The 223,394-nt window shown below is 64.7% G+C and carries 210 protein-coding genes, 1 tRNA gene and 6 pseudogenes (2 of these 217 only partly in view); 128 read left to right on the forward strand and 89 right to left on the reverse strand.

Going from position 1 to position 223,394, the window contains the following annotated elements; translation table 11 throughout:
* The 4 genes from ACVWY5_RS13510 to ACVWY5_RS13525 form a co-directional block, all read right to left on the reverse strand.
* Window positions 1-916: the 5' portion of a beta-ketoacyl-ACP synthase gene (locus ACVWY5_RS13510; protein WP_028334294.1), read on the reverse strand. Its footprint begins 269 nt before the window's first position; the window shows 916 of its 1,185 coding nt (coding positions 1-916); its start codon is at window positions 914-916; its stop codon lies off the left edge, out of view.
* Window positions 917-919: 3 nt separating this feature from the next.
* Entirely contained in the window at window positions 920-1,390 is a 471-nt protein-coding gene (locus ACVWY5_RS13515) for a 3-hydroxyacyl-ACP dehydratase FabZ family protein (RefSeq protein ID WP_028334295.1), read from the reverse strand.
* A 9-nt stretch (window positions 1,391-1,399) separates the two neighbouring features.
* Window positions 1,400-1,699, reverse strand: a complete 300-nt coding sequence (locus tag ACVWY5_RS13520) for an acyl carrier protein (RefSeq protein WP_028334296.1) — start codon at window positions 1,697-1,699, stop codon at window positions 1,400-1,402.
* A gap of 181 nt (window positions 1,700-1,880) precedes the next feature.
* Complete coding sequence (locus tag ACVWY5_RS13525; RefSeq protein ID WP_028334297.1) at window positions 1,881-2,222, reverse strand: hypothetical protein; 342 nt, start codon at window positions 2,220-2,222, stop codon at window positions 1,881-1,883.
* Between the two features lie 422 nt (window positions 2,223-2,644).
* Between ACVWY5_RS13525 and ACVWY5_RS13530 the strand changes: the two genes are divergently transcribed.
* On the forward strand, window positions 2,645-3,271 hold the full coding sequence (locus tag ACVWY5_RS13530) for a ParB-like protein (RefSeq protein WP_016848428.1): 627 nt from the start codon (window positions 2,645-2,647) through the stop codon (window positions 3,269-3,271).
* Here the strand turns inward: ACVWY5_RS13530 and ACVWY5_RS13535 are convergent.
* From ACVWY5_RS13535 to ACVWY5_RS13545, 3 genes are all read right to left on the reverse strand, one after another.
* Window positions 3,232-3,744: an MgtC/SapB family protein gene (locus ACVWY5_RS13535; protein ID WP_028334298.1), complete on the reverse strand. Its 513-nt coding sequence runs from the start codon at window positions 3,742-3,744 to the stop codon at window positions 3,232-3,234. The genes ACVWY5_RS13530 and ACVWY5_RS13535 overlap by 40 nt on opposite strands.
* An 8-nt stretch (window positions 3,745-3,752) precedes the next feature.
* The gene (locus ACVWY5_RS13540; RefSeq protein WP_028334299.1) at window positions 3,753-4,331 is read right to left on the reverse strand and encodes a peroxidase-related enzyme; all 579 of its coding nucleotides are present in this window, start codon (window positions 4,329-4,331) and stop codon (window positions 3,753-3,755) included.
* Between the two features lie 98 nt (window positions 4,332-4,429).
* Window positions 4,430-6,178, reverse strand: coding sequence for an ATP-binding protein (locus tag ACVWY5_RS13545; protein ID WP_028334300.1), 1,749 nt, complete (start codon window positions 6,176-6,178; stop codon window positions 4,430-4,432).
* 398 nt (window positions 6,179-6,576) lie between these two features.
* Here ACVWY5_RS13545 and ACVWY5_RS13550 point away from each other — a divergent pair, with 398 nt between their 5' ends.
* The 8 genes from ACVWY5_RS13550 (at window position 6,577) to ggt (ending at window position 16,209) form a co-directional block, all read left to right on the forward strand.
* Window positions 6,577-8,469 (forward strand): EAL domain-containing protein, encoded by a 1,893-nt coding sequence (locus ACVWY5_RS13550; RefSeq protein WP_051376157.1) that lies wholly within the window; start codon window positions 6,577-6,579, stop codon window positions 8,467-8,469.
* A gap of 173 nt (window positions 8,470-8,642) precedes the next feature.
* Window positions 8,643-9,599: a catechol 2,3-dioxygenase gene (locus ACVWY5_RS13555; protein ID WP_028334301.1), complete on the forward strand. Its 957-nt coding sequence runs from the start codon at window positions 8,643-8,645 to the stop codon at window positions 9,597-9,599.
* 158 nt (window positions 9,600-9,757) lie between these two features.
* Window positions 9,758-10,228 carry a DUF1801 domain-containing protein gene (locus tag ACVWY5_RS13560; protein WP_028334302.1) on the forward strand — a complete coding sequence of 157 codons (471 nt, stop codon included), beginning with the start codon at window positions 9,758-9,760 and terminating at the stop codon, window positions 10,226-10,228.
* A gap of 215 nt (window positions 10,229-10,443) precedes the next feature.
* The gene (soxC, locus tag ACVWY5_RS13565) at window positions 10,444-11,721 is read left to right on the forward strand and encodes a sulfite dehydrogenase (RefSeq protein WP_028334303.1); all 1,278 of its coding nucleotides are present in this window, start codon (window positions 10,444-10,446) and stop codon (window positions 11,719-11,721) included.
* Window positions 11,722-11,755: 34 nt separating this feature from the next.
* Window positions 11,756-12,253, forward strand: a complete 498-nt coding sequence (locus ACVWY5_RS13570; protein ID WP_051376168.1) for a c-type cytochrome — start codon at window positions 11,756-11,758, stop codon at window positions 12,251-12,253.
* Window positions 12,254-12,433: 180 nt separating this feature from the next.
* Entirely contained in the window at window positions 12,434-12,742 is a 309-nt protein-coding gene (locus ACVWY5_RS13575) for a BA14K family protein (protein WP_028334305.1), read from the forward strand.
* Between the two features lie 146 nt (window positions 12,743-12,888).
* Window positions 12,889-14,388, forward strand: a complete 1,500-nt coding sequence (locus ACVWY5_RS13580) for an amino acid permease (RefSeq protein WP_028334306.1) — start codon at window positions 12,889-12,891, stop codon at window positions 14,386-14,388.
* Between the two features lie 84 nt (window positions 14,389-14,472).
* Entirely contained in the window at window positions 14,473-16,209 is a 1,737-nt protein-coding gene (ggt, locus tag ACVWY5_RS13585; protein WP_028334307.1) for a gamma-glutamyltransferase, read from the forward strand.
* Window positions 16,210-16,327: 118 nt separating this feature from the next.
* On the opposite strand, the gene ACVWY5_RS13590 is transcribed toward ggt, so the two are convergent.
* Window positions 16,328-16,663 carry a hypothetical protein gene (locus ACVWY5_RS13590; RefSeq protein WP_244978581.1) on the reverse strand — a complete coding sequence of 112 codons (336 nt, stop codon included), beginning with the start codon at window positions 16,661-16,663 and terminating at the stop codon, window positions 16,328-16,330.
* Window positions 16,664-17,219: 556 nt separating this feature from the next.
* Between ACVWY5_RS13590 and ACVWY5_RS13595 the strand changes: the two genes are divergently transcribed.
* The 4 genes from ACVWY5_RS13595 to ACVWY5_RS13610 all read left to right on the forward strand — a co-directional run bounded on the left by ACVWY5_RS13595 (window position 17,220) and on the right by ACVWY5_RS13610 (window position 20,978).
* On the forward strand, window positions 17,220-19,715 hold the full coding sequence (locus ACVWY5_RS13595; RefSeq protein WP_028334309.1) for a penicillin-binding protein 1A: 2,496 nt from the start codon (window positions 17,220-17,222) through the stop codon (window positions 19,713-19,715).
* Window positions 19,716-19,910: 195 nt separating this feature from the next.
* Window positions 19,911-20,105 carry a hypothetical protein gene (locus tag ACVWY5_RS13600; RefSeq protein WP_038377475.1) on the forward strand — a complete coding sequence of 65 codons (195 nt, stop codon included), beginning with the start codon at window positions 19,911-19,913 and terminating at the stop codon, window positions 20,103-20,105.
* 217 nt (window positions 20,106-20,322) lie between these two features.
* Window positions 20,323-20,396 (forward strand) — tRNA-Gln (locus ACVWY5_RS13605).
* 174 nt (window positions 20,397-20,570) lie between these two features.
* Complete coding sequence (locus tag ACVWY5_RS13610; protein ID WP_038377476.1) at window positions 20,571-20,978, forward strand: GNAT family N-acetyltransferase; 408 nt, start codon at window positions 20,571-20,573, stop codon at window positions 20,976-20,978.
* 22 nt (window positions 20,979-21,000) lie between these two features.
* On the opposite strand, the gene ACVWY5_RS13615 is transcribed toward ACVWY5_RS13610, so the two are convergent.
* The 3 genes from ACVWY5_RS13615 to ACVWY5_RS13625 all read right to left on the reverse strand — a co-directional run bounded on the left by ACVWY5_RS13615 (window position 21,001) and on the right by ACVWY5_RS13625 (window position 25,931).
* Entirely contained in the window at window positions 21,001-21,507 is a 507-nt protein-coding gene (locus ACVWY5_RS13615) for an invasion associated locus B family protein (RefSeq protein ID WP_051376169.1), read from the reverse strand.
* 105 nt (window positions 21,508-21,612) lie between these two features.
* Entirely contained in the window at window positions 21,613-24,765 is a 3,153-nt protein-coding gene (locus ACVWY5_RS13620) for an efflux RND transporter permease subunit (RefSeq protein WP_028334313.1), read from the reverse strand.
* A complete protein-coding gene (locus ACVWY5_RS13625; RefSeq protein WP_028334314.1) occupies window positions 24,762-25,931 on the reverse strand; it encodes an efflux RND transporter periplasmic adaptor subunit in 1,170 nt (389 codons plus the stop codon). The genes ACVWY5_RS13620 and ACVWY5_RS13625 overlap by 4 nt, the downstream gene beginning before the upstream one ends.
* 182 nt (window positions 25,932-26,113) lie before the next feature.
* Here ACVWY5_RS13625 and ACVWY5_RS13630 point away from each other — a divergent pair, with 182 nt between their 5' ends.
* The 7 genes from ACVWY5_RS13630 to ACVWY5_RS13660 all read left to right on the forward strand — a co-directional run bounded on the left by ACVWY5_RS13630 (window position 26,114) and on the right by ACVWY5_RS13660 (window position 32,795).
* The gene (locus tag ACVWY5_RS13630) at window positions 26,114-26,575 is read left to right on the forward strand and encodes a MarR family winged helix-turn-helix transcriptional regulator (protein WP_028334315.1); all 462 of its coding nucleotides are present in this window, start codon (window positions 26,114-26,116) and stop codon (window positions 26,573-26,575) included.
* Window positions 26,576-26,702: 127 nt separating this feature from the next.
* Window positions 26,703-26,942 (forward strand): hypothetical protein, encoded by a 240-nt coding sequence (locus tag ACVWY5_RS13635; RefSeq protein ID WP_028334316.1) that lies wholly within the window; start codon window positions 26,703-26,705, stop codon window positions 26,940-26,942.
* Between the two features lie 251 nt (window positions 26,943-27,193).
* Window positions 27,194-29,761: a TonB-dependent receptor gene (locus ACVWY5_RS13640; RefSeq protein WP_456671673.1), complete on the forward strand. Its 2,568-nt coding sequence runs from the start codon at window positions 27,194-27,196 to the stop codon at window positions 29,759-29,761.
* A 20-nt stretch (window positions 29,762-29,781) separates the two neighbouring features.
* Window positions 29,782-30,471 (forward strand): Fe2+-dependent dioxygenase, encoded by a 690-nt coding sequence (locus ACVWY5_RS13645; RefSeq protein ID WP_028334318.1) that lies wholly within the window; start codon window positions 29,782-29,784, stop codon window positions 30,469-30,471.
* Window positions 30,472-30,474: 3 nt separating this feature from the next.
* Window positions 30,475-31,521 (forward strand): tonB-system energizer ExbB, encoded by a 1,047-nt coding sequence (gene exbB, locus ACVWY5_RS13650; protein ID WP_051376159.1) that lies wholly within the window; start codon window positions 30,475-30,477, stop codon window positions 31,519-31,521.
* Window positions 31,522-31,524: 3 nt separating this feature from the next.
* Complete coding sequence (gene exbD / locus ACVWY5_RS13655) at window positions 31,525-31,989, forward strand: TonB system transport protein ExbD (RefSeq protein WP_028334320.1); 465 nt, start codon at window positions 31,525-31,527, stop codon at window positions 31,987-31,989.
* Between the two features lie 11 nt (window positions 31,990-32,000).
* The gene (locus ACVWY5_RS13660; protein ID WP_028334321.1) at window positions 32,001-32,795 is read left to right on the forward strand and encodes an energy transducer TonB family protein; all 795 of its coding nucleotides are present in this window, start codon (window positions 32,001-32,003) and stop codon (window positions 32,793-32,795) included.
* Between the two features lie 140 nt (window positions 32,796-32,935).
* Here the strand turns inward: ACVWY5_RS13660 and ACVWY5_RS13665 are convergent, their stop codons facing one another.
* The 6 genes and pseudogenes from ACVWY5_RS13665 to ACVWY5_RS13690 all read right to left on the reverse strand — a co-directional run bounded on the left by ACVWY5_RS13665 (window position 32,936) and on the right by ACVWY5_RS13690 (window position 37,395).
* On the reverse strand, window positions 32,936-34,171 hold the full coding sequence (locus ACVWY5_RS13665; RefSeq protein WP_028334322.1) for an ABC transporter substrate-binding protein: 1,236 nt from the start codon (window positions 34,169-34,171) through the stop codon (window positions 32,936-32,938).
* Between the two features lie 195 nt (window positions 34,172-34,366).
* Complete coding sequence (locus ACVWY5_RS13670; protein WP_028334323.1) at window positions 34,367-34,774, reverse strand: hypothetical protein; 408 nt, start codon at window positions 34,772-34,774, stop codon at window positions 34,367-34,369.
* Window positions 34,775-34,877: 103 nt separating this feature from the next.
* Window positions 34,878-35,558: a site-2 protease family protein gene (locus ACVWY5_RS13675; RefSeq protein ID WP_028334324.1), complete on the reverse strand. Its 681-nt coding sequence runs from the start codon at window positions 35,556-35,558 to the stop codon at window positions 34,878-34,880.
* 85 nt (window positions 35,559-35,643) lie between these two features.
* On the reverse strand, window positions 35,644-36,081 hold the full coding sequence (locus tag ACVWY5_RS13680) for a DMT family transporter (protein ID WP_321176812.1): 438 nt from the start codon (window positions 36,079-36,081) through the stop codon (window positions 35,644-35,646).
* Window positions 36,069-36,832: pseudogene (locus ACVWY5_RS13685) on the reverse strand (IS5 family transposase). Before ACVWY5_RS13685 ends, ACVWY5_RS13680 begins: the two are co-directional and overlap by 13 nt.
* A 68-nt stretch (window positions 36,833-36,900) precedes the next feature.
* Window positions 36,901-37,395 carry an EamA family transporter gene (locus ACVWY5_RS13690; protein WP_038377612.1) on the reverse strand — a complete coding sequence of 165 codons (495 nt, stop codon included), beginning with the start codon at window positions 37,393-37,395 and terminating at the stop codon, window positions 36,901-36,903.
* A gap of 92 nt (window positions 37,396-37,487) precedes the next feature.
* On the opposite strand from ACVWY5_RS13690, the gene ACVWY5_RS13695 reads away from it, so the two are divergent.
* Window positions 37,488-38,360: a LysR substrate-binding domain-containing protein gene (locus tag ACVWY5_RS13695; protein WP_028334983.1), complete on the forward strand. Its 873-nt coding sequence runs from the start codon at window positions 37,488-37,490 to the stop codon at window positions 38,358-38,360.
* On the opposite strand, the gene ACVWY5_RS13700 is transcribed toward ACVWY5_RS13695, so the two are convergent.
* The 4 genes from ACVWY5_RS13700 to gntR form a co-directional block, all read right to left on the reverse strand.
* Window positions 38,357-39,103, reverse strand: coding sequence for an SDR family NAD(P)-dependent oxidoreductase (locus tag ACVWY5_RS13700; RefSeq protein ID WP_028334984.1), 747 nt, complete (start codon window positions 39,101-39,103; stop codon window positions 38,357-38,359). The genes ACVWY5_RS13695 and ACVWY5_RS13700 overlap by 4 nt on opposite strands.
* 13 nt (window positions 39,104-39,116) lie before the next feature.
* The gene (locus ACVWY5_RS13705) at window positions 39,117-39,851 is read right to left on the reverse strand and encodes an SDR family oxidoreductase (RefSeq protein ID WP_028334985.1); all 735 of its coding nucleotides are present in this window, start codon (window positions 39,849-39,851) and stop codon (window positions 39,117-39,119) included.
* 113 nt (window positions 39,852-39,964) lie between these two features.
* Entirely contained in the window at window positions 39,965-41,803 is a 1,839-nt protein-coding gene (locus ACVWY5_RS13710) for an IlvD/Edd family dehydratase (RefSeq protein ID WP_028334986.1), read from the reverse strand.
* A 210-nt stretch (window positions 41,804-42,013) separates the two neighbouring features.
* Window positions 42,014-43,042 carry an HTH-type transcriptional regulator GntR gene (gene gntR / locus ACVWY5_RS13715; protein WP_028334987.1) on the reverse strand — a complete coding sequence of 343 codons (1,029 nt, stop codon included), beginning with the start codon at window positions 43,040-43,042 and terminating at the stop codon, window positions 42,014-42,016.
* A gap of 208 nt (window positions 43,043-43,250) precedes the next feature.
* Here gntR and ACVWY5_RS13720 point away from each other — a divergent pair, with 208 nt between their 5' ends.
* The 15 genes from ACVWY5_RS13720 (at window position 43,251) to ACVWY5_RS13790 (ending at window position 58,810) form a co-directional block, all read left to right on the forward strand.
* Window positions 43,251-44,318 carry an ABC transporter ATP-binding protein gene (locus tag ACVWY5_RS13720; RefSeq protein WP_028334988.1) on the forward strand — a complete coding sequence of 356 codons (1,068 nt, stop codon included), beginning with the start codon at window positions 43,251-43,253 and terminating at the stop codon, window positions 44,316-44,318.
* Window positions 44,319-44,394: 76 nt separating this feature from the next.
* Window positions 44,395-45,714 carry an ABC transporter substrate-binding protein gene (locus tag ACVWY5_RS13725; RefSeq protein WP_028334989.1) on the forward strand — a complete coding sequence of 440 codons (1,320 nt, stop codon included), beginning with the start codon at window positions 44,395-44,397 and terminating at the stop codon, window positions 45,712-45,714.
* A 109-nt stretch (window positions 45,715-45,823) separates the two neighbouring features.
* Window positions 45,824-46,783: a carbohydrate ABC transporter permease gene (locus ACVWY5_RS13730; RefSeq protein WP_018271134.1), complete on the forward strand. Its 960-nt coding sequence runs from the start codon at window positions 45,824-45,826 to the stop codon at window positions 46,781-46,783.
* Window positions 46,776-47,699, forward strand: coding sequence for a carbohydrate ABC transporter permease (locus tag ACVWY5_RS13735; protein ID WP_016847193.1), 924 nt, complete (start codon window positions 46,776-46,778; stop codon window positions 47,697-47,699). Before ACVWY5_RS13730 ends, ACVWY5_RS13735 begins: the two co-directional genes overlap by 8 nt.
* A gap of 52 nt (window positions 47,700-47,751) precedes the next feature.
* Window positions 47,752-48,738, forward strand: a complete 987-nt coding sequence (denD, locus tag ACVWY5_RS13740; protein WP_028334990.1) for a D-erythronate dehydrogenase — start codon at window positions 47,752-47,754, stop codon at window positions 48,736-48,738.
* A 152-nt stretch (window positions 48,739-48,890) separates the two neighbouring features.
* Entirely contained in the window at window positions 48,891-49,847 is a 957-nt protein-coding gene (locus ACVWY5_RS13745) for a sugar kinase (protein ID WP_028334991.1), read from the forward strand.
* The gene (eda, locus tag ACVWY5_RS13750; RefSeq protein ID WP_028334992.1) at window positions 49,844-50,494 is read left to right on the forward strand and encodes a bifunctional 4-hydroxy-2-oxoglutarate aldolase/2-dehydro-3-deoxy-phosphogluconate aldolase; all 651 of its coding nucleotides are present in this window, start codon (window positions 49,844-49,846) and stop codon (window positions 50,492-50,494) included. Before ACVWY5_RS13745 ends, eda begins: the two co-directional genes overlap by 4 nt.
* 45 nt (window positions 50,495-50,539) lie before the next feature.
* Complete coding sequence (locus ACVWY5_RS13755; RefSeq protein WP_028334993.1) at window positions 50,540-51,709, forward strand: acetyl-CoA acetyltransferase; 1,170 nt, start codon at window positions 50,540-50,542, stop codon at window positions 51,707-51,709.
* Between the two features lies 1 nt (window position 51,710).
* Window positions 51,711-53,249 (forward strand): AMP-binding protein, encoded by a 1,539-nt coding sequence (locus ACVWY5_RS13760; protein WP_028334994.1) that lies wholly within the window; start codon window positions 51,711-51,713, stop codon window positions 53,247-53,249.
* 143 nt (window positions 53,250-53,392) lie between these two features.
* Window positions 53,393-53,593 (forward strand): hypothetical protein, encoded by a 201-nt coding sequence (locus ACVWY5_RS13765; RefSeq protein WP_028334995.1) that lies wholly within the window; start codon window positions 53,393-53,395, stop codon window positions 53,591-53,593.
* 172 nt (window positions 53,594-53,765) lie between these two features.
* Window positions 53,766-54,965, forward strand: coding sequence for a CaiB/BaiF CoA transferase family protein (locus tag ACVWY5_RS13770; RefSeq protein ID WP_028334996.1), 1,200 nt, complete (start codon window positions 53,766-53,768; stop codon window positions 54,963-54,965).
* A gap of 11 nt (window positions 54,966-54,976) precedes the next feature.
* Window positions 54,977-56,143: an acyl-CoA dehydrogenase family protein gene (locus ACVWY5_RS13775; protein ID WP_028334997.1), complete on the forward strand. Its 1,167-nt coding sequence runs from the start codon at window positions 54,977-54,979 to the stop codon at window positions 56,141-56,143.
* Between the two features lie 121 nt (window positions 56,144-56,264).
* Window positions 56,265-57,401, forward strand: coding sequence for a thiolase family protein (locus ACVWY5_RS13780; protein WP_028334998.1), 1,137 nt, complete (start codon window positions 56,265-56,267; stop codon window positions 57,399-57,401).
* Window positions 57,398-57,757: a Zn-ribbon domain-containing OB-fold protein gene (locus tag ACVWY5_RS13785; protein WP_028334999.1), complete on the forward strand. Its 360-nt coding sequence runs from the start codon at window positions 57,398-57,400 to the stop codon at window positions 57,755-57,757. Before ACVWY5_RS13780 ends, ACVWY5_RS13785 begins: the two co-directional genes overlap by 4 nt.
* Before the next feature lie 525 nt (window positions 57,758-58,282).
* Window positions 58,283-58,810, forward strand: a complete 528-nt coding sequence (locus ACVWY5_RS13790; RefSeq protein WP_028335000.1) for a carboxymuconolactone decarboxylase family protein — start codon at window positions 58,283-58,285, stop codon at window positions 58,808-58,810.
* A gap of 182 nt (window positions 58,811-58,992) precedes the next feature.
* Here ACVWY5_RS13790 and glsA read toward each other — a convergent pair whose 3' ends face one another.
* The 4 genes from glsA to ACVWY5_RS13810 all read right to left on the reverse strand — a co-directional run bounded on the left by glsA (window position 58,993) and on the right by ACVWY5_RS13810 (window position 64,620).
* On the reverse strand, window positions 58,993-60,852 hold the full coding sequence (gene glsA, locus ACVWY5_RS13795; RefSeq protein WP_028335001.1) for a glutaminase A: 1,860 nt from the start codon (window positions 60,850-60,852) through the stop codon (window positions 58,993-58,995).
* Window positions 60,853-60,874: 22 nt separating this feature from the next.
* Window positions 60,875-62,938, reverse strand: a complete 2,064-nt coding sequence (locus ACVWY5_RS13800; protein WP_028335002.1) for a TRAP transporter permease — start codon at window positions 62,936-62,938, stop codon at window positions 60,875-60,877.
* 143 nt (window positions 62,939-63,081) lie between these two features.
* Complete coding sequence (locus ACVWY5_RS13805; RefSeq protein ID WP_028335003.1) at window positions 63,082-64,245, reverse strand: TAXI family TRAP transporter solute-binding subunit; 1,164 nt, start codon at window positions 64,243-64,245, stop codon at window positions 63,082-63,084.
* A gap of 153 nt (window positions 64,246-64,398) precedes the next feature.
* Complete coding sequence (locus tag ACVWY5_RS13810; RefSeq protein ID WP_028335004.1) at window positions 64,399-64,620, reverse strand: acetyl-CoA carboxylase biotin carboxyl carrier protein subunit; 222 nt, start codon at window positions 64,618-64,620, stop codon at window positions 64,399-64,401.
* 129 nt (window positions 64,621-64,749) lie between these two features.
* Between ACVWY5_RS13810 and ACVWY5_RS13815 the strand changes: the two genes are divergently transcribed.
* Window positions 64,750-65,724: an IclR family transcriptional regulator gene (locus tag ACVWY5_RS13815; protein WP_028335005.1), complete on the forward strand. Its 975-nt coding sequence runs from the start codon at window positions 64,750-64,752 to the stop codon at window positions 65,722-65,724.
* A complete protein-coding gene (locus ACVWY5_RS13820; protein WP_028335006.1) occupies window positions 65,654-67,213 on the forward strand; it encodes an acyl-CoA carboxylase subunit beta in 1,560 nt (519 codons plus the stop codon). Before ACVWY5_RS13815 ends, ACVWY5_RS13820 begins: the two co-directional genes overlap by 71 nt.
* A 95-nt stretch (window positions 67,214-67,308) precedes the next feature.
* Here ACVWY5_RS13820 and ACVWY5_RS13825 read toward each other — a convergent pair whose 3' ends face one another.
* On the reverse strand, window positions 67,309-68,472 hold the full coding sequence (locus ACVWY5_RS13825; RefSeq protein WP_028335007.1) for a patatin-like phospholipase family protein: 1,164 nt from the start codon (window positions 68,470-68,472) through the stop codon (window positions 67,309-67,311).
* A gap of 241 nt (window positions 68,473-68,713) precedes the next feature.
* Between ACVWY5_RS13825 and ACVWY5_RS13830 the strand changes: the two genes are divergently transcribed.
* From ACVWY5_RS13830 to ACVWY5_RS13840, 3 genes are all read left to right on the forward strand, one after another.
* Window positions 68,714-69,499, forward strand: a complete 786-nt coding sequence (locus tag ACVWY5_RS13830; RefSeq protein WP_018271149.1) for an acetoacetate decarboxylase — start codon at window positions 68,714-68,716, stop codon at window positions 69,497-69,499.
* A gap of 142 nt (window positions 69,500-69,641) precedes the next feature.
* Window positions 69,642-70,661, forward strand: a complete 1,020-nt coding sequence (locus tag ACVWY5_RS13835) for a transporter (RefSeq protein WP_028335008.1) — start codon at window positions 69,642-69,644, stop codon at window positions 70,659-70,661.
* A 48-nt stretch (window positions 70,662-70,709) separates the two neighbouring features.
* Window positions 70,710-72,026 carry a carbohydrate porin gene (locus ACVWY5_RS13840; RefSeq protein WP_051376197.1) on the forward strand — a complete coding sequence of 439 codons (1,317 nt, stop codon included), beginning with the start codon at window positions 70,710-70,712 and terminating at the stop codon, window positions 72,024-72,026.
* Between the two features lie 27 nt (window positions 72,027-72,053).
* On the opposite strand, the gene ACVWY5_RS13845 is transcribed toward ACVWY5_RS13840, so the two are convergent.
* The 3 genes from ACVWY5_RS13845 to ACVWY5_RS13855 all read right to left on the reverse strand — a co-directional run bounded on the left by ACVWY5_RS13845 (window position 72,054) and on the right by ACVWY5_RS13855 (window position 75,725).
* A complete protein-coding gene (locus ACVWY5_RS13845) occupies window positions 72,054-73,358 on the reverse strand; it encodes an MFS transporter (RefSeq protein WP_028335010.1) in 1,305 nt (434 codons plus the stop codon).
* Window positions 73,359-73,599: 241 nt separating this feature from the next.
* Entirely contained in the window at window positions 73,600-74,796 is a 1,197-nt protein-coding gene (locus tag ACVWY5_RS13850) for an acetyl-CoA C-acyltransferase (protein WP_028335011.1), read from the reverse strand.
* A gap of 791 nt (window positions 74,797-75,587) precedes the next feature.
* The gene (locus tag ACVWY5_RS13855; RefSeq protein ID WP_321176897.1) at window positions 75,588-75,725 is read right to left on the reverse strand and encodes a hypothetical protein; all 138 of its coding nucleotides are present in this window, start codon (window positions 75,723-75,725) and stop codon (window positions 75,588-75,590) included.
* Between the two features lie 193 nt (window positions 75,726-75,918).
* Between ACVWY5_RS13855 and ACVWY5_RS13860 the strand changes: the two are divergent.
* The 3 genes and pseudogenes from ACVWY5_RS13860 (at window position 75,919) to ACVWY5_RS13870 (ending at window position 79,606) form a co-directional block, all read left to right on the forward strand.
* Window positions 75,919-76,563: pseudogene (locus ACVWY5_RS13860) on the forward strand (hypothetical protein).
* 229 nt (window positions 76,564-76,792) lie between these two features.
* Window positions 76,793-78,052, forward strand: coding sequence for an MFS transporter (locus ACVWY5_RS13865; RefSeq protein WP_028335012.1), 1,260 nt, complete (start codon window positions 76,793-76,795; stop codon window positions 78,050-78,052).
* A gap of 141 nt (window positions 78,053-78,193) precedes the next feature.
* A complete protein-coding gene (locus tag ACVWY5_RS13870; RefSeq protein ID WP_028335013.1) occupies window positions 78,194-79,606 on the forward strand; it encodes a sensor histidine kinase in 1,413 nt (470 codons plus the stop codon).
* 10 nt (window positions 79,607-79,616) lie between these two features.
* On the opposite strand, the gene ACVWY5_RS13875 is transcribed toward ACVWY5_RS13870, so the two are convergent.
* Complete coding sequence (locus ACVWY5_RS13875) at window positions 79,617-80,387, reverse strand: enoyl-CoA hydratase (RefSeq protein ID WP_028335014.1); 771 nt, start codon at window positions 80,385-80,387, stop codon at window positions 79,617-79,619.
* A 222-nt stretch (window positions 80,388-80,609) separates the two neighbouring features.
* Between ACVWY5_RS13875 and ACVWY5_RS13880 the strand changes: the two genes are divergently transcribed.
* Both ACVWY5_RS13880 and ACVWY5_RS13885 read left to right on the forward strand, forming a co-directional pair.
* A complete protein-coding gene (locus tag ACVWY5_RS13880; RefSeq protein ID WP_028335015.1) occupies window positions 80,610-81,161 on the forward strand; it encodes a PaaI family thioesterase in 552 nt (183 codons plus the stop codon).
* A gap of 60 nt (window positions 81,162-81,221) precedes the next feature.
* Window positions 81,222-81,836: a TetR/AcrR family transcriptional regulator gene (locus tag ACVWY5_RS13885; RefSeq protein ID WP_028335016.1), complete on the forward strand. Its 615-nt coding sequence runs from the start codon at window positions 81,222-81,224 to the stop codon at window positions 81,834-81,836.
* Between the two features lie 212 nt (window positions 81,837-82,048).
* Here ACVWY5_RS13885 and ACVWY5_RS13890 read toward each other — a convergent pair whose 3' ends face one another.
* Window positions 82,049-83,620, reverse strand: a complete 1,572-nt coding sequence (locus ACVWY5_RS13890; RefSeq protein ID WP_028335017.1) for a winged helix-turn-helix domain-containing protein — start codon at window positions 83,618-83,620, stop codon at window positions 82,049-82,051.
* A gap of 160 nt (window positions 83,621-83,780) precedes the next feature.
* Between ACVWY5_RS13890 and ACVWY5_RS13895 the strand changes: the two genes are divergently transcribed.
* Window positions 83,781-84,020, forward strand: coding sequence for a DUF1127 domain-containing protein (locus ACVWY5_RS13895; protein WP_028335018.1), 240 nt, complete (start codon window positions 83,781-83,783; stop codon window positions 84,018-84,020).
* A 15-nt stretch (window positions 84,021-84,035) separates the two neighbouring features.
* Here ACVWY5_RS13895 and ACVWY5_RS13900 read toward each other — a convergent pair whose 3' ends face one another.
* A complete protein-coding gene (locus ACVWY5_RS13900) occupies window positions 84,036-84,950 on the reverse strand; it encodes a LysR family transcriptional regulator (protein WP_028335019.1) in 915 nt (304 codons plus the stop codon).
* 121 nt (window positions 84,951-85,071) lie between these two features.
* Here ACVWY5_RS13900 and ACVWY5_RS13905 point away from each other — a divergent pair, with 121 nt between their 5' ends.
* The 9 genes from ACVWY5_RS13905 (at window position 85,072) to ACVWY5_RS13945 (ending at window position 94,869) form a co-directional block, all read left to right on the forward strand.
* Entirely contained in the window at window positions 85,072-86,568 is a 1,497-nt protein-coding gene (locus tag ACVWY5_RS13905) for a CoA-acylating methylmalonate-semialdehyde dehydrogenase (RefSeq protein WP_028335020.1), read from the forward strand.
* A 21-nt stretch (window positions 86,569-86,589) separates the two neighbouring features.
* Window positions 86,590-87,735 carry an isobutyryl-CoA dehydrogenase gene (locus tag ACVWY5_RS13910; RefSeq protein ID WP_028335021.1) on the forward strand — a complete coding sequence of 382 codons (1,146 nt, stop codon included), beginning with the start codon at window positions 86,590-86,592 and terminating at the stop codon, window positions 87,733-87,735.
* Window positions 87,732-88,814: an enoyl-CoA hydratase/isomerase family protein gene (locus tag ACVWY5_RS13915; RefSeq protein ID WP_028335022.1), complete on the forward strand. Its 1,083-nt coding sequence runs from the start codon at window positions 87,732-87,734 to the stop codon at window positions 88,812-88,814. The genes ACVWY5_RS13910 and ACVWY5_RS13915 overlap by 4 nt, the downstream gene beginning before the upstream one ends.
* Window positions 88,815-88,839: 25 nt before the next feature.
* Window positions 88,840-89,727: a 3-hydroxyisobutyrate dehydrogenase gene (gene mmsB, locus ACVWY5_RS13920; protein ID WP_028335023.1), complete on the forward strand. Its 888-nt coding sequence runs from the start codon at window positions 88,840-88,842 to the stop codon at window positions 89,725-89,727.
* A gap of 142 nt (window positions 89,728-89,869) precedes the next feature.
* A complete protein-coding gene (locus ACVWY5_RS13925) occupies window positions 89,870-91,594 on the forward strand; it encodes an AMP-binding protein (protein ID WP_028335024.1) in 1,725 nt (574 codons plus the stop codon).
* 13 nt (window positions 91,595-91,607) lie between these two features.
* Window positions 91,608-92,087 (forward strand): MaoC family dehydratase, encoded by a 480-nt coding sequence (locus ACVWY5_RS13930; protein ID WP_028335025.1) that lies wholly within the window; start codon window positions 91,608-91,610, stop codon window positions 92,085-92,087.
* A 196-nt stretch (window positions 92,088-92,283) separates the two neighbouring features.
* Window positions 92,284-92,472, forward strand: a complete 189-nt coding sequence (locus ACVWY5_RS13935; protein WP_167350426.1) for a hypothetical protein — start codon at window positions 92,284-92,286, stop codon at window positions 92,470-92,472.
* 256 nt (window positions 92,473-92,728) lie between these two features.
* Entirely contained in the window at window positions 92,729-93,646 is a 918-nt protein-coding gene (locus ACVWY5_RS13940) for an SDR family NAD(P)-dependent oxidoreductase (protein ID WP_028335026.1), read from the forward strand.
* Window positions 93,647-93,648: 2 nt separating this feature from the next.
* On the forward strand, window positions 93,649-94,869 hold the full coding sequence (locus tag ACVWY5_RS13945; protein ID WP_028335027.1) for a TIGR03862 family flavoprotein: 1,221 nt from the start codon (window positions 93,649-93,651) through the stop codon (window positions 94,867-94,869).
* A gap of 49 nt (window positions 94,870-94,918) precedes the next feature.
* Here the strand turns inward: ACVWY5_RS13945 and ACVWY5_RS13950 are convergent, their stop codons facing one another.
* Window positions 94,919-96,136 (reverse strand): MFS transporter, encoded by a 1,218-nt coding sequence (locus ACVWY5_RS13950; protein WP_028335028.1) that lies wholly within the window; start codon window positions 96,134-96,136, stop codon window positions 94,919-94,921.
* A 93-nt stretch (window positions 96,137-96,229) separates the two neighbouring features.
* Here ACVWY5_RS13950 and ACVWY5_RS13955 point away from each other — a divergent pair, with 93 nt between their 5' ends.
* Window positions 96,230-97,132, forward strand: a complete 903-nt coding sequence (locus ACVWY5_RS13955; protein WP_028335029.1) for a LysR family transcriptional regulator — start codon at window positions 96,230-96,232, stop codon at window positions 97,130-97,132.
* 15 nt (window positions 97,133-97,147) lie between these two features.
* Here ACVWY5_RS13955 and ACVWY5_RS13960 read toward each other — a convergent pair whose 3' ends face one another.
* The 3 genes from ACVWY5_RS13960 to ACVWY5_RS13970 form a co-directional block, all read right to left on the reverse strand.
* Window positions 97,148-98,227 carry a D-TA family PLP-dependent enzyme gene (locus ACVWY5_RS13960; protein WP_028335030.1) on the reverse strand — a complete coding sequence of 360 codons (1,080 nt, stop codon included), beginning with the start codon at window positions 98,225-98,227 and terminating at the stop codon, window positions 97,148-97,150.
* Window positions 98,228-98,373: 146 nt separating this feature from the next.
* Window positions 98,374-100,191 carry an ATP-binding cassette domain-containing protein gene (locus ACVWY5_RS13965; RefSeq protein ID WP_028335031.1) on the reverse strand — a complete coding sequence of 606 codons (1,818 nt, stop codon included), beginning with the start codon at window positions 100,189-100,191 and terminating at the stop codon, window positions 98,374-98,376.
* Window positions 100,192-100,195: 4 nt separating this feature from the next.
* Window positions 100,196-100,696, reverse strand: a complete 501-nt coding sequence (locus tag ACVWY5_RS13970; RefSeq protein ID WP_028335032.1) for a YaiI/YqxD family protein — start codon at window positions 100,694-100,696, stop codon at window positions 100,196-100,198.
* Window positions 100,697-100,831: 135 nt separating this feature from the next.
* Here ACVWY5_RS13970 and ACVWY5_RS13975 point away from each other — a divergent pair, with 135 nt between their 5' ends.
* Window positions 100,832-101,635, forward strand: coding sequence for a hotdog family protein (locus tag ACVWY5_RS13975; protein WP_028335033.1), 804 nt, complete (start codon window positions 100,832-100,834; stop codon window positions 101,633-101,635).
* Entirely contained in the window at window positions 101,636-102,244 is a 609-nt protein-coding gene (locus ACVWY5_RS13980; protein ID WP_028335034.1) for a 2-hydroxychromene-2-carboxylate isomerase, read from the forward strand. It begins immediately after the preceding gene.
* Window positions 102,245-102,465: 221 nt separating this feature from the next.
* On the opposite strand, the gene ACVWY5_RS13985 is transcribed toward ACVWY5_RS13980, so the two are convergent.
* On the reverse strand, window positions 102,466-104,838 hold the full coding sequence (locus ACVWY5_RS13985; RefSeq protein WP_028335035.1) for a xanthine dehydrogenase family protein molybdopterin-binding subunit: 2,373 nt from the start codon (window positions 104,836-104,838) through the stop codon (window positions 102,466-102,468).
* Window positions 104,839-105,035: 197 nt separating this feature from the next.
* On the opposite strand from ACVWY5_RS13985, the gene ACVWY5_RS13990 reads away from it, so the two are divergent.
* The 3 genes from ACVWY5_RS13990 to ACVWY5_RS14000 all read left to right on the forward strand — a co-directional run bounded on the left by ACVWY5_RS13990 (window position 105,036) and on the right by ACVWY5_RS14000 (window position 108,030).
* On the forward strand, window positions 105,036-106,079 hold the full coding sequence (locus ACVWY5_RS13990) for a Ppx/GppA phosphatase family protein (protein WP_028335036.1): 1,044 nt from the start codon (window positions 105,036-105,038) through the stop codon (window positions 106,077-106,079).
* 179 nt (window positions 106,080-106,258) lie between these two features.
* Window positions 106,259-106,960: an RlmE family RNA methyltransferase gene (locus ACVWY5_RS13995; RefSeq protein WP_028335037.1), complete on the forward strand. Its 702-nt coding sequence runs from the start codon at window positions 106,259-106,261 to the stop codon at window positions 106,958-106,960.
* 233 nt (window positions 106,961-107,193) lie between these two features.
* Window positions 107,194-108,030, forward strand: a complete 837-nt coding sequence (locus ACVWY5_RS14000; protein WP_080667121.1) for a Crp/Fnr family transcriptional regulator — start codon at window positions 107,194-107,196, stop codon at window positions 108,028-108,030.
* A gap of 343 nt (window positions 108,031-108,373) precedes the next feature.
* Here the strand turns inward: ACVWY5_RS14000 and ACVWY5_RS14005 are convergent, their stop codons facing one another.
* Together ACVWY5_RS14005 and ACVWY5_RS14010 are read right to left on the reverse strand one after the other, a co-directional pair.
* The gene (locus tag ACVWY5_RS14005; RefSeq protein ID WP_321176896.1) at window positions 108,374-108,832 is read right to left on the reverse strand and encodes a phasin; all 459 of its coding nucleotides are present in this window, start codon (window positions 108,830-108,832) and stop codon (window positions 108,374-108,376) included.
* Window positions 108,833-109,647: 815 nt separating this feature from the next.
* The gene (locus ACVWY5_RS14010) at window positions 109,648-111,135 is read right to left on the reverse strand and encodes a DHA2 family efflux MFS transporter permease subunit (protein ID WP_028335040.1); all 1,488 of its coding nucleotides are present in this window, start codon (window positions 111,133-111,135) and stop codon (window positions 109,648-109,650) included.
* 242 nt (window positions 111,136-111,377) lie between these two features.
* On the opposite strand from ACVWY5_RS14010, the gene ACVWY5_RS14015 reads away from it, so the two are divergent.
* Together ACVWY5_RS14015 and guaB are read left to right on the forward strand one after the other, a co-directional pair.
* Complete coding sequence (locus ACVWY5_RS14015) at window positions 111,378-111,629, forward strand: hypothetical protein (RefSeq protein ID WP_018271177.1); 252 nt, start codon at window positions 111,378-111,380, stop codon at window positions 111,627-111,629.
* Between the two features lie 183 nt (window positions 111,630-111,812).
* On the forward strand, window positions 111,813-113,303 hold the full coding sequence (gene guaB / locus ACVWY5_RS14020; RefSeq protein WP_028335041.1) for an IMP dehydrogenase: 1,491 nt from the start codon (window positions 111,813-111,815) through the stop codon (window positions 113,301-113,303).
* 75 nt (window positions 113,304-113,378) lie between these two features.
* Here the strand turns inward: guaB and ACVWY5_RS14025 are convergent, their stop codons facing one another.
* The 6 genes from ACVWY5_RS14025 to ACVWY5_RS14050 all read right to left on the reverse strand — a co-directional run bounded on the left by ACVWY5_RS14025 (window position 113,379) and on the right by ACVWY5_RS14050 (window position 120,540).
* On the reverse strand, window positions 113,379-114,221 hold the full coding sequence (locus ACVWY5_RS14025) for an ABC transporter ATP-binding protein (RefSeq protein WP_028335042.1): 843 nt from the start codon (window positions 114,219-114,221) through the stop codon (window positions 113,379-113,381).
* A gap of 75 nt (window positions 114,222-114,296) precedes the next feature.
* Window positions 114,297-115,622, reverse strand: a complete 1,326-nt coding sequence (locus ACVWY5_RS14030) for an ABC transporter substrate-binding protein (RefSeq protein WP_038377602.1) — start codon at window positions 115,620-115,622, stop codon at window positions 114,297-114,299.
* Window positions 115,623-115,704: 82 nt separating this feature from the next.
* Window positions 115,705-116,832 (reverse strand): branched-chain amino acid ABC transporter permease, encoded by a 1,128-nt coding sequence (locus tag ACVWY5_RS14035; protein WP_028335044.1) that lies wholly within the window; start codon window positions 116,830-116,832, stop codon window positions 115,705-115,707.
* A gap of 16 nt (window positions 116,833-116,848) precedes the next feature.
* Window positions 116,849-117,778, reverse strand: coding sequence for a branched-chain amino acid ABC transporter permease (locus tag ACVWY5_RS14040; protein ID WP_080667122.1), 930 nt, complete (start codon window positions 117,776-117,778; stop codon window positions 116,849-116,851).
* 9 nt (window positions 117,779-117,787) lie between these two features.
* The gene (locus tag ACVWY5_RS14045; RefSeq protein ID WP_028335046.1) at window positions 117,788-118,573 is read right to left on the reverse strand and encodes an ABC transporter ATP-binding protein; all 786 of its coding nucleotides are present in this window, start codon (window positions 118,571-118,573) and stop codon (window positions 117,788-117,790) included.
* The gene (locus ACVWY5_RS14050; protein ID WP_028335047.1) at window positions 118,570-120,540 is read right to left on the reverse strand and encodes an AMP-binding protein; all 1,971 of its coding nucleotides are present in this window, start codon (window positions 120,538-120,540) and stop codon (window positions 118,570-118,572) included. The genes ACVWY5_RS14045 and ACVWY5_RS14050 overlap by 4 nt, the downstream gene beginning before the upstream one ends.
* 714 nt (window positions 120,541-121,254) lie before the next feature.
* On the opposite strand from ACVWY5_RS14050, the gene ACVWY5_RS14055 reads away from it, so the two are divergent.
* Together ACVWY5_RS14055 and ACVWY5_RS14060 are read left to right on the forward strand one after the other, a co-directional pair.
* Window positions 121,255-122,277: an MDR family NADP-dependent oxidoreductase gene (locus tag ACVWY5_RS14055; protein WP_028335048.1), complete on the forward strand. Its 1,023-nt coding sequence runs from the start codon at window positions 121,255-121,257 to the stop codon at window positions 122,275-122,277.
* A gap of 145 nt (window positions 122,278-122,422) precedes the next feature.
* A complete protein-coding gene (locus tag ACVWY5_RS14060) occupies window positions 122,423-122,680 on the forward strand; it encodes a hypothetical protein (RefSeq protein WP_028335049.1) in 258 nt (85 codons plus the stop codon).
* Window positions 122,681-122,686: 6 nt separating this feature from the next.
* On the opposite strand, the gene ACVWY5_RS14065 is transcribed toward ACVWY5_RS14060, so the two are convergent.
* Window positions 122,687-123,523, reverse strand: a complete 837-nt coding sequence (locus tag ACVWY5_RS14065) for a metallophosphoesterase family protein (RefSeq protein WP_028335050.1) — start codon at window positions 123,521-123,523, stop codon at window positions 122,687-122,689.
* A gap of 390 nt (window positions 123,524-123,913) precedes the next feature.
* Between ACVWY5_RS14065 and ACVWY5_RS14070 the strand changes: the two genes are divergently transcribed.
* Together ACVWY5_RS14070 and ACVWY5_RS14075 are read left to right on the forward strand one after the other, a co-directional pair.
* Complete coding sequence (locus ACVWY5_RS14070) at window positions 123,914-124,336, forward strand: MAPEG family protein (protein WP_028335052.1); 423 nt, start codon at window positions 123,914-123,916, stop codon at window positions 124,334-124,336.
* Window positions 124,337-124,358: 22 nt separating this feature from the next.
* A complete protein-coding gene (locus ACVWY5_RS14075) occupies window positions 124,359-125,657 on the forward strand; it encodes an RsmB/NOP family class I SAM-dependent RNA methyltransferase (RefSeq protein ID WP_028335053.1) in 1,299 nt (432 codons plus the stop codon).
* 97 nt (window positions 125,658-125,754) lie between these two features.
* On the opposite strand, the gene ACVWY5_RS14080 is transcribed toward ACVWY5_RS14075, so the two are convergent.
* Window positions 125,755-127,038, reverse strand: coding sequence for an MFS transporter (locus tag ACVWY5_RS14080; protein WP_028335054.1), 1,284 nt, complete (start codon window positions 127,036-127,038; stop codon window positions 125,755-125,757).
* Between the two features lie 114 nt (window positions 127,039-127,152).
* On the opposite strand from ACVWY5_RS14080, the gene ACVWY5_RS14085 reads away from it, so the two are divergent.
* Complete coding sequence (locus ACVWY5_RS14085; protein ID WP_028335055.1) at window positions 127,153-127,602, forward strand: winged helix-turn-helix transcriptional regulator; 450 nt, start codon at window positions 127,153-127,155, stop codon at window positions 127,600-127,602.
* 182 nt (window positions 127,603-127,784) lie between these two features.
* Here ACVWY5_RS14085 and ACVWY5_RS14090 read toward each other — a convergent pair whose 3' ends face one another.
* Together ACVWY5_RS14090 and ACVWY5_RS14095 are read right to left on the reverse strand one after the other, a co-directional pair.
* Window positions 127,785-128,117: a DHCW motif cupin fold protein gene (locus ACVWY5_RS14090; RefSeq protein ID WP_028335056.1), complete on the reverse strand. Its 333-nt coding sequence runs from the start codon at window positions 128,115-128,117 to the stop codon at window positions 127,785-127,787.
* A 254-nt stretch (window positions 128,118-128,371) separates the two neighbouring features.
* Entirely contained in the window at window positions 128,372-128,743 is a 372-nt protein-coding gene (locus ACVWY5_RS14095) for a nuclear transport factor 2 family protein (RefSeq protein WP_028335057.1), read from the reverse strand.
* Between the two features lie 137 nt (window positions 128,744-128,880).
* On the opposite strand from ACVWY5_RS14095, the gene guaA reads away from it, so the two are divergent.
* The 3 genes from guaA to ACVWY5_RS14110 are packed head-to-tail and all read left to right on the forward strand — an operon-like array spanning window position 128,881 to window position 131,704.
* Window positions 128,881-130,491 (forward strand): glutamine-hydrolyzing GMP synthase, encoded by a 1,611-nt coding sequence (gene guaA / locus ACVWY5_RS14100; RefSeq protein WP_028335058.1) that lies wholly within the window; start codon window positions 128,881-128,883, stop codon window positions 130,489-130,491.
* A gap of 40 nt (window positions 130,492-130,531) precedes the next feature.
* Window positions 130,532-131,113: a hypothetical protein gene (locus tag ACVWY5_RS14105; protein ID WP_321176895.1), complete on the forward strand. Its 582-nt coding sequence runs from the start codon at window positions 130,532-130,534 to the stop codon at window positions 131,111-131,113.
* Window positions 131,114-131,155: 42 nt separating this feature from the next.
* Window positions 131,156-131,704 (forward strand): hypothetical protein, encoded by a 549-nt coding sequence (locus ACVWY5_RS14110; protein WP_321176894.1) that lies wholly within the window; start codon window positions 131,156-131,158, stop codon window positions 131,702-131,704.
* Between the two features lie 958 nt (window positions 131,705-132,662).
* Here the strand turns inward: ACVWY5_RS14110 and ACVWY5_RS14115 are convergent.
* Window positions 132,663-132,761 (reverse strand): annotated as a pseudogene (locus ACVWY5_RS14115) (NADP oxidoreductase coenzyme); the annotation flags it as partial.
* Between the two features lie 86 nt (window positions 132,762-132,847).
* Window positions 132,848-133,411: a TetR/AcrR family transcriptional regulator gene (locus ACVWY5_RS14120; RefSeq protein WP_028335061.1), complete on the reverse strand. Its 564-nt coding sequence runs from the start codon at window positions 133,409-133,411 to the stop codon at window positions 132,848-132,850.
* Between the two features lie 109 nt (window positions 133,412-133,520).
* Here ACVWY5_RS14120 and ACVWY5_RS14125 point away from each other — a divergent pair, with 109 nt between their 5' ends.
* On the forward strand, window positions 133,521-134,177 hold the full coding sequence (locus ACVWY5_RS14125) for a glutathione S-transferase (RefSeq protein WP_028335062.1): 657 nt from the start codon (window positions 133,521-133,523) through the stop codon (window positions 134,175-134,177).
* Window positions 134,178-134,340: 163 nt separating this feature from the next.
* On the opposite strand, the gene ACVWY5_RS14130 is transcribed toward ACVWY5_RS14125, so the two are convergent.
* Together ACVWY5_RS14130 and ACVWY5_RS14135 are read right to left on the reverse strand one after the other, a co-directional pair.
* The gene (locus tag ACVWY5_RS14130; protein ID WP_028335063.1) at window positions 134,341-134,940 is read right to left on the reverse strand and encodes an NADPH-dependent F420 reductase; all 600 of its coding nucleotides are present in this window, start codon (window positions 134,938-134,940) and stop codon (window positions 134,341-134,343) included.
* A 36-nt stretch (window positions 134,941-134,976) separates the two neighbouring features.
* Window positions 134,977-135,711 (reverse strand): SDR family oxidoreductase, encoded by a 735-nt coding sequence (locus ACVWY5_RS14135; RefSeq protein ID WP_028335064.1) that lies wholly within the window; start codon window positions 135,709-135,711, stop codon window positions 134,977-134,979.
* A 316-nt stretch (window positions 135,712-136,027) separates the two neighbouring features.
* Here ACVWY5_RS14135 and ACVWY5_RS14140 point away from each other — a divergent pair, with 316 nt between their 5' ends.
* Window positions 136,028-136,924 carry a LysR family transcriptional regulator gene (locus ACVWY5_RS14140; protein WP_028335065.1) on the forward strand — a complete coding sequence of 299 codons (897 nt, stop codon included), beginning with the start codon at window positions 136,028-136,030 and terminating at the stop codon, window positions 136,922-136,924.
* A 282-nt stretch (window positions 136,925-137,206) separates the two neighbouring features.
* Here ACVWY5_RS14140 and ACVWY5_RS14145 read toward each other — a convergent pair whose 3' ends face one another.
* Window positions 137,207-137,443: a hypothetical protein gene (locus ACVWY5_RS14145; RefSeq protein WP_028335066.1), complete on the reverse strand. Its 237-nt coding sequence runs from the start codon at window positions 137,441-137,443 to the stop codon at window positions 137,207-137,209.
* A 240-nt stretch (window positions 137,444-137,683) separates the two neighbouring features.
* Complete coding sequence (locus ACVWY5_RS14150; RefSeq protein WP_038377605.1) at window positions 137,684-138,829, reverse strand: FAD-dependent oxidoreductase; 1,146 nt, start codon at window positions 138,827-138,829, stop codon at window positions 137,684-137,686.
* Window positions 138,830-139,185: 356 nt separating this feature from the next.
* On the opposite strand from ACVWY5_RS14150, the gene ACVWY5_RS14155 reads away from it, so the two are divergent.
* On the forward strand, window positions 139,186-140,373 hold the full coding sequence (locus ACVWY5_RS14155; protein WP_321176893.1) for a serine hydrolase domain-containing protein: 1,188 nt from the start codon (window positions 139,186-139,188) through the stop codon (window positions 140,371-140,373).
* Between the two features lie 78 nt (window positions 140,374-140,451).
* On the opposite strand, the gene ACVWY5_RS14160 is transcribed toward ACVWY5_RS14155, so the two are convergent.
* Window positions 140,452-141,105 (reverse strand): glutathione S-transferase family protein, encoded by a 654-nt coding sequence (locus ACVWY5_RS14160; RefSeq protein ID WP_028335069.1) that lies wholly within the window; start codon window positions 141,103-141,105, stop codon window positions 140,452-140,454.
* A 550-nt stretch (window positions 141,106-141,655) separates the two neighbouring features.
* Between ACVWY5_RS14160 and ACVWY5_RS14165 the strand changes: the two genes are divergently transcribed.
* From ACVWY5_RS14165 to ACVWY5_RS14190, 6 genes are all read left to right on the forward strand, one after another.
* The gene (locus tag ACVWY5_RS14165; RefSeq protein WP_160321808.1) at window positions 141,656-141,802 is read left to right on the forward strand and encodes a hypothetical protein; all 147 of its coding nucleotides are present in this window, start codon (window positions 141,656-141,658) and stop codon (window positions 141,800-141,802) included.
* Between the two features lie 6 nt (window positions 141,803-141,808).
* Window positions 141,809-142,345: a helix-turn-helix domain-containing protein gene (locus tag ACVWY5_RS14170; protein ID WP_028335070.1), complete on the forward strand. Its 537-nt coding sequence runs from the start codon at window positions 141,809-141,811 to the stop codon at window positions 142,343-142,345.
* A gap of 260 nt (window positions 142,346-142,605) precedes the next feature.
* The gene (gene add / locus ACVWY5_RS14175) at window positions 142,606-143,562 is read left to right on the forward strand and encodes an adenosine deaminase (protein ID WP_321176892.1); all 957 of its coding nucleotides are present in this window, start codon (window positions 142,606-142,608) and stop codon (window positions 143,560-143,562) included.
* The gene (locus tag ACVWY5_RS14180) at window positions 143,480-144,727 is read left to right on the forward strand and encodes an MFS transporter (protein ID WP_321176891.1); all 1,248 of its coding nucleotides are present in this window, start codon (window positions 143,480-143,482) and stop codon (window positions 144,725-144,727) included. The genes add and ACVWY5_RS14180 overlap by 83 nt, the downstream gene beginning before the upstream one ends.
* Before the next feature lie 115 nt (window positions 144,728-144,842).
* Window positions 144,843-145,316 carry a VOC family protein gene (locus ACVWY5_RS14185; protein ID WP_028335073.1) on the forward strand — a complete coding sequence of 158 codons (474 nt, stop codon included), beginning with the start codon at window positions 144,843-144,845 and terminating at the stop codon, window positions 145,314-145,316.
* 188 nt (window positions 145,317-145,504) lie between these two features.
* Window positions 145,505-146,767 carry a serine hydrolase domain-containing protein gene (locus tag ACVWY5_RS14190; protein ID WP_028335074.1) on the forward strand — a complete coding sequence of 421 codons (1,263 nt, stop codon included), beginning with the start codon at window positions 145,505-145,507 and terminating at the stop codon, window positions 146,765-146,767.
* Between the two features lie 7 nt (window positions 146,768-146,774).
* On the opposite strand, the gene ACVWY5_RS14195 is transcribed toward ACVWY5_RS14190, so the two are convergent.
* The 6 genes from ACVWY5_RS14195 to ACVWY5_RS14220 all read right to left on the reverse strand — a co-directional run bounded on the left by ACVWY5_RS14195 (window position 146,775) and on the right by ACVWY5_RS14220 (window position 152,560).
* The gene (locus tag ACVWY5_RS14195; protein ID WP_028335075.1) at window positions 146,775-147,272 is read right to left on the reverse strand and encodes a peptide deformylase; all 498 of its coding nucleotides are present in this window, start codon (window positions 147,270-147,272) and stop codon (window positions 146,775-146,777) included.
* A gap of 66 nt (window positions 147,273-147,338) precedes the next feature.
* A complete protein-coding gene (locus tag ACVWY5_RS14200; protein ID WP_028335076.1) occupies window positions 147,339-148,211 on the reverse strand; it encodes a bifunctional helix-turn-helix transcriptional regulator/GNAT family N-acetyltransferase in 873 nt (290 codons plus the stop codon).
* A gap of 164 nt (window positions 148,212-148,375) precedes the next feature.
* Window positions 148,376-148,843 (reverse strand): carboxymuconolactone decarboxylase family protein, encoded by a 468-nt coding sequence (locus tag ACVWY5_RS14205; RefSeq protein ID WP_028335077.1) that lies wholly within the window; start codon window positions 148,841-148,843, stop codon window positions 148,376-148,378.
* Between the two features lie 91 nt (window positions 148,844-148,934).
* The gene (locus ACVWY5_RS14210; RefSeq protein ID WP_028335078.1) at window positions 148,935-151,031 is read right to left on the reverse strand and encodes a hypothetical protein; all 2,097 of its coding nucleotides are present in this window, start codon (window positions 151,029-151,031) and stop codon (window positions 148,935-148,937) included.
* Between the two features lie 165 nt (window positions 151,032-151,196).
* Window positions 151,197-152,057, reverse strand: coding sequence for a DMT family transporter (locus ACVWY5_RS14215; protein ID WP_028335079.1), 861 nt, complete (start codon window positions 152,055-152,057; stop codon window positions 151,197-151,199).
* A complete protein-coding gene (locus ACVWY5_RS14220) occupies window positions 152,054-152,560 on the reverse strand; it encodes a MarR family winged helix-turn-helix transcriptional regulator (protein WP_051376199.1) in 507 nt (168 codons plus the stop codon). Before ACVWY5_RS14220 ends, ACVWY5_RS14215 begins: the two co-directional genes overlap by 4 nt.
* 210 nt (window positions 152,561-152,770) lie before the next feature.
* Between ACVWY5_RS14220 and ACVWY5_RS14225 the strand changes: the two genes are divergently transcribed.
* Window positions 152,771-153,568, forward strand: a complete 798-nt coding sequence (locus ACVWY5_RS14225) for a DUF899 domain-containing protein (protein ID WP_050386702.1) — start codon at window positions 152,771-152,773, stop codon at window positions 153,566-153,568.
* A gap of 129 nt (window positions 153,569-153,697) precedes the next feature.
* On the opposite strand, the gene ACVWY5_RS14230 is transcribed toward ACVWY5_RS14225, so the two are convergent.
* Window positions 153,698-154,597, reverse strand: a complete 900-nt coding sequence (locus ACVWY5_RS14230; RefSeq protein WP_028335082.1) for a LysR family transcriptional regulator — start codon at window positions 154,595-154,597, stop codon at window positions 153,698-153,700.
* 103 nt (window positions 154,598-154,700) lie between these two features.
* Between ACVWY5_RS14230 and ACVWY5_RS14235 the strand changes: the two genes are divergently transcribed.
* Together ACVWY5_RS14235 and ACVWY5_RS14240 are read left to right on the forward strand one after the other, a co-directional pair.
* Entirely contained in the window at window positions 154,701-155,483 is a 783-nt protein-coding gene (locus ACVWY5_RS14235; RefSeq protein WP_038377606.1) for a GNAT family N-acetyltransferase, read from the forward strand.
* Entirely contained in the window at window positions 155,480-156,673 is a 1,194-nt protein-coding gene (locus tag ACVWY5_RS14240) for an MFS transporter (RefSeq protein WP_028335084.1), read from the forward strand. The genes ACVWY5_RS14235 and ACVWY5_RS14240 overlap by 4 nt, the downstream gene beginning before the upstream one ends.
* 18 nt (window positions 156,674-156,691) lie before the next feature.
* On the opposite strand, the gene ACVWY5_RS14245 is transcribed toward ACVWY5_RS14240, so the two are convergent.
* Complete coding sequence (locus ACVWY5_RS14245) at window positions 156,692-158,131, reverse strand: MFS transporter (RefSeq protein ID WP_063616608.1); 1,440 nt, start codon at window positions 158,129-158,131, stop codon at window positions 156,692-156,694.
* A 125-nt stretch (window positions 158,132-158,256) separates the two neighbouring features.
* Here ACVWY5_RS14245 and ACVWY5_RS14250 point away from each other — a divergent pair, with 125 nt between their 5' ends.
* The gene (locus ACVWY5_RS14250) at window positions 158,257-159,168 is read left to right on the forward strand and encodes a LysR family transcriptional regulator (protein WP_028335086.1); all 912 of its coding nucleotides are present in this window, start codon (window positions 158,257-158,259) and stop codon (window positions 159,166-159,168) included.
* A gap of 20 nt (window positions 159,169-159,188) precedes the next feature.
* Here the strand turns inward: ACVWY5_RS14250 and ACVWY5_RS14255 are convergent, their stop codons facing one another.
* Window positions 159,189-160,097: a LysR family transcriptional regulator gene (locus ACVWY5_RS14255; RefSeq protein ID WP_051376201.1), complete on the reverse strand. Its 909-nt coding sequence runs from the start codon at window positions 160,095-160,097 to the stop codon at window positions 159,189-159,191.
* 214 nt (window positions 160,098-160,311) lie between these two features.
* Here ACVWY5_RS14255 and ACVWY5_RS14260 point away from each other — a divergent pair, with 214 nt between their 5' ends.
* Window positions 160,312-161,832 carry an MFS transporter gene (locus ACVWY5_RS14260; protein WP_038377607.1) on the forward strand — a complete coding sequence of 507 codons (1,521 nt, stop codon included), beginning with the start codon at window positions 160,312-160,314 and terminating at the stop codon, window positions 161,830-161,832.
* Window positions 161,833-161,882: 50 nt separating this feature from the next.
* Here ACVWY5_RS14260 and ACVWY5_RS14265 read toward each other — a convergent pair whose 3' ends face one another.
* Together ACVWY5_RS14265 and ACVWY5_RS14270 are read right to left on the reverse strand one after the other, a co-directional pair.
* On the reverse strand, window positions 161,883-162,287 hold the full coding sequence (locus tag ACVWY5_RS14265) for a cupin domain-containing protein (RefSeq protein ID WP_038377618.1): 405 nt from the start codon (window positions 162,285-162,287) through the stop codon (window positions 161,883-161,885).
* 101 nt (window positions 162,288-162,388) lie between these two features.
* Entirely contained in the window at window positions 162,389-162,790 is a 402-nt protein-coding gene (locus ACVWY5_RS14270; RefSeq protein ID WP_028335089.1) for an Ohr family peroxiredoxin, read from the reverse strand.
* Window positions 162,791-162,938: 148 nt separating this feature from the next.
* Between ACVWY5_RS14270 and ACVWY5_RS14275 the strand changes: the two genes are divergently transcribed.
* Entirely contained in the window at window positions 162,939-163,406 is a 468-nt protein-coding gene (locus tag ACVWY5_RS14275) for a MarR family winged helix-turn-helix transcriptional regulator (RefSeq protein ID WP_028335090.1), read from the forward strand.
* 32 nt (window positions 163,407-163,438) lie between these two features.
* On the opposite strand, the gene ACVWY5_RS14280 is transcribed toward ACVWY5_RS14275, so the two are convergent.
* Window positions 163,439-164,794 (reverse strand): ATP-binding protein, encoded by a 1,356-nt coding sequence (locus tag ACVWY5_RS14280; RefSeq protein ID WP_456671674.1) that lies wholly within the window; start codon window positions 164,792-164,794, stop codon window positions 163,439-163,441.
* Entirely contained in the window at window positions 164,778-165,500 is a 723-nt protein-coding gene (locus tag ACVWY5_RS14285; protein WP_028335092.1) for a response regulator, read from the reverse strand. Before ACVWY5_RS14285 ends, ACVWY5_RS14280 begins: the two co-directional genes overlap by 17 nt.
* Window positions 165,501-165,783: 283 nt before the next feature.
* Here ACVWY5_RS14285 and bamA point away from each other — a divergent pair, with 283 nt between their 5' ends.
* A complete protein-coding gene (gene bamA / locus ACVWY5_RS14290) occupies window positions 165,784-168,294 on the forward strand; it encodes an outer membrane protein assembly factor BamA (RefSeq protein WP_028335093.1) in 2,511 nt (836 codons plus the stop codon).
* Window positions 168,295-168,429: 135 nt separating this feature from the next.
* Window positions 168,430-168,981, forward strand: a complete 552-nt coding sequence (locus ACVWY5_RS14295) for a carboxymuconolactone decarboxylase family protein (RefSeq protein ID WP_028335094.1) — start codon at window positions 168,430-168,432, stop codon at window positions 168,979-168,981.
* 8 nt (window positions 168,982-168,989) lie between these two features.
* Here the strand turns inward: ACVWY5_RS14295 and ACVWY5_RS14300 are convergent, their stop codons facing one another.
* Window positions 168,990-169,556 (reverse strand): AAA family ATPase, encoded by a 567-nt coding sequence (locus tag ACVWY5_RS14300; protein WP_028335095.1) that lies wholly within the window; start codon window positions 169,554-169,556, stop codon window positions 168,990-168,992.
* A gap of 214 nt (window positions 169,557-169,770) precedes the next feature.
* On the opposite strand from ACVWY5_RS14300, the gene ACVWY5_RS14305 reads away from it, so the two are divergent.
* Together ACVWY5_RS14305 and ACVWY5_RS14310 are read left to right on the forward strand one after the other, a co-directional pair.
* The gene (locus ACVWY5_RS14305) at window positions 169,771-170,937 is read left to right on the forward strand and encodes an ABC transporter substrate-binding protein (RefSeq protein ID WP_028335096.1); all 1,167 of its coding nucleotides are present in this window, start codon (window positions 169,771-169,773) and stop codon (window positions 170,935-170,937) included.
* A 135-nt stretch (window positions 170,938-171,072) separates the two neighbouring features.
* Window positions 171,073-172,290, forward strand: a complete 1,218-nt coding sequence (locus ACVWY5_RS14310; RefSeq protein WP_028335097.1) for an MFS transporter — start codon at window positions 171,073-171,075, stop codon at window positions 172,288-172,290.
* A gap of 28 nt (window positions 172,291-172,318) precedes the next feature.
* Here the strand turns inward: ACVWY5_RS14310 and ACVWY5_RS14315 are convergent, their stop codons facing one another.
* Window positions 172,319-172,966 carry a glutaminyl-peptide cyclotransferase gene (locus tag ACVWY5_RS14315; protein ID WP_028335098.1) on the reverse strand — a complete coding sequence of 216 codons (648 nt, stop codon included), beginning with the start codon at window positions 172,964-172,966 and terminating at the stop codon, window positions 172,319-172,321.
* Window positions 172,967-173,100: 134 nt separating this feature from the next.
* Window positions 173,101-174,321 carry a hypothetical protein gene (locus ACVWY5_RS14320; RefSeq protein ID WP_028335099.1) on the reverse strand — a complete coding sequence of 407 codons (1,221 nt, stop codon included), beginning with the start codon at window positions 174,319-174,321 and terminating at the stop codon, window positions 173,101-173,103.
* A gap of 155 nt (window positions 174,322-174,476) precedes the next feature.
* Here ACVWY5_RS14320 and ACVWY5_RS14325 point away from each other — a divergent pair, with 155 nt between their 5' ends.
* Window positions 174,477-174,662 carry a hypothetical protein gene (locus ACVWY5_RS14325; protein ID WP_050386687.1) on the forward strand — a complete coding sequence of 62 codons (186 nt, stop codon included), beginning with the start codon at window positions 174,477-174,479 and terminating at the stop codon, window positions 174,660-174,662.
* Window positions 174,663-174,667: 5 nt separating this feature from the next.
* Here ACVWY5_RS14325 and ACVWY5_RS14330 read toward each other — a convergent pair whose 3' ends face one another.
* The gene (locus ACVWY5_RS14330; protein ID WP_028335100.1) at window positions 174,668-175,759 is read right to left on the reverse strand and encodes an adenylate/guanylate cyclase domain-containing protein; all 1,092 of its coding nucleotides are present in this window, start codon (window positions 175,757-175,759) and stop codon (window positions 174,668-174,670) included.
* A 77-nt stretch (window positions 175,760-175,836) separates the two neighbouring features.
* Between ACVWY5_RS14330 and ACVWY5_RS14335 the strand changes: the two genes are divergently transcribed.
* The gene (locus tag ACVWY5_RS14335) at window positions 175,837-176,295 is read left to right on the forward strand and encodes an SRPBCC family protein (protein ID WP_028335101.1); all 459 of its coding nucleotides are present in this window, start codon (window positions 175,837-175,839) and stop codon (window positions 176,293-176,295) included.
* Window positions 176,296-176,302: 7 nt separating this feature from the next.
* On the opposite strand, the gene ACVWY5_RS14340 is transcribed toward ACVWY5_RS14335, so the two are convergent.
* Window positions 176,303-176,944 (reverse strand): HD domain-containing protein, encoded by a 642-nt coding sequence (locus ACVWY5_RS14340; RefSeq protein ID WP_028335102.1) that lies wholly within the window; start codon window positions 176,942-176,944, stop codon window positions 176,303-176,305.
* Window positions 176,945-177,149: 205 nt separating this feature from the next.
* On the opposite strand from ACVWY5_RS14340, the gene ACVWY5_RS14345 reads away from it, so the two are divergent.
* A complete protein-coding gene (locus ACVWY5_RS14345) occupies window positions 177,150-178,115 on the forward strand; it encodes a GlxA family transcriptional regulator (RefSeq protein WP_028335103.1) in 966 nt (321 codons plus the stop codon).
* Between the two features lie 90 nt (window positions 178,116-178,205).
* On the forward strand, window positions 178,206-178,772 hold the full coding sequence (locus ACVWY5_RS14350; protein WP_028335104.1) for a hypothetical protein: 567 nt from the start codon (window positions 178,206-178,208) through the stop codon (window positions 178,770-178,772).
* Window positions 178,773-178,793: 21 nt separating this feature from the next.
* Here the strand turns inward: ACVWY5_RS14350 and ACVWY5_RS14355 are convergent, their stop codons facing one another.
* Window positions 178,794-179,147 carry an MmcQ/YjbR family DNA-binding protein gene (locus tag ACVWY5_RS14355; protein WP_018271231.1) on the reverse strand — a complete coding sequence of 118 codons (354 nt, stop codon included), beginning with the start codon at window positions 179,145-179,147 and terminating at the stop codon, window positions 178,794-178,796.
* A 191-nt stretch (window positions 179,148-179,338) separates the two neighbouring features.
* On the opposite strand from ACVWY5_RS14355, the gene ACVWY5_RS14360 reads away from it, so the two are divergent.
* The 5 genes from ACVWY5_RS14360 to ACVWY5_RS14380 all read left to right on the forward strand — a co-directional run bounded on the left by ACVWY5_RS14360 (window position 179,339) and on the right by ACVWY5_RS14380 (window position 183,282).
* Entirely contained in the window at window positions 179,339-179,971 is a 633-nt protein-coding gene (locus tag ACVWY5_RS14360; RefSeq protein ID WP_321176890.1) for a PadR family transcriptional regulator, read from the forward strand.
* 26 nt (window positions 179,972-179,997) lie between these two features.
* Window positions 179,998-180,642 carry an O-methyltransferase gene (locus ACVWY5_RS14365; RefSeq protein ID WP_028335106.1) on the forward strand — a complete coding sequence of 215 codons (645 nt, stop codon included), beginning with the start codon at window positions 179,998-180,000 and terminating at the stop codon, window positions 180,640-180,642.
* A 109-nt stretch (window positions 180,643-180,751) separates the two neighbouring features.
* A complete protein-coding gene (locus ACVWY5_RS14370) occupies window positions 180,752-181,447 on the forward strand; it encodes a GNAT family N-acetyltransferase (protein WP_028335107.1) in 696 nt (231 codons plus the stop codon).
* A 100-nt stretch (window positions 181,448-181,547) separates the two neighbouring features.
* On the forward strand, window positions 181,548-182,423 hold the full coding sequence (hchA, locus tag ACVWY5_RS14375; RefSeq protein ID WP_028335108.1) for a glyoxalase III HchA: 876 nt from the start codon (window positions 181,548-181,550) through the stop codon (window positions 182,421-182,423).
* Between the two features lie 154 nt (window positions 182,424-182,577).
* Window positions 182,578-183,282: a PA1136 family autoinducer-binding transcriptional regulator gene (locus tag ACVWY5_RS14380; RefSeq protein ID WP_028335109.1), complete on the forward strand. Its 705-nt coding sequence runs from the start codon at window positions 182,578-182,580 to the stop codon at window positions 183,280-183,282.
* Between the two features lie 48 nt (window positions 183,283-183,330).
* On the opposite strand, the gene ACVWY5_RS14385 is transcribed toward ACVWY5_RS14380, so the two are convergent.
* The gene (locus ACVWY5_RS14385; protein ID WP_028335110.1) at window positions 183,331-184,272 is read right to left on the reverse strand and encodes a LysR family transcriptional regulator; all 942 of its coding nucleotides are present in this window, start codon (window positions 184,270-184,272) and stop codon (window positions 183,331-183,333) included.
* A 98-nt stretch (window positions 184,273-184,370) separates the two neighbouring features.
* Between ACVWY5_RS14385 and ACVWY5_RS14390 the strand changes: the two genes are divergently transcribed.
* Both ACVWY5_RS14390 and ACVWY5_RS14395 read left to right on the forward strand, forming a co-directional pair.
* The gene (locus tag ACVWY5_RS14390) at window positions 184,371-185,594 is read left to right on the forward strand and encodes an MFS transporter (RefSeq protein ID WP_028335111.1); all 1,224 of its coding nucleotides are present in this window, start codon (window positions 184,371-184,373) and stop codon (window positions 185,592-185,594) included.
* Window positions 185,595-185,656: 62 nt separating this feature from the next.
* Complete coding sequence (locus ACVWY5_RS14395; protein ID WP_028335112.1) at window positions 185,657-186,001, forward strand: Lin0512 family protein; 345 nt, start codon at window positions 185,657-185,659, stop codon at window positions 185,999-186,001.
* Window positions 186,002-186,033: 32 nt separating this feature from the next.
* Here ACVWY5_RS14395 and ACVWY5_RS14400 read toward each other — a convergent pair whose 3' ends face one another.
* Window positions 186,034-186,915 (reverse strand): SDR family oxidoreductase, encoded by an 882-nt coding sequence (locus ACVWY5_RS14400; protein ID WP_028335113.1) that lies wholly within the window; start codon window positions 186,913-186,915, stop codon window positions 186,034-186,036.
* Window positions 186,916-187,009: 94 nt separating this feature from the next.
* Between ACVWY5_RS14400 and ACVWY5_RS14405 the strand changes: the two genes are divergently transcribed.
* Window positions 187,010-187,714: a glutathione S-transferase family protein gene (locus ACVWY5_RS14405; protein WP_028335114.1), complete on the forward strand. Its 705-nt coding sequence runs from the start codon at window positions 187,010-187,012 to the stop codon at window positions 187,712-187,714.
* 5 nt (window positions 187,715-187,719) lie between these two features.
* Here ACVWY5_RS14405 and ACVWY5_RS14410 read toward each other — a convergent pair whose 3' ends face one another.
* Together ACVWY5_RS14410 and ACVWY5_RS14415 are read right to left on the reverse strand one after the other, a co-directional pair.
* Window positions 187,720-188,265: a disulfide bond formation protein B gene (locus ACVWY5_RS14410; protein WP_028335115.1), complete on the reverse strand. Its 546-nt coding sequence runs from the start codon at window positions 188,263-188,265 to the stop codon at window positions 187,720-187,722.
* An 8-nt stretch (window positions 188,266-188,273) separates the two neighbouring features.
* A complete protein-coding gene (locus tag ACVWY5_RS14415; RefSeq protein ID WP_016842788.1) occupies window positions 188,274-188,432 on the reverse strand; it encodes a DUF5993 family protein in 159 nt (52 codons plus the stop codon).
* A gap of 140 nt (window positions 188,433-188,572) precedes the next feature.
* On the opposite strand from ACVWY5_RS14415, the gene ACVWY5_RS14420 reads away from it, so the two are divergent.
* From ACVWY5_RS14420 to ACVWY5_RS14430, 3 genes and pseudogenes are all read left to right on the forward strand, one after another.
* On the forward strand, window positions 188,573-189,901 hold the full coding sequence (locus tag ACVWY5_RS14420; RefSeq protein WP_028335116.1) for a dicarboxylate/amino acid:cation symporter: 1,329 nt from the start codon (window positions 188,573-188,575) through the stop codon (window positions 189,899-189,901).
* A gap of 290 nt (window positions 189,902-190,191) precedes the next feature.
* A pseudogene (locus tag ACVWY5_RS14425) lies at window positions 190,192-190,428 on the forward strand (hypothetical protein); the annotation flags it as partial.
* A gap of 141 nt (window positions 190,429-190,569) precedes the next feature.
* A pseudogene (locus tag ACVWY5_RS14430) lies at window positions 190,570-191,194 on the forward strand (glutathione S-transferase family protein).
* A 220-nt stretch (window positions 191,195-191,414) separates the two neighbouring features.
* Here ACVWY5_RS14430 and ACVWY5_RS14435 read toward each other — a convergent pair.
* Both ACVWY5_RS14435 and ACVWY5_RS14440 read right to left on the reverse strand, forming a co-directional pair.
* The gene (locus ACVWY5_RS14435; protein ID WP_283090470.1) at window positions 191,415-193,889 is read right to left on the reverse strand and encodes an arylsulfatase; all 2,475 of its coding nucleotides are present in this window, start codon (window positions 193,887-193,889) and stop codon (window positions 191,415-191,417) included.
* 335 nt (window positions 193,890-194,224) lie between these two features.
* Window positions 194,225-195,778, reverse strand: coding sequence for a winged helix-turn-helix domain-containing tetratricopeptide repeat protein (locus ACVWY5_RS14440; RefSeq protein WP_028335119.1), 1,554 nt, complete (start codon window positions 195,776-195,778; stop codon window positions 194,225-194,227).
* Between the two features lie 163 nt (window positions 195,779-195,941).
* Here ACVWY5_RS14440 and ACVWY5_RS14445 point away from each other — a divergent pair, with 163 nt between their 5' ends.
* From ACVWY5_RS14445 to ACVWY5_RS14455, 3 genes are all read left to right on the forward strand, one after another.
* A complete protein-coding gene (locus ACVWY5_RS14445; RefSeq protein WP_028335120.1) occupies window positions 195,942-196,982 on the forward strand; it encodes an alpha/beta fold hydrolase in 1,041 nt (346 codons plus the stop codon).
* A 20-nt stretch (window positions 196,983-197,002) separates the two neighbouring features.
* The gene (locus tag ACVWY5_RS14450) at window positions 197,003-197,512 is read left to right on the forward strand and encodes a cytochrome P460 family protein (protein WP_028335121.1); all 510 of its coding nucleotides are present in this window, start codon (window positions 197,003-197,005) and stop codon (window positions 197,510-197,512) included.
* 116 nt (window positions 197,513-197,628) lie between these two features.
* On the forward strand, window positions 197,629-197,997 hold the full coding sequence (locus ACVWY5_RS14455; RefSeq protein WP_028335122.1) for an ArsC family reductase: 369 nt from the start codon (window positions 197,629-197,631) through the stop codon (window positions 197,995-197,997).
* A 47-nt stretch (window positions 197,998-198,044) separates the two neighbouring features.
* On the opposite strand, the gene ACVWY5_RS14460 is transcribed toward ACVWY5_RS14455, so the two are convergent.
* On the reverse strand, window positions 198,045-198,662 hold the full coding sequence (locus ACVWY5_RS14460; protein WP_028335123.1) for a hypothetical protein: 618 nt from the start codon (window positions 198,660-198,662) through the stop codon (window positions 198,045-198,047).
* 3 nt (window positions 198,663-198,665) lie between these two features.
* Window positions 198,666-198,839, reverse strand: a complete 174-nt coding sequence (locus tag ACVWY5_RS14465) for a hypothetical protein (protein WP_321176889.1) — start codon at window positions 198,837-198,839, stop codon at window positions 198,666-198,668.
* Between the two features lie 327 nt (window positions 198,840-199,166).
* On the opposite strand from ACVWY5_RS14465, the pseudogene ACVWY5_RS14470 reads away from it, so the two are divergent.
* The 6 genes and pseudogenes from ACVWY5_RS14470 to ACVWY5_RS14495 all read left to right on the forward strand — a co-directional run.
* A pseudogene (locus tag ACVWY5_RS14470) lies at window positions 199,167-199,691 on the forward strand (ABC transporter ATP-binding protein); the annotation flags it as partial.
* Window positions 199,692-199,755: 64 nt separating this feature from the next.
* Window positions 199,756-200,985 (forward strand): ABC transporter substrate-binding protein, encoded by a 1,230-nt coding sequence (locus ACVWY5_RS14475; RefSeq protein WP_028335125.1) that lies wholly within the window; start codon window positions 199,756-199,758, stop codon window positions 200,983-200,985.
* Between the two features lie 64 nt (window positions 200,986-201,049).
* Window positions 201,050-201,913, forward strand: a complete 864-nt coding sequence (locus ACVWY5_RS14480) for a branched-chain amino acid ABC transporter permease (RefSeq protein WP_028335126.1) — start codon at window positions 201,050-201,052, stop codon at window positions 201,911-201,913.
* A gap of 1 nt (window position 201,914) precedes the next feature.
* A complete protein-coding gene (locus tag ACVWY5_RS14485; protein WP_028335127.1) occupies window positions 201,915-202,883 on the forward strand; it encodes a branched-chain amino acid ABC transporter permease in 969 nt (322 codons plus the stop codon).
* Between the two features lie 146 nt (window positions 202,884-203,029).
* On the forward strand, window positions 203,030-203,674 hold the full coding sequence (locus ACVWY5_RS14490) for a DUF47 domain-containing protein (RefSeq protein ID WP_028335128.1): 645 nt from the start codon (window positions 203,030-203,032) through the stop codon (window positions 203,672-203,674).
* Window positions 203,675-203,773: 99 nt separating this feature from the next.
* Window positions 203,774-204,778, forward strand: coding sequence for an inorganic phosphate transporter (locus ACVWY5_RS14495; protein ID WP_028335129.1), 1,005 nt, complete (start codon window positions 203,774-203,776; stop codon window positions 204,776-204,778).
* Between the two features lie 60 nt (window positions 204,779-204,838).
* Here the strand turns inward: ACVWY5_RS14495 and sugE are convergent, their stop codons facing one another.
* A complete protein-coding gene (gene sugE / locus ACVWY5_RS14500) occupies window positions 204,839-205,153 on the reverse strand; it encodes a quaternary ammonium compound efflux SMR transporter SugE (RefSeq protein ID WP_016839884.1) in 315 nt (104 codons plus the stop codon).
* A 153-nt stretch (window positions 205,154-205,306) separates the two neighbouring features.
* On the opposite strand from sugE, the gene ACVWY5_RS14505 reads away from it, so the two are divergent.
* The 9 genes from ACVWY5_RS14505 to ACVWY5_RS14545 all read left to right on the forward strand — a co-directional run bounded on the left by ACVWY5_RS14505 (window position 205,307) and on the right by ACVWY5_RS14545 (window position 215,235).
* Entirely contained in the window at window positions 205,307-206,926 is a 1,620-nt protein-coding gene (locus tag ACVWY5_RS14505) for a peptide chain release factor 3 (RefSeq protein WP_028335130.1), read from the forward strand.
* A 237-nt stretch (window positions 206,927-207,163) separates the two neighbouring features.
* Window positions 207,164-207,775, forward strand: a complete 612-nt coding sequence (locus tag ACVWY5_RS14510) for a hypothetical protein (protein ID WP_028335131.1) — start codon at window positions 207,164-207,166, stop codon at window positions 207,773-207,775.
* A 70-nt stretch (window positions 207,776-207,845) separates the two neighbouring features.
* Window positions 207,846-208,430: an NnrU family protein gene (locus tag ACVWY5_RS14515; protein WP_028335132.1), complete on the forward strand. Its 585-nt coding sequence runs from the start codon at window positions 207,846-207,848 to the stop codon at window positions 208,428-208,430.
* A gap of 2 nt (window positions 208,431-208,432) precedes the next feature.
* Window positions 208,433-209,254 (forward strand): 3-methyl-2-oxobutanoate hydroxymethyltransferase, encoded by an 822-nt coding sequence (gene panB / locus ACVWY5_RS14520; RefSeq protein WP_016839889.1) that lies wholly within the window; start codon window positions 208,433-208,435, stop codon window positions 209,252-209,254.
* A gap of 10 nt (window positions 209,255-209,264) precedes the next feature.
* Entirely contained in the window at window positions 209,265-210,863 is a 1,599-nt protein-coding gene (locus ACVWY5_RS14525) for a class I adenylate-forming enzyme family protein (protein ID WP_028335133.1), read from the forward strand.
* Window positions 210,864-211,068: 205 nt separating this feature from the next.
* The gene (locus ACVWY5_RS14530; protein ID WP_028335134.1) at window positions 211,069-211,725 is read left to right on the forward strand and encodes a tetratricopeptide repeat protein; all 657 of its coding nucleotides are present in this window, start codon (window positions 211,069-211,071) and stop codon (window positions 211,723-211,725) included.
* Window positions 211,726-211,758: 33 nt separating this feature from the next.
* On the forward strand, window positions 211,759-212,334 hold the full coding sequence (locus tag ACVWY5_RS14535; protein WP_028335135.1) for a hypothetical protein: 576 nt from the start codon (window positions 211,759-211,761) through the stop codon (window positions 212,332-212,334).
* Between the two features lie 212 nt (window positions 212,335-212,546).
* Window positions 212,547-213,929: a ribosome biogenesis GTPase Der gene (gene der / locus ACVWY5_RS14540; protein ID WP_028335136.1), complete on the forward strand. Its 1,383-nt coding sequence runs from the start codon at window positions 212,547-212,549 to the stop codon at window positions 213,927-213,929.
* A gap of 49 nt (window positions 213,930-213,978) precedes the next feature.
* Window positions 213,979-215,235: a tetracycline resistance MFS efflux pump gene (locus ACVWY5_RS14545; protein ID WP_028335137.1), complete on the forward strand. Its 1,257-nt coding sequence runs from the start codon at window positions 213,979-213,981 to the stop codon at window positions 215,233-215,235.
* A gap of 38 nt (window positions 215,236-215,273) precedes the next feature.
* Here the strand turns inward: ACVWY5_RS14545 and ACVWY5_RS14550 are convergent, their stop codons facing one another.
* Window positions 215,274-215,666 (reverse strand): YybH family protein, encoded by a 393-nt coding sequence (locus ACVWY5_RS14550; RefSeq protein ID WP_028335138.1) that lies wholly within the window; start codon window positions 215,664-215,666, stop codon window positions 215,274-215,276.
* 195 nt (window positions 215,667-215,861) lie between these two features.
* On the opposite strand from ACVWY5_RS14550, the gene ACVWY5_RS14555 reads away from it, so the two are divergent.
* The 4 genes from ACVWY5_RS14555 to ACVWY5_RS14570 all read left to right on the forward strand — a co-directional run bounded on the left by ACVWY5_RS14555 (window position 215,862) and on the right by ACVWY5_RS14570 (window position 218,627).
* Window positions 215,862-216,140: a hypothetical protein gene (locus ACVWY5_RS14555; RefSeq protein ID WP_321176888.1), complete on the forward strand. Its 279-nt coding sequence runs from the start codon at window positions 215,862-215,864 to the stop codon at window positions 216,138-216,140.
* A 138-nt stretch (window positions 216,141-216,278) separates the two neighbouring features.
* Entirely contained in the window at window positions 216,279-216,953 is a 675-nt protein-coding gene (locus tag ACVWY5_RS14560; protein WP_028335140.1) for a TetR/AcrR family transcriptional regulator, read from the forward strand.
* Window positions 216,954-217,343: 390 nt separating this feature from the next.
* The gene (locus ACVWY5_RS14565; protein WP_028335141.1) at window positions 217,344-218,006 is read left to right on the forward strand and encodes a DUF3313 domain-containing protein; all 663 of its coding nucleotides are present in this window, start codon (window positions 217,344-217,346) and stop codon (window positions 218,004-218,006) included.
* A gap of 51 nt (window positions 218,007-218,057) precedes the next feature.
* Window positions 218,058-218,627, forward strand: a complete 570-nt coding sequence (locus ACVWY5_RS14570; protein WP_028335142.1) for a DUF2147 domain-containing protein — start codon at window positions 218,058-218,060, stop codon at window positions 218,625-218,627.
* 124 nt (window positions 218,628-218,751) lie between these two features.
* Here ACVWY5_RS14570 and ACVWY5_RS14575 read toward each other — a convergent pair whose 3' ends face one another.
* From ACVWY5_RS14575 to purF, 4 genes are all read right to left on the reverse strand, one after another.
* Window positions 218,752-219,978: an ABC transporter substrate-binding protein gene (locus tag ACVWY5_RS14575; RefSeq protein ID WP_028335143.1), complete on the reverse strand. Its 1,227-nt coding sequence runs from the start codon at window positions 219,976-219,978 to the stop codon at window positions 218,752-218,754.
* Between the two features lie 149 nt (window positions 219,979-220,127).
* On the reverse strand, window positions 220,128-221,267 hold the full coding sequence (locus tag ACVWY5_RS14580) for an NHL repeat-containing protein (protein ID WP_028335144.1): 1,140 nt from the start codon (window positions 221,265-221,267) through the stop codon (window positions 220,128-220,130).
* Between the two features lie 220 nt (window positions 221,268-221,487).
* A complete protein-coding gene (locus tag ACVWY5_RS14585) occupies window positions 221,488-222,228 on the reverse strand; it encodes an SDR family NAD(P)-dependent oxidoreductase (protein ID WP_028335145.1) in 741 nt (246 codons plus the stop codon).
* A gap of 224 nt (window positions 222,229-222,452) precedes the next feature.
* Window positions 222,453-223,394 carry the 3' portion of an amidophosphoribosyltransferase gene (purF, locus tag ACVWY5_RS14590; RefSeq protein WP_028335146.1) on the reverse strand. Its footprint extends 585 nt past the window's final position, so only the last 942 of its 1,527 coding nucleotides appear in the window; its start codon lies beyond the right edge, outside the window; it ends in the stop codon at window positions 222,453-222,455.

Raw genomic sequence — 223,394 nt, forward strand, 5'->3', positions numbered from 1 at the left:
GCTCGGCGCCGGTCGCGCCCGTGATCAGGATACCGTTGTCGCCGCTGACGCCGAGCTGCGGCCACAACGCTTCCAGCGATTTCGTCACGGCGCCCGGCTCCTTGCGTCGGGCAAGGTCGGCGACCACCTTGGTCAGCTTGGCGTACGGCTTTGCGCCGCGGGCCTCGGCATGTTCGCGCGATTCCATCACGAGGAAGGCGCCGGCCGAGCCGATGGCAAAGCCCGGATTGTTCCTGCGGGCCCAGACCGAGCTATGCTGGTCCTTGAGGGCGAGATCGCCGAATGCATAGAGCATCAAGAGGTCGCCGCGATCGCCGTTATGAGCGGCGCCGACCAAGGCGATGTCACTCTGGCCGGCCCCGATGCGGGCGACCGCGATCCGTGCCGCGTCGATGCTCGAGGCTTCCTCGCCCATGAAGGTGCGCGAGGTCCCGCACACGCCGTGAACGATCGCGATGTTGCCGGCAAGCAGGTTGGAGAGCTGCGCCAGGAACAGCGTCGGGCGCAGCTCGTTCATCAGCTTCTCGTTGAGGAGGGCGGGCGGCAGCTTGCCCTGCGCGTCGGCGTTCATGATCGCCAGGTCGACATTGAGGTCACGCTCGCCGCCACCGGCTGCGATGATCATGTCCATCCGCGACAGGATTTCCTGATTGCCTTTGACGCCGGCGGAATCGAGCGCCAGCCCGGCGGCATAGGTACCGATCCGCTGCCAGGCTTCCATCTGACGCTGATCGCCCTTCTTCGGGATCTGGGCGTCGAAGCTGACGGGGGCGATCGGATGGATCACGTATGGCGCGAGACGCTTCTCGTCGGCATTGACGCGCCGGGCGCCGAGCGCCTCCCAATGCGCATCCAGCCCCTCGCCAAGCGAGGAGAGCAGGCCTACGCCGGTGATCCAGACTTCCTTCTCAGCCATTACTCAACTCATTGCCTGCTGCGGAAACCCGATCTTGGTGGCCATCGCATCCATGTGCACGCGCAAGTCGGGGCTGGGGAAGGGGATGTGACGGAAGGTCAGCTCGGCATTGCACTTGAGCTCCTTGCCGACGCGAACCTTCGCCGAGGTCACGGCGAAGCCTGAACCTTCGTGCTCGATCTTGGCCTCAATGGTCAGGAGCGAACCGGGGCTGACGAAGCCGCGCATCTTGGCTTCCTTGACCATGGCGAGGAAGGGCATGCGCTCGAACTTGGTCAGACCGAGGATCAGCCAGCCCGAGCTCTGGGCCATTGCTTCGGTCAGCAGCACGCCGGGCATGATCGGGTAGCCAGGGAAGTGCCCCGCGAACACCGAATGGCTGTCGGGCGGAACATCCGCCTCGACGACAATGGTCCTTGCGTCGAGGTTGAGGTCGACGATCCGATCAATCAGCTGAAAGATCTCGAGCTGCATGATGGGCGATTACGAGCCCGAGCCCGTGCCCGCGTTCTTGGCTGCAACCAGCTCGTCGATGCGGTCGGCGAGATTCTTCAACACGAAATACTGCTCGGTCGTGGCCTTGCCGTCGTTGACCTCCTGGGTCCACTTTTCGAGCGGCATCTTGATCCCGAAGGCCTTGTCGATGGCAAAGGCGATGTCGAGGAAGTCGAGGCTGTCGATCCCCAGATCGTCGATCGCGTGGCTCTCCGGCTTGATCGTGTCGCGCGGGATGTCGCAGGTCTCCGCGATAATGTTGGCGATCTGCTCGAATGTGGAGGACATCATTAAGCCTTTGATATATTGAAGGTAATTCCGGGTCGGCTCAGAGGAGGCGGGCGCGTTGCCCCGGAATGCCCGATTGCTGGTGCCGGAGTCGTGTGCCCGTATATCGGAGCAGGGCCGTTAGTTCAATGGAGCTTGGCCGGCCTCGCAAGCACGGTTTTTGGGCGGGGTTCCGGCCAGCCTAGCTGCGCGGCATCACCGTAATCTTCGCGCAATCCCGGCGGCCCATCAGCACGCAATCCTGGGTCTTGCGCAGATCGGCGATGCTCATGGCAAGCCAGATGCCGATCGCGGTGAGCGCCACCGTGAAGGCGAAGGCGGCGATGTTGGCGAGCATGCGCTGGCGGAAATCGTCCGGCTCCTCGCGCGGCTTCTCATAGCGAGAGAGGTCGTTGGCAACGGAAGCCGGGCGCGTCGATCGGAGCGGCTCCTCGCGCTTGCCGGGCGGCTGCGCCGAGGTACGCGGCCGGAATTTGAGCACCACGTGCTCGGCATCCGAGGAGATTGGCCGCTGCGTCTTCACTGTTGTCAGTCCGGTCGCGTCGCCAGTTATGTTTAGCATGTTCGCTGCACTTCACACCTAAAATCTTGGTGCGCGCAGAGGTGGTATTCATGCTTCGATCACCTCCAGGAACTGGCTTGCCGTCGAGGCGACTGCTGCGGAGCGCGGGATGCTCGGCATTGCGACGACCAAGCCGATGTCGACACACTCGTTCGACCTTCGCGCATGCACAGTTTGCGCCGCAACGCGGTCACGGAGGTTGAGGCTGCGCGTCCGGGCATTGACAGCCCGGGAGCATCGACAGCCGAGGCCGGATCATCTTGGCCATCGGCCCCCACCGCTTCGTGAAGCCACTCCGGCGCACCGGACTCTTTCACCCGCCTGCGGGCTCATGACATAGTGGAACCCGTTCCGGAGTGCCGGTCAAAAAGGGAGCATAAATCATGGCCCACACGCGCGAGCCTTACGTCAAACCGGTCCCGATCCTATCGCTGCGGCCGACCCAGATGACGGTCGGCATGCAGGAGGTGACGGAGAAGCGGAAGCGCTGGCGCGAGCACAAGTCGGACAAGAAGCGCGCCGAACTGCTGGGCAAGCACATGATCCCGGTCGTCCATGGTCCCGACGACCGCTACTACGTGGTCGATCACCATCACATGGCGCGGGCGCTGCACGAGGAGGGCGTCAAGGACATCTTGGTCACGGTGATCGGCGATCTCACGATGGTCGAGCGTGACGTGTTCTGGGGCGTGATGGACAACAAGCGCTGGGTCTATCCCTACGATTCCAAGGGCGAGCGCCGCCACTTCAAGGACATTCCGAAATCGATCAAGGATCTCAGGGACGATCCGTTCCGCAGCCTCGCCGGCGAGATGCGCCGGGCGGGCGGCTTTGCCAAGGACACGACGCCGTTCAGTGAATTCCTGTGGGCCGATTTTCTGCGCCGCCACATCCCGCGCAAGACGGTGGAGAACAATTTCGCCAAGGCGCTGGAGAAGGGACTGGCGCTCGGCCGCAGCAAGGACGCGGTCTATTTGCCCGGCTGGTGCGGGCCGGCATCTGACGACTGATCTGCCGCCACCGCCGGCCCGTGCTGATCCTCCCTGCCGCCGAGCGCGTGGTGCAGCCACCGTTCGGTCCGCTTGCCGAAGGTCAACAGCAGGAACGCCAGCGCGACGGCGGTGACGACGATCGGCCAATGTCCGGCGCCGCAGACGATGCCGACGCAAGCGGCGAAGAAAGCGCATGCGGCGCTGGTCAGGCCGCGGACCTGGAAGCGGTCGCCCTGCCGCACGATCACGCCGGCGCCGAGGAATCCGATGCCGGTCAGCACGCCCTGGATCACGCGGCTCACCGCGTCGGTGAACTTGCCGGGCTCGACGGCCTGCAATGCCAGCAGCACGACCATGGCCGTCGAGAGGCTGACGAGGCCCAGCGTCTTCAGGCCGATCGGCTTGCCGCGCAGGTCGCGGTCGAGCCCGATCGCGCAGCCGGCAAGGGTGGCCGCGCCGAGACGCAGGATGATCTCGCTCCAGTCCGCCAAGGCGCCCTCTATTTCGGCTGCCGGCCGAGCATGTAGAATTCGCCGTTCGGCCGCATGCCGGTGACGTTGGCGAGCCGGTTCGACAGCGCGAAGAACGCCGCAACTGCGGCGATGTCCCAGACGTCGTCGTCGCTGAAGCCGTGGGCGGCAAGCGCGGCGAAGTCCGCCTCCGAGACTTCCTCGGCGGCGCGACTCACCTTCATGGCGAAGTCGAGCATCGCGCGCTGCCGCGGCGTGATGTCGGCCTTGCGGTAGTTGACCGCGATCTGGTCGGCGATCTCCGGATTCTTGGCGCGGATGCGCAGGATCGCGCCGTGGGCGATCACGCAATACTGGCACTGGTTGGCGGCGCTGGTCGCCACCACGATCATCTCGCGCTCGGCCTTCGAGAGGCCGGAGTCCTTTTCCATCAGCGCGTCGTGATAGGCGAAGAAGGCGCGAAACTCGTCGGGGCGATAGGCCAAGGTGAGGAATACGTTCGGCACGAAGCCGGATTTCTCCTGCACCGCCAGGATGCGGGTGCGGATATCCTCGGGGAGCTCGTCGAGAGCGGGCGTCGGGAAGCGTTTTACGGTCGGCTGCGTCATGAGATGGTTCCGGCGTGCCGCCTGGATGCGGCGTCACGCGAGACCATAGTGGATGACGCCTTGGGCGCAAGGCGCATCGGCGCCTTGGCGGAATTCGGCTAACGCAGCGGCTTCTTCAGAAGCGAGAAGCGGTCCGGATCGAGGCCGAGCGAGGGCTGCAGCATCGGCGCCTCGGCCGGCGCCATGGTGCGCGCCGGCGCCGGAGAGCTGAAGTTTGCGTCGCCGCTCGGGCTGTCGCGATGCGAAGTGGCACCGCGCCAGCGCTCTAGCACGGCACTGACGAAATGCATGTCATGGCCGGCGGTGACCGACGGTACCGTGGCGATGGTGGCCTCGCCGCGCGGCAGCTGGTGGGGCGGCACCTCCTTGAAGCGCAGCCGGGTCGGCAGCGCCACGCCTTCGCCGAACGCCAGCACCTCGCGGGTGCCAAGCGAGGGCACGAAGGACAGCAGGTTGGCGGCGGCGTCCGAGACCGCGGAGCGCAGCAGCGCCTGGTCGCGGTCGTTGGCAAGGCGCATCGTGAACAGCGTGTTGCACTGGGAGATGATGGTCGCGTCGAGCTCGGCTGGACGCTGGGTAATCAGGCCGAGATAGACGCCGTATTTGCGGCCTTCCTTGGCAATGCGCGACACCGCCTTGCGGGTCGGCCCGAAGCCGATATTGCGGTCGGCGGAGGCGTAGCGGTGCGCTTCCTCGCAGACGAACAGCATCGGCGAGACGCCGTCGCTCCACAGCCCGAAATCGAACGCCATGCGGCACAGCACCGACACCACGGAATCGACGACTTCGGCGGGGAAGCCAGCGAGTTGCATGATCGTCATCGGCTTGCCGTTGGCGGGCAGGCGGAACAGATGGCTGATCACCTCGGCCATGGTATCGCCGCCGACATTGGCATTGTCGAACATGAAGGCGTAGCGCGGATCGTTGCGCACCGCGTCGATGCGCGAGATCAGCTTGTGATAGATGATGCGCGAGGAGCGGTTCTCCAGCTTGCCCATGCGCTCGTCGATCAGCGAGATCAGGTCGACGAGGCGATAGGGCACCGGCGTATCGACGGTGTAGCCGACCTGCTTGGGGTCGATGCGCTTCAGCCCGAGACCGACCCGATCGGAGTTCTGGTACTGGGTGTAGATGCCCTTCGCCATCGGGATCACTTCGGCGAGGATGTCGAGCTCCTCGGGCACGCCGGGCCGGCCGCCGAACAGTACGTCCACGATCTCTTCGAAGTTGAACAGCCAGAACGGTAGCTTCAGGTTCCGCGGGTTGAGCACCTGCGCGCGCTCGCCGAAGCAGCGGCCATATTCATTGTGCACGTCGAGCAGGAAGATGCGCAGGTTGGGCCGCGACTTCAGGATCTCGTTGAGCAGCAGCGACACGCCGGTCGACTTGCCGACGCCGGTCGAGCCGAGCACCGCGAAGTGCTTGGACAGCATCTCCTCGACGTCGACATAGGCGATGACAGAACGATCCTGCTGCAACGTGCCGACATTGATCTGGTCCGAGCCGCTCGGCGCATAGACCGTGCGCAGCTCCTGGTTCGTGATCAGATCGGTGCTGTCGCCGATGGTCGGATAGTGGGTGACGCCGCGCTGGAATTTCGGGCGGTCGCCACCCAGGATCTCGCCCAGCAGGTCGACCGAGGCGGTCGCCATGAATTCGTCGGACGCCGGCAGGTTCTCGCACGTCACTTCGGTGATCATGGCGACGATGACCGAACTTGCGCAGCGGATACTGACGAACCGGCCGACGGTCGCTCGCATTTCTGAAAGTTGCATCTGGCCGCCCGCCAGCAGCCCAACCCGGGCCTGCGAGCCGCGCACAGAGATCACACGTCCGAAGGGTGTCACAGTTCCAGCCTGGCTCGTTCTCAAAATCTAAATGTCCGGAGCAATATGCCCGCCCGGGATTGGAAAAATCGTTAAATCGCCGGGGTTCCGCATCGGCTAAATCTACACCTTCCCGGTGACGATTTGTTTCTATCGTACCGCGAGATTACGCGCTGTCGCGCGCATCGGCGGCGAAATCGTCGCTTTCCGGCACAGCCGCGTTTGTTTCCCGGTTTTTCTGTTAAGGCCGGATTCACCATCTCCGCGGAGTGCATCGGCGGCTCCGTCGGTTTACGGGGCATTGGGGGCGAATTGTCATACGTTGTCGCCCGGTATCGCGTAACCGATTGCTAACTGCGAGTTGTAACGACCTTTCCATTTGTGCTGCGTAACGATGCCGCGCCCTGGGAGAGATCAGCGTGCGCATCGAACACCGCAATTCATCGTCAGGAAATGCCGATGCCGGCTCGACCAAGGGGCTGGCGTTCTGTGCCGGCCTGTTGGTCGGCAGCCTGCTCGGAAGTGCGACCGCGCAATGGAGTGAGCGCGAAGGCCTGCTGATGGCGGCATTCGCGATCATGGCCGTGATCGTCTTCCTGTTGCTCAAGCGGCACGAAATCTCCGACGAGCGGCTCGCCACCGAACGCCGCAATCTCGTGACTGCCGTGAACAACATTCCGCAGGGCCTCGTGCTCTACGATGCGTCGGCGCGCATCATCATCTGCAACCGTCCCTACATCGAGATGTTCGGGCTTTCGCCCGACGTCGCCAAGCCCGGCTGCACGATGCGCCGGCTGATTGCGCATAGACAGGAGACGGGCTCGTTCGACGGCGATGTCGACGACTTCTGCGACGCCATCATCGGCAACGTGAAGCTTGGCCGCGCCACACGTCAGCTGACGCAGGCGCCGGGCGGGCGCGCGATCGAGATCGTCAACAAGCCGCTGCCGGAAGGCGGCTGGGTGGCGACCATCGAGGATGTCACCGAGCGTACGCGCACCGAGAACAAGATCGCCCACATGGCGCATTATGATGCGCTGACCGACCTGCCGAACCGCGTGCTGTTCCGCGAACGCCTGGAGCGGGCGCTGAAGGCGATCCGGCCGGATCAGCAGCTCGCGGTCATGTATATCGACATCGACGAGTTCAAGGCCGTCAACGACGCGCTCGGCCATCAGATCGGCGACGAATTGCTCAGGGCGATCGCCGACCGCCTGCGCGGCTGCGTTGGGGACACCGACGTCGCAGCGCGGCTCGGCGGCGACGAGTTTGCCGTGATCCAGACCGCCGTCCGCGATCAGACCGAGACCATGCAGCTCCTCGCTGCGATCTATCAGTCGATCCGCCGGCCGATCGACTGCAGCGGGCATATGATCACCACCGATGCCAGCATCGGCATCGCCGTTGCGCCCGCCGACGGCCTCGACATCGATCAATTGCTGCGCAATGCCGACCTCGCGCTCTACGGAGCCAAGAGCGACGGCCGCCGCACCTACCGGTTCTTCGAGACCGGCATGGACGCACGTGCCAAGGCGCGGCGCAGCCTCGAGCTCGAGCTGCGCCAGGCGATCGCCGACGGCAGCTTCGAGCTGCACTATCAGCCGCTGCTCCATCTCGAGGAGGGGCAGGTCAGTTGCTGCGAGGCGCTGGTGCGCTGGCGCCATCCCGAACGCGGCATCATCTCGCCGGCGGATTTCATCCCGATCGCCGAGGACACCGGCCTGATCAACGATCTCGGTCACTGGGTGCTCAACACCGCGTGCCGCGAGGCGATGAACTGGCCGGAGTATGTTCATGTCGCGGTCAACGTGTCTCCGATCCAGTTCAAGAGCCAGACGCTGGCGCTCAACGTCGCCGCCGCGCTCGCCGCGACAGGGCTTGCACCTTCGCGGCTCGAGCTCGAGATCACCGAGGCGGTGCTGATCCGCGACGACGAGGCTGCGCTCGATATCCTGCATCAGCTGCGCGAACTGGGCGTACGTATCGCGCTCGACGATTTCGGCACCGGCTATTCCTCGCTGAGCTATCTGCAGCGCTTCCCCTTCGACAAGATCAAGATCGATCGCGCCTTCATCAAGGATCTCGCCGGGACCGGTGCGTCGTCCACGATCGTCCAGGCCGTCGTCAACATCGCCGCTGCCAGCGACATGACCACGACCGCGGAGGGCGTCGAGACCGAGCAGCAGCGCAACCTGCTGCGCATCCTCGGCTGCACCGAGATGCAGGGCTATCTGTTCAGCCGGCCGGTGTCATCGGCTGAAATCCGCAAGCTCCTGTCGTCGGATCGCGAGAAGGCCGTCTCGGTCTCCTGACTCGACCGCTTTCACGAGGTGATTCCGTCCACGGAATGCCGTGCGAGCGCAATTGCCGTCGCCAGTAATTTGTTGACGGGACCTAATCATTTGTACACTAGTACAAATCAACGCGCCGCTCACCTGTCCAGCCGCAAGTCGTCGATCCGGCGCGTCGCGGAGGGAGACCGTCCATGCAGCCGGAACCGATCTTCGATCTCGCGCATCTCGGGCACATGGAGCTTTTGACGCCGAAGCCGGACGAGAGCCTGAAATTCTTCCTCGACGTCATGGGCATGACCGTCAGCGGCCGCAAGGGCGAGTCGGTCTATCTGCGCGGCTGGGACGATTACGAGCGCTATTCGCTGAAGCTGACGGCGTCGAAGACTTCAGGGATGGAGCACATGGCGCTGCGGGCGCGCAGCCCGCAGGCGCTCGAACGCCGCGTCGCCGCGCTGATGGGCTCGGGCTTCGATATCGGCTGGATCGACGGTGACATGGGGCAGGGGCCGGCATTCCGTTGCCGCGACCCGGACGGCCATGTCATCGAGCTCTATTACGAGACCGAGTGGTACGAGGCGCCGTCCGAGCTGAAGCCCGCGCTGAAGAACCAGGCGCAGCGCTTTCCGGCGCGCGGCGTCAATGTCCGCCGGCTCGACCATCTCAATTGCCTCGCGGTTGACATCAAGGCCAACCGTCTGTTCTTCGAAAACTACCTCGGCTGTCGCACCACCGAGCAGATCGTGCTCAACGACGGCACGGAAGCCGCGATGTGGATGACGATGTCGAACAAGAGTTACGACTTCGCCTATACGCGCGACCATTACGGCAAGCCCGGCCGGTTTCACCATGTCACCTACGCGCTCGACAGCCGCGAGGAGATCCTGCGAGCCGCGGATATTTTTCTCGAGCACGGGGTGCATATCGAGACCGGGCCGCACAAGCACGCGATCCAGCAGACCTTCTTCCTCTATGTCTATGAACCTGGCGGCAACCGCGTCGAAGTCGCCAACGCCGGCGCACGCCTGATCCTCGCGCCGGACTGGAAGCCGATCGTGTGGACCGAGGAAGAGCGCAAGAAGGGACAGGCGTGGGGATTGAAGACGATCGAGTCGTTCCACACCCACGGCACCCCGCCGCTGATCGACTAGATGCCAGACCGCCACACGAAGGCCACCCGAGCGCGTCGATACGCCGCCGCGAACACGCGCGCTCGCTGACGACAACACCGACGCGCAACCGATATGATCCGGTTTCGCGACGGCGGGCGCTGCGCCGCGCGAGACGTGAACCGGTGAGAGCGGGCACTATGGCTGGCAAGACGCGAAAGACGTCGGCGAAGGGTGCGAAAAAGAGCGCCGCGAAGCGTGGCTCTGCAAAGCCGCGTCTGCTCGCGGGCGGCAATCCGCAGATCGCCAAGGGATATGGTGACGCTCCGGTGCAAGTCTATATCGCCGCGATGCCGGGGTGGAAGCGCGATGTCGGACGCAAGCTTGACGCGCTCATCGTGCGTGCCGTCCCCGGCGTGCACAAGGCGGTGAAGTGGAACTCGCCGCTCTACGGCATGGAAGGGGACGGCTGGTTCCTCGGCATCCATGTCTTCACGCGCTACGTCAAGGTGGCGTTCTTTCGCGGTGCGTCGCTGCTTCCGGTGCCGCCGGGCGAGTCAAAGCAGCAGCACACGCGCTATCTCGACATTCACGAGAACGACGAGCTCGACGAAGCCCAGTTCACCGCGTGGGTGAAGCAAGCCAGTCAATTGCCCGGCGTACGGATGTGAACGCAAGCAAAGACTGTCGAACAACGGCCATCACGCGCCGTCGATGCGGATATGCGCGCCGGAGCATTGCCTCCCCTCAGCCCTTTGATGTTAGGCTGCACCAAAGCCCGATGAATCGTCATCGCGCTTTGGATTGTTGTCCTGGCATGATCTTTTCGGAAGACCGCTTCGCACTTTTCCGGATCATGCTCCGGTAACGTCAGAGGAAAACGTCGATGAGCGAACACACGACGGACAAGCGCGTGAGAGAGGCGTCTCGCAGGCGATTCCTTCAGGCCGGTGCAGCACTGGCCGGTGGCTCCGCGATATCGGGAGTTGCCGGTTCTACCGCGCTTGCCGAACAGGGAAATAATCTTCCACCCAATGTGCCGGAATGGATGAAAGCGCCCGGCGACCCGATGGGAAGCCAGCCCTATGGCACGCCATCGGTTCACGAGAAGGCTGTCGTCAAGAACATCTCGAAGACGCTACCGCAATACATCTCCGCTTCGGGCCGCACGCCGTTGCAGGAGCTCGACGGCATCATCACGCCGAACGGTTTGTTCTACGAACGCCACCATGGCGGCGTGCCAACCATCGACCCGGCCGAGCACCGGCTGGTGCTGCATGGCATGGTCGATCGCCCGCTGGTGTTCACGATGGAGGACATCCGCCGCTTTCCGTCGCAGTCGCGCATCCACTTCCTCGAGTGCTCCGGCAATCCGGTCTACACCAAGCCCTACGGCAAGACGGCCTCCGACCTCGTCGGCCTCCTGAGCTGTGCGGAATGGACCGGCGTGCCGCTGAAGACGGTGCTGGACGAAGCGGGCCTTCAGGCGGGTGCCAAATGGATCGTGGCCGAAGGCGCCGACGCGGCTGCGTTGACGCGCTCGATCCCGATCGAGAAATGCCTCGACGATGCCATGCTGGTCTACAGCCAGAATGGCGAGCGGCTGCGCCCGCAGCAGGGCTATCCGCTGCGCCTGTTGCTGCCCGGCTTCGAGGGCAACATGAACGTGAAGTGGCTGCGCCGGCTCAAGGTCGTCGCCGAGCCGGCCTATTCGCGCGAGGAGACCTCGAAATACACCGACCCGATGCCCGACGGTACGTCGCGCGAATTCACCTTCTATATGGAAGCCAAGTCGATCATCACACGGCCGTCCGGCGGGCAGAAGCTGACGACGCAGGGTTTTCACGAGATTACCGGGATCGCCTGGAGCGGTCACGGCAAGATCAAGAGCGTCGAGGTCTCGCTCGACGAGGGTAAGAGCTGGCAGCAGGCCGAATTGCAGGAGCCGGTGTTGACGCGCGCGCTCACGCGCTTCCGCTTGCCCTGGCATTGGGACGGCAAACCCGCCGTGATCCAGAGCCGCGCCATCGACGAGACCGGATACGTGCAGCCGACGCTGGCGGAATTGGTCAAGGTGCGTGGTCTCAACTCGTTCTACCACAACAACGCGATCTGGCCCTGGCGCATCGATGCGAATGGTGAGGTGACCAATGGCCAGGCTTAAGCTCAAGGCGGCGTTCCTCGTGAGTGCGATCGCGATGCTTGCCACTGCCGGGCAGGCCGAGGATCGCTTTGGCATCGGGCGTGAGGCGATGCCTGCCGAGATCGCCGGCTGGAACATCGATATCGGCCGTGACGGCTCCAACCTGCCGCCGGGCAACGGCAGCGTCGAGCGCGGCCGCACGGTGTTCAGCGAGCAATGCGCGGCGTGCCACGGCGACAGCGGGCAGGGCGGCGTCGGCGACCGCCTGGTCGGCGGACAGGGCACGCTGGCGAGCCCAAAACCGATCCGCACCGTCGGCAGCTATTGGCCCTATGCCCCGACGCTGTTCGACTACATCCGCCGCGCGATGCCGCAGAACGCGCCGCAGTCGCTGAGCAATCAGGACGTCTACGCGGTGTCCGCCTACATCCTCAGCCTCAACGGCTTTGTTCCCGCCAATGCTGTGCTCGACGCCAAGTCGCTGGCCGCCATCAAGATGCCGAACCGCGACGGCTTCGTCTCCGATCCGCGGCCGGACGTGCACAACCACTGAAGCGTCGGCAGGACGTATGTCTCGGGCTCCGGTTGCGGTGCCGCGCAGACCGCTGGGCTCGCGCCATTGTGACCTCAAGGTCCCTGGGTCCGGACCTTGGCCGGCACCATATCAATCGCGGGCACAAGAGCGACGCCGCCGCTCTTGGACAGTTTTCAGTTGATGCATCGGAGAGGTCATATGGCCGGACTTAAGGCCGTTGCAGCCGTTGCGCTGCTCGTGGGAATGACGTTCGCGCCGGTCGCGGCCCAGATGTCGGAGCCGGCATATTTCGACGCGCAAAATCCCGGACGCAGCGCGATCAACGGCGGCGCCCTGACGCCATGGGGTGAGGCCCAGGAGGCCGCGCAGCGCGGCGGCAATCCGGCGAACGCCTACGGTGCCATGCCTGCGGCGGAGCCATCTTCCTCTTGCGCGCGTTACCATTCATTCGATCCAGCGTCCGGCACCTTCCTTGGCCGTGATGGCCGTCGGCATCCCTGCCGATAGGGCGCCGCACCACGCTTGGCGGTGGATAAGGGCGCCGGCACTTGCCCGGCGCTCGAACGACTGGACGTTAGGCGCGTTATAGTCCGCCGATCGTGTCGGGTCCCGCCGGACCCGAGCGGCGGAGGACACCCGGCGTGACAGACGCTCTGGCCGGTTTCTGGGACCGAAAGTCGACCTCGGACCTGTTGCGGGAGGCGGCGCGGGCCGATGGCGACGCGGAGACGCCGATCTTCCGGCGCTCGCTCTCGGCGTTGCAACTCGTCACGCTCGGCATCGGCGGCATCATCGGCGCCGGCATCTTCGTGCTGACGGGCCATGCGGCCGCTGCCAATGCCGGTCCCGCGGTCACGCTCTCCTTCATGCTTGGTGCGGTGGCCTGCGCCTTCGCCGGCCTGTGCTACGCCGAGATGTCGTCGACGGTGCCGATCTGCGGCAGCGCTTACACCTATGCCTATGCCACGCTCGGCGAACTGATCGCCTGGATCATCGGCTGGGACCTGATCCTCGAATACGCGGTCGGCGCGATCGCGGTCTCGGTCGGGTGGTCCGGCTATTTCGTCAGTCTGATGCGCGATTTCGGCATCAACCTGCCGCCGCAATTCACCTCGGCGCCGCTCGCCTACGACGTCAACACCGGCGCATGGTCGTCGACCGGTGCGGTCATCAACATCCCGGCGATGGCGGTCATCGCGTTCGTGACCACGTTGCTGGTGGTCGGCATTCGCGAGTCCGCGCGCTTTACCAGCTTCGTCGTCGTGGTCAAGCTCGTCGTGATCGCGCTGTTTCTCGCCACCGCGGCTTCCTCGGTGACGCTGGCGAACTGGGTGACGGCGAGCAACCCGGAGGGCGCGCTGATCCCGCCGAATGCCGGTCCAGGCGTGTTCGGCTGGTCCGGCGTGGTCCGCGGTGCGGCGGTGGTGTTCTTCGCCTATATCGGCTTCGACGCGATCTCGACCGCGGCGCAGGAAGCGAAGACGCCGGAGCGCGACATGCCGATCGGCATTCTCGGTTCGCTCGTGATCTGCGCCGCGCTCTATGTCGCGGTCGGATTCGTGCTGACCGGCATCGTGCCCTATGACCGGCTCAGCGTGCCCGATCCGATCGCCGTCGGCATCGATGCGATCGGCATCGGCTGGCTCGGTCCGTTCATCAAGCTCGGCATTCTGTTCGGATTGACATCGGTGATCCTCATCATGCTGCTGGCGCAACCGCGGATCTTTCGCGCCATGGCGCATGACGGATTGCTGCCGGGCTTTGCCGCTAAGATCCATCCGCGCTTTCAGACCCCCTATGTCTCGACCATCTTCGCCGGCACCGTGGCCGCTCTTCTCGGCGGGCTGTTGCCGATCGGGCTGGTCGGCGAACTGGTCTCGATCGGCACGCTGTTCGCATTCACGGTGGTCTCGATCGGCACGCTGGTGCTGCGCGTGCGCGATCCGGAATTGCCGCGTCCGTTCAAGGCGCCGGCGATCTGGCTGGTGGCCCCGGCTGCCGCTGCAACCTCGCTGTTCCTGATGTTCGGCCTGCCGCTCGACACCTGGATCAGGCTCGCGGTATGGCTGGCGATCGGGCTTGTGATCTATGCGACCTACGGCAGACGGCACAGCCGGCTGCGGGCAAGTGGCGGGGACCGCGCGGGCCTATAGTGCGCGCGCGTGCGGCCTGCTAGATGTACGCGTTGAGATAGCACCGCAAGCCGCGACAAGCCGGTATTCTCCGGGGAGACTTCCATGCAAAATCCAATGGCCCGCGCGCGATGGATGGTCGCCGCGCTCGTCTCGATCGGCATCGTGTCGGCTGTTCCCGGTCGCGCAGCCTCGGTCGCGCCGGCCGCCGCCGAGAACGGCATGGTGGTTTCCGCGCAGCATCTCGCGACCCAGGTCGGCGTCGAGGTATTGAAGCGGGGCGGCAATGCGGTCGATGCGGCGGTCGCCGTAGGGTACGCGCTCGCGGTGGCCTATCCCGCCGCCGGCAATCTCGGTGGCGGCGGGTTCATGACCATCCAGTTCGCCGACGGCCGCAAGACCTTCCTGGATTTCCGGGAGACCGCGCCGAAGGGCGCCACTGCCGACATGTATCTCGACAAGGAAGGCAACGTCATCCCGGGGCTGTCGACCAAGGGGCATCTCGCTGTCGGCGTACCGGGATCGGTGGCCGGGATGGAATATGCGCGCGAGAAATACGGCACGATGAAGCGCGCTGACGTCATCGCGCCGGCGCTGCAACTGGCGGAGGATGGTTTCGTGCTCGACCAGGGCGACGTCAGCATGCTGCAGACCTCGACCAAGGACTTTCAGGACGATCCGCCCTCGGCCGCGATCTTTCTCAACAATGGAAAACCGTTCCAGGTCGGCGAGCGGCTGGTGCAACATGAACTCGCCGAGACGCTGCGCGAGATCAGCAAGCGCGGCACGGATGGCTTCTACAAGGGCTGGGTCGGTGCGGCGATCGTCGCCGCGAGCCAGGGCGGCAAGGGCCTGCTGACGCAGGTGGATCTGGACAACTACAGGGTTCGCGAGCTGGCCCCGGTCGAATGCGACTATCGCGGTTACCACGTGGTCTCGGCGCCGCCGCCTAGTTCGGGCGGTGTGGTGATCTGCGAGATGCTCAACATCCTCGAGGGCTATCCGCTGAAGGAGCTCGGCTACCATTCGGCGCAGGCGGTGCACTACCAGATCGAGGCGATGCGCCACGCTTACGTCGATCGCAACAGCTATCTCGGCGATCCGGATTTCGTGAAGAATCCGCTCGAGCGCCTGCTCGACAAGACCTACGCCGCGAAGATCCGTGCCGCGATCGACCCGGCCAAGGCCGGTGTGTCCAGGGACATCAAGCCCGGCGTTCCGCCGCATGAGGGCAGCAACACCACGCACTATTCGATTGCCGACAAGGACGGCAATGCGGTGTCGGTCACCTACACGCTGAACGACTGGTTCGGTGCCAAGGTGACGGCGGCCAAGACCGGCGTGCTGCTCAACGACGAGATGGACGACTTCACCGCCAAGGTCGGCGTGCCGAACCTGTATGGGCTGGTGCAGGGGGAGGCCAACGCGATCGTCCCCGGCAAGCGTCCGCTGTCCTCGATGAGCCCGACCATCGTCTCCAAGGACGGCAAGCCGGTCATCGTGATGGGCACCCCGGGCGGCAGCCGCATCATCACCGCCGTGCTGCTGACGATGATCAACGCGATCGACTACGGCATGAACGCGCAGGAGGCCGTGGACATGCCGCGCTTCCACCAGCAGTGGCTTCCCGAGGCGACCAACGTCGAGGATTATACGCTGTCGCCGGATACGCGGAAGATCCTGGAGGGCATGGGCCACAAATTCGGCCCGCCGCATCCGGCCAACCACCTCGCGGTGATCATCATCGGCGGGCCATCGCTGGGCGGCAAGCCTGTCGGCAACAATCGCTTCTATGGGGCGAACGATCCGCGGCGCAATTCGGGGCTCGCCGCGGGTTATTGATGGTGACGCCTAGCGACAATCCGTAGCCCGAATGAGCGAAGCGATATCTGGGTCTTGTTGAGCCCCCGCATGTCGCTCCGCTCATGCGGGCTACCGCTCCAATTGATCCGCGCTGCGGTCAGGCGACGGCGGTCGACCTGCCGTCGTTCTGACCGCTGGTCAGCAGCAGGCGCCGGCGGATCGCGTCTTCGACCAGGGCCAGCGATTGCTTGGCTTCGCGCGCCTCGGCTTCGGCGGCCTGAGCGCGGAATTCTGCCGCATCGAGTTGTTCCTGTTGGGACTCGATGCGCCGTCGAGCTTCCTCGAGCGCCCGCGACGCATCCCTCAATTTGCGCTCGGTGGCGGCGATGATTTCGAGCTGCGCCTGTTCGGCGGCCTCGGCGCGCGCTTCGCCGGCGCGGGCCCGGTCCTCGATGCTGCGGAACAAATCCGCCGCCTGATAGACGAGGTCCAAGGCTTCTGTGCCCATGGCCGATGTGGGTGGTTTTGGAAATCCAAGGACATTCGGGTCAGCCGTAAAAGGCCGTCTAAATCCGCGCAGTGCCATCAAAATCAGCCCGTCGCGAGTCGGTGTATGCCAACAACTTGCGGTAGTTATAGTTAACAAATCCTTAATGTGACTGGCGCGCCGGCGCTGTCCACCGGTTTCTGATGTCGCAGCACCCAAATCGTCGGCCGCATGGGGAATCGATCCGTCCGGCCCGCGCTTTTCTTTCGCGACGTGCTCTCCGCGCAAGCGTATCGAGACCGCAGCGCTATCAGGCGCGGCGTGCGAATCGCGCAGCGCTGCAGCGAAGATCGATGCAGCCTCCGCGGGCACCGCCAGTCGGCGAGGTCTGCCGATTTGGCTGCGGGCGCGAGCCGGGCTCTATGGCATAAGTTTGACGCCTGGCTTGCTTTAATTTCCGGTGTTGAATTGCAGGTCCATGGAGCGACCGATATACCGGGCGGCCTAAGTGGCACGCAGCGCGCTCAGAACGAGCGACGTATTCGCCACGGAAATCTGGTCGATGAAATTTCTGTTGCGGTTCTTCGGGTTCCTGTTCACCGCAGGCACCATCCTGTTCCTGGCTGGTCTGGCCGCGGTCGCAGGGCTGTTCTGGCATTTCTCCAAGGACCTGCCTGACTATTCGCAGCTCCAGAACTACGAGCCGCCGGTGATGACCCGCGTGCACGCGGCCGACGGCTCGCTGCTCGGTGAATACGCCAAGGAGCGCAGGCTCTATCTGCCGATCCAGGCGGTGCCGAAGCTCGTGATCAACGCGTTCCTCGCCGCCGAGGACAAGAATTTCTACGAGCATGGCGGCGTCGATTACACCGGCATGGCGCGCGCCGGCGTCGCCTACATCCAGAACTTCGGTTCCAACCGGCGGCCGCAGGGCGCCTCGACGATCACCCAGCAGGTCGCCAAGAACTTCCTTTTGACCAACGAGGTGTCGTTCACCCGCAAGATCAAGGAAGCCTTGCTGGCGATGCGGATCGAGCGGGCTTACTCCAAGGACAAGATCCTCGAGCTCTATCTCAACGAAATCTATCTCGGCCTTGGCGCCTACGGCATCGCGGCGGCCTCGCTGGTGTATTTCGACAAGTCCGTCAATGAACTGACGGTCGCGGAAGCGGCCTATCTGGCGGCGCTGCCGAAAATGCCGGCCAGCCTGCATCCAGTGCGCAACCGCGCGCGCGCCGTCGAGCGGCGCAACTACGTGATCGACCGACTGCAAGAGAACGGCTGGATCACCGCCGCCGACGCCGACAAGGCGCGCAAGGAGCCGCTGACCGTCACCAACCGCAGCAATGGCGCGCACACCTTCGCCGGCGAATATTTCTCGGAAGAAGTCCGCCGCGACATCTTCGAGCGCTATGGCGAGAAGAAGCTCTATGAAGGCGGCCTGTCGGTGCGTACCACGCTCGACCCCAAGGTCCAGGTGATGGCGCGCAAGGCCATGGTGGCTGGGCTCGTCAACTATGACGAGCAGCAGGGCTATCGCGGTGCGATCCAGAAGCTCGACCTGACCAGTGACTGGGGCGTGCCGCTCGCCGAGATCAAGTCGCTCTCCGACATCTCGCCGTGGCGGATGGCGGTGGTGCTGGAGAGCAACGATCAGTCGGCACGGATCGGCTTCCAGCCGGGCCGCGAGCTCGGCGGCGCCATCAGCAAGCAGCGCGAGACCGGCATCATCACGCTCGAGGGCGTCAGATGGGCGAGGGCGCTCTCCGGCCCGTACAAGGGCAAGACGCCGACATCGGTGGCGCAGGTGTTGCAGCCCGGCGACGTGATCTACGCCGACCCGCTGTTCAGCAAGGACGGCCAGCGCGTCGAAGGCCAGTACCGGCTGCGCCAGGTCCCCGAACTGTCGGGCGCGATGGTGGCGATGGATCCGCATACCGGCCGCGTGCTGGCGATGGTCGGCGGTTTCTCGTTCGACCAGAGCCAGTTCAACCGCGCGACGCAGGCCTACCGGCAGCCCGGTTCGACCTTCAAGCCGATCGTTTATTCGTCGGCGCTCGACAATGGCTACACCGGATCGACGATGATGATCGACGCCCCGATCGAGATCGACCAGGGGCAGGGCAACATCTGGCGGCCCGAAAACTTCTCCACCGGCAAGTATCAGGGCCAGGTGACGCTGCGCAACGCGCTGCGGCTGTCGCTCAACACCGTGACCGTGCGGCTGGCGCAGGAAATCGGCATGCCGCTGATCGGCGAGTATGCAAAGCGCTTCGGCGTCTATGACGAGTTGCCGAACTATCTCGCCTATGCACTCGGCGCCGGCGAGACCACGGTGATGCGGATGGCCACGGCCTATTCGATGATCGCCAATGGCGGCGTCCGCGTGAAGCCGACCTTGATCGACCGCATCCAGGACCGCTACGGCCACACCATCTTCAAGCACGATCAGCGCGAATGCCGCGGCTGCGACGCGCCGGAGGGCTGGAAGAACCAGCCGGAGCCGCAACTCGTCGACCGCCGCGAGCGGGTGCTCGACGCGATGTCCGCCTACCAGATCACCTCGCTGATGGAGGGCGTGATTCAGGCCGGTACCGGCACCGCCCTGAAGGACGTCGGCAAGCCGCTCGCCGGCAAGACCGGCACCTCGAACGAGGCCAAGGACCTCTGGTTCGTCGGCTTCTCGCCCGACCTCGTGGTCGGTCTCTATGTCGGCTACGACAAGCCGCGCTCGCTCGGCCGTAACGCGCAGGCCGGCCACACCGCGGCGCCGATCGCGCGCGACTTCCTGAAGCTCGCGCTGGCCGACAAGCCCGCGACCCCGTTCAAGCAGCCGGTCGGCATCCGGCTGGTCCTGGTCGATGCCAAGACCGGCCAGCGCGCCGCGCCTGGCCAGAACAGAGGCGTGGTGCTCGAAGCCTTCAAGCCGGGCCAGGCACCACCGGTCAATGATCCCGGGATGGTTGCCGGCACCGACGTGATCGACGGCACCCAGCAGGGCATTTCGCCGGACGCCGATCGGGCCGTGATGCGGTCAGGGACGGGCGGGCTGTACTGAGGTCGGCCGGCTGGACACCCGCTGATTGTGGTCGTTCGGTCTCTTGCGCCGCCGTGCCAAACGGCGGTGCGGCGCTTTGTCAGGGCGCTCTGGTTGAACACGCCGCTTGCGAGATCGACCTATTTGCAGAGGCCCGCGGATTGCGCGGGCGAGATCATGTGTTCCTGATGACGTGCGTTCCGTCTTGGATTGCCAATGATCAAGGTACTCAAGCTCGTCGCTCACGTCGTGTGGGCGGTTTCCATGATCGGGCTCGGAACGTTGATCGGTGCGAGCTATGGCTGGGCGCATCACGGCTGGATCGGCGCGGTCGCGCTTGGCTTCGTCGGGTTCAGCGTCGGAGCATTCCTCGCCGCCGATCCTTTCGTGGTTCTTGAATTCCTTCAGTGAAACCTTTGAAGCCACGACCTGGCGGGGAAAGCTGCCACCAATGGCTGGTCCCACACTGGCGGGTGATTTTACGCCCATTCCCCGCCAACAATGCTTGCCAAGCGTGGGACCAAGCGGGTAGAAGGTCGCACTCGCGCGGGCGCTGATTTGGCAGGCGAACCCGGTGCACCGAGATGTCCGGTCATCCAGCTAAGCTGTTGATACCACGGACGATTCTTGGGGAATGGTGTAACGGTAGCACAACAGACTCTGACTCTGTTTGTCTTGGTTCGAATCCAGGTTCCCCAGCCAATCTGCCTCGGTGGCGTGATCATCCTCTGAAATCCCGACGAGATTGCCGGCTGCAGCTGCCGGCGGAGGTCAGTCGTTTGTGTGCCATCACGGCATCGAGGGTGGATTAGCCCGGCGTAATCCACCATGGTCTCGCGCGCGTGGTCCGGCCCGTTGCAGTAGAGGTTTAAGTTGATGGACGAAATTCTCTATGCCCGTGAAGCGTCGATCGGCGTCGACGAGTTCATCGAGGTGCTGCGGCAGTCGGGCCTCGGCGAGCGGCGACCGCTGGCGGATACCGACCGGATGGAGCGTATGATCGCCAATGCGAATCTGATCGTGACGGCGCGCAAGGCGGGCAAGCTGGTCGGCGTGTCGCGCGCGCTGACCGATTTTGCCTATTGCTGCTATCTGTCCGATCTCGCAGTCGATCGTCAGCACCAGGGACATGGCATCGGCAAGCGCCTGATCGCGGAGACGCGGCGCCTCGCCGGACCTGAATCGATGTGCCTGCTGTTGTCGGCGCCGGACTCGATCGAGTTCTACAAGACCATCGGCATGCCGCAGCCGGACAACGCGTTCCTCTACAAGCGGGAGCGATAGCGAACGGCTACGCTGCGCGGCGTTACTTGATCTTGTCGTAGACCGTCGCGAAGTCGGCGAGCGACATCGGGATCGAGATGGTTTCCTTGCCGAGATTCTGGAACGACACCTTGAGCTGCTTGCCCGATTTCAGCTGGCTCAGGACATCGTCGGCGATCGGCGTATTGATGTAGCAGCCGCGCGCCTCGCAAGTTTGGATCGGCACGTCGACGGCCTTGCCGTCGTCGACCTGCAGCTTGGCGCCGACAGGCAAGTTCAATCCCAGTGGAAGCTGGATCAGCGCAACCGGCGTGCGGGTGTCGCCGGGAACGCGGATATTGACCAGCACGATGAGCTGGCCGGTCTTGGTGAGCACCGCGGTCTGTTCCATCGCGCATTCGAGCGGAGCGTCGCGGCTCGCACTGGTGCAGCGTGCGATCCAGCCGGAATTGTTGGGGGCTGTTGCATCGCTCTGGGGAGCGGCGGGAGCAGCTGCCGGAGCGGGCGCGTTCTTGCTCTTGGCCGTCTGAGCGTGGCCGGAGTGGGCCATGCCGAACACGGTGAACAGGACGAAGAGCGACTTTGCGACAATCTTCACGATACCGGCTCCGAAATGAACATCTTTCGGATGTGCCGGGATGCCGGCAAAGTCAAGTCACTCGGCGGCCTCCTTGACCGATCCATGCTCGCCGTCGTCAGCGTCGTGGTCGGCGCGCGGCGAGCGGCCCCAGTTCGCAAACGCATTCGAGAGCCTGTCGAGATAGAGATAGACGACCGGCGTCGTGAACAGCGTCAGCGCCTGGCTAACGATCAGGCCGCCGACCATGGCGTAGCCGAGCGGCTGGCGGATTTCCGAGCCGGTGCCGGTCCCTAACATCAGCGGCACGCCGCCGAGCAAGGCGGCCATCGTGGTCATCATGATCGGGCGGAAGCGGAGCAGGGCGGCCTGGCGGATCGCCGCCACAGGCTCCATGTGCTGGTCGCGCTCGGCCGCGATCGCGAAATCGACCATCATGATGCCGTTCTTCTTCACGATGCCGATCAGAAGGATGATGCCGATCAGCGCGATCAGCGAGAAGTCGAAGCCGGCCGCCATCAGGATCGCGAGCGCGCCGACGCCGGCCGACGGCAGCGTCGACAGAATCGTGATCGGGTGGATGTAGCTCTCGTAGAGGATGCCGAGGATCAGGTAGACGACCACGAGCGCCGCGAGGATCAACAGCGGCACGGTCGACAGCGATTGCTGGAACGCCTGCGCGGTGCCCTGGAAGCTCGAGCTCAGTGTCGGCGGCGCGCCGAGGTCGACCATCGCCTTCTGCACCGCTTCCGTCGCCTGGCCAAGCGCGACACCCTGCGCCAGGTTGAACGAGATCGTGATCGCCGGGAACTGGCCCTGGTGGCTGATCGAGAGCGGCCGTACCGGCACGCTGGTCCAGGTCGCGAAGGTCGAGATCGGCACCTGTTCGCCGGTCAGCGGTGACTTGATGTAGATCTTGTTCAGTGTGTCGATCGCGCCCTGCAGCTCCGGCAATACCTCGAGGATCACGTGGTAGCTGTTGAGCTGGGTGAAGTACTGCGTCACCTGGCGCTGGCCGAACGCATCATAGAGCGTGTCGTCGATCAGCTGCGGCTGGATGCCGTAGCGCGAGGCGGTGTCGCGGTTGATCTTCAATTCGAGCGTGGTGCCGTTGGTCTGCTGGTCGGTGGCGACGTCGCGCAGCTGCGGCAGCGTCTGCATCTTGCCGAGAATCTTCGGCGCCCATTCGTTCAATTCGGCGAGGTTGGCATCCTGCAGCGTGAATTCGAACTGGGTGCGGGTCGGGCGGCCGCCGAGGCGGACGTCCTGCGCCGCCTGCATGAACAGCCGGGCACCCTCGACCTTCTCCAGCTTCGGCCGCAGCCGGGCGATGACCTGCTGCGCGTTGGCGTCGCGATCCTTCAGCGGCTTCAGCGTGATGTACATCGCGCCGTTATTGCCGGCGCGGCCGCTGCCGCCGATCGCCATTGCCACCGTCGCCACCGCGGGATCCTGCTGCACGATCTTGCCGAGTTCCTCCTGCTTCCGCTTCATGTCGGCGAAGGAGATGTCCTGGTTGGCTTCCGAGGTCGCGGTGATCAGGCCGACATCCTGCTGCGGGAAGAAGCCCTTCGGGATGATGACGAACAGGTAGACCGACAGCGCCAGCGTCCCGAAGAAGATCATCAGCGTCGTGAACTTCCAGCGCAAGGCGAGGTCGAGCACGCTCTGATAGCCGCGCAGCATGGCGTCGAAGCCGCGCTCGCTGAGCTGGTAGAAGCGGCCGTGTTTCTCGTCATTGTGGGCGCGCAGGAAGCGCGAGGCCATCATCGGGGTCAGCGTCAGCGACACGAACATCGAGACGAAGATGGTCATCGCCAGCACGACCGCGAATTCGCGGAACAGGCGGCCGATGATGCCGCCCATCAGGAGCAGCGGGATCAGCACCGCGACCAGCGAGATGCTGATCGAAACGATGGTGAAGCCGATTTCCTGCGAGCCCTTGAAGGCGGCAGCCATCGGCTTCTCGCCCTCTTCGATGTAGCGGCTGATGTTCTCCAGCATCACGATGGCGTCGTCGACCACGAAGCCGACCGCAATCGTCAGTGCCATCAGCGACAGATTGTCGAGCGTGTAGCCGAACACCCACATCAGCGCGCTGGCGCCGAGCAGCGCCAATGGCACCGTGACTGTCGGGATCACGGTCGCCCAGAAACTGCGCAGGAAGACGAAGATCACCATCACGACCAGGAAGATGGTCAACAGCAGGGTGAACTGGACGTCCTCGACCGCCGCGCGGATCGTGGTGGTGCGGTCGCTGATGACGTCGATCTTGATCGCCGGCGGGATCGCGGCGACCAGCCGGGGCAGCGTCGCCTTGATCTTGTCGACGGTGTCGATGACGTTGGCGCCGGGCTGCTTGAAGATGACGAGGAATACGCCGCGCTTGCCGTTGGCCCAGGCGGCCTGCTTGGCGTCCTCGGGCCCGGTGACGGCCTGGCCGATGTCACGGATCCGCAGCGGCCCGCCATTGCGGTAGGCGATGATGACGTCGTTCCACGGGCTCGCCGTCAGCAGCTGGTCGTTGGCGTAGATGGTATAGGCGCGGGTGGCGCCGTCGATATTGCCCTTCGGGCTGTCGACAGTGGCGATGTTGATCGCGGCGCGGACGTCCTCCAGCGACAGGCCCTTGGCGACGAGCTTGGCCGGGTCGATCTGGACGCGAACCGACGGCTTCTGCTGGCCGCCGATGATGACCTGCGCAACGCCCGAGATCTGGCTGATCTGCTGCGCCAGCTGGGCGTCGACGGCATCGCTGACCGTCGTCAGCGGCAGCGTGTCCGATGTCGCCGACAGCAGCATGATCGGCGAGTCCGCCGGGTTGACCTTGCGGTAGGTCGGCGGCGAGGGAAGGGTTTTCGGCAGCTGGCCGCTTGCCGCGTTGATGGCGGCCTGCACGTCATTGGCGGCGCCGTCGATGCTGCGGTTGAGGTCGAACTGGATGGTGACCGCCGCCGTGCCGAGATAGCTCGTCGAGGTCATCTGCGCGATGCCGGGGATTTGCGCGAACTGGCGTTCCAGCGGCTGGGCGACCGAGGTCGCCATCGTTTCCGGGCTGGCGCCGGGCAAGGTCGCGGTGATCTGGATGGTGGGGAAGTCGACCTGCGGCAGCGGCGCGACCGGCAGCAGGGGATAGGCGACGAGACCGACGAACAGGATGCCCGCCATCAGCAGCGAGGTGCCGATGGGGAAACGAATGAATGGTGCGGAAATTCCGGCGCCGACGCTCATTCCTGCGCAACCTTCGACTGGGACGGATCCGAGCTCGCCACCGCCGTTGTCACCTGGGTTCCCGGCGAGACCTTGTACTGGCCCGCGGTGATCACCTGCTGTCCGGGCGACAGGCCCTCGTCGATCACCGACTTGCCGTCGATCGACTGGCTGACCTTGATCTTGCGAAGCTCGGCCTTGTTCTCCTGATTGACTGAATACGCGTAGAGGCCATCGGTGCCATGCTGCACCGCGTCATCGGGGACGACGGTGGCATCCTTCAAGGTTCTGACCAGAAGGCGGGTCGAGACCGACTGGCCCGGCCACAGCGCGTGGTCCTTGTTATCAAACACCGCCTTCAGCCGGACAGTCCCGCTTGACGTGTCGACCTGATTGTTGATCAGCGCCAGGGTTCCCGTGGATAGCACCCGCTTGCCGTCGGTGGTCAGGGCAATGGTCTTGGGCGGCGCCACGGCCAGCGCCGCCTTGATATCGGGTAGCTGGTCTTCCGGCGCGGTGAAGATCACAGTGATCGGTTCGATCTGGGTGATCGTGACAATGCCGGTCTGGGCCGAGGCGTTGACGATGTTGCCGATATCGACCAGTCGGAGGCCGACAATGCCGTCGATCGGTGATTTGACGGTGGTGTAGTCCACCTGGGTCTGGGCATTGAAGATGGCGGCCTCGTCAGCCGAGATCTGGGCGGTCAGCTGCGCCACCGTGGAGCGCTGGGTGTCGAGCTGCTGGCGCGTCGCGAACTCGCCGAGCTTGGTGTAACGCTGCAGGTCGAGATTGGCGTTGGCGAGATTGGCTTCGTCCTGCGCCTTCTTGGCCTTGGCCTGGTCGAGCGTCGCCTGATAGGGCCGCGGGTCGATCTCGACCAGCGTGTCCCCGGCCTTGACGAACTGGCCTTCCTTGAAAGCGATCCTGGTGATCTGGCCGTCGACCCGGGTGCGGACCTGGACCGTGTTGAACGCCTGCACGGTGCCGAGGCCGGTGAGATAGACCGGGAAGTCGGCTTTCTCGACCGGCGAGATCTTGACCGGAACGGCCGGGCGTTGGGCGGAGCGCTTCTGCGCGGCTTCGATCGCCTGCTGGTTGCTCGTGTGTTTCTGCCAGCCGAAATAACCGGCGGCGCCGACCGCAGCGATCACCAAAACCCAACCGATGGTGCGTGACTTTGACATGCGGACTCTTGGGTTCGACGTAACAATAAAGGGTGATCGAAACGGTTCACAGAGCTTGCGGATATAATATGCGTGCACTTAATGTGTAAACACACCAAGGCTTGAGAATCCTAAACATTTGGAAAGGTTTAGGTCAGAAACGAGCAGAAACATTTCGTCTGGGAAACGCACCGAGGACCCCTATGTCGCTCGATCTCAAACGCCAGTTTATCGCGCAGCTCGTCGAGAGTTCCCGGCTGCTGCGCAATTATATCGATCATCGCGCCAAGGCGCGAGGCACCACGCGTGCGCAATGGATCGTGCTCTTCCGCCTGCGCGAGCAGGAGGGGCTGTCCCAGGTCGATCTCGCCGACGTCCTCGAATTGCAGCCGATCTCGCTGGTGCGGCTGCTCGACCGCCTCGTCGAGCATGGCCTGCTCGAACGGCGTCCCGATCCCAGGGATCGCCGTGCCAATCGCCTGTTCCTGACCAGGAGCGGGCGCCGTCTCGTCGACGACCTCGACAGTCTGCGCGACGCGATCGCCGGCGACGTGTTGCGCGACGTCTCGGACAAGCATGTCGAAAGCGGCCTCTCCACGCTTCGCGAGGTCAAGGATCGCATCAAGGCGCTCGGCGAGGAGGCGGAGCGCATCGCCGCGAAATAGCGCATCTCATCGTGTGCAGATTCCTTCGCTCCATCCATTCACCCGTTGCAGCGTGCGCGAGCCGGTTGAATCGTCGCGGGATGTCGTTCATATCGCGCAGCGACGATGCGAGAGGATGAGGGCCGCGATGGATGAGTTGAACGGGCGCATGATGGCATGCCAGATCCTGCTCACCGGATTGATCGCGCGCGTCGCCAACGAGCAGCGGGACCCGCTGCGCTTTCTCACCGACTTCCGCGACGAGATCAAAGCAGTCGTCAACGGGGTCAACATCGCCGGCCTCGAGAACAGCGACCGCGTGCGGCAGGTCGCGCAGCGGACGATCGACGAGCTGTTTTCGCTGATGAAGCCACCAAGCGCCGAGTGATCGGGGACGCATGCGCTTGCAAGCGGCGGTCAATGACGGGCGACACCGATTTAGAACGATTATTAGAACGCTTAAAAACTACAGTTTAGAACGATTTCAAACAGCAGATTAGAATCGCTTTGAATTGGGGCGATTCAAGCCAACTGTTGCGCTCGGCGCATTGATAAAAAAAGTCACGCTTGATAACCGAAAGAGACAGTTCGTCGCAGCTTCATTTCGCGACGGGCTGACTTTTCTGGAGCAAGCAAGACATGAGCAATGTGAAGGCGCCGAGATCGCTGCGCTTCGATGCAGCGATCGGTTCGGCTGATGATACCGGTTATTCCGCCACGAAGGTCTCCGCAGTCGCGAGCCTGATCGCGGTGGCGTCGTTTTCGGGGGCCGAAGCGCAGCAATCCAACCTGCCGCCGGTGAATGTCGATGCCCCGGTCGCTCGCCCGCGGCCCGTGACGTCAAAGCCCACGGCGGACCAGGTCCGCGCCCGCAATGCGCTGCGCCGCGCCGCGCGCCGCAACAACCAGCAGGCACAGCAGGCGCCGGTGCCGTTCCCCAACGCCGGCGGTCTTCCCGCCGACCGCGATCCCTATGCGGATCCAGCCGCTCCATACAAGGGCGACCGTCTGCAGGCCTCAGGGAAATATCCCGAGCCGATCCTGAACACGCCGAAATCGGTCACGGTGCTGACTAAGGACGTGCTCGAAGACAAGAACGCCACCTCGCTGAAGTCGGCGATCCTGTCGACGGCCGGCGTCACGCTCGGCACGGGCGAGGGCGGCAATGCCTTCGGCGACCGCTTCTTCATCCGCGGCTTCGACGCGCGCAACGACATCTTCATCGACGGAGTGCGCGACTCCGGCGTCAGCGTCCGCGAGAACTTCTTCACCGAGCAGGTCGAGATCCTGCGTGGCCCCGGCTCGTCCTTTGCAGGCCGCGGCACCACCGGCGGCGCGATCAACATCGTCACCAAACAGGCGACGACGCAGAACAGCTTCTACAACATGGACACCACGTTCGGCACCGATCGCACCAAGCGCGTGACGCTCGACGTCAACCAGGTGATCAGCCCGACGCTGGCGATCCGCGCCGGCGGCCTGTTCCAGGATGCCGGCGTCGCCGGCCGCAGCTACGTCACCGACGACCGCAACGGCGCGTTCGTCGCCGGCACGTGGAAGCCGGTCGACGCGGTGAAGATCACCGGAAACTACATCCACACCGAGCTGACCGGACTCCCGGATTTCGGCGTGCCTTATTATCGACCGAGCACCGCGAGCACGGCCGGCGGCCCGTTCCCGGATTTTGGCGTCAACCGCAACAATTGGTATGGTTTCGTCAACCGCGACTTCTTCAGGACCGGGCAGGACATCGGCACCATCAACGCCGAGGTGCAGATCACGCCGGACCTCGTGGTCAGCAACAAGATCCGGGAATCGCGCTCGACCCAAAACTACATCGGCACGCTGCCGAAAGCGCCGACGCTGGCCGCGGGCGCTCCGTTCACGGCGTATACGCTGAGCGCCAATCCGCAAAGCCGCTACCAGGTCACAGACGTGTTCGCCAACCAGACCGAAGCGACCTACAAGTCGGTCGACGGCCTCGGCTTCAAGCACACGACGACGGCCGGCGTCGAATACGACAACGAGCGGTCCTCGATCGACAGATATCTTGGGCTGAGCTCGGAAATAACGACCGGCACATCGGCTTTCACGGGAAGCGGATCGCTCTCCGGCGTCAGCGTGTTCAATCCGCAATACACCAACATTCCATTCCCGATTCCGTCGGGGCTGTCCGGGATGCCGACCAAGATCGGGATCGACACCACCAGCGGCTACATCATGGATACCGCGAACTACAATGACTTCGTGATCCTCAATGGTGGCATCCGCTACGACGACTACAAGATCAACACGTCGGGATATCTGACGTCGGGCAACAGGACCACATTCGGCAGTCAGTCGGCCGACTTCGGGATGCCGAACTTCAATCTCGGCCTCACGTTGAAGCCGTTGCCGAACGGCAGCGTCTATGCGGCCTATGCAACCTCGTCGAACCCTGTCGGCGCCGAGTTCGACGGCACCAGCACGGCGTATGGCGGCCTGTCTCCGGTGCTGAACGGCGGCAATACCCAGATCTTCGGGCCGGAAAAGAACAAGGCGATCGAAGTCGGCACCAAGTGGGAATTGTTCGATCGTCATCTGCTGGTGACGGCGGCGCTGTTCCAGACCGAGAAGGAAAATGCGCGTGAATCGCAGAACGTGAACAACGCGGCCGCGGCCGCGGCGCTCGGCTGCTCCTATCCGACCGGGACGACCGGCAATATCTCCTGCATCACCGCGGGCGCGGCCTACCGCATCCGCGGCATCGATCTCGGCGTCGGCGGCAAGATCACCGACAAATGGAGCGTGTTCGGCGGTCTCGTGCTGATGCAGTCGGCAGTGACGAGGTCGCTCGCGCCGCCGGCCAACACCATCCTGTACTCCAGCAATGTCGGACTGCCGCTCGCCAACGTTGCGCATCAGTCGTTCAGCATGCTGACCAAGTACCAGCTCACCGACATGTGGGAGCTTGGCGGGCAGGCGGTGTATCGCTCGAAGGTCTATGGCGGCACGCTGCTCGCGGCCAACCAGGGCACCTCGATCCCGAGCTACTGGCGCTTCGACGCCTTTGCCGAAGCAAAGATCGACAAGCACTGGACGATGAAGCTGTTCGTCAACAACATCTTCGACAAGCGCTACTACGACGCGCTGTACCAGAGCGCGGCGCCGTTCGTGCTCGAAGCGCCGGGACGCGCCGCGTATCTGGTTGTTTCTGCGCGTTACTGACGGAGGCTTCGCGGCGACAGATGCTGGTCTGTGTTCCCAACGTATTGAGCAAGGCTGATGTGGCGGACTTCCGCCGCATCATGGCGCAAGCCGAATGGGAGGACGGTCGCTCGACCGCCGGCGCCGCGTCCGCGATGGTCAAGCGCAACGAGCAGCTGCCGCCCGATAGCGAGGTCGCGCGGCAGCTCGGCAACCGCATCCTGTCGGCGCTGTCGGCGAGCCCGCGCTTCATCTCGGCGGCGATCCCGCTTAGAATCTTTCCACCCTTGTTCAATCGCTATGCCGCCAGCGACGGGCACCATTTCGGCCTGCACGTCGACAATGCGGTGCGCGGCGACAGGCTGACGGGCATGAGGATCCGCACCGACCTCTCGGTCACGCTGTTTTTATCGGAGCCGGAGGACTACGACGGCGGCGAGCTCGTCATCGAAGACCTCTACGGATCCCATGAAATCAAGCTGCCGGCGGGCGATCTCGTGGTTTATCCTGCTTCCAGTTTGCATCTGGTCACGCCGGTCACGCGGGGGACCCGGGTAGCGTCTTTTTTCTGGCTGCAGAGCATGGTACGGGATGCACACGCGCGCAGCCTGATCTTTGATCTCGATACCGCGATCCAGGCTCTGGTGGAGCGGCTGGGGCGCGATGACCCCGAAACGGTCAAATTGACCGGGATTTATCACAACCTGATCCGTCACTGGGCCGAAGTGTAACTGATGATGACATTCAAGTTCCCCGCTGCGTCTGCCATGATCGCCTCGCTGGCGATGCTGATGCTGGCCGCGCCGTCTTCGGCGCAGCAGCAAACGGCGCCTGTAGCGCAGCCCGCACCCGTGACCCGGCCTCAGCCCGCACCCGCGGCCCAGCCGGCGGCAGCCCAGCCTGCGCCGACTGCCCAAACCGCGCCGATGGCCGCCCAGCCGGCACAAGCGGCACCGCAGGCCCAGGCCGCGCCGGCCCCTGCCGCGGCCGCTCCGGCACCGACGGCGAACGAGGCGTCCCTGGCTGCGCCCGCGAGCGGCGACAGCAAGTCGCTGAAGTCGACCTCGACCGGCCTGCACGAATTGTCGCCGTGGAATATGTTCTTGAACGCCGACATCATCGTGAAGGCGGTGATGCTCGGTCTCGCTTTCGCCTCGCTCGTGACCTGGACGGTGTTCATCGCCAAGATGGTCGAGCTGACGGTAGCGCAGCGCAAGCTGCGCGGCGCACTGGCCAAGATCGCTGAATCGCGCTCGCTGGCCGAAGCGCAGTTCGCGCTCGGCGCCAAGGGCAGCGTGCTGTCGTCGTTCATCGCTGCTGCGATGCGCGAGGGGCGCCTGTCGGCGGGCATCTCGAGCGACAGCGGCATCAAGGAGCGCGCGGCGTCGAGCTTCGCCGAGATCGTGCGCGCCGAAGCCCGCAAGATCCGCATCGGCATGGGCCTGCTCGCGACCATCGGCGCGACGTCGCCCTTCGTCGGCCTGTTCGGCACGGTCTGGGGCATCATGAACAGCTTCATCGGCATTTCGAAGTCGCAGACCACCAATCTTGCCGTGGTGGCGCCGGGCATCGCGGAAGCGCTGCTCGCGACCGCGATCGGCCTCGTCGCGGCGATCCCCGCGGTCATCATCTACAACCATTTCTCGCGCGTCACGAAGGTCTACCTCGAGCTCGTCAATCGCGCCTCGGGCGCCGCGGGACGGCTGTTGTCGCGCGACCTCGATCGCACCCATGGCGACGTTCCGCGCAACGCGCATGCGCGCGCCGCGGCGGCGGAGTAGGCGATGGCAGTCTCGATCTCCGAGAACGATGGCGACGACGATTTCGCGGAATCCCACGAGATCAACGTCACGCCGTTCATCGACGTCATGCTGGTGCTGCTGATCATCTTCATGGTGGCGGCACCGCTCTCGACCGTCGATCTTCCGATCGATCTGCCGACCTCCAGCGCGACGCCGCAGAAGAAGCCGGACAAGCCGACCTATGTCAGCATCAAGCCGGATCTCACGCTGGCGATCGGGGAGAACGCGGTGAAGCGCGTCGACCTGGTCAATTCGCTGGATGCCGTGCCCGACATGAGCCGGGACAAATACGTGTTCGTGCGGGCCGATCGGATGGTACCCTATGGCGAACTGATGGGCGTGATGGAGCTGCTGCGTGCCGGCGGCTACACGCACGTGAAGCTGGTCGCGCTCGAGGGCGTTCCAGGAGCGCCCGCGGCCGCGCCGGCTGATTCTGCCAAACCCTGACGGCGAACGCGATGTCCACCAACCCCGATCTCGACCTGCGGACCTCGAAGCGGCTCTGGGTGATCGCTGCCGTGACGGCGGTCGGGCTGCATCTGGGCGGTGCCGCGCTGGCGCTGACCAATTTGCGCGGCGACGACGGCGATGAGGGTCTCGGCGCCGCTGGCGCGGAATATGCCGTCGAGCTTGCCTCGGCGGATGTGCCCGACGATGCTGCACCGCCCGGCGCGCCGGCTGACGAGCAGCAGGCCGTGCAGGAAATGGCGCAGCAGAAGGCCGAGGTGAAGGACACCGACCTGCCTCAGGAAAGGCCTGTGGAGTCCGACGACCCCGATCGCATCGTGACGGAGGATACGGCCAAGAAGCAGAAGGAGGAGGAGGCCAAGGTCGCCAAGGTCGAGACCAATGCGCAGGAAGCGCAGCAAGCCTCGGAGTTGGCCGCGCCCACCAAGCTGGAGGACGCCCGTCAGTCGGAGACGACCAAGGCGCCCAATCCCGGCATCGGCAAGGACAAGCTGCTGCTGACCGCCAAATGGGGCAAGAAGATCAGCGCCTATCTCGACCTGCACAAGAAATTCCCCGAGAACGGCAAGGTCAAGGCAGCCAAGGTGAAGGTCGCACTTGTGCTGAATCGCCTCGGCAAGGTGTTGTCGGTTGCCGTGCTGGAATCGTCCGGAGATGCCGCCTTTGACGACGCGGCGATCTCGATGGTCCACCGGTCCGATCCGGTCCCGGCGCCGCCGGCCGACCTGACCGACGATCAATTCTCCTTCAGCCTCGACGTCAACTACAACAAGCCGAAGAAGTAGCGAGCCGCCGCCGGCTGCGATTAGACCCTGGCGTCATTCCGGGGCGCGACACGTCGCGAACCCGGAATCCATTTATCCATTGAATGTGCCGCTGCTCAATTCCGGGTTCGTCGTTTCACGCGGCCCGAAATGACGTTGCCTCAGCTCTTCTTCACCAGCGGGCAGACGCTCTTCTCGAGCGGCAGCCAGGCTTCGTCCGCGGGGATGGTGGCGACCAGCTTGTAATAGTCCCACGGATATTTCGACTCGGACGGCTTCTTCACCTCGAACAGATAGGCGGGGTGGATCTTGCGGCCGTCGACGCGGATCGAACCCTTGCCGAACAGGGGATCGTCGGTCGGTAGCTCCTTCATCTTGGCGACCACGGCGCGGCCGTCATGCGGATTGCCGCCGAGCGCTTCCAGCGCCTTGAAATAGTGGATCAGCGACGAATAGACGCCGGCCTGCACCATGGTCGGCGGGTTCTTCTTGAAGCGCTCCATGAAGCGCTTGGAGAAAGCACGGGTCTGGTCGTTCATGTCCCAGTAGAACGTCTCGGTGAAGTTCAGCCCCTGCGCGACGTTGAGGCCGAGCGCGTTGATGTCGGTGATGAACAGCAGCATGCCGGCAAGCCGCTGGCCGCCCGAGACGATGCCGAATTCCGCGGCCTGCTTGATCGCGTTGGTGGTGTCGCCGCCCGCATTGGCGAGCCCGACGATCTTGGCCTTCGAGCTTTGCGCCTGCAGCAGGAAGGACGAGAAGTCGGCATTGTTGAGCGGATGCTTGACGCTGCCGAGCACCTTGCCGCCATTCGCGGTGACCACCGCCGAGGTGTCGCGCTCGAGCGCCTGGCCGAACGCATAGTCCGCGGTGAGGAAGAACCAGGTGTCGCCGCCGGACTTCACCAGCGCCTTGCCGGTGCCGTTGGCGAGCATGTAGGTGTCATAGACCCAGTGCACCGTGTTCGGCGAACACTGCGCGCCCGTGAGGTCGGACGAGGCGGAGCCCGAGTTCAGGTTGACGACATTCTTTTCCTTCGAAAGGTTGGCAATCGCGAGCCCGACATTGGAGGCTGCGAGATCGACGAACACGTCGAACTTCTCGACATCGATCCACTGCTTGCCGATGTTGACCGCGACATCGGGTTTGTTCTGGTGATCGGCCGAAATCAGATCAATCTTCCAGCCCTTCGCCAGCAGCCCGGAATCCTCGATCGCCATCTGCGCCGCCACCGTCGAGCCGGGACCGCCGATATCCTGATAGAGGCCGGACTGATCGCCGAGCGCGCCGACCTTGGCGACCTTGTCCATCGTCTGCGCCGACGCACCGCCGCAGAACGCAAGACTCGTGGTCATGACCAGGGCCGTCGTGACCGAGGCTGCAATGGAACGCTTCATCTTCCCTCCAGTATGATTTTGTTTTTTGAGTTCCGCATTATGCCCGGCATCGGGCGCATCGCCTAGGGCGCTGGCGTGATCGCTCGCGCGCGATATTCCACGCCACGGCGATTGCGCGGCCGGTGACGCGCGACGGGATGCCGCGGCGTGCGGAGGTCGATCATCAAACGCGGATAGGGTGAAGCGCGGACGGCGCTATTTCCAGTAGTACCGGATCGCGACGTAGACCACGACGAGGCAGGCGAAGATCAGTGCCACCGGCATCGAACGCTTGGCGTTCGGGTCGGAGGTGCTCGCCTTCTTGGCGGGCAGGCGGCGGAACGTCGTGACGTTGCCATTGTCGGCGACAGGCTCGCGCGAGCGCGCCGGAACCTCCGGCGCTTTGCCGGCGCCGCCCATCTCGACATAATAGGTGCGGTACATCTCCTGGATGGTTGCTTCGCAGGCGTCGGCTTCGCTCATCTGTCCCAGCAGCTTGTTGTAAATGGCCAGGAAATTCTGCGCTTCAGGCGGTAGGGCGGAGGCGCCGTTCAGCTTGGCCATCATCTTCCAGGTCGCAAAGTCGGCCCGCGCGCGGGTGTCGGCGCGTCGTGCAATCAGCATATCGGCAGCTTTGATCACCATGGCCTCGAAGCGTTCCTGTCCTCAACGCGCGACCCGGAAAAATGGCTACCGGCTTTTCGGTCGGGTCGTGCGCAGATCAAGGCTATGTGTTTCCGGTAATGAGGAGAAGGGCGTTGATTACATAGCCGGTCAGAGTTCGCAGTATCGTTGAAATAACATCAAGATTTAGGCCGATTTGCTGGCCGATCACCGGCAGCAGGATCAACAGCCCGATCAGGATCAGCATGCCGTAGGGCTCCAGCCGGGCGAGCGGGATCGCCAGCGGCCGCGGCAACAGCCCGACTGCGACCCGGCCGCCGTCCAGCGGCGGGATTGGCATCATGTTGAAGATCGCGAGCACGATGTTGATCAGGAAGGCGTTTTTCAGGTTGTCCGCGGTCCATTTTGCGGCATCGGCCGGCACCAATGGCAGCGCGTGGAATGCCAGCGCCGCGGCGATCGCCAGGATGATGTTGGTGGCCGGGCCGGCCAGCGCCACCCACACCATGTCGAGCTTGGGATGATTGAGCTTGCGGAAGTTCACCGGCACCGGCTTGGCGTAGCCGAACAGGAACGGCGAATGCGCGAACAGCAGCACCGCAGGCAGGATCAGCGTGCCGAACGGATCGATGTGCTTCAGCGGGTTGAAGCTGACGCGGCCGAGTTGCCAGGCGGTGTCATCGCCAAGCCGATGCGCGACGAAGCCGTGCGCGGCTTCGTGAAACGTGATCGCAATGACCACCGGCAATACCCAGACGGAGATGTCATAGAGGGAGATGTTCAATGGCGTGCCGCCTCGGGTTCGCTGGGACCGGACCTCAGGCTAGCACGGATTCGCTGAGGGCCTTGCTGGCGAGCGTTGCCGCAGGTCAGCGCATGTCGGGAGCGACCGCGTGCGCCAGGGGCGGCTGGGTGGTCGCGATCCAGATGCCGACAAAAACGGTGACGATGCCGGCCACCAGATTCCAGCTCAGCGGCTCGCCGAGCAGAGCCGCGCCGACCAGCGATGCCGCGATCGGATTGACGGTGACCGAGATCGCCACCCGGGTCGGCGTCGTCCGTTCCAGCGCGAGGGCCCAGAGATAGAAGGTGAGCGCGGCGCCGAAGGCGCCGAGATAGATCGCGCCGAACCATTGCGGCGCGCCGAAATCGGCAACCGGCGCAAAACTGCTGCGCACCAGCGACGCTGTTATGAGGACAACAGACCCGGCCGCCATCGCGAGCGTGGTGAAGGGGATCGGGCCGGAGCGGCGGATATAGGGTTTTGACCAGATGCTGTAGGTGGTGTTGACACTTATCGCATCCATAGGACGATTGCAGCGAGCGTGACGATGGCTCGGTAATTTCGGGCGGTCTTTTCGAAGCGGGTTGCGACGCGACGGAACTGCTTGAGCTTGCTGAAGCAGCATTCCACGAGGTGGCGCTGGGCATAGAGATGCTTGTCGAGCGGATGTTTGAGGGCTCGCGAGGGGTTGTTGGGGATGACGGCGATCGCGCCTTTGGCTGCGATGGCCTGGCGCAAATGATCGGCGTCATAGGCTGCATCGGCCATGACGACCTCGGCGGGCAATCCCTCGATCAACGTGGCGGCTTGCGGGGCATCGCCCTTCTGGCCTGCGGTGAGGGTGAACCGCACGGGACATCCCAAACCTCGAACGGCCATATGTATCTTGGTGCTCAAGCCGCCGCGCGAGCGCCCGATCGCTTGATCTTCAGACCCCCTTTTTTTGCCCCGGCGGCGTGCTGATGCGCCCGGACGATGGTGGAATCGACGATCAAATATTCGAAGTCCGGATCATCGGACATCGCCTCGAAGATCCGCAACCAGACACCCTTGGTGCTCCATCGACTGAAGCGCCGGAACACGCTGTTCCAATCCCCAAACGCCTCCGGAAGATCACGCCAGGGAGAGCCCGTGCGAACGATCCAGAGCACCCCTTCCACGAACATCCGGTTGTCGCGTCCGGTCGAACCTTTCTGGTCGGGCCGGCCAATGATGAGCGGCGCCATGCGCTCCCAAGCCGCGTCGCTCAACACCAAACGATCCATCACACCCAAGGCCGCCTCCCAAAAGAAGCCTTGAATCTGATTTGGCCTCAAAAGGGAATCCCTAGAGTCCACACCGCCTAGAGCGCCATGCACAGCGCGGCTGCGACCATCAAGAGGTCGCCGCGCCAGGCGCCGGGTGGCGCCGTGGCGAGGCCGGAGAGCAGCGCCATCGAGACGCCGAGGATGGTGATCAGGACGCCTGCGGTTTTGCGTGCGGTGAGCGCTTCGGCGCCCAGCGCCGCGCCGACCAGCATGGTCAGCAGCGGCAGTGTCGACAGCGCGAGCGCGCCGCGCGCGGCGGTGGTGAAGATCAATGAGGCGTTGAACAGGACCGGAAACGCCGCAAAGAACAGCAGGCCGAGGCCGGTAACGCCGAGCCAGTCGTGCCGCGTCGGCCAGCTCCGGCGTTGCAGCAGTGCCGGCGGCAGCAGCAGCAGGACGCCGATGCCGAAGCGGAACGCGCCGATCGCCAGCGGGTCGATGGCGCCGACCAGAAACCGCGTCGCCCCGATCGAAGTGCCGCCGAGCGCGCTCGATGCCACCGCCGCCAACACCCCCCAGATCTCGCCCATTCCGTTCGCCCCTTGGTTTTGCTTGCGCAATCTAGGGATGGGGACATAATCAGGGAATGGAATAGATTTGATCGACTAAATCACAGATCGTTATGAACGCGCCCATCATGGACCCGGATCTTCTGCAGGCCTTTATCGCGGTGGCGGAGCATCGCTCCTTCACCCGCGCGGCCTCGGCGCTGAACCGGACCCAATCCGCCGTCAGCATGCAGGTGAAGCGGCTGGAAGAGCGGCTGCAGGCCGAACTGTTTCACCGCAGCACGTCAAGTGTCGACCTGAGTGCGGCCGGCGAGGGATTGCTCGGCTATGCCCGCCGCATCCTGAGCCTCAACGCGGAGGCGGTCGGCCGGGTGCGCGCGCACGGCACGGATGGGCGGGTTCGCCTCGGCGTGATGGACGACTATGGGACGATGATCGTCCCGCCGCTGCTCAAGGACTTCATCGCCGGCTATCCGCTGATCCATGTCGAGATGGAGACGGGGCTCACGTCGACAATGACCGATCGGCTCGGCGAAGCCTATGACCTCGTGATCGCGATGCACCCTGAGGGACGCGTCGAGGGCGAGTTGCTGCGCACCGAGCAGGCGGTGTGGGCCGCGAGCGCCACGCATCGCGTCGAGGAGCTCGATCCGCTGCCGGTCGCGCTCTATCCGCAGGGCTGCCTGTTCCGGAGCTGGGCGATGCAGGCGCTGGACCAGGCGAACCGGCCGTGGCGGCTCGCCTTTGTCAGCCACAGCCTGTCCGCGGTCGAGGCGATCGCGGCGCAGGGCCTCGCCGTGACCGTGGTCAAGTCGGGGACGTTTCCGCGGACGCTGCGTCGGCTGACCGCGCGCGACGGCATGCCGCGGCTGCCGCGAGCCGAGATACGGCTGCATCGCGCGCAAAACCTGTCGCACGCGGCGTCACTCCTGGCCGATCATCTCGTCGCGGCGCTGCGGCAGCCGACGAGGCGAGCGGCGAGTTAATAGGTCGCGCGGCCGCCGGAGATGTCGAACACCGCGCCGGTGGAGAAGGCGCAATCCTCCGACGCCAGCCATGCCACCATCGAGGCGAGCTCCTCGACCTGCACGAAGCGAGCCTTCGGGATCTTCGACAGCATGAAGTCGATGTGCGCTTGCGTCATCTGGTCGAAGATCGCGGTCTTCGCCGCAGCCGGCGTCACCGCATTGACCAGGACGTCGTGCTGCGCGAGCTCCTTGCCGAGCGATTTGGTGAGCGCGATCAGGCCCGCCTTGGACGACGAATAATGCGCGGCGTTCGGATTGCCTTCCTTGCCGGCGATCGAGGCGATGTTGACGATGCGGCCGTATTTCTGGCCGATCATGGTCGGCACGATCGCCTTGCAGCAGATGAAGGGACCCTCGAGATTGATGCGCATCACCCTGCGCCAGTCGTCGAGATCGGTTTCCCATACCGGCCTGTTGGCTCCGGTGATGCCGGCGTTGTTGACGAGAATGTCGATCTTGCCGAACGCCCGCAGCGTTTGATCGCGCGCGGCGTCGACCGCGTCAGGATTGGTGACGTCGGTCTTGATCGCGATCACGTTCTCGCCGATCGCCCGTGCGGTCTTCTCGGCCAGCGGCTGGTCGAAATCCCAGATCGCGACCTTGGCGCCCGACGCGACAAAGCGCTCGGTGATGGCGCGGCCAAATCCCTGCGCGCCGCCGGTGACGACGGCACAGCGCCCGTTGAGATCGATCTTGTTCATTGCTGCCTCCCGATTAAAGCGTCCAGCCGCCGTCGATGACGTGGGCGACGCCTGTCGTGAACGAGCTTTCGTCGCTGGCAAGATAGACGGCGAGCGCGGCGATTTCCTCGGCGGTGCCGAGCCGGCCCATCGGCTGGCGCGCAACGAACATCTCGCGTCCCTGCGGCCCGGCAGCTGCCGCACGCTCAAGCATCGAAGGCGTCTCGATGGTGCCGGGGCAGATGCAGTTGCAGCGGATGCCCCTGGCGATGAAGTCGGCCGCGACCGAGCGCGTCAGTGCCGCGACCGCGGCCTTGGTGGCGCTATAGACGTAGCGGTTCGGCGCCGCCTTCACCGCGCCGGCGGCGGAGGCGATGTTGACGATGGCGCCGCCGCCCTGCGCCAGCATGCCGGGCAGGAAAGCGCGCGTGGTGCGGTGCATCGACTTGACGTTGAGGTCGAAGGAGAAGTCCCAGTCGTCGTCCGAGCACTCCAGGGTGGTGCCGTGATGCACGAAGCCCGCGGCATTGAGCAGGATGTCGGTCTTGCCGGCGCGTTTTGCCATTGCCTCGACGGCTGCGGTGTCGCGCACGTCGAGCTTCGCAACCTCGGCGACGCCTTCCTGCTTGAGCAGCGCAAGTTTGCCTTCGTCGATATCGGTCGCGAACACGGTCGCACCCTCGCGGGTAAAGGCCAGCGCGCAGGCACGGCCGATGCCGACGGCCGCTGCGGTTACGAATGCGCGTTTGCCCTTCAGGCGGTCTGACATGCGTTTCTTCCTTCTTTGGCGATTTGCAGTGTCATGCGCGGGCTTGACCCGCGCATCCATCTTTCGGAGAACGATGGCTTGCCGGGTCGCGCCCGGCAATGACGGTTTGCGTCCTAGTGATTATCGCGCGCCACGCCGACCTTGCCGGCGATGTCGTGGTAGCGCGTCGCGAGCTCGAGGCAGGCGCCGGTCGCATGCTGGCCGACGGTCTTGCGGTAGAGCTCCTGCCACGGCGTCTGGTTGGCCGGATGCGGGAAGCCGCCCTTGGCCTTCAGCTCGGCGCGGCGGGTGCGCAGCTCATCCTCCGAGATCATGATGTTGGCGCTGCCCTTGTTGAGGTCGATGCGCACCTTGTCGCCGGTCCTCAGGATCGCGAGCCCGCCATCGGCCGCGGCCTCGGGCGAGGCGTTGAGGATCGAGGGCGAGCCCGAGGTGCCGGACTGCCTTCCGTCGCCGATGCAGGGCAGGGACAGGATGCCGCGTTTGATCAGCGCCGCGGGCGGCTGCATGTTCACCACCTCGGCGCCGCCGGGATAGCCGATCGGGCCGGTGCCGCGGACGAACAGGATGCAGTGCTCATCGATGTCGAGCGCGGGATCCTCGATCCGGTTGTGATAATCCTCCGGCCCCTCGAACACGATGGCGCGGCCCTCGAAGGCATTGAGGTCCTTCTGATTGGACAGGTACCGATCGCGGAATTCCTTCGAGATCACGCTGGTCTTCATGATCGCGGAGTCGAACAGATTGCCGCGCAGCACGATGAAGCCGGCGTCCTTCACCAGCGGCTTGTCGTAGCCCCAGATCACGTCGCCGTCGGGCGCAGGTGCTTCCTTGCAATTTTCGCCCATGGTGCGACCGTTGACGGTGAGGGCGCCTTCGTGGATGCGCTTGTGCTTGATCAGCTCGCGCACCACCGAGGGCACGCCGCCGGCGCGGTGATATTCTTCGCCAAGATAGAAGCCGGCCGGCTGCATGTTCACCAGCAGCGGGACGTCGTGGCCGTATTTCTGCCAGTCGTCGATCGACAGCTCGACGCCGACATGGCGCGCCAGGGCATTGATGTGGATCGGCGCATTGGTCGAGCCGCCGATCGCGGAGTTGACCACGATACAGTTCTCGAATGCCTCGCGAGTCAGGAAGTCCGACGGTTTCAAATCCTCCCAGACCATGTCGACGATGCGTTTTCCCGTCTCATAGGCGATCTGGCCGCGCTCGCGATACGGCGCCGGGATCGCCGCGCAGCCCGGCAGCGAGAAGCCGAGCGCTTCCGCGAGCGAGTTCATGGTGGAGGCGGTGCCCATCGTGTTGCAATGGCCGACCGAGGGGGCCGAGGAGGCCACGATCTCGATGAATTGCTCATAGTCGATCTCGCCGGCGGCGAGCCGTTCGCGCGCCTTCCACACCACCGTGCCGGAACCGGTGCGCTGGCCTTCGTGCCAGCCGTTCAGCATCGGGCCGCCCGATAGCACGATCGCCGGCAGGTTGACGGTCGCCGCCGCCATCATGCAGGCCGGCGTGGTCTTGTCGCAGCCGGTGGTCAGCACCACGCCGTCGAGCGGATAGCCGAACAACACCTCGACCAGGCCGAGATAGGCGAGGTTGCGGTCGAGCGCCGCGGTCGGGCGCTTGCCGGTCTCCTGGATCGGATGGGTGGGAAACTCCATGGCGATGCCGCCGGCGGCGCGGATGCCCTCGCGGACGCGGTGCGCGAGCTCGAGGTGATGCCGATTGCAGGGCGACAGGTCGTTGCCGGTCTGCGCGATGCCGATGATCGGCTTGCCGGACTGCAATTCCTCTCGCGTCAGGCCGTAGTTGAGATAGCGCTCGAGATAGAGAGCTGTCATGCCCGGATTGTGCGGGTTGTCGAACCATTCCTGGGAGCGGAGCCTGCGGCCCTTGCCCTTGCTGGTCGCGCCTGCGGCGTCGTGCCCGTTGGTGGGGGATTTTGTCATTGGTTTCTCCCGCAATGCAAACTGGTGGGCCCATTCAAGGGCTCTGGTTCAACGTCGTTTCTACCTTGCGCAAATCGTCGTGCATTACAAACCCGACCGATCACGCACAGGTGTTTCGTGTGATGGATTGGACCTTAGTTGAAGGGTCTTGGTTGCGCTATCATTTTATCATTTTTCGCGTCCCTTATGACGGGCAGCTGCCGGGCGACGTCAATTGCGTCGCGCCGAGCTTTGCCGTTCCATGACACTGAAGCCGAGATCGACGACGGGTTCGGCGGGCCGGCGCCCTTCCAGCGTCTCGATAACCATCACGGCAGCGTTTCTGCCCATTTCGTATCGATTGGTGCGCACGCTGCTCAAGGTCGGCTCGCTCGACGCCATGAATTCGAGGTCATTGAAGCCGACGATCGCTATCTGCTCCGGCACCGCCATGTGCCGGCGCTTGCATTCGAACAGCGCGCCGAGCGCAAGGTCGTCATTGACGCAGAACACCGCATCGATGTCGGGCGCCTTGGCGAGCAGGTCGGCAAACAGCGTCCCGCCGAGCGTGACCGAGGTTGGGATCGCCGTTGTCACAATAAGCTGTGGATCGAACAGCCCAGTGTCGGTCATCGCGGAGCGATAACCGTCGAGCCGGCGCTGCACCCGCGGATCCATCCGCGCGCCGAGGAATCCGATCCGCCGGTAGCCTTGCGCGAGCAGGTGGGCGATGGCCGCTTTTGCGGCGTCAAAATGCGAGAATCCGATTATCATGTCGATCGGGGAGGGACCGACCTCCATGATCTGGACGATCGGACAATCGACCGTCTCCATGATGCGGCGGGAATCGGCGGTCTGGTTGATGCCGGTAATGATCAGCCCGGCGGGCTTCTGTGCCAGAAACAGACGCAGCAGGCGCTCTTCCTGCAGGATGCTGTAGCGGGTGTTGGCGAGCTGAATGCTGTAGCGGCTGCCGTCGAGCGCATCATAGATGCCGCGAAGCACGTCGGAGAACACGTTGTTGGTCAGCGACGGGATCAGGACACCGATCACCTCGGTGCGCTGCGACGCAAGCGCGCGTGCCGCGAGATTGGGCACGTAACCGAGTTCTTTTGCCGCACTTTCGACCCGCGCGCGCTTGCCGGCCGAAAGTGCTTCCGGATTCCTGAAGAACCGTGAGGCCGTAATCGGACTGACACCGGCGAGCTTCGCGACTTCGGCGAGCCGGATCTTGCCTGGCGTGATGCGCTTTCGGGCCATTTGCCGCTCATATCACGACGTTCGTCGCAGACAAACTGATATTGACAGCGCTACCAAGCGATTGCTAATCGAACGATTGCCAAAACCGGATAAACTGCGGACAATAACGCCAGTCCAACAGCGTCGCGCACCCAGCGCGGCCGGAACACAAAACAGAGCGGTGGCGGCACTCGTCGTACGTCGTCGGGAACTTGAGGGAGGGAAGTGGATGTCGTCGGTCCAGATTCGCGACGTGCGGAAATCGTTCGGCAATTTTGAGGTTCTGCACGGCGTGTCGATCCCGATCGAGGACGGCGAGTTCGTCGTTCTGGTCGGCCCCTCCGGCTGCGGCAAGTCGACCCTGCTGCGCATGCTGGCGGGGCTCGAGAACATCACCTCCGGCACGATCTCGATCGGCGACCGCGTCGTCAACAATGTCCAGCCCAAAGAGCGCGACATTGCGATGGTGTTCCAGAACTACGCGCTCTACCCGCACATGACGGTTGCCGACAACATGGGCTTCTCGCTCAAGCTGCGCGGCGCCAAGCCCGAAGAGATCTCGACCGGCGTCAAGCGCGCTGCGGAAATCCTCGCACTGACGCCGCTGCTCGAGCGCTATCCTCGTCAGCTTTCGGGTGGCCAGCGCCAGCGCGTCGCGATGGGCCGCGCCATCGTGCGCGATCCCCAGGTGTTCCTGTTCGACGAGCCGCTGTCGAACCTCGACGCCAAGCTGCGTGTTGCGATGCGCACCGAGATCAAGGAGCTGCACCAGCGGCTGAAGACCACGACCGTCTACGTCACCCATGACCAGATCGAGGCCATGACCATGGCCGACAAGATCGTCGTGATGCATGACGGCATCGTCGAGCAGATGGGCTCGCCGCTCGAGCTCTATGACACGCCGGCGAACCAGTTCGTGGCTGGTTTCATCGGTTCGCCGGCGATGAATTTCCTCAAGGGCAATGTGAAGGTGAACGGCGCCGCCTATTTCGAGGGACCGAACGGCGTCAAGCTGCCGCTGAAATCGGCGCCGGCCAATTCCGACGGCCAACCCGCGGTCTACGGCGTGCGGCCCGAGCACTTCACCATCGCCGATGACGGCGCCGAGGCCGAGATCGTGGTGGTCGAGCCGACCGGCTCGGAGACCCAGGTGTTCGCCAAGCTCGGCGGCGAGCAGGTCGTCGCCGTGTTCCGCGAGCGCCATCTGTTCAACCCAGGCGACAAGGTTCGGCTCAAGCCGGATCCGTCGCTGGTCCATCTGTTCGACGATTCGACGGGGAAACGACTGAACAGCTGACGGACCGATCGATCTTAATGGCCGACCAACAGGCCAGATCAAAAACAATAAAAACACAATCATAGGGAGAAGGACGATGCACGATTTTACTCGCCGCTCGCTACTTCAGGGCGGCACGGCGCTGGCTGCAACCGGCATGCTCACCGGGCCGGCGCTGTTTGATTTCGCCAAGGCCTGGGCGCAGAGCGCGCCCTGGAAGGCGGAGCCCGGCGCCAAGCTCACCGTGATGCGCTGGAAGCGCTTCGTGCCGTCGGAAGACGATGCGTTCAACGCGATGGTCGCAGCCTTCAAGTCGGCGACCGGCACCGAGATGAATGTGTTCTCGGAATCCTTCGAGGACGTGCAGCCGAAAGCCTCCGTCGCCGCCAACACCGGTTCGGGCCTCGATCTGGCCTGGGGCCTGCACACGCTGCCGCAGCTGTTTCCGACCAAGGTCCTCCCGATGAACGACGTTGCCGATTATCTCGGCAAGAAGTACGGCGGGTGGACCGAGGCTGCCGCCACAACCTGCAAGAAGGGCAATGACTGGCTCGGCATTCCTGTCGCGACCGTCGGCGGCTATTTGACCTACCGCAAGTCGGCGGTTGAGAAGGCCGGTTTCAAGCAGGTGCCGTCCGACTTCCCGGCCTATCTCGAACTGTGCAAGGCGCTGAAGAAGAACAACACGCCGGCCGGATTCGCGCTTGGCCATGCCACCGGCGACGCCAATGCCTGGGTGCACAACATCCTGTGGGGCTTCAATGGCTGGACCGTCGACAAGGACGACAAGGTCATCATCAACTCGCCGGAGACGATGAAGGCGCTGGAATATGCCAAGGCGCTGTCGGAGACCTTCATTCCGGGTGTCGCGTCCTGGAACGACTCCTCCAACAACAAGGCCTTCCTGTCCGGCGAATTGTTCCTGACCTCGAACGGCATCTCGATCTACATCGCCGCCAAGGACGACCCGAGCAAGAAGGAGCTCGCGGACGATATCGACCACGCGCTGTGGCCGGTCGGGCCGATCGGCAAGCCGACCGAGCTGCAGCTCGCGGTTCCGATCCTCGCGTTCAACTTTACGAAGTATCCGAACGCGGCAAAGGCTTTCGTCGCCTTCATGCTGGAGAAGGAGAATTACGACAAGTGGCTGACCGGCGCGCGGGGCTATCTGACCCATACGCTGAACGCCTACGACTCGGCTCCGGTGTGGACCGCCGATCCGAAGAACGCGGTGTTCGGCCAGGCCTCGAAGCGCGCGCTGCCGGCCTCCGGCATCGGCACGCCCGGCGAGAAGGCCGCGACCGCGATCGCCGACTTCATCGTGGTCGACATGTTCGCGAACTACTGCACCGGTGCCAAGGACGGCAAGGCCGCGATGGCGGAAGCCGAACGGCAGCTGAAGCGTATCTATCGCTGATGTGATGGCCGCGGGCGGCGGAGCGCCGCCGCCCGCGTCATCATTGGAATGCCATCATTGGAATATTGCGTAGTCATGCTCAATCCGTTGAGCAATCGGGACATCGCCTATGGCTGACATCGCCCTTGCGCCGCGACGTGCGAAAACCGAAATCCGCGAAGCGACCGCCTGGGATCAGCTCCGCCACAACAAGAACTGGCTCGGCTTCTGGTTCATGTTGCCGGCGATGGCGTTCCTGATCTTCTTCCTGGCCTATCCGCTGGGGCTCGGCATCTGGCTGTCCTTCACCGACACCCGCATCGGCCGCGTCGGTCATTTCATCGGCACCGAGAACTATGAATGGCTGTGGGACGATGCCATCTTCTGGCTGTCGGTCTTCAACACGCTGCTCTACACCTTCATCGCGAGCGCCGTGAAGTTCGCGGTCGGGCTCTATCTGGCGCTGTTGCTCAACGAGCGCATGCCGTTCAAGGCGCTGTTGCGCGCCGCGGTGCTGATCCCCTTCATCGTGCCGACCGTGCTGTCGGCGCTGGCGTTCTGGTGGATCTTCGATTCCCAGTTCTCGATCATCTCCTGGTCGCTGAAGCACCTTGGCCTGATCACCCAGAACATCAATTTCCTCGGCGATACCACCTGGGCCCGGATCTGCGTGATCTTCGCCAATATCTGGCGCGGCGTGCCGTTCGTCGCGATCACGCTGCTGGCGGGCCTGCAAACCGTGCAGCCTTCGCTGTATGAGGCGGCGACCCTGGATGGCGCTTCACGCTGGCAGATGTTCCGTTACATCACCTATCCCTTGCTGACGCCGATCATCGCCGTCGTGATGACGTTCTCGGTGCTGTTCACCTTCACCGACTTCCAGCTGATCTGGGCGATGACCCGGGGCGGCCCGGTCAACGCCACTCATTTGATGGCGACGCTGTCGTATCAGCGCGCGATCATCGCGGGGCAGCTGGGCGAGGGCGCCGCGATCTCGAGCGCGATGATCCCGTTCCTGCTCGCCGCGATCATGGTGTCATGGTTCGGCCTGCAACGCAGGAAGTGGCAGCAGGGAGAGAGCAATGACTGATCTTCCCGCCTCCAAGGTCGACCTCAAGAGCATCCTGTCGACGCCGTCGCGCGTCGACAACAGCGAGGGCATGAGCTACCTGCAGTCGGTGCCGCGGCGGATCGTGACGCTCTACATCCCGTTGTCGATCATCGTGATCATCCTGCTGTTCCCGTTCTATTGGATGGGGCTGACGGCGATCAAGCCGGACGAGCAACTGCTCGATCTCGACAAGTACAATCCGTTCTGGACCTGGAATCCGACCTTCAAGCATATCCACAAGCTGCTGTTCGAGAGCTACTATCCGCATTGGCTCTGGAACACGATGTATGTGGCGGTGGGCGCCACCGTGCTGTCGATCATCGCGAGCGTGCTCGCGGCCTATGCGATCGTGCGGCTGCGCTACAAGGGCGCCAACGTCGTCGGCGGCCTGATCTTCCTGGCCTATCTGGTGCCGCCGTCGATCCTGTTCATTCCGCTCGCGACCGTCGTGTTCCAGTACGGCCTGTTCGACTCGCCCCTGGCGCTGATCCTGACCTATCCGACGATCCTGATTCCGTTCTCGACCTGGCTGTTGATGGGCTATTTCAAGACCATTCCGTTCGAGCTCGAGGAATGCGCACTGATCGACGGCGCCAGCCGCTGGCAGATCCTGATCAAGATCGTGCTGCCGCTCGCCGTCCCCGGCCTGATCTCGGCCTTCATCTTCTGCTTCACCCTGTGCTGGAACGAATTCATCTATGCGCTGACGTTCCTGCAGTCGACCCCGAACAAGACCGTGCCGGTCGCCATCGTCAACGAATTCGTTGACGGTGACATCTATCGCTGGGGGTCCCTGATGGCAGGGGCGCTATGCGGCTCGCTGCCGCTGGTTATTCTTTACGCGTTCTTCGTAGAGCATTATGTCTCGGCGATGACGGGTGCCGTGAAGGAATGAGCGCGCAAGGCCCGCAGCTGAATTCGAACAAGACAAGAAAAGGAGCAGGGTCGTGCACATTCTGATTCTGGGCGCCGCCGGCATGGTCGGCCGCAAGCTGACCGAGCGTCTCTTGCGCGAGGGCCGCCTCGGCAAGCAGGAGATCACCCGGATGACGCTGCAGGACGTGGTCGCGCCGGCCAAGCCTGCGAACGCCTCGATCCCCGTCAATGTGGTCGCATCCGATTTCGCCGATGCCGGGGCCGCGGCGCCCCTGATCGCCGAACGTCCCGAGGTGATCTTCCATCTCGCCGCGATCGTCTCGGGCGAGGCTGAGGCCGAGTTCGACAAGGGCTACCGGATCAACCTCGACGGCACCCGCTATCTGATCGACGCCATCCGTGCCGTCGGCGGCGGCTACAAGCCGCGGCTGGTGTTCACGTCCTCGATCGCGGTGTTCGGCGCGCCGTTCCCCGAGAAGATCGGCGACGAGTTCTTCCACACGCCGCTGACGAGCTACGGTACCCAGAAGTCGATCTGCGAGCTCCTGATCAACGATTACACCCGCAAGGGCCTGCTCGACGGGATCTCGATCCGCCTGCCGACAATCTGCGTGCGTCCGGGCAAGCCGAACAAGGCGGCGTCCGGCTTCTTCTCCAACATCATCCGCGAGCCGCTGGCGGGAGAGGAGGCGGTGTTGCCGGTCTCCGAGGACGTCCGGCACTGGCATGCCTCGCCGAAATCGGCGGTCGGCTTTCTGGTCCACGCCGGCACGATGGATCTCGATGCGATGGGGCCGCGGCGCAATCTCAGCATGCCCGGGATGTCCGTCACCGTCGGCGAGCAGATCGCGTCGCTGGAGCGCGTCGCCGGCAAGAACGTCACCGCGCGGATCAAGCGGGTGCCTGATCCGACCATCATCAGCATCGTTTCGGGCTGGCCGCGCGATTTCGCCACCGACCGCGCGCTGAAGCTTGGATTCACCACGGCCGAGAAGACGTTCGACGATATCATCCGGATCCATATCGAGGACGAACTCGGCGGCAAGTTCGCCGCCTGAGTGCGGGCTAAAGCATGATCCGGAAAAATGCGAAGCGGTTTTCCCTCGCGACAAACGCGGAACGCGTTTGCGCGGAGATCATGCTCAGACAAGGGGCTAAGGCGCGATGATGATTCAACCAAGCTTCATCGCGCTTTAGCACGGCGCTCGAGATGACCAGAGTTGCCAGCATCGGCGAATGCATGATCGAGCTGCGCCAGGCCCCTGGCGGCCAGCTCGGCGGGCTGTATTCGCGCTCCTATGGCGGCGACACGCTCAACACCGCGGTCTATCTGTCCCGGCTCGGCATCCACGTCGATTACTTCACGGCGCTCGGCGATGATGCCCTGAGCGATGAGATGATCGCGGGCTGGACGAGCGAAGGCATCGGGACCAAGCATGTCGTGCGATCGGCGGGCAAGCTGCCCGGCCTCTATCTGATCCAGACCGACGACAAGGGCGAGCGGCGCTTCTTCCACTGGCGTGACAGCGCCGCCGCCCGCGACCTGATGGATCTGCCCGAAACGGAAGACATCCTGAACTCGCTTGCGACCTATGACCTCGTCTATCTCTCGGCGATCACGCTCTCGATCCTGCGCGAGGATGGGCAAGAGCGATTGCTGGCGGCGCTGAAGCGTGCGCGGCTGCTGGGGACGCGGTTCGCGTTCGACACCAATTTCCGCGCCCGCGGCTGGCCGGACCTGAACATCGCGCGCAAGGCCTTCAGCAGCGCGTTCGAGACGGCCGATATCGTGCTTGCCTCGACCGAGGATCTGGCGCCGCTTTATCCCGGCGAGAGCAACACGGCGCTGCTTGCGGGTATCTCGAGCCCCGAGGTGGTGCTGAAGCTCGCCGAGCCGGCCTGCATCGTGCGCTCGGCCGGCGGAACGCGCGAGGTGAAGGCGGAGCAGCTCACCAAGCCAGTGGTCGATACCACCGCGGCTGGCGACAGCTTTGCCGCCGCCTATCTCGCCGCCCGGCTCGGCGGCGCCGAGCCCGAGGAGGCGGCGCGCGCCGGCCATCGGCTGGCCGGTGTCGTGGTGTGCTATCCCGGCGCGATCATTCCGCGCTACGCCATGCCGCCGAAAAAGGCGCTTCGTCTCCCACCATCCCGCAAGGCCTCGCAATGACAACGACATCGAAGCAGGACCAGATCGCTGAGCTGATCCGCCAGGCCACCGTGATCCCGGTGCTGACCATCGAGCGGCTCGAGGACGCGGTGCCGCTTGCGAAGGCGCTGGTCGCCGGAGGCGTGCAGACGCTCGAGGTGACACTGCGGACGGCGGTCGCGGTCGACGCGGCCAAGGCCATCATCGCCGGTGTGCCGGAGGCGATCGTCGGGATCGGCACGATCCTCAATGGTGATGACCTGGCGCGCGCCGAGGCGCTGGGCGCCAAATTCGGCATCAGCCCGGGTGCGACGCCGGAGCTGTTGGCGGCGGCTGCCTCCAGCCGGTTGCCGTTCGCGCCGGGGATCGCGACCGCCTCCGAGCTGATGCAGGCGCTGGCCCACGGCTTCGACATCGTCAAATTCTTCCCGGCCGAGCAGGCGGGCGGTATCAAGGCACTGCGGGCTCTGGCCGGGCCATTTCCGCAGGTCAGGGTGTGCCCGACCGGCGGGGTCAGTGAGGCCAATGCGGCGACCTGGCTCGCCGAGCCCAATGTGCTGGCGGTCGGCGGTTCCTGGCTGTGCCCGGCGGCCGATATCCGCGCCGGCAATTGGGCCGGCATAACCGCCATGTGCGCGACGGCGATGAAAACGCTGAAAGCCGCCTGAAGATACGCTACATAACCCTCCGAACAGGAACAGGGAGATACAGCCATGACCGCCAGCATCGTGGGTTGGGCGCACACGCCATTCGGAAAATTCGACGCGGAGACCGTCGAGGGTCTCGTGGTCAAGGTCGCCAACGAGGCGCTGGCTGACGCCGGCATCGCCGCGTCCGATGTCGACGAGATCATGCTCGGCCATTTCAACGCCGGCTTCTCGCCCCAGGATTTTACGGCCTCGCTGGTGCTGCAGGCCAATCCGGCGCTGCGCTTCAAGCCGACCACCCGGGTCGAGAATGCCTGCGCCACCGGATCGGCCGCCGTGCATCAGGGCATCCGCGCCATCGAGGCGGGCGCTGCGAAGATCGTGCTGGTGGTCGGCGTCGAGCAGATGACGAGGACTCCGGGCCCGGAGATCGGCAAGAACCTGCTCAAGGCGTCGTATCTGCCCGAGGACGGCGACACGGTCGGCGGCTTCGCCGGCGTATTCGGCAAGATTGCGCAGGCCTATTTCCAGAAATACGGCGACCAGTCGGATGCGCTGGCGATGATCGCCGCCAAGAACCACAAGAACGGCGTCGCCAATCCCTATGCGCAGATGCGCAAGGATTTCGGCTTCGAGTTCTGCCGCGCCGAGAGCGACAAGAACCCGTTCGTCGCCGGTCCCTTGAAGCGTACCGACTGCTCGCTGGTCTCGGACGGCGCCGCCGCGCTGGTGCTGACCGACGCCGAGACCGCCAAGACCATGGGCAAGGCGGTGAACATCCGCGCCACCGCGCATGCGCAGGATTTCCTGCCGATGTCCAAGCGCGACATCCTGCAGTTCGAAGGCTGCACCACCGCCTGGCAGCGTGCGCTGCAGAAGGCCGGCTTGCAGCTCTCCGATCTGTCCTTCGTCGAGACCCATGACTGCTTCACCGTCGCCGAACTGATCGAATATGAAGCGATGGGCCTGACGCCGAAGGGACAGGGCGCGCGCGCGATCATGGAAGGCTTGACCCAGAAGGACGGCAAGCTGCCGGTCAATCCGTCCGGCGGCCTCAAGGCCAAGGGTCACCCGATCGGCGCCACCGGCGTCTCCATGCATGTGATGAGCGCGATGCAGCTCACGGGGCAGGCGCCCGAGGGCATGCAGCTCAAGAACCCGCAGATCGGCGGCATCTTCAACATGGGCGGCGCCGCAGTCGCCAACTACGTCTCGATCCTCGAGCCGGCGAAGTAGCTTGAACATTGCCGAATGGCTGGCGGCGACGGCACGGGCGCGTCCCGACGCGCCGGCGCTGCTGACCGGTTTCGATCTCGACGCCGACTACGCCACCTTTGCCCGCCGCGCCGCCTCGATCGGGGCGGCGCTGGCGCGTGATCACGGCATTGCCGCCGGCGACCGCATCGCGCTGTTTGCGTCGAACTGCACGCAGTATCTCGAATGCCTCTACGGCATCTGGTGGATCGGCGCCGCCGCGATCCCGATCAACGCCAAGCTGCACGGCCGCGAGGCGGCGTGGATCTGCGGCAATGGCGGTGCCAAGCTCGCTTTCGTCTCCGATGATACGATCGGTGCGTTGAACGAGGCGAAGGACGACTGCCCCGCCGGCATGACCACGCTGTCGGTCGACAGCGACGCTTACAAGACGATGCGAAGCGGCGAGGGCCCACCTGCGCCGCTGCCGCGCGAAGACAACGATCTCGCCTGGCTGTTCTACACATCGGGCACCACCGGCCGTCCCAAGGGCGTGATGCTCAGCCACGGCAATCTGGTCGCGATGTCGCTGTGCTATCTCGCCGACGTCGATCCGGCGACGCCGCAGGATGCCTCGCTCTATGCCGCGCCGATCTCGCATGGCGCCGGCCTCTACAATTTCCCGCACGTCCGGATGGGCGGTCGCCACGTCGTGCCGGAGTCCGGCGGCTTCGATCCGGATGAGGTGCTCAACCTCGGCCGCCAGCTCGACAATGTCGTGATGTTCGCGGCCCCGACGATGGTGCGCCGCCTGGTCGATGCCGCGAAGAAGCGCGGCGAGAACGGCGAGGGGCTGCGCACCATCGTCTATGGCGGCGGTCCGATGTACACGGCCGACATCACCGATGCGATGGCGACGATGGGCCAGCGCTTCGTGCAGATCTACGGCCAGGGCGAGTCGCCGATGACCATCACGGCGCTGTCGCGCGGCTGGCACGCCCGAAGCGATCATCCGCGCTATCTCGAACGGCTGGCTTCGGTCGGGCTGGCGCAGAGCGTCGTCACCGTGCGCATCACCGACAAGGACGGCAACCCGCTGCCTGCCGGGGAGACCGGCGAGATCGAGGTCAAGGGCGCGACCGTGATGCTCGGCTACTGGAACAATCCGAAGGCCAACGCCGAGACATTGAAGGACGGCTGGCTGCGCACCGGCGATGTCGGCCGGCTCGATGCCGACGGCTTCCTCACGCTGTCGGACCGCTCCAAGGACGTAATCATCTCCGGCGGCACCAACATCTATCCGCGCGAGGTCGAGGAAGCCCTGCTGACCCATCCCGATGTCCGCGAGGTCTCGGCCATCGGCGTGCCGGATCCGAAGTGGGGCGAGATCGTTGTCGCCTGCGTCGTGCTCGCGGACGGCGCCGCCGCCGACGACGGCAAGCTCGACGCGCATTGCCTTGCCTCGATCGCCCGCTTCAAGCGGCCCAAGCGCTATGTCTATCTCGGTGCACTGCCGAAGAACAATTATGGCAAAGTGCTGAAGACCGCGCTGCGGGAGATGCTGGCCAAAGGCATGGGCTAAATCGCGGCGAGGCTGGGTTGAATCGAAAACATCGAAAACAACCCCATGCACAGTAGGGATTGGGGTCGCTAAAGCGGTTAAGGGATAGGCCGCCGCCTCCCGCCGCGCTAAGCTGCCTGTGCTTGTCACCGGGAGAACGGACCATGGGAATCGAGACGTCTCTGTCGCTGTCGGAAGTGAACGATCGCATCGCGATCCTCCGGGACAATATCAGGCAGCTGATCGAGCAGGCCGCAGGCGCAGCCGGCGCCGAAGTCGAGGAGCGCATCGCCGAGCGGCTCGAGCAGCAGAATGCGGAACTGGAAAAGCTCCTGAAGGCGCGCGAGGTGATGACGGGGCAGTAGCCGGCATAAGGGCGGCGGTGAATCCACTTCGTTTTGCCCACCTTGCGTTCCGCCGCACGGAAGCGGCCCGGCCGCAGCCATGCATACGCCCATACGCCCGGCGCAGCTTGATCTCTTTGAAAAGCTCCCGTTACTAGCTCCATAACCACGACATCCGGGAGCGAACAGGACGATGGGACCACTGCAGGGTATCAAGGTCGTCGACATGACGACCGTGCTGATGGGACCCTACGCCACCCAGATGCTGGGCGATTACGGCGCCGACGTCATCAAGGTGGAATCGCCCGATGGCGACGTGACGCGGCAGATCGGTCCGACGCGGCATCCCGGCATGGGACCGGTGTTCCTCAACACCAACCGCAGCAAGCGCTCGGTCTGCCTCGATCTGAAGAAGCCGGCGGGGCGCGAGGCGGTGCTGCGGCTGATCGCGAAGGCCGACGTGCTGGTCTACAATGTGCGGCCGCAGGCGATGGCGCGGCTGCAGCTCGGCTATGACGTCGTTTCCAAGGTCAACCCTCGGCTGATCTACGCCGGCGTGTTCGGCTTCGGCCAGGAGGGACCTTATGCCGCCAAGCCCGCCTATGACGATCTGATCCAGGGCGCGACCGCGCTGCCGGCGCTGATGGCGCAAACCTCGGACGGCGTGCCGCGCTACGTACCGAATGCGCTGGTCGATCGCATCGTCGGCCTCACCGCGGTCGGCGCGATCTGTGCGAGCCTCGTGCATCGCGACCGTACCGGGCAGGGCCAGCGCGTCGACATTCCTATGTTCGAGACCATGGCCGGCTTCGTCATGGGCGATCACATGGGCGGCCTGACCTACGACCCGCCACTCGACAAGGGCGGCTATGCGCGGCATCTGTCGCCGGACCGGCGGCCTTACAAGACGCTCGACGGCTATATCTGCGTGATCGTCTACAACGACAAGCAGTGGGAAAATTTCTTCAAGGCGACCGGCCGCGACGATCTGCGCAGCGATCCGAAATTCGCGACCTTCGCCGGCCGCGCCACCAATATCGATGTCGTCTACGCCGAGCTCGCGCGCATCCTGCAGACCAAGACGACGGCCGAGTGGAACGAGATCCTCGAAAAGGCCGACGTGCCGGTGATGCCGATGCACGATCTCGAAAGCCTGCTGGAGGACCCTCATATGGTCGCGACCGGCGTCTTCCCCGTGGTCGATCACCCGACCGAGGGCCGGATCCGCAGCATGACGCCGTCGGCGCGGTGGTCGGAGACCAAGGTCGAGCCGAGCCGGCTGGCGCCGCGGCTCGGCGAGCACAGCGCGGAGATTTTGCAGGAGGCAGGTTTCTCCACCGAGGAGATCGCGGCGATGGTGCGCGACGGCGCGGCCAAAGCGGTGCAGGCATAGGAGCACGACAGATGGATTTCGCACTCTCCGCCAACCAGGAATCGATCCGCGATGCCGTCGCCAAGATCTGCTCGCGCTTCGACGAGGCCTACTGGCTGAAGAAGGACAAGGAGGGCGGCTATCCGGCCGACTTCCACCGCGCGCTGGCCGATGCGGGCTGGCTCGGCATCTGCATCCCCGAGGAGTATGGCGGCTCCGGGCTCGGCATCACCGATGCCGCGATCATGATGCGCACCATCTCCGAATCCGGCGCCGGCATGTCCGGCGCGTCCGCGGTGCATATGAACGTGTTCGGGCTCAATCCGGTGGTGGTGTTCGGCACCAGGGAGCAGTGCCAGCGCATGTTGCCGCCGATCATCGACGGTCGCGACAAGTCCTGCTTCGCGGTGACCGAGCCCAACACCGGCCTCAACACCACGCAGCTCAAGACCCGCGCGGTGCGGCAGGGCGACAAATACATCGTCAACGGCCAGAAGGTGTGGATCTCGACCGCGCAGGTCGCCAACAAGATCCTGCTGCTCGCGCGCACCACGCCGCTGGAGGAAGTGCGCAGCCCGACCCATGGCCTCAGCCTGTTCTACACCGATTTCGACCGCAAGCGCGTCACCGTGCACGAGATCGAGAAGATGGGCCGCAAGCCGGTCGATTCCAACGAGCTGTTCTTCGAGAATTTCGAGATCCCGGTCGAAGACCGCATCGGCGAGGAAGGCCGCGGCTTCGAATACATCCTGCACGGCATGAATCCGGAACGTATCCTGATCGCGGCCGAAGCCGTCGGCCTCGGCCAGATCGCGCTGAAGCGGGCGTCGGAATACGCCAAGGGCCGCATCGTGTTCAATCGGCCGATCGGCATGAACCAGGCGATTCAGCATCCTCTGGCGAAGTGCTGGATGGAACTGGAGGCTGCCTGGCTGATGGTGCTGCGCGCCGGCTGGCAGTATGACCAGAACCTGCCCTGCGGCCCCGCGGCCAACTCCGCAAAATATCTCGCGGCGGAAGCCGGCTTCCGCGCCTGCGAGCAGGCGGTGATGACCCATGGCGGCTTCGGCTACGCCAAGGAGTATCACGTCGAGCGTTACTTGCGGGAATCGCTGATCCCGCGCATCGCGCCGATCAGTCCGCAGCTGATCCTCAGCTTCATCGGCGAGAAGGTGCTCGGCCTTCCGAAGTCGTATTGATGATAGGAAGCTCCCACGGCGTCATTCCGGGGCGATGCGAAGCATCGAGCCCGGAATCTCGAGATTCCGGGTCTGGTCCTTCGGACCATCCCGGAATGACGATGGAGAAGGTAGAGACACGATGAGCTTCGTCACCGGCGTCGGCCTCACGTCCTACGGCAAGCATGAGGGCCTGTCCTCGCTCGACCTGATGAGCAAGGCGGCCGGGCTTGCGATCTCGGATGCCGGGCTGAAGCGCTCCGACATCGACGGCATCCTCTGCGGCTACTCCACGGTCTCGCCGCATATCATGCTGGCCACGGTATTCGCCGAGCACTTCGGCATTCGCCCGTCTTACGCGCACGCCGTGCAGGTCGGCGGCGCCACCGGGCTTGCGATGACCATGCTGGCGCATCACCTGGTCGACGCCGGTGTTGCAAAACATGTGCTGGTGGTCGGCGGCGAGAACCGGCTGACCGGGCAGAGCCGCGACGCCTCGATCCAGGCGCTGGCCCAGGTCGGGCATCCCGATTACGAGGTGACGCTGGGGCCGACGATCCCGGCCTATTACGGCCTGGTCGCGACGCGCTACATGCATGAATACGGCCTCACGCAGGAAGACCTTGCCGAGTTCGCGGTGCTGATGCGCAAGCACGCGCTGACGCATCCCGGCGCGCAATTCCACGAGCCGATCACGGTTGCCGACGTGATGGCCGCCAAGCCCGTGGCGATGCCGCTCAAATTGCTCGACTGCTGCCCGGTGTCGGACGGCGGCGCGGCCTGCGTGATCAGCCGCGAGCCGGCCGGCGAGCGGCGGGTCCGTGTCCGCGGCTGCGCCCAGGCGCACACCCATCAGCATGTCACCGCCGCGCCTGCGCTGAGCGAACTCGGCGCCGAGATTTCGATCGCGAAAGCGAAGCAGGCGGCGGGCGTCGCGATCTCGGACGTGCGCTACGCCGCGGTCTACGACAGCTTCACGATCACGCTCGCGATGCTGCTGGAGGATCTCGGCCTTGCCGGGCGCGGTGAGGCGGCGGCGCGGGTGCGTGCCGGCTATTTCAATCAGGATGGCGAGATGCCGCTCAACACCCATGGCGGCCTGCTCAGCTACGGCCATTGCGGCGTCGGCGGCGCGATGGCGCATCTGGTCGAGACCCATCTGCAGATGACCGGGCGCGCCGAAAATCGTCAGGTGCGCGACGCCTCGGTGGCGCTGCTGCACGGCGATGGCGGGGTGCTGTCGTCACATGTCAGCATGTTCCTGGAGCGCGTGCGATGAGCGGACGGATCGTGGACTGGACCAAGGGCACTGAAGCCATCGTCTACCAGACCTGCAACGGCTGCGGCGCGCGGCAATATTTCCGCCGCAGCTTTTGCGCTGCATGCGGTTCGCCGGATCTTGCCGAGCGTCGCGCGAGCGGGGCAGGGACAGTATATGCGACCTCGCTGGTCTGCCGCGCGGCGACGCCGGAGACGCGGGCGCATGTGCCGTACAATATCGTGCTTGTCGATGCCGACGAGGGCTTTCGCATGATGGCCCATGGCGACAACGACCTCGCCATCGGTGACAAGGTCGCGGCGCGCTTCACGCAATTCGCGGGGAGGTTGGTTCCGTATTTCTCAAAGACGAAATGAGGGGCTGAACGATCCAGTCAGAACGCGAGACCAGGCTGAACAGGTTCGCTCTTGCCCCTCATAGTTTGCGGATACTAGTGCCAATAAAAGATGACGCTGGCGATGACGAGCATCGCCGTCACCGCCAGCATTTGCGCAAGCGCTTCCGAGGCCGCCCTCTTGGTGGCTTCCTTCATGCGTTTCCCCTAGACTTGGGCGTGACTCATCGTTGCGCAAACTGCGCGCAAGACGGCCGGATTTTTTACTCGGAACACCCCGCGTCGAGTATTCGCTTTTGACGAGTCCCCACTCAGCGAATATCGACTGTGACAGCGTTGTCTGGGAATGCGGCGGCAATTTGACTCGCGCGTGTTGCTCCTGCGACAGCGGCCCGTACGGAGCGTTTTTGAGCGAAGTGGATACCGGTTCGCGTGAAGAAAACGCGTCAAAACAAGGATCTAGAGCCCCGTTCCGATTTCATCGGAACGGAAAAGGCTCTAGTGTTTCGGAACCCGACAGAAACGACAGCAAGATCAAGGTTAGGAAATGGCCCGTATCGACTACTCCGATCCCGCGAAGGCAAACCCGCGGACCCGCGAGATCCTCGACAAGAACCGCAACGCCAACATCTTTCGCATGATGGCGCATTCGCCAAGCTACTTTGAGCAGTATTGCCGGCTCGGCGGCGCGATCCGCCACAAGGGCGAGCTCGATCCCGTCGTGCGCGAGCTGGCAATCACGCGCACCGGCATTCTCTGCGAGGCGCCCTACGAGATCGTCGCGCACAAGCGGATCGGCAAGAATGTCGGCGTCACCGACGAGCAGAACGCCGCGCTCGAGGATTGGCAGTCCGCGACCTGCTTCAACGAGGTGCAGCGCGCGGCGCTCGCCTTCACCGACGAGATCGTCAAGCTGAAGAAGCCGACCGACGCGACCTTCAAGACGATCGCGGCGAAGCTGACGCCGGCCGCGCTGATCGAGCTGCAGCTCTCGGTCGGCTTCTACATCATGACGTCGAAATTCCTCGAGACGTTCGAAATCGACATGCAGCCGGTGACGGAAGTGGTGAGCTGAGCGGATCGCGTCGCGGAGTCCTTCGCCTCGCCCCGCCTGCGGGGAGAGGCCGGAGCGCATGCAGCGAAGCGGAATGCGGTCCGGGTGAGGGGGAATCTCCGCGAGTCTGACTCGAAGTTATTTTGCGGATGCAGCCCCTCACCCAACCCTCTCCCCGCGAAGGGCGGGGAGAGGGTGAAGAATTAGCCCGACGTCAGCAGATCGACCTTAGCATTCGCCACGATCAGCCGATCGGCGAGGATCTGCGCGAGGTTGCGCATGATCCGCTCGCCGGCGCGCGGGTGCTGCTCGCGGAAGCGTTCGAAATCCCTGATCGCGACCTCATAGGCGGTCGCCGACATGTCAGCGAGCACGTCCGCGGAGCGTGTCGGCTCCAGGAGCGCCATCTCGCCGAAAGCCATGCCGGCAGTCAGCGTCGCGAGCCGGATGCCGTCCGGCAGGGTGACGTGGACCACGCCGCTGCGCAGGAAGAACAGCGAGGTGGCCTCACCGCCCGCGGCGATGACCTTTTCATTCTGCTGGTAGGTCCGGACCGTGCAGAGCGCGGTGAGATCGGCGATCTCGGCTTCGCTCAATCCGGCGAGCAGCGGCTGCTCGGCAAGCTCCGTGGTCTCGAGGAAGTCGATCGAGCCGCCATAGCGGTAGACGATCTGGTCCTCGGCCCACTCGATCGCGGTGTCGAGCAGATAGAAATCCCTGATATTGCCGAGCCGCCTGGTCCACTCGCTGATCGTGGCCCATTCGCGCGAGGTGCGCTTGATGCCGGACAGGATCACGGTGACGCCGAGCTCGGCGAGCTCCTGGAAGGCCTCGGCCACCAGCCTTGCGCCGGCGCGGGTCGTCGCGGTGACGCGGCGCAGGTCGAAGATCACGAATTCCGGCCGCGGGCTGCCGGCGAGGCGGCGCGAGACATAGTCGACATTGGAGAGCGACAGGGTGCCGACCAGCTCGATCACGCGAACTTCCTGGAAGTGCCTTGCCAGGATCTCCTGCTCCTGCGGCCGGCGCACCCGCCGCGACGGGTTCTTGCCGATATTGTAGTCGGCGATGATGCTGTGGCGCGCGTCGTCGCTGCGGTTCAGCATATGCAGGTCGTAATGCGCCGACAACGTCTCGCACACCTTGATGCCGCGCACGCTGTTGCCGTGCTTGTCGAGCTTCGGCGAATAGCTGCCGAGCCCGAGCCGCGCCGGCAGTGCCGCCAGAATGCCGCCGCCGACCCCGCTCTTGGCGGGAATGCCGACGCGGTAGATCCATTCGCCGGCATAGTCGTACATGCCCGACGAGGTCATCACCGACAGCGTGCGCGCGATCGCGTAGGGCGTCACGACTTGCTCCTCGGTCAGCGGATTGATGCCGCGATTGGCGAGCGTCGCCGCCATCACGGCGGTGTCGCGCGCGGTGACCAGGATGGAGCATTGCCGGAAATAGACGTCGAGCACCGCGGGCACATTCTCGGTGATCACGCTGTTGGTGCGCAGGAGATAACCGATCGCCCGGTTGCGGTCGCCGGTGGCGCTCTCGGAGGCGTAGACCGCCTCGTCGACATCGAGCTCACGCCCGGCGAAGCGGCCGAGTGCCTGGCGGATGAACTCGAACGCGCCGTCGCCCTTGTCGGCGTGGAGCAGACCGGAGCAGGCGATCGCGCCGGCATTGACCATCGCATTGAACGGATGGTTCTCGGCATTGAGCCGGATCGAGTTGAAGGGGTCGCCGGACGGTTCGACGCCGATCACGCTTTCCACCCGTTCGGCGCCCAGCGTGTCCAGCGCCAGCGCGAACACGAACGGCTTCGACATCGACTGGATGGTGAACGGCACCTTGGTGTCGCCGACCTCGTAGACGTGGCCGTCGAGCGTCGCCAGGCTGATGCCGAAATGGGCAGGGTCGGCCTTGCCGAGCTCGGGGATGTAGTCGGCCACCGCGCCAGCTGCCTCCGGCAGGAAGTCTGCGTAACAAGTGTGCAGAAACCGCAGCAGCGGCGGCTTCGAGCTGGACCAGGCCGTGGTGGTGGCGGTGACGGGAGGAGGCGATCGTTTCATCGCCTCCTGTTGTGCATCGCAATCAGGGCGCGCGCAACTGGTTCGGAACCAGCGCCTGACGGCGGACCAGCAGCAACGCGATCAGCACCGTCGGGGCGAGGATCGCGACCCCCAGCAGCGATACCTGCAGCTGCGACAGCGGGTTGATGCCGCCGCCAGGCGTCGCGAGCACGAAGCCGCCGATCACCAGCAGCACCCGGAGCGGCCATTCCAGGGCACCGGCGCCGCGGAGGTCGCCGACGAAGGCCTGATAGCCCTGGATGCCGCCGCAGATGAACAGGGTGCCGCACGCCGCGAGCGCCATCAGGCCGAGGCCGGCGAGATAGGGGCTCGGGCCCTGCATCACCAATGCCGGGTTCAGCACGAAGAAGAAGGGGATGAAATAGATGATGCTGCCGACCCACATCGATTCCCACCCGGTCTTCATCGCGGGCGAGCCGGCGATGCCGGCGGCGGCGAAGGAGGCGATCGCCACCGGCGGCGTGATCGACGACAGCATGCCCCAATAGAAGATGAACATGTGCACCGCCATCCGGTTCAGCCCGAGCTTCTCCAGCGCGGGCGCGACCAGGATGGCGAGGAAGATGTAGCAGGCGGTGGTGGTCAGCCCGAGGCCGAGGATCAGGCTGGTGAAGGCGCACATCACGAGCAGCAGGAACGCGTTGTCGCCCGCAAGCGTCAACAGATCGTTGGCGAGGCTCGAGACCACGCCGGTCATCGAGAACGCCCCGATCAGGAGACCGCAACCGGCGAGGATGCCGACCAGCTCGACGAAGGTACGGCCATTGACCTCGAGAAATTTTCCGATCGTCCCGAGCGTCCAGCGGCTCTCCTTGGAGAAGATCTGGTTCAGCACCAGCAGCAGCGCGGTGGCGTAGAACGGCGCGTGGCTTTCGCGCTTGAAATACAGCAGCATCACGATCAGGAGCGCGATCACGAAGACGTAGTACCAGCCGTCCTTGATCGTATCCATCACGCGCGGCAGCTCGGCGCGCGGAATGCCCTTCAGCCCGTGGCGCGCGGCGTAGGAATCGACCTGCATGAACAGGCCGACATAGTAGAGCGCCGCAGGGACGATCGCGGCCACCGCGACCTCCGCGTAGCTGATATTGAGGAACTGCGCGATCACGAACGCGGTGGCGCCCATCACCGGCGGCGCCAGCACGGCGCCGGTGGAGGCGCAGGCCTCGATCGCGCCGGCATAGGAGGCGCGGAAGCCGCTCTTCTTCATGACCGGGATCGTCATGGTGCCGGCGGTCAGCACGTTGGAGACGATCGAGCCCGACATCATGCCGAGCAGGCCGGACGCGAAGATGCAGACCTTGGCGGCGCCGCCGCGGAACGTGCCGCACAGCGCGAAGGCGAGGTTGATGAAGAATTTTCCGGCGCCGGTCATCATCAGCGCGGTGCCAAACACCAGGAAGCCGATCACGGTGTCGGCGAAGGCCTGGATCGGAATGCCGAGCAGGCTCTCGCCGGACAGCACGTGATAGGCGGTGGTCTGGTCGAGCGTGAGCTGCGAGCCCCTGAACGGCCCGAGCCAGCTGGCCTCGGCGAACAGCGGATAGACGGTGAAGGGCAGCACGCTGAGCAGGAGGCTCCAGCCGCCGGTCCGGCGCAGCGCCTCCATCAGCATCACCCACATCACGAGGCCGGCAATGATGACGTTCCTGGGAGCGCCGTCGGACTCCCAGCCATATTGCGCCGCCTTGCGCACGTTGAGCATCAGCCAGATCGAGGCGGCGAAGGTCGCGACGGCAAGCGCGAGATCATACCAGGGAATGCGGTTCAGCGGCGCGCGCTCCGTCCCGGGGAAGATCAGGAACGTGAAGGGCAGCATCAACGCGATCAAGAGATAGAAATATTCGGTGTTGAGCTGGGTATAATCGATGAAGAAGCGCAGCGAGAATTGCTGGTTGATGCAGAGCAGGATGGTTGCGGCGGTTGCGACCACCAGCGCCCAGCGCCACACCCCGCGCAGGGTGCGCACGCGCGTGACCTCGGCCTCCTGCAGATTGTCGAGACCGGCATGCGGATCTTCAAATTCGATTCTTTTCGCAGGCGCAGCCGCGGCGTTCTCGGGCATTACGCATCCCCCAATGTTGTCCGTTTTGCCCATAACCTAGAGCATGATCCGGAAAAGTGCGAAGCGGTTTTCCGGAAGCGCCATGCTCAAACGGGCGGAAGCGCGATGACGACTAACCCGATCTCATCGCGCGTTGGCGGGTCTCACTCAAAGCCATTGGGCATATTGGCTTTCGCAAGCGCCGCAGCGCGTGCCTTCATCCAGCCATCGAGGAAGGCCTTGTCGTCCGACGGTGGGTTCGACTTGCCGTAATCCGTCCAGGCGGCGGCCAGCACCTCCTGGCGCTTGTAAAGAGCGTTGTTGTGCGCCTCCTGCTCGTCGCTCCAGTGGCCGGTTTCCTTGAGCGCCTTCACCGCGCCGGGATGCACGGGAACGACCCAGTTCTTGGTCTGCCGGTCGGCGCCGAGCCCGGCGGCGCCGGGCGCCGAATCCTTGTAGGCGTCGTAGTTGACGATCATCGCCTTGGTGATCGCATAGATCTGGTCGACCGGCTGCGCAGCATAGGCGACGAAGATCGGGTAGGGGTAATTGCCGAGCTGAATCGGCTTGTCCGGCGAGATGCCGGCGCCGCAGGTTGCGGTTTGTGGGAAGAAGAACGAGCCGACCTTTTTCACCCGTGCCCAGCCTTCCTTGTCGTCGGCGGGCAGCGGCGGCCACATCAGGCCGCGCGGCGAGGTCTCGGCTTCCTTGGCGGGGCCGGTGATCGTGGTGCCGAAGGCGGCATCGGTGTCGTTGTTGATCAGGCCTTTCCACATCGCGCCGTAGCTTGCGAACTCGACGATCTTGACATCCTTCTGGGTGAGGCCGCCGAACGCGAGCATCGCGAGCGAGTTCTGGTTCAGCGCCGGCGAGCCGACCACGAAGCCGACGCGCTTGCCGCGAAGGTCTTTCATTTCCTTGACGCCGGCATCGGCCGCCACGCCGAGCGCGCCGCAATTGCAGTCGACCGACGACAGCATGAGCTGCAGCGGCTGCGGGCCCCACTCCTTGGCGCCGAACTCGAACACGCCTTCCTGTGCGAAATAGGTACCCGATCCCATCGCCGAGGAGACCGCGCGCTTGGCGCGCAGGGGCGCGAGCCGCGCGACGTCATTGCCGGCCGGCAGCACGCGGACGTCGGTGCCGTATTTGTCCTTCATCATCTTGCCGACGCCGACCGCGATGTTGAAGCCGGCGGCGCCGGTGTCGTAGGCGGTCACCGCCATGGTCGGCGGCAGCTTGATGTCCTCGGCCGAGGCGGGCAGGGCAGCGAAGATCGAAATGCCGGCAAGTGCGGCAGGCGCGAGCGCCATCAGCCGATGGATCATAATTCCTCCCTTTGTTTCGCTGTGCGAAACTTTTCCGGGCGGGATGATTGCATCGTGATCCGGCGATGGCAACGCTACCTCCGGCGCAAGCCGGCGATTTCGGCAGCTGCATCACCGGACAGATTGTCGCGGCTGGACTGGAAGGACGGGATCTCAGGTCTCGACGATCGCGACCGCCTGGCCTTCGGCGATGACATCGTCGATCTTGACCAGAATCGACTTGATTTTGCCTGCTGCAGTCGACGTGACCGGTATTTCCATCTTCATCGCTTCGACGAACGCAATCTCGTCGCCATCGCCGATGCTGCTGCCGGTCTCGACAGGAAGCGCGCAAACGCGCCCGGCAACTTCGGTCACAACCTTGATATCTGGCATTCCACTCTCCGATACCGTCTTGCGGAAATTTCATCCGGCGAACGGCTTTTTGTTGTGGCGGCAGATTGCCTGAGGTAGCTTCTTCTGCAAGTGGAATTTTATTCCGCAGGACGGAATGGAGCCAAGCAAATGGGAAGGCGCTCGGAACGGCTTAGCAGGCAGGGAATGCTCGCCAGCGAGACAGGCGATGGCGATGTCATCCAGGTGGTGTCGCGCGCCTTCGACGTGTTGCGGTGCTTCGAGGGACACGAGGCCCGGCTCGGCAATCTCGAGATCTCGAACCGCTGCGGTTTGCCGCGTTCGACGGTGTCGCGGCTGACGCACACGCTGACGCGGATGGGACAGCTCGTCTATCTGCCGCGCGACCAGAAATATCGCATCGGCCCGAGCGCGGTCGCGATGAGCACCACGATGATGAAGGGGCTGCAGCTGCGCAATCTGATCCGGCTGCGCCTGCAGGATGTCGCCGATCAGTTGCCCGGCACGGTGGGCTTCGTCATCCCCGACCGCTTTCACCTGGTCTATCTGGAGTTCGCCCGCGCGGCGAACGCGCTCGGCCTGCATGAGGCCACCGGCAGCCGGATCTCGATGGCGACCACCGCGGCCGGCCACGCCTACACGGCCGCGCTCGATCCCGCGGTCGGCGACGCGCTGATCGCGGAGATGGAAGGCGAGTTGCCCGACAGCGCCAAGATGCTGACGCCGCGCATCGAGGCCAACCGCCGGCATTTGCAGGAGCACGGCTACGTCGTCGCCTGCGGCCTGTGGAGCCCGCACATCAACGGCGTCGCGGTGCCGCTGTGGTCGCCGCAGTACCAGACCTATGTGGTCACCACGATCGGCCTGCTCTCGGCGATGTATGACGAGGCGCGGCTGCATCGCGAGGTGGCGCCGCAAATGGTCGAGCTCGCGGCCGCACTCGGCAGCCTGCTCGAAGGCGCCGACGGCGACATCTTCAGCAATCGGATCGAACGCAAGTCGCTTCCGGTGACCGCCCATAACAACAACAAAATCATCAAGACGGGAGCAGTGAATGAACTGGAAGCCGGAACTCGACGACCTCGCCCGCCGCGAAGCGTTCGCGCGGGAGATGGGAGGCGTTGACAAGGTCAAGCGGCAACGCGACCAGGGCCGGCTCACGGTTCGTGAGCGCATCGACAAGCTCGTCGACCAGAACAGCTTTCACGAGGTCGGTGCCATCTCCGGCATCGCCGAATATGACGAGAGCAACGAACTCAAGCGCCTGACGCCGGCGAACTGCGTGTTCGGCCGCGCCAGGGTCGACGGCCGCACCGTGGTCGTGGTCGGAGACGACTTCACCGTGCGCGGCGGCTCGGCGGATGCATCGATTTCCGCCAAGCCGCTCATGGCGGAGGAGATGGCGCACGACTTCCGCCTGCCGATCGTTCGCGTGATCGAGGGCTCCGGCGGCGGCGGCTCGGTGAAGACGATCGAGACCAGGGGCGCGGCCAATCTGCCCGGCGGCGTCGGCGGCACGCGCTGGTACTGGTACACGACCGCCAATTTGGCCCGCGTGCCGGTGGTCGGTCTCGGGCTCGGCTCGGTCGCGGGCCTCGGTGCCGCGCGGCTCGCCGCCACGCATTACTCTGTCATGACCAAGAGCTCCGCGATGTTCGTCGCCGGCCCGCCGGTGGTGAAGCGCCTGGGGCAGGATCTGACCAAGCAGGAGCTCGGCGGCGCCGACATCCAGACCCGCGCCGGCGCGATCGATCAGGCCGTCGAGACCGAAGAGGAGGCGTTCGACTACGCGCGGCGCTTCCTGTCCTATCTGCCGCCGTCGGTCTACGACCTGCCGCCGACCATTCCCTGCACCGACGATCCGGAGCGTGCCGAGGAATCGCTGCTCAAGGCCGTGCCGCGCAACCGCCGGCAGGTCTACAAGATGCGGCCGATCATCGATGCCGTCGTCGACAAGGGCTCGTTCTTCGAGGTCGGCACCAATTTCGGCCGCCCGATCATCACCGGATTGGCGCGGATCGAGGGCAGGGCGGTGCTGCTGCTCGCCAGTGATCCGTTCCACTATGGCGGCTCGTGGACCGCGGACGCCTGCCAGAAGGTGGTGCGCTGGGTCGACTTCGCCGAGACCTTCCATCTGCCGGTGGTCTACCTGATGGATTGCCCGGGCTTCATGATCGGGCTCGAGGCGGAGAAGACAGCGACCATCCGCCATGGCGTGCGGGCGATGGCGGCGGTCAACCAGAGCACGGTGCCGTGGTGCACCATCATCATCCGCAACGCCTTCGGCGTCGCCGGCGTGGTGCATCAGCCGGCCAACCGCTTCTCGATGCGTTACGCGTGGCCGTCGGCATATTGGGGCTCGCTACCGCTGGAGGGTGGCATCGAGGCGGCCTATCGCGCCGAGATCGATGCGGCCGCCGATCCCGCGGCCAAGCTGCGCGAGATCGAGGATCGCCTCAACAAGCTGCGCTCGCCGTTCCGCTCGGCCGAGAAGTTCTGGGTCGAGGAGGTGATCGATCCGCGCAAGACGCGTTCGGTGCTCTGCGAGTTCGCGCGTCTCGCCGAACCGATCCGCAAGGCCGGGCCGCCGAGCAACATGTCGACGCGGCCGTAAGGCTTTCACGCCGTCATTCCGGGGCGGTCCGCAGGACCGAACCCGGAATCTCGAGGTTCCGGGTTCATGCTTCGCATGCCCCGGAACGACATGTCTTATTCACTCTCCCGATGCACGTCGTGGATCACGATGCCCATGCCGTTCTCGGGCATCTTGATCCATTCGCGCCGCTTCAGCGAGCGCTTGGTGTCCTCGTGCCCGCTCACCCAATGCTCGCGCATCGAGGTGCCGGAGAATTCGTGGTCCTTGGCGTCGCCCTCATAGGCCTTCTGCTGATAGATCAGCTGCAACAACGTGATGCCCGGCAGCCGGGCGTTTGCCTTCTTGAGCTGGCGCTCCTCGTCCGAGAGCTGACCGTCGGGGATTTTTCCCAGCGCGTTGTGCAGGGCGGTGCGCAGATTGTAGGTCTTGCGATAGACGTCGGTGTTGTAGCGGGTGCGCGACGAATACATGATGTCCTTGTGCCGGGCCATCACGTCCTGGATGTCGCGCGGCAGCGCGCCGCGCGCCGAGAATAGGTCGACCTGGAACACCAGCGAATTCATGTTGTCTTCCTGGTCGAGCAGATGCTGCAGCGGCGTGTTGGACACGATGCCGCCGTCCCAGAAATGATCGGTACCGACCTTCACCATCGGCAGCGCCGGGGGCAGCGCGCCGCTCGCCATGATGTGCTCGGGGATGATCTCGTCATGGGCATTGTCGAAATAGATGAAGTTGCCGGAGAGCACGTTCACTGCGCCGACCGCGAAGCGTATCTTCTTGGAATTGATGCGGTCGAAATCGACCAACTCAAGCAACGACTCGCGCAGCGGCGTGGTGTCGTAGTAGCTGGTGGCGGTGCGCGCGCCGGCCGGGCTGAACCACGGATTGCTCTGATGCGGGGTGAAGAAGCCGGGTTGTCCGAGCGTCGTCGTCAGCCATGAGCTGGTGAGGTTGCGGGCCTTGCGGAAGACGTCGCCGTCCGGCGTGTAGTGCCAGATCTTGCGGCTGGTGATGCGATCCCAGAACGTGTGCAGCCGCTCGAGCCGCTTTTCGGGCGGATTGCCGGCGATGATAGCCGAGTTGATTGCGCCGATCGAGACGCCGCACACCCAATCGGGCTCGATGTTGGATTCATGGAGCGCCTGATAGACGCCAGCCTGATAGGCACCGAGCGCGCCGCCGCCCTGCAGGACCAGAGCCACGCGATCGCAGCCTTCCGGACGCCAGCCCGGTGTCGCGTGATCGATATCGTCGAAATGCGGCGTTCGCGCGTCCATATCAGACACTCCAGAATTTGCGGCGAGAATTCAGCGCGCCGATGACGCCGTGATGACAAATGCAACGCCCGCGCTCGGCGCATCCGGCATGCCCGCCTGCATGGTTAGCATTGGCCTCATCAACGAAACGCGAGTCACGCAAGCGCAACCGCGGTCATGTACCTGACGGAAATTCCTCACATCGCTGTCAATCTCGGCCGCTAGCTTTCGCGCAAACTTTTCAAACACGAGGTTATTTGCGATGCGCAGGGAAGATCTGCTCAAGCTTCCGTCGATGCCGGCCGCCGGCCCGAGCTATCCCGCCGGTCCGTATCGCTTCATCGATCGCGAATTCCTCGTCATCACCTATGAGACCGATCCGGAGTTGATCCGCGCCGGCCTGCCCGAGCCACTGGAGCCGATCGAGCAGGCGATCGTGCATTACGAATGGATCAAGATGCCCGACAGCTCCGGCTTCGGCAGCTACACCGAGTCCGGCCTCGTGATCCCCGCGCGCCTGCATGGCGAGGAGGTCAACTTCGTCTGCCAGATGTATCTCGACGATGATCCGCCGATCGCGGCCGGCCGCGAGATCTGGGGCTTTCCGAAGAAGTACGCTCATCCGAAGCTCGAGATCGTCAAGGACACGCTGACCGGCACGCTGGAATATGCCGGCCAGCTCGTTGCGATGGGCACGATGGGCTACAAGCACGAGAGCATGGCGGGCAATGGCGACGTCACCCGCGCGACGCTGTCGAAGACGCAAGTTAATCTGAAGATGATCCCCGGCGTCGACGGCCATCTCGAGGTCTGCCAGCTGGTCGCGATCAACCTGACCGACATCGTCGTCAAGGGCTCCTGGATCGGACCCGGCCGGCTGCATTTGGTGCCGCACGTCAATGCACCGGTCGCCGATTTCCCGGTCAAGCGTGTCGTCGGCGCGCATCACTTCCTCGCCGACCTGACGCTGCCGTTCGGCCGCGTCGTGCACGACTACAACAAGGAGGCCGCGGAAGCGGCGGCGCCGACCGGTCTTGCGGCCGAGTAGGGCGGTCGCTGACATAAAACTGTAACAGGCGCGTCCTCCTATGTTGCGTCGAGGGGACGCGCTTGCTCAGCGTTGCGCGTGGGCGAGGTCTTGAACATGTCATTTCGCGCGGTTGCGTTACCGATTGCCTTGGGGGCGGGCCATGCTGGCTGATCCACCTCCCGCTCCGGCAGGGTCGCTGCTGACCCGTGAGGCGGTCCCCGGTCTGGTCTGGGCGTTCCGCCTGCATCACGACGGCCGTGCCGAGGCGCTTCCGATCGATGCGCCGATCGAGCCGAGCCATGACGGAAGGCTGTGGCTGCACTTCAACCTGACCGACGTCCGCACCCGGGCATGGCTTGCCAACATGCACATCCCGCAGCTCGCGCGGGACCTGCTGCTGTCGAATGACAATTTCCAGCAGATCCACGTCGTCGACAATTGCGTCTACGGCGTGTTTTCCGATCTGGTGCGGGATATCGACGCCGCGACCGGGGAGACCGGCTTTCTCCGCTTTGCGATGACCGAACGCCTCCTGGTCAGCGGCCGCCATCAGGCGCTGTGCTCCGCCGATGCGACGCGCCGCGTGCTCGAGGGCGGCCATCGCGTCGGCAGCGTCGCGGCGCTATTGGAAAAGATCGTCGACGAGATCGCCGACACCATGGACCGCATGACGGACAAGATCGGCACCGATATCGATGCGATCGAGGAGCGGGTGCTCGCCGAGGATACCGGATCGGAGCTGCGCAAGAATCTGAGCCGGATGCGCCGCACCTGTGTGCGCCTGCATCGCCAGCTCGCCGGCCTGCGCGTGCTGTTTCACCGGCTCGAGCAGAAGAACACCGACAATCTCAGCCCGGCGCTGCGGCTGCAGGCCGGCAAGCTCGCGCAGCGGCTCGACGGTCTCGACCACGACATCGTCGAACTGCACGAGCGCAGCCGCCTGCTCGAGGAGGAGCTGCGCTTCAAGCTCGAGGAGGAGAGCAACAAGCATCTCCACGCCTTGTCCGTCGTCACCATGATGCTGCTGCCGCCGACGCTCGTCACCGGCATCTTCGGCATGAACACCAAGGGATTGCCGTTGACCGACGTCGACAGCGGGTTCTTGGTCGCGGCCGGCCTTCTGATTGGGTCGGCGCTGCTGGCTTATCTGCTGATGCGGCGGCTCGGCATCGTCAAATAGTGCGAGCGCACCGCGGCATTCCCGATGTGCAGAGTTCTTTCCCGCGCGATGTTGGTGGCCGCGGCCCTTGCGCTCGGCGCGCCGGCGAATGCCGAAGACAAGCCGATCGCCGAGCGGATTGCTGATACGCGGGCTGCACTCGAGGAGGCCGGCTACCAGTTCAGCCTGACCTATATCGGTGAGGGGTTTTCCAACGTCTCCGGCGGTGTCAGCAACGGCGCGGCCTATACCGGCCGTCTCGATCTCGGCACCACCATCGACCTCGAGAAGGTGATGGGCTGGACCGGTGCGACCTTCCACGCCAACATATACCAGATCCACGGCGACGGGCTGTCGCGGAGCTATGTCGGCAACCTGTTCCTGGTGTCCGGCGTCGAGTCGCTGCCGGCGACGCGGCTCTATGAATTCTGGATCGAGCAGAAGCTGCTCGGCGGCAAACTCTCGGTGCGCGTCGGCCAGCAGGGCTCGGACGTCGAGTTCATCGACAGCCAGTACGACGACATCTTCATCAATTCGGCGCTCGGCTGGCCCGGCATTGTCGGCACCATTCTGCCGGCCGGCGGACCGTCGCCGCCACTTGCCGTGCCCGGCATCCGGATCAAGGCCAATCTGTCCGACCGCATCACCGCCTATCTGGCCTTGTTCGACGGTTCGGCTTCGCCGCCGCAGGGCATGGACGACCCGCAGATATTGAACGCCCACGGGCTCAATTTCCGGGTCAACGATCCGCCATGGTGGATCGGCCAGCTCAAATACAAGTTCGAGATCGGCGAGAGCAGGCTGCCGGCGACCATCACCGGCGGCGCCTGGTATCACATGGGCTCGTTCGCCGACCAGCGCTTCTCGGCCGACGGGCTCTCGCTCGCCGATCCCGACAGCTCCGGCGACACGCGATGGCTGCGGCGGGACAACGGCATCTTCATGGTCTATGAGCAGCTGCTTGCGCGCGCCAGGCCGGACGCTGACAAGGGCGTTGCGTTCTTCATGCGCGCCTCGGTCAGCCCGTCGGACCGCAACCTGATCAGCACCTATGTCGACGGCGGCTTCCTGTTCACCGGCTTCAGCGAGGCGTATCCGGACGATCGGTTCGGCATCGCCGCGATCTATGCCAGGATTTCCGACGCCGCACGCGCGCTCGACCGCGACACCCAGATCTTCACGGGCACGCCGTATCCGATCCGCGACTACGAGGCGATCCTCGAGATCACCTACCAGCACGTCGTGAACCCGAATTTCACCATGCAGCCGATGTTTCAATACATCGCCCATCCCGGCGGCGGCGCCGTCGATCCCAACGATCCGACGCAAACGCATCGGATCAAGGACAGCGTGGTGTTCGGGATGCGCACCATCCTGTCGTACTGACCGGCGGACGTCGCGCAGGCAGCGGCCTCAGGCCGCGACCGGCTTCGGCTCCGCCGCCGATTTCGGCTGCGGCCGCGCGATCGCCAGCGCGATCAGCGCGGCAAAGATGCACAGCGCACCGGCAATGAAGAACGCCGGCAGGTAGCTCTGATAGATCGTGCGCGACAGTCCGGCGCCGAACGCGGCGGCGCCTGCGCCGAGCTGGTGGCCGGCGAAGATCCATCCGAATACCAGATTGGCGCGCTCGGCGCCGAAGCGCTGCGCGGTGAGGCGCACCGTCGGCGGCACCGTCGCGATCCAGTCGAGGCCATAGAACATCGCGAACAGCGACAGCCCGTAGAATGTGAAGTCGGAGAACGGCAGGAACAGCAGCGACAGCCCGCGCAGGCCGTAATACCAGAACAGCAGATAGCGGTTGTCGTAGCGGTCCGACAGCCAGCCCGAGACGATGGTGCCGAAGAAATCGAAGATCCCCATTGCGGCGAGCAGGCTTGCCGCCTGCACCTGCGGGATGCCGTAGTCGAGGCACATCGGGATCAGGTGAACCTGGACCAGGCCGTTGGTCGAGGCGCCGCAGACGAAGAAGGTCGCGAACAGGATCCAGAACACCGAGGACTTCGCGGTGTCGCGCAGCGTGCCGAGCGCGGCGGCCACGATCGGCGCATTGGCCGGCGGCGGCGCGGGAATTGGCGTGCTTCCCTCGTCGCCGAACGGACGCAGGCCGACGTCGCTCGGCCGGTCGCGCATCACCATCAGCACGGCAAAGGCGGCGACGCCGAGCATGACGCAGACCAGCCCAAGCGCGACACGCCAGCCGTAGCGCTCGGTCAGCGTCGCCAGGAGCGGCAGGAAGGCGAGCTGTCCCGTCGCGACGCTTGCGGTGAGGATGCCGACCACGAGGCCGCGCCGCGCCACGAACCAGCGCGCCGCGATGGTCGCGCCGAGCACCAGCGCGGTCATCCCGGTGCCGATTCCGATCACGACGCCCCACAGCAGGATGAGCTGCCAGACCTGGGTCATGGCGAGCGAGGCCAATAGACCGGAGACCACGATCAGCTGCGCCGCCAGCGTCACGTTGCGCAGGCCGTAGCGGTTCATCAGCGCGGCGGCGAACGGCGCCATCAGCCCGAACAGGATGAAGCGGATCGACAGCGCCGAGGAAATCTCGGCGGTGGACCAGCCGAACTCCTTCTGCAGGGGCACGATGAACACGCCGGGCGCGCCGACGGTGCCGGCGGAGATCAGCGCGGCAAGGAAAGTCACGGCCACCATCACCCAGCCGTAGTGGATGTTGCGGCGGGCGAGGGTGGAAGCAAGCCAGTTCGAGATCATTGTGTTCCGGATCGATTGCGATGAAAGCTTTGCGTGATGCGCAATATGGCACGAGAGAGCCATGGCTAAAATGCCATAGTTCCCTCGTTTTAGGACTCAGACGCCAGGCCGTCGTACTGCCTCATGGACGCCTTTCATAACTAACCGTCATTGCGAGGAGCGAAGCGACGAAGCACTCCATCGTTCGGTTAGCGAGGAGAGATGGATTGCTTCGCTTCGCTCGCAATGACGGCATACCGGATCAGTGCGCGACCCGCTCGACGGCGATCGCGGTGGCTTCGCCGCCGCCGATGCACAGCGCGGCAACGCCGCGCTTCAGGTTCTGCGCCTCCAGCGCGTGCAGCAGCGTCACGATCAGCCGCGCGCCGGTGGCGCCGATCGGATGGCCGAGCGCGCAGGCGCCGCCGTTGATGTTCAGCCTGTCCCTGGGAATGCCGAGGTCGCGCTGCGCCGCCATCGCGACCACCGCAAACGCCTCGTTGATCTCGAACAGGTCGACATCGCCGACGCTCCAGCCGACCTTGTCGAGCAGTTTTCTGATCGCCGGGATCGGCGCTGTCGTGAACCACTGCGGCTCCTGGCTGTGGGTGGCGTGGCCCTTGATCTCGGCCAGAACAGGCAATCCATCGCGATCGGCGAGCGAGCGCCGGCTGAGGATCAGCGCTGCGGCGCCGTCGGCATTGGCGGATGAGGCGGCCGGTGTGATGGTGCCGCCCGCCCGGAATGCCGGCTTCAGGCCGGGGATTTTTGCCGGATCGACCTTCAGCGGGTGCTCGTCATTGGCAACGATGCGCGGGCCGGCCTTCTCGGCGAGCGTGATCGGCGCGATCTCGGCCTTGAAGGCGCCGCCCTCGACCGCCTTGCGGGCACGGCTCAGCGTCTCCATCGCGAACGCGTCCTGGTCGGCGCGGGTGAACTGATAGGCCTCCGCGGTCGCCTCGCCGAAATCACCCATCGAGCGGCCGGTCTCATAGGCGTCCTCGAGCCCATCCATCATCATGTGATCGATGATGCGGTCGTGGCCGGCGCGATAACCGCCGCGCGCCTTCTGCAACAGATACGGCGCATTGCTCATGCTCTCCATGCCGCCGGACAGCACGATCTCGGCCGAGCCGGCCTTGATGATGTCGTGGGCGAGCATGGTCGCCTTCATGCCGGAACCGCAGACCTTGTTGACGGTGGTGGCGCCGGTGGCGTCCGGCAGTCTGGCGCCGCGGGCGGCCTGGCGGGCAGGGGCCTGGCCCTGGCCGGCGGGCAGCACGTTGCCCATGAACACCTCGTCGATGCGCTCGGGCGCGAGTCTTGCGCGCTCCAGCGCCGCGCCGATCACATGCGAGCCGAGCTTGTGCGCCGGCAGCGGCGCGAGCTCGCCCATGAAGCGGCCGAGCGGGGTGCGGGCGGCGGAGAGGATGACGACGGGATCGGTGCTGGTTGCCATGGCAGGAGTCCCTTCAATGCCGGGGATTTGATTGAATTATTGTCATCATATGATGCAATGCAAAAATTGCAACTGCGGCTCTCATGACAAAATGTCGTGTTCGCATGAGTTGGGGATGGGATCACCGCCATCACCAGTGTCGGCCTGGCGAAAGCTTGGATACATAACCACCGACTTTTGTTGTGGGAAAGGCCGCGGCCCCAGTATTGCGAGGCAATTCGCATTCGGGGTAATGGGTCCTGGCCTTCGCCAGGACGACGAGGAAGATGGTTCTCGATTCAAAGTGTTCACCACGCGATGTCGTCACCCGCGCATGCGGGTGATCCAGTATTCCAGAGGCCGCAATGCTTGAGCCGAGAGGCCGCGGCGTACTGGATGCCCGCATGCGCGGGTGATGACACGGGGGAGAATGAGAGTCCACGGTTGCTTCCCAGGCGTCGGCCCTGCGAAAGCAGGGACCCATACTCTGCGGCGGAGGTTGTTGAAGAGACTCGTCGTTCCAACATCGCGCAACAATCAGCATCGGTGGTTACGGGTCCCTGCTTTCGCAGGGACGACACCGAGTGTTTGGCGCCTCTTGTGAGTCCCACGTCGCATTCTCGGCATGAATCGCCCGAGCTTTGCATCGACCGCGAAGCGCCCTCGATCGGGTGAGACGGACAAACCATACACTGGTTTGGTCTTCGCTTGCGTCGTCGGGCAAATCAGTGATTGAGAATTTCGCCGGGCGGCGGCGCAACCGAGCTTGTCTGCGATTTGATCTAATCCGACCGCCAGGCGCCGAGCAGAAATCATCGCTTCGGCGCGAAGCCCGCTTGTTTCTGCACGTCCGGCAGGTCGACGGCATAACGCCGCATCAGCAGCCGGATTGCGATCGCGATGATCACAAAGGGCGCCAGGTAGATCGCGAAAACTTCGAAGGCGTTCATGTCGTCCTCCGCGGCTTCGGAACAGGCATGCTAGCACGATCATCGCGCGCGCGGGCAGCTAAAACTGTACCGGCACCGCTGGTCGGCGTTGACCGAATTCCCGGACGCAGATCAATTCAAGGTTGCGGAATACGGGTCTGTTTACCGATCCGGCGCTAGGGCTGCGGATTGTGCAATGGAAAGTCCCACCGCAATGTCCGTGATCGCCGTCGAGCAGCCGTCCGCCCGCATTCCGCTCTCCGTCAAGATCGGCTTCAGCGCCTTCATGGCCGTCCTGGTGCCGGTGTACACCTACTGTTACGGGCCGACCAACTTTCTGTATTTCTGCGACGTCTGCCTGATCCTCACCTTGATCGGGATCTGGACCGAGAGCGCGCTGTTGATTTCGATGTGCGCCGTCGGACTCCTTGTGCCGCAAACATTTTGGGTGATCGACTTTCTCGCCCATGTCGCCGGCTACTCGCTCACCGGAATGACGGACTACATGTTCGACCAGAACCTGTCGCTGTTCCTGCGGTTCCTGTCGGGCTTCCACGGCTGGCTGCCGTTCCTGCTGCTGTTCCTGGTCTGGCGGCTCGGCTATGACCAGCGCGCGCTGATCGCCTGGAGCGTGCTGGCATGGGCGCTGCTGCTGATCTGCTACTTTGTGATGCCGTGACCGCGGCCGGACCCGGGCATGACTCCGGTCAACATCAACTACGTCTTCGGCACAAGCGACAGGGCGGCGCAAGGCTTCGTGCCGCCGCTGGTGTGGCTGGCCGGCCTGATGATCGGCCTGCCGCTGCTCGCTTTCATACCCACCCATTTCATGCTGCGGCGCGCCGTGCCGCCGGTGTAGGACCTGCGCTTCGCGAGGCTGCGCTATCCCGTCGCTGCGGATACCATCGTGCATGGCCGCATGCGGCGGCTTCGATTGACACCAATCGCCTCGGCGCTACGCTGCCGGAACAGGGCATTTTCCCAAGCGACTCAAGACAGATTCAAAGCGCCGCAAGCACGACCAAGAACCAAGACCCAGAAGAACAAGGAAAAAGGGCAGGACACGCCGTGACACGCGTCATCGCGTCTTGAGCGGGACCACGCGGACCTCCGCGCTCGCGCCATTTCGCATCCGCAGCTATCGCTTTCAATGGCCGTCCGATCTGCTCACATCGTGGGCGTTCGAGGTCGAGACGCTGGTGCTCGGCTGGTACATCATGGTCGAGACCGGCTCGGTGCTGCTGCTGACCGTGCTGGCGTCGCTGCAATATGTCGGCACGCTGGTCGCGCCGGTCGTCGGCATGATCGGCGACCGCATGGGGCACCGCGATCTCCTCGCCGTGATGCGCTTTGCCTATACGGTGCTCGCCGGCACCATCATGACGCTGGCGCTGACCGGGCATCTCGCCCCGCTCAACGTCATGATCATCGTCGCGATCATGGGCGTGATCCGCCCGTCGGATCTCGGCGTGCGCGGCGCGCTGCTCGCCGACATCATGCCGCCGGAGCAGCTGGTGGGCGCCATCAGCCTGGCGCGCACCACGCAGGACTCGGCGCGCATCGCAGGAGCCCTGACCGGGGCCGGATTGTTCGCGGCGCTGGGCATCGGCTATGTCTATGTCGGGATCGCCGGCTTCTATTTCGTCGCCGCCATCCTGATGCTTTGCATGAGCCGCCCCAAGTCGCATGGAACGACCGATCTCGCCGCCGGCGACGCGCCGGGTTCAAAGCTGCTGCGCGACCTCAAGGAGGGCATCGTCTATGCCTGGAGCGGCCCGGGCATGCGCGCCGCGCTCTGCGTCGCGTTCCTGGCCAACCTCACCGCGTTTCCACTGACCAACGGCCTGTTGCCCTATGTCGCGCGCGACATCTTCCTTACCGACCAGACCGGGCTCGGCTATCTCTCGGCAAGCTTCGCGGTGGGCTCGCTGATCGGCTCGATCACGCTCAGCATGGCCGGCGGGGTACGCATCGCGCGGCTTCTGATCGGCGCGACGCTCGCCTGGTACGCCATGCTCCTGGTGTTCGTCGAGCTCCGGACCATGCCGGTCGCGATGGCCTGCCTGCTGCTCGCCGGCATCGCGCAGAGCATGTCGATGATCTCGGCCGCCGTGATGCTGATGCGCAACGCCAGCGCGCATCTGCGCGGTCGCGTCATGGGCGTGCGCATGATGGTGATCTACGGCCTGCCGCTCGGGCTGCTCGCTGCCGGCAGCCTGATCGACCTGATCGGCTACACCGCGACCGGCACGCTGCTCGCCGCCGCCGGCTTCATCGCCATGCTGGCGATCGCGCTGCACTGGCGCGCCGACCTCTGGCCGACCCACGCCCCGGCCAACGCCCGGTGAGGGGCGCGGCGCGATGCCGCGCCGCGGTCGCCGATGCGCCAAAAGGACGCGACAGCGCGGGCAAGCTGTCGTAGATCATTTTCGACGCTCCCATTTGCAGTGCCAAGTTCCAGTGCCAGGCCTTTTTCGTTTGATATTGTAATGCTCCGTCTTTTGACCCGCCTTGGACTGCGATTCGACGACATCGTCGAGGAGCGCCGATTTGTAGACCAGTACGTGCGGGGCAATATCGGCTGGACACAGGTCGCGATGCTGCTCGGCGCCTTTACCTATGCCGGATATGCGTTCTGGGATTGGGTGCTCTATCCTGACGTCGTGGCGACCACGCTGGCGATCCGCGGCGGGGTCGCCGTGCTGGTCCTGCTGCCGCTCACCGCTTTGCTCTCGGTGCCCGCGATGAAGCCGTGGGCCGAGACGATCTTCCTCGTCTATTGCGTCATTCCAGGCTGCGTGCTGCCGAGCGTCTACCTCGTGCTGCCCTCGGGATTCACCTATGCGGCACCCGGCGTGATGATGGTGATCCTGTTCGTCTCGACCATGCTGCCGCTCCGGATCGGGCCGCTAGCCGTGTTCTGTCTCACGACATGGATTGCGCTATGCATCGCTGAATCACTCGGGCCGGCGTTGCCGCCGGGCTTGCGCTTCATCAATCATTCCCTCGTCATCAATGCCTATGCGTTGTCGCTTTACGCCGTCGCCGCCCGCGAGTTCCGCGCGCGCCAGCAGTTCCGGACGGCGCAGGCGCTGAAACGTGAAAAGGAGCGCTCGGAAGCCTCGTTGCGCGATTTGCACGCGACGCAATCGCAGCTCGTGCAGGCCGAGAAGCTGGCCTCGCTCGGGCAGCTCGTCGCCGGTGTCGCACATGAGGTCAGCACGCCGCTTGGCCTGGCGCTGACCACATCAACCACCATGGAGGCGGACCTTCGCGCGATGGGCGAGGCGCTGAAGGGCGCAGCCGTCCGGCGCTCCGACCTGACAAGGGGCATTGCACGGATCGAGAACGGCCTTCGACTGACCTCGGAAAACCTGCATCGGGCATCCGAGATGGTGCACAGCTTCAAGCAGGTCGCCATCCACCACGCCGACGAGGAGCGCCATACATTCGAGCTCGGCGGATGGCTGTCCGAGCTGATCGCGAAGCTCGGGCCGCTGCTGTCCCGGCAGGGATTGATCGTCGAACTCGATTGCCCGCAAGGCATCGTTCTGAGCAGCTATCCCGGCGCGCTGGCGCAGGTGATCAGCAATCTGGCGTTCAACGCCGCGGCGCACGCTTATCCCGACGGCCGCGGCGGACGCTTCACCATGACGGTGACGCAGCCGGATCAGGCGCTGGCGCGGATCGCCTGCGCCGACCAAGGCGTCGGCATCCGCGAGGATTTGCAAGCCCGCGTGTTCGATCCGTTCTTCACCACCGGGCGGGAGCGGGGCAATATCGGCCTCGGCCTGCACATCGCCTTTAACACCGTCGTGTCGTCGCTCAGCGGCCGGATCGCGCTGGAGAGCGAACCGGGCCGCGGCACGCTGGTGCTGATCGAGATCCCTGTCTCGAGCTGAGCGCTGGCGGCTACCGCTTCCGATCCAAAAACCCCTGCAGCAGCCGCTGCGGCTCGCCGGTCTGGAACGACTTTCCGAACACGCCGACGCTGAGGTTCACCGACTCGGTCAGCGGCAGCTCTTCCCATTGCCGCAGCAGATCCTTCTGGATCCGTAGCGCCTCGGGGCCGCATTCCAGCAGCGCCTTGACGGTGTGCTCGACGGCTTGGTCGAGGCCGCCGGGTTTTGCCACGGTGTCGACCAGGCCCCAGGCGAGCGCGGTTTGAGCGTCGATGTTCTCCGCGGTCATCATCAGCCAGCGGGCGCGGCCCCAGCCGATCAGGCGCGGCAGCAGCGCGGCGTGGATCACCGAGGGGATGCCGACGCGCACCTCGGGCATGCCGAACATCGCGTCATGCGCGGCGACGCGGACGTCGCAGGCCGCTGCGACCTCGAGGCCGCCGCCGAGGCACCAGCCGGGCAGGCGGGCGATCACCGGCGCCGGGAATTTGCGCACGGCCTCGCAGAGGTCGCGCAGCCGGCTGATGAATGCTTCGGCGGATGGCTGGTCGAGCCTCGCCATTTCCTTGATGTCGGCGCCGCCGATCATGCTGCGCTCGCTTTCGCCGGCCAGGATCACCGCGCGGATGCTCGGATCGGCGGCCAGATGCTCAAAACCCTCGCGCACGCCGTTGGTGACGGCGGAATTCACGATGTTCAGCTTGCCGGCGTTGCAGATGGTGAGGCGGACGACGCCTCTGTCGTCGCGGGCGATGCCGCAGTGGGGATTGAGCATGTCCATGGAAAAAGTCCCGGCGCAGGATTGGATCGACAAGTCATTCCGGGATGGTGCGCAAGCACCAGGCCCGGAATCTCGAGATTCCGGGTTCGACGCTTGCGTCGCCTCGGAATGACTTGGGCCATGTCCCGGACAAAGCATGGCTCTGTCAAGGGACCGGGTGCGGCGGTTGCGCCGAGGGATGCGGACCTATAGAATTATATTCATCATATAAATGGAGCCGTCATGACCGCCGCCGAAAGCATCGATCTTCATTCGCCCGGTCTAACGCGCACGCGCGTGGTGGAATGGCAGGCGCCGGGACCCGTGGCGAAGGCGGCGCTGCCGATGTCCGGGATCGAGGCGATGCGCGCGATCCGCGACGGCCGGTTGCCGCCGCCGCCGATGGCCAAACTGATCGGCTTCCGCATGGCGGTGGTCGAGGAGGGGCGCATCGTGATGGAACTCGAGCCGCATGAGAGCCTGGAAAACACCATCGGCCTGCTGCACGGCGCGACCGCCGCGGCGCTGCTCGATACCGCGATGGGCTGCGCGATCTCGACCACGCTGCCGGCGGGGCAGACCTCGGTGACGCTCGACCTCAAGCTGACCTATCTGCGGCCGCTGTCGGCACGTTCGGGCATCATCAGCGCCGAAGGCAAGGTGATTAAGCTCGGCCGCCAGACCAGCTACACCGAGGGCTTCGTCCGCGACGGCAGGGGCAATCTTGCGGTGCACGCGACCGCGACGTTTTCGATGCTCGGCGGGGAACCCAAAGTGGCCGACAAGGCGAAATAACTGCAGCATTCCGGCCGCAAATCTGCTATTATATGATTAGAAACATTCCATGAGACCGGCATGCGCTATTCGAAAGAACACAAGCAGGAGACCCACGCGCGGATCGTCAAGAAGGCCGCGACGCGGCTGCGCGAGCGGGGCGCCCACGGCATCGGCGTCGCCGACCTGATGAAGGACGCCGGCCTGACCCATGGCGGCTTCTACGCGCATTTCGACTCGCGCGAGGCGCTGGTAATCGAGGCCTTCAGCTATGCGATGGACCGCGCCATCGAGCGCTGGCGCAAGGTCGCCGCGGACACGCCGCCGGAGAAGCGGCTTTCGACCATCATCGACGGCTATCTTTCGGCGGTGCACCGCGACGATCCCGGCCAGGGCTGCGCGATCCCGGCGCTCGGCGCCGAGATCGCCCGCGAGAGCCCGAAGACCCGCAAGGCGTTTGCCCTCAAGCTCGACCAGATGATCGACATGATGGCCGACCAGATCCTGGACGTGCCGCGCAAGGCCGCCCGCAAGCAGGCGACGGCGACGCTGGCGACCATGATGGGCACCATCGTGATGTCGCGCATCGCCGGAAGCGGCGAAATGTCCGACGAGATCCTGTCGGCGGGCCGCGAGGCGGTGCTGGGACGTGCCGCCGCGGCCAAGGCGCCGGCGAAAAAGACGAAGGTAAACTAAAGCGCGATGAGATTAGGTTGAATCGTCATCGCGCCTTAGCTCTTTGTTTGAGCATGATCTTTTCGGAAAACCGCTTCGCACTTTTCCGGATCATGCTTTAGGGCGAGTACTCGTAAGGTTCCGATGTCTGGCTCAAACCGGGCCTTGGCGTCGGAGACCGACGCAATTGGTCGGGTCGACGGCGGCTCCAAGGGCGAGCCGCGCATTCACGGTCATTCGGGAAGCCCTGCTTCGCGGAGGCCTTTGATAAAGCGCGCAAGATCCTCCGCTCGACGAAATGGCGCCAGCTCTTCCAGATTGGAGATGCGCAAGTTGGGAGCGCGTTCGCGTAGACGTGCGATGGCCTTTTGAGCCGGCTCGAGGCGTCCGGTGAGCGCATTGCTGGCGGCGAACATGCAGATGGCCAGCAGGAAATCCGGATTGTCGCGCAATGTCTTTTCGGCCCATGACGATGCCATATCGTAGTGGCCCGAGAGAAAATGCGCATACGATACGGCTCCGTGGTTGGCGTACATCGACGGATCGAGCGGGCTCAGGCGCATTGCACGCGCAGCGTAGTCAAGCACGAGGTCGGGCTCGCCTCTGAAGGCTCTGACCCAAGCACCGAGATTCCAAGCCATTGCCAGGTTCGGATTGATCGTCAGTCCGCGATCCACGAACGCAATGGCATCATCGAATTTGTGCGCTATGAAGGCGAGTACATATGCTCCCATGCACATCGCTGCCGGGTCATCTGCTCCCAGATGCACGGCCTTCCATCCGAGCCGCGTAGCTTCGGCAGTTTCCTGCGCACGATCGATCATCCAGCGTCGCGCTCTGCGCTGGATGTAGCACCATCCGGCCATGCCATAGGCGCACGCCAGACCGGAATCGAGCTCGATCGCCTTGTAGAAGAGCTGGAGCGCTTCGCTGTTTGCATCCTTCGTCCACCGACGAGCGGTCGCCAAGCCACGCAGGTAATAGTCATATGCGTCCAGATTTTCGGTTGGCTTGCGCGTGGCTCGCTTAATTTCCGCGCGCTGCAGCATCGGTGCGATTGCGCCTATCACGGTAGACGTCACCTGGTCCTGTAGATCGAAGATATCTTCGAGCGCGCCGTCAAGGCGGTCGGCCCAGAGATGCGCGCCGGTTTCAGCATCGATAAGCTGACCGGCGATACGAATGCGGTTTCCGGCCTTGCGCACGCTCCCTTCGAGCACATAGCGCACCGCGAGTTCGCGGCCGACCTGCTTGATGTCGACGGGCCGGCCCTTGTAGGTGAAGCTCGAATTGCGCGCGATCACAAACAGCCAATGAAACCGCGACAGGGCCATCGTGATGTCTTCTACGACGCCGTCGGCGAAATACTCCTGCTCCGGGTCGGCGCTAAGGTTCTGGAAGGGCAGCACGGCAATCGAGGGCTTGTCGGGGAGCTTGAGGGGAGGCTGCCGCGGTTCTATCGGCTCGGCGCCCCTTGCAGCGCTTGCTGTCGTCCGCTCTTCCCGGACCGCACCGATGAACCGGAAACCTTTGCGTGGCAGTGTCTTGATGAGGCGCTGCTCCTCACCGGAGTCGCCGATTGCGCTCCGCGCAGCGTTTAACCGAGTGGTCAAGGCTGCATCGGACACGCTGCGCCCATTCCAGATGGCGTGGATGACGTCGTCTTTGCTGACGACGCGATCCCTGTTGCGGATCAGAAAGTCGAGCAGGTCGAATACCTGCGGCGCGACGGAAACCATGTCCGTTCCGCGATGCAACTCGCGCCGGTCCGTGTCGAGTGCGTACTCCTCGAAGAGATAGCGCAAGCCGCGAATCCCTTGGGTGTGCCTCGGACGATCGTGTGGCACCGCTTGGTGTGCCAAGAATAAGCCGCCGATGAGGAAATTGTAAGCCGACTGTTAAGCGCGCAAGCGCATGCCGCGGCATCTTGTCCGGGTGGAAAGGACGTATCCCGGAGGTGCAGCAATGAGCACGACCTACAGTCCAGCGCGTTCAGCCCAGGCGACCACATCGACGCCGCGGATCGTGAGCGCCTTTAAGGGCTTTTGGCATGCAATTCAGGAGTGGCGCAAATGGGAGCGGCTGCGCGCCGATCTCGGCAGCCTGAGTGACCGGGAGCTCATGGACATCGGGATCTCGCGTGGCGAGGTCGATTACGTCGCCTCGAACCGGGATGCCGACCCGCGCGGCATCCGATCCGTCTGACGACGTCGGTGAGCGCTACACCCCGCTGAACAGCGCGCGCTCGGCTTCCACCGTCTCGTAGATGTAGTCCGCCACCGCGCGGATGCGGGCGAGATCCTTGCTGTCGGCGTGCATCAGGAGCCAGAAGGTGCGGGAGATCCGCACCTCGTCCGGCAGTACCGGCTGCAACTCGGGGTGGGCTGTCGCCATGAAGTGGGGCAGCACGGCGATGCCGAAGCCGGCGATGGTGGCGTTGAGCTGCGCGATCAGATTGGCGCTGCGGAATTTCGCCGAGATCTTTGGCGAGACCTGCGGCAGGTAGTCCAGCTCCGGCGTGAACAAGAGCTCCTCGATGTAGCCGACGAAGCGATGCCGCGGCAGGTCGGCGCGTGCGGCAATTGCCGGCGCCTGGGCGAGATAGGCAGGTGCGGCATAAAGCCCGAGCGTGTAGTCTAGGAGCTTGCGGCCGACGATGCGGCCTTCCTTCGGCATGGTCAGGCTGATCGCGATGTCGGCCTCGCGTTTCGAGAGCGAGAACAGCCGCGCGGTGGCGACGAGCTGCAGATCGAGATCGGGATACCGCTCGGTGAACTTGACCAGCCGCGAGGCCAGGAAGTGGCTGCCGAACCCATCGGGCGCGCCGATCCGCACCGTGCCGGTGAGGTGGGCGCGCGAGCCGCCGACCGCCTCCTGGTTGGCGACGATGGTGGATTCCATCGCCTCCGCGCTGTCGGCGACCCGCTGGCCGGCCTCGGTCAGCAGATAGCCGGTCTTGCGCCGATCAAACAGTTTTGCGGAGAGGTGGCGCTCCAGCCGGTCGACACGGCGGATCACTGTGGCATGATCGACGCCGAGCTGCTTGGCGGCAGCCGAAACCGACCCGCCGCGCACGATGGCGAGCACGAAACGGAAGTCGTCCCAGTCGATTGTGCCGCCGCCTTGATCCAGCATTTCCGCACATCTATGGTGCAATTTATCGGACTTGAATCCCATAAAATGCAGGGTCAATAGGGTTTGTAAAGCGATCCCGCCGCGAGGAGCGGCGATTCAGGTGCTTCAGGGAGGTTTTTCCATGCGCTCAATCGGACATTTCATCGGTGGCAAGGAGGTCAAGGGCACGTCGGGCCGTACGGCTGACGTCTTCGAGCCGATGACCGGCGAGGTCCAGGCCAAGGTGGCGCTGGCCTCCAAGGCCGAGCTCCGCGCCGCGGTCGAGAACGCCAAGGCCGCCCAGCCGGAATGGGCCGCCACCAACCCGCAGCGCCGCGCCCGCGTCATGATGCGGTTCCTCGAGCTGGTCCAGCGCGACTACGACAAGCTCGCCGAGCTGCTGGCGCGCGAGCACGGCAAGACCGTTCCCGACGCCAAGGGCGACATCCAGCGCGGCCTCGAGGTCGCCGAGTTCGCCTGCGGCATCCCGCACCTGATGAAGGGCGAGTACACCGAGGGCGCCGGCCCCGGCATCGACATCTATTCGATGCGGCAACCCCTGGGCGTCGTTGCCGGCATCACGCCGTTCAATTTCCCGGCGATGATCCCGATGTGGAAGTTCGCGCCGGCGATCGCCTGCGGCAACGCCTTCATCCTCAAGCCGTCTGAACGCGATCCCGGCGTGCCGATGAAGCTCGCCGAATTGATGATCGAGGCGGGCCTGCCGGCCGGCATCCTCAACGTCGTCAACGGCGACAAGGAGGCGGTCGACGCCATCCTCGACGATCCCGATATCAAGGCGATCGGCTTCGTCGGCTCGACCCCGATCGCGCAATACATCTACGAGCGCGCCGCGCAGACCGGCAAGCGCTGCCAGTGCTTCGGCGGCGCCAAGAACCACGCCATCGTGATGCCGGATGCCGACATGGACCAGACGGTCGATGCGCTGATCGGCGCCGGCTACGGCTCCGCCGGAGAGCGCTGCATGGCGGTCTCGGTCGCGGTGCCGGTCGGCAAGACCACCGCCGACCGCCTGATGGAGAAGCTGATCCCGCGCGTCGAGTCGCTCAAGATCGGCACCTCGGTCGATCCGTCGGCCGATTACGGCCCGCTGGTGACCCGCGAGGCGGTCGAGAAGGTCAAGAGCTACATCGACATCGGCATCAAGGAAGGCGCGACGCTCGCGGTCGATGGCCGCGGCTTCAAGATGCAGGGCTACGAGAAGGGCTTCTATCTCGGCGGTTCGCTGTTCGACAACGTCACCAAGGACATGCGGATCTACAAGGAAGAGATCTTCGGCCCGGTGCTCTCGGTGGTGCGCGCCCACGACTATCACGAGGCGCTGGCGCTGCCGTCCGACCATGACTACGGCAACGGTGTTGCGATCTTCACCCGCGACGGCGACGCCGCGCGCGACTTCGCCGCCAAGGTCAATGTCGGCATGGTCGGCATCAACGTGCCGATCCCGGTGCCGATCGCCTATTACACCTTCGGCGGCTGGAAGAAGTCCGGTTTCGGCGATCTCAACCAGCACGGTCCGGACTCGATCCGCTTCTACACCAAGACCAAGACGGTGACCTCGCGTTGGCCGTCCGGCGTCAAGGAAGGCGCGGAGTTCTCGATTCCGACGATGAAGTAAACTCGTCCCGAGAGGCGAAGCATGCAGTTCGCTCTCAACGAGGACCAGATCGCGGTTCGCGACATGGCACGGGCGTTTGCGGCGGAGAAGATCGCGCCGCACGCGCTCGAATGGGACGAGACAAAGCACTTTCCGGTCGACGTGATGCGCGAGGCGGCGGGCCTCGGCATCGGCGGCATCTATATCAAGGATGATGTCGGCGGCTCGGCGATGACGCGGTTCGACGCGGCGCTGATCTTCGAGGCTCTGGCGACGGGGTGCCCGACCACGTCGGCCTTCATCTCGATCCACAACATGGCGTCCTGGATGATCGATGCCTACGGCAACGACACCCAGCGCCACACATGGCTGCCGAAGCTCTGCACCATGGAGCTGATCGCGAGCTACTGCCTGACCGAGCCGGGTGCCGGCTCCGACGCGGCCGCGTTGCGCACCCGCGCGGTGCGCGACGGCGATCACTACGTGCTCAATGGCCAGAAGCAGTTCATCTCCGGCGCCGGCAGCACCGACCTGCTGGTTGCGATGGTGCGCACCGGCGGCGAGGGTCCCGGCGGCGTCTCGACGCTGGTCATCGACGGCAAGACGCCGGGCGTGTCGTTCGGCAACAACGAGCGCAAGATGGGCTGGAATGCGCAGCCGACCCGCGCTGTGATGTTCGAGAATGCGCGCGTGCCGGTCGCGAACCGGCTCGGCGAGGAGGGCATCGGCTTCAAGATCGCGATGGCCGGGCTCGACGGCGGCCGTCTCAACATTGCGGCGTGCTCGCTCGGCGGCGCGCAGGCGGCGCTCGACAAGGCGCTAGCCTACATGAAGGACCGCAAGGCGTTCGGCAAGCGGCTCGACGAATTCCAGGCGCTGCAGTTCAAGATCGCCGACATGGCGACCGAGCTGGAAGCCGCACGCACCTTCCTGTGGCGCGCGGCCGCCGCGCTCGACCGCAAGGATCCGGACGCTTCCATGCTCTGTGCGATGGCCAAGCGGTTCGGCACCGATGTCGGCTTCGAGGTCGCCAACCAGGCGCTGCAGCTGCACGGCGGCTACGGCTATCTCAGCGAATACGGTGTCGAGAAGATCGTGCGCGATCTGCGCGTGCACCAGATCCTCGAAGGCACCAATGAAATCATGCGGCTGATCGTGTCGCGCAAGTTGATCGAGGGCGCGCGATGAATGATGCGGCAGCAGCCGAAGGCGATCTGATCGCGCGCAAGGAAGGTTCTGCCGGCATCATCCGGCTCAACCGGCCGAAGGCGATCAATGCCGTGACGTTGGAGATGTTCCACGACATCGACAAGGCGCTCGATGCGTACGAGGCCGATCCCGATGTCGCCGTCATCGTGCTGGAGGGCGCGGGCGAGCGCGGCCTGTGCGCCGGCGGCGACATCCGCGCGCTCTGGGAGAGCTCCAAGGTCAAGGGCGATCTCGGCAAGATCCTGTGGCGCGACGAATACATCCTCAACGCGCGGATCAAGAAATTCCCAAAGCCCTATGTCGCCTTCATGGACGGCATCGTGATGGGCGGCGGCGTCGGGCTGTCGGCACATAGCCGCCACCGCGTGGTGACGGAGCGGACCAAGCTCGCGATGCCCGAGGTCGGCCTCGGCTTCTTCCCCGATGTCGGCGGCACCTATCTGCTGTCGCGCTCGCCGGGTGAGATCGGCACCTATTTCGGGCTCACCGGCACCACGATGAACGGTCCCGATGCGATCTACGCCAAATTTGCCGACGCCGTGGTGCCGAGCGCAAAGCTGCCGGCGCTGCGCGAGGCGCTGGCCAAGGTTGCGCCGGGTACGAGTTCGGCCGAGATTGATCGGCTGATCGGAGGCTTCGCGACTAGCGAGGCGGCTGGCCCTGTCGCCGCGATGCAGGCCAAAATCGACGGCTGGTTCGCACACGGCCGGATGGAGGAAGTCGTCGCCGCGCTAACGGCCGACGGCTCCGACCTGGCGCAGGCCACGCTGAAGACGCTCGGTGAGAAGTCGCCGCGCGGCATGGTGGTGACGCTGAAACTGCTGCGGCTGGCGCGCGCGACCGCGACGCTGGAAGAGTGCCTGAAGCGCGAATATCGCGCCGCGCTCGAGGTGTTCGCCAGCGACGATTTCCGCGAAGGCGTGCGCGCCGCCGTCATCGACAAGGATCGCAATCCGACATGGATGCCGGCCGGGATCGAACAGGTGACGCCGGAGATGCTCGCGCCTTACTTCGCCGAGATCGGCACCGACGAGTTGAAATTTCCTGACAGCAAATAGAAACGTCGCAAGCGGAGGACTTCCCATGGCAAACGTCGCATTCATCGGGCTCGGCAATATGGGCGGGCCGATGGCGGCCAATCTGGTCAAGGCCGGCCACAAGGTGACCGCGTTCGATCTGGTCGCAGCGTCCCGCGATCAGGCCAAGAGCGACGGTGCCGCGATCGCCGAGAGCGGCGCCGGTGCGGTGAAGGGCGCCGATGTCGTCATCACCATGCTGCCGGCCGGCAAGCATGTGCTCGGCGTCTGGAGCGAGGTGCTGCCCGCGATGGCCAAGGGCACGCTGATCATCGACTGCTCGACGATCGACGTCGAAAGCGCCAAGCAGGCGCATGCGCTGGCCGCCAAGCACGGCATGGCCTCGGTCGATGCGCCGGTCTCCGGCGGCACCGGCGGCGCCAAGGGCGGGACGCTGACCTTCATGTGCGGCGGCGAGCCGAAGGCATTCGCGGCGGCCCAGCCGATGTTGGCGAACATGGGCAAGAAGATCGTGCATTGCGGCGCCGGCGGTGCGGGGCAGGCGGCCAAGATCTGCAACAACATGATCCTCGGTATTTCCATGATCGCGGTCGGCGAGGCTTTCGTGCTCGCCGAGAAGCTCGGCCTGTCGCACCAGGCGCTGTTTGACGTCGCCTCGACCTCGTCGGGACAGTGCTGGTCGCTGACGACCTATTGCCCGGTTCCCGGCCCGGTGCCGACCTCGCCGGCCAACAACGACTACAAGCCGGGCTTTGCTTCGAACTTGATGGTCAAGGACCTGACCCTGGCGCAGGACGCCGCCAATGCGGCCGGCGCGGTCACGCCGCTCGGCAAGCACGCGCAGGAGATCTATAAGACCTTCGACGCGTCGGGTCACGGCGGGGTCGACTTTTCCGGAATTATCCAGCACGTTCGGAGCCTCGCTGGAAAGTAGCGGGCCGTTCGTAGCCCGGATGGAGCGCAGCGAAATCCGGGACTGCTTTATCGACCGGCGCGACCGCCCCGGATTGCGCTTCGCTCTATCCGGGCTACGCTTGACGGTAACGCTGGTTGCCAATCAACGGGCTCGGAAGAAGATGACCACATTTCAGGACGCACGCGCCTTTCTGCTCAAGCACCGCATCGACTACGACGCCGCGGTGAAGGGATTTCGCTGGCCCGATCCGGTGCCGTTCAACTGGGCGCTCGACTGGTTCGATGCCGAACTGGCGCACAATGCCGACAGCCGCGACCGGCCGGCGCTGTGGATTGTCGATGCCGCAAGCAGCAACGAGACCAGGCTTTCGTTCGCCGAACTGTCGCGTCGCTCAAACCAGGTTGCAAATTTCCTGCGCGCGCAGGGGCTGAAGCGCGGCGATCATCTGTTGCTGCTGCTCGGCAATGTCGTGCCGCTGTGGGAGACCATGCTGGCGGCGATGAAGCTCGGCGTCGTCGTGATCCCCGCCACCACGCTCTTGACCGCGGATGAATTGCGCGACCGGCTCGACCGCGGCAAGGCAAGGGCGGTGGTCGCCACGCAGGATCAGGTTGCGAAGTTCGCGGGCCTCGGCAGCGACAAGCTCGCCCGCATCGTGGTCGGTGCAACGCAGCCGCAGGACGGCTGGCTGCCGTTCGAGGATGCGGCGAAGGCGCCCGAGGCGTTCACGCCCGATGGCCCCACCAAGGCCGACGATCCGATGCTGCTTTATTTCACCTCGGGCACCACGGCAAAGCCGAAGCTGGTGCGGCATAGCCAGCGCAGCTATCCGGTCGGCCATCTCTCGACCATGTACTGGATCGGCCTGCAGCCCGGCGACATCCATCTCAATATCTCGTCGCCCGGCTGGGCCAAGCATGCCTGGAGCTGCTTCTTCGCGCCGTGGAACGCCGGCGCAACGATCTTTATCGCGAACCAGCCACGCTTCGAGGCGAAGGGACTGCTCTCGACCATCGGCCGCTGCGGCGTGACCACCCTGTGCGCGCCGCCGACGGTGTGGCGGTTGTTCATCCAGGAAGAGCTCGCAAGCTTCAAGGTCTCGCTGCGCGAGGTGTGCGGCGCCGGCGAACCGCTCAATCCTGAGATCATCGACCAGGTCAAATCGGCCTGGGGGCTGACCATCCGCGACGGCTACGGCCAGACCGAGACCACGGCGCTGGCGGGCAATTCGCCGGGACAGAAGGTGAAGGTCGGCTCGATGGGCCGGCCGCTGCCGGGCTATCGCGTCCAGGTGACCGACAATGACGGCCACGCCGCGAAGGAAGGCGAGGTGACCTTGCTGCTCGGCGCAGACCGGCCGGCGGGCCTGATGCAGGGCTATCAGGGCGACGACGGCAAGCTGATCGGCACCGACGGCGAGATCTATCGCAGCGGCGACGTCGTGTTTACCGATGACGAGGGCTATCTCACCTTCGTCGGCCGCACCGACGACGTGTTCAAATCCTCTGACTACCGCATCTCGCCGTTTGAATTGGAGAGCGTGCTGCTCGAGCACGACGCGGTGGCGGAAGCGGCCGTGGTGCCGAGCCCGGACCCGATCCGGCTCGCGGTCCCCAAGGCCTATGTGCTGCTGGTGTCCGGTGTCGAGCGCACCCCGGAGACGGCGCTGTCGATCTTCAAACATTTGCACACGCGGCTCGCACCGTTTAAACGCATCCGCAAGATTGAGCTGGTCACCGAACTGCCCAAGACGATTTCTGGAAAAATCCGTCGCGTGCAGTTGCGCCGGCTCGAACACGATGACGTCAGAAGCGATGCGTTGCGCGGGGTCGAGTTCCGCGAGGAAGAATTTCCGGAGCTGCAGAAGGTGCGGACCTCCGGTTAGCAGAGGTTAGCCAATGAACGAAGTCTGGAAGAAGCCGCCGGTGTCGCTGGAAACCTACCAGGGCATGGTCGGCAAGGAGATCGGCGTGTCCTCGTGGCACCTGCTCGATCAGGCCCGCATCGACACCTATGCCGACGTGATCGAGGATCACCAGTTCATCCACGTCGATCCCGAGCGCGCCAAAAAGGAGACCGCCTTCGGCACCACGATCGCCCATGGCTTCCTGACGATGTCGCTGATGTCGATCATGTCCTACGAGGTGATGCCGGTCGTCGAAGGCACCGCGATGGGCGTCAATTACGGCTTCGACAAGCTGCGCTTCATCTCGCCGGTGCGCTCGGGCAAACGCGTCCGCGGCCGCTTCGTGCTGGCCGAAGCCACGCTGCGCAAGCCGAAGGAGTTGTTGTCGCGCACCAACGTCACGGTCGAGATCGAAGGCGAGGACAAGCCCGCGCTGGTCGCCGACTGGCTAGGCCTGATCTATTTCAGCTAGAGCGAACAGGAATCTAGAGCCCCGTTCCGATTCATTCGGAACGGAAAAGGCTCCAGGAGATGGTTGAGTAGCTCCACCTTTTCCGCAAGCAGCAGAGGTGGAGCGAACCCGCATGGTCCAAGAAGCGCATTGACGGCCTTGATCCCCGGTGTCCATCATGCCGCCTTTAGGCGGTGCGGTCCCGGGAGTGGCAGCCATGGTGCAGAACATCGTCGCCGGACTTGTTGTCATCGCATTGATTGTGATCGGCTCGATCAGCTACGCCCAGGAGCATCATGAGTGCTGGAACGGGCACCTGATCAAGAGCTTGAAGGACAAGACCTTGAACGATGGGCACCGGTTCAAAGCCTTGAAACCTTGCGGGTCGATGGCCCCTGAAGTCTAACTGACCCCGTGGCCGGTCAGCGCAACACTTGACCCGGCCATCCATCGCTGCTCAAAAGTCCCCAACCTTTTCATGCCGCTCAGGCGTGCACCCTCTCCCCTTGTGGGAGAGGGTGGCGAAATCGAGCGGAGCGAGATGAAGCCGGGTGAGGGGTCTCTCTCCGCGTGCTCATCCGTGGAGAGAACCCCTCATCCGGCGCGCTCGCGCGCGCCACCTTCTCCCACAAGTGGAGAAAGAAAGAACAGGAATCAACAGCATGGCAATCAGGTTTGACGGACGCGTCGCTATCGTCACCGGCGCGGGCAATGGTCTTGGGCGGGCGCATGCGCTGGGGCTGGCGAGCCGCGGCGCCAAGGTCGTGGTCAACGATTTCGGCGGCGCGCGCGACGGCACCGGCGGCTCGTTGTCGCCGGCCGAGACCGTGGTCGAGGAGATCCGGAAAGCCGGCGGCACTGCGATGGCCGACGGCGCCGACGTCTCGAACTTCGAGCAGGTCACCGCGATGGTCGAGCGCGCCACCAAGGAGTGGGGCAGCGTCGATTTGCTCTGCGCCAATGCCGGCATCCTGCGCGACAAGTCGTTCACCAAGCTCGAGGTCGCCGACTGGGCCAAGGTGCTCGACGTGCATCTCACCGGCACCTTCTACTGCTGCAAGGCGGTGTGGGCCGGCATGCGCGAGCGCAACTACGGCCGCATCGTGCTGACGACCTCGTCGTCCGGTCTGTTCGGCAATTTCGGCCAGGCCAACTACGGCGCGGCGAAGGCCGGCATGGTCGGCCTGATGAACGTGCTCGCCGAAGAGGGTCGCAAGAACAACATCAAGGTCAACACCATCTCGCCGACGGCTGCGACCCGCATGACCGAGGAACTGCTGCCGCCGCAGGCGCTTCAACTAATGAAGCCGGAAGCGATCACGCCGGCGGTCGAATTCCTGCTCTCGGAGGACGCACCGACCCGCACCATCATGGGCGCCGGCGCCGGCTCGTTTGCGGTGATCCGCGTGCTGGAGACCGAAGGCGTCAACCTGCCGCAGTCCGAATGGACGCCGGACGGCGTCGCCGCGCACTTCAATGCGATCAGCGACATGTCGACCGCGAAGGCGCTGCAGGGCGCGTTCGAGCAGACGCAGAAGTATGTCGCCCAGGCCGCCGCGCGGGCCGGGATCAAGCTCTGAGCATGACCGTCGCCGTCATCGGAGCCGGACCTGCCGGCCTGATGGCGGCGGAGGTGCTCGCGCAAGGTGGCGCACAGGTCACCGTCTACGATGCGATGCCGTCGGCCGGCCGCAAGTTCCTGATGGCCGGCCGTGGCGGGCTCAATCTCACCCACTCCGAGCCGCTGCCGGACTTCCTTGCGCGCTATCGCGAGGCGATGCCGCATCTGAAGGCTGCGATCGAGGCATTTCCGCCCGATGCCTTACGCGCCTGGAGCGATGCGCTGGGGCAGCCGACATTCGTCGGTACCAGCGGCCGCGTATTCCCCGAGGCGTTCAAGGCATCGCCCCTGCTGCGTGCCTGGCTACGGCGGCTCGATTCCGCGGGCGTTGCGTTCGCATTCCGGCATCGCTGGGTTGGATGGGACGCGCGCGGCGGACTGCTGTTCGAGACGCCGGACGGCCAGCGCACAGCCAAGGCCGATGCAATCGTGCTGGCACTCGGCGGCGCGAGCTGGCCGCGGCTCGGCTCCGATGGCGCCTGGGCGGAGATCCTCACCGCGAAGGGCGTTGCGGTGGCGCCGATCAAGCCAGCCAATTCCGGCTTCACGGTTGCCTGGTCAAATATCTTCCGCGACCGGTTCGAAGGCCGGCCGCTCAAGGGAGTCGCGCTCACGATCGGCTCGCATACGGTGCGCGGCGAGGCGATCGTCACCCGCGCCGGCATCGAAGGCGGTGCCATCTATACGCTGTCGGCGGAATTGCGCGAGGCAGTGCTCGCCAAGGGCACGGCGACCCTGATGGTGGCACTGCGGCCCGACGCCGCGCGTGACGAACTGGTCGCGCGCCTCTCGGCGCCGAAGGGCAAGCAGACCGTCTCCAATTTCCTGCGCAAGGCCGCGCAGCTTTCGCCGGTCGGCATCGGTTTGTTGCAGGAGGCGGCGGTCGCCGCCGGCCGTTCGCTGGCCGCGCTGCCGCCGGCCGAATTGGCCGAACTGATCAATGCGGTGCCGATCCGGATCACCGGCGTGGCGCCGATCGCCCGCGCGATCTCGAGCGCCGGCGGGATCAGGTTCGACGAGCTCGACGCGCATTTCATGCTGCGGCGGCTGCCCGGCGTCTTCGCGGCCGGCGAGATGCTCGATTGGGAAGCGCCGACCGGCGGCTATCTGTTGCAGGCGTCGTTTGCAACGGGCGTCGCCGGCGGGAAGGGGGCGTTGCGATGGTTCGCGCAGAAATCGTAGCTCTGTAGGATGGGTAGAGCGAAGCGAAACCCATCCCACGCCGTGCCACTCATTCTGATCCCGTCTTCGTCGCGAGGTCGGTGATCAACCCAAGCACACCGAACGCTGCAGCCACCGCGCACACCGCGGTCCAGCCACCAAAGCTCCACGCCGCGGAGGCCGCAGCCGCGCCGACGGCGCCGCCGATGAAGAACAGCGCCACGAACAGGCCGTTGATCCGGCCGCGCGCCTCGGGCCGCAGCAGGTTGACGGCGCGGCGGCCGAGCGTCTGGTCGGTGGTGATGCCGAGATCGAGCAGGATGGTGCCGAGGCTCAGCACGACGAGTGCAGCGATCCGCGACTCCAGCACCCCGGCCCACGCGCACAGCGCCAGCGATGCAATGATCAGAATGTGCGAGCCGATCAGCATCGGCCGCGCCAGGCCACGGTCGCCCCAGCGGCCGGCCAGCGGTGTCGCGATAGCGCCGGCAACGCCGATCAGCGCGAACAGCGCGATCCCCCTGGCGTCGAGCTTGAACGGCGCATCCGGCAGCCGCAGCGCCACGGCGGCCCAGAACGCAGTGAACGAGGCCATCACCAGCGCCGCGGTCCAGGACCGGACGCGCAGCACCGGCTCCTCGCGCAGCAGTTTTGGGAACGAACGCAGCAGCGCGCCGTAGCTGACCTTCGCCGCAGGCCGCAGCGTCGGCAGGGTGCGCGCCAGTGCGGCGGCGAGCACCGTCATCAGCACGGCCGAGGTGACATAGTAGCCGCGCCAGTTCCAGCTGTCCGCGATCAGGCTCGCCATTGGTCGCGACAGCAGGATGCCGATCATCAGGCCGCTCATCACATCGCCGATCGCCTGTCCCCGGCGCTCCGGCGGCACCATCGACGCCACCAGCGGCACCACCATCTGGATCGCGGCGCAGGAGGCGCCGAGGATGAAGGTGGCGGCCAGCAGGATCAGCGGCGTCGGCGCCATCGCGGTGCCGATCGCCGCGACGATAGCGCAGGCCAGCGTCCGCAGGATCAGCCGCTTGTTCTCGACGAGGTCGACCAGCGGTACCAGCAACAACAGCCCGAGCGCGTAGCCGAGCAGGGTCAGCGTCGAGATCAGGCCGGCCTCCAGCTCGGTCATGCCGAGCGAGCGGCCCATCAGGCCAACGAGGATCTGCGGCGCAAAGAGATTGGTGACGACGGTGCCGGTCGTGATGGCGCCGATCCAGATCAGCGGACGCACGGCGACGGTCCGCGCCGGGGAGAGTTTGGTGGCTTCGGAGATGGTCATGGGGCCTCGCGATGGAGTGGCAAGGCCCCCTTTAGGGGATCAGCATAATATGCTACAATTCAAATAAAATGATGAAGAATATGCGAGATTGTTATGAACACACATGACCTCGTGGCGTTCGTCGCCGTGGTGGAGACCGGATCGATCGTCGCGGCCTCGGCGCGGCTGAACCTGACCCAGCCCGGCGTGACGCGGCGGATCCAGAATCTCGAGGAGATGCTCGGCGCGCAGCTGCTCGACCGGCTCTCCAAGCCGCTGAAGCCGACGGCGGCGGGAATCGAGGCCTATGAGCTGGGCCGCCGGCTGTTGCGCATGCTCGACGACCTCAAGTCAGGCGTCGCCAATGACGGCGTGGTGCGCGGCGAGTTCAGGCTCGGCTTGACGCCGTTTTTGTCGGAGGCGGGGCTCACCGGACCGCTCGACGCGGTGCGCGGCGAATTTCCAGCGCTGGCGGTGCGCGTCGTCTCGGGCTGGTCGCCCAACCATATGGAGCGGGTCAGCCGCAACGAGCTCGATGCCGCGGCAATCTGTTTGCCTGACCGCACCGCGCCGCCCGACGATCTCGTGGCCTCCGATCTCGGCGCGCAGCCGGTGGTGTTCGTCGTCGCGCGCGACATGAAGACGCCGAAGTCCGTCGATCTCGAATGGCTGTCGCGGACCGGATGGGTGATCAACCAGGACGGCTGCGGCTTCCGCCAGACGCTGAAGCGCCATTTCGATGCGGCGCATCTGCCGTTCAACATCGCGGTCGAGGCGCTCGATAGCGAGCTGCGGCTGTCGCTGGTGGCGCGCGGGCTCGGCATCGGCCTCGTGACGCCGGTGGCGCTGAAACGAAGCCCGATCCGTAGCCGGCTCAAGGCCGTGAAGATCGCGGATTTCAATCCCGCGGTCCGCGCCTGGATCGTGCATCGCCCGCCGGCCGGCCGGCTGGCGCGGCCGATCGAGGTGTTTCGCGCAGCGCTGGATCGCGAGTTGCAGGCGCTGATGCACGGGTAAATGCGTAGGATGCGGCTAGCGCAACTTCCCGCGTGCCGTCACAGGCAACGCACCGATGATCTCGTCACCGCGCACCATCACGACCTCGTCCATCATGTTGACGACGACGCAGACGTGATTGGGCACGATCCGCACCACGTCGCCGACATTGGGCCGCGTGTTGCTGCGGGACAGATCAAGGAAGCCGTGTTCCTCGGCGAAGCGCGCGATCCTGGCCTCGGGATGTTCGAGGATCAGGCCGTGGCCTTCGAGGCCGCCGGTGTCCGAGGTCAGCGTCTTGGAGCCGGCATCGAGGATGCCGCGCTCCGGGCCGGCGCGGCTGACGACGGTCGAATAGATATGCAGCGCGCAATCGTCCCAGGTCGCGACGCCGGCCGCGACCTGCATGCGGTCGTTGTAGATGTAGGTGCCGAAGCGATGCTCGGTGCCGCCCTTCAGCTTGCCGAGGTTCTTCAGGTTCGGCGTGCCGCCGGTGGAGACGATGGTCGCGTCGAGGCCGTGGGCGCGAACGCCGGCCAGCGCCTCGTCGTAGAATTTCTGCGCATCGGCCCAGCCGGTCTCGGTCGGGTACAGCATGAAGCCCGCGAAGCTGAGGCCCTTGGAGGCTGCGATCTCCCGCGCCAGCGCGATCGCCTCGGCCGGGGTCTCGACGCCGGCGCGCTTGCGGCCGGTGTCGCATTCGACCACGACCGAGAGTGAGCGGCCGGAGGCGGCTGCGGCCTTCGGCAGATCGCCGACGACGACGGAATTGTCGGCGGCGACGGTTACGTTGGCCTTGCCTTGCAGCGCGCCGAGCCGTGCCATCTTCTCGTCACCGAGCAGATTGTAGCTGATCAGGATGTTGTCGATGCCGGCGTCCGCCATGATCTCGGCCTCGCCGAGCTTCTGGCAGGTGATGCCCTTGGCGCCGGCCTTGATCTGCAGCTGCGCCAGCATCGGGTTTTTGTGCGTCTTGATATGCGGGCGGTTGGCGACGCCGGCCTCGTCGCAGGCCTTCTGGATGCGCGCGATGTTGCGCTCGACCCGGTCCATGTCGATCACGGCGCAGGGCGTGCCGTATTCCTTGGCGATCTTGGCGGCGAGGGGCGTGGTCATGATTTATCCTTCTTCTCCGACCTCGTAGGATGGGTAGAGCGACGCAAAACCCATCGACTCTCTTCTGCGCGGACACAGGATGGATTTTGCGGAGTTTATCATCGGGCCGCGCTTTGCGCGGTCCCGTTGGCTCCACCCATCCTACACTACGCTTGTTCGATCTCTTCGCGCAGCACCTCGAGTTCGAGCCAGCGGTCCTCGGCGGCGGCGAGCTCCTGCTGCGCCTTTGCGATCGCCGCCGAGGCGGCGTCGAATGTCTTGCGATCCTTCGTATAGAGATCGGGATCGTCGAGCAGCTTCTGCTGCTTGGCGATCTCGTTGTGCAGCTTGTCGATCGTCTTCGGCAAGGTTTCCAGCGCGTGCTTCTCGTTGAAGCTCAGCCGGCGCCTCGGTGCTGCTTCGGGCGCCGCGGCTCTGGCTTCCTTCTTCTCTTCTGTCGCTGCATCCGCCTTCACCGTCTCGCGCTTCACGTCGGCACCGCGCTGCGCCAGCATGTCGGAATAGCCGCCGGCATATTCGATCCAGCGTCCCTGGCCTTCGGGCACGATCACCGACGTCACCACGCGGTCGAGGAAGTCGCGGTCGTGGCTGATCAGGATCACTGTGCCTTCGTAATCGCCGAGCATGTCCTCGAGCACATCGAGGGTTTCGAGGTCGAGGTCGTTGGTCGGCTCGTCCAGGATCAAAAGGTTGGACGGCTTGGCCAGCGCGCGCGCCAGCATCAGGCGGCCGCGCTCGCCGCCGGAGAGCGCTTCGAGCGGCGTGCCGCGCTGCTCCTGCGCGAAGAGGAAATCCTTCATGTAGCCGATGACGTGCTTCGACTTGTCGCCGACCATGACGTGATCGCCGCGGCCGCCGGTCAGCGCCTCGGCCAGCGTCAGCTTCGGGTCGAGGCTCTCGCGGTGCTGGTCGAGGGTTGCCATCTCGATATTGGCCCCGAGCCGCACCGAACCGGAGTCGGGCGGATCGTTGCCGATCAGCAGGTGCACCAGCGTGGTCTTGCCGGCGCCGTTCGGGCCGACGATACCGAGCCGGTCGCCGCGCTGGATCCGGGTCGAGAAGCCGTCGACGATCTTGCGCTCGCCGAACGCCTTCGCGATGTTCTTGGCCTCGATCACCAGGCGGCCGGATTTCTCGGCCTCGGCGGCGGCGAGCGTGGCATTGCCGGTGGCGCCGCGATAATCGCGGCGCTGGTCGCGCAGCGCATGCAGATTGCCGAGCCGCTTGACGTTGCGCTTGCGGCGGCCGGAGACGCCGTAGCGCAGCCAGTGCTCCTCGTTGACGATCTTGCGGTCGAGCTTGTGCTGCTCGCGCTCTTCCTCGGCCAGCACCTCGTCGCGCCACGCCTCGAAGGCGCCGAAGCCGCGCTCGATCTGCCGGATCTGGCCACGGTCGAGCCAGGCCGTGGTGCGCGACAGATTGGTGAGGAAGCGGCGGTCGTGGCTGATCAGCACCAGCGCGCAGCGCCGGCTTTCCAATTCGCCCTCGAGCCATTCGATGGTCGGCAGGTCGAGATGGTTGGTCGGCTCGTCCAGCAGCAAAATATCGGGCGAGGGCGCCAGCACGCGGGCCAGCGCCGCGCGGCGTGCCTCGCCGCCTGAGACATGCGCCGGATCTTCTTCGCCACTGAGGCCGAGCTGTTCGAGCAGATAGCGCGCCTGGTAGTGGTCGTCGCCGGGGCCAAGCCCGGCCTCGACATAGGCCAGCGTCGTCTTGTGCTCGCCGAAATCCGGCTCCTGCGGCAGATAGCGGATGGTGGCGCCGGGCTGCACGAAACGGCTGCCGGCGTCGGGCTCGACCAGGCCGGCCGCGATCCGCAGCAGCGTCGATTTGCCGGAGCCGTTGCGGCCGATCAGGCAGACGCGCTCGCCCGCGGAGACCGACAGCTCGACGCCGGTCAGCAGCGGTGTGCCGCCGAAGGTCAGGCTGATGTCCTTGAGCTGGATGAGAGGAGGCGGGGCCATCGCGCTAACCCTGCTGGCTCGCCTGCGCCTGCTCGGCGCGGCGGCGCTGGATGCGGCGGATGGTCTGGTCGAGCGTCGACAGGAAGGTCGAGCGGTCGCGCGGCGAATATGATTTCGGTCCGCCGGTGATCTCGCCCGACGAGCGCAGATCGGTCATCAGATTGCGCACCGCGAGCGTCATGCCGATCGACTGTTCGGTGAACGGCTTGCCGTTCGGCGCGATCACGTCGGCGCCGGCCTTGACGCAGCGGCTCGCCAGCGGAATGTCCGCCGTGATCACGACGTCGCCTTCATGCGCGCGCTCGGCGATCCAGTCGTCGGCCGCATCCATGTCGGAACCGGCGGCGATGCGCTCGATCAGCGGATCCTGCGGCACGCGGATGAAATTGCCCGCGACCACGCTGACGGGCACGCCGAGCCGGATCGCGACGCGATAGATCTCGTCCTTCACCGGGCAGGCGTCGGCGTCGACATAGATGCGGGTGGGAGCAGGGGTTTCAGTCATCGATTCCAGGGTTGGCAGGCGCGGCCTGCGTGTACTCCATCGGGCGGAAAATAGCGAGCAAAACGAGAGGCTTGTCACGCTGCCCGGTTCGACTACGATTGCCTGAGAAAAACAACGGAAATAAGGGGAAACCCCATGGATTCGAAGACGGCTTCGCTGACCTACCGCGTCTCGGCGTACAACACCTCGAAACTGTCGGAGAACAAGATTCACGACGACACCGTGGCGCGGAAGTTCGGCTTTTCCGGCGGGCTGGTGCCCGGCGTCGACGTGATGGCCTACATGATGCACCTGCCGGTCGAGAAATGGGGCCGCGATTTCCTCGCGCGCGGCCTGATCGAGGCGCGGTTCGTGAAACCGGTCTATGACGGCGAGATCGCGGAATTGACCGGCCAGGAGACCGGCAATGGGCTGACGATCGAGCTCCACAGCCGCGGCGAGCTCTGCGCCACCGGCACCGCCTCGCTGCCGGTGTCCGCGCCGAAATTCGTGCTCGACGACTACAAGCAGGTTGCCGCGGTCGCCGAGCGCAAGCCGGTCAGTGCGTCGTCCTATGAGGAGGGCAAGTGGCTCGGCACCATCCCGCGCGACTGGTCGGGCGATGCCGCGAAGGAGTATCTCGCCGATATCCGCGAGACCGACCCGATCTACCTGCGCGAGGGTCTCGGCCATCCCGGCCTGCTGCCGCGGGTGATGAACAAGGTGCTGGTCGACAATGCGATCCTCGGGCCCTGGATCCATGTCGGCACCCGCATGCAGCTGCTGTCGGCGGGCAAGATCGGCGACGAGCTGACCGCGCGCGCCAAGGTGACCGGCAATTACGACAAGAAAGGCCACCGCTTCGTCGAGCTCGATGCGCTGGTGCTCGGCAATGGCGTGCCGCTCGCGCATTGCTGGCACATCGCGATTGTTCAACCGCGCGAACAGACGGCGGCGTAGATGTCCATCACCATCGACTATTATCTGTCGCTGAACTCGCCCTGGACCTTCATGGGCAGCGCGCCGTTTGCTGAGATCGCGCGGCGCCATGGCGCAAGCGTCAACGTCAAGCCCTGCAAGTTCGGTCCGATCTTCGAGCAGACCGGCGGCCTGCCGCTGCCGAAACGCTCGCCGCAACGGCAGGCGTATCGGCTGGTGGAGTTGAGGCGCTGGCGCGAGGTGAGGGGCATTCCGCTCAACGTCGAGCCTAGGTATTTTCCCAGCGATGACCTTGCGGCGGTGCGCCTCGTCATTGCTGCCGCCCTGCAGGGGAAGGATGCGCACCGCCTGTCGCTGGAGTTCGGCCGCGCGATCTGGGAACGCGAGGAGGCACTCGCCGACGCCGACGTCATGTCGGCCGCCGCGCAACGCGCCGGCCTCGACGTGGCCGCCCTGCGCGCGGGCGCTCCGTCGGATGTCGAGCTCGACCGGCTCTACGAGCAGTATACGCAGGACGCGCTGAAGGCCGGCGTGTTCGGCGCGCCGAGCTACGTGCTGCCGTCCGGCGAGATTTTTTGGGGACAGGACCGGGTGGAATTTCTGGACCGCGCGCTGAAGACGTTGGCGTGATTGGACCCGAGCGGGCGACGACGTAGGGAAGGGGCAAGACCGCCCCGCACCAACAGGTGTCATACCCCGCGCATGCGGGGTATCCAGTACGCCGCGGCTTCTCGGCTCAACAACTGCTGCCTCTGGAATACTGGATCACCTGCTGGAGCCTGTCATCGGGCGGCGCATCGCGCCGACCCGGTGGCGGGTGATGACAGCGGTGGGTGAGGCGAAACGGCGCCTTACGCCGCGCTCGCCTTGGCGTCCTGGATCGCGCGCCAGACGCGTTCGGGCGTCAGCGGCATGTTGATGTGCTTGATGCCGTATTCCGACAGCGCGTCGACCACGGCGTTGACGATGCAGACGAGGCTGCCGGCGCAGCCGGCTTCGCCGCAGCCCTTGGTGCCGAGCGGGTTGGATTTCGCCGGCGAAGGATGATCGCCGACCAGCATCGCCGGCACGTCGCCGGCACGCGGCAGCGCGTAGTCCATGAACGAGCCGGTGATCGGCTGGCCGGAGGCGTCGTAGCTGATCTCCTCCATCAGCGCCTGGCCGATACCCTGCGCGACGCCGCCATGCAGCTGGCCCGCGACGATCATCGGATTGACCACGACGCCGAAATCGTTGACCGCGGAGTAGCGGACGATCCGCGTCACACCGGTGTCGGGATCAATCTCGACCTCGGCGACGTGGCAGCCGTTCGGGAAGGTCGACGCCGTCTCCTTGGTAGAGTGATCGACGTCGAGGGTCTCCGGCGTGCCTTCCGGCATCTTGCCGGCGCGCATCCGCTCGGCGAGCTCCATGATGCCGATCGAGCGGTCGGTGCCGGCGATGGTGAAGCGGCCGGCGCCGAATTCGATGTCGGCCTCGGAGGCCTCCAGCATATGCGCGGCGGCCTTCTTGCCCTTCTCGACGACGAGCGCCGAGGCCTCGACGATCGCCTGTCCAGTCGCGGTGATCGAGCGCGAGCCGCCGGTGCCGTTGCCGAACCGCACCAGATCGCTGTCGCCCTGTTCGAGGGTGATCTTCTCGAAGGGCACCCCAAGCTGGTCAGACAGCACCTGCGCGAACGGCGTGGCGTGGCCCTGGCCGTAATCCAGCGTGCCGGTGGTGAGCTTCACCGATCCGTCGGGCTCGAAGGTGATCTTGCCGAGCTCGCCAGACGGCGGCGCGGTGACCTCGAGATAGGAGCCGACGGCGATGCCGCGCAGCTTGCCGCTCTTCTTGCTCTCCTTCTTGCGCTTGGCGAAGTTGTCGTAGTCGGAGATTTCCAGCGCCTTGTGGAACACGCCGGCGAAATCGCCGCTGTCGTAGGTGACGCCGGACGCCGCCGGGAAGGGCAGCTGCGACGGCTTGATGAAATTGCGCTTGCGCAGCGTGAAGCGGTTGATGCCCATCTCGTCGGCGGCGGCATCGATCAGCCGCTCCATGTAGTAGTTGGCCTCGGGCCGGCCGGCGCCGCGATAGGCGCCCATCAGCGTGGTGTTGGTCAGGACCGTCTTGATGTCGACGCCGAGCAGCGGCGTGCGATAGACGCTGGCGAGGTTCTTGCCGGTGTTGAGCGACAGCGGGCCCGGCGCGACTCCGGTGATGTAGGCGCCGAGATTGCCGTAGCCGGACAGCCGCACCGCGAGGAACTTGCCGTCGGCATCGAGCGCGAGCTCGGCGTGGATCAGCTGCGCGCGGCCCTGGCTGTCGGACAGGAAGCTGGTCGAGCGCTCGTCCAGCCACTTCACCGGGCGGCCCAGTTCACGCGCCGCATGCGCGATGCAGGTATATTCGGGATAGTTGAGGTTCTTCATCCCGAACGAGCCGCCGACATTGCCGGTGAGGATGCGGACCTTGTCGGCGGGCACGTTGAGCAGGCGCGCCAAAATCGCCTTGTTGCCGGACACGCCCTGGGTCGGCACCTGCAGCGTGAAGCGTTCGGTTTTCTTGTCGTAATGCGCGAGCGCGACGCGCGGCTCCATCGAGACCACGGCGACGCGGGTGTTGACGATGTCGAGCTTGGTGACGTGCGCCGCGCCGGCGAACGCCGCCTCGATCTTGGCGGTGTCGCCATAGTGATAGTCGAGCGCGACGTTATCGGGGATGTCGTCATAGAGTTGCGGCGCGCCCGGCTTGGCAGCCTCGGCCGCATCGGTCACCGCGGGCAGCGGCTCGATATCCACCCCGACAGCCTCGGCGGCATCGCGCGCCTGCGCCGCGGTCTCCGCGACCACGAAGGCGACGGGATCGCCGACGAAGCGCACCTTGTCGGTCACCAGCGCGGGGCGGTTGGTCTGCTTGAGCGGGGAGCCGTCGCGGTTCTTCAGCGGCAGGCCGCAGGTGAAGGGGTTGTAGCCGGCGGCGGCAAGGTCGGCGCCGGTCCAGACCCCGAGCACGCCCGGCATCGCCCTGGCGGCCGCCGTATCGATCCCCTTGATGATTCCGTGAGCATGCGAGGAGCGAACCATCCAGCAAGTGGCCTGGCCGGGCAGCGAGAAATCGTCGGTGTATTTGCCCTTGCCACGCACCAGGGTGTCGTCCTCCTTTCGTCGAACAGGCTGTCCGACACCGTATTTTTGCAGTGCGATAGCGTTTTCGAGGGAGGCAGGCGGCGTGTGATCTTGCATCGAAAATGACCTGAAATGCCCGGATTTGCTGGAGTTTGGGGGCGCTGAGGAGATAACGCACACCCCCCTTAACGACAACGCCCGATTGGGCATGGACCCAATGTGAACGGAGTTTGCGTAGGGCTTTGACGCTGCTAAAGTTTCCGTGAACGATAATTATTCGGCGGGCCTTTTGGTCCCGCGGAAAGACAGTTTTGATGAACGACCATGTGCGGCTTTGCGACGGCCCCCCGGCCAGCGAAGCCCCGCCAGGGTTGGTTGCGGCAGCGGCGGAAAGTGGCGTCTACGCCGCGCTGGACCTTGGCACCAACAATTGCCGGCTGTTGATCGCCTGTCCCACCGGCGACGGGTTCCGCGTGGTCGATTCCTTCTCGCGGATCATCAGGCTCGGCGAGGGCATCGCCGCCACCGGCTCGATCAGCGAGGCCGCGATCGAGCGTGCGATTGCCGCACTGGCCATCTGCAGCGACAAGATCCGCTATCGCAAGGCGCGCCGGCTCCGCCTGATCGCCACCGAGGCCTGCCGCGCCGCCGGCAACGCCGAGAGTTTCCGTGCGCGGGTGGCGGCCGAGACCGGCATCAAGCTCGAGGTGATCGATCGTGAGACCGAGGCGACGCTCGCCGTGATCGGCTGCTCGCCGCTGCTTGATCCGAAGGGGCGGGGCGCCATCCTGTTCGATATCGGCGGCGGCTCGACCGAGCTGGTGCGGATCGAGCGCGACCCCAACGCGCTCGACGCGGCGCCACGCATCAAGGCGTGGATGTCGATCCCGCTCGGCGTCGTCACGCTGGCCGAACATTTCGGCGGCAAGAACGTCACCAGGGATATGTATGCGCGAATGATCGATGAGGTCGCGCGGCACGTCGCGCCGTTCGCGGCCGAGCACGGCAAGGATCTGCGCGACATGCACATGCTCGGCACCTCGGGCACCGTGACCACGCTCGCCGGCGTGTTCCTCAATCTGTCGCGCTACGACCGCCGCCGCATCGACGGCATCTGGATGAACGATTGCGACGTCACCGCGACGATCCAGAAGCTGCTCGGCATGAGCTATGAGGCGCGCGTCAACAACAACTGCATCAGCGTCGAGCGCGCCGATTTGGTGCTCGCCGGCTGCGCGATCCTCGATGCGATCCGCAACGCGTTCCCGATGCCGCGGCTCCGCGTCGCCGATCGCGGCCTGCGCGAGGGCATGCTGGTCGAGATGATGCGCGAGGACGGCGCGCTGCGGGCGTGCTAGAGCCTGAGCTACCTCGCCCCGCCCTTGCGGGGGAGAGGTCGGATCTTACGCGAAGCGTAAGATCCGGGTGAGGGGCCGCTTCCACACATTCAGTATGCGGAAGCAGCCCCTCACCCCAACCCTCTCCCCGCAAGAGCGGGGCGAGGGAGAAGCACACACACCGAGACGCAAGAACCATCATGGCGAAAGACACCACCGGACGGCTGCACGTCACGGTCAAGAGCGGCGGCAAGCGCAAACTGTCGTCAAAACTCTGGCTCGAGCGCCAGCTCAACGATCCCTATGTCGCCAAGGCCAAGGCGATGGGCTACCGCTCCCGCGCAGCTTTCAAGCTGCTCGAGATCGACGACAAATACCGTCTGCTCAAGCCGGGCATGACCGTGGTCGACCTTGGCGCGGCGCCCGGCGGCTGGAGCCAGATCGCGGCCAAGCGGACCGGCGCCGTCGACGGCAAGGGCAAGGTGGTCGCGATCGATCTGCTGGAGATGGGCGAGATTCCAGGCGTCACCTTCGCGCAGTTCGACTTCCTCGACCACGACGCGCCGGAAAAACTGATCGTGATGATGGGCGGCCGCGCCGACATCGTGATGTCCGACATGGCCGCCAACACCACCGGCCATCGCAAGACCGATCAGCTGCGTATCATCGGCCTGGTCGAGACCGCCGCGCATTTCGCCGGCGAAGTGCTCAATCCCGGCGGCACGTTCCTGGCAAAAGTGTTCCAGAGCGGCGCCGACGCCGAGCTGGTGGCGCAGCTGAAGCGCGATTTCGCGACCGTCCGCCACGTCAAGCCGGCCGCCAGCCGGCAGGATTCGTCGGAGCGCTATGTCTTGGCGACAGGATTTCGCGGGCAGCAACAGCCGTTATTGCGCGGGGAGTAGCGGCGACGCATCCGCCGAAGCCCCCTCGAAGGCAATCCATGATTTCTCATAGGGTGCGGCCGGAGCGCCGCCCCGCTACGCGAGCGCGGTCGCGGGCGACCTGAACCATTGGAACTCTTCCCGTTGCGGCGTATTCTATCTTCCCGACGCGGTCAGTTCGTTGCGTATCCGGCCTGGCGCCACGGCAGGTTTGTGCAGCGAGCCGCGCCTCCGTCTTGCGGAGCTCTTCCGTGATGGAACGCAGGTCGAGCATAGGTAATCGCCTTCTGGCGGCCTTGCCGCCCGCCGACCTTGATTTGCTTGCGCCTCATCTCCGCAAGGTATCGCTCGAACGCGACGCCGTGCTGGTGCGGTCGGGCGACCTCGTCGAACAGATCTATTTTCCCTGCACGGCATTGATCGCGTTCGTCATGGACATGCCGAACGGACAGGCCGTTGCGACGACAATGATCGGCAATGAGGGCGCCGCCGGCATCCTGTCGACACTCAGGTCGATACGCTCGCCGATGACCGCGGTGGTTCGCGTCGCGGGCACGACGTGGCAGATTTCGCCGGCACGATTTCACGCCGCGCTCGCGCACAGTCACGCGCTTGCCAGTGCGGTACAGCTCCATATGCGGTCGTTGCTGGTCCAGTTCCAGCATATCGCGGCGTGCAATGCGCTCCATTCCGTGGAGGCCCGCCTGGCCCGGTGGCTGTTGCAGGTTCACGATCAGATCGGTGACGACACGCTGCCGTTGACGCAGGAGACGCTGTCGGAATTGCTGGGCGTGCGACGAACGACCGTGACCCACGTCGTGCACAAGCTTCGCGCCTCGGGCGCAATCCGCTCCAACCGGCGGAGCTCGATCGAGGTCGACAGGCCGCGGCTCGAAACCGCGGCCTGTGAATGCTACGAGATCATGCGCGGCAGGATCGACCGCATCGTATCCGCGGAAGGGATCAGGTCGTCCGGTCACGGCGCGCCACCACATGGACCTCGGCGTTCGCACGCCGGACCGTGGACCAATGGCGACAAGGTTCATGCACATACGCGCGGCGCGGGCGCTGAGCGATCACGAAGCCATTGAATTAGGGTTAGGCAAGCGCAGAGGTCAGGACGCCTTGCGCAATTCCAGCTCGGGTTCGTCGACCCACGCGTCCCTGGCGAACCATTCGTGATTGGTCCGACAGCTCGTGCAATAGCTGCGCGAAAAGAACACGGTGCTGCACCGGAACGTCTCGCGGTCGGATTTCATGCCGGTATTGATCGCACGTCCCGTCCGCGGGCATTTGATCATGATGACGCCCACCTTGGTCCTCCTCCAATGTGAGAAATTGCGGCTCCCGCGCACCGTCGGCTGGACCGCGCCCCTTCTGATCGGAGACGTTTGGTCCAGCCGGCCTGGGAGCGGGGGGGGGGGGGGCGGCTCCTCAGGAACGTGTTTTCAGGGTCTTTGCAAAGCTCTTCTTGATCGGCTCGGAGGTCTCGGTCGCGACCTTCTTCGCGATCTCCCAGAGCTCCTTATTCTGCGCGGTCGTGATTTCGAAATTCTTGCGGCCGTGATCGGCCGAAAGCTGGATGACTTCCGACACCGACCTGGTGCCGGCGAGTTCGGATATGAACGCGAGGGCCGAACTGGCGTTGGCATGCGAGATCTCGATCACCTTGGCTGCGTAATCCGCGGCGCCCTTGGCGTTGACCGCATATGCCTCCTTGAGCAAGACGGAGATTTCCTCCGAGGCTTCCTTGACCTTCTCGAACTGTTCCCGGACGCGTGTCGCATTTTGTTCAGCGATACCCTGAAAGGCCTGGGGCAGCGCGAACAGGGGCAGGCTAAAGCCGCCGGCTTTCGGATTGTCGCTCACTTCATTCGTGTGGACGTCACTCACTGGCTCTGATCCTTTCAAGCGAAACCAAATCAAGGAAAATCCGCGCCTCGCGGTGCACGGACGCTGAGGAAGCGTAGCTGGAGCGCTCCCTTCCACCTGTTTTTTGCTGATGCCGGGTCACCGCGTGCCCGCTTGAGCAGGACTATGCAGGATCGGCGGTGCAGCTTCCGTTCGCTTTCTGACTCTCGCGGAGATTTTTTTCCGGGACGAAACGGCCGTCGTATCGTGGCACCGTGGGGCGTTCAGCCACCGATCGCGGCGGTGGCGCAGCCGGTGCGGCTGGACATCCCGGCCGCTTGCCTCAGGAGGGTGCGTGGTCGGATGTCATCCTGATCGGAAGGCGCGCAGCACGACATTTCGGCGCGACTGCTTGGAACCTCGGTGCGTGGCCGGAGTCGATTCCTTTGCTCCCGGCCAATGCCCCCCAAGCCCACCGGGAGAAAACCCCCCACTGGGTTGGCGGCCTTGGTGCAGCGTCAGTTTCGCGCACCGGGGCCGTTTCGCGCCGGACTGGAAAATTGGAAACCGCGGGCGCATACTTCTGACATGGCGACCATTGTTCAATGCAATTGCGGCGCCGAGTACAGACGCACCGAAGAGAAGTTCTTGGTGCCGCATACGGGTGATGCGATCTGCACGGTCTGCGGAGCTGCGCTGGAATCGTGGCTGGAAGCGACCCACGTTCCCACATACGAACTTATCGAACGTCCGGATCGAGGGCAGCCAGGCGGAATGACCGGCCACCCCTAAGGGCTCGGCCGTGACCGGACGGCGGTTTGCAGTGTCCGTGCCTCGGAGACGGCTCGTTCGATCGACTAGCCGAGGCGCTGATCGCGCGCGTTCTGGGTGTCCTCGGTCGCTGCCTTGACAGCGTCAGTGGCGGCGCGCTTCTCGGCGCCCTTGCGGCTCGAGATGTCGATCGCCTTGCGGCCGGCGATCTCGTTGCCGGCCTCGGCCGGCATCTGCCAGAAGAACCAGGCCGAGGCCGCCGAGATCAGCGAGACCACGATGAAGGCGGGCGCGAACACGTCGGCGGAGAGCTCGGTCTGGTGATGCAGCGCCAGCGTGGTTTCGACCGAGAACGCGCCGACCGCGACGCCCGCGGAGACCGCGAGCTGCTGGTTGACGCTGACGAGGGTCGTGGCCCGGCTCATCTGCGGCGCCTCGACCTCGGCATAGGCCACAGTGTTGATCGCGGTGAATTGCAGCGAGCGGAAGAAGCCGCCGACCACCAGGATGGTGAAGATCAGCATCAGCGGCGTCGAGATCGTGAACAGGGCGCAGGCGGCGAGGAAGGCCGAACTGACCACCGCGTTTACGGTCATCATGTTGCGGAAGCCGAAGGCGCGGATGATGCGCGCCGCCAGCGTCTTCATGCCCATGGCGCCGACCGCCGACGCAAAGGTGACGAGACCGGACTGGAACGGCGACAGGCCGAAGCCGACCTGCATCAGCAGCGGCAGCAGGAACGGCAGCGCGCCGATGCCGAGCCGGAACATGAAGCCGCCGATGATCGACGCGCGCATGGTCGGCAGCCGCAGCAAGCCGAAATCGAGCACCGGCGAGCCGGTGCGCCGCGCGTGGATGACGTAGAGCGTCATCGAGACCGTGCCGACGGAGACCAGCGCGGCGACGATCGACCACGGTAGCAGATTGAGCCCGGCCACCGACAGCCCGAAGGCGATGCCGGCGAGGCCGATCCCGGCCAGCACCAGTCCCATGAGATCGAAGCGCTCGGGATCCTCGCTCTTGATCGGGTCGATGTATTTCAGCGCCAGGAAGATGCCGAGCAGGCCAATCGGGATGTTGATCAGGAAGATCCAGTGCCAGGAGAAATAGGTGGTGATGAAGCCGCCGAGCGGCGGCCCGATCACCGGGCCGATCAGCGCCGGGACCGTCACCCAGGCCATCGCGTTGACGAGCGCGCTCTTGTCGACCGAGCGCAGCAGCACCAGCCGCCCGACCGGGGTCATCATCGCCCCGCCGAGGCCCTGCAGGATGCGGGCGAACACGAAATCGGTCACCGAGGACGACAGTGCGCAGCCGATCGAGCCCAGCATGAATACGCCGACGGCGCCGGCAAACACGATGCGGGCGCCGAAGCGGTCCGCGGTCCAGCCGCTCGCCGGGATGAACACCGCGAGCGACAGCAGGTAGGAGGTGATCGCCAGTTTCAGCGTCAGCGGGCTGGTGCCGATATCGGCGGCGATCGCGGGCAGCGAGGTCGCGATCACCGTGGAGTCCATGTTTTCCATGAACAGGGCGGTGGCCACGATGAGCGGGATCAGGCGTTGCTTGTTCATCAAAACAGGACAGCTGTGCTGAAAAAGGCGGGCGAGGGGGCCATATCATCCTGCCCTCGGCCACGCTATTGCGGAACCGGCCAAACGCCCTAAATCCTGCGTGACGCTGGTATGCATCCGCCCGTGTCAGAGCCTTTCCGTTCCGATAGGATCGGAACGGAGGCCCTGGATTGATGTTTTGACGCGTTTTCTTCACGCGAACCGGTATCCACTTCGCTCGAAAACGCTCTGGAAGGTGTACCGTGATCTACGTCCTCGCCGCTCTCTTGCCGCCGATCGGGCTGCTCCTGAACGGACAGCCGTTTTCGGCCATCTTCAATCTGGTCCTGATCGTGTTTTGCGCGGTTTTCGGGCTGTTTTTCCACGTGTTGCTGCTGGTGCCGTCGGCCCATGCCGTGATCGCGGTCCACATGAAGCGCGAGGACCGGCGCCATCGCGAAATGGTCGAGGCGATCCGCCGCCATGGGCCGCCGCCGGGTTACCGGGCGCCCTGAACCGGCCCCCTAAAAAGGCCTGTGCATGGCTGGCAAACACTTTGATTCGTCATGCCGCCATGCTATCGACCAGCGTCAACCCCACCGATGGGCGCCGATTCGACGGTGACGCAGCGAGCGTCGCCGCAGGCGGCGTTCATCCGTAAGACCATTGCGGCTGGGCCGCAGATAAAGGAGTTGGCAATGGCCACGGGATTTCCAGCTATCCGCGAAGCCTTCACGTTCGACGATGTGCTGCTGAAGCCCGGTTTGTCCGACGTGCTTCCCTCGGAAGTTGATATTCGCTCGCGCGTCACCCGCGCGATCTCGCTCAACATCCCGATCATGGCGTCCGCGATGGACACCGTCACCGAGGCGCGCATGGCGATCGCGATGGCGCAGGCCGGCGGTCTCGGCGTCATCCACCGCAACTTCGATCCGGAAGGCCAGGCCGCGCAGGTGCGGCAGGTCAAGAAGTTTGAGTCCGGCATGGTGGTCAATCCGCTGACCATCGGCCCCGACGCCACGCTGGCCGATGCGCTGACCCTGATGAAGGAGAACGGCATCTCGGGCATTCCGGTCGTCACCGGTGCCGCCAAGAACGTGCCGGGCAAGCTGGTCGGCATCCTGACCAACCGCGACGTGCGCTTCGCCAGCGATCCCCGGCAAAAGGTCTCGGAGCTGATGACGCACGAGAACCTCGTCACGGTGCGCGAGGGCGTCGGCCAGGACGAGGCGAAGCGGATGCTGCACAAGCATCGCATCGAGAAGCTGCTCGTCGTCGACGATCAATATCGCTGCGTCGGCCTGATCACCGTCAAGGACATCGAGAAGGCGGTCGCTCATCCGCTCGCCTGCAAGGACGAGCACGGCCGCCTGCGCGTCGCCGCCGCCACCACGGTCGGCGAGACCGGCTATGAACGCACCGAGCGGCTGATCGATGCCGGCGTCGACGTCGTCGTGGTCGACACCGCGCACGGCCATTCGCGCCACGTGCTCAACGCCGTCAACCGCATCAAGCGGCTCTCCAACGCGGTGCAGGTGGTGGCCGGCAACGTCGCGACCGAGGGCGGCGCGCAGGCACTGATCGATGCCGGCGCGGACTGCATCAAGGTCGGCATCGGCCCGGGCTCGATCTGCACCACGCGCATCGTCGCCGGCGTCGGCGTGCCGCAGCTCACCGCGATCATGGATGCGGTGGCGGCGGCGAAGAAGGCCGACGTGCCCGTGATCGCCGACGGCGGCATCAAATATTCCGGCGACCTCGCCAAGGCGCTCGCCGCCGGCGCCGACATCGCCATGGTCGGCTCGCTGCTCGCCGGCACCGACGAGACGCCGGGTGAAGTCTTCCTGTGGCAGGGCCGCTCCTACAAGGCCTATCGCGGCATGGGCTCGGTCGGCGCGATGGCGCGCGGCTCGGCCGACCGCTACTTCCAGCAGGACATCAAGGACACGCTGAAGCTCGTCCCTGAAGGCATCGAGGGCCAGGTGCCCTACAAGGGTCCGGTCGGCAATGTGATGCACCAACTCGCCGGCGGCCTGCGCGCTGCGATGGGCTATGTCGGCGCCAAGGACATCAGGGATTTCCACGACAAGGCCGAATTCGTCCGCATCACCGGCGCCGGCCTGCGCGAGAGCCACGTCCACGACGTCACCATCACGCGCGAAGCCCCGAACTATCCGGGCGGGGTGTAAGCCCAAGCACCGTCATTCCGGGGCGGTCCGAACGACCGAACCCGGGGTCTCGGGATTCCGGGATGCCATCATCTGCTAGGCGAGCCAGCGCTTGCGCCGCTTGTAGTGCTTCACATCGCGGTATGATTTTCGCTTCTCTCCGGCGACGCCAAGATAGAACTCCTTGACGTCCTCATTTGCGGCGAGCGCGTGCGCCTCGCCGTCCATCACCACGCGGCCGTTTTCGAGGATGTAGCCGTGGCTCGCATATCTGAGCGCCATATTGGTGTTCTGCTCGGCGAGAAGAAACGACACACCTTCCTTGGTGTTGAGATCCTTCACGATCTCGAAGATCTCTTCGACGATCTGCGGCGCGAGGCCCATCGATGGTTCGTCGAGCAGGATCATCTTCGGGCGCGACATCAGCGCGCGGCCAATCACGCACATCTGCTGTTCGCCGCCCGACGTATAGCCGGCGGTGGAATTGCGTCGCTCTTTGAGGCGGGGGAAATAAGCGTAGACACGTTCAAGGTCCTGCGCGATCGCGAGCTTTCCGTCCGTCCGCGTAAAGGCGCCGGTCAGGATGTTCTCCTCGACCGTGAGATGAGGGAAGGCACGGCGACCCTCCATCACCTGGATGCAGCCGCGTCGCACCACGTCGTTTGGCGACAGGGACTTCACCTCGACGCCGTTGAACAGGATCGAGCCCTTGGTGACCTCGCCGCGCTCTGCGTGCAGCAGATTGGAGACCGCCTTCAGCGTCGTCGTCTTGCCGGCGCCGTTGGCGCCGAGGAGTGCAACAATGCCGCCTCGCGGGACCTCCAGCGAGACGCCCTTCAACACGAGAATGACGTGATCGTAGACAACCTCGATATTGTTGACCGATAGGATCAGCGCTGCCGCTTCCGTCGCAGCGGTGACGACCTTGGCGATTGACATGCGCAGACCTCCAAACGGAGCAGGGGCTGGGATCCGGGAGCAGGCAACCCTGCCTCCCGGATCACTCGCACGGGGTCAGGTTTCCTTCGCGCAGTCGCGCGGCTTGATCTTCTTCTCCGCGGCATACTTCGCGGACACATCGGCGACGAGCGGTTCGATCAGCGATTCGTCAGCCGTGTACCAGTCGGAGATCACTTTCCAACCCTTGCCATCCCATTGCTGGACGCGCCCGTAGCGCGCGCCTTCGTGGTCGGAGCAGGAAATGCTGACCGGCTTCAACATTCCCTCAAAACCGAGCTCCTTGATTCGTGCATCGGTGAGTATGAGGTTCTCAAGCCCCCAACGGACCTGCTCGCCCGTCAGCGGTTGCTTGCCGAATTTTTCTTGCGCCTTGCGGATCGCCTCTACGCCGAGCATGGCATTCGTGATGCCGCGGTTGTAGAGGACTTCGCCGATCTTGCCAGGTTCTGTCGAACCCTTTCCCTTGGCGTAGACGTACTTCTCTATGTCGGCGTGCGCGGGGAATTTTCCTGCGCCATGCTGAAGCATCAACGATTTGTAACCGCTGGCCTGATCGCCCGCCGGCGTCACATCCGGCTCCGCGCCTGACCACCAAACACCGATCATCTTGTCGCGCGGATAGGCGACGGCGGCGGCTTCCTTGATTGCCGTGCTGTTCATGACGCCCCAGCCCCAGACCAGGACATAGTCGGGCCGATGCTGGCGGATCGCCAGCCATTGCGACTTCTGCTCGACGCCGGGATGCGTGACGGGAATCGGCGTGAACTCAAAGCCGTACTTCTGCGCCAGCACCTGCAGCATCGGAATTGGCTCTTTGCCATAGGGGCTGTCATGGTACAGCAACGAAATCTTTTTGCCTTTCAGCTTGTCGAAGCCGCCGAGTTCCTTGGCGACGTGCTGGATCGCGATATCGGCCGCGGACCAATACGTGCCGAGCAACGGAAAATTATATGCGAACACCGCGCCGTTCTTGGAATCGGCACGGCCATACCCCATCGTGATGATCGGGATCTTGTCAGCCGCGGTCTTTTCGGTGAGTGCGAAGGTGATCCCGGTCGACAGCGGGTTGATGAAGGCCGCGCCGGTTGGTCCTTTGCTCTTGAGACGCTCGTAACACTCCACTCCCTTGTCGGTCGCGTAGCCCGTCTCGCATTCCTCGATCAGAATCCTGACGCCGTTGATGCCGCCGTCACGTTCATTGATCAGGTTGTAATAGTCTACGACGCCATTTGCGTAGGGCGCGCCGTTCACAGCGTACGGTCCGGTCCGGTAGGACAGAATTGGGATGAACTGTTCGTTTTGCGCTGCGGCCGGTGCGCTAAGCGCCGCGCCGGCCAAGGCGGTCGCGAGTATCAGTAACCTGCGTGCAATACTTGCCATATTGATATCCTCCTTGCGGTACTTCCTTCCTCTCCGTTGTCGGCGGCCGTCACCCGATTGCGATCAAGGCACGATCACTGCCTCAATAGGGAAACGGCCAAAGTCTGAGCTTCTCCTTGCCGATCGATATCAGCCGGGCGAAGCCATGGGGTTCCTTGATGAGCAGATAGCAGATCAAGGATCCGAAGATGATGAACTGGAGGTGAGTGATCGTTTGCGTCGACAGCGGCAGGCCGAGCTTGGTCGGAATCACATTCAGCATGATCGGCACGATGAGGATGAACGCTGCTCCGATGAACGAACCCATGATCGAGCCGAGCCCGCCGATGATGACCATGAACAGAAGCTCAAGCGAGCGGTCGATCGAGAACGCAAGCGGCTCCCATGAACCGAGGTAGACGAACGCCCAGAGCGCACCCGCCACCCCGATGATGAACGAAGAGACCGCGAAAGCCGTTAGTTTTGCATAGAGCGGCCTGATGCCGATCAGCTCGGCGGCGATATCCATGTCGCGGATTGCCATCCACTGCCTGCCGAGATTGCCGCGCACGAGATTTTTCGCCAACACCGCCATCACGGTCACGACGGCCAGGCACAGCAGGTAACGCTCGACCGGCGAGCGAACGACCATACCGAAGAAATCCAGTTCCGGCGCATTCACTGATCCCGACGGGGCGTAGTTGGTGAACCAGGGGAGCCGCAGGAACGCCCAATCGAAGAAGAACTGCGCGGCGAGCGTTGCGACCGCCAGGTAGAGACCCTTGATCCGCAGACTGGGAATGCCGAACAGGATTCCGGCACCCGCCGCCATGAACCCGCCGAGCAGAATGGATGCCAACACGGGCAACGGTGGGATCGCGATCGCGAAGCCAAGCCAGGCAAGCGGGATATGAACGCCGGTCGCCAGCTTGTAGGCGGAATAGGCGCCGATGGCCATGAACGCGCCGCTGCCGAGCGAGATCTGGCCGCAATAGCCGACGAGAATGTTTGTCCCGATGGCGGCAAGCGCCAGGATGAGGAAGGGCAGCAGGATGGCCCACAACAGGTAGTCGGTGCCGAACGGCCAGATCCGGAAGGTGGCAAGCAGCGGCACGCCAATGAAAGCAATTCCGAGCAAGACAGCGAGGGCAATACGATCCTGCCGGATCGGGAAGATCGCCATATCCTCCGCATAGGTCGCCTTGAACTGGCCGGCTTCGCGATAGAGCACAACGACCTCCCTTGTCTCAGACGCGTTCAATGATCCGCTCGCCGAACAGGCCCTGCGGCCGCAGGAGCAGCACCGCCAGCGCCAGCACGTAGGCAAACCAATATTCGATGCCGCCGCCGATGGATGGCCCGAGATATACCTCTGCGAGCTTCTCACCGGCCCCGACAATGAGCCCGCCGACGATGGCTCCGGGAATGGAGGTGAGGCCGCCGATGATCAGGACCGGCAAAGCCTTCAGCGCGAGAAACGTGATGGAGAACTGTACGCCAAGCTTGGTCCCCCACACGGTCGCCGCGACGAGTGCAACGAGGCCAGCAACGAGCCAGACCACGAACCAAATCCAACTGATTGGAATCCCGATCGAGTGCGCGGCCAAATGGTCGTCGGCGACGGCTCTGAGCGCGCGACCGGTCTTGGTACGCTGAAAGAAGACCGCGAGGCCGGCGACCAGGACGCCCGCGATCAATGCGCCCCAGACATCCAGCTTGTTGACCAGAATCCCGCCCGGGAACAGGCCTTCAAACAAGAACCAGGCGTCGGTCGGGAACAGCCGCAACGGGTAGACATCCGATCCGAAGATCATCTCCGCGGCGCCCTCGATGACGAACGTCACGCCGATCGTCGACATGAACAGCGTCAAGCCGTCCTGATTGACGAGAGGTCCGATCACGAACCGCTCGATCAGCCAGGCGGTTGCCGCCATGATCACGGCGGCAAAGCCGATAGCGAGGATGACCGCGACCCAAAGCGGAAGGCCGTTGGCGACCAGGAGGTCGAGGGCGCGAACCAGCGCCAATCCCGCGAGCAACACCATTGCTCCCTGCGCGTAGTTGAATACGCCGGATGCCTTGAAGATCAGCACGAAGCCGAGTGCGACCAGCGAATAGAGCACGCCAGACATCAATCCGCCGATCAGGACCTCGAGAAACTGACCCAGTGCGATCATGGACGCACCTCAATGCGCGACGCCAAGATATGCGTCGATGACGGCTTGACTTCTCTTCACTTCATCAGGCGTGCCGTCGGCGATCTTCACGCCGTGATCAAGCACCGCCACGCGGTCCGACAGATCCATGACCACGGCCATGTCGTGCTCGATCAGGGCAATGGTCGTGCCGTAGTGGTTGTTCACATCAATGATGAACCGCGACATGTCCTCCTTCTCCTCCAGGTTCATGCCTGCCATCGGCTCGTCCAGGAGCAGAAGGTCGGGCTCCATCGCCAGAGCGCGACCGAGTTCGACACGCTTCTGCAAGCCGTATGGCAGACGCCCGACCGGTACCTTGCGGATTGTCTCGATCTCCAGGAAGTCGATGATCTCCTCGACCTTGTGCCGATGCTCGATCTCCTCTGCGAGGGCAGGGCCATAACGCAGCAGCTGCCACAACAGCCCCCGGCGTACCTTCAAGGTGCGGCCTGCCATGATGTTGTCGAGCGCGCTCATGCCCTTGAACAGGGCGACATTCTGAAAGGTGCGCGCGATGCCGCCGCGCGCCGCCTCGAACGGCTGCATTTTGGACCGGGTGCTTCCCTTGAAGGTGATGGCGCCATGGTTGGGATGATAGAACCCGTTGACGACGTTCAGCATTGAGGTTTTGCCGGCGCCGTTGGGGCCGATGATGGCGCGAATTTCGCCTTTTTTGACGTTGAACGAGACGTCCCGCAACGCCTTGACGCCGCCGAAGGCCAGTGCCACGCCCTCGACCTGCAGCAGGATTTCGTTGGCGTTTGGCGCTCTCATGCTGCTCTTCCCAGCGATTCTGCCGGACCGATGATTTGCATGTCGCGAATCTCGACTCGTGCCGCGATCGTGCCCTTCCGGCCATCCTCAAACGTGACTTCCGTGGAAATGTCGGCGTCATGCGCTCCGTTGTAGAGTGCCGTGACCAACGACGCATAGCGTTCGGCAATGAAGCGGCGGCGCACTTTCTGCGTGCGGGTCAGCTCGCCGTCATCCGCGTCGAGCTCCTTGTGCAGAATGAGGAAGCGGCGAATCTGGGCGCCGGCAAGCACCGTTTCCCCGGCCAGGGAGCGGTTCACCGCGGCGACGTCTTTGGCGACCATCTCGTAGACCAGCGGATGGCCGGCAAGCTCCTGATAGGACCCGTAGGCGACGTTGTTGCGTTCCGCCCAATTCGCGACCGCGACCGGGTCGATGTTGAGCATGGCGCATACGAACTCTCTGGAGTCACCGAACGTGATCGCTTCCTTGATATTGGGATAGAACTTCAGCTTGTTCTCAAGGTACTTGGGAGCAAACATCGTGCCGTCAGCCAATCGACCGACGTCCTTCGCACGATCGATGATCTTCAGATGCCCGGTCTTCTCGTCGAAAAAGCCCGCGTCGCCGGTCCTGACGTATCCATCGGACGTCATCGCTTCCGCGGTCTTTGCCTGATCCTTGAAATATCCGAGGAACATGCCGGGCGAGCGAAACTGCACTTCGCCCGATTCCGCGATGCGGATGTCGACGTTGGGCGCCGGCGGACCAACCGTATCCGGGTAGATCTCGCCATCGGGCTGACACGTTACATAGAGGAACGCTTCGGTCTGGCCGTAGAGCTGTTTCAGGTTCAGTCCGATGGCGCGGTAGAACGCGAACAGATCCGGACCGATAGCTTCACCTCCGGTGTATGCGACGCGCACCTGAGACAGGCCCAGAACGTTCTTGAGAGGCTCGTAGACCAGCCAGCGTCCCAGCGCATAGAGCAATCGGCCTGACAGCGGCACCGGACGTCCCGTCAAGACTTGCTCGCCATACCGCCGCGCGACGCCCAGAAAGTAGTTGAACAATCGCCGCTTGATCGGCGCTGCGTCCTCCATCCGGACCATCAGCCGCGTCAACATGGCCTCGTAACCGCGTGGCGGGGCCAGGTAGAAGGTTGGTCCTATCTCATGCCGATCCTGTTCGATCGTGCTGCTGCTCTCGGGGCACGCCATGCAGAATCCGGCAACCAGGCCTTGCGCATAACTGACGTAATGATCGCCCGCCCAAGCCAGCGGCAGATAGGCCAGCACCACGTCCTTGTCGGTCAACTTGTCGAACCGCGTGGTGTCGGTTGCAGCATCGATGCAGCCTCGCGCCGACAGCATGACGCCCTTGGGCGCGCCGGTCGTTCCCGAGGTGTAGAGGATGATCGCGATGTCCGAACCGTTGCCGGCCCGAATGGATTCATCGATCCGTTCGCCAAGCGCCGGGTCGGCTGCAAGCGCGGTGCGGCCGTCGTTGATGATATCGCCGATTGCGATCAGTCGGCCGTGGTCGTAGCCGTCGATTCCGCGCGGTTCGTCGTAGATGATCCTGTTGAGTTGCGGCAGTCGGTCGGACACCGACAAAACCTTGTCGACCTGCTCCTGATCCTGCGCGGCGACCAGCGTCGCCTCGGCGTGAGCGAGAACAAAAGCGAGCTCATCAGCCACTGCATCGGAATAGACCGGAACGGGGATTGCGCGCAGCGTCTGCGCTGCCATCATGGTCCAGTAAAGCTTCGGCCGATTGGAGCCGACGACCGCGATTGTCTCGCCCGGCCGCAAGCCAAGGCGATGCAAGCCGGCAGCATAGCTACGAATGATCTCGGCAACCTCAGCCCAGGTCCAGCTCTGCCAGATGCCAAGGTCCTTATGCCGGAACGCTGGCCGCGCGCCAAATTGTGCCGTGTTTCGCAGCAGCAATTTGGGAAACGTATCATACGATCCGTCGCCGGCCATGTCGGTCTCGATCCAAAAACCGAAGCGTTGGTTCGCTCCTGTTATGGTGATGCCTGCCCCATTTTTGGGTAGCAGACATGCGAGTGCGGCATGATCCGAGATTACAGCGAATCGAAAGTCCGACAAGTGCCAGATTGATAGGTCGCGTTTTTGCCGCGGGCGCGCGCGCCAGAGATAGGTCTACCGGCTGCCAATTCGCCGAAGGTGAATCCGGCCGCCACCAGACGGACATTGCGGCGCGAAGACGCTGATCGGCTCTCAAGAGGTAACCCCAATGCTTCGGAGAGCCTCACGTCCGTCGGGTCGTCCCGAGAAGCGGACCGAAGTCCTGCACCGCTCAGGTTTCGAGGGCGACCGGAAACCGATTGCCGATCAGCTACGCGGCCGCCCTCGTTGCGACCCATGGAGGGCCGCCTAACCGCGTTGGCTTCGCCGTGCCGGATGGCGAGGTCGGATCAGGCGACTTGACGATGGCCGCTTCGTTTGCCGGTGGCGCGCCATGACAAACTTGCCGCCACCAGGGTGCCCTGCGCCCTGCCAACCGCCCCCGACATGACAGTATCGCGTTGGCGCCAATGTGCCTGGCATGACGGCTGTCATTTCAAACAACATTTCAAACGACGCAACGCGAAAACAGCAAATCCATCTCCCTTGCGGGGAGATGGATTGCATGACTACGTGTGCGCCACGAACCAATCATCCCAAGAGGAAATCATGTCCCAAGGAAAGCGCATCGTTCTGGCTTCGCGCCCGCACGGCGAGCCCACGTCGGCCAATTTCAGGCTCGAGGACTACACGCCGCCGGCACCGGGTGCGGGCGAGGTGCTGCTCCGCACCATCTGGCTGTCGCTCGATCCCTATATGCGCGGCCGCATGAACGACGGCCCGTCCTACGCCGCGCCGGTGCCGGTCGATGGCGTGATGGAAGGCGGCACGGTGAGCGAGGTGATCGCGTCCAACAATCCGGGCTTTGCCAAGGGTGACATCGTGCTGTCGCGCGCGGGCTGGCAGACCCATGCGCTGTCCGACGGCAAGGGGCTTGCCAAGATCGATCCCAAGATCGCGCCGATCTCGACCGCCGTCGGCGTGCTCGGCATGCCCGGCATGACCGCCTATACCGGCCTGCTCGAGATCGGCAAGCCGCAACCGGGCGAGACGGTGGTGGTTGCCGGCGCCTCCGGCGCGGTCGGATCGGCGGTCGGCCAGATCGCGAAGATCAAGGGCGCGCGTGCGGTCGGCATCGCCGGCGGCAAGGACAAGTGCGACTATGTCACCAGGGAGCTCGGCTTCGATGTCTGCCTCGATCATCGCGATCCGGATCTGGCGGCGAAATTGAAGGAAGCCTGCCCGAAGGGCATCGACGTCTATTTCGAGAATGTCGGCGGCGCCGTGTTCGAGGCGGTCTATCCGCAGCTCAACGCTTTTGCGCGCGTGCCGGTGTGCGGCCTGATCGCGCACTATAACGATCGCGAAGCGCGAGCACCGAAATGGGCTTCGTCGATCATGTTCGCGATCCTGACCAAGCGGCTGACCTTCCGCGGCTTCATCGTCAGCGACTTCGCCGCCATGCACGGCGACTTCCTCCGCGACATGTCGCAGTGGGTGCGCGAGGGCAAGGTCAAGTACAAGGAGTTCGTGACCGAGGGCCTGGACAGCGCGCCGGAGGCCTTCATGGGCCTGCTCAAGGGCGCCAATTTCGGCAAGCAGCTGGTCCGGGTCGGGCCGGACAAGGCCTGAGTTAGAAGCCCCGGAAGCTCCCATTCCGCGCAACAAAGTGTCAAAAGCGCCACAATGGCGGGGGATTTGGGGGCCTTTTGGCCCCCATTTGCTTGACGGAGACCCGCAGCAATTGATTCAATGTAGCTATATTTCAGGTGTAGCCATGATTTTTGAAGCTATTGTTTTCGGGGTCATTCTCCTCGCCGTCGGCTATTGGGCGACCATGTTCGTCATGGGCCGCCGCGACGACGTCTTGCACGGAAAATTCGTCGAGGAGCGGCCGGACACGACGCCGGTCCGCTTCATTCCGCACGTATCTCGCGCACGGCCCGCGCCGGCGGCACCACAGCCCGACAAGGATTCGCTGCACGCGCTGCTTACCGTGATCAAGCAGGACCTGCACGACGCGGCGCGGAGCTGACGCGGCTCAGGCCGGCTCCTTGCCGAGCAGCATGTCCAGGTCGACATCGACCTGGCCCTTCGCCCTGACGTGGCGGACCTCGAAACTGTCGGGCTGGAATCGGTATTCGACGAGACCGGTTTCCTTGATGCCGATCACCTCCTGCCGCGCGTCGGAGATGACGAAGCCGGCCGAGGGCGCCCAGACGTGTCTGACATGCTCGAACGTGTAGTCGCGGCGCTGGTGCACATGGCCGCTGCCGACCAGGCGCCAATCGACCTTGCCGAGCATCTCGATCAGGCGGCGCCGCGCCGGCTGCGGGACGAAGCGGATCGCGGTCTCGGCGCGCTCGGCATCGTAGGGCAGGTCGAGATAGAGCGGCTTGTGCAGGAACAGCGCGACCGGCCTGCCGACGGCCTTGTCGAGCGCGCCTGCGAGCCAGTCGAACTGCTCGGCCTCGCTGTCGAGGCCGGTGTTCATGATCAGCGAATTCAGCCCGATGAAGCACCAGCCGGCAGCGTCGAAATGCCAGCGGTCCTCGCCGAGCACCGAGGTGAAGGCGCCGCGCGTCTCCTCGGTCGGCAGTTGCGTCGGTGGCGCGCCGACCGCGGTCGGATTGTCACCGATGTCGTGATTGCCCGGCAGATAGAGGCAATCGACCGGCAGCGCGTTGTGCAGCTCCTTGGCGAAGGCGAGGTCGTCGCGGCTGGTCGGGCCGTCGAACGAGACGTCGCCGGAGTTGAGCACGAGATCGGGACGCGTCGCGTCGATGTGCTCGCTGACGCGATGAAAGTTGTCGATCAGCGACTTGAAGCGGCGCGCGAGATGGGTGTCGGAGATCTGTGTCAGGCGAAATTGGGGCATGCATCGCTCCTTTCGGCCGGAGCATAGGTCGGCGCGAAGTCGGAACGATGACGATTTCGCCGTCTTATTCGATGCTCTGTTTGATGCCTTGTTTGATGTTTTGTTTGGTTTTGCGCCTTTGGCACGGTCGCTGGATCGCCAGTTGCCGCACCGACGCAACGAGCCTTGCCGTCACCATGCCGAGCACGCCGCTGCCCGGGCCGCGTCGTCGAGGATCGGGGAGATGGTGCGCATCGCGTCAACCGTGAGGGGCTGAAACCGCCATTGGTCCTGGGAGTTGGTCACCCGGGCTCGGATCACGGTTCAACGGGTTACCGCGCACGCTTCATTGTGTTGGGCGCGAGTGGCGGCTAAGAGGGCGGCGGGCGCCCGCGGCTGAGGGAGATTTTGATGTCGGTTCAAATGGTTCTGCTACCGGTCTTCATCCAGATCGGGCTCACCTTCGCGCTGTTGTTCGCCATGGCGACGAGGCGCACGAGGGCGCTGACGAGCGGCGAGACCAAGATCGCCGACATCGCGCTGCGCGAGCCGAACTGGCCGGCCCAGGCCACCAAGTTCGGCAACTGCTTCGCCAACCAGTTCGAGCTGCCGATCCTGTTCTATGTCCTGATCGCTATTGCGCTGCCGCTGCGCCGTGCCGATCTGTTCATCGTGCTGATGTCCTGGGTGTTCGTGGTGACGCGGTTTGCCCATGCCGGCGTGTTCGTCACCTCCAACGACGTGCGGCCGCGCTCGCTCGTCTGGTTCGCCGGCGCGCTGGTGCTGGCAGCCATGTGGCTGTATTTCGCGCTCAGACTGCTGCTGCTGATCTGATGCGCCCAACCGAAAGAGATCAATGACCCCCGCTGCCCGGCTTTCCGCCGCGATCGAGCTGATCGCCACCATCGACGCACAGCGCATTCCCGCGGCGAAAGCGCTGAAGGATTGGGGTACCGCGCACCGTTATGCCGGCTCCGGCGATCGCGCCGCGATCTCCGGTCTGATCTGGGACGTGCTGCGCCGGCAATCCTCCGCCGCCTATTTGATGGATGACGCCAGCGCGCGGTCGCGCGTGCTCGGCATGCTCAAGCTCGAACGCGGCATGGACATCGCCACGATCCAGGCGCTGTGCGACGGCGGCCGGTTCGCGCCGGATCCGCTGACCGCGACCGAGGAGGCCGCATTGGCCTCGCGCTCGCTCAGGGATGCGCCGGCGCATGTCGCGGGCGATTATCCGGACTGGCTCGACCCGCATCTGGCAAGGGTGTTCGGCGACGACCGCGCGGCGGAAGCGACCGCGATGGCGAGCCGCGCGCCGCTCGATCTGCGCGTCAACACGCTGCGCGGCAAGCGCGAGAAGGTGCTGCCGCGGCTGTCGCATCTCGGTGCCAAGGAAACGCCGTGGTCGCCGCTCGGCCTGCGCATCGAGCTCGGCGCCGACGCGCGCAATCCGGGCATCCATGCCGAGGAGGATTTCATCAAGGGTGCCGTCGAGGTCCAGGACGAGGGCTCGCAGCTCGCCGCGCTGTTCTCGGCGGCCAAGCCCGGCGAGCAGGTAATCGACCTCTGCGCCGGCGCCGGCGGCAAGACGCTGGCGGTGGCGGCGATGATGCAGGGCAAGGGCCGGCTGATCGCGACCGACAGCGACAAGCGCCAGCTTGCGCCGATCCATGAGCGGCTGTCGCGCGCCGGCGTGCACAATTGCGATGTGCGCACGCCGCGCGGCGAGGAGGAGGTGCTGTCCGACATCAAGGCGTCCGCAGACCTCGTGCTGATCGACGCGCCCTGCACCGGCACCGGCACCTGGCGCCGCAATCCCGACGCCAAATGGCGCATGCGCCCCGGCGCGCTCGAGGTGCGGCTGAAGGATCAGGCCGAGGTGCTGGAGCGCGCCGCGCCGCTGGTGAAGGGCGGCGGACGGATCGCCTACATCACCTGCTCGGTGCTCTCCGAAGAGAACGGCGAGCAGGTCAGGGCCTTCATCGCGCGGCATCCGGAGTTTTCCGTGCAGCCGCCGGAGCAGACCGCATCGGTGCTGTGGGACAAGGCCGAGGCCTTTGCCGAGGCTGCGCTGCAGTCGGCCGAGGGCCTGCTGATGACGCCGCGACGGACCGGCACGGATGGGTTCTTCGTCTCGGTGTTGAAGAAGGCGTAACAGCGATCGTCATTCCGGGGCGTCCGTAGGACGAACCCGGAATCTCGAGGTTCCGGGTTCAATGCTTACGCATTGCCCCGGAATGACGAAATCCACATCATGAGTGCCCGCAATCATACGCCGCACCAACTGCCGTCGGCGTCCTGCTCGCCACGATGACCCAGTACAGCAACGCGCAGGCGCTGATCGCGGCACCCAGGACGCAGACGCCGGGCCAGCCGGCGGCCGCATAGGCCATCGTCGAGGTGATCGCGCCAAAACCTGTTCCGATCGAATAGAACACCATGTAGCCACCGACCAGCCGGCTCGCCGCGTCGGGGCGCGCGGCGACGATCAGGCTCTGGTTGGTGACATGGATCGCCTGCACCGCGAAGTCGATCATCAGCACGCCGGCTAGCACCAGCCATAGCGAGGTGTTGAGGCAGGCGATCGGCACCCAGCCGGCGAGCATCAGCAGCAGCGACAAGCCGGTGGTGCGCTGCCCCCAGCCGCGATCGGCGAGCCGGCCGGAATTGCGCGCCGCCAGCGCGCCGGCGAGACCGGCGATGCCGAGCATCCCGATGGTGGTGTGCGACAGCGAGAGCGGAGGTGCCGCGAGCGGCAGCACGACCGAGCTCCAGAACACGCTGAAGCTTGCGAAGATCAAGAGCGCGAACACCGCGCGCTCGCGCAAGACGTGCTCCTCGACAAACAGCGCGACCGTCGAACGCAACAGCTTGGCGTAGGACGATCCGGCCATCGGCTGCGGCGCATGCCGCGGCAGCGCGCGCGCCAGCAGCGCCGCCAGCACCAGCGTCAGCGCGGCCGAGGTGAGATAGACGACGCGCCAGCCGCCGAGATCGGCCAACGCGCCGGCGGCAAAACGTGCCAGCAGGATGCCCGAAACCACGCCGCTGGTGACGGTGCCGATGGTGCGGCCGCGGTCGGCCGGCGCTGCCAGCGTCGCGGCGTAGGCGACCAGCACCTGGATCACGACGGCGAGCAGCCCGACCAGCACCATGCCGACAAGCAGCACCGGGGCGTTCGGCGCGGTGCCGACGATGGTGAGCGCGATCGCCGACAGCACGGTCTGGCCGACGATCAGCCTGCGGCGGTCCCAGAGGTCGCCGAGCGGCACGATCAGCATCAGGCCGAAGGCGTAGCCGACCTGGGTCAGCGTCACGACGCCGCCGATCACCGCCGGCGCGATGGCGAGATCCAGCGCCATGGTATCCAGCAGCGGCTGCGCGAAATAGATGTTGGCGACGCTCAGCCCGCAGGCGACGGCGAACAGCAGCACGACGGCGGGCGACAGGGCGCGAGCCGTGGTGTCGCCGGGCTTGTCGTTTGTCTTGTGATGGTCCTCGGCCGGCCGGGCCTCAGCCACGGTCTGGTTCGTCATCTTGCCTCCGCTGCAACTCGCAATCTGGTCTCATCATGAGACCAGTTGCGTGAAGCGCTGTCTAGTCCTATTTTAGAACCAGTTCGGAATCGTGATCGAGAAAGGTTGGCCGCGATGAAGCGGACCGGATTCGCCAAAGCGGAATGCCCGGTGGCGCGCGCGCTGGATGCGATCGGCGACTGGTGGTCGCTCCTGATCGTGCGCGACGCGTTCGACGGCCTGCGCCGGTTCGGCGACTTCCAGAAGAATCTCGGCATCGCCAAGGGCATGCTGACGACGCGGCTGCGCACGCTGATCGAGCTCGGCGTGCTCGAGCAGGTCGCGGCCTCCGACGGCAGCGCCTATCAGGAATATGTGCTGACCAGGCGGGGCCACGACCTGTTCCCGATCGTGGTCTCCTTGCGGCAATGGGGCGAGGCGCATCTCTACGCCCGCGGCGAGCCGCATTCGGTGCTGCTCGACCAGGCCGGGCAGGCGGTCGGGCAACTCGTGCTGCCGTCGAAGAGCGGCAAGCCGCTGGGCTGGGCGGAGACGAAGGTAAGGAAGGTGGCGCGGCGGCGGTGAGTACGTGCTAGCGGCTACTTCGTTGCCGGTCTCCGCAAACACTGTCGTCATCCTGAGGTGCGTGCCGGGCGGTGCGCCAGCAACGCGCGGCGAGCCTCGAAGGATAGGGATGGAGCCGGGCTGTCGCCCTTCGAGACGCGCTACGCGCTCCTCAGGGTGACGGGAGACAACGGGGTTGCTCTTCAATCCACAATAAACAGCGTCGCACCCGTCTTGGTCGACGAACGGTGCGCGGCGTCGCCGAAGTCGGAGACCTGGTAGCTCATGCCCGGCTTCAGCGTGAACCTGCGGCCGTCGCGCAGCTCGGTGTCGAGCTCGCCCGTGACGACGTAGAGCACATGGCCGCGATCGCACCAGTGATCGGCGAGGTAGCCCGGCGAATATTCCACCATCCGGATCCGCAGCTCGCCGATGTTGAGCGTGCGCCACAACGCCTGTCCGGTCTCGCCGGGATGCATTGAAGGCTCGACGTTGCTCCAGTCGGTGACGGTGAAGGGCAGGGGCGGGATTTTCATGGGCTGGATCCTGACGTTCTGTGGCTCTACGCGTCTGCATCTCCAAATGCCGGCGTCATCCCCGCGCAACGGCGAAGCCGTTGTCGCTGGAGGTGCGCGTCGAGCGGTGCGCAAGCAACGCTCGGCGGGCCTCGAAGGATGGGGATGGAGCCGGGCTGTCGCCCTTCGAGGGCCGCTGAAGAGGCGGCCACCTCCAGCGACAAAGGCGAAGCCTTTGCGCGGGGGTGACGGGAGAGCAGGAGTGGCGCAGCAGCTTAATGCACCAGATGGTTCGCCGAGCCCTGCCGGATCTTCCCCTCGGCATCCAGCCGCAGATACTCGCAGATCTTCTTGCCGCGTTCATTCTGGTAGAACACGACGACGCTGTCGGGCGAGACATAGAGCTCGATCAGCTCGAAATGCAGCTCGGGCAATTTCGCGAGCGCCGCGCTCCAATAGGCCCGCAAGCTCGCCTTGCCGCGCACGGTGCCTGACGCGCCGAAGCCAAGCGGCGGGATCCGGTCCGAGGTCATCTCGGCATCCTCGGCATACATCGCCAGAACGCGCTCGAGGTCGCGCGCGTTCCAGGCGGCGACCCAGTCGTGGCCGAGGGCCAAGAGGCGGGACGGGTCGTGAAAATCCGGCATTGGTTTCCTCCATGTGGCTTATGGCCAAATTAGGTCAATAATACTGACCTATATGGATTTGTCCATGCCCAAAGAAGAATGTGGGCGCCCCTTCGAGCGCGGTTGCGGGGGCGGGCGCCGTCGCGTATCTGCTTGCCATGACAGCCCAGCACACAGCCCAAGACTCGGTTCAAGCACCGTCGACGCCCTCCGTGGCCTCGGCGCATGACAAGATTCTGATTGTCGATTTCGGCAGCCAGGTGACGCAACTGATCGCCCGCCGCGTCCGCGAGATGGGCGTCTATTCCGAGATCGTGCCGTTCCAGAAGGCGGAGGCCGCCTTCAAGGAGATGAAGCCGAAGGCGGTGATCCTCTCCGGCGGTCCGGAATCGGTGCATGAAACCGGCTCGCCGCGCGCGCCGCAGCTGATCTTCGAGTCGGGCGTTCCCGTGCTCGGCATCTGCTACGGCCAGATGACGCTCGCGGCCCAGCTCGGCGGCGAGGTCGAGGGCGGGCACCATCGCGAGTTCGGCCGCGCCGATGTCGAGGTGAAGACCGACAGCCAGCTGTTCGAGGGCGTCTGGGGCCACGGCGAGAAGCACCAGGTGTGGATGAGCCATGGCGACCGCATCACGAAAATGCCGCCCGGGTTCTCCGTCGCCGGCACCTCGCCGAATGCGCCGTTCGCGATCATCCAGGACGAGACGCGCAAATATTACGGCCTGATGTTCCATCCCGAGGTGGTGCACACGCCCGATGGCGCAAAGCTCTTGCGCAACTTCGTGCGCAAGGTCGCAGGGCTGACCGGCGACTGGACCATGCGCGCGTTCCGCGAGGAGGCGATCGAGAAGATCCGCGCCCAGGTCGGCAAGGGCAAGGTGATCTGCGGCCTCTCCGGCGGCGTCGATTCCGCCGTGGCGGCGGTCTTGATCCACGAGGCGATCGGCGACCAGCTCACCTGCGTGTTCGTCGATCATGGCCTGCTGCGGCTCGACGAGGCCAGGACCGTCGTCGACCTGTTCCGCAACCACTACAACATCCCGCTGGTCCATGTGGACGCGTCGAAGCAGTTTCTGGGCGAGCTCGAAGGCGTCACCGATCCCGAGGTGAAGCGCAAGACCATCGGGCGCTTGTTCATCGACGTGTTCGAGGCGGAAGCCAAGAAGATCGGCGGCGCGGAGTTTCTGGCGCAAGGCACGCTCTATCCCGACGTGATCGAGAGCGTCTCCTTCACCGGCGGCCCGTCGGTGACCATCAAGTCGCACCACAATGTCGGCGGCCTCCCGGCACGGATGAACATGAAGCTGGTCGAGCCGCTGCGCGAGCTGTTCAAGGACGAGGTGCGCGTGCTCGGCCGCGAGCTCGGCCTGCCCGAAGTCTTCGTCGGCCGCCACCCGTTCCCGGGCCCCGGCCTCGCTATCCGCTGCCCCGGCGACATCACCAGGGAAAAGCTCGACATCCTGCGCAACGCGGACGCGGTCTATATCGACCAGATCCGCAGGCACGGCCTCTATGATGCGATCTGGCAGGCCTTTGCGGTGCTGCTGCCGGTCAAGACCGTCGGCGTGATGGGCGACGGCCGAACCTACGAATACGTCGTCGGTCTGCGCGCCGTCACCTCGACCGACGGCATGACCGCCGACTTCTACCAGTTCGACATGAAGTTTCTGGCCGAGACCGCAACGCGCATCATCAACGAGGTGAAGGGCGTGAACCGCGTGGTGTACGACGTGACGAGCAAGCCGCCGGGGACGATCGAGTGGGAGTGACGGGGCCGCATAACGGGACACTTCCCAAGAAGGCTGACGGATGGGACAGGCAAAAGCACGCCGCGAAGCTCTGCGCCAGCAGATGTTGGAAGAGGGGAAGAGGTGGGATTTCCCTCCAACGCCTTGGGAAGCCGCGATTTGCGCCGAATTGAAAGACGAGAGTCGAGTTGTCGCGGTATCTCGCGCCCCGGCGGATCAATTAGCTTGGATGAGGATGCCCGATAAAAAATGCCACGACAATGTGCGGCGGTATGTTGAGAATGATCCGTTAAGGAAGACTCGGGCAGTTGTGGGTTGGTGGGTTCAGTGGCCTGATTTTGTGCTCCATTCAGTCATAGAACGGGGTGGACAGCTGATTTGCATTACACCAACGCGGTTTGACGAAAGCGATTTCCCGTTTATTCCTGATCCTAAGATTAGTTGGTTGGAGGACGGTGATGTTTATTCTGCTGTCCGAGATGGTCGTGTTATCGGGCCCGGCGTGAGAGCTTTCCCCACATTTACGATGGCGCGAAACGCGATTGTCCGAGAGCGGCTAATTGCCGGCGTCGACCCATTCAAGGCGATTGAGTTTAGCGATGAAATGATGGAAGCGCTGAAGCGAGAGCATTGTGCCGAGTAAGAGAGATTTAGCGACCGTCGCAATCGGACAGAGAAGCTGGGTATGCTTGATCTAAGGGAACATCGACACTGCGTCTGGGATCAGGCACTTTGTCCAATCGGCGAAGGCGAGAACAAGGAATCCTTCGCGAAATGGTGGGCGCGCCATGAAGGGCGCCTCGCTCATCTGCACCCACAGATTGCTGAGCAATGGATTTATCGTCATTGGGCGCATTCGTATATGGCGTTCCTTCCGCTTGAGGGGCTCACTTGGCGGCACGAAATCTGGGAGGGTGACGAGATACTCAAGCGGGTTCATATGGAGTTTGGCGGGCCGATGAATGCCGAGCACGACTTCCGAGTGTTCAACGGACGCCCACCCTTTGGACCCACCGCTACGGCGCTTGCTCTCAATCAGGGCACGTGGGACATCCCGCTGCTCGTGTTGGAAACGCCGGCCGGCATCCGGTCTATGGAGCGTGATTTGCCCGACACTCGCTACGTCGTAGCTGAAGGCTCGAAGCGGATGAGATATCTGTACGCCCTCCGCCAACACGATAAAGCTCCGGGGCCGCATGAGCTCTTCATTCTAAAGAGTCCGAACGTTGTGTGAGTAGCAAGTGTAGCCCGATCAGTGATGCGATATCTCGGACACTTCCGGTCAGCGCGTTACGTGGTTTTCCCGCGTATCGCTACGCTCATACGGGCTACTCGCTTGATGCGGTGGTTTCGCTCGCGAGGGTCGGCTCCCTCCCTCTCTTGCTGAACGCAATGATCTTTCCGGCCAGATCTCCCACTGCCTGCTTATTGAGCTGAGCCCAAATAGTAGTGAAGGCCAAGCTCACTGTTTGCGCCGGGATCGCGATGCTATGGACAGGCAAGTTCTTGTCTTCGGCGTATCCAGAACCGTATGTTTGAGCCGCACTTGAGTTGCCCACGTGCCAATCAAATTCCGCTTAATCACGTGCGACAAATCACCCCGACGGGCAACTCACCAAAATCCTGTCAATCCGCTACTAAGAAAATATTCCGCTTGGCGTTTGACCCAACTCAGATGTTCAATATACGCGTCTCACCCGACACGAGGGGCGGATCGCGATCGTCACGAACGCGGGTCGAGATGCGGTGGACGCTGATGGCGCAACTGACGAGTGCGCGCAGATAGCGGACGGTGAAGTCGTGTGGTCCTGACGCCCTAGTGGTAGGTGTCTTCTCGCTTGCGCGATGCGCGTGCGAGGGCGGTGACAAAAAAGCCCAGTCTCGCCGGGGAGAGCACGAAGTAAGCCGCACAACCATCGCGCAGGGAAGGCCGGGTTGTTCCCGGTTACACCTGTGGTCCTACCCCCGAGCTTATCTCCATTGCTCGGGGCCCATGGGTGCGATCGGCACCCGGTCTTCCCTGCGCCCTCCGATCGAAGAGGGTGAAACCAACAGCAAAGCTCGGACGATTGTCGTCGCGAGAACGTGGTGTCATATCTGACGCTGTTTGAAACCGTTGAACCGAACTACGCGCTGCTCATCCGGTGCGGCCAGGGTGTCTCGCCGCTCTTCGAACGGCGCACTTCTGCCGATCACTGCTCCTTCTTGAACAGATCCTGGAAGATGAGCGGGCCCCAAATGCGGCCGCGTGCGTGCACCACTGCGCCTCCCTCGTTGAGTTTTCCCAGCTTGAAAATTCTGCAACGACAAATCAGCTCATTGGGCACGAGTGGGAGTAGGGCGTTGACGCCTCACCTCGACCTGACATTCGGGCCATCTACGCCGGCAAAAGACCCGCGGCGCGATAGCTGTCGATCATCGAGTCGTAGAGCGAAATGTCGGAGCGGCTTCTGGCCATGAGCTGCGCGCCGGCGACGGCGGCGAAGATGGCGCGGGCCCGCTGTTCGCTTTTTCTCGAACTGACCAGGCCCGCGGCCACCAACAGCTTGCTCAGCCACGCCACGTTGACGTCGGCAAAGGTCTGGACCTCCTTCTTCACTGCGTCCGGCAGGTCGTCGACCTCCGCCGACATGAAGCTGCAGAGGCACATGCGATTGTTGCTCTCGAGCGCCTTGCGAAACACATCGGGATATCGACGCAGGCATCGGACAGGATCGGCCGCTTCTGCCAGCATCGCCTCGAGTTGGGCGGCGGTGTCCTCCCAGTAGCGCCGCGCGACGGCCACGCCGAGATCGGCCTTGCTCGGAAAATGGTGATAGATGCTGGCGGCCTTGATCCCGACTTCGTCCGCCAGATCACGGAAATTCAAGCCGCCATAGCCACGGGCCTGCGCGGTCCGCTTTGCCGCCGCCAGGATGGCCTCCCGAGAGCTTGAACTCACTTCGTCGCCTCACTGCTTCGTTATCTACCAAGTGACAGATAGGCGTTGACCGGTCCGATTTGAAGGCTAGTTTGAGCCTACCAAGTGACAGGTAGACACAGGAGTCCTGATGAAGATTTACGATTGGCCAACCGGCCCATATCCGGCCCGCGTTCGCATCGCCCTGGCCGAGAAGAACCTGCGGTCGCACGTGGAGTTCGTATTGGTCGATCTCTACAAGGGCGAGCACAAGCAGCCCGAATTCCTCGCCAAGAACTACTCCGGCACGCTGCCGGTGCTCGAACTCGACGACGGGACCTTCATTGGCGAGTGCACGGCCATTACCGAGTACCTTGACGCGCTCGATGGCGCGCCGACGCTGACCGGCAGGACGCCGCGCGAAAAGGGTGTGATCCACATGATGAGCAAGCGCGCCGAACTGGAACTGCTCGACGCCATCAGTGTCTATTTCCACCACGCCACGCCGGGTCTCGGGCCTCATGTCGAGATCTATCAGAACCCCGAATGGGGATTCCGTCAGCGCGACAAGGCCCTCAGGGGGATGCACTACTTTGACGGCATTCTGAAACGACAGCCGTTCGTTGCCGGCGACGCATTCACGATGGCCGATATCACCCTCATCGGCGGCTTGATCTTCGCGGGACTCGTGAACGTGCCGGTGCCGGTGGAGTGCGAGGCTCTTTCGGCATGGTATGCAGCGATGCAGGAGCGTCCTAGCGTGAAGAACCGGATCACGATGTCCGAGCCGATCAAGGCACTTGATTGAGATCGTCGTTTGCGAACGCCGCCCTCGCGCGTCTTACGCGAGGGCGGCTCGCCAGGATGGCAAGCGTAGCCCGGATGAGCGCAGCGACATCCGGGTATCTTTCTTCCACCGCATCCCGCATGTCGCTCTGCTCATGCGGGCTACCCGGCTGCCGAGGGTCCGATCATTGCTCCTTCTTGAACAAATCCTGGAAGATGAGCGGGCCCCAATTGCGGCCGCGTGCGTGCACCAGCGCGCCACCCTCGTTGAGCTTTCCCAGCTTGACGGGCGCGAACCCGAGTTGCTTCGCCAAGGCCGCCACAGGAGCGGTCGCGTCCTCGTCGTCACCAGACAGCAAGACGACCCGGTGCCCGCCCTCGACGATCGGATCGGCAGCCAGGGTGGCCGCAATCAGGTGATTGAACCCTTTGACGAGCTTGGCGCCGGTGAACGCCTTCGCGACGAAGGCGGAGGACGGGAGGCCGTCCAGCTCTTCAGGGACTGGAAACGCGTTCATCGCGTCGATCACCGTCTTGCCTTTCCAATTCGGCAGGGCCTTCGCAACCTCGCGATGCTCCCCGAACGGGACCGCCAGGATGATTGTGTCGGCCTCGAGTGCTTCCCGCAACGACTTGGCGACGACCGTGGGTCCAATCGCCCGAGCCTGCGGCGTCAACGCCTCGGGCGGTCGGCGGCTCGCGACGGTCACGTCGATGTTTTTACGGGCGAAGGCGTGGGCGAGGGCCTGACCTATCTTACCGAATCCTACAATCGCGTAGCTCATGATGCTTCTCCGATCCGTGTTGGTGTTGATTCGATTTCAGATGGCCGAAAAACCGCCGTCGACAGACAAATCCACCCCATTCACGAAGCTCGAATCGTCCGAGGCAAGAAACAGCGCGGCCGCCGCAATTTCCTCAGGACGACCCATCTTTCCCCGCGGGATCAGGGATTCGAACATCCGCTTCGCCTCCTCGGTGAGAACCTGGTCCTGCATCGGTGTGGCGATCGGCCCCGGGCTCAGCACGTTCACCCGGATATTCCTGCCCTTCAGTTCGTTGAGCCAGGTGCGTGCGAATGAGCGCAACGCCGCCTTGCTCGCCGCATACACGCCGTAACCGGGAAAACCTTCTACGGACGCGACCGACCCGGTCATGAAGATCGATCCGCCATCGTTGAACAGCGGCAACGCCTTCTGAACCGCAAACAGCGTGCCGCGCGTATTCAGGCCGAAGGTCGCATCGAAATGCCGCTCGGTAATCTCGCCGAGTGGGATGGCTTCGCCCATCCCGGCGCTCGCGTACAAGACGTCGATCTTGCCTTTTTCCCGCTTGACCGTGTCGAACAGACGGTCGAGGTCGTCGAGATTGGCCGCGTCGCCGCGCACGCCGGTTACGTTCCGGCCGATCAGCCTGACGGCCTGGTCGAGCGCCTCCTGCCTTCGGCCCGTGATGAAAACATAGGCGCCTTCTTCAACGAACCGCCTGGCGCTCGCCAGCGCCATACCGCTCGATCCACCCGTGATGACTGCAACCTTACTCTCAAGCTTTCCCATGACTTCTCCTTTCGTCGTGTCGGACAGCGTCTCGGGTCCCATTTGCGAGATGGCCCTCGAGAACCTCGACGTAGCTCCGCCGGCGTCAGGCGTTGAGTGCGGAAGCGCGCACATCGGTGGTGCGAAATCGATCCGGCAGGACGACTGACGCCAGCCGCGACGATCGGTGTCCGCCGTTCGGAATTGGGCCGCGCTTGTCGGCGTGGCTATTCGGCTTGGGCTATGATGATCGCCCGTGCTACCCACATACGAGATGCTGTTCGATGTACTGGAGACGGGCTTTGGAAGGCGCACCCCAGCGGTGCTGGACTGCACCATGATCGACTGGGATGACGTTCGCTACTTTCTTGCCGTCGCGCGCGGAGGCTCGGTGCGGGCTGCCGCCGAGCGCCTCGGGGTGAACCACTCGACCGTGCTGCGACGCGTCGCCCAGCTGGAGGAACGGCTCGGAGCGCAGATGTTCGAGAAGCTGCCTTCGGGCTACCGCCTGACGGCTGCGGGGGAAGAGGTCCTCGAGCTCGCGGACCAGATGGAAGCGTCGTCGCACCAGCTGGAGACGCGCGTCTTTGGCCGCGACCAGAGCGTGCGCGGGCTTCTGCGAGTGACGCTGGCACCGCCCCTCGCGACACACCTGCTCATGCCGGACTTCGCCGATTTCGCGCGTCTGCATCCGGACATCGAAATGGAAATCTTGTCGTCCGGCGAGCTGGCAAATCTGACCAACCGGGAGGCCGACGTCGCGATCCGCGTCGTCTACGACCGCAAAACCCTGCCACTCAATCTTCACGGCCTGAAGGGACCGGAGCTGTTCGGAGGCATCTACATATCCCGCGATCGACTGGCGGCGTGGCGTGCGGGCGCGCCTGATCCCGTCAGGTGGATCGTCATAAGCATTCACGGAATCCCGGACTGGGCCCACGAGGGCGAGGTTCGCGCCGCCGAGGTTCCGTTCAGGGCCACAGATGCCGCGGCGCAGATCGTCGCGGTGCGGCAGGGGCTCGGGATGACGACGCTGCCGTGCTTCGTCGGAGATGCCGACCCCCTGCTGGTGAGGGTGCCGGGCACCGACCTGCACATGTACGGGACGCTCTGGCTTCTCACACAGGGGGAGACACGCAAGACGAAGCGCGTGCGGCTCTTCACCGAGTTCGTATCCCGCAGGCTCACCGCGTACGCGCCGCTTCTCGCCGGGCTGTCCGTATCACGCGACTGACGCGCGGGCAGCTAGCCGATGGCGCTTGCCGCAATCCGATCGGAGGCGAGCTGCGCTTGCACCAAGCGAAAATCGCGATCAATCCCTTGCGCTGCTGACGGTGGCAAACGTAGCCCGGACGAGCGAAGCGATATCCGGGGCATTTCTATCCGTGTGCCGCGTGGTGTCCCGCATATCGCTGCGCTCATGCGGGCTACTCACTGTTTCGCGGATGTCGCAATGGCACATCGCGCCGGTCAAGCGGCTAGGGGGCAGCCCGACCGATCGATGCGCGCGGAGCGATCAATACGGACCCGGCTCGCAGGGGACATTGTTGCCGGTCCAGGGCGCGGTGGCGAATGAACCGACGCGCGGCGCCGGGATGCAGGCGCGACCGTCAACGTAGACGGGCTCGGTCGGCGCGGCAGCGCTCGCCTCAGCGACGTGGCGGGACATCGCGTGGGTTTCACGCGCCATTGCCGGCGACGCGATCATGGCAACCGCGATCAAAGCAGCCGACAGGAGTTTGACGTTCGTCATGGAGTTTCTCCGTTTTGTTTATGGGGCCAAGGAGTCTGGCCTCGTCAGATATTTGTGCACGGCAACGGAGGACTTAAATGCAATCATCACTCACGCTGGCTCAACGCTGCGTGAGCAATGCGATCCTCGCCGTTGTGTCGCGCGATGCAGACCATCACCGACAGACTGGATGAACGAAGCGTAATCCATCACGTCTTCGCGCGATGATCGTGAGGGCGCGTTACGTCCGCTAAAACTCCGTCACGGCGCGAGCTCCGCTCGGACCTCGCCGAGCAGCGCCATGCCGCCGAGCCGGCCCAGTTCGTCCGAACATTTTGCGCTCTTGCCGTAGCAGCAGAAGGCGACCGTGACGCGCTCTGAAAGCGGTCCGATGCAGGGCAGGCCGCTGTCGCCGAAAGTGGTCATGCAGGGCACGACGCGGCGTTCCTCGAAAGCGAGGTCGCGAATGCGGTCAAGGATCTGTCCTTGAAGCCGATCGGCGACTTCAATCGATCCGCCCGAGCGGAACCAGTCCTTGATATCGGCCTCGCTGTCGAGCGGAAGATCGACCGGATCGCCGCCGAGCTTCAGCCAGGTCTGGCCGTCCGGATAGGGGATCGGCGGCAGGATGTAGGGATTGTCTCCCTTGGGCCCGAGACAACGCATCGACGGCATTCCGGCCAGGCGTTGAACCTCCGCCGCACCAAGCCGGAACAGGGCCGCGGTCCGCCCATAGACCGTAAAGCCCAGCGAGCGGCCGAGCAGCGATTGGGTATGCCCGCCGGCCGCAACCAGAACACGCTCGGCCTCGACGCTGCCCGATCGCGTCCGGATCGTCACGCCGGGGCCGCTTTCCGACATCCCCAGCGCGGGTTCGTCGATGATCCGGGCGCCGGCACGCTCCGCCGCGATCGTCTGCGCGCGGACCAGGCGGCGCGGGCTGATGTATCCGGCATTGCGAGGCTCGAAATATCCCTGCATTCCCGCCGTCGATTTCAGAAACGGAAAGCGCTCCGCGAGCCCCGCATCATGATAGGCTTCACACTGGATCCCGTCTTCGGCACAGATCCTGCCGATCGAAGCAACATCAGTGGTTTCGCTGCGGCCGACGTGAAGCGCACCGGCTTCCCGATAGAACTCCACGCCGCTCTCCGCTGAAATCTCGCCGTAGCGAGAAATCGCGGCGCGGTTCGCTTGCCGCCAGAACGGCCCCGGATCGTAACTCCGCGTGATGCGGCCCTCGTCATAGTGGCTGCCGAACACGCCGCCATGGCGCGAAAAATCCGCCGGCTCACCGGGCCCGATCAGCGCAACATCGTGGCCCATCTTGCTCAGATGCCGCGCAGCCGCCGATCCGATCAGGCCGCGTCCGATCACCGCAAGTTTGATCGCTTGATTGGTGCTCACGAAGAAGTCCTGCGCTCTGCCTGCATCGGCGGGGTGAGATCGACCATGTCATTTCCGATGCTCTGGCAGCAAGCATAATCCAGCCGAGCGCGCAGCTGGACCGGCGAAGCTTGATCCGCCGCATCTTGAAGCCGGGCGCGAGGCGGCGGGTTAAGCGTTCGGCTAACCTGGCCCCGACTCCCGCTAGAGTCTTCGCGACTGCCCGGAAGTCGGCGCAAGCGGCGTCTGACGACGCTGTTTCCACGGAGCGAACTTGAAACAAATAGTCACGGTGATTTCGCTCGCGCCAGACGGCGTTATATGAGATGATGCAACCAAAGGTCAACATGGTGCATCTTCACCGGCAGGAGGGCGAAATGAGCGACCAGATGATCGATGCGACGACAAGTCCGGCACAGATCGTTCAGCAGGCGGCAAAAAAATATCTCGACATCAGCAACGCCCCTGGCTGCTGCATCGCGGTCTATGACGAAAAGTCGTTCGGCACCAAGGGCTACGTCTACCCCAAGGGACTGTCAGGCGTGGCCGGCTCTTCGCCCGCGCCATTCAGTGTCACGACCGACACGGTGTTCGAGATCGGATCGGTGACCAAGGTGTTCACCAGCACATTGCTGGCGGTGGCCGTCAAGGCGGGTGGGCCTTCTCTTGACGATACCATCGGCCCTTACTTGAACCTCTTCAGCGCGAACGCAGTGGGAACGCCCGTGCTGGATGCCATCCAGCTCGTGCAATTCGCCACCCATACCTCCGGTATGCCGGAGCAGCCGGGGGACGGCTTGACTGGCTACAGCGAGCAGCTGTTTGCGGACGAGCCGCCCTCCAATGAACTCATCAACTGGTGGAATCAATATGATACGCCGCCGCAGGGCTGCTGGCAGTATTCCAACATCGGCTTCGTGACCCTGGGCTTTGCGGTCACGCAGATGTTTGCGAAAGACAAGGGCCATAACTACAACGAAATTTTGGCCGAATACGTCACCGGTCCGCTCGGCATGAAGCAAACGGGCGCCGTCGTCAATTCATCATGGAAGATCGCGCAGGGATGTATCGGGCATTGGAGCAAGAGTTCCGAGCCGCCATACCAGATCGTCTTCGACCGCAACACGCCGACCGGCGGCACGGCCTTTGATTTGAAAACCACCGGCGACGATATGCTCAAATTTCTTGCCGCGCAGATCGCAGCGCCGAAGGGGCCGCTCGGGTCGCAGATCGCGCTCACGCAGCAGAACCAGGGGACATTCCCCGTTTGCGGGGAGAAGACTAGCGTCACCATGGGCCTCGCCTGGCAGATCACCACGGACACGCAGGGCCATACCGTTTTCACAAAGAACGGTGCGACGAGCAGGGGCGGATTCGAAGCGATCGTGATCGTCGTGCCGGAATTGCAATGCGGTGTCGCGGTGCTGAGCAACCAGTATTTCGATGCGTCGGGCGTGCACCCCGCGGGGATCGCACCCGGCCGCACCGCAATAGAGATTATCTCGCAGCTTCATCCAGGATTCGAACTGACCGAACCGCTGCCAGAACACGATCCATTCGACTAGCAAACCTGGCCCGGACGGGCGCAGCATGTCCGGCGGCTTTGCCATCTGCGCGAGAGCCTGTCCCTGATGTCGCCAGCGTCAGCCGGTCGGTCGCTTACCCGTGTTGATCGCCAGCTGCGCGGCGAAAGCCCGGCGGTAAGCCGGCCGGGCCTCGCCGCGGGCGACATAGGCGGACAGGCTCGGATATTCGTCGAGAATGCCCGATGCTCTCAGCCTGAGCAGCACCGACACCATCATCAGGTCGCCCGCGCTGAACGCGCCGTCGAGCCAGTCGGCCTTGCCGAGGCGGGCGGAGAGTTGCTGCAGCCGGTCGCGGATGCGATCCATAACCAACGGCAGGCGCTCTTTGGTCCAGGGCTTGTCGCTCTCCAGAATCCTGGCGGTCATGAGTTCGAGGATCGGCGGTTCGACCGTGTTGACCGCGGCAAACATCCAGGTGATTGCGCGGGCGCGGGCATTGGCCTCGCCGGGCAGCAGGCCCGCATGACGCTCGGCGATATGGAGCACGATCGAGCCTGTCTCGAACAGCGCGAGATCACCTTCCTCATAGGTCGGAATCTGGCCGAAGGGATGCAGCGCCAGATGCGCAGGCTCCTTCATCGCCTGGAACGAAACAAGGCGAACCTCGTAAGGCTGGCCCGCTTCTTCCAGCGCCCAGCGAACGCGCGTATCGCGCGCCAGTCCCTTGCCGCCATCGGGCGACCGTTCGAAGGCGGTGATGGTGGGCGTCATCGTTTCTCTCCATGTCCTTGCGTCCCGAGGACGAGCGGGCGGCGCGCGCCCCGACAGCCGATTCGGGATTCTTTTGACAGCAAGCTACATGTTCGCGCATGCGGGGCACACGGTCGAGTTGCCCCGGCGCAAGTCAAATCCCTTTGCGTCGCCTGCGACAAATCACCCCGACGGGCAACTCAGTGCGATCGGCACCCGGCTTTCCCTGCGCCCTCTGTGAGAGGAGGGCGGCAACTAAAGCAAGGCTCGGGCACTTCATGCCGCGAGAATGCGGAAGCTTGATTTACGGCTCCGCAACACACTCAGTGTCGTCCCTGCGAAAGCAGGGACCCATAACCACCGATGGTCATTGTCGAGCGATGCCAGAACGACGAGTCCTGTTCCCAACCCCGGCCGCGCCGTAATGGGTCCCTGCTTTCGCAGGGACGATCAGCGTGCTTGCGGAACGGTTGTGGCCACCGCATCGCGCGGCCGGACCGGGCAGGCATTGTGATCGTGATGGCGGTGTGCGGTTTCGCCAACCACCCTATGCGAAAAAAGAAAGACTGCCGTGGCCGGGCTCGTGACATGCCTGTGGTTCGACCAGCGCCAGGCGCGCGCGGCTGCGGATTTTACGCCGCGGCCGTTCCTGGTAGCGGTGTCCGCGGCGCATGTCTTCGCTGACCTGCGCCACGAGTTGCAGAACAAAGTCGGGTGAATGTTGATGGGTGATCAAGGCCGCGGGTTGCGAAGAATGCGATTGCTTCGTCAGATGAAGCAAAGCCACCTCGCTGAATTGATGGGTGTGGATCAGGCGACCGTGTCGCGCTGGGAGCGCGGTATTCTCGACCTGTCTGAAACCCAGTGGATCTCGGCGCGCCGATTGCTCATGGGTCCGTTCGAGCCGGCCCAGGATGTCGCCCTGAAGCGCCTTGTCGAATCCTCGACGCGCAAGGTCCATCTGGTGTGCGACCTGACGCATCGGCTGCTTGCCGCATCGGCGCCCAGGCAGGCCGAATGGCGAACCGGCTTGTCCGAATTCCTGGGTAAATCGCTACGTGTTTATGCCTCTCCGGAAATCCTCGCGGCTGACACCGCCCTCAATGATCTCGGCTGGTATGACGGGCAGCTCAGTTCGCTCGAGGTCAATACGGGTCCGAACTCCGATGCGGACCTCGTGATCCTTCCGGGACGCATGCTGTGGGAGCGCATCATGCTCGCCGACGGTGCCCCCGCACGGCTGGTCACCACCATTGCCTGATGCACGGGGAGGCTGCCTCAGCCGGATAACGCTCGCATATTTTATGCGTGGCGACCTTTCGACAAAGGCTGCTAGGTCAGGCTCGTACGGCAGACGAGCTTTGGCACGCGCATCCGGTTGGATGCGCGGGAAAGAGCTCTGAAGCGGAACACGCCCGAGGCCAGAGATCGCGTTCAATGAATTCCGTTCCGTTATTTGACATCAAGGCCGTTCCGAAGGCCGAGCTTCACGTGCATGTCGAGGGAACACTGGAGCCGGGCATGCTGCTCGATTTTGCCCGCCGGAACGATGTGGCGATCCCGTACCGCTCGATGAACGATATCCTCTCGGCGTATCGATTCTCCGATCTCCAGTCATTTCTGGAGATCTACTGGGCCGGCCTGACCGTGCTTCGGACGGAGCGCGATTTCTATGAGTTGACGCGCGCGTACCTGACCCGTGCGCGGGAAGACAATGTCGTTCATGCGGAAATCTACGTCACCCCTGCCGACCATACCGAGCGTGGCGTGCCGTTCGATGCGGTCATGGACGGCATCAGCGCCGCTTATGCAGACGCGCGGTTGCAACGCGATATCACCGGAGGCGTGATCCTGTGCGTTCGCCGGCATAAGCCTGTTGAAGAGGCCTTCGCCGCCATCGAGGCGGCACGCCGCTGGCGCGACGGCGTGGTGGCGCTCGGACTTGGTGGGCCGGAAAAAGGCTACCCGCCCGGACCCTTCGACGAGGTCTTCGCCCGCGCCCGCGCGCTTGGCTGGAAGACGACTGCGCATGCCGGTGAGGAAGGGCCACCCGATTACGTAACCGAAGCGATCGACAGGCTGCGCGTCGACCGCATCGATCACGGCGTCCAATGCGAGGCCGATCCGGCACTGATGCGGCGCCTTGCCGACGAGGGGACGCCGCTCACGGTATGCCCGCTGTCGAATGTGGCGCTGCAGATCTTCCCCGATCTCCAACGTCACAATCTGCGCCGGCTGCTCCACGCCGGCCTCTGCGTCACGGTCAACTCCGACGACCCCGCGTATTTCGGAGGTCACGTCAACGAGAATTTCGTCCGCGCGGCAGCGGCGTTGGGCCTGACTGTCGAGGAGCAATTGAGCCTCGCCGACAACAGCCTCAAGGCTGCGTTCATGGATGAAACGCGGCGTCAGGACTATCGGCGCGTCATCAGGGACATCAGGGCGCGCCTCCACACCGGTCACCTGCATGACGACTGACACTTCCAGTCCCGGGCTCCGCGTCTGGTTCGCCGTCATCGTGCTCGGCGTTGCTTCGTTCACGATGGTCACGACCGAGTTCGCGCCGGTCGGGCTGTTGTCCCAGATCGCCCTCGACCTTGGTCGGGACCAGGCCGCGGTCGGGCTCACGGTCACGCTCTATGCCTGGATCGGCGCTGCGAGCGGCCTGTTGTCCGCCGTTCTGCTGCAGGGCTTTCCCCGCAAGCCGCTGCTCGTTGTTCTGATGCTGGTGCTGTCCGCGACCAACCTTGCGGCAATGCTCTCCGACGGTTTCACGGGGTTGTTACTGGCGCGGGCGGTCGGTGCTGTCGTTCACGGCTTCTTCTGGGCGATGGCGGCCGCGATCGCAACGCAGATTGCGCCGTCTCATCGCATGGGTGTTGCGACAGCGATCGTGTTCGGCGGAATCTCGATGGCAACCGTCGTCGGCGTGCCACTCGTCAACCTCATCGGACAGAACAACGGATGGCGCGCGGCATTCGGCGTGATCGGCGGGGTCGGATTGTGCACGTCCGTCCTGATGGTCGGGGTTCTTCCGCGGCTCCGGGCCGGATCGCCGGCGGGATGGCAAGCGCTGGCAGCGGTGATTTGCCGACAGGACCTGCGGAAAATCTATTCCGTAACGGCGTTCATGGCGGCGGCGAATTTCGCAGCCTACACGTTCATCGAACCCTTCCTCGGCGAGATCGCGGATGTGCCGCCTTTCATGATCGGTGTGATGCTGTTCGGTTTTGGCGGAGCAGGATTTGTCGGCAACATCCTGACCGGCGTTCTGATCGATCGCTTCATGACATCCGTCATCACGTGGGGACTGCTGGCCCTCGCGGGCGCGCTTGTCGGGCTTGGATGGTTCGGCCCGCAACTGGGGACCGGCACGGTCGTTACCTTGCTCGTTGTCTGGGGCGCCGCCGTCGCGGCGCTGTTCGCGGGCCTCCAGACCTGGATCTTGCGTGCGGCCGGTTCCATGGCAATGTCCGCGGCCGCTATCCACTCGGCCGTCATCAATTCGGCGATTGGCGTCGGAGCCATTTTTGGTGCCCGGATGCTGACTCTCTCGGATGTATCCGGAGTGATGCTGATGGCGGGAGCGATCGTCATCGTGCCGCTCCTGATCATGCGCGTGGGCCGAAGTTGCGAAACGTGATCCGCGATGGCGAAACACGTTGTGGGACGAAAGCCTGCGCCGCGTCGAACCAGGACCATATTCACGGATTATGCCCTCTCTCATCCTGCTCGATGATCCCTGGAAGGAGACTGCCATGACCGATCTCGTCACATGCCTCTGGTTCGATCAGGGCCGGGCGCGCGAAGCGGCGGAGTTTTATGCCGCGACGTTTCCCGACAGCCATGTCGGCGCGGGCCATCAATCTCCGATACCGGGCATCGGGCAGGGCGAGGAGCTGACGGTCGAGTTCACCGTGCTCGGCCGGCGCTTCGTGGGGCTGAACGGAGGCTCCAACTACACGCCGAACGAGGCGGTCAGTTTCATGGTGCTCACCGACAGCCAGGACGAGACCGATCGCTACTGGAATGCGGTCACCGGCAATGGCGGCAAGGAATTGCCGTGCGGCTGGTGCCGGGATCGCTGGGGCTTTGCCTGGCAGATCACGCCGCGGCGGCTGCTCGAACTCGTCAACAGCGCCGATCGCGCCGCCGGCAAGCGCGCCATGGAGGCGATGATGACGATGAAGAATATCGACATCGCCGCGATCGAGCGCGCGGCGGCGGGGTAATCCGTCTGCCGGAATGATTTGGCCCGCGCTCGATAGTCAGGTGTCCGATCGAGCTGGCGTGTGCGGCACGCGGCCATCCGCGTCGCGGCATCCGCTCGCCGTGACGGTCACCCCGGCGCAAACGCGGGATGTGCCTGGTGCCGTCGCGTGATACGAAATTCGCATTCGCAGCTCTGGAGCCAGCCCTGATGTCCGTCGCAGCCGCCGCCAATCAACCGCAAAATCTCACCGCCGCCGAATCCGATCCGCAAACGCTTGGCTGGATGCAGGGCTTTCCGCCGCCGCAGGACAGGACCATCACCTTCCAGAACGGCTCGTTCCGCAGCTTCCCCGAATTGCGCTGGGCCTGGAGCAACGTCCGCCAGCTGGTGCCGACCGTGAATGTCTGGCGCGGGGCAGGGTCGGCGTCGGTGCTGCCGCGCGAAGAGCATGATATTGGCGCGTCGGCATCGGTGACGATGGACGGCCGCCCGATGACCTTCGCGCGTATGCTCGAGGAAACCTATGCCGACGGCATTGCCGTGCTGCACCGGGGCAAGCTGATCTACGAGCGCTATTTCGGCGCCTTGAGGCCGCACAAGCCGCACATCGCGATGTCGGTGACCAAATCATTCACCGGCACGCTTGCCGGCATCCTGATCGCCGAGGGCAAGATCGATCCGCAGGCGCCGATCACCGATTACGTGCCGGAGCTGAAGGCAAGCGCGTTCGGCGATGCCCGCGTGCACGAGGCGATGGATATGACCACCGGCCTCAAATACACCGAGGTCTATACCGACAAGAATTCCGACGTGTGGGGGCTGCGGCGCGCCAACGGCATGGCGCCGATCGAGCCGGGCTATGAGGGCGCGACCAATATCTTTGATTTCCTCTGTGCGCAGCAAAAGCAGGGCGAGCACGGCAAGGCGTTCGCCTACAAGACCGTCAACACCGACGTGCTGGCCTGGATCTGCCGCCGTGCCAGCGGCATGACGCTGTCGGACCTGCTTTCCGAGCGGATCTGGGCGCCGATGGGCGCCGAGGAGGATGCGCATTATCACGTTGACCGCATCGGTACCGAAAGCGGCGGCGGCGGACTGTCGACGACGCTGCGCGATCTTGCCCGCTTCGGCGAGACGATGCGCAACCACGGCCGCTTCAACGGTCGCCAGATCGTACCGTCCGATGTGGTCGAAGACATCGCGCGCGGCGGCGATCCCGGGAAATTCAAGCCGGCCGGCTACACCACACTGCCAGGAGCGTCCTACCGCAATCAATGGTGGGTGACGCACAATGCGCACGGCGCCTTCATGGCGCGCGGCGTTTATGGCCAGGGCCTCTATATCGATCCGAAGGCCGAGATGGTGATCGCGCGCTACGCCTCGCACCCGGCTGCCGGCAACGCGGCCAACGACCCTGTGACGCTGCCGGCTTACATGGCGCTGGCCAAGGATTTGATGGCGGGAGGGTGACGTCCGACTACGCGCGCGACAGCTTCTCGAACCGCTTGATCAGGCGCTCCCGCTTCAGGCGGGATAGCCGCCTGATCCAGAACTCGCCGTCGAGCTGATCGATCTCGTGCTGATGGCACACCGCGCGCAGGCCGTCGGACTCTTCGGTCTGCATGTTGCCGTCGAGATCCTGATAGCGGATGCGGACGCGGGCGTGACGCTCGACCTCGTCATTGACCCCTGGCATCGAGACGCTGCCCTCCTTGTGCAGGATCATCTCGGGCGAGGTCCGGATGATCTCCGGATTGACATAGGTCCGCGCGCCCTCGCTGGCATCGAGCTCGAGCACCACGACGCGCAGGGATACACCGATATGCGGCGCGGTGATGCCGATGCCGGGCGCCGCGCGCATGGTCTCGAGCAGGTCCTGCGCCAGTTCGCGCAGCGCCTCGTCGAACATGGTCACCGGCTCGGCCGGCAGTGCAAGCCGCGGATCGGGATAGCGCACGATGGGGCGAATGGTCATGCCCGTGTCTTAGGCCAGGGCATCGCGCCGGACAAGCTGATGCGGGCGCCGCGCGCGGAGCGCCGTTCAGAGATGCTTTTCGAAGAACAGATCGGGGTAGGGGTCGCCGTTGAAGCGCGGGATCTCGGTCCAGCCCGTCCGGCGGTAGAGCTGGCCGGCTTCCGGCAGCGCGCTGTTGGTGTCGAGCCGCAGCACTGCGATGCCGAGCTCGCGCGCGGCCTTCTCGGCCGCGTCCATCAGGCGGCGGCCAAGACCGAGGCCGCGCGCGCCAGGTGCGACCCAGAGCCGCTTGATCTCGGCGAACCCGCCGCCGCTGCCCTTCAGCCCGACGCAGCCGATCGGCAGGCCGTCCGACATCGCCACGATGAAGCTGCCGCGCGGACGCACCATGTCCTTGGCCTCAGGGTCGCGCGACAGCTTGACGTCAAAGCCTTTCTCGAACCGCCGCGCCAGCTCGGCGTAATATTCGCCGAGGCAATAGCGCGCCTCGTCGCTGCGCGGATCCATCTCATCGAGGGCGGTGCCGTCGCGGCCGAGCGCCGAGGCGATCAGGTCCATTGCTGCGAGCAGCGCCTCGCGTTGGCTGTGGTGGGCGAGAAAGTCCTTTGCCTGCCGGTTGGAGATCGCCTCATAGGCGTTGAACTCGCGCTTACCCGCCGCCGTCAGCCGTGCGATGCGGCGGCGCGCGTCGTCGCCATGCGCCGTGGTCTCGATCAGTTCCTCGTCCTCGAGGCTGCGCAGCAGGCGGCTCATCAGGCCGGAATCGAGCCCGAGATAATCCCTGATCTCGCCGACATCGGCGCGGCCGTGCCCGATCGCGTTCAGCACGCGCGCCGCGCCGAGCGGCCGGCCGCGCCCGAGGAACGAGGTGTCGAGCGCGCCGACGGCGGAGGTCACGGCACGGTTGAAGCGACGGACGCGGGAAACAGGGTCGAGCATATATCTGACTTTAGTCAGATATCGTCGCCGCGTCAATCGGCCGACGATCCGGACCGAATGGAGCCTTGTCGCCTAGTGCAGAGGCCATGCGATAGCGACGCGCATCAGCCTGGGACGCAGCGGCGCGAAGTCAGCCGCTGCGCCGTCTCGTGCCATTTCCGCGGTCACGCCGCAGCCATCTTGGCCTTGAGCACGTGCGGATCGACGAAGCCGCCAAAGCCGACCGCGATCCGGTTCCAGCCGTTGATGACGGTGATCAGCAAGGTCACCTTGACCTGCTCCTCCGGCGTGAAATGCGCCTTCAGCGTCTCGTAGGCCGCGACATGGGTATGCTGCTCACAGATCCGCGTCAGGGCTTCGGTCCAGCCGAGCGCGGCGCGCTCGCGATCAGTGTAGCAGGGCGCTTCGCGCCAGGCCGACAGCAGGTAGATGCGCTGCTCGGTCTCACCCTCATCGCGGGCGAACGTCGTGTGCAAATTGATGCAATTGGCGCAGCCGTTGATCTCCGAGGCGCGGATCTTCACGAGCTCGGCGAGCTTCGGCTCGAGGCTGGAGGAGATCGCGACCGACGCGTCGAACCAGATCTTCATGATCTTGGGGGCGGCGGCGAGCGGATCAAGTCTGACAGTCATGGTCGGTTTCCCTGGGTTGGTTGACGACATCATGACGAACGAGGAACGGCGAATGTGACATGCCGGCGCGATATTTTCATCCGCCGCGGCGCTACTGGGGCGCGAGATCGCTCGCCGCTTGCGGCAGTTCTTGCAGCAGCTCTGTTTCCCATTGCGAAGGATCCGTCAGGAACCGCGCGAGGTTGTCGAAACAATAATACCCGAACTCCGACTTTGATCGGGCGGCGGACGTCGCGGCTGCACGCGCCAGCAAACGCGCCGCATACTGCTTCGCCGTCATCAGGCTCGCCGCGTGCTCGGCCATCTTAGCCATTCGCCAGAGCGCCGAGTGATCGATGGCATTGCCGAGATCGCCGAAATAGAACCCTTCCGCGAGCTCCAGGCGAGCGCTAGCACTGCCCGCGTTCTCCAGCATCAACGGAGCGATCTTCTCGAAAAAGAAGCTCTCGTGATCGGTATCGACCAGCCCGTAGTAGCGCAGCAGGACATCGTTGCTGGTTTTGTCCACGCGCGCGAGGCACCATGCGGCGTAGCCGAACAGCGCGGTCGGAATCTCGTCTCCGTAAGGATCGTACCAGGCGCTGGCATGCGGTCCGATGTGCGTGCATACCGCGTCGATCAGCCTTCGGATCGCAGGTGCGGCGCGGGGGCAGTGCTTCGCAACATGCGAGAAGAACTTCTTCTCGTTGAGCCGCTTGCCATCGAAACGGAACACTGCCTGCAGGTGGTTGTCGTGAGGGCGCTCATTGATATCGGGGCTGATTTGCGCCGTGAGCGCATCGATGGCCGCGATACAATCGGGCTCGCTCATCGAGGCGAGATCGACGGCGTAGGTGCTGAACCGCTTGGCGAGCGTCTCGGCCTTCTTGGCCAGCGCGGCATCCTTGTCCTCTTCTTGCGGCTCGGGTGGCGCGGGCCTGAAATGATCGTCGGTTACGGGCACCACCCGGACGCGGTGTACCGGATCGCCCGGCGCGCCGGAGACCGTCACGATCCCCTCGGTGAACCGGATATCGAGGCGACGGTCCGGCAGGGGCGTCGCCTTCGACCAGCCGCGGGCGCGCGCCAACCAGAGACGGTCGTCCATCCCGAACCGCTCCAGCATGATTTTTGGCGAGACCGTTCCGTCCACGCCGACGCAGGCGACGAAGTCATTTCGCCTCAGCCAGAAGGCCAGACTATCGGGTTGCCAGCCAATCACGTCCCGCTCGGAAAGCTCGAAGTCGCGCAGATTGCTGCTGACGTTGGCGTAGTGGGTGTTCGGATCCGGCCACAGATCGGGGTGCGATTTCGCGTTGATCTCGTTGGTCGTCAGCGTGGCCTCGCGATCGAGAAACTGTGACACCTTGCGGTAGATCTCGCCGCGTCGTGGCGGCAATCCCTGCTTCCGCCTGTCGAGATCGAGCTGGGTCGTGTCGGGCAACCCTTCCGCCTGCATCCACATCGGCGCGACGGAGTGCAGCCGCCGCAGCGGAAACGCCTGCCAGATCTCGACGGCAAAGCTGAAATACTCCCGCTGCGCCGTGGTGTCTCTACCCAGCAACCGGGAGACGAGCGAGCTCTCCTCGGTAATCATGAGGAGCCGGGAATTGTCGGCGCGCAGCCAATAGCGGCCGCACGGGCTCGAGCGGATCAGGAACGACCTGGCACGCGATCCCTCGCAGCTCGACACATTGTAAGCGCCGGTCTGCGGATCAATGCGCAGCAGCAGCGCGATAATTCCATTGTCATGCCGGAACGCCGAAACCAGAATCCGGCCAGCCTGGTCCAGAACCGGCGGGCACAGCGAGTTGCCGCTCGGCATGTCCAGAACCGAGCGGACGATCGCCCTGCGCTCGAGGTCGATGACATGCAGGTCAGTCGCGTTCGCGGCGTGATAAAGCAGGAGATAGACGAGCCGGCCATCCTTGCTCTGGAGAAATCCGTAACTCAGATAGTCGTCGCGCGAGTCCTTTCCGTCGTGGCCGCGCGCCCAGGGCGTTTGCAGCCGATCGACGAGTTGGCGACGCGCAAGATCATAGAAGATGAATCCCGCGTCGGTGTTGAAGAACCACGCGATTGCGTCCGGCAGCAGCCCGGCATTCCGCGCGGGCCGCTGGCCGAGGGCAGGACGCATGATCCAGTCATCCTGGCCGTCGACCTGGATTGCGAAGTACTCGGTGTTGCCGATTTTGCGGATGGAGTTCACGATCGGGTAACCCTGCGAAGCCGCCTCGTCGTCCCGGGTTGCTTCCTTATATGCGAGCCGGACAACGTCCGATTAATGCGATCGGGAAACATGCGGTTGACCAGCCGGCGACCGCCGGCGGGGGACAACTTGCCGCATGTATCTTGCTGTGCGCCGACGAGCCGGTTAGGCGCGCGCCAGGACCAGCACGTTGCCGGCAAGGATCGCGGCGGCGCCGGCGAGCACCGGCCAGCCCAGCGCAAGGTGCTCGAACAGCGCGGACAGCACGAGCGCGACGAGCGGCACCAATGCGAGCGTATAGGCCGCGCGGCCGGGACCGAGCCGGCGCACCAGCTCGAAATAGAGCATGAAGGTGATGCAGGACGCGGCGATCGCGAGATAGAGGAAGCTCGCCACGTAGGAGGGCGAGATGTCGGCCGCAAACGGCGTGCCTGTCGCCACCGCCCACAGCGCGCTCGCCGTCGCGCCGACGAACGCGCCCCAGCCGAGCACGGAGACGACGGGCAGTCCGGCGCGCTGGTTGCGTGCACCGACCGTTGTCCCGGCGCCGGTTGCGACGGCCGCGGTGAGCGCCCAGACGAATCCCGCAAGCGGCGCGGCGCCGTGCGCGGCGGCGCCGGGCAGGAAGATGATCGCCAGTCCAAGGATGCCGCACAGCGCGCCCGATACGAAGCCGGAGGAGATCGGCACGCCGAGTGCGACGCGCGCGAGCACGGCCGCGAACAGCGACGATGTCGACAGCACGAGTGCGGCAAGCCCGCTCGGCATCCGTGCGGTCGCCTCATAGAAGGCGATGAAGGCAATGGCGAAGAACAGCAGGCCCTGCAACGCGACCGCCGGCCGGTCCTTTCGCGGGATCGCGAGCGGCACGCCGCGCAGCCGTCCGTAGCCGAGCAGGATGATGCCCGCGAGCACCATGCGCAGCGCGACCGACCACGGCGCGGGCGTTACGCCGGCCTGCATCGCCGTTGCCAGCGCGCCGCCGCCCCAGAGCAGCGCGGTCAGCGCGAACAGCAGGACTGTCATGGCGTGCCGGCGTCGTCGCGCAGTGCGCGCCAGCCGCCGGCATCGATCCGCGCGCTTTCCCCCTCAAGCCGGGTGAGGGCGGAATCGAGCGTGACGCGTTCGCTCTCCGAGAGCCGCGCCAGCAGCCGCGTCTCGATCGCGCTGCCGAGTGCAGCGATCCGGTTGAACGCGGCCCGGCCGCTGCGGGTGATGCTAACGGCGGCAAAGCGCCGGTCGGACTTGCCGGAGCGTCGCACCGCGAAGCCGAGCTCTGTGAGCTGGCCGATGCCGCGGCTGACCGCGAACGGATCGAGCGCGCAGGCGCGGCCGATCTCGGAGGCGTTGGCCGCGTCGCGCTCGGCGATGACGGCGAGGATGCGCCAGCCGGCCTGGCTCAATCCGAACGTCTCGCCGTAGAAGCGCTCGAGCGGTCGGGCGACCTGCGCCGCGACCAGGAACAGGCGGTAGGGCAGCCAGGCACTGAGCTTCAGCCCGTCATCGGACGCAGGCGCGGTCTGTTTCATGGAATGAGAGGCTCGCACATATAATTGCAAAGTGCAAGCATATCGCAAATACTTATTGGATCGCATGCGTGAAAATCCCGACACACTTGTCACTCCCACTCACTGCTGCCGCGGCGCCAGATTGGGGCATGACCAACGGCGAACGGCGGGCGGCGATGGAACCGCGCTGGGATCCCGGAGTTCGTCCAAATCGGAGATGGAGAGACCATCATGAATAAATCAGCTGAAAGCGATCGCGGCGGCCTGACGGCGATGCAGACGCCGCCGGTGGTGTCACGGGAGGCGTGGGAGGCGGCGCGCCTCGAGATGCTGGTGAAGGAAAAGGCCCAGGTGCGGGCACGCGACGCGCTTGCGGCGGAGCGGCGGCGAATGCCCTGGATGGCGGTCGAGAAGCCGTATGTCTTCGAAGGACCGAACGGCAAGGCGAGCCTGCTCGACCTGTTCGAGGGCCGCCGGCAGCTGATCATCTACCGCGCCTTCTTCGAGCCCGGCGTGTTCGGCTGGCCGGATCATGGCTGCCGCGGCTGTTCGCTCGGCGCCGATCAGGTCAGTCATCTCTCCCATCTGAACCAGCGCGACACCACGCTCGCTTACGCCTCGCGCGCACCGCAGGCGGACATCGCGCGGCTGAAGGCGCGGATGGAGTGGGACATGCCGTGGTACACGATCACCGACAGTTTTGACACCGACTTCGGCGTTGCCGAGTGGCACGGCCACAACGTGTTCATCCGCGACGGCGAGCGGATCTTCCGCACTTATTTCGTCAACAGCCGCGGCGACGAGGCGATGGGTACGGTGTGGAGCTATCTCGACATCACGCCGCTCGGCCGCCAGGAACTCTGGGAGGACTCGCCGAAGGGTTACCCGCAGGGGCCGACCTACAAATGGTGGAACTGGCACGACAATTACGAGGCCGAGGCCACGCCGAACGCAAAATGGGCGGCGGTGACCGATGCCGGCGAGGCCGCGTTCCGCAAGATCGCGGAGCAGGAGCGCAAGGCGACGTAAGGGGTAGAGCAGGGAGAACGCGCGGCGTGCTTTCAAGGGCTTCGGTTTTGATTGGATCAGAACCGAAGCTCTCGCTTCTTGTCTTGCCTGCCTTCTTGACGCGGACCGGCGTCCACCTCGCTCGACGCTCTAGCGGCCATTGTCCCTGGCCGAGAGCGCCTTCAGCGCCGACAAGGTCTGCCGCAGCCCGCGATCGAGGCGCTTGTCGCGGCGGATCACCACCGCGAGCCGGCGGTAGAGCTTTGGTGACAACGACCGGACGATCAGGTCGCGTTGCTTGGTCCTGGCGGGAACGGCCATGCCGGGCAGCACCGCGCAGCCCAGCCCGGCGCGCACCATCTCCTTGATCGCCTCGACGCTGCCGAGCGACATCAACGGCTTCAACGACACGCCGCCGCGGGCCAGCCACTCGTCCGCGGTGCGTCTGGTGTTGCCGCCCGGCTCGAACAGCAGCACCGACCTGGTCGCCAGCACCTCCGGCGTGATCCGCGCCGGCAGTTGCATGTCGCGGGGCGCGATCAGCACGAACTCGTCGTTCACGACCGGCGTGATCTCGAAGCTGCGCCCCGACGCCGGCAGCGTGACAAGCGCGATGTCGATGGTGTTGTCCTCGACCGCCCGGGCGATCTCCGCGGTGTTGCCAGTCGTGACCGTGATCTCCAGCGAGGGCAGCGCGGCGCGCAGTTCCTTCAGGATCGGCGGCAGCAGGAAGATGCAGGCGGTCGCACCGGTGCCGAGCCGCACACGGCCTGCCGTTCCGGTCGTCTGCTGTGCAACGGCGTCGACCGCCGATGCCACCGCCGCATTGATCTGATGCGCGTGCGAGAGCAGCGCGACGCCGGCGGCGGTCGGTCTGGCCTTGCGTCCGACCCGCTCGATCAAGGTCGCATTGAGGCTGCGCTCGAGCTGGCGCACCTGCAGGCTCACCGCGGGCTGCGTGAGTTGCAGCCGCTCGGCCGCCGCCGAGAAGCTGCCGCAGTCGATCACGACGGCGAAGCTTTCGAGATAATCGAGGTTGAGGTTCTTCATCAAAGTATCTCTTATGCCGCGCATAAGCTGTCAAAGCTTCACTTATATAACGCCGAGGCGCATAGTCCGGCAAGCGACGGCTTCGGCAGACCGGGAGTGGGCATTGTCCGGCCTCAAATCCATTAGCGGTGTCATCGTCGAGCTGGGGCGCTATCTTGCGGTCTCGCCGCATTCGCGCATCCGCCGCCGGCAGGCGCTGCGCGAGCTCGACGATCGCCTGCTGGCCGATGTCGGACTGTCGCGCAGCGATGTCGAGATGAGCCCGTGGTGCCTGCAGCATGCACCGGCGCGCCGTCGAAGCACGGGCATAATGCCGCAAGACGAGGCAAGGATGAGAGACAACGAAGACACCGTGATCCGCGACGCCACAGAGGTCGACATGGCGGAGGTGCAGCGCATCTACGCGCACCACGTGCTCAACGGACTGGCGACCTTCGAGGAAGTGCCGCCGACACTCGACGAGATGCTCACGCGCCGTGCCGCCGTGCTGGCCGCGGGGCTGCCGTATCTCGTGGCCGATATCGAGGGACGGGTGGCCGGCTACTCCTACGCGACGGCGTACCGGCCGCGGCCGGCCTATCGCAACACCATTGAAGACTCGGTCTACGTGTCGGAAGCCCTGCGTGGCCGCCGCGTCGGCGCGGCGCTGCTGCGGGCGCTGATTGAACGATCGGAGGCGGGACGCTGGCGGCAAATGATCGCGGTGATCGGTAACAGCGGCAACGCCGGATCGATCGCGCTGCACCGTCGCATGGGCTTCGAGACGGTGGGGACACTGAGGTCGGTGGGCTTCAAGCTCGGGCAATGGGTCGACACCGTGCTGATGCAGCGGCCGTTGGGGCCGGGCGCTTCCACGCTTCCGTCAGACAAGGAAACGGCCCGGTGATCGCACGCCGGGTCGTGATTGCCCTCGGGCTGGCTCAACTGATCTCGTGGGGCGCGACCTACTATCTGATCGGCGGGTTCGGCGAGCAGATCGCCGCGGATCTGGGCTGGAGCCGCGACATCGTCTACGGCGGATTTGCTGCGGCGCTCTTGGTCATGGGGGTGACGTCGCCCCTTGCGGGCAGGTGGGTGGACAGAAGCGGTGGCCGGCAGGTCATGGTCGCGGGCGCGGTGATCAACGCGCTCGGCTGCGCCGGTCTCGCGCTCTCGCACCAGATCGGCAGCTATTTCGCATCCTGGATCGTTCTTGGCCTCGGTATGCGGTTGACGCTGTACGATGCCGCCTTCGCGGCGCTGGCCCGGATCGGCGGGCCGGAGGCGCGCCGTGCGATGTCCGGGATCACCTTGCTTGGTGGCTTGGCCGCCACCGTGTTCTGGCCGCTCGGCCATACGCTCTCGGACCATTTCGGCTGGCGCATCGCGGTGCTGGCCTATGCCGGCATTGCGCTATTGACGATCCCGCTGCATCTGCTGATTCCGAACCAGCGATTTGCCGGCGTGCCGGGCTCTGCTGCGGTGGCATCGAGGCAACCGCGCGCGGCGGGGCGACGGCAGCTTGCGGCTGCGAGCGGGCTCTATGCCGTGATTATGACCGGCGCGAACTTCCTGAACGCCGGCATGTCCGCGCACATGATCGCGGTGCTCACCGGCCTCGGGCTCACCGTCACTGTTGCGGTCTGGATCGCAACGCTGCGGGGGATCGGGCAATCCGCCGCGCGTCTCTGCGAAGTCCTGTTCGGCGGACGGCTCGATCCGCTCGTGCTCAACCTGATGGCCTGCCTGATCATGCCGCTCTCCTTCATCGCCGGCCTGTTCAGCGGATCAGCGCGGGAGATGGGGGTCGCGTTTGCGCTGCTCTACGGCGCGTGCAACGGCATTCTGACCATCACCAGGGGGACGCTGCCGCTCATCCTGTTCGATCATCGCAGCTATGGCACGCTGGTCGGCCGGCTCATTGTCCCGAGTTTCATCCTGCCGGCGGCGGCGCCGCTGATCTATGCAATCATGATCGACCGGTTCGGCGATGCGAGCGCGCTCTATCTCTCCACCGGTCTCGCCCTGGTGACGCTGCTTGCCGCCATCCTGCTCAAGCTGCTGTTTCCGCCGCCGCTCGCGGCCGCGAAGCAATAGCCGTCGGCGGTGTCGATCTCAACGCGCCGCCGGCTCGCGCGGCAGCCACAGCGACAGCCAGCCACCGAGCGCCAGCAGCGCGACGTTGCAGCCGAGCGCGATCGTGAAGGCGTGCGCGTAGTCATCGGCCTGCGGATGCGGCCCGAGCAGGCTGTAGAAGATGCCGCCGATCATCGCGACGCCGAGTGCGGCGCCGATCTGGAAGGTCGAGATCATCATGCCCGATGCCAGCCCGGCATGGCGCGGATCGATGCTGCCGATCACGGCCTTGATCACCGAGGGCATCACGGTGCCGAAGCCAAGCCCGCCGCAGATCAGACCGAATTCGAGGCTTTGCGGAAGCGCGCCGCCGACCGACAGCATCACGACACCGAAGCCGACAACCTGAAGCGCAAAGCCCAGCGTCAGCGTGCGCGGGCCAAGCCATTGCATCACCAGCGACGACACCAGCGAGCTGACGAAGAAGCCGGCGGCAAAGGGCAGGGTGGCAAGGCCGGCTTCCAGCGGAGATTGGTGCAGGCCACTTTGCAGGTAGACCGCGAAGGTCAAATAGAAAGACGACAGCATGTAGAAGGCCAGCGCCATCACCAGCCCGATCACGAAATCGCTGTTGCGCAGCAGATGCAGCGCGACCAGCGGGTCGCCGCCACGGGCTTCGAGGCGCGCCTCGTAGCGGACGAAAGCGGCGAGCATCAGCGGAGATGCCAGCAGCATCGCGACGATCCGGTTAGGCCAGCCGGATTCCCGGCCCTCGATCAGCGGATAGACCAGAAGGCCGAGCGTGAGCGACAGCAGAATGACGCCCCCGACGTCAAGCCGCTGCGCATGCGCGGCGTGCGAGTCGGTCAAGAACAGCAGGCCGCCGACGAAGGCGACGAGGCCGATCGGCACGTTGATCAGGAAGATGGCCTGCCAGGCCAGTCCGAACGGATGAGCCGAGACGAGCACGCCGCCAAGCAGCTGGCCGCAGATATTGGCAAGACCAAAAGTGGCGCCGTAGAACCCGAGCGCGCGGCCCTGTTCGGCCGCCGGAAACAGCACGCGGATCGAGGCGAGCACCTGTGGGGCCATCACGGTGGCGGTGAGGCCCTGCAAGATCCGTCCGGCGACCAGCATGGCCGGTGACCACGCGATGCCGCACAGCACGGATGCGATCGTGAAGCCGGCGACGCCGGTCAGGAACATCTGCCGCCGCCCCAGGAGGTCGCCGAGCCGGCCGCCGGTGATCAGGAACACGGCGTAGGTCGCGGCATAGGCCGAGATCACGAACTGCACCTCGCTCGGGCTGGCGCCGAGATTGTCGCGAATGGCCGGCAGCGCGAGATTGACGACATTGAAATCGAGGATCGGCAGGAAGGCGCCGGTGAGCAGCACCGGCAGCGCCAGCCATCGCCGCGGGTCGACCGTCGCCGGCCGCGCGGCGTGCAATTGCAACGTCTCGGTGGTCTCGCTCGTCACCTGCCAGCTCCTCTCGGCAATCGACGGCGCTCTCACAAGGGATGTCCGTCGGTTGAACATCCGGGAAGATGGCCTGTCCGTTTGTGATAGGATATTATCCAGTTATGCGAATTGAGTTTGCAAAAATGCACAGCGTCCTCGACTGGAACGACCTTCGGCTAGTCCTTGCGGTCGCGCGGGAAGGCAGCCTCTCAGGGGCGGCGCGCCGGCTCGGCGTCACGCATTCCACCGTGTTTCGCCGCCTCGGTACGATCGAGGACGCGATCGGAACGCGGCTGTTCGAGCGCTTCCGCGACGGCTACGCGCCGACGCCGGCTGGCGAGATCGCGGCGACGTCGGCAGCCCGGCTTGAGGACGAAGTGCTTGCGCTCGAGCGCAAGCTGGCGGGGCAGGACCTCAGGCCGTCGGGGCCGGTGCGGATCACGACGACGGACACGCTCGGCGCGGTACTGATGCGGCATCTGCCGGCGATGCGCGCCGCGCATCCGGAGATCCAGCCGGAGATCATCATCTCGAATGCGATGGCGAACCTGACGCGCCGCGAGGCCGAGATTGCGATCCGGCCGACGCCGGCACCATCCGAACTGCTGGTTGGACGGCGCATTGCCGAAATTGCCCATGCGGTCTACGGATCGCGCGCCTATCTCGCCCACCGCGTCGACAAGGATCTGTCGACGCACGACTGGATCGGGCTCGACGATGCGCTGGCGGGGACCGTCGTCGCCGGCTGGATGCGCGAGAACGTGCGTTCGGCGCGGATCACCTGCCGGGTCGATGCGCTGCCGGCGCTGCGCGATGCCGCGGCGGCGGGACTGGGGCTTGCCCTGCTGCCCTGCTATGTCGGCGATGTCGCGCCCACGCTGCGCCGGGTAACGCCGAAAGCACTGGCGGAGCCGCGTTCGGCGCTGTGGCTATTGACCCATGAGGATCTCAAGCGCACCGCGCGCATCCGCGCGACGCTCGATTTTCTCGCCAGGGCGCTCACCTCGGAGCGTGCGCTGTTCGAGGGAAAGCGCGCCGGAAGCACGCGTCGCTAGCCGGCCGGCGTGCAGATCGTTCAGGAGCCGACAACTTCCGTGACGGTATGGATGTCCGCTGCCGCGCGATTCGCAGGCATCCGATGATGCTCGCGGAAGGCACCAATGATCGTCTTCAGGACCGCACGGGATTTTGCATCTGACAGCGCCGACAGCAGCATGATCTCGGACGGCGGCAGGGCAGGCAGGCCGAGCCGCCGGCCGACCTCGATCGTCCCGGCCGGCGCGAGCCGGCGGGAGAATACCGAAGTAGCGAGGCCTGCGGCGACCGCATCGGCGACGGCAAAGGACCCACAGCCGAGGAAGCTTTCCGTCCACGGGATGTCCGCCGCCGACAGAGCGCGCGTCGCGATGTTGAGCACGCCGCAGGACGGCGAGGAGGCGGCGAGCCGCAGCGGCTCGCCCGCGCGATGGACGAAGTCCGGCGTTGCGAACCAGCCATAGTGATCCGTCGCCAGCATCTCGCCGTCGCGGCGGTCGTCCTCGCGGCGGATGATGGCGGCATCGATCTCGCCGCGATCGAAGGCGTCGAGCAGGTCGCGGGAATCCTCGAGCCGGACTTCGATGGTGAGCGCCGGGTCGTGCGCATGCAGCCGCGCCAGCAAGGTCGGAACCTCCGCGCCTCCGACATGGGTGGCAATGCCGAGCGAGAAGCGACGCGGGCGCACGGGCGACAACGCCGCGACGGCGCGATCATGCGCGGCGAGCAATTCCTGCGCCGGGGCGAGGAAAGCTGCGCCCTGTGCCGACAGGCGCACCAGGCGCGGTGTCCGTTCGATCAGCCTGTGGCCGAGCTGGCTTTCCAGCCGCTTCAACTTGACGCTGATCGCGCCTTGCGTGGTGCCGAGCGTTTCGGCGGCGCGGGTAAAGCTCTTGAGATCGGCGATGGTCACGAATGTCTTCACGGCGTCGACGTCGAGCGTGGTCATGTCAGTCATCCGGATTTGTTGTCTCTGAAATATCTAGTCATCCAATTCACCAATGCTCAAGCCATGACTAGCTTTGCGTTGTGAAGCGCCGTGGCCACCCGATTCCTGCCGCTGCTGCCTCAATACATCGTGAGTCGATCGATCGACGCTGCTGCCAGCACCCTGGCAACAGCGTGCGGTACGCCGTTGGCTTGCCACAACAAAAGGCCTGATCATGTCTACTGAACTGAGCCGCCGCGGCGTTGTCGTGCTGTCCGCCGTATGCCTTGCTTGCCTGATGTTCGGATTGGAGATTTCCAGCATCCCCGCGATCCTGCCGACGCTGGAGCGGGTGCTGCATGGCGACTTCAAGGCGCTGCAATGGATCATGAACGCCTACACGATCGCGGTCACCACGGTGCTGATGGCGATCGGGACGGTGGCGGACCGCTATGGTCGCAAGCGGATCTTCCTGGTCGCGATCGCGGCATTCGGCGTCACCTCGCTGATCTGCGGCGTTGCCTCGAGCGTCGAAATGCTGATTGTCGCCCGGTTCCTGCAGGGCCTCAGCGGCGGCGCGCTCTTGATCTGCCAGATCGCCGTGCTCTCGCACGAATTCCAGGGCGGCCGGGTGCGCGCTGTCGCCTGGGGCTGGTGGGGCGTCATCTTTGGCATCGGTCTCGGCTTCGGGCCGATCATCGGCGGCGCGGTTGTCGCGGTGCTGAGCTGGGAGTGGGTGTTCCTCGTCCACGTGCTGTTCGCGGCTGTCGCGTTCGTGCTCACGATCGGCGGCGTGCATGAATCGAAGGACCCGAAGGCCAGCAGCCTCGACGTCGCCGGTATCGTGACGATGTCGCTCGCGGTGTTCTGTCTCGCCTTCTACATTACGCAGGGGCCGGATCTCGGCTTCGTCAGCTCGAGGGGGCTTGCGATCCTCGGCGTTTCAGCAGTGAGCTTCGCAGCGTTCATTATTGCCGAGAGAATCAGCCGGCGGCCGATGTTCGACTTTTCAGTGTTCCGGATCCCGGCTTTCTCCGGTTCGATCGTCGGCTCCGCGGCGATGAACCTCAGCTACTGGCCGTTCATGATCTATCTGCCGATCTGGTTCCACGCCGGCCTGGGCTATGACAGCGTGTCCGCGGGACTTGCCTTGCTCGCCTATACGTTACCGACGCTGGTGATGCCGCCGTTCGCCGAGCGCCTGTCGCTGCGCTATCAGCCGGGTCTGATCATTCCGGTGGGGCTGTTCACCATCGGCGCAGGATTCATGCTGATGAAATTCGGCAGCGCCGCCGCGCAGGCGAACTGGACGACGATGTTGCCGGGCTGCCTGCTCGCCGGCATTGGTCTTGGCATCACCAACACGCCGGTCACCAACACGACGACCGGCTCGGTCTCGAGCGACCGCGCCGGCATGGCCTCGGGCATCGACATGAGCGCGCGAATGGTTTCGCTTTCGATCAACATCGCGCTGATGGGCTTCATCCTGGCGAGCGGCGTGCTGGCGCATCTGAAGGCGGTGCTGCCGGCGCTCGAAGGCGCGCAACTTCGCACCATCGCCGAGCGGATCGCTGCCGGCGACGTCGCATCGACACCGGAGCTGACCGGCCCGGTCGTGCATCAGGCACTCGCAAGCGGCTTCGGCTGGGTGATGCTCTATGGCGGCATCGGGGTGTGGATCATGGCCGCGCTCAGCTTCCTGATCTTCAACGCGCGGCCGGTGCGGCAGGCCGAGGGGGCTCAGGGCACGAAGTGAACATGATGTCGCCGTGTCTGCCCAGGGGAGGGGCGGGCAGGCGGTACCGGTCACTTCACGAGGGTCAGCAGCGGCTTGTCTTTCTCGACGATGTAGGTCGCTAGCTCGCTGGCGGTGACGTCGCCGACATTCCTCGCCGCATGGACCGTGCCGGCGGGAATGAACAGCACGTCGCCGGCCTTCAGCCTCGCCGGCGGCCTGCCGTCGACGTCGTATTCGAGCGTGCCGGCGAGCACGTAGATGATTTCTTCGCCCGGATGCGTATGGCGGCCGAATGCCTTGCCCGGCTCGATGTCGACCCGCACCTGCACGGCTTCACGCCCGCCGACGCTGAGGTCGTGGCGCTGCAGGTCGGTTCGCGTGAAGCCGGCCGGTTGCTGCGCCTGTGCGCTCGGTATGGTCAGGAGGCTGGCGGTGAACAAGGCCGTCCTTGCGAGCAGGCGCGTTGCCTTCATCAGCTTGCTGGTCATCTTGAACTCCATGATTTGCTTGCGTCCTTGTCCGACCACGAGCCGGCAAGCGGCCGGCCCGCGTCGGAGATCGTCGTGTGCTCGTTTCAAACGAGGGTGGTCGTGACATCGATGTTGCCGTGGACCGCCTTGGAGTAGGGGCAGATGCCGTGCGCGGCTTCGATCAGCTGCTGCGCAACCTCGCGCTCGACGCCGGGGACGTGGACGGTGAGGCGGGCGCTCAGGAAGAAGGCGCTGCCGGCCTGGTTCAGATCGATCTCGGCGTCGACCTCGGGCTCGCTCGCGAGCTTGACCTTGCGCTGACCGGCGGCGAGCTGGATCGGGCCGATGTAGCAGGCCGACCAGGCGGCCGCGAACAGGTTTTCCGCGGCAGGGTGCGGCTGCGGCAGCTTGACGTCGAGGAAGCCGTCGCGCGAGCGGGCGGCGCCATTCGGGCCGGCGGTGACGTGGGTCTTTCCGGTGACGAGAACCTTTGCATTGGCAGTCATGGCGAACTCCTTTCGGATGAATACATATCGTATCCGATCTAATCGTGTACGCGTCAAAGTAGGCCTCGGGCTTGATCGTGTCAAGCACTTCCGATTTAATCGGATACGATTTATATTGACCGGGACATCACAAACTCCGGAGACGCCCGTGACCCGCACCTCCAAGGCCGAGACCAAGGGCCGAAAACTCTCGAATTTTCTGTGCTTTGCGGTCTATTCGGCCAATCTGGCCTTCGGCCGCGCCTACAAGCCGATCCTGGATGCGGTCGGCCTGACCTACACCCAATACATCGCCATGGTGGCGCTGTCGGAAGAGGACGAGCAGACCGTCAGCGCGCTCGGCGAGAAGCTGTTCCTGGAATCCAACACGCTGACGCCGATCCTCAAGAAGCTCGAGCAGAGCGGCTATATCAGCCGTACCCGCGATCCCGCCGATGAGCGGCAGGTTCGCGTGAGCCTGACGCCGGCCGGCCGACGCCTGCTCGACAAGGACATCAATGTGTCCCTGGTCGAAGCCACCGGGCTCGGAGACGAATTTCCCGTCGTGCAGAAGACCGTCGCGAGGCTGCGCGACAATCTGTTGCGCAACACACGCGCCGATCCGAAGAAGGGCTGATCCTGCGGGCCAAACCCGATCCTGAATTTGCTCTAGCCAACGAGTTCAGGAACTGCGGGTCGCGACGCGCTCGTCCCGCTTCGATCCGATCCGAGGTGCACGGGCCCTGGCAATTTGATGCGGACAAGAAGGCCGTGCGGCGCGTTGTCGTGCAGGGACAGCTCGCCGCCATGCCCGCACACCATGGCCTGCGCGATCGAAAGGCCAAGTCCGAAGCCGCTTGTCTCGTCCATGGTGCGGGCCTCGTCGCCCCGGACGAACGGCTTCAGCATTTCGGCCCGGCGGTGCTCCGGAATCCCCGGACCGTCGTCCGAGACATCGATGGTGACCTGATCGGCTGACGCACCCAGCCGGATGTCGACTTCGCTACCGAACCTCAGGGCATTCTCCACCAGGTTGGTCACGGTGCGGCTGATCTCGCTCGGGCGGATCAGGAGCGAAGCCCTGGCCGGGCCCTGGTAGCGCACGACGTGGCCGCAATCGGAGAACTGCTCGCAGATCGTCTGCAGCAGGGCGGCGACGTTCACCAGCGTCGGCTTCGCCGCGCTGCCGCCGCTCAGGAATGACAGCACGGATTCCAGCATCGCCTGCATCTGGTCGAGGTCGTGCAGGGTCTCTGCGCGCTGGGCATCGCTTTCGATATATTCGGACCTCAGCCGCAGCCGGGTGATCGGCGTGCGCAGGTCGTGACTGATGGCGGCGAGCATGCGCGTGCGGTCATTCATCAACGTGGTGATGCGTTCGCGCATGCGATTGAGCGCGACCGCTGCGGCGCGGATTTCCTCCGGGCCGGTCTCCGGCAACGGTGCGGCCGCCTGGCTGATGCTGAAATTCTCGGCGGCGCGGGCGAACGCGGAGAGCGGCGCGCTGAGCGCGCGGCCGGCCCAGACGCCGAGCAGCGTGACGCTCACAAACAGGAACAGGAACGTGCTCACCCAGAACCCGCCGAAGAACGGCGGCATTTTCATCGGGCCGATCGTCGCTTCGAACAGCGCTCCGTCCGGCAACCGAACCGCCGCCGGCGCGGTCTTCGAGGAAAACTCGTCGATATCGTCGGCGCCGGGCCGCTCTGACGAAGCACCGTCGGACGAGCCCGGACCTGCGTCGCGCAATGTGAGGTGCAGGCGAGGAAAGGCTCGATCGGCCGCGCGCAACAGCGTTGCTCGATCGGCCGCAGGGGCCTCGGCCAGAAGCTTGGCAACCAGCTGGAACTGATGGATTGGCCTATCCGCGAGCGATCTCGGCTTCTGGCTGATGAAATAGAGCCCGATCAGCGCATGGATGAGCACCAGCGACAGCAGGATCAGCGCGGCGATCTGGCCACTGATCCGGTGGAAGCTGAAAAGCGCGGCAATCCTGCGGGGGTCCAGCTCATGCGTCCTCCACATGCGGCGTGAAGATGTAGCCGCCGGTGCGCACCGTCCGGATCACCGACGATCCTTCGCTCGTATCGAGCTTGCGGCGAAGCCGGCTGACCAGCACGTCGATGCTGCGCCCGAACGGACTGGCCGGCCGGCTGCGCGTCATGGTCAGGAGGCCATCCCGCGTCAGGATCCTGCCCGGCCGCTCGCAGAACACCTGCAGCAGGTCGAACTCCGCGCTGGTCAACGGGACCTGGGCGCCGTCGGGATCGCGCAATTCGCGCAGGCGAAGATCGATGGTCCAGTCCTGGAAGCGCAGGCGCGCGGCGCTCTGGCCCGAGCGCCCGGCAAGGCCGGCCTGGGCCTGCCGGCGCAGCACGGCGTTGATCCGTGCCAGCAACTCGCGCGGATTGAACGGCTTGGCGAGATAATCATCCGCGCCCATCTCGAGCCCGAGGATCCGGTCGAGGTCCTCGCCCTTTGCCGTGAGGATGATGATCGGGATCGTCGAGTCGCCGCGCAGGCGGCGACACAGGGTTAGTCCATCCTCTCCGGGCAGCATCAGATCGAGGACGACGAGATCGAGCGAATGCCCGGCAAGGTAACGATCCATTTCCCTGCCGTTCGAGGCGGTGGCCACCAGGCAGGATTGGTCGCGCAGGTAGCGGGCAATCAGGTCTCTGGTCTGCAGATCGTCTTCGACGACCAGGATCTTCGGAGTGTTTGCAAGCATGATCCGCGACGGGCCCTCATCATAAGGTCATTGGCGCGCGTTCCGACGCGCTCAGCCACCAATCGACCAGCATACGCGTCGCTTGTGGGCGGCATTGCGCCTTTTCGTAAGCATAGTGTTTCTGAACTGTAAGCGTCGCTCGCAGTCCGAAACAATCGGCGATGCCGGCCGCGTCGCATCGCGCTCACAGTCCCAAACCACTGGAAATAATCCCGCAATCCTGCAGCCACACCGCAGCCATCACCATCCCGTCACAACGGGCTTGTTGTTCGCGAGGTGTGGAATGAAGACGTGGCGGGGCTTTGTCGCGGCAATCGTGCTGTCGGGCTTTTCGATCCCGGGGACGCCGGTGACATGGCCGTTGTTGGCTCCGGTGGCGGCCCAATCGGTCGATGCGATTACGGTCGAAGGCAACCGGCGGGTCGAGGCGGAGACCATCCGCTCCTATTTCAGGCCGGGGCCCGGCGGCCATCTCGATCAGGCTGCCATTGACGATGGCCTCAAGGAGCTGGTCGGGATCGGATTGTTCCAGGACGTCAAGATCAATCAGGCGGGCGGCAGGATCGTCGTTTCGGTGGTCGAGAATCCGGTGATCGACCGCGTCGCGTTCGAGGGCAACAAGAAGATCAAGGACGAGCAGCTCTCGGCCGAAATGCAGTCCAAGCCGCGGGGTACCCTGTCGCGGCCGATGGTGCAGTCGGATGCGCTGCGGATCGCCGAGATTTATCGGCGCTCAGGCCGCTACGACGTGCACGTCACGCCGGAAATCATCGAACGCTCGAACAACCGCGTCGATCTGGTCTTCACCGTCGATGAGGGAGCGAAGACCGGCATCAAGACCATCGAGTTCATGGGCAACAACAGTTTTTCAGCGGCGCGCCTGAAAGACGTGATCAAGACCCATGAGACAAACTTCCTGAGCTTTCTCGGCAACGCCGACATCTATGACCCGGATCGCGTCGAGGCCGATCGTGACCTGATCCGCCGCTTCTATCTGAAGCACGGCTACGCGGACGTCCAGGTCGTGGCTGCACTCGCCGAGTATGATCCAGAGCGTAAGGGCTTTCAGGTGACGTTCAAGATCGATGAGGGGCAGCAATACCGCGTTGCGACGGTCAGTTTCCGCTCAAACATTGCGGGCTTCGATCCGACGACGCTGCGTTCATTGTCGCGTGTCAGCGAAGGCTCGCTCTACAATGTCGAGGCGGTCGAGAAGTCGGTCGAGGACATGCAGATCGAAGCGTCGCGCCGCGGCTACGCCTTCGCGGTGGTTCGTCCGGACGGTGTCCGGAATTTCGAGGCCCACACGGTGGGGATCGTGTTTCGCGTGGAGGAGGGGCCGCGCACCTATATCGAGCGGATCGACATTCGCGGCAACGGCCGCACCCGAGACTACGTGATCCGGCGTGAGTTCGATCTCTCCGAGGGCGATGCGTATAACCGTGCGCTGGTCGATCGCGCCGAGCGGCGGCTGAAGAATCTGGACTACTTCAAGACCGTCAAGATCACCACCGAGCCCGGCTCGACGAGCGATCGCGTCATTCTGATCGTCAACCTGGAGGAAAAGTCGACCGGCGACTTTTCCGTGTCGGGCGGTTATTCCACGACGGACGGCGCGCTTGCCGAGGTCAGCATCTCGGAGCGAAATCTGCTCGGCCGTGGCCTGTTCGCCAAGGCAACGGTCAGCTACGGCCAGTACTCGCGCGGCCTTTCGCTCTCCTTCGTCGAGCCGTATTTGCTCGACTATCGCGTCGCGCTCGGGCTCGATGCGTATTACAAGGAGCAGCTGCCGACCGACTACACGACCTATGGCGTGAAGACGATCGGGTTCTCACCGCGGCTGGGCCTTGCCTTGCGCGAGGACCTGACCCTCCAGCTGCGGTATTCGCTCTATCAGCAGGAAATCTCACTCGATAGCGCCTATGCGAACTGCAACAACAATCCGTCCAACCCGTCGCTCGCGTTCAATCCGACGCCTGCCTACATCCAGAGTGTGCTCGGCGGCGTCGACCCCACGAACTCGGTCTCGTCAGGGCTGTATGGATATGGTTGCTACGGCGACGGAGAATCCACCCTGCCGGTGCGCAAGGAGTTGGCCGCCGGGGCGACCTGGACCTCGCAGATCGGCTACACGCTGAGCTACAACACCCTCGACAACAACAAGAACCCGACCGACGGCCTGCTGATCGACTTCAAGCAGGACTTTGCCGGCGTCGGCGGCGACGTGACGTATCTGAAGAGCGCGGTCGACGCGAAATACTATACGCCGCTGGTGTCCGACCTGATCGGACTGATTCACCTGCAGGGTGGCCTGCTCACCAAGGTCGGCGACAACGATCTGCGCATGCTGGACCATTTCCAGATGGGGCCGAATCTCGTGCGCGGCTTTGCCACCAACGGCATCGGGCCGCGCGACATCACCTATGCGAGCCTCGGCGCGGTCGGGGATGCGCTCGGCGGCACCAAATATTGGGGTGCGTCGATGGAGCTGCAGATGCCGTTTTGGTTCCTGCCCTCCGAGGTTGGGCTGAAGGGGGCTGTCTATGCGGACGCCGGCTCGCTCTGGGGTTACGAAGGCCCGACGTCGTGGGCCGCAACCGGCGAGGTGAATACGTCTGCTTGCAAATGCGGCCTCCAATACGACGATGGGAACGTGGTACGAACCTCGGTCGGTGTCGGCCTGATCTGGGCCTCGCCGTTCGGCCCGCTGCGCTTCGATTACGCCGTGCCGATCACGAAGGGCAAATACGACATCGTGCAGGAGTTCCGGTTCGGAGGCGGGACTTCATTCTGAGCCGACAGTCGCTCCGCTTGCCGGACTGCGTCGCGGGTTGCGGCCAGCGTGACGCCTGCCATGCCGTCCTGCCGCTTGCGGCGGCCGGAGAAGCGGGGCAGGCTGCTTCGGTTCAATTCCCATCCGAGGCAATCCATGTCACGCGTGTCAATCAAGACCAGGAACGACCTGCCGAGCGAGCTCAAGCCGCTGTGGGACAAGATGACCACCTATGGCGCGTTCGAGAACCAGGCAGGCGTCATGGCGCAGCGCCTGCCGATCTTCAAGCACATGTGGTCGCTGCTGGTCGATCTCGCCGACGAGGCGGTGGTCTCGAAGCGGCATCTCGAGCTCGCGCTGGTGACGGTCTCGCTGCTCAACAAGTGCGACTATTGCGTTTCGCACCATGCGCCGAAGCTCGCGATCCAGGGGGTCTCGGAGGCGGGCGCCGAGCGGCTGCTCGACTATCAGGATCATCCCGAACTCGATGCGCTCGACAAGCTCGTGGTCGAATATGCGATCGCCGTCACCAACAACTGGAACAAGACCCGCGACGAGATCTTCGCACGCCTGCGGGAACACTTCTCGGAAGCGCAGATTGTCGAGCTGACCTGGCGGATCGCGCTGTGCGGCGCCTTCAATCGCTTCAACGACATCTTGCAGCTCGATGTCGAGCAGGGCGTTCCGCAGCGCGAGGCCGCGGAGTGACGGCCTGATCAGGCCTTAGGTAGGACGCAGCCGCCGAGCGTCGCCAGCACGAAATCGGCCCGCTCTGCGGGCGATGTCTTCGGCAGGCTGATGACGTCGTAGCCGAGCATCGGAAGCGTCTCCATCAGACGCTGATATTCCGCCGTCGCTGCTTCGAAGCCATGCCGCCGCTCCGCATCGGTGACGTAGATCTCGGGCCACGGCGGCGTCATGAACACGCGACCGTGGTAGCTTAGTGCGGCGCAGATCGCGTGCAGCACCGGCTCGCCCGTCAACGCCTGCAGTGCCGACGCCGCGTCGACGATGCCGCGATCGAAGAACACCCATCCGGAATGAGCGCGGGCCGCCTCGATATCTTTCAATCCCACGTCGATGGCGCAACGCAGGAAGGCCGCCGCATCGGCCCAGGGCAAGGCCTTGCCGCCGGACGCGAGCTCATCGGCAACGATGCGGCGGCCGGGCTCTTCGACGACCGGATAGCCGCGTGCGCAGAGTTCGGCCAGCAGGGTCGATTTTCCACCGCCGGAGCAGCCGGAGATCAGGACGAAGCGGTTTTGCAAAGGGTGTCCTTTCATCAATCGTCACACCGCATGAACGAGCACTCCGCGAACGCGGGTTGCCCGATAGGCTTGAAATCTTGGGGAAGAAGGCGCGCGGAAATGTCTCGACGCGCCGAGTGAGCATAGCTTCGAATGTGACGCAAATGGGGGCGCGCTTGACGAATTCTTCAGTGCCGCGCCGATAAGCTCGATCAAGCATGGTTGTATCAAGCTTGAAGGGACGACGTACATGGCATCACGCTCGACCGTCTGCACGACGCTCGCGCTGCTAGTCTGCGCCGCGGTGCTGCAGCCGGCGCGCGCCGCTGAACCCGGCGAACCGGTCCGAGTCGGCGCGGTGCTGCCGTTTTCCGGCGGGGTCGAGCTTTACGGCCAGCAGGCGAAACTCGGGCTCGATCTCGCCGCCAAGGACATCAACGCGGCCGGCGGCATTCTCGGCCGGCCGGTCGAGGTTATCTATGTCGACGACAAGACACGGCCGGGTTCGGCCGCTGAGGCGATGCGCTCGCTGATCGAGAAGCAGGGCGTGCTGGCGGTGGTCGGTCCGATCACGTCGCAAAACCTGAATGCGCTGGTGCCGATTGCCGAGAGCTCGAAGACGCCGCTGCTCTATGCAACCAATTACGAGGGCGGCAAATGCAGCCGCTATCTGTTTTCGTTCGGCGCGGTGCCGAACCAGGAGCTCGGCCAGCTGCTGCCCTATATGACCGGGACTTTCGGCAACACCTACTTCCTGCTCGGTGCCGACCGGGTCTGGCCGCATCAGATGTTCGGCATCGCGCAGCCCCTGATCGAGAAGCTCGGCGGCAAGGTGGTCGCGACGAAATACACGCTGGGAATCGAGACCGACTTCTCACCGCTGATCAAGGAGATCGCGGCGAGCAAGGCAAAGGTACTGCTGTTCGCGCTGAAGGGCGACGGGATGGATTTCATCCGGCAGGCAGACGAGGCCGGATTGCTGAAGGACATCACCGTTGCGTTCCTCGGATTGTCCGAAGTCGACCTCGGCATCTTCCGCGGCAAGGGGCAGAACATGGTGACCGTGGTGCCGGCGGTCGCGGCGAGCGAGGATCCTGCCGTCAAGGCGTTCGTCGCGAAGGCCCGCGCCGCCGCGGAGCCGGGTGTCGCGGTGTCGAACTATGTGGTGACGCATTACAGCACGCTGATCGCGCTCAAGGCGGCGGCCGAGAAGGCCGGCAAGCTCGACAAGGAGGCGATCATCGACGCGATGGCGGGCATCGCCATTCCGTCGCCGACCGGCCCTGTCACGCTCGGTCAGGATCATCACGTGGCGATGAACATGTTCATTGCCGAGACGCAGGGTTCGGAACTCGTGCAGGTGCGAGCACTCGGCGAGATCGCGCCGGAGCCGGGGTGCAGTCTGGCCGGCCGCTGACCAGGAGGAATATGTCGGTAGCGGCGCTCGAGGCCGCGATGCTCGCAAAAAAGTGAGCTGGCGCGCTCGTCAGCTGTCGGTTTCGCGTCGTCCCGCTCGTCTTCCAGCCAGAACGAGCTGTATGGGAGTTCCGGAATGAGCAATTCGACCTATCGCTGGGTGATCGTCGCGGCCGGCGGCCTGCTCGGCTGCGTCGCGATCGGCGGCATGTTTTCGCTGCCGGTGTTCCTCCAGCCCATGGCGCGCGAGACCGGCTGGTCGGTGACCGGCATCTCCAGCGCGATGACGATCGGCTTCCTCGCGATGGCCTTCACCAGCATGATCTGGGGCACGCTGTCGGACCGCTTCGGGCCGCTCCCGGTGGTGCTGACCGGATCGGTCGTGCTGGCGGCAAGCCTCGCGCTGGCCAGCCAGGCGCCATCGCTGCTGGCCTTTCAGTTCGTGTTCGGCGCGCTGGTCGGCGCGGCAACGGCGGCGATCTTCGCCCCGATGATGGCCTGCGTCACCGGTTGGTTCGACACCCATCGAAGCCTCGCCGTCTCAGTGGTGTCGGCCGGCATGGGCATGGCGCCGATGACGATGTCGCCGCTCGCGGCCTGGCTGATCTCCCATCACGACTGGCGCACCGCGATGCTGATCGTCTCGGGCGTGGTCGGCGCGATCATGATCCCGGTCTCATTCCTGGTGCGCCGCCCGCCGGCGCTGCAGGGCGACCACGCTGAAGCGGTCTCGGAGAACGGCGAACCGCCGATGTCGCTGGCGCAGGCGCTGCGCTCGCCGCAATTCATTATTCTGATCGCGACCAATTTCTTTTGCTGCGCTACCCATTCGGGCCCGATCATCCATACCGTGAGTTACGCGGTCACCTGCGGCATTCCGATGGTTGCCGCGGTGACGATCTACAGCGTCGAAGGGCTCGCCGGGATGGGCGGCCGCATCGCCTTCGGCCTGCTCGGCGACCGTTTTGGCGCCAAGCGCGTGCTGGTGCTCGGATTGCTGGCGCAGGCGTTCGGCGCGCTCGGCTACGTCTTCGTGCGCGAGCTTGCTGCATTCTACGCGGTGGCCGCGATCTTCGGCTTCATCTATGCCGGCACCATGCCGCTGTATTCCGTGCTGATCCGCGAGAACTTCCCGCTGCGGATGATGGGCACAGTGATCGGCGGCACCGCAATGGCCGGCAGCCTCGGCATGGCGACCGGACCGCTCGCCGGCGGCCTGATCTACGACACCTTCGCGAGCTACACATGGCTCTATGTCGGCTCCTGGGCGGTCGGCATCGGCGCGTTCCTGATCATGATGACCTTCCGCCCGATGTCGGCGGCGCGGCCCACGGCGGTGCCTGCGCCGGCATGAGGCCGGTGCGTGCGTGAAGCGATCTGCTTCACGCGCGGCTGCGCTTCGGCCGCCGGATGGCACGCACCTTGTTGTTGGCGGAGCCGCTGCCGCAGAAGAAGCGGTCGGCGCCGTCGGACTCGAGGCCAGAGACGAACACGCCTTGCGGCATCTCCAGCCGTTCGATGACCTCGCCGGTCTGCGGGTCGATGCGCCGCACGTCGCTTTCATCGCCTTCCCAGGTGCCGTGCCAGAGTTCGCCATCGACCCAGGAGACGCCGGTGACGAACCGGTTGCTTTCGATGGTGCGCAGAACGTTGCCGGTTTCCGGATCGATCTGAACGATCGTGCGGTCGCGATACTGGCCGACCCACAGCGAGCCCTCCGCCCAGGCGAGGCCCGAGTCGCGGCCGCCCCCGGGTGAGGGGATGGTGGATATCACGCGCCCGCTGTTCGGCTCGATCTTCAGAATGCGGTCCTCGGCGATCTGATAGAGGTGCTTGCCGTCGAAGGCGGTGCCGGCATGAGCCGCGATATCGAGGGTGCGGGTGGTGTTGCCGCTGTCGGGATCGAAGGCGACCAGGCGGTCGCCGGCCGCGAACCAGACCTGCTCGCCGTCGAAGCTGACGCCGCCGACGTTCTCGACGCCGTCGAAGGGGCCGTATTCCCGGATGATCTCGGCCGTGGCCTTTTTCATGTGCGCTCCTGTCGCCTGGAGCCTCAGTTCTGATTGAATCAGAATCGAGGCTCCAGATTTCCTGTTTTGACGCGTTTTCTTCCCGCGAACCGGTATCCGCTTCGCTCGAAAACGCTTCCGATTGCACCCGGATGCTAGCCGTCCGGCAGCGGGGCAGGGAGTAACAAGGTCGTCGTGAATCCCGGCACCGGCGGCGTCATCCAGCGCCGGGCGCGGGCACGGCCGACCGACTGCACCTTGCCGGTGGCGGCCAGCGCGTCGAGCGCGCGCTGCACGGTGCGCTGGCTCGCTCCCAGCGCGACCGACAGCGCCGAGCTCGACCAGGCCTCGCCGTCGGCGAGAAAGGCCAGCACCGCGGCATGCTCCTCCTCGACCGGCAGCGCCAGCACGGTCACCTCGCGCCGGCCATGCGGCTGGAGCACAAAGCCGTCCGGCGTCGCGCTGAGATCGGCCAGCGGCCGCAGCGCCCGGCGCAGTCGTCCGATCTCGACCCGCAGCCGCGCCCGGTGTGATTCATCGGCGTGCTTGCCGCGAAACGCCCGCGCGATTAGCGTGCCGCGCGACACGTCCTGCGGCCACGCTTCGCCCAGCGCGCGGGCGAGCGCGAACAGCACCGGCCGGCGGGTCAGCGAGACCGTCGTGCCGACATCGCGCACGACGTAGCGGCAGGCATCGATGACGAGCGCCTTCGATGCCATCAGGGCCTCGACCTCCTCAAGCAGCAGCGGCCGCTCGCTGCCGCGCGCGATCAGACGCGCCGCGGGTGTCGCGAGCAGGCGCGCGGTGCTCTCGACCTCGGCCGCGAGCTCGGCGATGCCGGCGCGGCGTGCTGCTTGCCTTGCGCGGGCCAGCGCTTCGCGTGCCGGCCTGGTCCGCAGCCGCCGCATCGCGATTCCGGCGACGACCAGTTCATGGCCGACCCGCAGTGCCGGCGGGAACGGTGCTGGGTCGAGGCCGGCAAGCATGCGCTCAGCCGCATCGAGGCTCCCGATCAGCAGCAGGCGGCGGATTTCGAGATAGCCGGCATGGGCGGCATTGAGTGCATCGCCTCGTGCCGCGAGCGTTGCGCGCGCCGCGGCGAGGCTCTTGCCGGGAAAGGAAAGGTCGCGCGACACCAGCGCGATCTCGGCCTCCGCCACCACGCAGCGCGCCCGCGCGACGGCTTCGCGCGGGCCGAAGGCGCGGCTTGCGCGCCGCAACAGCTCCTTGGCGCGGGCGAAATCGCCGAGCCGGGCCATCGCGATGCCGCGCAGCGCCAGCGCCGGCGCATCGTCGCGCAGGGCTACCCGTTTCAGTGCGCCGAGGGGATCACCCGCCGCGAGCGCGCGCGCCGCAGCTATGATCAGCGAATCCATTCGAATCCCGACACACTTGTCACTCTCACCCTCCGAGGCCCGGTCCTAACCTAGCACATGACGACATGGATCATCTCCAGAGAGATCGAACGATGACCGGTTTCGAAACACGAGAAGATTGGGCGAGGAGGCGGCTCAGCGGACGTGGGCCCATCGTGGCGCGCTTTCTGTCGCTGGCGGCGGCGCCGACCTTCGCCGTGATGGCGCTGATTGCCGCGATGGCGCCGGCCGACATGATCTGCGGCGCGATGCAGGGACCGCTGTCATTGCAGGGCATGGTCCCGATGTACGCGCTGATGAGCGCATTTCATCTGGCGCCATGGCTGCGCCTGTTCAGATGACTGGCTCAGCTCTCCGGCAAAGTGAAGACCGCGCATGGCCGCGCGACGCCGCGCAATTCATGACTGCCGAGCGCGACCAGCGGCGTCTCGGTCTCGGCGGCGAGGGCGCCCGAAACCAGCACGGTCTGCTCCAGCGGCTTGCACAGCCCTTCGAGCCGGCTCACCAGATTGACCGCGGCACCGATCGCGGTGAAGTCGAGGCGGTCGGCGGCGCCGATATTGCCCCAGTGCACCTCGCCGAGATGCAGCGCCGCGCCGAATGGCAACGGCGGCAAGCCCTGCTTGCGTCGCTCTGCATCGAGATGCGCCATGCCGACGCGCGCCGCCGACACCGCGCGCAATGCCGCCTCGGATGCGCTGCGCGCGCTGGTCGTGACCGGAAAGATCGCAAGCAGGCCGTCGCCGATGAATTTCAACACCTCGCCGCCGAAGGCGTGGATGGCGCCGGCGATGCGGTCGAACCAGGCATCGAGCGCCGCGATCACCTCGGCAGGCGGATGGCTTTCCGACAGCGCGGTGAAGCCGCGGAGGTCGGCGAACAGCAGTGCCGCCCGGATGGTTTCGCCGGTATTGCGACGCAATGGCGATGCCAGCACGCGCGCCGCGCTGCGCCGGCCGAGATAGGCTTCCAGCGCCGCCGTCAGTGTCGCGCGCGCCGCGAGCGCGGCGAGCGGCGCGGCCATGAACCGCGCCGCCTCGCGCAATTGATCCGCCTCGGCAGGTGTGAAGGCGCGTGTCCCGATCCAGCCGAGGGTCGGGCCATCCGGCCGCGTTCCGATCGTGCCCTCGTGGATCGGGCCGGGCGCGAGAGTTCCGAGCCAGCGCCAGCCGGCGTCGCCGGATCCCACCATATCGGGCATCGCAAAGGGTTGTTCCGGTGCGAATCCGAGCGCTTCGATGACCTCGCCATTGTCGGCACGCCACAGCCAGGTTCGTCTTGCAATCAGGGGGTGCGGAACCTCGAGCGTCAGAGCGCCGCCGGCAAGCGGCAGGCCATCCGTGATAAGGTGGCTACCCAGGTCTGCCAACAACCGGTTGGCGCCCGCGGTCTCGGCGGCGGCGTCGACCAGCCAGCTCAACGTCGAGGACAATTGCATCACACCATCATGGGGTTGACGCACCACCCTTGTCACGAATTATCCCTGAGCGCCGACTGTCAATGGAGCATGGATCGATGACTGAAGCCTTCATCGTTCAACGCGAGATCCAGATCGCAGCCCCGGCTGCAACCGTGTTCGCCTTTCTGACCGATCCGCAGAAGATCGTGAGCTGGATGGGGCTCGAAGCCGCGACCGAGACGCATCCCGGGGGCCTCTACTTCCTCAAGGGGCTCGGCAGCGATCGCAGCCGCGCCGCGCGCGGAGCGTTCCGCGAGGTTGTGCCGGTGCATCGTCTCGCCTACAGCTTCGGCTGGGAGGGCAGCGAGGAAGTGCCGCCGGGATCGAGCCTGATCGAGATCGACCTGATGGAGCAGGACAACGGCACGCTGCTCCGCATGACCCATAGCGGCCTTCCGAACGCCGCGCAGTGCGAGAGCCATGACAAGGGTTGGGCGCATTACATGGGCCGGCTCTCGCTGGCGGCCGCCGGTCGGGATCCCGGCCCCGACCACGGTCCCGCCAACCGCCATTGACGTCGCGTCATGTCGGCCATTTCGAGCCGAGGATGATCGAGCAGAAGTTCATCCTGGTGTAGTTCATGTCCTTCAGCGCCAGCACGTCGGCCTTGACGTTGCCGAAGGTCGTCAGCGGCTTCTTGATGGTGCCGGCGGCGAAATGATCGATGATGTTCTCCTTGAAGTTCGCCTCGCGCGGATGGTGCGCGCAGACATGGTCGCGGTGCTCGTGCGGGAAATCGTCGTAGGCGATGCCGAGCACGTCCATCTCGACGCCGGCGGTGACCAGCGCAATGGTCGGACGCATATGCTCGGGGACGCCAGGCGTGGTGTGCAGGGCGATTGAGGTCCAGACATCCTCGATGTCGCGCTCCGGAACGCCATAGCCCTTGAGGAAGTCGCGTGCGGCGTTGGCGCCGTCGACCTCGAAGCGCAGATCGGGGCTCGCATGCGCTGCGGTCAAGCCCATGTCGTGGAACATGGCGCCGATATAGAGCAACTCGGGATCGAATTTCAGCTTGCGGCGGTTGCCGGTCAGCGCGCCCCAGAAGAACACGCGGCGACTGTGATTGTAGAGCAGGTCGTCCTCGGTATCGCGCACCAGTTGGGTGGCGGCGCGGGCCATCGCGCTGTCGGGTACGCGGATGCCGGCGATGATCTCGGTCATTTCAAGACGCTCCTCGATGTGGCAAGACGATGTCGTGGCGTGCGAACACGCGAGCCCGGCGCTCGTCTCTGCGGTGTGTGCGGATCGCCGGGTGGCGCGATCCGTGGTGCGTTTGTCGCCCGGTTGGGCCCGATCCCGCAACGATCGCGCGCCGCCGGATCGGGCCAACCAGACGTCGTTTCGCGCCAGCGGGCAGGGAGAAGGTATGGCGGTTCAGAGAGTCGCGATCGCGATTCACGAAGGGGTTCAGGCGCTCGATGTCGCGGGCCCCGTCGACGTGTTCGCGGAGACGAACGGCTTTGTGCCCGCGGGGAATGGCTATGAGACCGTGCTGGTCGGCGCCGGCTGCGAACCGCTGCGCGCGTCGAACGGCATGAAGATATCGGCCGATCTCAGCTTCGCCGAGGCACAGGAGAGGTTCGATATCCTGCTGGTGGCGGGCGGGCCGGCATTGCCCGACGCGGCGCCGGATCCCGAACTGACACAGTGGCTGCGTGGGGCGCCCGCGCGCGCCGAGCTCTATGGTTCGATCTGCACCGGCGCCTTCGCGCTCGGCCACGCCGGGCTGCTCGACGGCCACAAGGTGACGACGCATTGGCAGAACGCGCAGCTTCTGGCGGCGCGCTTCCCGGCAGCCGAGGTGATCTTCGACCGCATCTACATTCGCGACGGACAGCTGATGACCTCGGCCGGCGTAACCGCGGGAATCGATCTCGGGCTCGCGCTGGTCGCCGAGCGGCACGGGCCGCAGGTTGCGGTCGCGGTGGCCAAGCGGCTGGTCGTGGTGGCGCAGCGCCAGGGCGGGCAGTCGCAATTCAGTCCCTATCTCACCGCGCCGGTCGATGAGAATTCGCCGATTGCGCGCGCGCAGGCGCATGTCATGCAGCATGTCGGCGAGCGCCACACGCTGCAGTCGCTGGCGGAAGCCGTCGGCATGAGCGTGCGCAATTTCGGCCGCGCCTTTGCGCAGGAGACCGGAATCACGCCGCATGAATTCGTCGAGCGGGCGCGGGTCGACGCCGCGCGCCGGCTGCTCGAGGGCTCGGACCGGCCGCTGAAGGCGGTTGCGTTCGACTGCGGCTTCGGTTCGGCCGACCGGATGCGGATCGTGTTCACCGAGCGGCTCGGCGTGTCGCCGGCGCAGTACCGCGCGAGTTTTCGCAAACTGTGATGCGGTTCATCAACCGGAGGCTGTATCGGGGATAGGATCGACGTCACCGACGCCGGATCCTGCCACACATCTTCTCCCGAGAGGCCGCCCATGGACGCGCTCACGCTCTTCATCATCCGCCATGCCGAGAAGCCGGGCGACGGCTGGCCCGGGCCGGGCTTCACCGCGGAAGGCGTGTCCGACACCGAGTCGCTTGTGCTCCGTGGGTGGGAGCGTGCGGGCGCGTGGACCGCGTTGTTCGGCACCGATCTCACCGGCGGTGACTATGCCAAGCCCGATGCAATCTATGCCGCGACACCGGGCACCACGGCCAATCAGCCGCCGTCGAGCCGTCCGGCCGAGACGATCTCGGCGCTTGCCGCACGGCGCGGCCTGACCCCGAACGAAAGCTTTGGCAAGGGCGATGAGCCGAGGCTGGTGCCTGCGGTGCTGGCGCTGAAGGGCGTCGTGCTGCTGTGCTGGGAGCACAAGGCAATCATTTCCGATATTCTTCCGCTGATCCCGGTCAGCAAGGGCACGCCGCCGACCAAATGGGAGGGCAGCCGCTTCGACGTCGTGCTGCGCTTCGAACGCGCCAAGGGCGACGACAAATTCGCGTTCAAGGAGCTGTTTCCAAAATTGCTGTCGGGCGATTCCGACAAGCCGCTAGGCAGCTGAGCCGCGTTGCGGCTCCGGCGATCAGTCGAGCCCGAGCGCTTTGCGCGACTTCCGCGTCAACTTTTCGACGATGAGCGCATGCGCCTGGTCGAGATAGGCCTTGAGCTCGGCATCGGGCAGGGAGTCGTTCGCCATCAACTGCACCCATTTGGCGCGCGCCAGATAAGGCGCCGGGCGCGCCAGACCCTGCTCGATCAGCAGCTGATAGGCCATGTTCGAGGTCTTGAACATGAAGCCGCCGGTGCTCTCGATGTAGCCGCCGGCCAGCGCGAACATCTTGCCGCCGACCTTGAACACCGACGTGCCTTCCCATTGCACCACCTTGGTGGCGGCGGGCAGGCGCAGACAATGGGCTTCGAAGGTCTTGGGGCGCATGAGTCGCAGGGCTGGAAGGCGTTTAAAGCCATAGGCCAGCCGCATGAAGGTCGGCAAGCCCCGGACTGAGCCCGGCCAGCCCTCCGCCAGCACCAGCCGCCGCTTCGTCCCGACGTCTCACGAAAACGTGGGTTGCTGTCGCTCAATCTGTAGATATATCGTAAGATATGTTTTCAGTAAGGAATGGACAAATGAGACGATCGATGTTTCGCGACCGGGACGATGACGGCTTCCGGTTCGGGTTCTTCGCCATGGGCCGGCACGGCCGGGGCGGCCACCGCTTTGGCCGCGGCGGCCATGGCTTCTTCGGGCGAGGTGGCGGCGGTGATTTTCCGGGATCGCGGCGGCTTTCGTCGCAGGATCTGCAACTGGTCATCCTCGCGTTGCTCGGCGAGCAGCCGGCGCACGGCTACGAGCTGATCAAGAGGATCGAGGAGCGGTCGGACGGCTTCTACAGCCCGAGCCCGGGCGTGATCTATCCGGCGCTGACATTCCTCGAGGAGATCGGCCATGCCAGCGTCACCCAGGACGCGGCGCGCAAGCTCTACAGCATCACCGAGCAGGGCAGGGCGTATCTCGGCGAGAACCGCGCGACCGCGGATACCATTCTCGAGGCGCTGTCGCGGATCGGCCGCCGCATGGAGGAGGTGCGCGAAGCCTTCGCCGGCGTGAGCGATCTCGATGGCGAAGCGTCCGACGAGGTGCACCGCGCCCGTCACGCGCTGAAGAGCGCGCTGCGCCAGAAGCGCGGCTGCGATGCCGCGGAGGCGCGGCGGATCGCAAAGATCCTCGACCGCGCGGCCGCTGAGATCCTGCAGCAGTGACGCCGTCGCAGCAAACGAGACCTTTCATGTACAACGCCGAACCGCACAGCGCGATCCGTGATGCCCGCGTCACCGCCGTCATCGAGCGTCTGCAGGCCACCCGCCGGGCGCCCGTGCGCGGCAATCCGATGCAGAGCGGCAGCCGTGACCCGCACCACTACGCCGAGCAGGGATTCTCGATCCACCCGGAGCAGGGCGAGCTGATCTATCTGTTGTGCCGCGGCCTGCGCGCCCAGCGCGTCGCCGAATTCGCGACCTCGGTCGGAATGTCGACGCTCTATTTCGCAGCTGCGATGCGCGACAATGGCGGCGGCACCGTGATCGGATCGGAGATCGTGCCGGCCAAGGTCGCAGCGGCGAAGCGCAATCTCGCAGACGCTGGCCTTGCCGATTACGCCGACATCCGCGAGGGCGATGCGCGCAAGACGTTGCGCGATCTCGGTGGTCCCGTCGACTTCATCCTGATCGACGGCTGGCCGGGCGACAAGGGCCCGACGCTGGCGCGCCAGGTGATCGAGATCGTCGCGCCGCAGCTGCGCGTCGGCGGCTACGTCATGAACGACAATGCCGAGGCGGATTTCCTGGAATTCGTACGCGATCCCGGCAACGGCTTCGTGTCGATCACGCTGCCGCTCAAGGGTGGCACCGAGCTCTGCCTGAAGGCGGCGTAGCGGGGTTTTCACCTGCTGTCGTGATTGTGAGCCGCAACCACACCATGCCATGCTGGATTTTGCCGGCGCTTCTTGCTCTGTTCGAGGAAAATCAGGAGCGAAGCGCCGCATGTCCGAAGTCCCGCCCAATCATCCGCTCGATCGCCCGATCTGGAGCGCGCTGACCACGAGACAACGCGAGCTGGCGGAAGGCGGCGCCGATGCAAGGCGCTTTCCGCTTGCGATCGCACCCTTCGCCGACATGGTCGACATGTCGCCACGGAGCTTTGCCGCGCTCGGTGCGCTGCTGTCGGGACCTGACGTCGCGGTGCTGTTCACGCCCGATCCTGTCCCGGTGCCGCCGCAGTTCAAGGTGCTGCTGGCCGAGACCGGCGAGCAGATGATCGGCGTGCCCGCGGACCATTCTGCGCCCGGCGTCGAGATCGTCACGCTCGGCGCTGCCGATGTTCCGGAGATGATGGCGTTGACGGAGCTGACAAAGCCCGGCCCGTTCAGTGCGCGGACGCATGAGCTCGGCAGCTTTTTCGGCATCCGTATCAATGGCGAACTGGTCGCGATGACCGGCGAACGGATGAAGCCGGGGAACTACACCGAGATGACCGCCGTCTGCGTGCATCCGGAGCATCGCGGCCGCGGCTACGCGCAGGCGCTGCTGTCGGCGGTCGCCGGCCAGATCGTGGCGCGCGGCGAAATTCCATTCCTGCACGTCTTCACCAGCAATGTCTCGGCGATCGCGCTCTATCGTCGCCAGGGCATGGAGGTCCGCCGCCGCCTGCACATCACGGTGTTGCAGAAGCAGGGGTAGGGATGCCCGGCAGAGTGGGTTGAGGGAAATCCCTCATTCCTCATCGCGGATCTCGTGCTTACCTTTGCCGGATCGCAACACGATGAGAGAGGATATCTCGATGTCCGAGCAATCCCAGGACAAGCGTCCCGTACCCGATCCGGCGGAGAACAACGCTTTCTTTCCGTCGCCTTACTCGCTTGGGCAATTCACCTCGGCCAAGTCGGATCTCTCCGGCGCGGACTACCCCAACGCCTACAGGGGCGGCCGCTGGAAAATTCTGATGATCGCCGCGGACGAGCGCTATCTGCTGTTGCAGAACGGCACGATGTTCTCGACCGGCAACCATCCCGTTGAGACCTTGTTGCCGATGTATCACCTCGACAAGGCGGGCTTCGAATTCGATATTGCGACCGTGTCGGGTAATCCGGTCAAATTCGAGCTCTGGGCGTTTCCGAAGGAGGACGACGCGGTCAAGAGCATCTACCAGAAATATCTCCCCAGGCTGAAGCAGCCGCTGAAGCTCTCCGACGTGATCGAAAAAAAGCTCGGCAAGGATTCCGACTATATCGCGGTGTTCATTCCCGGCGGCCATGGTGCGCTGATCGGCTTGCCCGAAAGCACCGACGTGAAGGCCGCCCTGAAATGGGCGCTCGACAACGACAAGCACATCATCTCGCTTTGCCATGGCCCGGCGGCGTTGCTGGCGTCCGCGGTCGGCGAAGCCAAGGGCGACTATCCCTTCAAGGGCTACAAGATCTGCGCATTTCCCGACGCCATCGATCGGACCACGCCCGATATCGGCTACATGCCGGGCGCGCTGACCTGGGCATTCGGCGAACAGTTGCAGGCGCTCGGCGTCGAGATCCTGAACAAGGACATCACCGGCAAGACCCATCAGGATCGCAAGCTGATCACCGGTGACAGCCCCTTCGCCGCCAATAATGTCGGCAAGGCTGCCGCAAAGGCGCTGCTCGATACGCTCGGCGGGCGCTGAGCGGTCGGCGGCTCAAGCTGCGGGCGCGGCGCACCCCGCCGCGCCGCCGGTGGCGGCTCAATGTCGCGCGCCTTGCAGGCCGGTCTCGCTTGAGGGAAAATCCTCAACGCGCTGGGCCGCACGATCGGCCTTCCGCAAGACACGATGGTACCGCATGGACCGCTACATCGAAGCCGTGGTTGCGATCGAGGGCAGCGAGAGCTTGCCCGCGATCCAGGCGGCGGTGCGGTCCGCGAGCCTGCCGCTCGGCTACGACCGGTTCGTGATGTTCTCGGCGTCGCCGGCACGCGAGGACCTGGTTGACCGGATCTACTGGGTCGAAGGCGACTGGTTCGGCAAAGGCGTGACCGTCGATGCCGAGACCTATGTCCGGCATTGTCCGGTGACGCGCAATTTCCTCGATGTGGACCAGGCGTTTTTCTGGACCAAGGTGATGTCGGCGCGCGGCGAGAAGTACCGCGTGGTGCGCACGCCGCGCGGGCCCGGTTTCCATGGGCTGCAGGTTCCGGTGTTCGGGCGCACCGGCCTTGAAGGCGCGATGAGCTTCGCCGGGACGCGGATCGATGCGTCGGCGCGGACGCGTGCGGCGCTGACCATGATCGGTGCGGCGGCCTTCCGCGCCGCCCGCGGGCTGATGGAAGCCCACGAGCCGAACGGTGCGTCGAGCCTGTCGCCGCGGGAGCGCGAGGTGTTGCGCTGGACCTCCGCGGGACGTCGCCAGGCCGACATCGCGGCATCGCTCGGCCTGTCGGAACGCACGGTCGAGAACCATTTGCGACGTGCGCGGCTTCGGCTTGGCGTCGCCACGACAGCGCAGGCCATTCGGCTCGCGATCCGCAGCGGTGAGATCGAGGACTGAGGCGCTTGCGGACGGCCGCCACAGGGCCGGGCGAGCGATCGCCGCGGCTCAGTGTTTCTTCGCCGTCTTCGCCCTGGTCTTCGGCGCATGCGTGCCCGCCGCGATCCGCGTCAATGCATCGGCAAACGCGCGTGCCGCAGGTCCCAGCGGTTCATCGAGCCGGTGGGCGAGATAGGCCTCCATTGCAAGCGCGGCGTTGCGGCCGAGCGCGCCGGTTTCGACCCGCACCAGGCGGCGCTCCTTCAGGTCGCGCGCCACCTGCCAGAGCGGCAGCCGGCCCCAGCCGAGCCCCGCCAGGATCATGGCGTGCTTGGTGTCCTGATTGCTCACCCTGCATATCTGCGGCGAGAGCACGCCGAAGCTACGGCCTTCCGACAGCGGGGTCGGATCCGACAGCACGATCTGGAGATGATCGGCGAGATCCGCCACGCTCTTGCGGCCGCGGCGCGCGAGCGGATGGCTTGCGGAGGCGACGGCGACGATCTGCACCGCACAGATCGCATCGAGCGCAAGACGGGGATCGCGAAAATCCTCGCCGACCGTGACGGCGAGCGCGCTGCGCCGTTCGGTCAAGCCGGCGATCGGACCGCCCATCGGTTCGACCGCGAGCCGCACGCTGACAGACGGATAGGCCGCCCGCATTTCCGTCAGCGCCGCGCCGACGGCGGCGATCGGAAACAGCGTATCGACCACCAGCGAGAGTTCCGATTCCACGCCATCGCCCAGGCTGCGTGCCCGCGCCCGCATCGCGTCGACACGCAGCAGCAGGTCGCGCGCGTTGCCCAGCAGTGCCTTGCCCTCGGCCGTCAGCGCCGGGCGATGGTTGGAGCGGTCGAACAGCGTGAGCCCGAGCTCGGCCTCGAGGTTGGCGATGGCATGACTGACCGCGGATTGCACCCGCGCCAGTTTGGTCGCGGCGGCGCGAAAGCTGCCGCTCTCGGCGATGGCGACAAAGGTGCGGATCTGATCGAGCGTCAGGTTGTCGAGCATGATCTATGAAATCGATCAATCGGATGCAAAACATATCACTCCTGTCGATGGTCGGGAAACGCTATCTCTGTGCCGTGAGCCAGGGGCGGAGTGGACGCATGACGATCGAGACGGCCGTGATGCAGCAGAGCGAGGCGAAGCGATGGGCCACGGTCGCCATCGTGATCGGTTGCGGGATCGGCGCGGCGCTGCAGGTCGGCAAGGTTCCGATTGCCGCCTCGATGCTGCAGCAGAGCCTCGGCATCGACCTTGCCGCGGTCGGAACGATCGCCGGCATCTTTGCGGTCCTCGGGCTTGTCGGCAGCGTTCCGGCGGGCGTGGTGATTGCCGCGGTTGGCACGCGCAGGGTGCTGCTGTGCGGGCTCGCGGCGATCACGCTGGGGGCAGGCTCGGGCGCGCTCGCGCCACAGCTCGCGGTGCTATTGGCATCGCGCATGCTGGAAGGGCTCGGCTTCCTTCTGGTGATGGTCGCGGCCCCCGCATTGCTCGATCGCGTCGTCGATGTCAGCGCACGTGACGTCACCATGGCGGTGTGGAGCTGCGTGATGCCGTTCGGGATCGCGCTGGCCCTGGTCGCCGGACCGATCTTCGATGGCTGGCGCACGATCTGGTGGGCCAGTGCCGCCTTTGTTGCCGTGCTGTTCATCCTAGCCGGCCTCATCGTGCCTGAAGTGGCATCGCGGACCGGCGCGGCGCGGAGCGGCCTGATGCGGGAAGCCACCGCGCTGGCACAGCGCCGCACCCCGGCGCTTCTGATGGTGCTGTTTGCGCTCTACAGCCTGATGTTCTTTGCGTTGTTCAGCTTCCTGCCGATCGTGCTGACCGAGCGGCTCGGCGTGTCCAGCCAAGGCGCCGGCGGGCTCAGTGCGTTGGCCGCGGCCGGCAACGTCGTCGGCAATCTCGCCGCCGGTCATCTGCTTGCGCGCGGCGTCAGCCGCAATTTGCTGATTGCCGTGGCGGCATTCGTGATGGGCGCGTCCGCGCTCGGAATCTTCCTGCCGGTGCTCGGCGGCTGGGGCGCATTCTGGCTGTGCCTTTTGTTCTCCGCGATCGGCGGCCTGATCCCGGCGACGTTGCTGGCAACCGCACCCGCCGCGGCGCGATCGGCGGCGATGGTGCCTGTCATGATGGGCCTGTTGATGACGGGCAGCAATTTCGGCCAGGTCACCGGTCCGATCGCGGTCGGCGCCGTGGTCTCGGCATGGGGCTGGAGCGCGGCTTGCGTCATGGTGGTGGCCGCGGCGATCCTTGCCGGTCTCGCGGCGTGGATGCTGGCGCGGGGCGATCACAACAGCGTAAGCGAGGCGAGGGACCCGGCTTGACGCCGCGCGCGCAGGGGCCGAAGGAGTGACGGTCTCTCACGCCAACGACAGCAGGAACCTTCATGACACGCGTGCGCTGTATCACCGAAATGGGCATGGGCGTCGACGTCCACGGCCGCGACGCCACCAAGGCCGCCAAGCGGGCCGTCTCGGACGCCATCCGTCATTCCAGCCTCGGCTTCTTCCGCATGCTCGGCAAGACCGCCAACGACATGTTCGTCGACGTCACGATCGCCGTGCCGAATCCCGAAGATGTCGACACCGCAGCGGTCGCCAAGGAATTGCCCTATGGCACCAAGACCGTGAAGGCGGTCGCGGGTGGGCTCGAGATTCCGTCCGATCTCGGCAACGACCCGATCCTGATCGCGAACGCCGCCGTCATCGTCAGCTTCGACGACGGCAAGTGACGGAAGCGCGTCAGGCGACAGGCATGCGTGCGTTATTCGCCGCCTCTGAAATAGTCGGGCTTACCGGTCGTCCAGGTCTCGCCCCAATGCTGGCCGCCGCCGTCGACGGTCAGCGTCTCGCCGGTGACGAACTTGCCGGAGGGCGCGGCGAGGTAGACGGCTGCCTCCGCAATGTCCCATGGCGTGCCCGGGCGCATCATCGGATTGGAGCGCGGGTAGGCGGCGCGCGCCGCTTCGCTGTAAACGTTCCAGCCCTCGGTCTCGATCGCGCCGGGCGCGATGCAGTTGATGCGGATGTTCAGCGGCGCCCATTCGACCGCGAGCGCGCGCGACAGGCCGATCACGCCGGAGCGTGCCGCGATCGAGTGCGCAATGCCGTAGAGGCCGTGCGTCGTGACCACGACGATATTGACGATGCTGCCAGGATGCTTGCGGTCGCGCCAGCGCTGCGCCGCGGCCTGCATCATGTACCAGGTACCGTTGAGGTTGGTGTTGATGACCGCATTCCAGCCCTTGATCGAGACGTCGATCGCAGCTTGCGGGAACTGGCCGCCGGCGCTGTTGACGAGATGATCGACACGGCCGTGCTCGGTCCACAGCGCCTCGAACATCGCATTGACCGCGTCGGGATCCCTGATGTCGGCGACATGCGCGGACGCCTTGAGCCCACGATGGACGAGACGATCGACCAGTGCGTCGAGCCGGTCGGCATTGCGGCCGGCGATCACGACATGTGCGCCGAGCCGCGCGAACAGCCATGCGATGGCGCGGCCGATGCCGCCGGCGCCGCCGGACACCACGACCACCTGACCGGCGAGCGCATCAGCCGCGAACACGGTCGGGTGCGTTGCGAGTTCGTCGTCGGAGAGGCCGAGCGTTGCGCCTGTTGTTGCGCCTGTCTGTTGATCGTTCATGGCCGGTTGCAGACCTTGCGGCTTTCACTGAGCTCCGTACATTAGCCATCCAACAACAACCGTGCAAAGCAACAACCCTGCAAAGAATGTCGACATGACCGACTTGTCTGCCTTTCCCATCACAAAACGCTGGCCCACCCAGCATCCGGACCGCCTTCAGCTCTATTCGCTGCCGACGCCGAACGGCGTGAAGGTCTCGATCATGCTCGAGGAGATCGGGCTGCCTTACGAGGTCCATCTCGTCGACTTCAACAAGGATGACCAGAAGACGCCGGAGTTCCTGTCGCTGAACCCGAACGGCAAGATCCCGGCGATTCTCGATCCCAACGGTCCAGGCGGCAAGCCGCTGCCATTGTTCGAATCCGGCGCCATCCTGCAATATCTCGCCGACAAGACCGGCAAGCTGCTGCCGGCGGACGCGGCGCGCCGCTATCAGGCGATCCAGTGGGTGCATTTCCAGATGGGCGGCATCGGACCGATGTTTGGCCAGGTCGGGTTCTTCCACAAATTCGCCGGCAAGGATTACGAGGACAAGCGGCCGCTGCAGCGCTACGTCGCCGAGTCGAAGCGCCTGCTCAGCGTGATGGAGATGCATCTCGCCGGACGGCAGTGGTTCATGGACGACGAATACAGCATCGCCGACATCTCGATGCTCGGCTGGGTGCGCAATCTGATCGGCTTCTACGGTGCGCGCGAGCTCGTCGAATTCGACCAGTTCACGCAGGTCGCGGCCTGGCTGGAGCGCGGTCTCAAGCGGCCGGCCGTGGAGCGCGGATTGAATATTCCGAAACGGCCCTAAGCAGCCTACTTCAGCAGCTCATAGACGATGGGATTGTCGGCGCAGGCGGCAAAGCCACACTCGAGCAGGGTGGAGAGCACATTCAGTGCCGTCAGCCCGACCACCAGCCACACCGCACCTTGCGCGAAGGCGCCGGGCGAGCTGCCCGGCGCCGCGCGGCGCTCGAACTGGCGGTCCAACAGCAGCATCGCCGCGAGCAGCACGATCGCGGCGATGAATCCGATCAGCGCCCACGTATAATAATGATAGCCGAACAGCGCCGAACCGTAACCGGCGTCGCCGGGGAGGATGTGCAGCAGCACCTGCCGGGTCGAGACCGTGGCGCCGACGACGGCCGTCAGCAGCGACAACGCATAATGACTTGGCCGCGGCCCGAAGCGGATATTGAGGATCGGCCCGATCGCCAACAGTGCGAACAGGATGCGCTGCAACAGACAGAGCGGGCAGGGCAGCTCGTGGAGCAAAAGCTGCGCGGCAAAGGCGGCGGCCAGTACCAGCGCCAGCCCATAGAGCGCGACGGCATTGAGGGTGACGGCCTGGGTGTCGTTCATGGCCGGCCTCAGAACGACAAAGTGAGACGGTCGGTGGCGTGGTGCAGCAAGGTCGCGACGCAGGCGATCAGGATCACCGCGAACAGGCCGATCGCGACGGGGCGCGGGCCACGCCAGGCCACCAGCATGGCGATGGTGATGGCGAGAAACAATGCCGTGAATTCCACTCCAAGCCTCCCGATGCGAGCCGGCCGCAGTCTATGACAGATTCGTGTGCGCTCGCGACGCCACGAATGGGCATTGTCGCTTGCGCGCGGCTCCGCCAAGATGGCATCACCAGTTGAGTTCATCCTAGCCGGGGCACCTCATGACCACAGCCGCGATCAAGCCCATTACCCATCCCCGTCATCAGCCCTGGTACAAGATCCTCTACGTTCAGGTGCTGATCGCGATCGTGGCAGGTGTCCTGATCGGATATTTCTATCCGAATCTCGGCAAGGAATTGAAGCCACTGGGCGACGGCTTCATCGCGCTGATCAAGATGATGATCGCGCCCGTCATCTTCTGCACCGTGGTGCACGGCATCTCCTCGATGGGCGATCTCAAGCGCGTCGGCCGGGTCGGGTTGAAGACGCTGATCTATTTCGAGGCGGTGTCGACGGTGGCGCTTGCGGTCGGTCTTCTGGTCGGCGAGCTGCTGCAGCCCGGCCACGGCTTCAACATCGATCCTTCCACGATCGATCCGAAATCGGTCTCCAACTACGTCACGCAGGCCAAAGAGCAGGGCATCGTTGCCCATCTGATGGCGATCATTCCAGACAGCTATCTCGGCGCGGTCGCGCGCGGCGACCTGTTGCAGGTGCTGCTGATCTCGATCCTCTCGGGCTTCGCCATCGCTCTCATGGGCAAGGTCGGCGAGCCGATTGCGTCCGCGATCGACACGGCCGCCAAGATGTTCTTCGGCATCATCCGGATCATCGTCCGCGTCGCGCCGCTCGGCGCGTTCGGCGCGATGGCCTTCACGGTCGGCGCCTACGGCCTCGGCTCGCTGTTGAATCTGGCAGCGCTGATCGCGACCTTTTATCTCACCAGCATCTTGTTCGTGCTGATCGTGCTGGGCGCCATCGCACGGCTCGTCGGCTTCTCGATCATCCGCTTCATCGCCTATATCAAGGACGAGCTCCTGATCGTGCTCGGCACGTCGTCGTCGGAGACGGTGCTGCCGCAGATGATCCAGAAGATGGAGCATCTCGGCGCCTCGCGCTCGGTGGTCGGGCTCGTGGTGCCGACCGGCTACAGCTTCAATCTCGACGGCACCAACATCTACATGACGCTGGCGACGCTGTTCCTGGCGCAGGCCACCAACACGCATCTGACGATCTGGCAGGAGCTCGGCATTCTGGGCATCGCCATGATCACCTCGAAGGGCGCTTCCGGCGTCACCGGCGCCGGCTTCATCACGCTCGCCGCGACGCTGTCGATCGTGCCCGACATTCCGATCCAGTCGATCGCGATCCTGGTCGGCATCGACAAGTTCATGAGCGAGTGCCGTGCGCTCACCAACCTGATCGGCAACGGCGTCGCTTGCGTCGTGATCAGTCTGTCGGAAGGGGAGCTCGACAAGCAGGCGCTGCACGAGACGATGGCGCATCCGCTCGAGCTCGGCGAGGCGCTGGAGCCGGGCGGCTCAGGCTAGAGTAATATGAAGTTATGGGGCCGTCGCAGGGGGCGCTGCCAAAAATAGCGAAAACAACCCCATGCAAAGTAGGCGGCGGCCGGCGTTGGGCCAAACAACTTGACACGTCGGGCAACTCAGGGATATTCTTCTAATATTCCGAAATTGCGCAGCCTGGACTTAGTCCGCTAGGTACGGCCTATCGTATGCTGTCGCCTCATCGAACGTCAGGTTTCGGACCGAGATCGACGGGACAAAATCGACCCGTTGGGGACGTAGGTGGGGCGGCAAAAATGTCTTCTTTTTAAGGCAATTCGGTCGGAGGCGAGATGGTCGATCCGTGGCCCCCAGATGCAAAGTTTCAAATGGGTGACTATGCTGCAAAGAAGGGGCGAGCATCATGGCGCGGTAGAATCGTTGGTTGGTATCGTACGGATTTGACCAAGCTCGGATACGCGATCGAGAGCTACTTCGAGCCTGGCTCGGTGCAGATTTACCCAGAGACGGCGATCGACGCATGGAAGCCGCCAGTCTTGGAACGTGAGTGACCGAGTCTCACCCTCCTGCGACCTTCGCAACGTCTGCTAATGGGCAAGGGCGCGGTGCTCTTACACGAATCGGAAGGACGGTCGTGGGTAGGTACCAAGCGTTAGATTCGATCCACTAGCCCAATCCAGGAACGCTTAACCATGCTCACCGTCTATGGCGAAGGTCGTGGCTTCCGTGTTGTCTGGCTGCTCGAGGAATTGGGATTGGCGTATCGGCTGCGCCCGGTCGATCTGTTCGCAGTCGAGAATGATCGCGATTTCCTCGCGATCAACCCCGCCGGCTTCATTCCCGTACTGCAGGACGGCGAGACAATCATGGTCGAATCGATTGGGATTCTCGAGTACCTGCTCGCCCGCCACGGCTCGGGTTCGCTTGCCGTCGCCCCTGATGATCCCGCCTTCGCTTCCTATCTGCAATTTCTCCACTTGGGCGAGGCCGGGCTCGCGGGGCCGATGAACGCCGTCATTGTCGGTCGCCAACTGGCGCCCGTAGCCGAGCGAGATGCCCGGGTGACCCGCTGGGCACGCGAGACCTTCGAGAGCCCGCCGCCTCGCGGATTGCCCCTATCTCGCCGGCGACCGCTTCACGGCTGCCGATATCTCGGTGAGCTACGCCCTGCTGCTCGGCCTGCGAACCGGCAACTACGTCCCCGGTCCGACCGAGCGGGACTATCTCGCCCGCACGACGGTACGCCCTGCCTACCTCCGAGCGATGGAAAGCTGCCAGGCCACCAAGGCCTGGGCGGCAAGATCACCGGGATTGTAGTGTTTCGCTTCAATCCGGCTGTGGCTCCGGGCTTACAAGTCTACTGCCTGGGCCGTGTACTCATCGAGCGGCTGGCGCCCGATGTCCGCTTAGCCCCCATCAGCGGCGGAGAAGCGGATATCTCCCGAGACCGCCGAAAGGGCCTGTAGCAGACGTCGACTCGCGGTTGATTGTTTCCGCCTCGTGCCAATCGCGGGCTTGTAATCAGCGAAAGGTCAGTTCAATCCCTGGCTTTTTCAAGCGCGTGCCGCATTACCTTCTGCTCATCGCTCGATAGTTGCGTTGCCCCGAGGTTGAAGGTCAGCTTGTCGATCTTCCCGGTGAACTGGAATGGCAGCTTGTAGCTGTCATCCACGCCGGTCCGGGTATCGGAGCCGATGTCGAAAGACTCGTCGATGGCCATCAGGAACGCAATCGAGTGCGGCATCGACTTGCGGGAAATCTCTTTGCCGTCTACCGAGAGTACCCCGGTGCCGCCTTTGCCGAAGCCGGGCCCATCATATTTGAAATCGAACACGATCGTATGCTTGCCCGGCTTGAGCGGCGAGCCGAGCCAGTCGCGCGCTCCTACGCCGGCTTCCCAGCGATACCGTTTCAGATCCAGCATGTTGTAGACAAAGACGGGCTTGCCTTTCAGCAGGTATAGGCCATACCCGGCGAAGCGGCCGCCAAGCGTTGCGATCATGCCCTCGGCCCCGCCCGGTGGGACCGTGATCTCGGCAGTGATCTTGAAGTCTTTGTTTAAGAGGCTTGGCGCGTTATCGACCGGAATACCGGAATTGAAACCTGTATACGTGAAGACGGTCCGTCCCGCGGTGGCGCTCGGCCGCGGTGTGATGAGGCGCGGCAGAACTGAATTATCCAAAGGCAAGACCTGAAATTTGGCTGCCTCCGCCAGGAACAACGCCTGCATCTCCTTCAGCTTGTCGGGATTCTGACCGGCAAGGTCGTTGTTTTGCGAATAGTCGTCCGCGATGTTGTAGAGTTCCCACTTGTAGTCGCTGATCTCAGGTAGCTTGGCCGTTCCCAGAAGCCAGGGCGGCGCCGGCGGCGTCGTGCATGCATACCAACCATCGTGATAGATTCCGCGGTTGGCGAACATCTCGAAGTACTGGGTGTCGCGTTTCGACGGCGCGTTGGCATTGGCCTGGTCGAACGTGTAAGCCATGCTCACGCCCTCGATGGGCTTTTGAGCAATTCCGTTCACCGTCGTCGGAGCTTGGATGCCTGTGGCTTCAAGAATGGTCGGCACGATGTCGATCATGTGGTGGAACTGGGAGCGAATGCCGCCGACATCCTTGATGTGTCCGGGCCATGAGATGGCCATACCCTGCCGGGTGCCGCCGAAATGCGATGCCACCTGCTTGGTCCATTTGAACGGCGTGTCGAAGGCCCAGGACCATGCCACCGACATGTGCGGGTAGGTCTTGTCGGAGCCCCAATTCTCGTAATGGAGCATCAGCTCGGCTTCGGGCAATTTCAACACGCCGTTGTAGGCGGTCATCTGGTTCGGAGTGCCTTCCAACGTCCCTTCAGCGCTAGTGCCGTTGTCACCACTGATGTAAATGATCAGAGTGTTATCGAGCTTGCCCATGTCCTGGACGGCCTGGATGACGCGGCCGATCTCATAGTCGGTATATGCCGCGTAGCCGGCAAATACCTCGGCCTCGCGCGCATATAGCTTCTTCTGAATCAATGACAGCGAGTCCCACTTCGGCAACGTGTCGGGCCATGGGGTGAGCTGGGTGTTAGCCGGGATCACGCCGAGCTTTTTCTGGTTGGAGAAAATCTGCTCACGCAGCTTCTCCCAACCCATGTCGAACTTGCCCTTGAACTTGTCTATCCATTCCTTTTTCGGCTGATGCGGCGAATGCGTTCCTCCGGGCACGTAGTAGACGAAGAACGGTTTGTCGGGAGCGGCGGCGTTCAATCCGTTCATGTAGTTGATGGCGTCGTCCGCCATATCCGTGATGAGGTTGTAGTTTTGCTTGCCGATCCACGGAAATACCTGGGTCGTGTTACGAAACAGATAGGGCGTCCATTGGTCCGTCTCGCCGCCCATGAATCCGTAAAAATACTCAAATCCCATGCCGATCGGCCATTGATCGAACGGCCCCGCCGAGCTGTACGTATAGGTCGGCGTGTTGTGGTTCTTGCCGAACCATGAGGTCGCAAAGCCATTGTCCCGCAGAATCGTCCCGATTGTCGCGCTCTCAGGTCCGATGACGGAATCGTATCCGGGATAACCGGTCGACATTTCACCGATCACGCCAAACCCGACAGAGTGGTGGTTACGACCGGTAATTAGTGCCGCCCGCGTCGGCGAGCAAAGTGCTGTCGAGTGAAATTGCGTATAGCGCAAGCCGGCCTTGGCGACACGATCCATCGCAGGGGTCGGAACGACGCCACCGAACGTACCCGACACACCATAACCTTGGTCGTCGGTCATGATCAGCAGTACGTTTGGCGCGCCTTTGGGCGGCACGACGGACGGTGGCCAGTAGGGCTTTGAGTCTTTGGCGGTTTCGTTGATCACGCCGCCGAACTTCGGAGGTTCGGGGGGAAGCTGCTTGCCGTCGATTGTGATCGTAGCGCCGGGCGAACCCGCTGCTCCGGTCGTCTGCTGCGCTATCGAGGGCAGCGTTGTGAGCAAGGTCAACGCAGCAGTAGACAACATCAGGGCGGACAAATTCATGATCGATCCTCCAGACGGGCTCGACGCACGGGCCACATACTGACACTGAAATAAACGGCCGGCAGCTTGGGGTTGATTTAGATCAACGAATGTCAGCTTCGGGGTCAAACTCGACGTGAGCATAATGCGTCCGCTTTCGGCCACATCGCGACCGCTCCCGTCGGCACAGGCTCATTGAGTCTCACTGCCGGCCCAAGATTCAAATCCTGAACCGAAGGCGCCGAAGCGTGCGCCACGAACTCTCCGACGAGGGATGGACTCCCATCAGGCCGATGCTGCCAGGCAGGCCGCGCGGCGTGCCACGGGTGAATGATCGTTGCGTCCTCGGAGCGGCGTCAATCCGGGACGCCGGCCGCCTTGAGGGTCTCGCGATAGGTCGCGGACATCGATTGCACCGGGAACGGAATCCGCGACAGGAAGCCGGAGATCGTGAACTCCGGATCGACCTTGAGCAATTCGCGCGCGATCTGGGTCGCACGCGCGTCGTCGCCGGTCTTGACCAGCGCCACGATCAGGACGCGCAGCGCCACCGCGAAACGTCGGTTCTGCGCCAGCGCCTTGTCGGCCCAAACAACCGCCTCAGTGAAATTCTGGTCGAGCACCGCGCAGATCGCGAGCGCCGCGGCGGCGAACCAGCCGCGCGGGTCGCGCGGGTTCAGCCGTTGCGCGCGCTCGATCATGGCGCGGCCGGCTTTCTGATTACCACGCATCGCCTCGATCCAGCCGCCGAGCACCAGCGCCATCGCCGAGTTCGGATTGATCGCAAGCGAGCGCTCGAACAATTCGCGCGCGGGCTCGATCTCGTCGGCCATGTTCCAGATCGCGAACGCCGCCATCCACAAGACCTGCGGGTCACCGGGCGCGAGCTCGACCGCGCGCCAGGCTTGCGCGACCGCGCGTTCCCGGTAGGCATCATTCGGCTTCAGCCAGCCCTGGACATGGCGCATCGCATGACAATAGGCGGAGGCCGCCAGCGCCGGTGCATAGGCGGGGTCGAGCGCCAGTGCCTGGTCGAGGCAATCGAGTGCCGCTTCCATGCTCTCGGGCGTGAACTCGTAGCGCAGACTGTAGGCGCGCAGCAGCAAATCGTAGGCGTCGAGCCTGTCGGGCGGCGCTGCCCGGACCCGCTCGGCTTCCGCGACGAGCAGGGTCGGCTCGATCGCGCCGACCACGTTCTCGGTGATGCGGTCCTGCAGATCGAACACGTCGGTCGCCGCGCCGTCGAACCGGTCGGCCCACAGATGCGCGCCGGAGACGGCGTCGATCAGCTGCCCGGTGATGCGCAGCCGATCGCCGCCGCGGCGGACGCTGCCTTCGAGCACATAGCCGACGCCGAGATCGCGTCCGACCTGGCGGATGTCGACCGCCTTGCCCTTGTAGGTGAAGGCGGAGTTGCGCGCGATCACGGTGAGGCGGCTGCAACGCGCGAGCGCGGTGGTGATATCCTCGGCGATGCCGTCGGCGAAATAATCCTGCTCGGGATCGCCGCTCATATTGGTGAAGGGCAGCACCGCGATCGACGGGCCCTCGCTCGGCCGCGGCGGGGTGCCGTTGGCCGCGATCGGATGAGTGGGCGCGGCGCCCTCCCTGACATCGCCGACAAAGCGGAGACCTTTGCGGGGCAGGGTGCGGATCAGCCGCTGTTCCTCACCATTGTCGCCGATCGCGGTCCGTGCCGCATTGACCCGGCTGCTCAGCGTCGCTTCCGAGACGATCCGGCCGTGCCAGACGGCGGCCAGCACCTCGTCGCGGCTGACCACCCGGTCACGGGCGCGGATCAGGAACTCGATGAGGTCGAAGACCTGCGGCTCGACGGCCACCAGAGCATCGCCACGGCGCAGCTCACGGCGTTCGGAATCGAGGGTCAAGTCGTTGAAATGGTAAGTCAAATCGAAGAGTCCGGCGGCCGGCGGCTGAATGCGTGGCGGAACCTAGCACAGGCGGCCCGGAGCCAAAATCACGACGGTCTGAAGGACAAATCCACGTCCTCTGAAAGCGGACGGGGGCGGTCTCTGCAATATTTCATCCCGACACCAGACGCAGGAGATCGCCATGTCGCAATCCATCAATCAGCAACGCCGCCGCTTCCTCGGCATCGCCGGCGGGATCCTCGCTGCTTCCAAGCTCGGCCTCGTCTATTCGGCTCAGGCCCAGTCCAAGCCGGCGCTGCCTGCGATCAAGGCCGGCGCCCATACCTCGATCGGTCCCGTCAAGCAGATCAATGCCGGCGTGCTTGATACCGGTTATGTCGAGATGGGGCCTGCGTCCGGTCCCGCAGTGATCCTGCTGCATGGCTGGCCCTACGACATCCACAGCTATGCCGACGTCGCGCCGGCGCTGGCCGAGGCCGGCTACCGCGTGATCGTGCCGCATCTGCGCGGCTACGGCACGACGCGCTTCCTCTCCAGCGACACCATGCGCAGCGGCCAGCCGGTCGCGGTCTCAGCCGACATCATCGCGCTGATGGACGCGTTGAAGATCGAGAAGGCTGTGCTCGGCGGCTATGATTGGGGCGCGCGCACCGCCAACATCATGGCGGTGCTCTGGCCCGAGCGCTGCAAGGCCATGGTCTCGGTGAGCGGCTATCTGATCGGCAGCCAGGCGGCCGGCAAGATGCCGCTGCCGCCGAAGGCCGAGCTGCAATGGTGGTACCAGTTCTATTTCGCGACCGAGCGCGGCCGCGAGGGCTACGCCAAGAACCGGCATGACTTTGCCAAGCTGATCTGGCAGCTGGCGTCGCCGCAATGGAAGTTCGACGACGCCACCTATGACCGCAGCGCGGCGGCCTTCGAGAACCCTGATCATGTCGATATCGTGATCCACAATTACCGCTGGCGGCTTGGTCTCGCCGAGGGCGAGGCGAAGTACGACGCGTTCGAGAAGACGCTCGCCCAGGCGCCCGTCATCGCGATCCCGACCATCACGATGGAGGGCGATGCCAACGGCGCGCCGCATCCGGAGCCCGCGGCTTATGCCAGGAAGTTCTCCGGCCATTATGAGCATCGGCTGCTGACCGGCGGCATCGGCCACAATCTGCCGCAGGAAGCGCCGCAGGCCTTCGTCCAGGCCATCATCGACGTCAGCAAGGCCTGAGACGGAGCGGATCACCGATCATGAGACAAATTGTGAAATGGGCAGCTGCCGCGATCGCGGCAGCCTGCATCAGCGCGGCACTGCCGTTCGCCGTTGGGCGCGCCGATGACGCGGCACCGGCATCGCCGATCTTCGGCGTGAAAATTCCTGACGGCTATCGCGACTGGAAGCTGATCGCGGTCGGCGAGGAGACCGGGCTGGACGAACTTCGCAGCGTGCTCGGCAACCGGACCGCCGTGAAGGCCTATCAGGACGGCGCCGCGCGTTTCCCCGACGGCACCGTGCTGGTCAAGCTGGCTTGGAAGCGCAAGCCGGTTGAAGGCCTCGACGGCGCCTTCATCACGGGGCCCGCGACCACCGTGCAGGTCATGGTCAAGGACTCCGCCAAATATGCCTCCACCGGCGGCTGGGGTTTCGGCCGCTTCATCGACGGCAAGCCGGTCGACGCCGCCCAGCACGAGACGTGTTTTGCCTGCCACGAGGCCCACGCCAGCGATCACGATTTCGTCTTTACCCATTACGCGCATTGAACGCCGGCAATAATTGAACGCCGGCAATATCGGTGTGGAGACCTGATAGCTCCGATCTGGCGCCGGGATTGCCGCGAGGCTAATTTCCCCGCCGCAATCGCATGCGGGGAACGGTTTTGACCATCACCATCTACGGCATCAAGAACTGCGACACCATGAAGAAGGCGCGGGCCTGGCTCGACGATCACGGCGTCGCCTACGACTTCCACGACTACAAGACCGCCGGGATCGCCAAGGACAAGCTCAAGCAGTGGAGCGACGAGGTCGGCTGGGAGACGCTGCTCAATCGCGCCGGTACGACTTTCAAGAAGCTGCCCGATGCCGACAAGGAAGGCTTGAACGAACGCAAGGCACTGGCGCTGATGGCCGAGCAGCCTTCGATGATCAAGCGCCCGGTGCTCGATCTCGGGCCGAAGCGCGTCGTCGGCTTCAAGCCGGACATCTACGCCAAGGAAGTGCCGGCGAAGGCGCGCAAGAAGGGCTAGGGGGCGCCTCCAGCGATGGGGTGACTGCTTCGCATGAAGCGACGCGTCTAGATCAACTCGGCTGATTCATGGCTCGCCGGACGATCCGTCGGGACGAACCTGCGGTTGATCACGGCCCGCTCCGTGACCACCGGGGCCGACTTCGCAGCCACCCCCATCAGATTGTGCAGCCGAAAGCGGCCTTCGATGCTGATCGCCTTATAGGAGCCGATGATGTGCTCGACGGCATCGCCGCGTCCGAACGGCAAGAGCAGCCGTTCATAGGAAACCTCTTTGCCGTCGGCGTCGGCGACCGTCGCAACGGTGTAGGTCGGGCGCTTGCGCGCCAGGCAGGCACGATATGACAGGATGACCCCCGCGTAGCGCTCGGGTCCGATCGCATCGTCAAGATAGCGGTTGGTGCGCAGCCGCGACTCGACGTGCTCGTTGCCATAGGCCGTCGTCAGCCTCGCGCCTTCCTGCGTGATCAGGAAACGCGCGGCTTCGCCACTGCCGACCACGTCGAAGCTCATCATGTCGGCGCGCTCGTCGGCGGTGTCCTCGATGTGGAAGTCGCACAGCAGGGGAAGCGCGTCCGGCATACGCAGCGCGCGCAGCCAGGCGTTCAGCAGCACCCGCTGCGTGATCGATTTGACCACCGATGGATCGGCACTTCTGAATTGCATCGGCTAGCCGAATTCAGGCACATCCCCGAACGGGATGCGGCCAAGGACAAGTTCATCGATCTGCGGGATGGTTTGGCTGCGGGCATAAAGTCGCAGCCACGTGCCGAGGAAATCACGTTGCGGGATCGATTTGACGACCGAAGAGTTGGCGCGCTCGAAATGCAAGGCTCTGGCCATTCATCATGCAATAGCCGGAGCTTCGGCGAGAGGCGCAAATATTCTATGAAAGCGGGAGTCCGGAGCAAAACACCGTTAACGACCGCTTTCCCGAGGCGCAAAGCGCGCCGAAATGCCATTCGACTAAGGATCAACCGGAACCGGTCACGCTGATGCCGCAGTGCACAGCTTTCCACCTTGCGTAACCGCCGCAGATGACGGCATATTCCGGCCCGGAGGCGACGGGCCCCGGACGGTTTCCAAGACGGATCGGACGCCTGTCGGACACGAAAAAAGCTGGCCACGCGGGCGAGGGGCTTCGCAGCGATGGCGTATGGGGGAATCTATTTGGCAGATGAGTTCATCCTCGAAACCAGCGGATTGACCAAGGAATTCGCGGGTTTCTTCGCCGTTCGCGACGTCGCGTTGAAAGTGCGTCGGGGCAGTATCCATGCGTTGATCGGGCCGAACGGCGCCGGCAAGACGACCTGTTTCAATCTGCTGACCAAATTCCTGAAGCCGTCGGCAGGCCAGATTCGCTACAAGGGCCACGACATCACCGCGATGCCGCCGGCCGACGTGGCGCGCCTCGGGCTGGTCCGTTCGTTTCAGATTTCGGCGGTATTTCCGCATCTGACCGCGCTCGAGAACGTTCGCGTGGCGCTGCAGCGGCAACACGGTTCGTCGTTCGATTTCTGGCGTTCGAAAAGCGTGCTCGACCGCTTCAATCCGCGCGCCCATGAGCTCCTGAACGACGTCGGCTTGAGCGAATTCGCCAACACGCCGGCGGTCGAGATGCCGTACGGCCGCAAGCGCGCACTTGAAATTGCAACGACGCTCGCGCTCGACCCCGAGATGATGCTGCTCGACGAGCTCCATACCTATCTCGGCGTCTGATATCGCCAGAACCAGAAAATTTAAGACGAGGGAATACGATATGAATAACAAGATTTCGGCGCTCCTGCTCGGCACCGCGATGGTGCTGTCTGCCGCAAGCGTCGCCTCCGCCCAGGAAAAGCTCGACAAGACGGTCAAGATCGGCGCGCTGTCGGATCAGTCCGGCCTCTACGCCGATCTCGCCGGCCCCGGCTCGACGCTGGCGGCGCAGATGGCGATCGAGGACTCCGGCCTCAAGGCCAAGGGCTGGACCATCGACCTGATCTCCGGCGATCACCAGAACAAGCCCGATATCGGCACCACCATCGCCCGGCAGTGGTTCGACGTCGACAAGGTCGACACCATCGTCGACGTGCCGAATTCCGGCGTCGCGCTCGCGGTCAACAACGTCGTGAAGGAAAAGAACGGCGTCTACATCAATTCGGGCGCCGCCACCTCCGATCTCACCAACGCGCAGTGCTCGCCGAATACGGTGCACTGGACCTACGACACCTACATGCTCGCCCACGCCACCGGCCAGGCGCTGGTGAAGGCGGGCGGGGACACCTGGTTCTTCCTCACCGCGGATTACGCGTTCGGCGCCGCGCTCGAGCGCGACACCACGGCCGTCGTCACCGCCAATGGCGGCAAGGTGGTCGGCGGCGTCAAGCATCCGCTCAACACCGCTGACTTCTCCTCCTTCCTGCTGCAGGCGCAGGCTTCCAAGGCCAAGATCATCGGCCTCGCCAATGCCGGCGGCGACACCACCAACTCGATCAAGCAGGCGGCCGAGTTCGGCATCGTCAAGGGCGGCCAGAAGCTCGCGGCGCTGCTGCTGTTCCTCACCGACGTCAAGGCGATCGGGCTCGAGACCGCGCAGGGCCTCAACTTTACCGAGACGTTCTACTGGGACCTCAACGACAAGACCCGCGCGTTCTCCAAGCGCTTCTCGGAGCGGATGAAGAACAGCGCGCCCCCGACCATGGTGCAGGCCGGCGTCTATGCGGGCCTCATGCATTACTTCAAGGCGCTGGAAGCGCTCGGCGGCAATCCGCATGACGGCGCCAAGGTGGTCGCGAAGATGAAGACGATCCCGACCGACGATCCGCTGTTCGGCAAGGGCGAGGTCGAGGCCAATGGCCGCGTCACCCACGACGCCTATCTGTTCGAGGTGAAGAAGCCCTCGGAGTCCAAGGGACCGTGGGACTTCTACAAGCTGGTTGGCACCGTGCCGGGCAACCAGGCCTTCACGCCGCTCGACAAGAGCACCTGCGCGCTTCTGAAGAAGTGACGATCATGCCCGCCGGCCATGGGCGTGGCCGGCGGGCTTCATCTATCTAGCGAAAGCTCATTCGATGCAGGCTCTCTACGCACAGCTTCTGGTGGGACTGATCAACGGCTCGTTCTACGCGCTGCTCAGTCTGGGGCTCGCCGTCATCTTCGGCATGCTCAACATCATCAATTTCGCGCATGGCGCGCTCTACATGATGGGCGCCTTCGTGGCGTATTTCCTGCTCAACCTGGGCGGCATCAATTACTGGTGGGCGCTGATCATCGCACCCGTCGTGGTCGGCATCTTCGGCATGATCCTCGAGCGGACCATGCTGCAATGGCTGACCGGCCTCGATCATCTCTACGGACTGCTGCTGACCTTCGGCATCGCGCTGATCGTGCAGGGCGTGTTCCAGAACTATTTCGGGTCCTCGGGCCTGCCTTACTCGATCCCGGATCAGCTCAAGGGCGGCGTCAATCTCGGCTTCATGTTCCTGCCGATCTATCGCGGCTGGGTCGTCGTCTTCTCGCTCGTGGTGTGCCTTGCCACGTGGTTCCTGATCGAGAAGACGCAGCTCGGCGCCTACCTGCGCGCCGCGACCGAGAACCCGACGCTGGTGCGCGCGTTCGGCATCAACGTGCCGCGCATGATCACGCTGACCTACGGGCTCGGTGTCGGTCTTGCCGCACTCGCCGGCGTGCTGTCGGCGCCGATCAACCAGGTCCGCCCGCTGATGGGCGCCGATCTCATCATCGTCGTGTTCGCGGTGGTCGTGATTGGCGGCATGGGCTCGATCATGGGTTCGATCATCACCGGCTTCGCGCTCGGCGTGATCGAGGGACTGACCAAGTATTTTTATCCCGAGGCCTCCAACACCGTGGTGTTTGTCCTGATGGTGGTGGTGTTGCTGGTGAAGCCAACGGGACTGACGGGACGGGCGGCTTGATATGTCAGCATTGACCGACGATACACTTCCGATCACGCCGCGCGCGATGCGCGACGAGATGATCGTATTCGCCGCGATGGCGCTGCTGCTGGCGATCGTGCCGTGGACGGGGATCTATCCGTTCTTCGTCATGCAGGCGCTGTGCTTCGCGCTGCTCGCCTGCGCCTTCAACCTCCTGATCGGCTATGGCGGCCTGCTGTCGTTCGGCCACGCGATGTTCCTCGGCACAGCCGGTTACGTCTCGGCGCATGCGCTCAAGGTGTGGGGGCTGTCGCCGGAGCTCGGCATCCTGGTCGGCACCGCGGCCGCGGCCTTGCTCGGCCTGGTCACCGGCTACATCTCGATCAAGCGGCAGGGCATCTATTTCTCGATGATCACGCTGGCGCTGTCGCAGCTGCTTTACTTCCTCTATTTGCAGGCGCCGTTCACCCATGGTGAAGACGGCATCCAGGGCATTCCGCAAGGCCACCTGCTCGGAATCTTCGATCTTTCGAAGCCGCTGGTGCTTTACTATGTCGTGCTGGTCGGCTTCCTCGCCGGCTTCCTGCTGATCTACCGCACTATCAATTCGCCGTTCGGCGAGGTGCTGAAGTCGATCCGCGAGAACGAGCCGCGTGCGATCTCGCTCGGCTACAAGACCGACCAGTACAAGCTGCTCGCCTTCATCCTGTCGGGCACGCTGGCGGGCTTTGCCGGCTCGCTGAAGGTGTTCGTGGCGCAGAATGCCTCGCTCACCGACGTGCACTGGTCGATGTCCGGTGAAATCGTGCTGATGACGCTGGTCGGCGGTCTCGGCACCATCTTCGGCCCGGTGGTCGGCGCCTTCGTGATCATCGCCATGCAGCAATATCTCGCCGGTTTCGGCCAATGGGTGACGGTGATCCAGGGTGTGATCTTCGTGACCTGCGTGCTGCTGTTCCGGCGCGGCCTGGTCGGTGAGCTCGCCCACCTCCTGCGGCGGTCGCTGTAGGGCAGGTCTCGGCGATTTTCGGCCGACTTTAGCGGTGGACGACCGCCCGCTCGGGCGGTCGTGTCAGGTGTTTTCCCCGCCAGATGCTCTATGACAGTTCTGTGACAGTCGCTAAAAGGGCTGTCCCGGAATGATGGAACTGAGACATGCTGCGCTGGTTTCGCGCCTTCCTGCCCAAGGAAGAGCGGTTTTTCGACCTGTTCGCCCGACACGCCCGGACCTCCGTGCAATGCGCATTGGCGTTGCAGGACATGCTGAAGGGCGGGGAGGAGACTCCCGTCTTCTGCCAGCGCGTCAATCAGTTCGAGAACGACGCCGATAGCGTCACCCGCGAGGTTCTGACCGCGGTCCGCCGCACCTTCATCACCCCGTTCGATCGCGGCGATATCAAGAACCTGATCACCTCGATGGACGACGCCGTCGACCAGATGCAGGCGACCGCAAAGGCGGTCATGCTGTTCGAGGTGCGCGAGTTCGAGCCGCCGATGCGCGAGATGGGCACTTTGATCGTCGAATGCGCCAATCTGGTCGGCCGCGCGCTGCCCCTGTTGCAGTCGATCGGCCACAACGTCTCGATGCTGACCCAGATCACCGAGGAGCTGACCAAGCTCGAGGGCCGGGTCGACGATCTCCAGGATATCGGGCTCAAGGAGCTTTTCCTGAAGCATCGCGACGCCAACACGATGGACTACATCGTCGGCGCGGAGATCTACGACCATCTTGAGAAAGTGGCCGACCGTTTCGACGACGTCGCCAACGAGATCAACTCGATCGTGATCGAGCAAGTCTGAGCATGATCCGGAAAAGTGTGATGCGGTTTTCCCTGCGACAAACGCGAGGTGTTTGCGCGGCGATCATGCTCAACAAAGCACTATAGAGCGGGGCATCACGTGGACGCCACGCTGGGTCTTCCAATTCTGACCATCCTGATCGCGGTCGCGCTGCTGTTCGACTTCCTGAATGGCCTGCACGACGCCGCGAACTCGATTGCAACCATCGTCTCGACCCGCGTGCTGCGGCCGCAATATGCGGTGTTCTGGGCGGCGTTCTTCAACTTCGTCGCGTTCCTGGTGTTCGGCCTGCACGTTGCCAACACGATCGGCACCGGGATCATCGAGCCGTCGGTGGTGGATGCGACCGTGATCTTCGCCGCGCTGGTCGGCGCGATCGTCTGGAACGTGATCACCTGGGCGCTGGGCATTCCGTCGTCGAGCTCGCACGCGCTGATCGGCGGCCTGGTCGGCGCCGGCATGGCGAAGGCGGGCATTTCGGCGGCGGTGTGGAGCGGGCTCTCCAAGACCTTGCTCGCGATCGTGCTGTCGCCGCTGGTCGGCTTCCTGCTGGCGCTGGTGCTGGTCGCGATCGTGTCCTGGCTCTCGGTGCGCTCGACGCCGTTCGCGGTCGATCGCGCGTTCCGCATCCTGCAATTCGCCTCGGCGTCGCTCTATTCGCTCGGCCATGGCGGCAACGACGCGCAAAAGACCATGGGCATCATCGCCGTGCTGCTCTATTCGCAGGGCCATCTCGGCGACAAGTTCGAAATTCCGTTCTGGGTGGTGCTGGCCTGCCAGAGCGCGATGGCGCTGGGTACCCTGATGGGCGGCTGGCGGATCGTCCGCACCATGGGGCTGCGGATCACCAAGCTGACGCCGATGCAGGGTTTCTGCGCCGAAACCGGCGGCGCCGTGACGCTGTTCATGGCGACCTATCTCGGGGTTCCCGTATCGACCACGCACACCATCACGGGCGCCATCGTCGGCGTCGGCGCCGCACGGCGGCTCTCCGCCGTGCGCTGGAATGTGGCGAGCTCGATCGTCTACGCCTGGGTGATCACGATCCCGGCGTCGGCCGCGGTCGCAGCCGCGAGCTATTGGGCGGTGCAGATTCTGAAGTAGCGTTTTCGAGCGAAGTGGAAGCCGGTTCGCGTTAAGAAAACGCGTCCCAAAAAGGAATAATCAGCCGACCAGCTTCAGCCCGACGATGCCGGCAACGATCAGTCCGATGCTGGCAAGCCGCATCGCGGTCGCGGGTTCGCCGAGCAGGATGATGCCGAGCGCCGCGGTGCCGACCGCGCCGATCCCGGTCCAGACCGCATAGGCAGTTCCAATCGGCAGCGTCTTCAGCGCGAGGCCAAGCAGGATCACGCTGCCGGCCATCGCCGCCAGCGTCAGCACCGACGGCACCAGCCGCGAGAAACCTTCGGTATATTTCAGCCCGATCGCCCAGCCGATCTCGAGCAGGCCAGCGGTGAACAGAATGGTCCAAGCCATCACGAACCCTCCAGATAAGGCAGGGTCGTCCCCGCTGACGGTATGGTGAGGAGAAGGTCGTCCTTCCGGTGCCTATATGGGGATGGTGCGGCCGTTCCGCATTGCGACAAAACGCCCTTGATTGCGCCCGTTTTCCCTGCCAAATGCCCCGCCATGTCCGACATTTCAGTTTCAGCCGAATCGCCGTCCCGCTCGCCGCTTTCAGAGGAAGTGGCGCGAAGGCGCACCTTTGCGATCATCTCGCACCCGGACGCCGGCAAGACCACGCTGACGGAAAAGCTGCTGCTGTTCGGCGGCGCCATCAATCTCGCGGGCCAGGTCAAGGCCAAGGGCGAGCGGCGCAACACCCGCTCGGACTGGATGAAGATCGAGCGCGAGCGCGGCATCTCGGTCGTCACCTCGGTGATGACCTTCGAGTTCAACGACCTCGTGTTCAACCTGCTGGACACGCCGGGCCACGAGGACTTTTCGGAAGATACCTATCGCACGCTGACCGCGGTCGATTCCGCGGTCATGGTGATCGACGCCGCGAAAGGCATCGAGGCGCGCACCCGAAAGCTGTTCGAGGTGTGCCGGCTGCGCGACATCCCGATCATCACCTTCATCAACAAGATGGACCGTGAGAGCCGCGACACGTTCGAGCTTCTGGACGAGATCGAGAAGACGCTGGCGCTCGACACCACGCCGATGACCTGGCCGGTCGGCCGCGGCCGCGACTTCCTCGGCACCTATGACGTCGTCAATGGCGGCGTGCGGCTGCTCGAGGGCGGCGGCGCCAAGACGGGCGCCACGGAGCAGATCGACATCGCCGATCTCGGCAAGCGCAATCCCAATCTCGACGTCGCCGAGGTCAAGGACGAGCTCGCGCTGGCCTCGGAAGCCTGCAAGCCGTTCGAGCTCGCGGCGTTCCGCGAGGGCCACCTGACGCCGGTCTATTTCGGCAGCGCGCTGCGCAATTTCGGCGTCGGCGATTTGCTGGAAGGCCTCGGCAAGTTCGCGCCGGCCCCGCGCGCGCAGGACTCGGATTTGCGCAAGGTCGAGGCATCGGAGCCGCGCATGAGCGCGTTCGTGTTCAAGATCCAGGCCAACATGGATCCGAACCACCGCGACCGCATCGCGTTCGCCCGGCTGTGCTCGGGCAAGCTCAGCCGCGGCATGAAGGCCAAGCTGGTACGCACCGGCAAGAACATGAGCCTGTCGAGCCCGCAGTTCTTCTTCGCGCAGGACCGCTCGGTCGCCGACGAGGCCTTTGCCGGCGACGTCGTCGGCATTCCGAACCATGGCACGCTCAGGATTGGCGACACCCTGACCGAGGGGGAGGATCTGACCTTCGTCGGTGTGCCGAGCTTCGCGCCGGAAATCGTCCGCCGCGTCCGGCTGACCGATGCGATGAAGGCGAAGAAGCTGAAGGAAGCCTTGCAGCAGATGTCGGAGGAGGGCGTCGTGCAGGTGTTCCGCCCGCGCGACGGCGCGCCGGCGCTGGTCGGCGTGGTCGGCCCGCTGCAGCTCGACGTGCTGAAGGCGCGGCTCGACGCGGAATATTCGCTGCCGGTCGAGTTCGAGATCTCTGAATTTTCGCTGGCGCGTTGGATCTCGTCCGACGACCGCAAGCAGCTTGACGCCTTCATCTCCGCCAACAATTCCGGCATCGCCGACGACGTCGACGGCGATCCCGTGTTCATGGCCAAGAACGAGTTCTATCTCGGCTACACCCGCGAGCGCGCCGAGGGCATCACCTTCTCCAACGTCAAGGACGTGAAGAAGAAGGCGTAGTGGCGCCGACCATTCACTGTCGTCTGCCGGGCTCGACCGGGGGCCCAGTACGCCGCCGCCTATCGATCGATAACAGCCGTCTCTGGAATACTGGATCGCCCGGTCGAGCCGGGCGATGACAGCGGGGTTGTGGAGCGACGGATAACAGCTACACGCGCAAGGATTTGAACACGGCCCCGCTTGATGCGCTCCGGCTGCGGACCCATTTTCTCCGGAGTGCAATCCGGGTCCGCCTGCATGCTCCGACGCGTCGCCATCTGTCTCGCTTTTGCCGTGCCGGCCTTTGCGCTCGCGAGCGCGGCCTCTGCGCAGCAGCGGCAACAAACCAACCCGGCGCCCTTCGCACACACGCCCTGCAGCGTGCTCGACGAAGGGCCTTGCATCCCGTCCTATTGCAGCGTGCTCAATCACGGGCCGTGCTTTCCCGAGATGGATTATCCGTACGGCGAAAATCTCCAGCTCACGATCCTGACCGTGCCACCGCAGGATCAGGCCGAGAAGTATCGCAAGCCGGATCATGATCTCAATACCATCGGCGATCTGTTCGCCGCGCTGCGCGCCTGCTGGGCGCCGCCACCGCCGGACGACGCGCGCGCGGGCATGCAGATGTCGGTGCGTTTCAGCTTCAAACGATCGGGCGAGATGATCGGCGCGCCGCACCTGACGTTTTCGACGCGGGGCATCCCGGCCGACACCCGCACCACCTACCTCAACGCGATCAATGCCTCGCTGGATGCCTGCCTGCCGCTGAAATTCACCGGCGGATTGGGCGGGGCGCTGGCCGGTCGCCCGATCATGATCCGCTATGTCGACAACCGGGAGCTGGCCAAATCGGCCGACAAGCCGTGAAGCTGACGCATTGCCACCCGCCCGGCGAAGGTGATACGCGAAGGCATTAATCGATCAGGGGAGGAACATCGTGGGACTGCTCGTCATGATCCTGGGTCTCGTGCTGTTCCTCGGCGTCCATGTGCTGTCCAGCCTGCGCGAGATGCGCGCCGGCCTGATCAAGGCAATGGGCGAGGGCGTCTACAAGATCGCCTATTCGCTGGCCTCCGCGGCCGGGCTCGTGCTGATCATCTGGGGCTTTGCGCATTATCGCGCGACCGGATGGATCGACGTTTGGAGCCCGCCGACCGCGCTCAAGCACATCACGGTGGCCTTGATGCTGCCCGCCGTCATCCTCGTCGTCGCCTCCTATATCCGCGGCCGCATCTACACCACGCTGAAGCATCCGATGCTCGCCGGCGTGAAGCTGTGGGCGTTCGCGCATCTGCTCGCCAATGGCGACCTCGGCTCGATCATCCTGTTCGGCTCGTTTCTCGGCTGGGCGGTCTATGACCGTATCTCGCTGAAGCGCCGCACGGATGCCGGCGCGCCCCCGATTCCGGTGGGCGGCCCAACCAACGACCTGATCGCGATCGCGGTCGGTGTCATCGTCTATCTGGCGCTGGCGTTTGCGTTCCACCCGGTCGTGATCGGCGTGCCTGTCATGGGAGCCTGACTATGTCTGTTCAATCCGCCATCAAGCGCAAGACCGCGCCCGATCTCCGCGCCCGCAAGAACGGCGAGCCGATCGTGATGCTGACGTCCTATCACGCGCACACCGCGGCGCTGGTCGACCGTCATTGCGATGCCATCCTGGTCGGCGATTCCCTCGGCAACGTCATGCACGGCTTCGAGACCACGGTGCCGGTCACGCTCGACATGATGATCCTGCAAGGCCGCGCGGTGATGCGCGGCTCGCAAGCTGCGCTCGTCGTGGTGGACATGCCGTTCGGCTCCTATGAGGGCTCGAAGGAGCAGGCGTTTCAGTCCGCGGTGCGGATCATGAAGGAGACGCTGTGCGGCGCGGTCAAGCTCGAGGGCGGCGCGCGGATGGCAGAGACGGTGGCGTTCCTGTCCGAGCGCGGCATTCCGGTGATGGGCCATATCGGCCTGACGCCGCAGTCGATCAATACGCTCGGCTCGTTCCGCGCGCAGGGCCGCGAGGAGGAGACCTGGGCGCCGATCGAGAACGACGCCAGGGCGATCGCGGAAGCCGGCGCCTTCTCGATCGTGGTCGAGGCGGTTGCCGAGCCGCTGGCGCGCAAGATCACGCAGTCGATCGCCGTGCCCACCATCGGCATCGGCGCCAGCGCGGCCTGCGACGGCCAGGTGCTGGTGCTGGAGGACATGCTCGGCCTGTCGCCGCGGGCGCCGAAATTCGTGCGCCGCTACGGCAATCTCGGGCCGATGATCGAGGAGGCGATCGCGGGCTATGCGCGCGACGTGAAGAGCCGCGCCTTCCCGGGACCGGAACACGTCTACGGCATGAAGAAGAGCTGACGGGGCGCGCATGGACTGGTCGCAGCACGCAATTCCGCCGATGCGGCTCGAGCCGCGCTTCGGCGACCGCGTCGTGCCGGCTTTCCCGGAGCGGCCCGGCAGCCTGTGGGGGATGATCGCGGACGCCGTTGCGCAGAATGGCGACGGCGAGGCGCTGGTCTGCGGCGCGACGCGCCTGAGCTGGCGCGAGGTCGCAGAGAAATCGGCCAAGGTCGCGGCGGGCTTTGCAAGACTCGGCCTTGCGCCCGGCGACCGCGTCGCGATCCTGCTCGGCAATCGCATCGAATTCGTGCTGACGATGTTCGCCGCCGCGCATGCCGGGCTGGTCACGGTGCTGCTCTCGACGCGCCAGCAGAAGCCCGAGATCGCCTATGTGCTGAACGATTGCGGCGCGACGCTTCTGGTCCATGAGGCCACGCTTGCCGACCGCATCCCCGAGGCGGCCGACATTCCCGGCCTCAGGCATCGCATCTCCGTCGGCGACGACGGCGCATCGCAATTCGCCGGTCTCGTCGACAACGCTGCGGCCCAGGCGCCGGCGGAGGTGAGGGAAGAGGACACCGCGATGATCCTCTACACCTCGGGCACCACGGGCCGGCCGAAGGGCGCCATGCTCGCCCATTGCAACATCATCCACTCCTCGATGGTGTTCGTGTCGTGCCTGAAGCTGAGCAAGTCGGATCGCTCGATCGCCGCGGTGCCGCTCGCGCATGTCACCGGCGCGGTCGCCAACATCACCACCATGGCACGCTGCGCCGGCGCGCTGATCATCATGCCGGAGTTCAAGGCCTCGGAATGTCTGAAGGTCGCGGCGCGCGAGCGCGTCAGCTACACGGTGATGGTGCCGGCGATGTACAATCTCTGCCTGATGCAGCCGGATTTCGACAGCTACGATCTGTCGAGCTGGCGGATCGGCGGCTTCGGCGGCGCGCCGATGCCGGTCGCAACCATCGAAAAGCTCGACGCCAAGATTCCCGGGCTGAAGCTTGCGAATTGCTACGGCGCGACCGAGACCACGTCGCCCTCGACGCTGATGCCGGGCGAACTGACCGCCGCTCATATCGACAGCGTCGGCCTGCCGTGCCCCGGTGCCGAGATCATCGTGATGGGCGCTGACGGCCGCGAACTGCCGCGCGGCGAGATCGGCGAGCTCTGGATCCGCAGCGCCTCGGTCATCAAGGGCTATTGGAACAATCCGAAGGCGACCGCGGAGAGTTTTACGGCCGGCTTCTGGCATTCTGGCGATCTCGGTTCGATCGACGCGGCAAACTTCGTCCGCGTGTTCGACCGCCAGAAGGACATGATCAACCGCGGCGGCCTGAAGATCTATTCCGCCGAGGTCGAGTCTGTCCTGGCCGGCCATCCGGCCGTGGTCGAGAGTGCGATCATCGCCAAGCCGTGCCCGGTGCTCGGCGAGCGGGTGCACGCCGTGATCGTGACCCGCACCGAAGTGAACGCGGAGAGCCTGCGCGCCTGGTGCGCCGAGCGGCTCTCGGACTACAAGGTGCCGGAGACCATGGCGCTGACATCAGAGCCGCTGTCGCGCAACGCCAACGGCAAGGTGATCAAGCGCCAGATCAGGGAGAGCCTGTCGGAAATGGGGGCTTAGCGTTCTGCACCTCCCCCGCAAGCGGGAGAGGGAGGCCACGCAGTCCCGTTGCGGCCCGCTGCAAACGTCCCCCGTTAACGCTTTGATCCGCCTCGCTTTGCCTTGCCTCCGCCACACCATTAGGGTAACGCCGCCGCGATGTGGGGATCGGGTGGGGCTGGGCCCCACCGATAGCAGCGGTCCCGAGGGGATGGGATAGCCTTAAGTGTCTGAATTATTTGACGAAGTCGACGAGGAAGTCCGTCGCGATCAGCTCAAGAAGCTGTGGGACAAGTACTCGCTCTTTATCATCGCCCTGGCGATCCTGATCGTTGCGGGCGTCGGTGGCTGGCGCGGCTACCAGTATCTCGAGGCCAAGAAGGCCGCCGAGGCCGGTGCGGCGTTCGACCGTGCCGTCGAACTGTCCGATCAGAACAAGCACGCCGAGGCCGAGGCTGCGTTCGCCGCTCTCATCACCAAGGCACCGTCCGGCTATCGCAACCTGGCGCGGTTGCGCATGGCCGCCGAGGTCGCGACCCGCGACCAGCCGGCTGCCGCGAAGCTCTATGACGAGATCGCAGCCGACCGCAGCGTCGGCGGTCCCGAGCAGGACCTGGCGCGGATCCGCGCCGCGCAGCTCGCGATGGAAACCACCACCTATCCGAACATGCTGCAGCGGCTCGAGGCCACGGCAACGGCGAAGGACTCGACGTTCCGCCATTCCGCGCGCGAGCTGCTGGCGCTGTCGGCGTGGCGCGCCAACGATGCCACCGCCGCGCGGCAGTGGCTCGACCAGATTGCCAATGACGGCGAGACGCCGCCGAGCCTGCGCTCGCGTGCCGAAGCGCTGCAGGCCTTGCTGCCGCCGGTCGCGAAAAGCTGACTTGGCGCGAAACCCGAGTTTGAGAGATCGACCATGCGCCGCTCGCAACGCCTGATCGCAGCCGCAGTTCTGACAGCGCTTTGCAGCGTGCTGGCGGGTTGCGGCGGTGGCGGCATGTCCAATTTCGATCCGAGCGACCTGCTCGACTTCCTCGACACCAAGAAGAAGCTGCAGGGCGACCGCAAGCCGGTATTCCCCGAAGGCGTGCCAGGCCTGGAGCAGGGCGTGCCGAAGGAATTGTACAAGGGCTCGCAGCAGGAGCAGCTCGACCAGCAGAACGCCGCGGCGGCCGCTGCCGCCCAGCCGGCTCCACCGCCGGAGCCGGCGAAGGGTGCCAAGAAGCAGGCCAAGGGCAGGGCAGCGCCGGCCGCAGATCAGGCGGCTGCTCCCGATGCCGCTGCCGAGGAGGGCGCCCCCGCCGCGCTGCCGCCGGAGCCGAAGCCGAAGAAGATCGTCCGCCGCCGCACCACCGCGCCACCCGCCGACGATCAGCAGGCTCAGCCTGCGGTGCCGGCTCAGCCTGCGGCGCCGGCTCAGCAGACCCAGACCACGCAACAATCCGGCGGCGCCTTCCCCGCACCGCTACCGAGCGGCGGATTTTCACGCTAATTACGAGCGGGATTCCACCTCGCCCCGCCTGCGGGGAGAGGTCGGAATTCAAGCACAGCTTGAATTCCGGGTGAGGGGGAGTTTCAACCCTCTCCCCGTAAGAGCGGGGAAAGGGGAAGATGCTCCATCATTTGCTTCGACCGCCCCCTATTCCTGCTGTAGTTCTTTCCAGCACCTTGACCCGCGGACAACAGACCGCGCCTGGATGATCCATGTCCTTCACCATCGCCATTATCGGCCGGCCCAATGTCGGAAAGTCGACGCTGTTCAACCGGCTGGTCGGCCAGAAGCTCGCGCTGGTCGACGACGAGCCCGGCGTGACGCGTGACCGTCGCGAGGGTCAGGCGAAGCTCTACGATCTCGACTTCACCATCATCGACACCGCAGGTCTGGACGAAGGCGCCAAGGGTTCGCTTACGGCGCGGATGCAGGAGCAGACCGAAACCGCGATCGAGCTCGCCGACGCCCTGATGTTCGTGATCGACGCCCGCGTCGGCCTGACGCCGACCGACCGTGCCTTCGCCGACTTCGCGCGAAAGGCCAACAAGCCGGTGGTGCTGGTCGCCAACAAGGCCGAGGGCAAGCACGGCGAGATCGGCGCGATGGAGTCCTACGCGCTCGGGCTCGGCGACCCCGTCCAGATCTCGGCCGAGCATGGCGAGGGCATGGGCGACCTCCATGAGGCGCTGAGCGCGCTGGTGCCGGAGACACCGGAGGAAGACGACGAGGTCGAGGACGATGAGGACATCTCCGAGGAAGAGGCCGCGCAGCGCCCGATCCGCGTCGCCATCGTCGGCCGGCCGAATGCCGGCAAGTCGACGCTGATCAACCATCTGCTCGGCGAGGAGCGGCTGCTGACCAGCCCCGAGGCTGGCACCACGCGCGATTCCATCGCGGTCGAGATCACCTGGCAGGGCCGCCAGTTCCGCGTGTTCGACACCGCCGGCCTGCGCCGCCGCTCGCGGATCGAGGAGAAACTGGAGAAGCTCTCGGTCGCCGACGCGCTCCGCGCGGTGCGCTTTGCCGAAGTCGTCGTGATGATGATGGACGCGCAGAACAAGTTCGAGGAGCAGGATCTGCGCATCGCCGACCTGATCGAGCGCGAAGGCCGCGCCATCGTGCTCGCGGTCAACAAATGGGACCTCGTCGAGCGCAAGCCCAACCAGATCTCGCAGCTGCGCACCGATGCCGACCACTGGCTGCCGCAGGTCAAGGGCGCGCCGATCGTCGCCGTCTCCGGCCTGATGGGCGAGGGCATCGACCGCCTGATGACCGCGATCCAGGAAGCCTATGCGGTCTGGAACCGGCGCCTGCCGACCTCGGCGCTCAATCGCTGGTTCGAGCAGGCGATCCAGGCCAACCCGCCGCCGGCGGTCTCGGGCCGCAGGCTGAAGCTGAACTACATCACGCAAGTGAAGGCGCGCCCGCCGAGCTTCGTGCTGTTCTGCTCGCGCGCCGACGCGATCCCGCGATCCTATCTGCGCTACCTCATCAACTCGCTGCGCGAGACGTTCGATCTGCCGGGCACGCCGATCCGGATCACGCTGCGCGAGAAGGCCAATCCGTTCGCCCACAAGCGCAAACGGCCGTCATGAGCGAAGAGGCCAAGCAAAGCGTTTTCGAGCGAAGTGGGTACCGGTTCGCGTGAAGAAAGCGCGTCAAAATGAGAATCTCAAGCCTGCGGCTGTTCCGCAGGCGCGCAGCGGCGCGGTGATCTTCATCTTCATCACGTTGCTGCTCGACATGCTCGCGCTCGGGATCATCATCCCGATCCTGCCCAAGCTGATCGAAGGCTTCGTCAACAACGACACCGCAAATGCGGCGCGCATCTTCGGCGTGTTCGGCTCGATCTGGGCCTTGATGCAGTTCGTCTGCTCGCCGATCCTCGGCGCGCTGTCCGATCGCTTCGGCCGCCGGCCGGTGGTACTGCTGTCGAATTTCGGTCTCGCCGCCGACTATGTGCTGATGGCGCTGGCGCCGAACCTGATCTGGCTGTTCATCGGGCGGGCGATCTCGGGCATCACCTCGTCGAGCATCTCGACGGTGTTCGCCTATATCGCCGACGTCACCGCGCCGGAGCAGCGCGCCGCGATGTTCGGCAAGATCGGCGTCGCCTTCGGCGCCGGCTTCATCCTCGGACCGGCGCTCGGCGGCCTGCTCGGCGAGATCGATCCGCGGCTGCCGTTCTGGGCCGCGGCGGGTTTGAGCTTCGTCAACGGGCTGTATGGCCTGTTCATCCTGCCGGAATCGCTGCCCGTGGAGCGGCGGGCGCCGTTCAAATGGAAGAGCGCCAATCCGATCGGCGCGCTGCATTTCCTGCGCTCGAACCGGACGCTCGCCGGTCTGTCGCTGGCGACGTTCTTCGGCCAGCTCGCGCATGTCGTGCTACCCTCGGTGTTCGTGCTCTACGCCACCTATCGCTATGGCTGGGACACCGGCACCGTCGGCGCGACGCTGGCGCTGGTCGGCCTCTGCGGCATGATCGTGCAGGGCGCGGCGATCGGCCCGATCGTGCAGCGCCTCGGCGAGCGCAACGCGCTGTTCCTCGGCCTCGTCTGCGGCGCCTTGGGCTTCGTGATCTTCGGCGCCGCGCCATCAGGCCAGCTGTTCTGGATCGGCATTCCCGTGATGGCGCTGTGGGGCCTCTCGGGCGCTGCGACCCAGGCGCTGACGACGCAGCTCGTCGCCGCCGACCAGCAGGGCCGGTTGCAGGGCGCGACATCAAGCGTGCAGAGCATGTCGGAATTGATCGGCCCGTTCCTGTTCACGCTGACGTTTGCGTATTTCATCGGCGACAGCGTGCCGCTCAAAATGCCCGGCGCGCCGTTCTATCTGGCCGGTGCGCTGCTGCTGCTCGCGCTCGCCATCGCCTGGCGCGCGACGGCGGCGAAGCAAGCTTAGGGCGGGCAAGCCGCCGAACGGATCCACCATGAGACGCGCTATTCCGTCGCCGGCACCGAATGGTGCTCGTGCGTGACGCGCCACCCGCCGTCGACCTTGCGCAATCCGATCGTCAGCCTGAACTGGAACGTGGCATCAGGTGGCCCGCACCGCATCACCGCGACCGCGAAGGCCACTTCATCGCCGGCCGTGATCGCGATCTCCTCGATATCGAAGGCGTAGGAGGGGCGGTGATATCTGAAGAACAGATCCCATGTCTTGCTGTACTCGTCCAATCCGCGCGACTGCAACGGCGGGGGAACGTCGAACATCACGAGGTCCGGATCGTGATGGGCGAGGATACCTGGATAGTCGCGTCTGCGGACCGCGTCCGTCCAAGCGTCGATGAGCGTCCTGATTTGGGCTTCCGCCGTCTGTTTCTGCTGTGTCATCGCTCGCGTGCTCCGAATGCTGGCCGATCGCTGCTTCGAGGACGAATGCGAGCGCGCCGATCCGACATGCGTCCGGACCTGCTATATCGGGAGAATTGCGTCATATTGTCTATTTACAAACCATCCGGTTGGTTTGTATAAGGCTGATACCGGATGAAGACGCGCCTCGCTCCGGGGTGCGCTGCCAGGAGCAGCATGGTGACCGACGAGGCCGTTGATATCTGCGATGAGTTGACCCGCTTCAGCGCCGCGCAGGCGGCGCTGCTGACGTCGCGCGGCCTTGTCTATCTGACCGACCTGAAACTCGATGGCGGCAGGCACGGGACGATTGTCGCCGCCAGTTATGCCGACGCGCAGGCCATCGCCCGCGCGCGGTCGAGGGGAAAGGGTCGTCGGCCGAATGGCCTACGGTTTCCTTCATGGTCTGCTGCAGAAGGTTCGCTTGTGCGCGTGAGCGATCGGATAGCTCGATGACCGATTCCCGAGATTGATGCGTCTTCCGAGGGCGACACCGTCATTCCGGGGACGCCGTTCGCGCTGCCTCGCAGCGCTTGAGATTGACCGATGCCGCTGAGATACTGTGATCTCAAGCGACTCCTTCCTGAGTACACCATGGATAATCCTTCCCGCTCGGAACGCTCCCGCAACGCCGCACTTGACGCCGCGATCACCATCGTGACGCGCGATGGTCCGGGGCGCCTGACGCTGGACGCGATTGCGCGCGAGAGCGGTCTCAGCAAGGGCGGCGTGATGCATCAGTTCCGCACCAAGGAAGCGGTGCTGCGCGCCTTGCTCGAGCAGCAGATGGCGCATTTCGAGGAATTCTCAAACCGCTACATCGAAAAGGTACGCGGGACCACGGACCAGCCCGAACTGTCGGCGCAGATCGCGACGCTGCGGGAGGCGATCTCAACGCCGCGGGCAGGGGCGTTCGCACTGCTGGCGGCGATGAACGAGAACCCCGAATTGATGGCGATGCCGCGCGATGTCGACATCAAAAAGGTCGCGCTGATGAAGGCCGAGGCGAGGGATCCCGATCTCGCGCTGCTGCGCTGGGCCGCGGCGCGGGGGCTGCTGTTGAGTTCGTTGTTCGGCATGTTGTCGCTGACCGAGGCGGAGCGCGATCGCCTGTTCGAGCGCTTGCTCGACGACAGCAAGTGGACCGCGATGGAGCAGGGCGCGACGGAGGCAGCAAAGCCAGCCAAGACGACGGCTGTGCGCACGGCATCTTCGCCTCCGGCCGGTGCGCGCGCGGAAAAGCTCGCATCGGTTCGCAAGCGCAGCTGAATTCCGGCGCTGCCGAAAGCACAACGCCGCCCAAGCGGAATATGGATCGCTTGGCGGCGTTGGATCGGCACCGGGCCCCTGAAATCCCCCGGCGATTTCTGCCGTACCACACGAGATGTCGCGGGTTTGTGACAACGCGCGGCCGCCATTCGCGAAGGGGCCTCGCCAGCTAACACGACATTTCGACCACCGCATTTTGCCGGCGCGTTCCTGCGATTGCAACTTTACAAACCAACTGGTCGGTTTTATAGTTGATCGCACTGAGGCAAGATCTGGCGGCGCCGCGACGGCGAGCCAGGTCGGCAGTGACGGCCGCAGCCGTACTTTCAGCCCCGGACGCGGCTGCGGCCGAGCTGCTCTTCCGCTTTAGGGTCGGATGAGGAGATTGGAATGGAGAGCTCGATCGCCGCGCGCGGTCTGGGAGCGATGGCGCTTTGCGTCCTCGCAGCAGGATGTGCCGCCGTCACGCCGGTGGCCTATTCGGATGTGGCATCGTCGGCCTACATGACGCTGGACACGTCCGATTCTTCGGGACGTGTGCCGTATCGCTATGCGCCGCCGGTCGACTGGCGGAGCTACAACAAAGTGATGATCGATCCGGTCGTGATCTATCGCGGCGCGGATCGTCAGTTCGGCGACATATCCGAGAAGGACAAGCAGACGCTCGCCGCCTATATGCAAACCCGCTTCGCCGACAAGCTGCGCGGCCGCTTCACGCTGGTGAATGCGCGCGGGCCGAACACGTTCCGCCTGCGGCTGACGCTGACCGGCGCGGTCGCCAACACGCCGGTGCTCGGCACGCTGTCGCGTTTCGATCTAGCGGGCGCGGTCTATAACGGCGTGCAGGCCGCGCGCGACGGCGAGGGTACGATGACCGGCTCGGTGATCTATGCCGTCGAGATGTTCGACAGCTCGACCTCGCGCCTGCTCGGCGCCTATGTCAGCAGGCAGTATCCCAACGCCTACGACATCAAGGCCAGCGTCGGCGATCTCGCCGCGGCCACCGCCGGCATCGACAAGGGTGCCGATGCCTTCATGGCGCAATTGAAGTGAGGCGCGCCGCGCGCGTCCGCAAACCATCCCGACACTGAAAGGTCCTTTACCATGAACTTTCTGGTTCGCATGTTCCTGCGCAGCCTCGTCGCTGCCTTGCTGATGAGCTCGACCGGCCGCGCCGAGACGATCGCCCCGGTCGATCCCAGCGGCACCTGGCTGACCGAAGACGGCCGCGCACGCATCCGTCTCGAGCGCTGCGGCACCGCGCGTGACCGCGTCTGCGGCTTCATCGTGTGGATGAAGGATCCGCTCGATTCACACGACCAGCCGTTCCGCGATAGCTTCAATCCCGATCCCGACAAGCGGACGCGTGCGCTGCTCGGCCATCAGCTGATCCTCGGATTGAAGCTGACGCCGGAGGGCAGGTTCGACGGCGACATCTACAACGCCGAGGACGGCAAGTCCTATGCGGTCTCGCTGTGGCGCGACAAATCCGACCGGCTGAAGCTCAAGGGATGTCTGCTCAAGCTGCTGTGCCAGACCCAGACCTGGACGCAGACGCTGGACGTGCAGCCGGGCCAGCTCGTCGGCCTGACCGGCGACGTCGGCGGCCCGCGCGCCGACAGGGAATGGGCATCGTTGCCGCCGCCCGTCAAGGCGAAGTCGGCGGCGAAATAAGAAGGTGCAAAAAGTCATTCCGGGGCGATGCGCAGCATCGAACCCGGAATCTCGAGATCCTCAGATGCGCAAATTGCGCATCTGAGGTTCGCGCGTTGCGCGCCCCGGAATGACCGCTACGCGGTCACTTCTTCAGCAGCGGACAGTCGCTGGCCTCAAGCGGCTTCGCGGCGTCTTCCGGCGCGATCGTGGCGATCAGCTTGTAATAGTCCCAGGGATACTTGGACTCTTCGGGCTTCTTCACCTCGAACAGATAGGCCGGAATCAGGCGCCGGCCGTCGGCGCGCAGCGGGCCCTTGCCGAACAGCGGATCGTCGGTCGGCAATTCCTTCATTTTGGCGACGACCTTGGCACCGTCATGCGGATTGCCGCCGAGCGCTTCCATCGCCTTGAGATAGTGCAGCACCATCGCGTAGTTGCCGGCCTGGGTCATCGACGGCATCGCATTCTTGCTGGCGAGGGCGGAGAACCGCTTCGACCAGGCGCGGGTCTGGTCGTTCATGTCCCAATAGAAGGATTCCGTGAACGTCAGGCCTTGCGCGGTCTTCAACCCGAGCGAATGCACGTCGTTGATGAACAGCAGCAGCGCCGCGAGCTTTTGGCCGCCGGAAACGATGCCGAATTCAGCCGCCTGCTTGATAGCGTTGGTGGTGTCGCCGCCGGCATTGGCGAGGCCGACCACCTTGGCCTTGGACGATTGTGCCTGCAGCAGGAACGAGGAGAAATCGGCGGTGTTGATCGGATGCTTGACGCTTCCGAGCACCTTGCCGCCATTGGCGTTGACGACCGCGGTGGTGTCGCGCTCAAGCGCGTGGCCGAATGCATAGTCGGCCGTCAGGAAGAACCAGGTGTCGCCGCCGGCCTTCGTCAGTGCCTTGCCGGTGCCGTTGGCCAGCATGTAGGTATCGTAGGTATATGAAATCGTGTTCGGCGTGCAGGCCTTGCCGGTGAGGTCGGCGGTCGCCGCGCCCGAATTCAGCAGGACGATGTTCTTCTCCTTGACGAGATTGTTGACTGCAAGCGCCACGCCGGAGTTCGGCGTGTCGGCGATCGCATCGACCTTCTCGTTGTCGACCCATTGCCGAGCGATGTTGACGCCGACGTCGGGCTTGTTCTGGTGGTCGCCACTGAGGACGTCGATCTTCCAGCCCTTTTTGAGCAGGCCGGAATCCTCGACGGCCATCTTGATCGCGACCACCGAGTTCGGGCCGCCGATGTCGGCATAGAGGCTCGACATATCGTTCAGCACGCCGATCTTGACGGTCTTGTCCTGCGCGAACGCAGAAGTTGAAAGGCCGAGTGCGGCGCAAGCAAGAAGCGCGGCGCAGCGCCGCGCAAACGTCGTTGTCATGAAATTCCCTCCGCTGTCTAAAGCCCGGACAGCCCTCTTGCGGAGCCTTTTTGCCGGTCGCTCAAGTTCCCGCTTACCCTTTCCCGGGGGACGCGGCAATCCGCCTAAAGCCGGGTGGGCCTGCGTCGAAGCGTCATCCGGTGAAATCCTTACTTGAGCGCGTCGGAGGTCAGCTTGAATTTCTGGATCCGCTTTCCGGTGTCGACCTCGGCGGTATAGACGTTGCCCCCGGCGTCGACCGCGAGCGCGTGCACCCAGTGGAATTGCCCGGCGTTGCGGCCGTTGCGGCCGAAGCTGCCGACCACCGCGCCGTCGTCACGCCTGATGATGCGGATCTCGTTGTTCTCGCCGTCGGCGGAGAGCAGGTAGGTCTGCTTGGGATCGGGCCACAGCGCGATATCCCACACCGCGCCGTTGCCGAGCGTGCTCTTCTCGAAGAAGAACTCCTTCACGAAGCTGCCGTCCTTCCTGAACACCTGGATGCGGTTGTTGATGCGGTCGCAGACATAGACCAGTCCGTCATTGGCGATCTTCACGCAGTGCACGGGATTACCGAACTGCTGCGCGACCTGCGCCTTCGGATCGTAGGGCGGCTGCTTGGCGTCGTCGGGCTTGTTGCCATAGGCGCCCCAATGCCGCTTGTAGGCGCCGGTGGTGGCATCGAACACGATGACGCGCCGATTGCCGTAACCGTCGGCGACGTAGATCTCGTTGGCCTCCTTGTCGATCGCGGTCTCGGCGGGCTTGCCGAGCTGGGTGGTGTCGTTGCTGCCCTTGCTCGGTGCGATCGAGCCGATCTGCGAGACGAACTTGCCGTCGAGGGTGAACTTGAGGATCGCATTGTCATTGTCGGCGTTGCCGCCGATCCAGACGAAGCCGCGCTCGTCGACCTCGATGCCGTGCTCGCGGCCAACCCACTCGTAGCCGTCACCCGGACCGCCCCAGGACCGCAGCAGATTGCCGTCAGCGTCGAATTCGAGCACCGGCGGCGCCGAGATGCAGCATTTCGAGCGCGGCGGATTGAGGCTCGCGCCCTTCTCGTCGTCGGTCAGCGAGCGCGGCCGGTGAATCATCCAGATGTGGCCCTGCCAATCCACCGTGATGCCGCCGACCTGGCCGAGGATCCAGTTGTTCGGCAGCGGCTTTGGCCATGATGCATCCACGGTGAAGGTCGGGATGTCGCCAGCTTTCGCGGGGGTTGGTGTAGCGAAGAGGGCTGATGATGCGATGCAGGCGGAGAGAAACAATCCGGACAGAATGGAGCGCGCGCGATTGAACGTCGGCGTCATTGGTTGCCTCCCGAGATTTTTCTTGGCGGTGGTCCCGCTGGGAGCGTAGTCAATCGTGGGGCGGGGAGGGTGTCAATCACCCAGCCGCCATTGCGCGGCGGTTGCGTAGCCGGATGGAGCGAAGCGAAGTCCGGGAAAAGTCTCTCCGCGGAGAAGCCGTCCCGGATTACGCTTCGCTCCATCCGGGCTACGGGCCTTCATTTGTCGCGAGCGAAGCGACCTACACTGGCGGCTGGAAGGTTCGCAGCGTGCGCGCCTTGTAGTCGTAGAGCTTGCCGGTCTCGGTCCACGCGGGCGAACACATCGGCACGATGAATTCGGCGGCCATGTCGGGCGTATCCAGCGTCATCGGGTCTTCGCCGGGAAACACCTGCGCCCGCATCCGGGTGCGGATCGGACCGGGGCTGAACAGATTGACGCGCAGCGCCGTGTTGGCGGTCTCGTTGGCCCAGGAGCGCACCAGTGCCTCCAGCGCGGCCTTCGAGGCCGCATAGGGGCCGAGATAGGCGTTGGCCTTGTGGGCGACGCCCGACGTCACGAACACCGCGCGGCCGGCGTCGGATTGGCGCAGCAGCGGGTCCATGCAGCGGATCAGCTGGAAGTTGGCGGTGACGTTGATCGCGAACACGTCGTTCCATGGCTTCAGCTCGATATGGCCGAGCGGCGACGACGGCCCTGCGGTGCCGGCATTGCCGACCAGGATATCGAGCTTGCCGTGGCGCTCATGCAGCGCGAGGCCGAGCCGCGCGATGCCGTCGTAATCGGTGAGCGAGAGCGGCACCAGGGTGGCGCTGCCGCCTGCCTTGCAGATCTCGTCGTCGAGCTCTTCCAGCCCGCCTTGCGTGCGCGCCACCGCCACGACATGCGCGCCGGCCTTGGCCAGTGCGACCGCGGTCGCAAAGCCGATGCCGCGCGAGGCGCCGGTCACGAGGGCGATACGGGAGGCGAGGGGTGTTGTCATGAGCCGATCTCTTCGTCGTGCCCGGCCTTCTGCCGGGCATCCACGTCTTCGCGGCGGGTATTACAGACGTCGATGGCCGGGACAAGCCCGGCCATGACGGAAAGCGGGGTCATTCCGGGATGGCCGAAGGGCCAGACCCGGAATCCAGAGCTTCGAGGCCCCATCGCAAATCAACGTCGAGATCCCGGGTTCGCGCTTCGCGCGCCCCGGGATGACGCTTCGCGTCAGCTCGCCTCCGCCAGCAGCGAGAGCTGGCGCGGCGGGGCTTCGGTTTCGCTCTGATCGGTGAGGTGGGTCGGGTAGGCGCCGGTGAAGCAATGGTCGGCGAATCTCGGATTGGCCGGGTCGCGCCCCTCATAGCCCATCGCGCGGTACATGCCGTCGATCGACAGGAAGGCGAGCGAGTCGGCGCCGATGATGTCGCGCATCTCCTCGAGCGAATGGGTGGCGGCGAGCAGGCCGCCGCGGTCCGGCAGGTCGATGCCGTAATAGTCGGGATAGAGGATCGGCGGCGAGGCGAGGCGGAAATGCACCTCGCGGGCGCCGGCGTCGCGCATCATGCGCACGATCTTCTTCGAGGTGGTGCCGCGCACGAGACTGTCGTCGATCAGGATGATGCGCTTGCCCTCGATCGCGGCGCGGTTGGCCGAATGCTTCATGCGCACGCCGAGCTCGCGCACGCTCTGGGTCGGCTGGATGAAGGTGCGGCCGACATAGTGGTTGCGGATGATGCCGAGCTCGAACGGCACGCCGGAATACTGGCTGTAGCCGACCGCGGCGGGCACGCCGGAATCCGGCACCGGCACCACGACGTCGACCTCGGGGTGGCTCTCGCGCGCCAGCTGGGCGCCGAACGCCTTGCGCACGTCGTAGACCGAGCGTCCGCCGACGATCGAATCCGGCCGAGCGAAATAGATGTATTCGAAGATGCAGGGTCGGGCCGGCTTCGGCGGGAACGGCTTGTGGCTGTGCGCCCCTCGCTCGTCGAACACGATGATCTCGCCGGGCTCGATGTCGCGGACGTATTTCGCGCCGATCATGTCGAGCGCGCAGGTCTCCGAGGTCAGGATCGGACGGCCGTCGAGATCGCCGAGCACCAGCGGGCGGATGCCGAGCGGGTCGCGCGCGCCGACTAGCTTCTTGTTGGTCAACGCGACCAGCGCATA

The sequence above is a fragment of the Bradyrhizobium sp. USDA 3256 genome, from assembly GCF_054058275.1.

Excerpts from the sequence above, each read along its gene's own strand:
- ACVWY5_RS14140 (WP_028335065.1), top strand. The coding sequence starts at position 136,028 with ATGATCGACTGGGATGACGTTCGCTACTTTCTTGCCGTCGCGCGCGGA.
- ACVWY5_RS13815 (WP_028335005.1), top strand. The coding sequence starts at position 64,750 with ATGGGAAGGCGCTCGGAACGGCTTAGCAGGCAGGGAATGCTCGCCAGC.
- ACVWY5_RS13680 (WP_321176812.1), bottom strand. The coding sequence starts at position 36,081 with ATGGATGCGATAAGTGTCAACACCACCTACAGCATCTGGTCAAAACCC.
- ACVWY5_RS14040 (WP_080667122.1), bottom strand. The coding sequence starts at position 117,778 with ATGATCGCACTGGGTCAGTTTCTCGAGGTCCTGATCGGCGGATTGATG.
- ACVWY5_RS13640 (WP_456671673.1), top strand. The coding sequence starts at position 27,194 with ATGAGCAATGTGAAGGCGCCGAGATCGCTGCGCTTCGATGCAGCGATC.
- ACVWY5_RS14145 (WP_028335066.1), bottom strand. The coding sequence starts at position 137,443 with ATGACGAACGTCAAACTCCTGTCGGCTGCTTTGATCGCGGTTGCCATG.
- ACVWY5_RS13990 (WP_028335036.1), top strand. The coding sequence starts at position 105,036 with ATGAACGACCATGTGCGGCTTTGCGACGGCCCCCCGGCCAGCGAAGCC.
- ACVWY5_RS14565 (WP_028335141.1), top strand. The coding sequence starts at position 217,344 with ATGGAGAGCTCGATCGCCGCGCGCGGTCTGGGAGCGATGGCGCTTTGC.
- ACVWY5_RS13710 (WP_028334986.1), bottom strand. The coding sequence starts at position 41,803 with ATGACAAAATCCCCCACCAACGGGCACGACGCCGCAGGCGCGACCAGC.
- ACVWY5_RS14095 (WP_028335057.1), bottom strand. The coding sequence starts at position 128,743 with ATGCCGGATTTTCACGACCCGTCCCGCCTCTTGGCCCTCGGCCACGAC.
- ACVWY5_RS13820 (WP_028335006.1), top strand. The coding sequence starts at position 65,654 with ATGAACTGGAAGCCGGAACTCGACGACCTCGCCCGCCGCGAAGCGTTC.
- guaB (WP_028335041.1), top strand. The coding sequence starts at position 111,813 with ATGGCCACGGGATTTCCAGCTATCCGCGAAGCCTTCACGTTCGACGAT.
- ACVWY5_RS13725 (WP_028334989.1), top strand. The coding sequence starts at position 44,395 with ATGCACGATTTTACTCGCCGCTCGCTACTTCAGGGCGGCACGGCGCTG.
- ACVWY5_RS13825 (WP_028335007.1), bottom strand. The coding sequence starts at position 68,472 with ATGGACGCGCGAACGCCGCATTTCGACGATATCGATCACGCGACACCG.
- ACVWY5_RS13695 (WP_028334983.1), top strand. The coding sequence starts at position 37,488 with ATGAACGCGCCCATCATGGACCCGGATCTTCTGCAGGCCTTTATCGCG.
- ACVWY5_RS14355 (WP_018271231.1), bottom strand. The coding sequence starts at position 179,147 with ATGCGCCCCAAGACCTTCGAAGCCCATTGTCTGCGCCTGCCCGCCGCC.
- ACVWY5_RS13765 (WP_028334995.1), top strand. The coding sequence starts at position 53,393 with ATGGGAATCGAGACGTCTCTGTCGCTGTCGGAAGTGAACGATCGCATC.
- ACVWY5_RS14480 (WP_028335126.1), top strand. The coding sequence starts at position 201,050 with ATGCAGGCTCTCTACGCACAGCTTCTGGTGGGACTGATCAACGGCTCG.
- ACVWY5_RS13705 (WP_028334985.1), bottom strand. The coding sequence starts at position 39,851 with ATGTCAGACCGCCTGAAGGGCAAACGCGCATTCGTAACCGCAGCGGCC.
- ACVWY5_RS14070 (WP_028335052.1), top strand. The coding sequence starts at position 123,914 with ATGTCGGTTCAAATGGTTCTGCTACCGGTCTTCATCCAGATCGGGCTC.
- ACVWY5_RS14345 (WP_028335103.1), top strand. The coding sequence starts at position 177,150 with ATGGCGGTTCAGAGAGTCGCGATCGCGATTCACGAAGGGGTTCAGGCG.
- ACVWY5_RS14045 (WP_028335046.1), bottom strand. The coding sequence starts at position 118,573 with ATGAGAGCGCCAAACGCCAACGAAATCCTGCTGCAGGTCGAGGGCGTG.
- ACVWY5_RS14130 (WP_028335063.1), bottom strand. The coding sequence starts at position 134,940 with ATGAGCTACGCGATTGTAGGATTCGGTAAGATAGGTCAGGCCCTCGCC.
- ACVWY5_RS13660 (WP_028334321.1), top strand. The coding sequence starts at position 32,001 with ATGTCCACCAACCCCGATCTCGACCTGCGGACCTCGAAGCGGCTCTGG.
- ACVWY5_RS13930 (WP_028335025.1), top strand. The coding sequence starts at position 91,608 with ATGAACGAAGTCTGGAAGAAGCCGCCGGTGTCGCTGGAAACCTACCAG.
- ACVWY5_RS14365 (WP_028335106.1), top strand. The coding sequence starts at position 179,998 with ATGTACAACGCCGAACCGCACAGCGCGATCCGTGATGCCCGCGTCACC.
- ACVWY5_RS14555 (WP_321176888.1), top strand. The coding sequence starts at position 215,862 with ATGGTGACCGACGAGGCCGTTGATATCTGCGATGAGTTGACCCGCTTC.
- ACVWY5_RS14490 (WP_028335128.1), top strand. The coding sequence starts at position 203,030 with ATGCTGCGCTGGTTTCGCGCCTTCCTGCCCAAGGAAGAGCGGTTTTTC.
- ACVWY5_RS13915 (WP_028335022.1), top strand. The coding sequence starts at position 87,732 with ATGAATGATGCGGCAGCAGCCGAAGGCGATCTGATCGCGCGCAAGGAA.
- ACVWY5_RS14570 (WP_028335142.1), top strand. The coding sequence starts at position 218,058 with ATGAACTTTCTGGTTCGCATGTTCCTGCGCAGCCTCGTCGCTGCCTTG.
- ACVWY5_RS14330 (WP_028335100.1), bottom strand. The coding sequence starts at position 175,759 with ATGCAATTGTCCTCGACGTTGAGCTGGCTGGTCGACGCCGCCGCCGAG.
- ACVWY5_RS13870 (WP_028335013.1), top strand. The coding sequence starts at position 78,194 with ATGCTCCGTCTTTTGACCCGCCTTGGACTGCGATTCGACGACATCGTC.
- ACVWY5_RS14125 (WP_028335062.1), top strand. The coding sequence starts at position 133,521 with ATGAAGATTTACGATTGGCCAACCGGCCCATATCCGGCCCGCGTTCGC.
- ACVWY5_RS13745 (WP_028334991.1), top strand. The coding sequence starts at position 48,891 with ATGACCAGAGTTGCCAGCATCGGCGAATGCATGATCGAGCTGCGCCAG.
- ACVWY5_RS14170 (WP_028335070.1), top strand. The coding sequence starts at position 141,809 with ATGGGTGATCAAGGCCGCGGGTTGCGAAGAATGCGATTGCTTCGTCAG.
- ACVWY5_RS14160 (WP_028335069.1), bottom strand. The coding sequence starts at position 141,105 with ATGACGCCCACCATCACCGCCTTCGAACGGTCGCCCGATGGCGGCAAG.
- ACVWY5_RS14110 (WP_321176894.1), top strand. The coding sequence starts at position 131,156 with ATGCTTGATCTAAGGGAACATCGACACTGCGTCTGGGATCAGGCACTT.
- ACVWY5_RS13570 (WP_051376168.1), top strand. The coding sequence starts at position 11,756 with ATGCTTGCCACTGCCGGGCAGGCCGAGGATCGCTTTGGCATCGGGCGT.
- ACVWY5_RS14085 (WP_028335055.1), top strand. The coding sequence starts at position 127,153 with ATGAAGCGGACCGGATTCGCCAAAGCGGAATGCCCGGTGGCGCGCGCG.
- ACVWY5_RS14250 (WP_028335086.1), top strand. The coding sequence starts at position 158,257 with ATGCACAGCGTCCTCGACTGGAACGACCTTCGGCTAGTCCTTGCGGTC.
- ACVWY5_RS13670 (WP_028334323.1), bottom strand. The coding sequence starts at position 34,774 with ATGCTGATTGCACGACGCGCCGACACCCGCGCGCGGGCCGACTTTGCG.
- ACVWY5_RS14305 (WP_028335096.1), top strand. The coding sequence starts at position 169,771 with ATGGCATCACGCTCGACCGTCTGCACGACGCTCGCGCTGCTAGTCTGC.
- ACVWY5_RS13515 (WP_028334295.1), bottom strand. The coding sequence starts at position 1,390 with ATGCAGCTCGAGATCTTTCAGCTGATTGATCGGATCGTCGACCTCAAC.
- ACVWY5_RS14315 (WP_028335098.1), bottom strand. The coding sequence starts at position 172,966 with ATGAAAAAGGCCACGGCCGAGATCATCCGGGAATACGGCCCCTTCGAC.
- ACVWY5_RS13810 (WP_028335004.1), bottom strand. The coding sequence starts at position 64,620 with ATGCCAGATATCAAGGTTGTGACCGAAGTTGCCGGGCGCGTTTGCGCG.
- ACVWY5_RS13645 (WP_028334318.1), top strand. The coding sequence starts at position 29,782 with ATGCTGGTCTGTGTTCCCAACGTATTGAGCAAGGCTGATGTGGCGGAC.
- bamA (WP_028335093.1), top strand. The coding sequence starts at position 165,784 with ATGAAGACGTGGCGGGGCTTTGTCGCGGCAATCGTGCTGTCGGGCTTT.
- ACVWY5_RS13835 (WP_028335008.1), top strand. The coding sequence starts at position 69,642 with ATGCTGGCTGATCCACCTCCCGCTCCGGCAGGGTCGCTGCTGACCCGT.
- ACVWY5_RS14265 (WP_038377618.1), bottom strand. The coding sequence starts at position 162,287 with ATGAAGGCAACGCGCCTGCTCGCAAGGACGGCCTTGTTCACCGCCAGC.
- ACVWY5_RS13975 (WP_028335033.1), top strand. The coding sequence starts at position 100,832 with ATGGATTCGAAGACGGCTTCGCTGACCTACCGCGTCTCGGCGTACAAC.
- ACVWY5_RS13905 (WP_028335020.1), top strand. The coding sequence starts at position 85,072 with ATGCGCTCAATCGGACATTTCATCGGTGGCAAGGAGGTCAAGGGCACG.
- ACVWY5_RS14460 (WP_028335123.1), bottom strand. The coding sequence starts at position 198,662 with ATGCAATTCAGAAGTGCCGATCCATCGGTGGTCAAATCGATCACGCAG.
- ACVWY5_RS14420 (WP_028335116.1), top strand. The coding sequence starts at position 188,573 with ATGACCACAGCCGCGATCAAGCCCATTACCCATCCCCGTCATCAGCCC.
- panB (WP_016839889.1), top strand. The coding sequence starts at position 208,433 with ATGTCTGTTCAATCCGCCATCAAGCGCAAGACCGCGCCCGATCTCCGC.
- ACVWY5_RS13875 (WP_028335014.1), bottom strand. The coding sequence starts at position 80,387 with ATGGACATGCTCAATCCCCACTGCGGCATCGCCCGCGACGACAGAGGC.
- ACVWY5_RS14055 (WP_028335048.1), top strand. The coding sequence starts at position 121,255 with ATGTCCCAAGGAAAGCGCATCGTTCTGGCTTCGCGCCCGCACGGCGAG.
- ACVWY5_RS14475 (WP_028335125.1), top strand. The coding sequence starts at position 199,756 with ATGAATAACAAGATTTCGGCGCTCCTGCTCGGCACCGCGATGGTGCTG.
- ACVWY5_RS14360 (WP_321176890.1), top strand. The coding sequence starts at position 179,339 with ATGAGACGATCGATGTTTCGCGACCGGGACGATGACGGCTTCCGGTTC.
- guaA (WP_028335058.1), top strand. The coding sequence starts at position 128,881 with ATGACAGCCCAGCACACAGCCCAAGACTCGGTTCAAGCACCGTCGACG.
- ACVWY5_RS13855 (WP_321176897.1), bottom strand. The coding sequence starts at position 75,725 with ATGAACGCCTTCGAAGTTTTCGCGATCTACCTGGCGCCCTTTGTGATC.
- ACVWY5_RS13595 (WP_028334309.1), top strand. The coding sequence starts at position 17,220 with ATGAAATTTCTGTTGCGGTTCTTCGGGTTCCTGTTCACCGCAGGCACC.
- ACVWY5_RS13910 (WP_028335021.1), top strand. The coding sequence starts at position 86,590 with ATGCAGTTCGCTCTCAACGAGGACCAGATCGCGGTTCGCGACATGGCA.
- ACVWY5_RS14295 (WP_028335094.1), top strand. The coding sequence starts at position 168,430 with ATGTCACGCGTGTCAATCAAGACCAGGAACGACCTGCCGAGCGAGCTC.
- ACVWY5_RS13690 (WP_038377612.1), bottom strand. The coding sequence starts at position 37,395 with ATGGGCGAGATCTGGGGGGTGTTGGCGGCGGTGGCATCGAGCGCGCTC.
- ggt (WP_028334307.1), top strand. The coding sequence starts at position 14,473 with ATGCAAAATCCAATGGCCCGCGCGCGATGGATGGTCGCCGCGCTCGTC.
- ACVWY5_RS13960 (WP_028335030.1), bottom strand. The coding sequence starts at position 98,227 with ATGACCACGCCCCTCGCCGCCAAGATCGCCAAGGAATACGGCACGCCC.
- ACVWY5_RS14285 (WP_028335092.1), bottom strand. The coding sequence starts at position 165,500 with ATGCTTGCAAACACTCCGAAGATCCTGGTCGTCGAAGACGATCTGCAG.
- ACVWY5_RS13970 (WP_028335032.1), bottom strand. The coding sequence starts at position 100,696 with ATGACTGAAACCCCTGCTCCCACCCGCATCTATGTCGACGCCGACGCC.
- ACVWY5_RS13540 (WP_028334299.1), bottom strand. The coding sequence starts at position 4,331 with ATGACGCAGCCGACCGTAAAACGCTTCCCGACGCCCGCTCTCGACGAG.
- ACVWY5_RS14050 (WP_028335047.1), bottom strand. The coding sequence starts at position 120,540 with ATGGCCGGCGACGGATCGTATGATACGTTTCCCAAATTGCTGCTGCGA.
- ACVWY5_RS14340 (WP_028335102.1), bottom strand. The coding sequence starts at position 176,944 with ATGACCGAGATCATCGCCGGCATCCGCGTACCCGACAGCGCGATGGCC.
- ACVWY5_RS14485 (WP_028335127.1), top strand. The coding sequence starts at position 201,915 with ATGTCAGCATTGACCGACGATACACTTCCGATCACGCCGCGCGCGATG.
- ACVWY5_RS14195 (WP_028335075.1), bottom strand. The coding sequence starts at position 147,272 with ATGACCATTCGCCCCATCGTGCGCTATCCCGATCCGCGGCTTGCACTG.
- ACVWY5_RS14320 (WP_028335099.1), bottom strand. The coding sequence starts at position 174,321 with ATGGATTCGCTGATCATAGCTGCGGCGCGCGCGCTCGCGGCGGGTGAT.
- ACVWY5_RS13755 (WP_028334993.1), top strand. The coding sequence starts at position 50,540 with ATGACCGCCAGCATCGTGGGTTGGGCGCACACGCCATTCGGAAAATTC.
- ACVWY5_RS14215 (WP_028335079.1), bottom strand. The coding sequence starts at position 152,057 with ATGACAGTCCTGCTGTTCGCGCTGACCGCGCTGCTCTGGGGCGGCGGC.
- ACVWY5_RS13615 (WP_051376169.1), bottom strand. The coding sequence starts at position 21,507 with ATGGCCCACTCCGGCCACGCTCAGACGGCCAAGAGCAAGAACGCGCCC.
- ACVWY5_RS13520 (WP_028334296.1), bottom strand. The coding sequence starts at position 1,699 with ATGTCCTCCACATTCGAGCAGATCGCCAACATTATCGCGGAGACCTGC.
- ACVWY5_RS14465 (WP_321176889.1), bottom strand. The coding sequence starts at position 198,839 with ATGGCCAGAGCCTTGCATTTCGAGCGCGCCAACTCTTCGGTCGTCAAA.
- ACVWY5_RS14510 (WP_028335131.1), top strand. The coding sequence starts at position 207,164 with ATGCTCCGACGCGTCGCCATCTGTCTCGCTTTTGCCGTGCCGGCCTTT.
- ACVWY5_RS14445 (WP_028335120.1), top strand. The coding sequence starts at position 195,942 with ATGTCGCAATCCATCAATCAGCAACGCCGCCGCTTCCTCGGCATCGCC.
- ACVWY5_RS14410 (WP_028335115.1), bottom strand. The coding sequence starts at position 188,265 with ATGAACGACACCCAGGCCGTCACCCTCAATGCCGTCGCGCTCTATGGG.
- ACVWY5_RS14065 (WP_028335050.1), bottom strand. The coding sequence starts at position 123,523 with ATGCCCCAATTTCGCCTGACACAGATCTCCGACACCCATCTCGCGCGC.
- ACVWY5_RS13575 (WP_028334305.1), top strand. The coding sequence starts at position 12,434 with ATGGCCGGACTTAAGGCCGTTGCAGCCGTTGCGCTGCTCGTGGGAATG.
- ACVWY5_RS13620 (WP_028334313.1), bottom strand. The coding sequence starts at position 24,765 with ATGAGCGTCGGCGCCGGAATTTCCGCACCATTCATTCGTTTCCCCATC.
- ACVWY5_RS14350 (WP_028335104.1), top strand. The coding sequence starts at position 178,206 with ATGGACGCGCTCACGCTCTTCATCATCCGCCATGCCGAGAAGCCGGGC.
- ACVWY5_RS14105 (WP_321176895.1), top strand. The coding sequence starts at position 130,532 with ATGGGACAGGCAAAAGCACGCCGCGAAGCTCTGCGCCAGCAGATGTTG.
- ACVWY5_RS14220 (WP_051376199.1), bottom strand. The coding sequence starts at position 152,560 with ATGAAACAGACCGCGCCTGCGTCCGATGACGGGCTGAAGCTCAGTGCC.
- ACVWY5_RS14080 (WP_028335054.1), bottom strand. The coding sequence starts at position 127,038 with ATGACGAACCAGACCGTGGCTGAGGCCCGGCCGGCCGAGGACCATCAC.
- ACVWY5_RS14435 (WP_283090470.1), bottom strand. The coding sequence starts at position 193,889 with ATGAATTTGTCCGCCCTGATGTTGTCTACTGCTGCGTTGACCTTGCTC.
- ACVWY5_RS13560 (WP_028334302.1), top strand. The coding sequence starts at position 9,758 with ATGGCTGGCAAGACGCGAAAGACGTCGGCGAAGGGTGCGAAAAAGAGC.
- ACVWY5_RS13945 (WP_028335027.1), top strand. The coding sequence starts at position 93,649 with ATGACCGTCGCCGTCATCGGAGCCGGACCTGCCGGCCTGATGGCGGCG.
- ACVWY5_RS14030 (WP_038377602.1), bottom strand. The coding sequence starts at position 115,622 with ATGGCAAGTATTGCACGCAGGTTACTGATACTCGCGACCGCCTTGGCC.
- ACVWY5_RS14525 (WP_028335133.1), top strand. The coding sequence starts at position 209,265 with ATGGACTGGTCGCAGCACGCAATTCCGCCGATGCGGCTCGAGCCGCGC.
- ACVWY5_RS13790 (WP_028335000.1), top strand. The coding sequence starts at position 58,283 with ATGGCCCGTATCGACTACTCCGATCCCGCGAAGGCAAACCCGCGGACC.
- ACVWY5_RS13800 (WP_028335002.1), bottom strand. The coding sequence starts at position 62,938 with ATGCCCGAGAACGCCGCGGCTGCGCCTGCGAAAAGAATCGAATTTGAA.
- ACVWY5_RS14230 (WP_028335082.1), bottom strand. The coding sequence starts at position 154,597 with ATGAAGAACCTCAACCTCGATTATCTCGAAAGCTTCGCCGTCGTGATC.
- ACVWY5_RS13780 (WP_028334998.1), top strand. The coding sequence starts at position 56,265 with ATGAGCTTCGTCACCGGCGTCGGCCTCACGTCCTACGGCAAGCATGAG.
- glsA (WP_028335001.1), bottom strand. The coding sequence starts at position 60,852 with ATGAAACGATCGCCTCCTCCCGTCACCGCCACCACCACGGCCTGGTCC.
- ACVWY5_RS14585 (WP_028335145.1), bottom strand. The coding sequence starts at position 222,228 with ATGACAACACCCCTCGCCTCCCGTATCGCCCTCGTGACCGGCGCCTCG.
- ACVWY5_RS14270 (WP_028335089.1), bottom strand. The coding sequence starts at position 162,790 with ATGACTGCCAATGCAAAGGTTCTCGTCACCGGAAAGACCCACGTCACC.
- ACVWY5_RS13895 (WP_028335018.1), top strand. The coding sequence starts at position 83,781 with ATGAGCACGACCTACAGTCCAGCGCGTTCAGCCCAGGCGACCACATCG.
- ACVWY5_RS13555 (WP_028334301.1), top strand. The coding sequence starts at position 8,643 with ATGCAGCCGGAACCGATCTTCGATCTCGCGCATCTCGGGCACATGGAG.
- ACVWY5_RS14575 (WP_028335143.1), bottom strand. The coding sequence starts at position 219,978 with ATGACAACGACGTTTGCGCGGCGCTGCGCCGCGCTTCTTGCTTGCGCC.
- ACVWY5_RS13785 (WP_028334999.1), top strand. The coding sequence starts at position 57,398 with ATGAGCGGACGGATCGTGGACTGGACCAAGGGCACTGAAGCCATCGTC.
- ACVWY5_RS14405 (WP_028335114.1), top strand. The coding sequence starts at position 187,010 with ATGACCGACTTGTCTGCCTTTCCCATCACAAAACGCTGGCCCACCCAG.
- ACVWY5_RS13700 (WP_028334984.1), bottom strand. The coding sequence starts at position 39,103 with ATGAACAAGATCGATCTCAACGGGCGCTGTGCCGTCGTCACCGGCGGC.
- gntR (WP_028334987.1), bottom strand. The coding sequence starts at position 43,042 with ATGGCCCGAAAGCGCATCACGCCAGGCAAGATCCGGCTCGCCGAAGTC.
- ACVWY5_RS13600 (WP_038377475.1), top strand. The coding sequence starts at position 19,911 with ATGATCAAGGTACTCAAGCTCGTCGCTCACGTCGTGTGGGCGGTTTCC.
- ACVWY5_RS13935 (WP_167350426.1), top strand. The coding sequence starts at position 92,284 with ATGGTGCAGAACATCGTCGCCGGACTTGTTGTCATCGCATTGATTGTG.
- ACVWY5_RS13630 (WP_028334315.1), top strand. The coding sequence starts at position 26,114 with ATGTCGCTCGATCTCAAACGCCAGTTTATCGCGCAGCTCGTCGAGAGT.
- ACVWY5_RS14560 (WP_028335140.1), top strand. The coding sequence starts at position 216,279 with ATGGATAATCCTTCCCGCTCGGAACGCTCCCGCAACGCCGCACTTGAC.
- ACVWY5_RS13880 (WP_028335015.1), top strand. The coding sequence starts at position 80,610 with ATGACCGCCGCCGAAAGCATCGATCTTCATTCGCCCGGTCTAACGCGC.
- ACVWY5_RS14225 (WP_050386702.1), top strand. The coding sequence starts at position 152,771 with ATGAATAAATCAGCTGAAAGCGATCGCGGCGGCCTGACGGCGATGCAG.
- ACVWY5_RS13830 (WP_018271149.1), top strand. The coding sequence starts at position 68,714 with ATGCGCAGGGAAGATCTGCTCAAGCTTCCGTCGATGCCGGCCGCCGGC.
- ACVWY5_RS14135 (WP_028335064.1), bottom strand. The coding sequence starts at position 135,711 with ATGGGAAAGCTTGAGAGTAAGGTTGCAGTCATCACGGGTGGATCGAGC.
- ACVWY5_RS13985 (WP_028335035.1), bottom strand. The coding sequence starts at position 104,838 with ATGCAAGATCACACGCCGCCTGCCTCCCTCGAAAACGCTATCGCACTG.
- ACVWY5_RS14090 (WP_028335056.1), bottom strand. The coding sequence starts at position 128,117 with ATGAAAATCCCGCCCCTGCCCTTCACCGTCACCGACTGGAGCAACGTC.
- add (WP_321176892.1), top strand. The coding sequence starts at position 142,606 with ATGCTGCTCGATTTTGCCCGCCGGAACGATGTGGCGATCCCGTACCGC.
- ACVWY5_RS14380 (WP_028335109.1), top strand. The coding sequence starts at position 182,578 with ATGGACCGCTACATCGAAGCCGTGGTTGCGATCGAGGGCAGCGAGAGC.
- ACVWY5_RS14395 (WP_028335112.1), top strand. The coding sequence starts at position 185,657 with ATGACACGCGTGCGCTGTATCACCGAAATGGGCATGGGCGTCGACGTC.
- ACVWY5_RS14025 (WP_028335042.1), bottom strand. The coding sequence starts at position 114,221 with ATGTCAATCGCCAAGGTCGTCACCGCTGCGACGGAAGCGGCAGCGCTG.
- mmsB (WP_028335023.1), top strand. The coding sequence starts at position 88,840 with ATGGCAAACGTCGCATTCATCGGGCTCGGCAATATGGGCGGGCCGATG.
- ACVWY5_RS13770 (WP_028334996.1), top strand. The coding sequence starts at position 53,766 with ATGGGACCACTGCAGGGTATCAAGGTCGTCGACATGACGACCGTGCTG.
- ACVWY5_RS14075 (WP_028335053.1), top strand. The coding sequence starts at position 124,359 with ATGACCCCCGCTGCCCGGCTTTCCGCCGCGATCGAGCTGATCGCCACC.
- ACVWY5_RS14505 (WP_028335130.1), top strand. The coding sequence starts at position 205,307 with ATGTCCGACATTTCAGTTTCAGCCGAATCGCCGTCCCGCTCGCCGCTT.
- ACVWY5_RS14060 (WP_028335049.1), top strand. The coding sequence starts at position 122,423 with ATGATTTTTGAAGCTATTGTTTTCGGGGTCATTCTCCTCGCCGTCGGC.
- ACVWY5_RS14335 (WP_028335101.1), top strand. The coding sequence starts at position 175,837 with ATGACTGAAGCCTTCATCGTTCAACGCGAGATCCAGATCGCAGCCCCG.
- ACVWY5_RS13775 (WP_028334997.1), top strand. The coding sequence starts at position 54,977 with ATGGATTTCGCACTCTCCGCCAACCAGGAATCGATCCGCGATGCCGTC.
- ACVWY5_RS13610 (WP_038377476.1), top strand. The coding sequence starts at position 20,571 with ATGGACGAAATTCTCTATGCCCGTGAAGCGTCGATCGGCGTCGACGAG.
- ACVWY5_RS14370 (WP_028335107.1), top strand. The coding sequence starts at position 180,752 with ATGTCCGAAGTCCCGCCCAATCATCCGCTCGATCGCCCGATCTGGAGC.
- ACVWY5_RS14180 (WP_321176891.1), top strand. The coding sequence starts at position 143,480 with ATGAAACGCGGCGTCAGGACTATCGGCGCGTCATCAGGGACATCAGGG.
- ACVWY5_RS13665 (WP_028334322.1), bottom strand. The coding sequence starts at position 34,171 with ATGAAGCGTTCCATTGCAGCCTCGGTCACGACGGCCCTGGTCATGACC.
- ACVWY5_RS13980 (WP_028335034.1), top strand. The coding sequence starts at position 101,636 with ATGTCCATCACCATCGACTATTATCTGTCGCTGAACTCGCCCTGGACC.
- ACVWY5_RS14155 (WP_321176893.1), top strand. The coding sequence starts at position 139,186 with ATGAGCGACCAGATGATCGATGCGACGACAAGTCCGGCACAGATCGTT.
- ACVWY5_RS14390 (WP_028335111.1), top strand. The coding sequence starts at position 184,371 with ATGACGATCGAGACGGCCGTGATGCAGCAGAGCGAGGCGAAGCGATGG.
- ACVWY5_RS13925 (WP_028335024.1), top strand. The coding sequence starts at position 89,870 with ATGACCACATTTCAGGACGCACGCGCCTTTCTGCTCAAGCACCGCATC.
- ACVWY5_RS14185 (WP_028335073.1), top strand. The coding sequence starts at position 144,843 with ATGACCGATCTCGTCACATGCCTCTGGTTCGATCAGGGCCGGGCGCGC.
- ACVWY5_RS13735 (WP_016847193.1), top strand. The coding sequence starts at position 46,776 with ATGACTGATCTTCCCGCCTCCAAGGTCGACCTCAAGAGCATCCTGTCG.
- ACVWY5_RS14255 (WP_051376201.1), bottom strand. The coding sequence starts at position 160,097 with ATGACCACGCTCGACGTCGACGCCGTGAAGACATTCGTGACCATCGCC.
- ACVWY5_RS13845 (WP_028335010.1), bottom strand. The coding sequence starts at position 73,358 with ATGATCTCGAACTGGCTTGCTTCCACCCTCGCCCGCCGCAACATCCAC.
- der (WP_028335136.1), top strand. The coding sequence starts at position 212,547 with ATGTCCTTCACCATCGCCATTATCGGCCGGCCCAATGTCGGAAAGTCG.
- ACVWY5_RS14300 (WP_028335095.1), bottom strand. The coding sequence starts at position 169,556 with ATGAAAGGACACCCTTTGCAAAACCGCTTCGTCCTGATCTCCGGCTGC.
- soxC (WP_028334303.1), top strand. The coding sequence starts at position 10,444 with ATGAGCGAACACACGACGGACAAGCGCGTGAGAGAGGCGTCTCGCAGG.
- ACVWY5_RS13955 (WP_028335029.1), top strand. The coding sequence starts at position 96,230 with ATGAACACACATGACCTCGTGGCGTTCGTCGCCGTGGTGGAGACCGGA.
- ACVWY5_RS13885 (WP_028335016.1), top strand. The coding sequence starts at position 81,222 with ATGCGCTATTCGAAAGAACACAAGCAGGAGACCCACGCGCGGATCGTC.
- hchA (WP_028335108.1), top strand. The coding sequence starts at position 181,548 with ATGTCCGAGCAATCCCAGGACAAGCGTCCCGTACCCGATCCGGCGGAG.
- sugE (WP_016839884.1), bottom strand. The coding sequence starts at position 205,153 with ATGGCTTGGACCATTCTGTTCACCGCTGGCCTGCTCGAGATCGGCTGG.
- exbD (WP_028334320.1), top strand. The coding sequence starts at position 31,525 with ATGGCAGTCTCGATCTCCGAGAACGATGGCGACGACGATTTCGCGGAA.
- ACVWY5_RS14280 (WP_456671674.1), bottom strand. The coding sequence starts at position 164,794 with ATGTGGAGGACGCATGAGCTGGACCCCCGCAGGATTGCCGCGCTTTTC.
- ACVWY5_RS13965 (WP_028335031.1), bottom strand. The coding sequence starts at position 100,191 with ATGGCCCCGCCTCCTCTCATCCAGCTCAAGGACATCAGCCTGACCTTC.
- exbB (WP_051376159.1), top strand. The coding sequence starts at position 30,475 with ATGATGACATTCAAGTTCCCCGCTGCGTCTGCCATGATCGCCTCGCTG.
- ACVWY5_RS14535 (WP_028335135.1), top strand. The coding sequence starts at position 211,759 with ATGCGCCGCTCGCAACGCCTGATCGCAGCCGCAGTTCTGACAGCGCTT.
- ACVWY5_RS14580 (WP_028335144.1), bottom strand. The coding sequence starts at position 221,267 with ATGACGCCGACGTTCAATCGCGCGCGCTCCATTCTGTCCGGATTGTTT.
- ACVWY5_RS13720 (WP_028334988.1), top strand. The coding sequence starts at position 43,251 with ATGTCGTCGGTCCAGATTCGCGACGTGCGGAAATCGTTCGGCAATTTT.
- ACVWY5_RS14190 (WP_028335074.1), top strand. The coding sequence starts at position 145,505 with ATGTCCGTCGCAGCCGCCGCCAATCAACCGCAAAATCTCACCGCCGCC.
- ACVWY5_RS14200 (WP_028335076.1), bottom strand. The coding sequence starts at position 148,211 with ATGCTCGACCCTGTTTCCCGCGTCCGTCGCTTCAACCGTGCCGTGACC.
- ACVWY5_RS14010 (WP_028335040.1), bottom strand. The coding sequence starts at position 111,135 with ATGAACAAGCAACGCCTGATCCCGCTCATCGTGGCCACCGCCCTGTTC.
- ACVWY5_RS14205 (WP_028335077.1), bottom strand. The coding sequence starts at position 148,843 with ATGACTGTCAGACTTGATCCGCTCGCCGCCGCCCCCAAGATCATGAAG.
- ACVWY5_RS13940 (WP_028335026.1), top strand. The coding sequence starts at position 92,729 with ATGGCAATCAGGTTTGACGGACGCGTCGCTATCGTCACCGGCGCGGGC.
- ACVWY5_RS13635 (WP_028334316.1), top strand. The coding sequence starts at position 26,703 with ATGGATGAGTTGAACGGGCGCATGATGGCATGCCAGATCCTGCTCACC.
- ACVWY5_RS13900 (WP_028335019.1), bottom strand. The coding sequence starts at position 84,950 with ATGCTGGATCAAGGCGGCGGCACAATCGACTGGGACGACTTCCGTTTC.
- ACVWY5_RS13625 (WP_028334314.1), bottom strand. The coding sequence starts at position 25,931 with ATGTCAAAGTCACGCACCATCGGTTGGGTTTTGGTGATCGCTGCGGTC.
- ACVWY5_RS14385 (WP_028335110.1), bottom strand. The coding sequence starts at position 184,272 with ATGCTCGACAACCTGACGCTCGATCAGATCCGCACCTTTGTCGCCATC.
- ACVWY5_RS14310 (WP_028335097.1), top strand. The coding sequence starts at position 171,073 with ATGAGCAATTCGACCTATCGCTGGGTGATCGTCGCGGCCGGCGGCCTG.
- ACVWY5_RS13840 (WP_051376197.1), top strand. The coding sequence starts at position 70,710 with ATGTTGGTGGCCGCGGCCCTTGCGCTCGGCGCGCCGGCGAATGCCGAA.
- ACVWY5_RS13995 (WP_028335037.1), top strand. The coding sequence starts at position 106,259 with ATGGCGAAAGACACCACCGGACGGCTGCACGTCACGGTCAAGAGCGGC.
- ACVWY5_RS14400 (WP_028335113.1), bottom strand. The coding sequence starts at position 186,915 with ATGAACGATCAACAGACAGGCGCAACAACAGGCGCAACGCTCGGCCTC.
- ACVWY5_RS13530 (WP_016848428.1), top strand. The coding sequence starts at position 2,645 with ATGGCCCACACGCGCGAGCCTTACGTCAAACCGGTCCCGATCCTATCG.
- ACVWY5_RS14260 (WP_038377607.1), top strand. The coding sequence starts at position 160,312 with ATGTCTACTGAACTGAGCCGCCGCGGCGTTGTCGTGCTGTCCGCCGTA.
- ACVWY5_RS13850 (WP_028335011.1), bottom strand. The coding sequence starts at position 74,796 with ATGGCAACCAGCACCGATCCCGTCGTCATCCTCTCCGCCGCCCGCACC.
- ACVWY5_RS13805 (WP_028335003.1), bottom strand. The coding sequence starts at position 64,245 with ATGATCCATCGGCTGATGGCGCTCGCGCCTGCCGCACTTGCCGGCATT.
- ACVWY5_RS13950 (WP_028335028.1), bottom strand. The coding sequence starts at position 96,136 with ATGACCATCTCCGAAGCCACCAAACTCTCCCCGGCGCGGACCGTCGCC.
- eda (WP_028334992.1), top strand. The coding sequence starts at position 49,844 with ATGACAACGACATCGAAGCAGGACCAGATCGCTGAGCTGATCCGCCAG.
- ACVWY5_RS14450 (WP_028335121.1), top strand. The coding sequence starts at position 197,003 with ATGAGACAAATTGTGAAATGGGCAGCTGCCGCGATCGCGGCAGCCTGC.
- ACVWY5_RS14550 (WP_028335138.1), bottom strand. The coding sequence starts at position 215,666 with ATGACACAGCAGAAACAGACGGCGGAAGCCCAAATCAGGACGCTCATC.
- ACVWY5_RS14000 (WP_080667121.1), top strand. The coding sequence starts at position 107,194 with ATGGAACGCAGGTCGAGCATAGGTAATCGCCTTCTGGCGGCCTTGCCG.
- ACVWY5_RS13730 (WP_018271134.1), top strand. The coding sequence starts at position 45,824 with ATGGCTGACATCGCCCTTGCGCCGCGACGTGCGAAAACCGAAATCCGC.